Here is a 223755-nt window from a genome sequence, read left to right as displayed (position 1 = left end):
CACGACATGAAACGTACTTTCCAACCAAGCACTATCAAACGCGCTCGTACCCACGGTTTCCGTGCTCGCATGGCTACCAAGAACGGTCGTGCCGTCCTGTCGCGTCGTCGCGCCAAAGGTCGTGCGCGTCTGGCAGTTTGATAATCCGGCACTGGAGGTGAGTCAGGACTTCAGTCGGGAAAAGCGTCTGCTTACCCCCCGGCACTTCAAGGCGGTCTTTGACTCCCCTACCGGCAAGGTTCCGGGGAAAAATCTCCTGCTCCTTGCGCGCAACAACGACCTGGATCATCCCCGTCTGGGGCTCGTGATCGGGAAAAAGAGCGTAAAGCTCTCCGTTGAGCGCAATCGCCTCAAGCGTCTGATGCGCGAATCGTTTCGTCTCCACCAGGACTCACTGGTCGGATGGGATATCGTTATCGTCGCGCGCAAAGGTTTGGGCGATGTAGAAAACCCCGAATTGATTCAGCATTTCGGCAAACTCTGGAAACGTCTGGCGCGCAACAAGCCGGAACCAGCAGTCAAATCCGAAACTGTAGGGGTAGACAGTCCCGATGCGTAAACTGGCACTCGTTCCGATCCAGTTTTACCGCTATGCCATTAGTCCTCTGATGGCCAATCACTGTCGTTTCTACCCCAGTTGTTCCTGCTACGCGTTAGAAGCCATCGAAAATCATGGCCTTCTGCGCGGTGGCTGGCTGACCTTTCGTCGTTTAGGTCGCTGTCATCCGTGGAATCCCGGTGGTTATGACCCGGTTCCACCTATCCCTACCTCCCGTTCTTCTTCGATGGCCGAGTAATCATGGATATCAAACGCACGATCCTGATCGTCGCCCTGGCAATCGTGTCCTATGTCATGGTTCTTAAATGGAACCAGGATTATGGCCAGGCTGCCCTGCCGACTCAGAATGTTGCTTCCAGCACGACCGCTCCGGGCTTGCCGGATACGCCAACTGGCACTTCCGCTGCCAACGACGACATTCCACGCGCCGCAAGCGATACCACTGCACCCGCAGAAGCGCCGGTTGCTGCAAGCAAAGATCTCATTCAGATCAAAACGGATGTGCTCGACCTGGCTGTCGATCCACAAGGTGGGGATATCGCGCAACTGCGTTTGCCACTGTATCCACGTCGTCAGGACCACCCGGAAATTCCTTTCCAGCTGTTCGATAACGGCAACGAACGGACTTACCTGGCACAAAGTGGCCTGATTGGCAGCAGCGGCCCGGACGCCAACCCGGCCGGTCGCCCGATCTACTCGGCAGAGAAGAAAAGTTATCAACTGGCTGACGGTCAGGACCAATTGGTGGTCGACCTGAAGTTCAGCAAGGACGGCGTCAACTACATCAAACGCTTCACCCTGAAGCGTGGCCTGTACGACATCACCGTTTCCTACCTGATCGATAACGAAAGCGCGCAACCTTGGACCGGTGCGATGTTCGCCCAGCTCAAGCGCGACGCCAGTTCCGATCCATCCTCCAGCACCGCCACCGGCACTGCGACTTACCTGGGCGCCGCCCTGTGGACAAGTTCCGAGCCGTACAAAAAAGTGTCCATGAAAGACATGGACAAGGTGAACGAGGACAAAACCAAGGCGCCCATCACTGAAAATGTTCAGGGTGGCTGGGTAGCCTGGCTGCAGCACTACTTCGTGACCGCCTGGATTCCGCCAAAAGGCGAAAATAACCAGGTTCTGGCGCGCAAAGACAGCAAAGGCAACTACATCATTGGCTACACCGGCCCTTCGATGACCGTTGCTCCAGGCGCCAAGGCTGAAACCAGTGCCATTCTGTACGCCGGCCCGAAAAGCCAGGCGGTTCTGAAAGAGTTGTCCCCAGGTCTGGAACTGACTGTCGACTACGGCTTCCTGTGGTTCATTGCCCAGCCGATCTTCTGGCTGCTGCAACATATCCACAGCCTGGTGGGTAACTGGGGCTGGTCGATCATTTTCCTGACCATGCTGATCAAGGGGATCTTCTTCCCACTGTCGGCTGCCAGCTACAAGTCGATGGCGCGCATGCGTGCCGTGGCTCCTAAACTGGCCGCGCTGAAGGAAAAGTTCGGCGACGATCGTCAGAAAATGTCCCAGGCGATGATGGAGCTGTACAAGAAAGAGAAGATCAATCCGCTGGGCGGCTGCTTGCCGATCCTGGTGCAGATGCCGGTCTTCCTGTCCTTGTACTGGGTACTCCTGGAAAGCGTGGAAATGCGCCAGGCACCATTCATGCTGTGGATTACCGACCTGTCGATCAAGGATCCGTTCTTCATCCTGCCGATCATCATGGGCGCCACCATGTTCATCCAGCAGCAGTTGAACCCGACGCCTCCGGATCCGATGCAGGCCAAGGTGATGAAAATGATGCCGATCATCTTCACCTTCTTCTTCCTGTGGTTCCCTGCAGGTCTGGTTCTGTACTGGGTAGTGAACAACTGCCTGTCGATCGCACAACAGTGGTACATCACTCGTAAGATCGAAGCGGCTACCAAGAAAGCTGAAGCCTGACCTACGCTGTGGATAACCACACAAGACGCCCCCTAGTGGGGCGTTTTGCTATCTGTCACTTTTGTCTGGATGTCGGTTTATGAATGTCCCTCGTGAAACCATCGCCGCTGTCGCCACTGCCCAAGGTCGCGGTGGCGTGGGCATCGTACGGATTTCCGGGCCCCTGGCGAGCCTGGCCGCCAAGGCCATCAGCGGCCGCGAATTGAAACCGCGGTTTGCGCATTACGGCCCCTTTCTCAGTGAACAGGGAGAGGTGCTGGATGAAGGCATTGCCCTGTATTTCCCGGGGCCGAACTCCTTTACCGGCGAAGATGTGCTGGAGCTGCAGGGCCATGGCGGCCCCATCGTTCTCGACATGTTGCTGCAGCGCTGCCTCGAGCTGGGTTGCCGGCTGGCCCGACCTGGAGAGTTCAGCGAGCGCGCCTTTCTCAATGACAAGCTCGATCTGGCACAAGCCGAAGCCATTGCCGACCTGATCGAGGCCAGTTCTGCACAGGCCGCGCGCAACGCCTTGCGCTCGCTGCAGGGGGCATTCTCCCAGCGTGTGCATAACTTGACCGAACAGCTGATTGCCCTGCGGATCTATGTCGAAGCGGCGATTGATTTTCCCGAGGAGGAAATCGACTTCCTCGCCGATGGCCACGTGTTGAGCATGCTCGACGCGGTCCGCGACGAGTTATCCACAGTACTGAGGGAAGCCGGGCAGGGCGCCTTGCTCCGTGACGGCATGACGGTGGTGATCGCTGGCCGTCCGAACGCCGGCAAGTCCAGCCTGCTCAATGCCCTGGCCGGGCGCGAGGCGGCCATCGTCACTGATATCGCCGGCACTACTCGGGACATTCTCAAGGAACATATCCACATCGACGGCATGCCGTTGCACGTGGTGGACACCGCCGGCCTCAGGGACACCGAGGATCAAGTGGAAAAAATCGGCGTCGAACGTGCGCTCAAGGCCATCGGTGAAGCCGACCGGGTATTGCTGGTGGTGGACGCCACTGCAGCAGAAGCGGCTGATCCCTTCGCCCTGTGGCCTGAATTTCTTGAGCAGCGTCCGGACCCGGCCAAGGTGACCTTGATCCGCAACAAGGCCGATCTGACTGGCGAGCCCATCGCTCTTGAAACCTGTGAGGATGGCCATGTGACCATCAGCCTCAGTGCCATGTCTGCCGGTGTCGGGCTGGATTTGCTACGTGAGCATCTCAAGGCTTGCATGGGTTATGAACAGACGTCGGAAAGCAGCTTCAGTGCCCGCCGCCGGCACCTCGAAGCGTTGCGCTACGCCAGTGCCGCACTGGAGCATGGCCGTGCCCAGCTGACCTTGGCCGGCGCCGGTGAGCTACTGGCCGAGGATCTGCGGCAGGCCCAGCAGTCCCTGGGAGAAATCACCGGGGCCTTCAGTTCCGATGACCTATTGGGACGGATCTTTTCCAGCTTCTGCATCGGCAAGTAGAGCCGCCCCCGGAGCGCTCCGGCAGAGGTTATCCACACCCCTGCCGGTAGCGGACGGCGTTTATTCCACCGACAGGTAGATGCGTGTCTGCAACTGTGCGGGTGGGGTGACGCGTGGATCGTTCACATAGTGTTCAAACATCGGAAAATCCCCTGGTGTCAGCCCACTGTCAGGCAGCCACTCGGAGAACATCCAGGCATAGGCTTTATCCATCTCGTTGTAGGGGCCCACGTAATTCAGGATTGCGTAGCGCCCTGGAGGAATGTCGAACCTTTCCAGCTGTTCGCCCAGGTCTGCATCGGGCGCGACCGCGACTCCGGCTAGAGAGCGCAATTGCTCAGTCGGGACCTGCTCGGGATCGTTGAAGTAGACACCGAATCCGCTGGTGTCCGAATGCATGAGCCCCCGGCTGGCGGCCAGCATGAAAGCACGGGTGAACACCGGACCGATTTCCTGGTAGGAGCCCTGATGAGGCAGGGCTGCCAGAACAACGCCGGGGAAGGTTTCAATTGTGATGGAGTACATATTTGACACCTCAGGGTCGAAAGGACGGGAACGGGTTGCGCGATAACGCCCAGGCGGCAACCCGAAAACGCCAGAGAATGCCCGGTTGAACGCCGCTCCCGACTCGTAGCCAGCACGCAGAGCTACCTCGGCCAGATCCGCGTCAGTGCCTGCCAGCGCTGCGGCTGCCAGGTGCATGCGAATGCGTTGCACCGTGGCGTTCAGCGTTTCTCCCATCATTGCGCGGTAGATGCGATGAAAGTGGTAAGCCGACATACAGGCCAGGTCCGCCAGGTGGTACAGGTCCGGATCGCTGTGTGGATGGCTTGCCAGCCAACGCAGCACCGGCTCCATGCGCTGGCCGTAATGGATTCGGGTTGCAGGTTTCATAAGGCCTCCTTGGTACTCCACTGTAGCGACGGCAGATTTGCAGATTTTGCGATTTTTACCGGCCCCGGGGGACAACGACGTTACCTTTACCCCCTTTCCCGATTCCAGCCGATGTACCTGCGGTCTTGAGTAACAGGCCCATTTCGTAAATGGGCTAAAGTTTCCGCCATTTATCCGCACTAGCCGACGCGTTCGGCACTTTTATCCTTCATTCCCCAAGTGGTACCTGATTTGCATCCTGGCAGATGTACAGGTTTGTACACCTGAGGAAATAGTCCGGCTATTACCCCTGGGTCGGCCGATGGACGCCGATGGGGTCGACAGTCCGGCATTCAAGGAACAGAAATGGCTAGCACGACTGCGTTAAACCGTGGCTTGAGCACCCGGCACATCCGTTTCATTGCGCTGGGTTCAGCCATCGGCACCGGGTTGTTCTACGGTTCGGCGGCCGCCATCAAGCAGGCCGGTCCTTCGGTACTGCTGGCGTACCTGATCGGCGGAGCGGCGATCTACCTGACCATGCGCGCCTTGGGGGAAATGGCTGTCAGAAACCCGGTATCGGGTTCCTTCGGGCATTACGCCAGTTGTTATCTTGGACGCTTTCCGGGGTTTCTCACCGGCTGGAGTTATGCTTTTTCGATGCTCATGGTGTGCCTGGCGGACGTCACCGCCTTTGGTGTCTACATGAGCCTGTGGTTCCCCGATACGCCCCGCTGGATCTGGGTGCTGAGCATCGTGCTGGGGATCGGCGCCTTGAACCTGTGCAGTGTGCGGATCTTTGGCGAAATGGAGTTCTGGCTATCGCTGCTCAAGGTCGCGGCGATCATCGCAATGATCGGCGGAGGCTTTGCGGTGCTGCTGTTCGGTATCCAGCTGGGTGACGGACAGCATTCTGTGGGCCTGAGCAACCTGTGGGCCTATGGTGGTTTTTTCCCCAATGGCCTGGAGGGCATGATCGCCTCGTTCACCATTGTCATGTTCGCCTTTGGCGGGATCGAGGTCATTGGCATCACGGCGGGCGAAGCCAAGGACCCGCAACGCATGATTCCCAAAGCGATCAACTCCGTGCCACTGCGGATTCTGATCTTCTACATCCTGACCCTGCTGGTGTTGCTGATGCTGTTTCCCTGGTCCGGTATCGGCAGTCAGGGCAGTCCCTTCGTGCAGATCTTCAGCGGCCTGGGGATAAATTCGGCGGCAACGGTACTGAACCTGGTGGTGATCTCCGCGGTGTTCTCGGCGATCAACAGCGACATTTTCAGTGCCGGCCGCATGATGTACGGCATGGCGGCGATCGGTCAGGCCCCTGCGGCGTTTGCCAGCACCTCGCGCTTCGGAGTCCCCTGGATGACGGTGCTGGTGATGTCGGTGGCTCTGCTGTTCGGTGTTTTGCTCAACTACCTGGTACCCGAGGAATTGTTCCTGGTGTTTGCTTCGCTGGTGACCTTCTCGGTGGTCTGGGTCTGGCTGATGATCCTGCTCTCGCAGATGGCCATGCGCCGCAGCATGAGCCCGGAGGAAATCGCTGCCCTGGGCTTTCCCGTACCTTTCGGCGCCGCTGGCCAGGTCTGCGCGGTGCTCTTCATGCTGTTCATCTTTGTGGTGCTCGGCGCCTTTGCGCAAACCCGCCTGGCGCTTTATGTCGGTGTCGGCTGGCTGGCATTGCTGTCACTAGCCTATTGGATATGGATCAGGCCGAACACCGCCCTCACTGATGTGCCCCTCCCGGACTGAGGATCTCGGCCGTTGTGCCGCCCTCCATTGGATGAAAAGGAAAACACCATGCAAGCGTTCCACCTGCCCCCCTCAACCATCGAGGCGTTTCAGCGCGATGGTGCCGTGTGTATTCGCCAGCTGTTCAGTGCCGACGAAGTGGCGCTGCTGGAGCGGGGGATCGAACACAACCTGGCCAGCCCCAGCGAGCGGGCCAAGGTCGCTAGCCAGGCGGATGATCCTGGCTGGTTCTTCGAGGACTTCTGCAACTGGCAGGACAACCCCGACTACAGGCGCTTCATCTTCAACAGCCGGGTAGGCCATATCGCCAGCCAGCTGATGCAAAGCGACAACGTGCGGCTCTATCACGATCACCTGCTGGTCAAGGAGCCCAACACTCGGCAAGCCACGCCCTGGCATCAGGATCAGCCGTACTACAACGTCGAGGGCCAACAAAACTGCAGCATGTGGATGCCCGTGGACCCGGTGGCGCGGGCATCCACACTGGAGTTTGTCGCCGGTTCCCACCGTGGTCCCTGGCTGATGCCGCGAACCTTCCTGGACAATCAGGCCAAATGGTTTCCCGAAGGCAGTCTGGCGGACCTGCCGGACATCGAAGCCGATCGCTCGGCCTTCAATATCCTCGGCTGGGCCCTGGAACCCGGGGACGCGGTGTTCTTCCACATGCTCACCCTGCATGCCTCTGGCGGTGTGGGGGGCGATCGCCGGCGTCGGGCATTTTCGCTGCGTTTTCTGGGAGATGACATGCGTCATGCCCCCCGACGCTGGCGCACCTCGCCCGAGTTTCCAGGGCTGGCCACGGCTCTGCCTGCCGGGGCGCCGATGGAACATGAGCTTTTCCCTTACTTGTGGACATGCCAGGGCAAATGAAGCCTGTTCAGAAACCAGCGGATCAGCGGCTTGAAGCCGTCGGAAGAATCGGAATCAGCTGATATTCATTCGTTCAAGCCCCGGCCAGCATCCGCGGTCGCTGCTATCAAATGGATGGAAGGGTGTTTATGCGCTTTTGTAGCTATCTCGCGGTACTGGGTCTGGCCCTTGTCTGCCAAGGCAGTTGGGCTCAACTTCCCTCGGATCAGGCGCCTGTGGCGGAGGGTGTCGCCGCCTTCGAGCCCTCCGCCGTTTCGGCCCAGAACTCCCCAGAGGTTGAAGCTGAAAGCTTGAACGGCGGGATCTCGACGAACCCATCTCTGGCGGGCAATGACATGACCAGCGCCTCGATACTCGATAGCGCCAAGGCTGGCTTGAAGAAGTACTGGCTGGTGCTGGTCATTGTCACGCTGGCGTTGAGTTGGTGGATACAAGGTCGCCTGGTCAAGCGCCCCGAGTGACCGCTGCAATCATCACCTGGTGTTATCCACAGACAGGCTCGCGCAGCCTGTCTGTTTCTCCCTCTTCCTGATCGATCCGTTGTAGCCGTTGAGGCCACAACAAGGTCTACCTGTGCCTGAGTTTCCCTGGACGCGGATGTTTTCTGTGGATTAAGCCCTGTGAATAACTGCCCTTCAGCTCGGTTGATAACCAGGCTTCAAAACTGAGGAAAACCACGCCTGTGGATAACCACCCCATTCATCCACAGGTTTAAACCGCTTATCCAAGGGCCTCCTGGCCACCTAATCACAGAGTTTAAAACCTCTGTACATATTGAATATAAAGGCCTGTAGCAATCTATCCACAGAAAGGCATGTGCATAAGAATAAACATAAAAACAAGGATTTAATAAATTTCTCTCTTTTAATTTCTATTGACCGTGATCCATCCACAGCTGGTTAAATTTTGTGCAAAGGGTTCTTTAGGAAGGGCTAAGTCCCTATACTTGCCGCCTTGGTCCAAAAACCAACCCGACAACTACTCCTAATTACTCCTACTTGAAGCAGGCACGAGGTGCGTGGTGGATTTCCCTTCCCGTTTTGAAGTGATCGTCATCGGCGGCGGTCATGCCGGTACCGAGGCAGCACTTGCATCAGCACGAATGGGGGCCAAAACCCTGTTGCTGACGCATAACGTGGAAACCCTCGGAGCAATGAGCTGCAACCCCGCAATTGGTGGGATCGGCAAGAGCCATCTGGTCAAGGAAATCGATGCCCTGGGTGGCGCGATGGCCATGGCTACCGATAAAGGTGGTATTCAGTTTCGTGTCTTGAACAGTCGTAAAGGCCCAGCCGTGCGCGCTACTCGCGCCCAGGCCGACCGCGTTCTGTACAAGGCAGCTGTTCGCGAGATTCTTGAGAACCAGCCCAACCTGTGGATATTTCAGCAAGCAGCCGATGACCTGATCGTCGAGCAGGATCAGGTGCGGGGCGTAGTGACTCAAATGGGTCTGCGGTTCTTCGCTGAATCCGTGGTCCTGACGACCGGGACCTTTCTCGGCGGACTTATCCACATCGGGATGCAGAACTATTCCGGCGGTCGTGCCGGCGATCCACCTTCGATCGCCCTGGCCCAACGTCTACGGGAACTGCCGCTGCGCGTTGGTCGGCTGAAAACTGGTACTCCGCCACGCATCGATGGCCGTTCTGTGGATTTCTCGGTCATGACCGAACAGCCTGGGGATACACCGATTCCGGTGATGTCGTTCCTGGGCTCGAAAGAACAGCATCCACAACAGGTCAGTTGCTGGATTACTCACACCAACGCCCGCACCCACGAGATCATCGCCTCGAACCTCGATCGTTCGCCGATGTATTCCGGGGTGATCGAAGGCATTGGCCCGCGTTACTGCCCGTCGATCGAAGACAAGATCCATCGCTTTGCCGACAAGGAAAGCCATCAGGTGTTTATCGAACCTGAAGGCCTGACCACTCACGAGCTGTACCCGAACGGTATATCCACATCCTTGCCATTCGACGTGCAGTTGCAGATCGTGCAATCGATCCGCGGCATGGAAAACGCACACATCGTGCGCCCGGGTTATGCCATCGAGTACGACTACTTCGATCCGCGGGATTTGAAATACAGCCTGGAAACCAAGGTCATCGGCGGCCTGTTCTTCGCCGGTCAGATCAACGGCACCACCGGGTACGAAGAAGCCGGCGCCCAGGGTTTGCTGGCCGGGGCCAACGCCGCACTGCGTGCCCAGGGCAAAGACAGCTGGTGCCCGCGCCGCGATGAAGCCTATATCGGTGTGCTGGTGGATGACCTGATTACCCTGGGTACCCAGGAACCGTACCGGATGTTCACTTCCCGAGCGGAATACCGCCTGATTCTGCGCGAAGACAATGCCGACCTGCGTCTGACCGAAAAAGGTCGCGAGCTGGGTCTGGTGGATGACGTGCGCTGGGCCGCTTTCTGCAAGAAACGCGAAGGCATTGCCCAGGAAGAGCAACGCCTGAAGTCCACTTGGGTCCGTCCGGGCACCGAGCAGGGCGATGCCATTGCTCAGAAATTCGGCACCCCGCTGACCCACGAGTACAACCTGCTGAACCTGCTGAGCCGTCCGGAAATCGACTACGCTGGTCTGGTCGAAGTGACCGGACACGGCGCAGAAGATCCACAGGTCGCGGAACAGGTCGAGATCAAGACCAAATACGCAGGCTATATCGATCGCCAGCAGGACGAAATTGCTCGTCTGCGGGCCAGCGAAGACACCAAGCTGCCTGTGGATATCGATTACACCGGCATTTCTGGCCTGTCGAAGGAAATCCAGAGCAAGCTCGGCGCAACCCGTCCGGAAACCCTGGGCCAGGCGTCGCGGATTCCCGGCGTGACCCCCGCGGCGATTTCCCTGTTGATGATTCACTTGAAAAAACGCGGCGCGGGCCGTCAGTTGGAGCAAAGCGCTTGAGTTCTATGGTCACCCCACAACACGCGGATGAGTTATCCACAGGCGCTCGCCAGCTCGGTGTCAATCTGAGCGCAGCCCAGCACGAATTGCTGCTGGGTTACCTGGCCCTGTTGATCAAGTGGAACAAGGCTTACAACCTGACGGCGGTGCGCGACCCGGATGAAATGGTCTCCCGCCATCTGCTCGATAGCTTGAGCGTAATGTCGTTCATCGAAAACGGCCGCTGGCTGGATGTTGGCAGTGGCGGCGGGATGCCTGGTATCCCTCTGGCAATCCTGTTTCCCGAGTCGCAAGTCACCTGCCTGGACAGCAACGGCAAGAAAACCCGCTTCCTGACACAGGTCAAACTCGAACTCAAGCTGGATAACCTGCAAGTTATCCACAGCCGGGTCGAAGCCTTCACGCCCGAACAGCCTTTCAACGGGATCATTTCCCGGGCGTTCAGCAGCATGGAGAACTTCACCAACTGGACCCGCCACCTGGGCGACCGCGATACACGCTGGCTGGCAATGAAGGGCGTCCATCCCTCGGATGAGCTGTTAGCATTGCCGGCAGACTTCCACCTCGATAGCGAACACGCCTTGGCCGTACCCGGTTGCCAAGGCCAACGCCATCTGCTGATACTGCGCCGCACGGCATGATTGGGAATACAAGCAAGAATGGCTAAGGTATTCGCGATAGCGAACCAGAAAGGTGGCGTGGGCAAGACCACCACCTGCATCAACCTCGCAGCATCCCTGGTAGCGACCAAGCGCCGGGTGCTGTTGATCGATCTCGATCCACAGGGCAACGCCACCATGGGTAGCGGTGTGGATAAACACGGTTTGGAAAACTCGGTCTATGACCTGCTGATTGGTGAATGCGACCTGGCCCAGGCCATGCACTTCTCCGAACACGGTGGTTATCAATTGCTGCCGGCCAACCGCGACCTGACGGCCGCGGAAGTGGTGCTGCTGGAAATGCAGATGAAGGAAAGCCGTCTGCGCAGCGCCCTGGCGCCGATTCGTGAAAACTACGACTACATCCTGATCGACTGCCCGCCGTCGCTGTCGATGCTCACCCTCAACGCCCTGGTGGCCGCCGATGGGGTGATTATCCCCATGCAGTGCGAGTACTACGCGCTGGAAGGCTTGAGCGACCTTGTGGATAACATCAAGCGTATCGCTGAACTGCTCAACCCCGAGCTGAAGATCGAAGGCTTGCTGCGTACCATGTTCGACCCGCGCCTGAGCCTGATGAACGATGTTTCCGCGCAGCTCAAGGAACACTTCGGCGATCAGCTGTACGACACCGTGATTCCGCGCAACATCCGTTTGGCCGAGGCGCCGAGCTACGGCATGCCGGCATTGGCGTACGACAAACAATCCCGTGGCGCGCTGGCCTACCTGGCCCTGGCGGGCGAGATGGTTCGCCGGCAACGTAAACAATCGCGCGTCGCAGCCGCCCAGCCAACTTAAGGAATCCCCATGGCCGTCAAGAAACGAGGTCTCGGACGTGGACTGGATGCACTGTTGAGTGGTCCGACTGTCAGCGCACTGGAAGAACAAGCGGTGCAGGCCGACCAGCGTGAGTTGCAACACCTGCCCCTGGACCTGATCCAGCGTGGCAAGTACCAGCCACGCCGGGACATGGACCCGCAGGCACTGGAAGAACTGGCCAACTCGATCAAGAGCCAGGGTGTGATGCAGCCGATCGTGGTCCGTCCCATTGGTGGTGGTCGTTTCGAGATCATCGCCGGTGAACGCCGCTGGCGCGCCAGCCAGCAGGCCGGCCAGGAAACCATCCCGGCGATGGTCCGCGATGTACCGGATGAAACCGCTATCGCCATGGCGCTGATCGAGAATATCCAGCGCGAAGACCTCAATCCCATCGAGGAAGCGGTGGCCCTGCAGCGCCTGCAGCAGGAATTTCAGCTGACTCAGCAACAGGTCGCCGAAGCGGTGGGCAAGTCCCGCGTCAGTGTGGCCAACCTGCTGCGCCTGATTGCCTTGCCTGAGGTAATCAAGACCATGCTGTCCCACGGCGACCTGGAAATGGGTCATGCCCGTGCCTTGCTCGGATTGCCGGAAAATCAACAGGTTGAAGGGGCGCGACACGTTGTCGCACGAGGTCTCACTGTACGTCAGACCGAGGCGCTGGTTCGCCAATGGCTGAGTGGCAAACAGGAGCCTGCTGAACCGGTCAAGCCAGACCCGGATATCGCCCGTCTCGAGCAGCGCCTGGCCGAGCGCCTAGGCTCTGCGGTGCAGATTCGTCATGGGAAGAAGGGCAAGGGACAGCTGGTGATCGGCTATAACTCCCTGGATGAGCTGCAAGGCGTCCTCGCTCACATTCGCTGAAACATTTCCTCATGTAGCGCGCAGTCGGAAATCACTACCCGGCAGTTGAATAGGGGCTGAACCGCCCCTATACTCTGCGCGCATTTTGTCGGCACAAATTATGCCAAGTTATTGAATTCTGGCGGCCGACCCTTGAGGAGCAAGAGCGATGGAAACCCGCACGCCAAACCGCTTGCCGTTTCATCGCTTGGCGGTTTTTCCGGTTTTATTGGCTCAGTTGGTCATTCTGCTGATAGCCGCTCTGGCGCTTTGGCAATGGCGTGGAGTCGTTGCCGGGTACTCAGGCCTTTGCGGAGGACTGATAGCCTTGCTACCCAATGTGTATTTCGCTCACAGGGCATTTCGGTTTTCCGGCGCTCGAGCGGCCCAAGCCATAGTCCGGTCTTTTTATGCCGGTGAGGCGGGCAAACTGATTTTGACGGCGGTGCTGTTTGCACTGACGTTCGCAGGTGTGAAGCCACTGGCGCCGCTGGCTGTATTCGGCGTCTTCGTGCTGACCCAACTGGTCAGCTGGTTCGCTCCCCTGCTAATGAGAACAAGACTTTCGAGACCTTAGGGCGTTTGAGGCAACCATGTCAGCAGAAACAACCGCTTCGGGCTATATCCAGCACCACTTGCAGAACCTGACCTTCGGTCAGCTACCCAATGGGAGCTGGGGCTTTGCCCACTCCGCAGCAGAAGCCAAGGAAATGGGCTTCTGGGCATTCCACGTCGATACCCTCGGCTGGTCTGTCGCACTGGGTGTGATCTTCATTCTTCTGTTCCGCATGGCGGCCAAGAAGGCGACTTCCGGCGTGCCGGGCGCTTTGCAGAACTTCGTTGAAGTCATGGTTGGCTTCGTCGATGGCAGCGTGAAGGACAGCTTCCACGGCCGCAGCCCGGTGATCGCACCGCTGGCGCTGACCATTTTCGTCTGGGTGTTCCTGATGAACGCCATCGACCTGGTACCGGTGGACTGGATTCCACAACTGGCCATGTTGATCTCGGGCGATCCGCACATTCCATTCCGTGCCGTTTCCACCACTGACCCGAACGCCACCTTGGGCATGGCCCTGTCGGTGTTCGCGCTGATCATTTTCTACAGCATCAAGATCAAGGGCATCGGCGGCTTCATCGGCGAACTGACCCTGCATCCGTTCGGCAGCAAGAACATCTTCGTTCAAGCGCTGCTGATTCCGGTGAACTTCCTGCTGGAATTCGTGACCCTGATTGCCAAGCCGATCTCTCTGGCACTGCGTCTGTTCGGCAACATGTATGCCGGCGAACTGGTGTTCATCCTGATCGCTGTGATGTTCGGCAGCGGTCTGCTGTGGCTCAGCGGCATGGGTGTGGTTCTGCAATGGGCGTGGGCTGTGTTCCACATCCTGATCATTACCCTGCAGGCCTTTATCTTCATGATGCTGACCATCGTCTACCTGTCGATGGCGCACGAAGAGAACCATTAAGACCAGTCTCGACTAGTCTGATGTCCCTCTCGTTGCGGCGAGAGGGGGCCCGTCTCGGGCTCGATGAAACGATTTGTTTTACCGCTTTAATCTAAAAAACCTAAACCATACGACGTAAAAGTCGGGAGGAAAGATGGAAACTGTAGTTGGTCTAACCGCTATCGCTGTTGCACTGTTGATCGGCCTGGGCGCACTGGGTACCGCAATTGGTTTCGGCCTGCTGGGCGGCAAGTTCCTGGAAGGCGCTGCGCGTCAACCAGAAATGGTTCCAATGCTGCAAGTTAAAATGTTCATCGTTGCCGGTCTGCTCGACGCCGTAACCATGATCGGTGTTGGTATCGCTCTGTTCTTCACCTTCGCAAACCCCTTCGTTGGTCAACTCGCTGGCTAATCACTCGAGTATTCGAGTTGATTGGTGTGACGGACAACGAACGAGCGAGGTGTTGGCGTGAACATTAATGCAACCCTGATTGGCCAGTCCGTTGCGTTCTTAATTTTTGTATTGTTCTGCATGAAGTTCATTTGGCCTCCGGTCATTGCTGCTTTGCACGAACGTCAAAAGAAGATCGCGGATGGACTGGACGCTGCCAGCCGAGCAGCTCGTGACCTGGAACTGGCCCAAGATAAAGCGGGTCAGCAACTGCGCGAAGCTAAAGCTCAGGCAGCTGAAATCATTGAGCAAGCCAAGAAGCGCGGTTCTCAGATCGTCGACGAAGCCCGTGAACAGGCTCGTGTCGAAGCTGAACGTGTGAAGGCTCAGGCTCAGGCCGAGATCGAACAGGAACTGAACGGTGTCAAAGACGCGCTGCGTGCCCAACTGGGTAGCCTGGCAGTCAATGGCGCAGAGAAGATCCTGGGTGCCACAATCGATCAAAACGCGCACGCAGAGCTGGTTAACAAACTGGCTGCTGAAATTTAAGCGAGGGCGATCATGGCAGAACTGACCACGTTGGCCCGACCTTACGCTAAGGCGGCCTTCGAGCACGCTCAGGCCCACCAGCAGCTGGCCTCTTGGTCAGCCATGCTCGGCCTGGCTGCAGCGGTGTCACAAGATGACACCATGCAGCGCGTGCTTAAGGCCCCGCGACTGACGAGCGCAGAAAAGGCCAACACTTTTATCGAAGTGTGTGGCGACAAGTTTGATGCACAGGCACAGAATTTCATTCACGTTGCCGCCGAGAACGACCGTCTCCTGCTGTTGCCGGAGATCGCCGCTCTGTTCGACCTGTACAAGGCCGAGCAAGAGAAATCGGTGGATGTGGATGTAACCAGTGCGTTCGCATTGAACCAAGAACAGCAAGACAAACTCGCCAAGGTTCTCAGTGCACGGCTCGGCCGGGAAGTGCGACTGCACGCTGCGGAGGATGCCAGCCTTATTGGTGGCGTCGTAATCCGCGCCGGCGACCTGGTTATCGATGGCTCGATTCGCGGCAAACTCGCGAACCTTGCCGAAGCATTGAAATCTTGAGTTTGAAGGGGCAGCAGAGCAATGCAGCAACTCAATCCTTCCGAAATAAGTGAAATTATCAAGGGCCGCATCGACAAGCTCGATGTGACCTCCCAAGCCCGTAACGAAGGCACTGTCGTCAGCGTATCTGACGGCATCGTGCGGATTCACGGTCTGGCCGACGTCATGTACGGCGAGATGATCGAGTTTCCGGGCGGCGTCTACGGTATGGCCCTCAACCTGGAGCAAGACTCCGTAGGTGCCGTTGTATTGGGCGCGTACACCAGTCTGGCTGAAGGCATGAGCGCCAAGTGCACCGGCCGCATCCTCGAAGTTCCGGTTGGTAAGGAACTGCTGGGTCGCGTAGTCGACGCACTGGGTAACCCAGTTGACGGCAAAGGTCCGCTGAACAACACCGAGACCGATGCGGTCGAGAAAGTTGCTCCAGGCGTGATCTGGCGTAAGTCGGTAGACCAGCCTGTACAGACTGGCTACAAGGCTGTCGATGCCATGATCCCAGTCGGCCGTGGCCAGCGTGAGCTGATCATCGGTGACCGTCAGATCGGTAAAACCGCTCTGGCGATCGACGCGATCATCAACCAGAAAGACAGCGGCATTTTCTGCGTCTACGTAGCGATCGGTCAGAAGCAATCGACTATCGCCAACGTGGTTCGCAAGCTGGAAGAAAACGGTGCCCTGGCTAACACCATCATCGTTGCTGCCAGTGCTTCCGAATCGGCTGCACTGCAGTTCCTGGCACCGTACTCCGGTTGCACCATGGGCGAATACTTCCGCGACCGCGGTGAAGACGCGCTGATCGTTTATGACGATCTGTCCAAGCAAGCAGTGGCTTACCGCCAGATTTCCCTGCTGCTGCGCCGTCCACCAGGCCGTGAAGCCTACCCAGGTGACGTGTTCTATCTCCACTCCCGTCTGCTGGAGCGCGCTTCCCGCGTTTCCGAAGAGTACGTAGAGAAGTTCACCAACGGCGCAGTGACTGGCAAGACCGGTTCCCTGACCGCTCTGCCGATCATCGAAACCCAGGCTGGCGACGTTTCCGCGTTCGTTCCGACCAACGTGATTTCCATCACCGACGGTCAGATCTTCCTGGAATCGGCCATGTTCAACTCCGGCATCCGTCCGGCTGTGAACGCCGGTGTTTCGGTATCCCGTGTGGGTGGTGCCGCTCAGACCAAGATCATCAAGAAGCTGTCCGGTGGTATCCGTACCGCTCTGGCTCAGTACCGTGAACTGGCGGCATTCGCCCAGTTCGCTTCTGACCTGGACGAAGCGACCCGTAAGCAACTTGAGCATGGTCAGCGCGTTACCGAGCTGATGAAGCAGAAGCAATATGCGCCGATGTCCATCGCCGACATGTCCTTGTCCCTGTACGCCGCTGAACGTGGCTTCCTGACGGACGTCGAGATTGCCAAAGTTGGTAGCTTCGAACAGGCCATGATTGCTTACTTCAACCGCGATCACGCCGACCTGATGGCGAAGATCAACGTGAAGGGTGACTTCAATGACGAAATCGACGCTGGCCTGAAAGCCGGTATCGAGAAGTTCAAAGCCACCCAAACCTGGTAAGCCGCAGCGGGAGCCGCAAGGCTCCCGCTTGCTAACCTGATAGGTGTTACATGGCAGGCGCAAAAGAGATTCGCAGTAAGATTGCGAGCATCAAAAGCACGCAAAAAATTACCAGCGCCATGGAAAAAGTGGCGGTCAGCAAAATGCGCAAGGCACAAATGCGCATGGCTGCTAGCCGTCCTTATGCGGAGCGCATCCGCCAGGTTATTGGTCATCTGGCCAACGCCAACCCGGAATATCGTCACCCGTTCATGATCGACCGTGCTATCAAGCGCGTCGGTTACGTTGTGGTGAGCAGTGACCGTGGTCTGTGTGGTGGCTTGAACACCAACCTGTTCAAGGCCCTGGTCAAGGACATGGCGGTAAACCGCGAACAAGGCGTCGAGATCGATCTGTGTGTGGTCGGTAGCAAGGGTGCGGCCTTCTTCCGCAACTTCGGCGGTAACGTCGTTGCAGCTATCAGCCATCTGGGTGAAGAGCCGTCGATCAACGATCTGATCGGCAGCGTCAAGGTGATGCTGGATGCGTACCTGGAAGGCCGGATTGACCGCCTGTCCGTGGTATCCAACAAGTTCATCAACACCATGACCCAGCAGCCGACCGTGGAGCAGTTGATTCCACTGGAGGCAACCCCGGATCAAGAACTCAAGCACCACTGGGACTATCTCTACGAACCGGATGCCAAGGAGCTGCTGGACGGCTTGATGGTCCGTTACGTGGAGTCGCAGGTCTACCAGGCGGTGGTCGAGAACAACGCAGCTGAACAAGCGGCGCGGATGATCGCAATGAAGAACGCTACCGACAACGCCGGTGATTTGATCAGCGATTTGCAGCTGATCTACAACAAGGCGCGTCAGGCTGCGATCACCCAAGAGATCTCGGAAATCGTCGGCGGCGCTGCCGCGGTTTAACGGTTCAAATATTCAGAGGATCCAGCTATGAGTAGCGGACGTATCGTTCAAATCATCGGCGCCGTTATCGACGTGGAATTTCCACGCGACAGCGTACCGAGCATCTACGACGCCTTGAAGGTTCAAGGCGCCGAAACCACTCTGGAAGTTCAGCAACAGCTGGGCGACGGCGTGGTGCGTACCATTGCGATGGGCTCCACCGAAGGCTTGAAGCGCGGTCTGGACGTCAACAACACTGGCGCAGCCATCTCCGTACCGGTCGGTAAAGCGACCCTGGGCCGGATCATGGACGTACTGGGCAACCCAATCGACGAAGCCGGTCCTATCGGTGAAGAAGAGCGTTGGGGCATCCACCGTCCAGCTCCTTCCTTCGCAGAACAGGCAGGCGGCAACGACCTGCTGGAAACCGGGATCAAGGTAATTGACCTGGTTTGCCCGTTCGCCAAGGGCGGTAAAGTCGGTCTGTTCGGTGGTGCCGGTGTAGGCAAGACCGTAAACATGATGGAACTGATCCGTAACATCGCCATCGAGCACAGCGGTTATTCCGTGTTCGCCGGTGTGGGTGAGCGTACTCGTGAGGGTAACGACTTCTACCACGAGATGAAGGATTCCAACGTTCTGGACAAGGTTGCTCTGGTCTACGGCCAGATGAACGAGCCACCAGGAAACCGTCTGCGCGTAGCGCTGACCGGCCTGACCATGGCCGAGAAGTTCCGTGACGAAGGTAACGACGTTCTGCTGTTCGTCGACAACATCTATCGTTACACCCTGGCCGGTACCGAAGTATCCGCACTGCTGGGCCGTATGCCTTCCGCAGTAGGCTACCAGCCGACCCTGGCTGAAGAGATGGGCGTTCTGCAAGAACGTATCACTTCGACCAAGCAAGGCTCGATCACCTCGATCCAAGCGGTATACGTACCTGCGGACGACTTGACCGACCCGTCGCCAGCGACCACCTTCGCCCACTTGGACGCCACCGTCGTTCTGTCCCGTGACATCGCTTCCCTGGGTATCTACCCAGCGGTAGACCCACTGGACTCGACTTCCCGTCAGCTGGACCCGAACGTGATCGGCAACGAACACTACGAGACCGCTCGCGGCGTTCAGTACGTACTGCAGCGTTACAAAGAGCTGAAGGACATCATCGCGATCCTGGGTATGGACGAACTGTCGGAAGCCGACAAGCAGTTGGTATCCCGCGCTCGTAAGATCCAGCGCTTCTTGTCGCAGCCGTTCTTCGTGGCTGAAGTCTTCACTGGTTCTCCAGGCAAATACGTTTCCCTGAAAGACACCATCGCTGGCTTCAAAGGCATCCTCAACGGTGACTACGACCACCTGCCAGAACAAGCGTTCTACATGGTCGGCGGCATCGAAGAAGCGATCGAGAAAGCCAAGAAACTGTAATCCCGGCGCCCGGCAACGGGCGCTAATTTAGGTTGAGGCAAGCAGATGGCTATGACAGTCCATTGCGATATCGTCAGCGCGGAAGGGGAAATCTTCTCCGGTCTGGTGGAGATGGTGGTTGCGCACGGTGAACTGGGTGATCTTGGTATCGCTCTGGGTCACGCACCGCTGATCACCAACCTGAAGCCAGGTCCGATCCGCTTGATCAAGCAGGGCGGGGAAGCCGAGGTGTTCTACATCTCCGGTGGTTTCCTCGAGGTTCAGCCGAACATGGTCAAGGTTCTTGCCGATACCGTGCAACGCGCTGCCGACCTGGACGAAGCCTCCGCTCAGGAAGCCGTCAAGGCTGCTGAGAAGGCCCTGAATGAAAAAGGCGCAGATTTCGACTACGGTTCTGCTGCTGCACGTCTGGCCGAGGCCGCAGCTCAGCTGCGTACCGTCCAGCAGATCCGCAAGAAGTTCGGCGGCTAAGTCGCAGGCTTTCTGTGTGATTGATTAAAAAGGGTAGCCTCGGCTACCCTTTTTATTTTCCGCCATTCACCCCCCTTGGTCGCAGTCGCCGGCCCCCCAGGATTGGTAGCCAGTCATGTCTCTCGAAATCGTTATCCTCGCCGCGGGTCAAGGCACTCGTATGCGCTCGGCGCTGCCGAAGGTGCTTCACCCGGTCGCCGGCAACTCCATGCTCGGGCATGTTATCCACAGCGCCCGGCAACTCGATCCACAGCGCATCCACGTGGTGATCGGTCACGGCGCGGACGCGGTGCGTGAGCGCCTGGCGGCCGATGACCTGAATTTCGTGTTGCAGGACAAGCAACTGGGCACCGGCCACGCGGTGGCCCAGGCTGTACCTTTCATTACCGCCGACACGGTGCTGATCCTCTATGGTGATGTGCCACTGATCGAAGTCGAGACCCTGCAGCGCCTGCTCAAGCAAGCGGGTCCGGAACAACTGGGCCTGCTCACCGTCGAGCTGGATGACCCGACCGGCTACGGGCGCATCGTCCGTGACGCCAGTGGCAAGGTCACCGCCATCGTCGAGCAGAAGGATGCCAATGAAGCCCAGCGCGCGATCACCGAAGGCAACACCGGGATTCTCGCGGTGCCCGGCAAACGCCTCGGTGACTGGACCGGCCGCCTGTCCAACAACAACGCCCAGGGCGAGTACTACCTCACCGACGTGATCGCCATGGCGGTCAGCGACGGCCTGATTGTCGCCACCGAGCAGCCCCACGACGCCATGGAAGTGCAGGGCGCCAACGACCGCAAGCAGTTGGCGGAACTGGAACGTCACTACCAGCTGCGCGCGGCGCGCCGGCTGATGGCCCAGGGCGTGACCCTCCGTGACCCCGCGCGTTTCGACGTGCGCGGCGAAGTCTCGGTCGGCCGCGACGTGCTGATCGACATCAACGTGATTCTCGAAGGCCGAGTGGTGATCGAGGACGACGTGGTGATCGGCCCTAATTGCGTGATCAAGGACAGTACCCTGCGCAAGGGCGTGGTGATCAAGGCTAACAGTCACCTCGACGGCGCGGTAATGGGCGAGGGCAGCGATGCCGGCCCGTTCGCCCGTCTGCGCCCCGGCACCGTGCTGGAGGCCCGTGCCCATGTGGGTAACTTCGTCGAACTGAAGAATGCCCACCTGGGCCAGGGCGCCAAGGCCGGTCACCTGACTTACCTGGGTGACGCGGTGATCGGTGCTCGCACCAACATCGGCGCTGGCACCATCACCTGCAACTATGACGGGGTGAACAAGCACAAGACTGTCATGGGCGAAGACGTGTTCATCGGGTCCAACAACTCCCTGGTGGCACCTGTGGATATCTTGTCCGGTGCTACCACGGCCGCCGGCTCCACCATCACCCAGAACGTGGCGCCAGCCCAACTGGCAGTGGGTCGGGCCCGGCAGAAGAACATCGACGGCTGGAAGCGGCCGGAGAAGATCAAGAAAGACTGAGGTTATCCACAACCGCGGCGAACCTGTTCGCCGGTCAGCCAGTTCCTATGCTCAGCGGTAGGGGCTGGCTGAATGTGGATAACTTCCAACCCAACAACAGCGATTTTTTCACCTCCCCCGCTTGACGAAGTTTCGATCATAGGTTTTTATTGCGCCTGTTATCTTTCGAATCGAAACTTAAGCCGCCATGTCGAAGCGCAATACCCCCCAACGCCGCCACAATATCCTTGCCTTGCTCAATGAACAGGGCGAAGTGAGCGTTGATGCTTTGGCCAAGCGTTTCGAAACCTCTGAAGTTACGATTCGAAAGGATCTGGCCGCTCTGGAAAGCAATGGCTTGCTGCTGCGTCGTTACGGCGGCGCCATCACCATGCCTCAGGAACTGGTCAGCGACCTTGGCCAGCCGGTGTCCCTCTACAAGCAGGCGATTGCCCGGGCCGCGGTACAGCGCATCCGGGAACACGCACGAATCATCATCGACAGTGGCAGCACCACCGCCGCCATGATTCCCGAACTCGGCCAGCAACCCGGCCTGGTGGTGATGACCAACTCGCTGAATGTGGCCAACGCCCTGAGCGAGCTGGAGCACGAACCCGTGCTGTTGATGACTGGCGGCACCTGGGACCCCCATTCCGAGTCCTTTCAGGGCCAGGTGGCTGAACAGGTTCTACGCTCATACGACTTCGACCAGCTGTTTATCGGTGCCGACGGCATCGATCTGGCCCGCGGCACCACCACTTTCAACGAATTGCTGGGGTTGAGTCGGGTCATGGCCGAAGTGGCTCGTGAAGTGGTGGTGATGGTCGAATCCGACAAGATCGGCCGCAAGATTCCCAACCTGGAGCTGCCATGGAGCAGCGTCCATACCCTTATTACCGATGATCGCCTGCCCTTTGAGGTCCGCGACCAAATCCAGGCCCGCGGCATAACTCTGATTTGCGCGGCTGTCAGCTAGGAGAAAAACCATGTGTGGAATTGTTGGCGCCGTTGCTGAACGCAATATCACCGCCATTTTGCTGGAAGGCCTCAAGCGTCTCGAATACCGCGGCTACGACAGCGCCGGTGTGGCGGTCTACACCAACGCCGGCAAGCTTGAGCGCATGCGCCGCCCGGGCAAGGTCAGCGAACTGGAACAGGCCCTGGCCAGCGAGCCGCTGGTCGGCCGCCTGGGCATCGCCCACACCCGCTGGGCCACCCACGGCGCGCCGTGCGAGCGTAATGCCCACCCGCATTTCTCCGGCGACCTGGCGATCGTGCACAACGGCATCATCGAGAACCACGAAGCCCTGCGCGCGCAGCTCAGCGCCCTGGGCTACGCGTTCACCTCGGACACCGACACCGAAGTCATCGCCCACCTGCTGAACCACAAGCTCAAGGACCTGGGTGACCTCACCGTGGCCCTCAAGGCCACCGTCAAGGAACTGCACGGTGCCTATGGCCTGGCGGTGATCAGCGCCAGCCAGCCGGACCGCCTGGTGGCAGCCCGCAGCGGCAGCCCGCTGGTGATCGGTCTGGGCCTGGGGGAAAACTTCCTCGCCTCCGACCAACTGGCCCTGCGCCAGGTCACCGACCGTTTCATGTACCTGGAAGAAGGCGACATCGCCGAGATCCGCCGCGACAGCGTGCAGATCTGGGACATCGACGGCAAAGCGGTTGAGCGCGAAGCAGTGCAGTACCGCGACGGCGCCGAAGCGGCGGAGAAGGGCGAGTTTCGTCACTTCATGCTCAAGGAAATCCACGAGCAGCCATCCGTGGTGCAGCGCACCCTGGAAGGTCGCCTGAGCGCCAATCAGGTGCTGGTGCAGGCCTTCGGTCCACAAGCCGCCGAGCTGTTCGCCAAGGTGCGCAATGTGCAGATCGTTGCCTGCGGCACCAGCTATCACGCCGGCATGGTCGCCCGTTACTGGCTGGAAGAACTGGCCGGCATCCCCTGCCAGGTGGAAGTGGCCAGCGAGTTCCGCTACCGCAAGGTGGTGGTGCAGCCCGACACCCTGTTCGTGACCATCTCCCAGTCCGGCGAAACCGCCGATACCCTGGCGGCTTTGCGCAACGCCAAAGAGCTGGGCTTCCTGGCCAGCCTGGCCATCTGCAACGTCGGCATCAGCTCCCTGGTGCGCGAGTCCGATCTGACCCTGCTGACCCAGGCCGGTCGCGAAATCGGCGTGGCCTCGACCAAGGCCTTCACCACCCAACTGGTGGGCCTGCTATTGCTGACCCTGTCCCTGGGCCAGGTACGTGGCACCCTGGCCGCCGGCGTCGAAGCCGAGCTGGTAGAAGAACTGCGCCGCCTGCCGATCCGCCTGGGCGAAGCCCTGGCCATGGACGGCGTAGTGGAGAAGACCGCCGAGCTGTTCGCCGACAAGCACCACACCCTGTTCCTCGGCCGTGGCGCCCAGTACCCAGTAGCGATGGAAGGTTCGCTCAAGCTCAAGGAGATTTCCTACATCCACGCCGAAGCCTACCCGGCCGGCGAGCTCAAGCACGGTCCCCTGGCCCTTGTGGATAACGATATGCCTGTGGTCACTGTGGCGCCGAACAACGAGCTGTTGGAAAAACTCAAATCCAACCTGCAGGAAGTGCGTGCCCGTGGCGGCGAGCTGATCGTGTTTGCCGACGAACAAGCCGGCATGACCAATGGCGAAGGCACCCACGTGATCCAGATGCCGCACATCCACGACATCCTCTCGCCGATCCTCTACACCATCCCGCTGCAACTGCTGTCCTACTACGTTGCCGTGCTCAAGGGCACCGACGTCGACCAGCCGCGCAACCTGGCCAAGTCGGTGACCGTGGAGTGAGTTATCCACAGCTGCCTGCCAGGCGGCTGTGAACCCATCACCCAGAAAGTCCCGGCTTGTGCACAGGCCGGGACTTTTTATTGAGCTGTGGAAAACCTATGAAACTGCGTTTGATTTATGGATGGACGCTGGTCCTGATGCTGGTTGTCCTGCTGCTGGGCGGGCTGACCCCGGTGCTGTCCAACAGCCTGTTGCTGCTGAAGGATCGGGCCAACTTCATTCCCGCCGAATCCTCCATCTGGACCTTCGAGCCGACCCTGATTAATCAGGGTTCTTCTTCCTATTGGCTGTACGGGGAAGATCGGCACTACTACTTCTATTTTTCCTACGCCGAAGATCAGCCCTACCGGCTGATTGCCAAGAACAACCCGTGCCCGGGATTTGATCGGCACGATGTCGGCACCTGGTGTATCCCCTGAAGCCGGAGCCCTGGATTATGCTGCTGGCTCGCGGCGCTCACCGGGCAGGCGCCGGCAGCTGAGGTAGGGCATGGACAGGTTCCAGGAAATGCAGGTGTTCGTTTGCGTCGCTCAGGAGCAAGGCTTCGCTGCTGCCGCTCGGCGCCTGAGTCTGTCGGCCGCCAGTGTGACCCGCGCCGTCGCCGCGCTGGAGCAGCGCATCGGTACTCAGTTGTTGATCCGCACCACTCGCAGCGTGCACCTGAGTGAAGCCGGGCAAGGCTATCTGGAGGATTGCCGGCGCATTCTGGCCGAGGTCCAGGACGCCGAGGCTTCGGCCGCCGGCATCCACGCCCAGCCCCGGGGCCAATTGACCCTGACTGCGCCGGTGCTGTTCGGTGACCTCTTCGTCACCCCGCTGCTGGTGCGCTACCTGCAACGTTATCCACAGGTCAGCGTCAACGCCCTGCTGCTGGACCGGGTGGCGAGCATGGTGGAGGAGGGCATTGATGTGGCGATACGCATTGGTGAGTTGCCCGACAGTGGCCAGCACAGCGTCCGAGTCGGCGAAGTGCGCCGCGTTGTCTGCGCCGCGCCGGAGTTTCTTGCCGTCCACGGCCGTCCCCAGCATCCCGATGACCTGCGCCAGGCGCCGGTGATCGCGCCGTCGTCCGTGGGCCAGGCGCGCAACTGGCAGTTCAACGATGCCGGTCGGCCCCTGAGCATTCGGCCCGAGCCGCGGTTGCTGGTGAGTGCCAACCAGGCAGCCATCAGCGCTGCCTGTCTGGGGTTGGGCCTGACCCGGGTGCTGTCCTATCAGGTTGCCGACCAGGTCGCGGCGGGGCAGTTGGAAATTGTCCTCCAGGCCTTCGAGCTGGCGCCCTTGCCGATCCATGTGGTGTACCAGGGCGGGCGCAAGGCGCCGGCGCGGGTGCGCAGCTTTGTCGACTTCGCCGTACAGGCCCTGCGTGAGCATCCATCGCTCAATCCTTGATCAGCGTTATTGCGCTGGATGAAAGGATGGATTGCGATTTCTGGTGATTCTGTTGTTTTTTCCCAGGGATCAAGATGGGGCTCCCAGCGCGGCACTTCGACCGCGCCTCGTTCGCGGAGTCGACCATGTCCCTGCTGCCGATCAAGTTCTACAACTTTCCCCGTTCCGGGCATGCCCATCGGGTCGAGCTGATGCTGTCCCTGCTGGACCTGCCCAGCGAAACCATCTTTGTCGACCTGGCCAAGGGGGCCCACAAGCAGGCGGACTTCCTCGCCCTCAACGTCTTTGGCCAAGTGCCGGTGATCGATGACCAGGGCGTGGTGCTGGCCGATTCCAATGCGATCCTGGTGTATCTGGCCCAGCGTTATGGTCAGGGCCGCTGGTTGCCCAGCGATCCGGTGGGCGCGGCCCAGGTGCAGCGCTGGCTGTCGGTGGCGGCGGGGCAGATCGCCTTTGGACCGGCGGCGGCGCGGTTGATCACGGTGTTTGGCGCCTCGTTCAATGCCGAGGAAGTCATCGCCCGTGCCCACGCGCTGCTCAAGATCATGGATCAGGAGCTGGCGAGCCGGCCCTTCCTGGTAGGGCAGCAGGCGACTATTGCCGATGTCGCGGGCTACAGCTACATCGCCCATGCCCCGGAAGGCAACGTGTCCCTGGACGCTTACCTCCATGTACGGGCCTGGCTGCAGCGTATTGAAGCCTTGCCCGGCTTTGTCCCCATGCCATCCACGGCGGCGGGTTTGAAAAGCGCCTGAAGAGCCACTCTGCGGAGGCCACCACATGAGCACGCATTCACCTTGGCATGCCGGCGAACGGCAATTGCAGATCCAGGCTGGGGTGGCCGAGCGCATGGAAGCCTTCGGCGCCAAAGTCATCCGTCCGGCCATGCCCGAGCAGCACCAGCAGTTCTTCGGACAACTGCCGTTCATCCTGGTGGGCGCGGTGGATGCCCACGGCGATCCCTGGGCGAGCCTGCTTGAAGGTCCGCCCGGTTTTGCCCAGGCCCCGCAAGCCAACCTGCTGCGCCTTGCCAGCCTGCCGGCCGCCGATGATCCGCTGCAGTTGCAGGAAGGTGCGGCAGTGGGCCTGTTGGGGATCGAACTGCATACCCGGCGACGCAATCGTCTCAACGGTCGTATCGGCGAGCTCGATAGCCGAGGCTTTTGCCTCAGGGTGCAGCAGTCGTTTGGCAACTGCCCGCGCTACATCCAGTTGCGCGATCTGCAACGGGTGCCCTTGAGCGATCCGGTCAGCCGCCCGGCCCAGCACCGACAGGACCTGGACCCGGCGGCCCGGGCCCTGATCGGCGCCGCCGATACCTTCTTTGTCGCCAGCTATGTCGATGTGGAGGGCCAGCGTGCGGTAGATGTCTCCCATCGTGGCGGCCCGGCCGGGTTCGTTCGGGTCGAAGGCAACTGCCTGACCATCCCGGATTTCGCCGGCAACCTGCATTTCAATACCCTGGGCAACCTGCTGCTCAATCCCCGGGCGGGCTTGCTGTTCATCGACTTTCACAGTGGCGAGTTGCTGCAACTCAGTGGGCGTACCGAAATCATCTTAGGCGGCCCGCTGGTCAGCACCTTCCAGGGGGCCGAGCGCGTGTGGCGCTTTACCGTGGAGCGGCTGGTGCGGCGGCCGGCAGCCCTGTCCCTGCGGGGCTTGTAACGGGCCCTGGGCGCCTGCAGAAAAAAGTCCTCGCCAGCGATTGCCGCCAGCCGCGGCCCTGCGTAGGCTGGCGCGATCTCAAGGTTGATCATCTGCAGAGCGCCCGGCACGCCGGGGCTTTGTTGCGTTAAAGGGAATCAACGATTCATGCTGCCCCGGGTCTTGCTCCGCCTCTTCGCCCTATTGCTTTGCCCGGTGCTGCTCAGCGCCTGCCGCCACGAAGACGCCCCCCCTCTGGATCAACAACTCTACATCTGGCAACGGCAGTGGACGCCCGCCCACGCCGAAGCCCTGGCCGGTTCCCGGGCCGACTTTTCCACAGCCCGGGTCCTGGCCCTGCAGGCTTTTCCACAGGCTGGCTGGAGCCGTGCGCGGATCGACGCCGGCTTGCTCAAGCAGGATGCCCGGCCGTTGATCGCGGTGATCCGCCTCGACGGGCAACTGCCGTCCCTGGACCAGGACGAAATCATCCGTCAGGTCCAGCAACTGCTGACGGACTGGCAGGAGCAGGGCCTGACCCTGACCGGGATCGAGATCGACCACGATGCCGGCAGCGCGCGATTGCCCGCCTACGCCAAGCTGCTTGAGCGCTTGCGGGCTGTACTGCCGAGCCACCTGGCCCTGAGCATCACCGCCTTGCCGGCCTGGCTCGACAGTCGCGAGTTGCCGGGCCTGCTGGCCAAGGTCGACAGCAGCGTGCTGCAGGTGCACGCCGTGAGTGATCCTCGGCAGGGCCTGTTCGACCCACGACAAGCCGAACAGTGGGCCAGGCGTTGGGCGCGCATCAGCGACAAACCCTTCTATCTGGCCTTGCCCGCCTACGGCGTCGCCTTGCTCCCCGCTGCCGAAGGCGCGCCCCTGGTGGAAAGCGAGGCGCCGCTGCGACGGCGCGGTCAGCGCCAGGAGCTGATGGCCGACCCCGAGCAACTGAGCCAGTTGGCCAGAACCCTGCGCAACGACCCGCCGCCGCATCTGGCCGGCCTGATCTGGTTTCGCCTGCCCCTCAAGGGCGATGTGCGGGCCTGGAGCCTGGAGACCCTGCGGGCGGTGGCCCGGGGCGATGCCCTGGCCGGCCAACTGGGCATCCGCCTGGAGGAACAGGACGGCCTGTTCGACATCCGCTTGAGCAACGCGGGCAACCTCGATCAGCCCTTGCCTGAACAACTGACCCTGGCCGTTGCCCAATGCGACGGATTCGACGGGCTGGGCGGCTATGCCGCGCAGCTGCGCGACGGCCAACTGCGGTTGACCCGGCAACAGAGCGGCCGCCTGGCCGCAGGTGCCAGCCGCGCCGTGGGCTGGGCCCGCTGTACAAAAATTGACCAAGGAGCTGCGCATGTTCGTCCCTAGATCCCGTCACCTGCTGTGCCTGAGCCTGTGCCTGCCCCTGGCTCCGGCCCTGGCCTGCGGACCGACTTTCCCCATGCGCCTGCTGGACGACCGGCCACAGACGCTGGCGCAGCTGCCCGAAGGCAGTTTCCAGTTCGAGATCAGCCGCCTGGGTCAGCCCATCGTCGGGCTCATGCCGGTCGCCAAGAATGGTTTCAGTGTCGATTACAGCCTGCCTGACAGCTATTCGGTGCAAGAGCGTAACTGGGCCGAACAGCAAGGGCTGGACCAGGCTCAGCAAACCCTGGTCGGCCAGCTGCGCAAGCTCAATGACGCACGCGTGGCGGAGCAACAAGGGGCCAGCCTGCCGCTGGAGATCAAGCTCTACACCGCGGGCGCCGTGGCCTTCAGCGCCGGGGATCATGAGTTGGCGGCGGAGTATTTCCGCAAGGTGCTGGCGCTGCCCGCCGAGCAACGCGCCCTGCGCAGTACCTGGGCGGCCTATTCCCTGGGGCGGGCCCTGTCCTTTATCAGCGAGCAAGCCAACGAGCTGGACGATCAGGGCCGGCACGACATGCGCCAGTCGGCGCGCCAGGCGTTCGCCCAGACCCGTCAGCTGAGCATCGACGCCTTCAGCGACCCCCTGGGCCTGGGCGTCGCCAGCCTGGGGGAGGAGGCCCGCATCCTCAAGGATCAGAACGACTGGAGCCAGGCCATCGATCTGTATGCCGTCCAGAACCAGCTGGGTTCGGAGGTCGGCTACAGCTCCCTGAAGCAGGTGGTGGGCGAATTGAGCGGCCTGCCGGACGCGCAGTTGCTGGAGCAGCTCAAGCATCCTTCCGTAGCCCGCTTGCTCACCGCCTCCTTGATCTCGCACCAGGCCTGGTCCTTTGGCGAGCGGCCCGAGTCGGAGGTGAAACTGATCAAGCTGCTGAGCCAGGGCACTGCGGGCAGCTTCGACAACGCCGACCGGCTGGCGGCGCTGAATTATCAGAATGGCGATTTCGCCACCGCCCAGCGGTTGCTCGAGCATGCCGGCGATGGCGGCCTGGCCTGGTGGTTGCGGGCCAAGATGGCCCTGCGTGATGGCGACAAGGTGGCTGCTGCCGCCGCATACGCCAAGGCCGCCGCGGCCTTCCCCCGAGACGAGAGCTGGGGCTTTCGCGGTGATTACGACGGCAATTACGAAGACCTCAAGCCCGGTTGCCGGGTCGAAGGCGAAAGCGCCCTGCTGGCCCTGGATCGTGGCGACTACGTGCAAGCCTTCGAGCTGCTCTACCGCAGCGGCGACATCTACTGGCACGACGCAGCCACTGTGGCGGAGCGGGTGCTGACCCTGGATGAACTCAAGCAGTTCGTCGATACCCAGGTGCCCGCACCGCCGCCGACGCCCAAGCAGCCGGACGCCTACTACGAAACCCTGCCGATTGCCGCCCAGGTGCGCGAATTGCTCGGCCGGCGCCTGCTGCGCGAAGGCCGCTACGAAGAGGGTTGGGGCTACTTCGACAGCCCGGAGCGCCAGGCCATCGCCAAGGCTTACGGTGAGTACCGGCGCAGCGCCGAGTCGGCCTGGTTGCCCACGCGTCGGGCAGAGGCCTATTACCAGGCCGGCAAGCTGGCCCGTGCCTCGGGGATGGAGATCCTGGGTTACGAAATGGGCCCGGACTATCACAGCCTCTGGGGCAGCTACAGCCTGGAGATCCCGCCGGTGCAGGCCGGGCCCTTTGTCAGCGCCGATGAAGTGCAGCGTCAGCAAGCCACCACCGCCGCGCCCGACGTGCGTTACCACTACCGCTACCTGGCCGGGGAACTGGGCAACCAGGCCGCGGACTTCCTGCCTCACACCAGCCAGGCCTATGCCGCGGTGCTGTGCAAGGCGGCGCGCTGGACCCGGGGCAGCGATGCGGAGATCACCTACTACCGGCACTACGTGGAAAACGGTCCCTTTGTGGAGTGGGCCGGCAACTTTGGCATGAACTGCCAGGAGCCGGACTTCGGTAGCGCCAACAAGCGCTACCTGACCCAGTGGCTGTCGGCCTCGCGCACGGCGATGAGCGAGCACAAGCTGGCGACGGGGGCGGGGGCCGGCGTGGTGCTCGGGGCTGCCTATTGGCTGTGGCGCCGCCGCGTCCAAAAGGCCTAAACAAGACCTGTAGCCGCTGCCGCAGGCTGCGAACGAGCTGGGCGGCACTCCGACGCAGCGGTCGCGGCGATTGTTGGGGCGTGCGCATGCTGTCGGGAGATTGCCAGGCAAGGCCCTTTGGGCCTTTTCGCAGCTTCGCTATGGCTCAGCAGCGGCTACAGAGATCGCTGCAGCAGAGATCGGTGTAGCAGAGATCGAAGTGGCGGCGATCCTTGGGCCCGTCAGGCCTGCTGGACGAATGTCAGGCGCAAGGCAAAGCCGATCAGCAGGCTGCCAAACAGCCATTGCTGCAAACGTTGCGCCGAGGGGCTGCGCTGCATCCAGCGGCCCAGCCCGGCACCGGCCAGGGCGTAGCAGCAGTCGAACAGCCCGCCCACCGCCACCAGCAACACACCCAGGGTGACGAATTGGGGGGCTACCGCGCCGGCCTGGGGATCGATGAACTGCGGCAGCAGCACCGAGCAGAACAGCAATGCCTTGGGGTTCAGCAGGTTGGTCAGCAGGCCGCGCTGAATCGCCTGGCGCCAGCGCAGGGGCGTGGCCGCCGTGCCGGCGCTGTCGAGGTTGGGCAGGAGGTTGGCCCGCAGGCACTGGATACCGATCCACAGCAGGTAGGCGGCGCCCGCCAGGCGTACCACGTCGAAGGTCCAGGGGGCGGCCTTGAACAGCGCCGCCAGGCCCAGGGCGGCCAGGGCCACATGACAGCCGCGGGAGACAGCCAGCCCCAGGGCCGTGGCCAGCGCCTGGGCCTTGCCCTGGCGGGCACCGGTCTGCAGCAGCAGGATCATGTCAGGCCCGGGCAGCAGGTAGACCACCGCCAGAGCCAGGAAATACATCCACAGTTGCGCCACCTTGCACCCCCATTCGTTGTCGAGTCGGTGCGCCCAGTTTAGGGCCACAGGGGCGGGCAGGTGCTTGCGTAATCAACCAGCAAGGCGGTGAAAATTGGCATAATCTTCCAACTTTCAATGGAGTGACCATCCGGATATGCCAAACATGAAACTCGATGCCTACGACCGTAAGATCCTCGCTGCCCTGCAGCGCGACGGCCGCCTGAGCAATGTGCAACTGGCCGAGGAGATCGGCCTGTCGCCGTCACCCTGTTTGCGCCGGGTGCGCATGCTGGAGGAGGCGGGGGTGATCCGTGGCTACCAGGCGACCCTGGACCGGGATGAAGTGGGGCTGGGGCTGACGGTGTTCGTCGGGGTCAAGGTGGAACGGCACAACGACGCCGAGGCCGAAGCCTTCCGCCAGGCGGTGTTGCAGTTGCCGGAAGTGATCTCGGCGTTCCTGGTCTCCGGCGAATCGGACTTCCTGCTGCAGGTGGTGGTCCCGGATCTGCGCGGTTACGACCGTTTCCTCACTGGCCACTTGCTGAAGATCCCCGGGGTCAGCGATATCCGCAGTAACTTCGCCATTCATACGGTGAAAACCCCGGGGCCCCTGCCATTGGGGCATCTACCGGGGTGATCAACAGCGCTGGCCGGGGCGTTTGTTCGCGCATGACCGCGTAACGGGCGCAAACCCGCTACTGGTGGACCTGTCTCAGGTCCACCAGTAGCGCACCAGGTGGAAGAAGATCGGCGCGGCGAAGCACACCGAATCCAGGCGATCGAGCATGCCGCCGTGGCCTTCGATCATGTGTCCCCAGTCCTTGACCCCGCGGTCGCGCTTGATCGCCGACATGACGATGCCGCCGGCAAAGCCCAGCAGGTTGATCAGCAGGGCGATCAGGAACGACTGCCAGATGTTGAACGGGGTGATCCAGAACAGCGCGCCGCCGATCAAGGACGCCAGGAGGATGCCGCCGACAAAGCCTTCGACGGTCTTGGACGGTGACAGGTTGGGGGCGATCTTGCGTTTGCCGAAGAGTTTTCCACAGACGTACTGCAGCACATCCGAGAGCTGCACCACGATCACCAGATAGGCGATCAGCAACAGGTTGCGGCCTTCGTAGCCGGCGATGTCCAGGGTCAGCAGGGCCGGCACGAAGGACACGCAGAACACCGCGATCATCAGCCCCCACTGAACCTTGGAGGCGCGTTCCAGAAAGTGCGTGCTGTCGCCCCCCAGGGACGCCAGGATCGGCAGCAGCAGGAAGACGTAGACCGGGATGAAGATCGAGAACAATCCGTACCAGTCGGAGTAGATCAGCAGGTACTGCAGGGGCAGGGCCAGGTAGAAGGCCGCCACCAGGGCCGGGTAGTCGCTGCGCCGGGTCGGGGTCAGGGTGAGGAATTCGCGCAGGGCGTAGAACGACACCGCGTAGAACAGCAGGATCACCGCCGCCGTGCCGAGCCAGAAGGCGATGCCGATCACCAGCACCATCACCCACCAGGCATTGATCCGCGCATTGAGGTTGTCGATCACCGGGTTGGGCGCGCCGCGGGTGCGCCACTTGAGGATGAAACCGATCAGCGAGGCCAGCACCAGAATGGCGCCGATGCCGCCGAACAACATCAGGGTCTGCTTATCCATTTCAGCTGTGCTCCGGAGCCATGGCCAGCAGCGCGGCGCGGCTGCGTTCGAGAAAGTGTTCCTTGCTTTCATCCTCTTCCAGGGTCAGTGGCGCACCGAAGCTGGTGGTGCACAGCAGGGGCAGGGGCAGGAAGCGACCCTTGGGCATGACCCGGTTGAGGTTGGCGATCCACACCGGAATCACCTCCACCTGTGGATAACGTTTGGCCAGGTGGTAGATCCCGCTCTTGAACGGCAGCAGGCCGTCTTCCAGGTTGCGCGTGCCCTCCGGAAAGATGATCAGCGAGTCGCCGTTGTCCATGGCATCGAGCATCGGCTGCAGCGGATTGTTATCCACAGCCTCCTTGCGCTCGCGGTCGATCAGCACGCCGTTGAACACCCGGTTGATGATGTAGCGGCGCAGGGCGCTTTTGTGCCAGTAGTCGGCACCGGCCACGGGCCGGGTCAGTTTGCGCAGGGCCGGCGGCAGCGAGGCCCAGAGCAGCACGAAGTCGCCGTGGCTGCTGTGGTTGGCGAAGTAGATCCGCTGCACCGGTCGCGGCGCGGAGCCGAGCCACAGGCTGCGGGCGCCAGTGATGCTGCGGGCGGCGGAGGTGATGAGGTTGGCAACCAGGGGTTCGAACATGGGCATTCCTTATCCGGCGAAGGTCAGCCAGGGGCTGGCCAGGATCAAGCTCAACAGCACCAGCACTTGTGCCGCCAGCAGCAACGCCTGGCGGCGCAGCAGGCCCAGGGCACCGCGGCTGCGTTCGTTCCAGGGCCTGCCGCCGCGCTGCGCAGGTTGCAGGCCGAGGGCGCTCAGGGCCTGATCCAGGGCCTGGGTGCTGTGTTCGAGGGACGCGGGGCCATCGGCCACGCGCTGAAACAGGTCGGCGTCGAAGGCCACGCGCAGCGCCAGGTACTTTTCCACCAGCCCCAGCAGCACCAGGGCGAGGCTGATGATCAGGCCTCCCAGGCTGACACTGGCCAGCAGGTACTGGCCCAGGCCATACAGGGCGCCCAGCAGGGTCAGGCCTGTGGATAACTGATCCAGGGCCCGGCCCCGGCGCAGCAGGCTGGCGACGCTGTAGAGCTGCATCTCACTGGACATGGGCCGCTCTCTTGCTACTGATCAGGGTTTCCAGCGCCTGCCGATGGGCCGCTTGCAGGACGATCTGCGGGCGTGCCCGCTGGATCTGCACGATGGCCGCGTCCACGGTGGCGGCGCGGCCGCTGTGCAGCAGCCAGGCGGCAATGGCCGTGGCACTGCGGGAATAGCCCAGGGCGCAGCACACCAGCAGCGGGCCTTGCTGGCGCAGGCGTTCAACGGCTTGCGCCGCAGCCAGGCACTGCTCGGGGCTGAGGGCACACAGGTCCAGTACCGGCAGGCTCTGGTAGGCCTGCAAGCCACGGCGGTCCAGGGACAGCTCGGCGCACAGGTCGAGCACCGCGACAAAGGGGCTGTCCTTGAGCTCGGCTGGGGTGGGCAGGCGGCCGAGCCAGACGTTATCCACAACCTGATCCGGCTGTGGATGTTTTTTTGTCCACAGCCGCGAGTTGATCCAGGCCGCTGCCAGATAGGGCGCCAGCAACCAGCGGGCGGCGGGGCTCAAGCGTCCGTCCTCGCGTTTCTGGAACCCTGCGGCGCCGAGCAGCGCGTAGTTCAGGGCCACCAGCAACAGCGCCACGGCGGGCCAGATCAACCACAGCCCGGTGCCGCCCCAGGTGAAGGCGGCCACCGCCAATAGCCCCGCGCCCAGGGCGTAGCGCCAGGCCAGTTGGCGGCGCCGCGGGTCCTGAGCCCGTTGTGCGCTGAACAGCGGGCTGGGGCGATCCAGCGGCCACAGCCAGACGCACAGCCAGCCGGCCAGGGCGCCGGTGGGCACATCGACAAAGTGGTGTTGATAAGTGGTGAGCACCGACACCCCGATCAAGCCGAACCAGCCATGCACCAGCCAGCGCCAGAAGCCCTGGCTATGCCGGGCGTAGCAGACCCACAGCACCACCAGCAGCGCGATGTGCAGGGAAGGGGCCTGGTTGAAGGGTTTGTCGAAGCCGGCCAGCACCTCGAACAGCCAGCCGAACACCCCGTCCAGCTCTGGCCGGGCAAAGGTGAAGCGCAGCGGCCAGAGCAGGAAGCAACTGACCGCAATCACCTGGGCGGTGAGCAGGCGCAGAGCGTGGCGCTTGAGCTCGTCCCGGCTGCGCGGCAGCAGCAGGGAGAAGCCGTAGAGCAGGTCGATGGACCAGTAGGGCACGATGGTCCAGGCCCAGAACGGCATATGCCGCTCCCAGTCGAAGACCAGACTGCCGACGTCGTCCCGTTGCGCGGTGACCCAGGTGGCGAAGCCGTAGGTGCTGAAGAACAGCGGTGCCAAGAGCAGCAGCCAGAGCACCGCCGGTTTCAGCAGGCCTGGCTCCCGCGCCGGCAAGGCGCCTGCGCTCATCATTGCACCCGTTGCGCCAGGGACACGCTGAAGATCCCCCACTCATCCACGCGCATGGTGATCTTGCGAAAGCCCGCGGCCTCCACCAGCTGATCCATTTCCGCCTGGGTGCGGCGGCGCATGACCCAGGCTTGGCCTTCGCGGTGGCTGGTCAGGGCGCGGGCGATCAGTTCCAGTTGCGGGTGCCACGGCTGGCCTGTGTACACCAGGTAGCCGCCGGGTTCCACGGCGCTGGCCAGCCCCGCCAGGGAACCGCCGACCATCTGGTTGTCGGCGAACAGTTCATAGAGCCCGGAGACCACCGCCAGGGTCGGCTTGGGATCAAGGGCGGCGAGGTCCTCACGGTCGAAGGCGTTGCCTTTGACGAAGCGCGCGATGTCACCCAGGCCCTTTTCCTGGATCAGGGCACTGCCGTCGCGCACGTTGATGTCGCTGTAGTCGCGCAGCAGGATCGATTCCGGCAGCGGGCTGACCCCTTGCAGGGCTTCGAGGATGTAGCGGCCGTGGCCGGCGGCGATGTCGACGATGCGCACTTCGCTGTCCTGCTCACGGAGCTTTTCCATGGCCTGGCGCAGCAACTCTTCCACGTGCAGCTTGCGCTGGCGAATGCCGCGCCAGCCGATGGAGTTCAGGTAGTTCTGGTCAATCAGCCGGCCCAGGGCGGAATGCCCGGTGGGCTGGTTGCGGTAGACGTAGTCCAGGGTGCTGCCGGAGTCGAAGCCGGTGTCGAAGCCCAGCTTGACCCCCGCCGACAGCTGGCTGCCCAGGCGCATGCTGGCGCGGGTGGCGCGCCAGTACAGGTCGCGCAGGGAGTTGTGGGGCAGCGGCGCGGCCAGGGCTTCGGACTCGGCGCAGGTCACGCCCAGGCGGTCGGCGTCCAGCAGGGCAGGGCGGTTCAGCGGGCGGGCGAAGTTCTGCAGGATGAAGCGGCGGATGCTGGCCATGGCCGGCGCGCGGTTCTTTTCTCCCAGGGTGTCGTGGAAGAAGCCCGGGAGGATGTGTTTTTCCTTGTGCAGGCTGCCCAGGCGTTCGAAGAACTGCTCCTGGGGCTTGCGGTGCACCACGAAGTCCGAGCCGGAGATCAGCAGTTGGGTCGGCACCTGAATGGCCTGGGCATCGGCTACTACCCGGTCGGCTGCTTCATACAGGCCCAGCAGCACGTTGACCGAGATCGCCTTGGTGATCAGCGGGTCGGCGTCGTAGCTGTGGACCCGTTCCGGGTCGTGGCTCAAGAAGCGCGCCTTGACGTAGCTGTTGACGAAGAAGTTGCCGCGAAAGCGCCGCATCAGGGCCAGGCCCGGGCGGGCGAAAGGCACGTACAGCTTGACCTTGAATGCCGGCGAGGCCAGCACCAGGGAGCGAATCCGTGGGGCGTAGTCGTGGACCCAGGTGGAGGCGATCACCGCGCCGACGCTCTGAGCCACCACGGCGATGTTTTCTTCGTCGATGCCGTGGGCGCTGTCCAGGTGGTCGCAGAAGGTCTGCACGTCACGCACGCTGGTGGCGAAGCTCGGGCTGTCGCCCCGGGCGCCCGGCGATTGGCCATGGCCACGGGCGTCCCAGGCGAAGAAGTCGACCTGCGGCAGGTTCAGCTCGTCCACCAGATGGGCAATGCGCCCGGAGTGTTCGTGACCGCGATGAAACAGCATCACCGCCTGCCGCGGTTCGCCTGGGGCCACCTCGGTGGCCGGCCAGTGGCGGTAAAACAGTTCGACGCCGTCATGGGTCCGGAACGTCTGGTGTTGAGCGTCGCGCATTACCATTTCCTTATGCAGAGGGAGCGTTGTGCTGAACTTCTTTGAGGCCCTGGCGGACCCGATTGATCAGGGTGTAGACCAGCAGTGCGGCGACCAGTGCCAACACGCCGTTGATCCACAGGGCGCCGAGCCAGCCCAGGGCGATGCCGGTGGCCAGCACGCCGAGGATGAAGGCGCGGTCGCTTTTGCCCATGGGCCCGTCGTAGCGCCGTGAGGCGCCGACCATCGGCCCGAGCACCCCGGCGTATTCGCTGAACAGCGCCAATAGGGTCACCGCCAGCACCAGCAGCAGGCTGACGCCCGGGAGCAGGGCGAAGGGCAGGATCAGGGCGCTGTCGGCGACCACGTCGCACAGTTCATTGAGGTAGGCACCCAGGCGCGATTGCTGGCCGAATTCCCGGGCCAGCATGCCGTCAATGGCATTGAGCGCCATGCGCAGGATCATCCACAGCGGAATCAGGGCGAACAGCCAGGTGTGGCTGGCGAACAGGGCGATGACGGTGCCGACCAGGAGTGAGATGACGGCGGCCAGGACGGTGATCTGGTTGGCCGTGGTGCCGTTGTCGTACAGGCGCTGCACCAACGGCCGCAGCAAGTTCTGAAAGCGCGGTTTGAGCTGGTAAATCGAGAGCATGATGGGACGGTTCCTTGTCGCACGCGGTGAGCAGGGCTGGATTATTGCCATAAATGCCAGGGGCTGACATCAGAAGTTTCTGCGTGAGCAACTGGCTGCCAGTGGTGTCTGGGCTCTGTACGAAAAGCCTGGATACTCGGTGATGCTGCGTTGAAAACGGTCTCGTGCGCGAGTCCGATCGGAATGCTCATTTACACCCCGTAAAGTCGAACGCGACCCCGGCCGTTCCTCGACCGTTTTCGCCTTGCCTGACCTTCGTCTCAAAACTGTTCGTACAGAGACTACGACGCACGCCGTAGATGAAAAGGCATGGCGTGCGACAAAAAAATCACTCGATGGCTTATACCGCAACGCATTGTCCCAGCGTTATCCGCAGCGCCGGCGCGCCTGGCGGTATTGATCGGCGCGCAGTTCCGGGTACTGGTGGATGGTCCGCCGAGCCTGCCGAGCAAAGCATCCGGATCGCAGTCATGAGTAAGGTTCCACGTGGAACACATGAATTGGGTAGCCCGTGGATTCCCGCCGGTCGTCTGGCGTTTATCGCTCTGTTTGCTGTCGAGGTACTGGCTGCTGCGGTGTGTGTGCTGCTGACCCGCGGCACCTGCTGCGGTTTCAGGAGCCGTTGCTGAAGCCTGTAGCTGCCGGGTTACCGGCGAAAGGCCGCCGCGCAGAATTTTTTTATCCCGGCTGTAACGCCGGGGAGCTTCCTCTCTCTAGTGCTATGACGGGATTGCACACGCCTCCCGTCGTCCCCTGCGATTATTGAGGAACAAAAAATGAACATGAAGAAAACCGCTGCTGGTGCTGCCCTGGCTTTCGCTGCCGCCACCCTGTTTGCCGGTGTTGCCACTCAGGCGTCGGCAGCTGATGCCCAGGTTCATTGTTATGGCGTCAACGGCTGCAAAGGCCAGAACGACTGCAAGACCAAAGACCACGCCTGCAAAGGCATGGGCGCTTGCAAAGGCCAGGGCTTCAAGGCGATGACCCAGTCGGAGTGCGAAAAAGCCGGCGGCAAAGTCGGCGAGTAAGCGGCGAATCCGTGCAGCCGCAGTGGGACTGACGACCACTGCGGCCACCTTGCGAGGAGTTCGCTATGTCTGACCTTTCTTCCTGCCTGGGCTATGGCCTGGGTTTGCGCAGCGCCTACTACCAGCAGATTCTCGATGAAGCACCGGACGTCGACTGGTTTGAAGTGGTGTCCGAGAACTTCATGGTCGAGGGCGGCAAGGCCCTTTACTACCTGGACGCCATTGCCGAGCGTTACCCCATCGTGATGCATGGGGTGTCGTTGTCCATTGGCGGTCCCCACGCCCTGGACCTGGACTACCTCAAGCAACTCAAGCAACTGGCCCGGCGGGTTGAGCCGGCCTGGATTTCCGATCACCTGTGCTGGAGCCGCGGCAACGCTCATCAGTTGCATGACCTGCTGCCCTTGCCCTATACCGAGGAAAGCCTGGAATACGTGGCGGGCCGGGTGCGCCAGGTGCAGGAGGTGCTGGAGCGTCCCCTGGTGCTGGAGAACGTCTCCAGCTATGTGCGCGCCGCCGCCGATCAGTTCAGCGAGTGGGAGTTCCTGGCCGCCTTGAGCCAGCTCAGTGGCTGCGAGCTGTTGCTGGACGTGAACAACGTCTACGTCAGTTCACGCAATCACGGTTTCGATCCCTGGCAGTTCATCCAGGGGCTGCCGGCGCAACGGGTGCGGCAATTGCATCTGGCCGGGCATCAGGATCATGGCGACTACGTGATCGACACCCATGACCAGCCGGTGTGCGATCCGGTCTGGGCGCTGTATCAGCGCACCCTGCAACACCTTGGACCGGTCGCGACCCTGCTGGAGCGTGACGATCATTTTCCGCCGTTGAGCGAACTGCTCGGCGAACTGCACAAGGCTCGCGAACTGGGGCAACGGGTGCTGTCCGGGAGGCTTGAATGCGCCTGAACGAATGGCAACTGGCCTTTGAACGCTACCTGCTGGCCGAGCAGTCCCAGGCGGACAGCCTACTGGGCAACAGCCTGATCGGCGGACCGACCCTGAATGTCGCCACCGGTCTGGCGATCTACCACAACGCCTACCAGGCGCGGCTGCTGGAAGTCATGGTGGCGGACTTTCCGACGATCCTGCAGTGGCTCGGCGATGAGGAGTTCGCGTCACTGGCCGGCGCTTATATACGCCAATCTCCCTCCCGGCATTTCAGCCTGCGCTGGTTGGGGCAGGGCTTCGCCGAGTTCATCCAGGGCCATCTGGTGCCGGAGCAGGGCCTGCCCCTGGCGGAACTGGCGCGCCTGGAGTGGGCGTTCACCCTGGCCTTCGACGCCGCCGAGGCCCAGGTGCTGACGGTGGCGGACATGGCGGCCCTGGACGCCGAAGAGTGGCCGCTGCTGCAACTGCAACTGGCGCCTTGTGTGCAGTGGCTGGACTGCCGTTACAACAGCCTCGCCCAGTGGCGCGCGGTCAAGGATCGGGCGGATTTCCCCGAGAGTGCTTTACTCGAACAAGAGCAGCCTTGCCTGGTATGGCGGGTGGATCGGGTCTGCCGCTATCGCAGCTTGTCGTCAGCAGAAGCCCAAGGGTTGCGAGGCATGATTGAGGCGCAGTGGAGTTTCGCGGAACTCTGTGCCGAGCTGGCCGTCACTTACCTTGAGGGGGCCCCGTTGCAGGCCGTTACCTGGCTCAAACAGTGGGTCGAAGACGGCCTGGTGGTACGCCGCGAGTCCTGGAAAACCGCTGAAAATTCGATAGCCAGCTAATTTTCCAAGATGGTCTACCCTCATTTCAGACGTCTGAAACAGGGGGGATTTTTCATGCTCGCGCAACTTCCACCGGCCTTACAGAATCTGCAATTACCCTTGCGCCTGCGGCTCTGGGATGGCCATGAATTCAATCTTGGGCCGGAGCCCAGCGTCACCATCGTGGTCAAGGACCCGCAGCTGGTTGCGCAATTTACCCATCCCAGCCTGGACGCACTGGGGGGCGCCTTTGTCGAGGGCAAGCTGGAACTCGAAGGCTCCATCAGTGAAGTCATCCGGGTGTGCGATGAGCTGAGCCAGGCCTTGCTGAATGAGGATGACGACGATCAGCCGGTGCGCACGCAGCACGACAAGGCCATGGACGCGGCGGCCATTTCCTACCATTACGACCTTTCCAACGCCTTCTATCAGCTCTGGCTCGACAGTGACATGGCCTATTCCTGCGCCTACTTCGAGACCGGCAGCGAGTCCCTGGAACAGGCCCAGCAAGCCAAATTCCGCCACCTGTGCCGCAAGCTGCGCCTGCAACCGGGGGATTACCTGCTGGATGTCGGTTGCGGTTGGGGCGGGCTGGCCCGTTACGCTGCCCGCGAGTTCGGCGCCAAGGTCTTTGGCATCACCTTGAGCAAGGAACAACTGGCCCTGGGCCGTGAACGGGTCAGTGCCGAAGGCCTGGACGATCTGGTGGAGCTGCAGTTGCTGGACTATCGCGACCTGCCTCAGGATGGCCGCTTCGACAAGGTGGTCAGCGTCGGCATGTTCGAACATGTGGGCCATGCCAATCTGCCGGAATACTGCCGGACCCTGTTCAACGCGGTGCGCGAGGGCGGGCTGGTGATGAACCACGGCATCACCGCCAAGCACACCGACGGACGTCCCGTGGGCCGGGGCGCCGGGGATTTCATCGAGCGGTATGTATTCCCCAATGGCGAGCTGCCGCACCTGGCGATGATCTCGGCGCAAATCAGCGAGGCCGGGCTGGAAATCGTCGATGTCGAAAGCCTGCGCCTGCATTACGCCCGCACCCTGGATCACTGGAGCGAGCGCCTGGAGGACAACCTGGAGGCGGCCGGCCAGCAGGTGCCGCCGCAAGCGCTACGGATCTGGCGGCTGTACCTGGCGGGTTGCGCCTATGCGTTTGCCAAGGGCTGGATCAATCTGCACCAGATCCTCGCGGTCAAGACCCATGCCGATGGCAGTCATGAGTTGCCCTGGACCCGGGACGACCTCTATCACCCCTAGGCCCGGCAGCGTTTGCTGCAGACCCTGAGTGGCTCCCTACAGGATCGGTGAAATCAGCCGCGCGACCCGCATGCCCAGTTGTTGCAGGCGGTGGGTCTGGCGGCTTTCTTCCCGGGCGATTTCCCGGGCCTTGGCGAAGTCGGCGTCCAGCATCTGCTCCACCTCGGTGGCAAAGTCGTCATCCACGGTCAGCAGCATCACTTCGAAATTCAAGCGGAACGAACGGTTGTCCAGGTTGGCGCTGCCAATGGCGCTGATCTCGTTGTCGATCAACACCACCTTTTGATGCAGGAACCCCGGCTGATAACGGAAGACCCGGACCCCGGCGCGCACCGCCTCGAAGGCGTAGAGGCTGGAGGCGGCGTAGACGATGCGATGGTCCGGGCGCGAGGGCAGCAGGATGCGCACGTCCACATCCCGCAGCACGGCCAGGCGCAGGGCGGCGAAGACCGCTTCATCGGGAATGAAATACGGGCTGGTGATCCACACCCGTTCGGTGGCGGCATGGATCGCTTCGACGAAGAACAGCGAGCACGTCTCGTAGGCATCGGCGGGACCGCTGGCGAGCAATTGGCAGAGCACGCCGTCATCCGGGTAGGTGTCTGGAAGGATCAGCGGCGGCAGTTCCCGGGCCGCCCAGAACCAGTCTTCGGCAAAGGACTCCTGCAGGCAGGCCACCACCGGACCGCTGACCTGCACGTGGGTATCGCGCCAGGGCGCCAGGGGCGGTTTCTTGCCCAGGTATTCGTCACCGACGTTGTGCCCGCCGACAAAACCCAGCAAGCCGTCCACCACCACAATCTTGCGGTGATTGCGGAAGTTCACCTGGAAGCGGTTGAGCCAGCCACTGCGGGTGGCGAAGGCATGCACCTGGACCCCGGCGTCACGCAGGGTCTGCACATAAGCGGCGGGCAGGGAATGGCTACCGATGCGGTCGTAGAGCAAGTGGATGGAGACGCCTTCGGCGGCCTTTTCCAGCAGCAGGCGTTGCAGGCGCCGGCCCAGCTCGTCGTCGTGAATGATGAAGAACTGGATCAGCACCGCCTTGTGGGAGCGGCGGATGGCATTGAAGATCGCTTCGAAGGTGGCGTCGCCGTTGACCAGCAGGCGCACCTGATTGTTGGCCAGGCACGGCATGCGCCCCAGCTTGGGCATGGCCCGCAGCGTGGCATAGGCCTGGGAGGCACGGGCAGTGAGCGCCTCTTCGACCCAGGGCCGCCAGTTCAGCTCATTGATGGCCTTGTGCATTTCCACGTTGGCTTGGCGCCGGGCCTGGATGTAGGCATCGAAGGTGCTGCGGCCGAACACCAGGTAGGGAATCAGGGTCAGGTAGGGCATGAACATCAGTGACAGGGCCCAGGCAATGGCGCCTTGGGCGGTCCTGACGGTGAGCACCGCGTGGATCGCGGCGATCAGCCCGAGAAAATGCAACAACGCGATGAGATAGCCGAAGATGTGCGGGCCAAAATAATCCATGGGGCAACCTTTGCTCCTGAAGATTCAATGCCTAACAGACCATGTTCCACAGCGAATGTCGCTATTTTATTCTGCATGCAACGCCGTGCCTTGGCCGAAGTCTAACGGCCACTACTGTCTAGGAGTCATTCGATGAAACTTCGTTTACTGGGTTGGGCCTTGGCGGCGGGATTGGCGCTGCCACTGGCTGCGCAGGCGCAGATGCTGCAACCGGGCTTGTGGGAACTGACCAGCAGCAACATGAAGGTCGATGACCAGAACTTGCCGGACTTGTCGCTGATTCTTGGCCAGCTGCAGCAACAGATGACCCCAGAACAACGGGCGATGCTGGAGAAACAGGGCGTGACCATGGGCGGCAAGGGTATTCGGGTGTGCTTGACGCCGGACCAGGTGAAATCCGACACCATTCCGCTGCAGGACCCGCAATCGGGTTGCCAGCAGCAGGTCACCGAGCGCAACGGCAATCAATGGAAGTTTCGCTTCACTTGTCCCAAGGCTCAGGGCAACGGGGTGGCCAAGTTCATCAGTGATCGCGAGTTCACCACCAACGTGATCGGCACCTTCAATGCCACCGGCATGCAGCAAAAGGGCAGCATGGACACCCGCGCCGTATGGCTGGGCCAGGACTGCGGCACGGTCAAACCTCGCGCTTCCTGAGCGACCCTGTAGCAGCGACGGCCGCTGCGCTTGCCGGCGAAGCGGCCCTCCAGTCACCTGGACCAGGGCCCTCGCCGACAAGCCCGGGCACCACCGGCTAGCTAATCCGTTCCACTACCTGCTCCAGCGTCAGCTGTCCCAGATCCTCGCCATTTCTGCTGCGCAGGCTGACGTAGCCACCGGCTTTCTCCTTGTCCCCGATCACCAGCAGATAGGGCACTTTCTGCAGGCTGTGCTCACGGATCTTGTAGCCGATCTTTTCGTTGCGCAGGTCGGCACTGGACCGCAGCCCCTCTCGGCGCAGGCGTTCGCTGATTTCCCAGGCATAGTCCGCCTGAGCCTCGCTGATGTTGAGCACCACCACCTGCTGCGGCGCCAGCCACAAGGGCAGGGCGCCGCCATGGTGCTCGATGAGGATGCCGATGAAGCGTTCCAGGGAACCGAACAGCGCGCGGTGCAGCATCACCGGTTGCCGGCGTTCGCCGTTGTCGGCGATGTAGCTGATGGCGAAGCGCTCGGGGAGGTTGAGATCCACTTGCAGGGTGCCGCACTGCCAGTCGCGGCCGATGGCGTCGCGCAGCACGAACTCCAGCTTCGGGCCGTAGAAGGCGCCTTCCCCCGGGTTGAGCCGATAGTCGATCTGCATGCTTTGCAGGGCGCCGACCAGGGCGCTTTCCAGCTGATCCCAGGTCTCGTCGCTGCCGATGCGATTGGCCGGGCGCGTGGAGAGCTTCACCGCCACTTCGTCGAAACCGAACTCCTTATAGATGTCGAACACCAGGGCGATGGTGCGGGCGCATTCGTCCTGCATCTGTTCCGGGGTGCAGAAGATGTGGGCGTCGTCCTGGGTGAAGTGGCGGACCCGCAGCAAGCCGTGCAGTGCCCCTGAAGGTTCGTAGCGATGGACCTTGCCGAATTCGGCGATGCGCAGAGGCAGGTCGCGGTAGCTCTTCAAGCCGTGGCCGAAGATCGCCACCGCGCCGGGGCAGTTCATGGGCTTGAGGGCGAAGGTGCGCTGATCTTCGGTGCTGGTGGTGAACATGTGGTCGCGGTAGTTCTGCCAGTGCCCGGAGGTTTCCCAGAGGCTGCGGTCCATCACGTCCGGGGTGTTCACTTCCTGGTAGCCGGCCTGTTCCTGGCGCTGGCGCATGTAACCGATCAACAGCTTGAACAGGGTCCAGCCCTTGGCGTGCCAGAACACCGAACCCGGCGCGCAATCGTCGAAGTGGAACAGGTCCAGTTGCTGGCCCAGCTTGCGGTGGTCGCGCTTGGCGGCCTGTTCCTGACGCAGCAGATAGGCGTCCAGATCCTGGCGGGTGGCCCAGCAGGTGCCGTAGATCCGTTGCAACGGCGCGTTGCTGGCATCGCCGCGCCAATAGGCGCCGGCCACCTTGGTCAGCTTGAAGGCCCGCAACTGGCCGGTGGTACGCACGTGGGGGCCGCGGCACAGGTCTTCGAAATCGCCCTGGCGGTACAGCGACAGCACGGCCTCCGGGGGCAGGTCGCGGATCAGCTCGACCTTGTAGTGCTCGCCTTGGTCGGCGAAGTGTTGCAGCGCCTGCTCCCGGGACAGCTCGCGGCGGCGCAAGGTGTGGTTGGTGGCGGCAAGGCTGTGCATGCGCGCCTCGATCAGTTCCAGATCCTCGGGGGTGAAAGGGCGCTCATAGGCGAAGTCGTAGAAGAAGCCGTCCTCGATCACCGGGCCGATGGTGACCTGGGCCGAGGGATACAGCTGCTTCACCGCCATGGCCAGCAGGTGGGCGCAGGAGTGACGCAGGACTTCCAGGCCATCGGCATCGGTCGCGGTGACGATGCTCAGGCGGCTGTCGGTGTCCAACAGGTAGTCACAGTCCACCAGCCGGCCATCGACCCGTCCGGCCACGGCGGCTTTGGCCAGGCCGCTGCCGATGCTGGCGGCCACTTCGAACACGGACAACGGCTGGTCGTACTCACGGCACGCGCCATCAGGCAGGGTGATGCGGATCATCTTCGGTGGTCCTTGGTCAGGCTTGGGGGATTAGCGGGTGAAGCGCAGGGGCAGGCCCTGACAGTGGTCATACAGACGTCCCTGGTGCCAGGCGAGCTGACCCGAGACCAGGGTGGTGGCGACGCTATGGCGAAAGCGTTGGCCGGCAAACGGCGTCCAGCCGCACTGGGCAAGAATCGGCTGCTGGTCCACCAGCAGGCCCGCGGGCTCGGGGCGGATCAGCACCAAGTCGGCCCAGTAGCCTTCGCGCAGGTAGCCACGGTCGGGAATGCCGAACAGCTCGGCCACCCGGTGGCTGGTCTTGGCCACCAGAGTGGTCAGGGGCAGGACCTGGTCCGCCACCAGTTCCAGCAAGGCCGGCAAGGCGTGCTGCACCAGAGGCAGGCCGGCGGGCGCACGGGTGTAGGGCTGCTGTTTCTGTTCCCAGGTGTGGGGCGCGTGGTCACTGCCGATGATGTCCAGGCGCTGGCTGTTGAGGGCCTGGCGCAATGCGTCGCGATCGGCCTGGGTCTTGATCGCCGGGTTGCATTTGATCAGGTGGCCAAGACGCGAGTAGTCGCGGTCATCGAACAGCAGGTGGTGCAGGCAGACTTCGGCGGTGATGCGCTTTTCGGCCAGGGGCCGGTCCTCGAACAGGGCCAGTTCCCGGGCGCTGGTCAGGTGCAGGACGTGCAGGCGGGTGCCGTGTTTCTTCGCCAGTTCCACCGCCAGGGATGAGGAGCGGTAGCAGGCCTCGGCGTCGCGAATGCGCGGGTGAGCCGCGGCGGGAATCTGCTCGCCATAGAGTTGCTGCCAGCGTTGTTGCTTGAGCTGGATGCTCGGGGTGTGTTCGCAGTGCGCCAGGAGGAGGGTCGGTACCTGGCGAAACAGCCGGTCCAGCACGTGCGGATCGTCCACCAGCATGTTGCCGGTGGAGGCGCCCATGAACACCTTGACCCCGGCGACCTCGGTGGGGTCGAGGGCGGCGACGGTGTCGAGGTTGTCGTTGCTGACGCCGAAGTGAAAGCCGTAGTTGGCCACCGAGGTGATCGCTGCGCGGCGTTTCTTGTCGGCCAGGGCGGCCAGGGTCAAGGTTGCCGGCGAGGTGTTGGGCATGTCCATGAAGCTGGTGATGCCACCGGCCACTGCGGCGCGCGACTCGCTATGGATGCTGCCTTTTTCCGGGGCGCCGGGATCACGAAAGTGCACCTGGTCGTCGATCATCCCCGGCAGCAGCCATTGGCCCTGGGCGTCGATTTCCAGTTCGGCGCTGAGGTGGTCGAGGCTGCCGATGGTCTCGATGCGCCCGTGATTGACCAGCAGGTCGGCGTCGAACTCCCGTCCTTCGTTCACCAGGCGGGCATTGCGGATCAGGATTCGGCTCATGCTCAAAACTCGTTCTGCAGGGCCTTGTAGCCGCGGACCAGATCGACGTTGGTGCGGGCCACGTCCTCGGAAAACTCCGAGGCACTGATGCTCACCGGAGGGAACTGCGCCAGGTCGGTCTTGGGGCCGATGCGGGTGGTGGAGGGCACGTAGAAGCCTGGGGGCAGGTCGCGACCGTCCACCACCGAGTTGTGGCGGACCACGCTGCCGTCGCCCACCACGCAGTTGAACAGCACGCTGTTGAAACCGATGAACACCCGGTCGCCGACCACGCAGGGGCCGTGGACGATGGAGCGGTGGGCGATGGAGGTGTGCTGGCCGATGGTGACGGCGGCGCCGGATTTGGAGTGGATCACCACGCCGTCCTGAATGTTCGAATTGGCGCCGATGGTGATGGCTTCCATCTGGCCGCTGGCGTCGACCTCGTCGGCGCGGATCACCGCGTAGGGGCCGACGAACACGTTGTCGCCGATCACCACCTTGCCGCAGATGATGGCGGTCTTGTCCACGTAGGCGGATTCGGCGATTACCGGCAGATCGCCGGAAGGGTTTTTACGAATCATGGCGCGAGTCCTTCAAGGGGGAACTGATGACTTCCACCGCGCCATCGCGAATGGCGTTGTAGAAACAGTTGGGGCGGCCGGTGTGGCAGGCGGGGCCTTGTTGCTCCACTTGCAGCAACACGGCGTCGCCATCGCAGTCCAGGCGCGCTTCGATCAGGCGCTGGCGGTGGCCCGAGCTTTCGCCCTTGCGCCACAGGCACTGGCGCGAGCGCGACCAGTAGCAGACTTGGCCGCTGGCCAGGGTTTCGGCCAGGGCCCGGCGGTTCATCCAGGCCAGCATCAGCACCTCGCCGCTGCCGTGTTGCTGGGCGATGGCGGCGATCAGTCCGTCGCTGTTCCAGGGCAGGGCATCGAGCACTGCGGTCAGCGGCCAGCGACTGCCCTGGGCAGCGCTTTCCAGGTCCAGCAGTGTCAGTGGCGGGCGTTGGATCATGGTCGGCTCAGGGCGTCGTACAGGGTGTTGAGGTTGTATTCGAACAGCCCGATGAAGGTGCTGGCCGGACCCGTGGCGCAGAGCGCGTCGGAGTACAGGGTGCCGCCGATATGGGCGCCGCTTTCGTCGGCGATCTGCTTGAGCAGGCGGGCGTCCTTGATGTTCTCCATGAACACCGCCTTGACCTTGGCGTTGCGGATCTGGGTGATCAGCGCCGCGACTTCGGCGGCCGAGGGTTCGCGTTCGGTGGACAGACCCTGGGGCGCCATGAAGTCGATACCGTAGGCCTGGCCCAGGTAGCCGAAGGCGTCGTGGGAGGTGACGATCTTGCGGTTGCCCGGGGGCAGGGCGCCGAGTTTGGTCTTGGCCTCGGCCAGCAGGCGGTAGATCTGTTGCAGGTAGGCCTGGCTGTTGCGCTGGTAGTCGGCCTGGTGGGCCGGGTCGGCGGCGATCAGTGCCTGGGTGATGGTGTTCACATAGAGTTCGCTGTTGGCCAGGTTGTGCCAGGCGTGCGGGTCGGGCACCTGTTCGCCGTCCTCGTCCAGGGTCCGTGGAATCACCCCGCGACTGGCGGTGATCACCGCAGTCTTGGTGGCCGAGCTGGCCACCAGGCGATCCAGCCAGGGTTCGAAGCCCAGGCCGTTCTTGATGATCAGCCGGGCCTTGAGCAGGGCCTTGGCATCGTCCGGCGTGGGTTCGTAGGTGTGGGCGTCTTCATCGGCGCCTACCAGGTTGGTGATCTGTACATGCTCGCCGCCGACCTGGCGGGTGATGTCGGCGAGGATGCTGAAGCTGGTGACCACGGCCAGCTTGTCCGCGGCTTGGGCGGTGGACCACGACAGTGGCAGCAGCAGGCTGAACAGCACGAGTAGAGCGCGCATCGGGAAACACCTCATGGGGATGTGAGCAACGGAGGGCGGTGCAACAGGCCGTGTACCGGACCGAACACCACGGACAGCAGGTACAGGCTGCCCGCCACCAGCACGATGGCCGGTCCGCTGGGCAGCGAGTAATGGAATGACAGCAACAGGCCGAGCCACACCGAGAGACAACCCAGCAGCGCGGCGATGCCCATCAACAGCGGCAGCCGCCGGCTCCAGAAGCGCGAGGCGGCGGCCGGCAGCATCATCAGCCCCACCACCATCAGGGCGCCGATGGCCTGGAAACCGATCACCAGATTGAGCACCACCAGGGTCAGGAACAGGCCGTGAGCCAGGGGACCCAGGCGACTGACGCTGTGCAGGAACAGTGGGTCGAGGGTGTCCAGCAGCAGGGGTTTGTAGATCAGGGCCATGGCCAGCAGGCTGACGGCCGAGACCAGGAGCATGCCGTTGAGGGTCGGGCCGTCCACCGCCAGGGCCGAGCCGAACAGCAGGTGCAACAGATCCAGGCGTTTGCCCGCCAACCCGAGGATCAACACGCCGCTGGCCAGGGAGATGGGGTAGATAGCCGCGATGCTGGCGTCTTCCCGCAGGCCGGTGCGGCGGGTGATCCAGGCCGCGAGGCCGGCCATGCCCAAGCCGGCGCCCAGGCCGCCGAGGGTCAGGGCCGGCAAGCTGAGACCGGCGAACCAGAAACCCAGAGCGGCGCCGGGGAGGATGCCGTGGGCCACCGCATCGCCGATCAAGCTCATGCGTCGCAGGATCAGGAAGACGCCCAGGGGGGCGGTGCTGCAGGCCAGGACCAAACCGCCGAGCAAGGCCCGGCGCATGAACACGAATTCGCTGAAGGGCTGCCAGAGCTGTGCGGCGAACTGCATCACGCCACCTGCGTCTGGAAGGGCGGGGCGATCAGTTCTTGGCTCTGACCCCATACGCAGCCGCTGCTTTTGACCCACAAGGTCTGGGGGATGTGCTGGCGCACGGCGGCCAGGTCATGGCAAACCACTACCAGCGTCCGGCCCTGGGCGTGCCAGCTGTGCAGGTGTTGCCAGAGCAGGGTCTGGCCCGCTTCGTCGAGGGCGGCGTGGGGTTCGTCCAGGAGCAACAGAGGCGCTTCGGTCAAGCTCAGTCGGGCCAGCAGCGCACGCTGTAATTCACCGCCGGAAAGGGCCATCAACGGGCGGCTTTCCAAGCCACTCAAATGCCAGTCTTCGAGCACCGCCTGCAGTTTTTCTGCCCGGGCCCTGGCGGGTTCACGCTTGCCCCAGAAGCCACCGGCCACCAGCGCTTCAAGGCTGATAGGGAACTGGCGATCGAGGTGTTGCTGTTGCGGCAGAAACGAAAAGCCGCCCCGTTTGGGCGCCGCCAGATCGACCTTGCCGGCCAAGGGTTTTTGCAGCCCGGCCAGGACTTTCAGCAGGCTGCTTTTGCCCGAACCGTTGGCGCCGATGATGGCGCTCAGGCTGCCGCTGGGCAGGTGCAGGTCCAGGGCTGGAGTCAGGGGTTGGCCCGGCGCGCCCCAGCGCAAACCTCGACAGCGGATCATCAGGCCTCCCAGTTCCAGCGGCTTTGCGCCACGGCGTCGTGGGCGTGCAGGCTTTCCGCATGCACGACCCGCAGTTGGAAGGCGTTGACCCCGGGGGAGCGACGCAGGGCCAGATTCAGCCGGCGGGCGGCGTCTTCGCAGAACATCAGGTTTTGTCCGTTTGCCAGGGCGAAGGCCTGTTCATCGGCGCGTTTGACCGCCGTCTGCACGGCAGTGCCCAGGGCGTTTTCCGCGTCGTTGATCAGTGCAATCAACGGCAGTTCGTCGAGGAAGTCGTCCAGGCGCAGGTGCAGTTCGGCGTTGCTGCGTTGGCTATGGGGCGTGGCAACTATGCCTTGGGTCGAGCCCAGCCAGGCCAGGATCTCGGCGTGCTGCAGTGGCCGGTTGGCGAAATCGTCGACGAATTGCTGTTGGATCAACTGACGGGACAGGGCGGCCGAGCAAGGGCAAGTGGAGGAATAAGGCACGACAATTTTTAGTTCCACGTGGAACATCGCGTTTTTCAGCCGTGCTTCGATGCTCAACGGATAGCTCTTCCAACCGGCCAAAGGACTGACCAATGCCGGGCGTTTGAGCAGCAGATCGAAGTGCAGGCGCAGGTAGGCGCTGTTGGCCATGCCTTCGTGACTGTCGAGAAAGCGCTGTAGCACTTGGCGCAGCAGAGCAGGCGTGAGGTTGTCCTGTTCGAGCATTTCCAGGGCCAGGTACAGCCGCGACATATGAATGCCTCGCGCCTCGCCGTCGTCGAGGCTGACTCCGGCGTCCGCTTTGGCAGCGATCCGTTGGCTGTCCATCAGTACAGGTAAGGCAATGCCGCACATGCCCACCCATTCCAGGGGCAAGGCTTGGCGTGAGGCCTGCGCGGCGATATCCGGCAGAGTCAGCGCGTTCATGAACAGGTCCGTCGTTAGGAATATTTCTGCATGTTATATTATAACAATACATCCGATGAAACATTTTTCCTCGGCGGTTCTTTGGCCTGTTCTTGTGAGTACGGACACTCCCTCATCTGCGGTATTTGTCATGCACAGACGTCAATTGCTCAACCTGCTGTTGGCCGGTACGGCCCTGATGTTGCCCTGGGCTGTTTCTGCCGCGCAGATCCGTAATGCGCGGCTGTGGAAAGACGCCGACAAGCTGCGGCTGGTGCTCGATCTGAGTGGCCCGGTGCAGTACAAGACCTTCACTCTGAGCGCACCGGAGCGCTTGATCATCGATTTGAACGGCGCTCGCCTGAGTGGCGATTTCAGTCAGTTGCCCCTGGACCGTACGGTGATCCGCGCGATCCGCTCCGGGCATTTTGGCCAGGGCGATACGCGGATCGTCCTCGACCTGAATGAGCCAGTGCAGCTCAACAGTTTTCTCCTGCCGCCCCAGGATGGGCAGGGCCATCGACTGGTGCTGGACCTGTCTGCGCCCGGCAAGGTGCCGTTGCAGATCGCCGCGGCCGCTGCGCCCCTGGCCAAACCCGAGGCGTCGCCGGGCAAGCCTCATCCCAAGCGCGACATCATCGTGGTGGTGGACCCCGGCCACGGTGGCAAGGACCCCGGCGCCGTGGGGGCCAAGGGTGAGCGAGAGAAGGATGTGGTGCTGTCCATTGCCCAGTTGCTGGCCAAGCGGCTCAAGCGCGAGAAGGGCTTTGCCGTGAAGCTAGTGCGCAACGACGACTTCTTCGTGCCGCTGCGCAAGCGGGTGGAGATCGCCCGCAAGCACAAGGCCGACATGTTCATCTCGGTGCACGCCGATGCGGCGCCGCGCCTTAGCGCTTCCGGTGCCTCGGTGTATGCCTTGTCCGAAGGCGGGGCGACTTCGGCCACTGCGCGCTTCATGGCCCAGCGGGAAAACGATGCCGACCTGCTGGGGGCCAGCAGCCTGCTCAATCTCAAGGACAAGGACCCGATGCTGGCGGGGGTGATTCTCGACATGTCGATGAATGCCACCATTGCCGCCAGCCTGCAGCTAGGGGGCACGGTGCTGGACAGCCTGTCGGGGATCACCACTCTGCATCAGAAGCGCGTGGAACAGGCCGGGTTCGCGGTGCTCAAGTCGCCAGACGTGCCATCGATCCTGGTGGAAACCGGCTTCATCTCCAACCGCCGCGACAGCCAGCAACTGGTCACCACGCGGCATCAGCAGGCGATTGCCGACGGCCTGTTCCAGGGTTTGCAGCGCTACTTCGAAAAGAACCCGCCGGCCAACAGCTATCTGGCCTGGCTCCAGGAAACAAAGAACAACCGCACCGTGTAGCCACCAGCGCCTGCACCGGGCGCGATGTGGGGGCGGCTAGCAACCGCTAATGCGGCTGCAGGTGAACTTGGCGCTGCTGCCGCCAGAACTGGAGAAGCGATTGCGGGTGGTCCAACCCACGCGCTGGCTGTAGCCCACCCAGGCTTCACCATCGGAGGCCAGGCCGGTGAAGAAGGTCAGTTGCCCGTAGCGACTGTTGGTCTGCGCCCAGTAGCGTTTGCCGATCACCTCGAACCCGCGCAAGTAAGTGGTGCTGCCCGCCGTGGCGACGCTGTAGGCGTTGCCCAAGGGATCGACGCAGGCCAGCAGGGTGGCGCTGCGGGTGCAGGTGGCCAAGGTACTGGGCACGGCGGCTGTGGCGTGGCCGGCCAGCAGCATCAGGCTTGAAAGCAGAGTGGGCAGGACAAGGCGCATGGCAGTTCTCGTGGCGACAGGGGCGCAGCATTGCGCCCTTCGTCGTGGTCGGCAAGGGAGTATTGGCTAATCTGCATTGTTATAATATAACATAAAATAAAGCCTGACCCGTGACCCCCGCCATGACTGAACAAGAGCTCCTCGCCGAACCCTCGGCGCATTACATGAACGACGCCCAGCAGGGCTTCTTCCGCGATCTGCTGCTGGCCCAGCGCAGCGAATTGCAGGAGCGCATTGCCGCTGAGTTCGACCAACTGCGCGAGCAGGAACCCCACAGCGACCCCGCCGACATCGGCAGCGCCGAAGAGCAGCGGCAATGGCAACTGCGCCTGCTGGAGCGGGAAAAGAAGCTCCTGGACAAGATCGACGAGGCCCTGGAGCGCCTGGCCCGCGGCGAGTACGGCTGGTGCCGCGACACCGGCGAGCCCATCGGCCTGCAGCGCCTGCTGCTGCGGCCCACCGCCACCTTGTGTATCGAAGCCAAAGAACGCCAAGAGCTGCGCGAACGCCACCAACGGGCGCTTTGACCCAGCCGCGAACCTGATGAGGCCCCCCCCCATGACCGAGCGTCTTCCCGTTACCGTGCTGTCCGGCTTTCTTGGCGCGGGCAAAAGCACCCTGCTCAATCACGTCCTGCGTAATCGCGACAACCTGCGGGTAGCGGTGATCGTCAACGACATGAGCGAAATCAACATCGACGGCAGCGAGGTGCAGCGCGATGTCAGCCTCAACCGCGCCGAAGAGAAGCTGGTGGAGATGAGCAACGGCTGCATCTGCTGCACCCTGCGCGAAGACCTGCTGGAGGAAGTGGGCAAGCTGGCCCGCGACGGGCGCTTCGACTACCTGCTGATCGAATCCACCGGGATCTCCGAGCCGCTGCCGGTGGCGGAAACCTTCACCTTTCGCGATGAGGCCGGGCAGAGCCTGGCGGACATCGCCCGCCTCGACACCATGGTGACTGTGGTCGACGGCATGAACTTCCTGCTGGATTACCAGGCGGCGGAAAGCCTCGCCAGTCGCGGTGAAACCCTGGGCGAGGAAGACGAGCGTTCGATCACCGACCTGCTGATCGAGCAGGTGGAGTTTGCCGACGTGATCCTGGTCAGCAAGATCGACCTGATCAGCAGCGCCGAGCGCCAGGAGCTGATGGCGATCCTGGCGCGGCTCAACGCCCAGGCAGAGATCATCCCCATGGTCATGGGCCAGGTGCCCTTGGCCAAGATCCTCAACACCGGGCGCTTCGACTTTGAACGCGCGGCCCAGGCGCCGGGCTGGCTGCAGGAGTTGCGCGGCGAGCACGTGCCGGAAACCCAGGAGTACGGAATCGCTTCAACCGCCTATCGGGCGCGGCGTCCCTTTCATCCGCAGCGCTTCTTCAACTTCATCAACCGGCCCTGGGTCAACGGCAAGCTGCTGCGCTCCAAAGGCTTCTTCTGGCTGGCCAGCAAGTACCAGGAGGCGGGCAGCTGGTCCCAGGCCGGTGGCTTGATGCGCCACGGTTTTGCCGGGCGTTGGTGGCGCTTCGTGCCCAAGCAGCAATGGCCCCAGGACGAGGAAAGCATGGCAGCGATCCTGCACAACTGGACCCCGGCCACGGGCGACTGTCGCCAGGAGCTGGTGTTCATCGGCCAGAACATCGACTTCACCCGGCTCTGTGCCGAGCTCGACCTGTGCTTGCTGGATGACGATGAAATGGCCCTGGGTGTCGAGGGCTGGAGCCTGATGACCGACCCTTTCGGTGCCTGGCATGAAGAGGAGGCGGCCTGATGCTGACCCTGAGTTCTCCGGTGACTCCACTGAGCATTCCATTGGCGGCCAGGAGCTTGCTGCTGCCTTGTGCGGTGCCGCTGGTTTCCCGGCGCGCGGCCATTGGCCCGACCCCGGCGGTCCTGGCCGAGGTGCTGGACGATGAGGTCAACCTCGGCCTCTGGCAGCGCCAGTTGCCGGCGCACATTGAGGACTTCGGCCAGTTGCTGTTGTCCCTCAACGAGCCCTTGGCCGAGTCCCTGTCCCTGGAACTGCCGGATGAGGAGTGCCCACCGAACCTGCGGGGCCTGGCCTCGCGCTTCAGCGACTTGCACGGTTATGACGGCTTTATCGCCGACGTTTCCTGGCTGGTCAGCGCCTTTGCCTGCCTGTTGGGCGCCAAGCGCGTGGGCTTGCGCTTGCGGGTGCTGGACAAGGCCATGTGCCCGCGCTTTCACGTCGACCATGTGCCCGTGCGCCTGATCACCACCTATGCCGGGATTGGCAGCCAGTGGTTGCGCGAAGGGGCGATGGACCGTCGGCAACTGGGACAGGCCAGCGCTGAACCCCGAGACCCGGCGCTGATCCAGCAGATCGGCAGCGGTGAGGTGGCGCTGTTCAAGGGCGAGAAGTGGCACGGTAACGAAGGTTTCGGCCTGATCCACCGCTCGCCGCAACCGGCGCCGGGGGAGCGCCGGCTGATCTTTACCCTTGATTGGCTGGGTTGAGCCAGGCGTGTAGCCGCTGCCGAGCCTGCGAGGCTGCGCCAAGGTCCGCAGAACCTTCAGTGCGCTCAAGAACGGCGTCTGCTGCGACGTCGTTCTTGAGCGCGCGGATTTTCGCCCTGCACGGGAAGGGCGTAGCATCACCTCACAGGCTTTCCGGACCCCTTCCCATGCTGCAGAACATTCCTACCCATGTGATCGCCGGCCCCCTGGGGGCCGGCAAGACCAGCCTGATCCGTCATCTGCTGAGCCAGCGCCCGGCCCATGAGCGCTGGGCGGTGCTGATCAATGAGTTCGGCCAGATCGGCCTGGACGCGGCCTTGCTGACTCGGGATGACGATGGCATCGCCCTCGGCGAAGTGGCCGGCGGCTGCCTGTGTTGCGTCAACGGCGCACCGTTTCAGGTGGGCTTGGGGCGTCTGCTGCGCAAGGCCAAGCCGGATCGTCTGTTCATCGAGCCGTCCGGCCTCGGTCACCCGGCGCAATTGCTCAAGCAACTGAGCGTCGCGCCCTGGCAAGGGGTGCTGGCGTTGCAGCCCTGTGTGCTGGTGCTCGACGCTCAGGCCCTGGCGGCCGGCAAGCCGCTGCCCCAGGCCCAGCAGGACGCCCTGTCCAGCGCCGGCCTGTTGGTGTTGAACAAGGACGAACTGCTCAGCGACAGCGATCGGCTGCGGGTGCTGGAGCAGTTGCCGGACTTGCCCTTGTTCTGGACGCGCCACGCCGCCTTGCCCCTGGCCGAGCTACCGGGCCTGGAGGCCAGCGCCGGGGCGGCGCTGGAGCACCTGGATATTCCCCAGGGCCTGGCACAGTTACCGGCGGTGTGGAGCGATCCGGCGTTGCCGATCTGCCTCAGTCAGTCTCAAGAGGAGGGCTGGAGCATCGGCTGGCGCTGGCACCCGAGCCAGCAGTTCGACCTGACCCGGGTCGATCACTGGCTGCAGAACCTCGACTGGCGTCGGGCCAAACTGGTGATCCACAGCGATGAGGGCTGGCGCTCGGGCAATGGCTTGGATAATTCACCGCTGAACTGGCTGCCCAGCGAATGGCGACGGGATTCGCGCCTGGAGTTGATTTTCAGTGCCCCTCAGGACATGGCCGGCCTGCAAGCCAGCCTCAGCGCTTGCCGGCTGTAGGCGCAGGCTTGCCTGCGCATCTCACGGCTTGAACTTGCGATGTTCTTCGCGCCACTGACTCAGCTCGATCACCTCGGCGCTGGGCAACGGCTCTTTCACTTCGAATGGATAGGGTGCCAGCTCGATGTGCGCGCTGTGGGCTCCGAACTGAGTGATGGTTCCGGCGTGGCGGGTTTCGCCAGTCACGGTGAATTCGAAGTTGTAGATTCGCGCCAGGCGCCGACGACCGTTGGCGTCCTTGACCAAACCGATGCGCTTGAGTGCGACGTTGCCGTCCAGCAGCTCGATGTCGAGCCGTGCACAGTGCTGCTTGACCCGCGCCAGCGCCCGCTCCCGCAGGCCGTGGTTGTGCCATAGCCAGGCGGCGCCGGTCGCCAGCAGCATCAGCACAAAAATGTTTCCAAGGGTCAGCATGAAGGTTTGCTCCAACGAAGTGGCGTCAGCTTAACTGCGTCTCCGGTCTGTCGTACAGGCTGCGTTTAGTCGCATACTGCGCGGCTTGAATTCCACCGGTTTTATGGAAAATCCTGCATGAAACGTACGCCCCACCTGCTTGCGATCCAGTCCCATGTGGTTTTCGGCCACGCCGGTAACAGTGCTGCGGTGTTTCCCATGCAGCGGGTCGGGGTGAATGTCTGGCCCCTGAATACCGTACAGTTCTCCAACCACACTCAGTATGGTCACTGGGCCGGAGAAGTGTTGGCGCCCCAGCAGATTCCCGAGCTGGTGGAAGGTATCGCCGCCATCGGCGAGTTGGGCAACTGCGATGCGATTCTCTCCGGTTACCTGGGCAGCGCGGCCCAGGGCCGGGCGATTCTCAGTGGCGTGGCGCGGATCAAGGCGACCAACCCCAAGGCCTTGTACCTGTGCGACCCGGTGATGGGCCATCCGGAGAAGGGCTGCAGCGTGCCGGCGGAAGTCAGCGACTTCCTGCTGGATGAGGCGGTGGCCATGGCGGATTTTCTCTGCCCCAACCAGCTGGAACTGGACAGCTTCTGCGGACGCAAGCCGCAATCGTTGTTCGATTGCCTGGGCATGGCCCGCTCGCTGCTGGAGAAGGGCCCCAAGGCGGTGCTGGTCAAGCACCTGGACTACCCCGGCAAGTTGGCGGAAGGCTTCGAGATGCTGCTGGTGACCGCCGAGGGCAGCTGGCACCTGCGGCGCCCGCTGCTGGCGTTTCCGCGCCAGCCGGTGGGGGTGGGCGACCTGACGTCGGGTCTGTTCCTGGCCCGGGTGCTGTTGGGTGACAGCCTGGTGGCGGCGTTCGAATTCACCGCCGCGGCGGTGCATGAAGTGCTGCTGGAAACCCAGGCCTGCGCCAGCTACGAGCTGGAGCTGGTGCGGGCCCAGGATCGCATTGCCCATCCGCGAGTACGGTTCGAGGCCACGCCGATCGGCTTCTGATGGCGACCGGCGGGCGCTGAGTCAGGCCTGTTCGGAGAATTGCACCGTCGGCGCCGGCTGACGGAAGCCCCGGGTGTGGACGCCCAGGTACGCCAGGCCCAAGGCAAACCAGGCCAGGCCAATCCCCAGGGTCAGGGCCGAGAGGCTGGTCCACAGCCAGACGATCAGGCCGAAGCCGATCAACGGCAGCAGGCCGTACTGCAGCAGTGGCGCCCCCGTGCGCGGCTGCCCCTGCCCCAGGTGACTCTTGATCACCGCCAGGTTGACCACCGAGAACGCCACCAGCGCGCCGAAGCTGATCATCGACGCCAGGGTGGTGAGGTCGATGACCACGGCCAGCAAGGACACCAGCGACACCAGGACAATGGCGATCACCGGGGTCTTGTAGCGCTCGGACAGGGTGCCGAACACTCGCCGTGGCAAGATGCCGTCGCGGCCCATGCTGAACAGGATGCGCGACACCGAGGCCTGTGACGCCAGGGCTGAACCGGCGGCGCCAGCGACATAGGTGGCGGTGAAGAACATCTCCAGGAAACGTCCGCCGGCGTGCAGCATCACCTCGCTGGCTGCCGAATCGGCGTCCTTGAAGCTGCTGCCGGGGAAGGCCAGCTGGCTGGTCATGGCCAGCAGGATGAACAGCAGGCCTGCGCCCAGGGTGGTGATGACAATGGCCCGGGGGATGTCCCGGCGCGGGTCGCGGGTTTCCTCGGCCAGGGTCGATACCGCGTCAAAGCCGAGGAACGACAGGCACAGCACCGCCGCTCCGGCCATCAACGGCAACAGCCCGCTCTGGCTGCCGTCGCCGATCCAGGGCGCGCTCAGGTCCAGGCTCTCGGCCCCGGCCAACTGGCGAATCACCAGGGCGACGAACACCACCACGAACACCATCTGCGCGCAGACGATCAGGTTGCTCATGCTCGATACCGAACCGATGCCGCGAATGTTCAGCAGCGTCACCAGGCTGATGGTCGCCACCACGAAGACCCAGGCCGGCACGGCGGGAAAGGCCAGGTTGAGAAACAGGCCGATCACCAGGTAGTTGATCATCGGTAGAAACAGGTAATCCAGCAGCAGCGACCAGCCGGCAAGAAAGCCGATGCCCGGTCCGAAACTGAGGCTGGCGTAGGAATAGGCCGAGCCGGCAATCGGGTACTTCCTGACCATGACGCTGTAGGACAGGGCGGTGAAGATCATGGCCAGCAGGGTGATCACGTACGCGGCGGCGGTACGCCCGCCGGTGATCTGGGTGACCACGCCGTAGGTGGTGAAGACGGTCAGCGGGACCATGTACACCAGGCCGAAGAACACCAGGGCCGGCAGCCCGAGGATGCGGCGCAGGGAGGTGCCCTGGGCACTGTGGGTGAAATCGCTGGGGGCGAGGGTGGGATTGTCGGAGAGAGTATTGGCGCTGGGCATTGTTATTGTTCTCACGCGTTCGTGGGTTCGAAGGCTCCCCAAACGGGGAGTGCGCTTGTGCCTTGCCCAACGATTCTGGCAGCGGTGCCCCTGGGGCATAACTCTCTAAGTGGTCAAAAAGGGATGGATGTGGCCATTCGGGATGACCGCAGAAGACTGCCTGGAGCAGCGGAAGGAGAGGGGGCGAGTGCGCAAGGCTTTGCAGGGGCGTGGCGAGGGGACCGTCCGTGGTCCTGCTGAATCAGCGTATCTGTCTGAGGATCAAGGGCCGTCGGCCTTGATTTCCTGGTAGCGCTTTTCCAGCTCCTGGCGGATCTGCCGACGCTGCTGGGCCTGGATATAGCGGCGTTTGCCGTCGGCGGTCTCGGGCTGCAGCGGTGGCACCTGGGCCGGTTTGCGCTGGTCGTCCACCGCCACCATGGTGAAGAAGCAGCTGTTGGTGTGGCGCACCGAGCGCTCGCGGATGTTCTCGGTCACCACCTTGATGCCCACCTCCATGGAGGTGTTGCCGGTGTAGTTGACCGAGGCCAGGAAGGTCACCAGTTCGCCGACATGCACCGGCTCGCGGAAGATCACCTGGTCCACCGACAAGGTCACTACGTAGCGGCCGGCATAACGGCTGGCGCAGGCATAGGCGACTTCGTCGAGGTACTTGAGCAGGGTGCCGCCGTGGACATTGCCAGAGAAATTGGCCATGTCAGGGGTCATCAATACCGTCATCGACAGCTGGGCGTTTCCGGGTTCCATAGCACACTCACGGTTCAAGGCAGGGGTTGCTGGAGCACCTCTGCGGGTGCTGGTTTCAAGGATTTTCAAACCATCGATAACGGGACGCCGGGCCGCGTCGTGCCGTCACGCTCCGGTGGATCTGTTTCCTAATATTGCATCGCCTTTCTGCCAGAAGTCCCGGTGTTAACCTGCGAAACACCCGTTTCAGGGCTTTTTCCTCTAATTTTTTGGATATTTCTTTGTACTGATCAGATTTTTCTTTTTAGGCGATCTGCGCCGCCCCGCATTCAAGGAGAACTCCGGCCATGCATGCCATCAGCTTCATTCAGGACCTGGCCGTGATCATGCTGGTCGCAGGTGTAGTGACCATTCTCTTTCATCGATTCAAGCAACCGGTGGTGCTGGGCTACATCGTCGCTGGCTTCATCATCGGTCCCCACACACCGCCGTTCGGCCTGATCCACGACGAACAGACCATCAAGACCCTGGCCGAGCTTGGGGTGATTTTCCTGATGTTCTGCCTGGGGCTGGAATTCAGTCTGCGCAAGCTGTTCAAGGTGGGCGCCACGGCGTTTATCGCGGCGTTTCTGGAAATCGTCCTGATGATCTGGATCGGCTACGAGATCGGTCGCTGGTTCGATTGGAGCACCATGGATTCGCTGTTCCTCGGGGCGATCCTGGCCATTTCCTCCACCACCATCATCGTCAAGGCGCTCAACGACCTGAAGATGAAGAACGAGCGCTTCGCCCAGCTGATCTTCGGTGTGTTGATCGTCGAAGACATTCTCGGCATCGGCATCATCGCCTTGCTGTCGAGTATTGCGGTCAGTGGCACCGTGAGTTCCGGCGATGTGTTTTCCACCGTCGGCAAGCTTTCGCTGTTCATGATCGTGGCGCTGGTGATCGGCATTCTGCTGGTGCCGCGCCTCTTGGCCTACGTGGCCAGGTTCGACAGCAACGAGATGCTGCTGATCACGGTGCTGGGGCTGTGTTTCGGCTTCTGCCTGCTGGTGGTGAAGTTGGAGTACAGCATGGTCCTGGGCGCCTTCCTGATCGGCGCGATCATGGCCGAGTCCCGTCAGTTGCTGAAGATCGAACGGCTGATCGAGCCGGTTCGTGACCTGTTCAGTGCCATCTTCTTTGTCGCCATCGGTCTGATGATCGACCCGCAGATCCTTCTGCAATACGCCTGGCCCATCGCCGTGATCAGCGTGGCAGTGGTGCTGGGCAAGATGCTGTCCTGCGGCATGGGCGCCTTTATCGCTGGTAACGATGGACGGACCTCGTTGCGAGTCGGGATGGGCCTGTCACAGATTGGCGAATTTTCGTTCATCATCGCCGCCCTGGGCATGACCCTGCAGGTCACCAGCGATTTTCTCTATCCGGTCGCGGTTGCCGTGTCGGCGATCACCACCTTGCTCACGCCTTATCTGATTCGCGCGGCCGATCCTTTGTCGCACAAGCTGGCTGGAGTCCTGCCTCAACGCCTGAGCCGGGTGCTGGGCATGTATGGGGAGTGGTTGCGCAGTATCCAGCCTCAGGGTGAGGGCGCATTGCTGGCGTCGATGATCCGCAAGATCCTGCTGCAAGTGGGGGTGAATCTGGCGCTGGTGGTGGCGATCTTCTTTTCCGGCGGCTATTTCGCCAAGCGCATCGGCACTTATCTGGAGGAATGGGTCAGTGATCCTAGCTGGCAGAAGGCGCTGATCTGGGGCGCAGCGTTGCTGCTGTCCCTGCCATTCCTGATTGCCGCCTATCGCAAGCTCAAGGCGCTGTCGATGCTGCTGGCGGAGATGGGGGTCAAGGCGGAAATGGCCGGGCGTCATACCCAGCGAGTGCGTCGGGTGATCGCCGAGGTGATTCCGATCCTGTCGCTACTGGTGATCTTTCTGCTGTTGGCGGCGCTGTCGTCGAGCATCCTGCCGACCCTGGAGTTGCTGGTACTGATTGCCGTGGTGGCGGCGGTGGTGGCCGCGGTGTTGTGGCGCTGGTTCATCCGCGTGCACACGCGGATGCAGGTGGCGCTGATCGAAACCCTCGATCACAGCAAGGACAACGGTGGGCATTGACCTTGCCGCTCGCCAGCAGGGCGCTGGCGAGCCGGTTGCAACGGCGGGGGCTCAGCTTTCCAGCCAGACGTCCCGCGCCCAGTGCCACACCGATTCCCAGGACTCTTCGGTGATCAGCTCTTCTTCGCCGGACCACAGCACCACGGTGCCGTCTTCTTCGACGCAGTAGTAGTTGTCGCCGTCCTGGCAGATCGGGATCAGCTCACGAGGCACGCCCAGGTCCCAGGCGGTCGCGGCCACTTCCGGCAGGTAGGTGTGGGATTGCGGGTCGGTGACGGTGACCGGTTCCAGGCTGCCGTAAACCACGTCGCTGACCGTCAACAGGAACTCTTTGAAGACGAACGGGATATTGATGAACAGCTGTTCTTCAATTTCCACCAGTTGGTCTTCGTCCGGCAGTTCCAGGGGGACGGGTACCGGTTCGTTGGCTTCTCGGAGTTGTTCGATGACTTCTTCCACGGCCTGGGTCCTCTTTGCTCTATGGCGCGGTTGTTTGACGGCGGTTTATACAGTAGCTCGCTATAAGTGCAATCGTGAAATGCAAAACCCCGACCTGAGTCGGGGTTTTGCCTTACAGCTGTGACAGCAGAATGAATCAGCCGTTCTGGCGGATACCTGCCACCAGCCATGGCTGGTTGTCGCCCTGGGCGCGTTCCATGTTCCAGCTTTCGCTGAACACTTCGCCCTGGTCGAAGCGCGAGGTCTTCGATACACCGCTGAAGGTCAGGGTGGCGATGGTCTTGTCGGCACGGTCATCCACACCTTCAAGTTGCACTTGCAGGTTGTCGATGTAGGTGGACTGGAAGCTGTCGCCCAGATCGGCACGTTCCTGTTTCAGGAACTGCAGCATCTGCGGGGTGACGAACTCGGCAATCTTGTCCATTTCGTTGGCGTCCCAGTGTTGCTGCAGGGACTGGAAGTGATTGCGCGCCGCTTCAATGAAGCGCTCTTCGTTGAACCAGGCCGGAGCGTTGATCACCGGACGCGCGGCAGGTGCTGCCGAGCCACCGAAGATCGAACCGCCAGCCGGTTGCTGAGGCTCGAAAGCTTCACGCTGCATCGGTGCGTGACCCGCTGGAGCGAACTGCTCCTGCTGCTTGCGACGGCGAGCGGCGATAAAGCGGAAGATCACAAAGGCGATGACCGCCATGATCAGGATGTCGAAGATCTGCATGCCCTGGAAGCCGTCACCCATGAACATGGAGGCCAGCAGGCCACCGGCTGCGATGCCGGCCAGAGGGCCGAGCCAGCGCGAAGCACCACCGGCCTTGGCCGCGGCACCTGCAGCTCCGGCTGCGCCAGCGGTGGCTGCAGCGGCAGGAGCGCCCGGAGTGGTTGGCGCCGCCTGGCGAGTCTGGTGGGTCGGGGCAGCGCCGGCGCTTTTGCCGCCACCGAAGCGCTTGGCGTTGGCGTCGAGGCTCATCGTCAGGCCGATGCACAGCGCCATGGCGATGCTAAGAAAACGTTTCATAAAGGGGGTTCCCATTTGTGGATGGCACGCGCGCCATATTGCACAGGTCAAGTGTCAGTGGCGAGCGGCATAATGTTTCGGGCTTTTGCCTGAAAGGCTTGATTCAGCCCTGTCCGCAATCATGCTCGCCGATAGGTTTTTTGTCTGTAAGGACGTGGTTTAGGTTCAATCCCCAAGCCGAACAGCGACGCATTGCCAGCAGTACCACGCCAGCCCTGATCAGGGCGATTTCTGCGCTGACCTGTAGCAGCCGGCTTGCTGGCGAAGAAGTTCTTCACCAGCAAGATTCGCTGGCAAGCCAGCGCCTGCGGATCGTCTGCGGTTAGATGGCTTCCAGCTTGGCGTAGCCGAGCATCAGCCATTTGCTGCCTTCACTGAAGTTGACCTGGACCCGGGCCTGGGCGCCGGCACCTTCGAAGTTGAGGATCACTCCGTCGCCGAAGACCGAATGGCGCACGGCCTGACCCAGGCTCAGGCCGGTGTCCGGAATCTCGCTGCCGCCGAACAGGCTGCTGGTGCTTTGCGACTGGCCGCCACCGAAAGGCCGGCTGACGCTGTTGGACAGGCGCACTTCCTGGATCAGCCCCTTGGGCACCTCGCGTACGAAGCGCGACACCTTGTTGTAGGTTTCGCTGCCATATAGACGACGGGTCTCTGCATAGGTCATCACCAGGTTCTGCATGGCCCGGGTAATGCCCACGTAGGCCAGGCGGCGTTCTTCCTCAAGGCGGCCGGGTTCCTCCAGGCTCATCTTGTGGGGGAACAGACCTTCTTCCATGCCCACCAGGAACACGTAGGGGAACTCCAGGCCCTTGGCACTGTGCAGGGTCATCAGTTGCACGCTGTCTTCGTGCTCGTCGGCCTGGGTATCGCCGGCTTCCAGGGACGCGTGGCCGAGGAAGGCCGCCAGGGGCGTCAGGTCCTCGTCCTCTTCGGTGTTCTCGAAGTTGCGCGCGGCGCTCACCAGTTCCTCAAGGTTTTCCACCCGGGCCTGGCCTTTCTCGCCTTTTTCCGCTTCGTGGTAGGCGATCAGCCCCGACTGCTCGATCACCGTCTGGGTCATCAGGTGCAGGGGCATTTCCTGGGTCTTGGCCGCCAGGTTCTCGATCAGCTCGATGAAGGCGCCGAGGGCGCCGGCCGCACGACCGGTGAGGCCTTTATTGGCCACCAGTTGGCGCATGGCTTCCCACATCGACACATCGCTGTGGCGCGCGTGCTCGCGGATGGCTTCGACGGTCTTTTCGCCGATGCCCCGGGCTGGAACGTTGATCACCCGTTCCAGGGCTGCGTCGTTGCCCCGGCCTTCCAGCAAGCGCAGGTAAGCCATGGCGTTCTTGATCTCGGCCCGTTCGAAGAAGCGCTGACCGCCATAGATACGGTACGGAATGCGCTCGCGCAGCAGGGCTTCTTCCAGCACCCGGGACTGGGCGTTGGAGCGGTAGAGAATGGCGATATCGCTGCGGGCCAGGCCGGTTTTCAGCGCGCTCTCGATGGTTTCCACGACATAGCGGGCTTCATCGTGCTCGTTGAAGGCGGCGTACAGGTTGATGGCTTCGCCGTCGCCGCCATCGGTCCACAGCTCCTTGCCCAGGCGCCCGGTGTTGTTGGCGATCAGGGCGTTGGCGGCCTTGAGGATGCCGGCGGTGGAGCGGTAGTTCTGCTCCAGGCGGATCACTTCGGTGTCCGGGAAGTCGGCGGAATACTGATGGATGTTCTCGATTTTCGCCCCGCGCCAGCCGTAGATCGACTGGTCGTCGTCGCCCACCACCATCAGGCTGTCGCCACCCTGGGCCAGCAGCCGCAGCCAGGCGTACTGCACGGCGTTGGTGTCCTGGAACTCGTCCACCAGCACATGGCGGAAGCGCTTCTGATAGTGCGCCAGCAGGCCCGGGTGGTCGCGCCACAGGTCCAGGGCGCGCAGCAGCAGTTCGGAGAAGTCGATGACCCCGGCGCGCTGGCAGGCGGCCTCGTAGGCCTCATAGATGCCGCGCATGGTGGCCAGGAAAAGATCGCCGCTGGCCTGGATGTGTTGCGGGCGCAGGCCTTCGTCTTTCTGTCCGTTGATGAACCACTGGGCCTGACGGGCCGGCCAGCGCTGCTCATCCAGGCCCAGCTCGCGGATCACCCGCTTGACCAGGCGTTGCTGGTCGTCGCTGTCGAGAATCTGGAAGGTCTGGCTCAGGCCGGCTTCCTGCCAGTGGGCTCGCAGCAGGCGGTGCGCCAGGCCGTGGAAGGTGCCGACCCACATGCCCGCCGGGTTGATACCCAGCAATTGTTCGATGCGGTGGCGCATCTCGGCGGCGGCCTTGTTGGTGAAGGTCACCGACAGGATCGAGTGGGGCGAGGCGTTCTCGACCTGGATCAACCAGGCGATACGGTGCACCAGCACTCGGGTTTTGCCGGAGCCAGCACCGGCCAGGACCAACTGACGACCCACGGAGGCAGCTACGGCCTGGCGTTGGGCATCGTTGAGGGAGTTCAACAGGAGGGAGAGATCATCGCGCATCGGGGCATTCTAGGGGGCCGCGTCACCCCGGGCAAACCCGGCATTGCATTAGCCGATAAAACAACGGCCGGGGACGACCGGTTGGTCACAGGCCGCAGCCATTGGTGTCTCTCGCGCGCACACTTGCACGGCGGATTACGGAGGGATTTGTTTTATCGATTTTATGATCCAGAGCAGTTTGGCTCGAGCTTGTGCTTGTGTATGCTCCGCCGACGTTTCGGGCTCTACATTATAAGAATACTGCCTATGACACTTAACCCCGACCCGTCCGGGCCCTTCATGGCGCCGGGGGGCATCCGCCAGCATTACGCCGTCGAGATGGCAGTGGAGCGTACGCGCCTGCTGTATCAGGGCTCGCTGCTGCCGACCCTTTTCATGCTGCTCAACGGTCTGGTGTGCACCTGGTTGCTCTGGAGTCCGGCGCGCTATCTGTTGCTCAGCGTGTGGATGGTCTGGCTGCTGGCCCTGGTGGCCTTGCGGGTGATCCAGGTGGCGGCGTTCGACTCGGCGATTCCCAGTCGCCAGGCGCAGCCCATCTGGCAGCGCATGTTTCTTCTGGGGTCGGCGGTCAGTGGCCTGACCCTGGCCTGCGCCGGCATCGCCCTGGTGCCCACCGACAGCTTTTTGCAGCAGGCCTGGGTTTTCGGCCTGATCGGCGCGGCGATTCTTTCCGCCAGCGTGGCCTACGCGGTCAGCCTGCAGGCCTTTCTCTCCTTCACATTGCCCTGCCTGTTGCCGGCCATCGCCTATCTGTTCTGGGGCGGAGACGATCAGCAGCGCGGCTGGGGCTGGCTTGGGCTGATTCTCCTGGTATCCCTGAGCGTGGTGGCCTGGCAGGTCAACCGCCTGATTCAGCGAGGCCTGTTGCGGCGCTTTCAGAATCAGGCGCTGATCGAGCATCTGCAGGATGCCCAGAGCCGCGGCAGCCAGCTCAACCGCGAGCTGGCCCGTGAGATCGAACAGCGCCGACGGGCCGAAGAACAATTGCGTGAAGCCCAGGCCGGGCTGGAGCAGCGGGTGGCCCAGCGCAGCCTGGAACTGGACCAGGCCAACCAGGCCCTGAGCAAGAGCGAGGCGCGCCTGGCCCTGGCCCTGAATGCCAGCGAGCTGGGACTTTGGGACTGGAACCTGCAGACCGACGAAATCCATCACACCCAGATCAAGGAACTGTTTGGCCTGGAGCCCGAAGACGTCACCGCGATGCTCAGCCATCTCAAGCCGCGCCTGCACCCCGAGGATTTGCCGCTGCTCAAACGTGCCCTGGTGGAGCACCTCAAGGGCCGCAGTGAGGATTACCAGGTGGAGTACCGGGTGCGCCATGGCGACGGCCATTGGGTGTGGATCGAGGACCGGGGCAGGGCGGTGGAGCGCAGTCCTGGTGGAAGGGTGTTGCGCATGGTGGGCACGCGGCGGGATATCAGCGCCGACAAGGAAGTGGAGGTGCAGCGCAATCTGGCGGCGACAGTCTTCGAGGCGGCCAGTGAAGGCATCGTCATCCTCGACCCCGAGTACGCCCTGATCGCCGCCAATCAGGCCTTCAGCCAGGTCACGGGCTATCAGATCGAGGACATGCTCGGGCGCAATGTGGTGGAACTGTCCTGTAGCCGCGATGCCCGCCGGCATTACCCGTTGATTCATCAGGCCCTGGAGCAGCACGGCAGTTGGCAGGGCGAGCTGGTGGAGACCCGCAAGAACGGCGAGCTCTATCCGCAATGGCTGCAATTGAACGTCGTGCGGGATAAGCGAGGGAAAATCCGCCACATCGTGGGCTTCTTCGCCGATCTCTCGGCTCGGCGCGAGTCCGAGGAGCGCATGCGCTACCTCACTCACTACGATGAACTCACCGGGCTGGCCAACCGCTCCCTGTTTCGCGAGCGCCTGGGCGAGGCCCACCAACGGGTACGCCAGGGCGGCCGCAGCCTGGCCTTGCTGCACATCAATCTGGATCGCTTCAAGTTGCTCAACGACAGCCTCGGCCATGAAGTGGCCGACCAGTTGCTGCAGAAGATGTCCAGGCGACTGGTCAATGCCCTGCCGGAGGCCGACACCATCGCCCGGCTGTCTGGGGATGAGTTCGCTGTATTGTTCGACGCCTACGGCAGCCTGTCGAGCCTGACGCGGGTGGCGACCCGGCTGCTGAGCAAGCTGCGCCTGCCGATCACCGTCGATGGCCATGAATTGGTGGTCAGCGCCTCCATGGGCATCAGCATGCTGCCGGACAGCGCCCGGGAGATTGCTGCTTTGGTCAGTCAGGCGAACATGGCCATGGCCCACGCCAAGCACCTGGGCGGCAACAACTTCCAGTTCTACACCGAGAGCCTGCAGGCCAGCACCCTGGAGCGTCTGCAACTGGAGAACCAGCTGCGCAAGGCCATCGAAGAAGGCCAGTTGATGGTGTTCTACCAACCCAAGCTGTGCCTGGCCACGGGCCGGCTGAATGCTGCCGAAGCCCTGGTGCGCTGGGATCACCCGACCATGGGTCGGGTGCCGCCGGGGGACTTCATCGGCCTGGCGGAAGAGACCGGGCTGATCGGGCCCATCGGCGAATTTGTGTTGCGCCAGGCCTGCCGCCAAGCCTGCGACTGGCAGCGCCAGGGGCTGGAGCCGATTCGGGTGTCGGTCAACCTGTCGGTGTATCAACTGCGCCAAGGCAAGCTGGTGAGCCTGGTGCGCCAGGTATTGGAAGAAACCGGCCTTGCGCCGCACTTCCTGGAGCTGGAGCTGACTGAAAGCCAGCTCCTGGACAGCGTCGAGCACATCATCGCGACCTTCCAGCAACTGCGTGATCTGGGAGTGAAGCTGGCCATCGACGACTTCGGCACGGGCTACTCGTCCCTGAGCTACCTCAAGCGCATTCCGGTGGACTACGTGAAGATCGACCAGGCCTTTATCCGTGGCCTTGCCGAAGGTGGCGAGGACGCGGCGATTACCCGGGCAATCATTGCCATGGCGCACGGGCTGTCGCTGAAAGTGGTGGCCGAGGGGGTCGAGGACCCGGCGCAGTTGACCTTCCTGCGGGCCGAACACTGCGATGAAGTGCAGGGCTACCTGATCAGTCGTCCGGTGAATGCCGAAGCGCTCGCGCAGCTGTTGCAGGCCCAGTCTGGCTAGTGGGCGGCGACGCCAGCCACAACGGCTACATAAGTCCTACCCGGCTGAAAATGGGGGGCAGGCCGGCAAATTGATGATGCATTGAACAGGCAAAAAGACGATTCCTGTAGTATAACTACAAGCTTGCTACATCCCCGGCGTCAGCCAATAACAATGAGTCCAGCCCTTTGAACCTGTTGCAGCACATCGCCCAGTCACGTCATTTGTTACGCAAATCGGAACTCAAGGTCGCCGATCACGTGCTCCTTGATCCTGCGGCCGTGATGCACAGTTCCATGGCGGACCTGGCCCACAGCGTGGGCATCAGCGAACCGACCATCGTTCGTTTCTGTCGGGCCATCGGTTGCTCCGGTTTTCAGGACCTGAAGCTCAAGTTGGCCCAGAGCCTTGCCGCCGGTGCCAGCTTTGGCCAGTTCGCGATCCATGAAGACGATTCTGTCGCTGACTACAGCCTGAAGATCTTCGACACCACCCTGCACACCCTGATGGAAGTTCGCGAGAAGCTCGATCCGGTGGCCCTGCAGCAGGCGGTGACGGCCATGTCCCAGGCCCAGCGTGTGGAGTTCTACGGCTTTGGCGCGTCGGGCGCGGTGGCGGCGGATGCCCAGCACAAGTTCTTCCGCCTGCTGCTGACTGCGGCGGCCTATTCCGACCCGCACATGCAGGCGATGTCGGCGGTGACCTTGAAGCCTACCGACGTGGCCATCTGTATTTCCCAGTCCGGGCGCTCCAAGGACCTGCTGATCACCGCCAATCTGGTGCGTGAAAGCGGCGCCTCGCTGATCACCCTGTGTCCGAGCCAGACGCCGTTGGCCGAGCTGTCCACGGTCAACCTGGCCATCGATGTGCACGAAGACACCGAGATCTATACCCCGCTGACCTCGCGTATCGCCCACCTGGTGGTGATCGACGTGCTGGCCATGGGCGTGGCCATGGCTCGCGGGCCGAGCCTGGTGAACCACCTCAAGAGCGTCAAGCGCAGCCTTCGCAGCCTGCGTCTGTCGCCCAAGTCGGTCAAAGCCCTGGACGATTGAGTCTGGAGAGGGGCGAATGTTCATCGTCCTGTAACCGACCCGCCGCCAAACCGTAACCGCCGACGTCCATCGTGAAGCTCCCGTACTCGCATTGGGAGACTCGAAATGGCCCGGCCTTACGAAGAGAGCAACAGCGCAGTCAAGACCCGTCGTCAGCAGGAAGACCAGCGCCGCATGGAATTTCGTCGTGCGATCGAACACCGCTTCGAGCTGCGTCAGTTGCAGCAGCAAATCAACGATTACCCCGAGCTTGAGGCTGTCAATTACTGGCAGGCGGCACCCGCGGCTTCCCGTCGAAGCGTTCAACCAGCCCGCTGATCTGCACGCGTTCGCTGCGGATGAATCCCAGGAACGCATGCGCTACCGGTGACAGGCGTTTGGCTTTGGCCTGCACCAGGCACCAGCTGCGAAGCAATGGCAGCTCTTCGACCGGCAACTCGATCAAGCCGCCGGTCGCCAACTCAAGGTTCAGGGCGTGGCGCGTCAGCAAGGCCACGCCCAGACCCGCCCGCACACATTCACGCTGAGCTTCCGCCGACGACACTTCGAGGATCTGGGTGAAGTGCACGCGCTTCTCCTTGAAGTACTCCTCGCAGGCCAGGCGCGTGCCCGAGCCCGGCTCGCGCAGCACCAGGGTGTAGGGCTCCAGGTCCTGCAGGCGCAGCGGCCCCATGTGGCTCAGGGGATGATCCGGCGGCGCCACGGCGACGATCGGGTTGTTGAGGAAGGGCAGGAACTCCAGCTCCATGTCCTGGGGCACCATGGACATGATCACCAGGTCGTCGCGGTTGTCCGAGAGGCGGCGGATTACCTGGGCGCGGTTGACCACCGTCAGTTGCAGGTGGACTTCCGGATGCTGGCGCTTGAAGGCGGCGAACAGGTGCGGGACGAAGTACTTGGCGCTGGATTCCACCGCCAGCTTGAGCTGGCCCTGCAGCGAGCCCTGCATGTCCGAGAGCTGCATGTCGAGGTTCTCCAGACGCCCGAAGATGTCCCGGCTGGCCCGTTGCAGGGCCTCGGCGGCTTCGGTCATGTAGAGCTTCTTGCCCACGTAATCGAACAGCGGCTGGCCGATCAGTTCCTCCAGCTGGCGAATCTGCAGGCTGACCGCGGGCTGGGTGAGATTCATTTCATCGGCGGCGCGGCTGTAGGAGCGTAGATCGCAGACTTCATTGAAAATCTGCAACTGACGTAATGTCAGTCTCATCAAGGACTTACGCATTTTTCATTGCTCGCGCCAAGGGCTGGTAGCACGACTATAAGTCTTTACTTATGCCCAACCCAATAATTATTGATTTTTGTTAATCCCTCTGCAGAGCTAGTGTGACGCGGCGACTGACTTGAAACATTTGGTCACGCGCCGACTCGGTCTAGCGGGTCGTTTGTTCCAACGGCTCAAGGGAACCTCCAAGTGATAAAAAAGATCCTGATCGCCAACCGTGGTGAGATCGCCGTACGAATCGTGCGTGCCTGCGCCGAGATGGGCATCCGTTCGGTAGCGATCTTCTCCGACGCTGATCGCCATGCCCTGCATGTAAAGCGTGCGGACGAGGCCCACAGCATTGGCGCCGAGCCGCTGGCCGGCTACCTGAACCCCCGCAAGCTGGTGAACCTGGCGGTGGAAACCGGCTGTGATGCCTTGCATCCCGGCTATGGTTTCCTTTCGGAAAACGCCGAACTGGCGGACATCTGCGCCGAACGTGGAATCAAATTCATTGGCCCGTCGGCGGAAGTCATCCGCCGCATGGGCGACAAGACTGAAGCCCGTCGCAGCATGATCAAGGCCGGTGTGCCGGTGACCCCAGGCACCGAAGGCAACGTCGCGGATATCCACGAAGCCCTGACTGAAGGCGACCGCATCGGCTACCCGGTGATGCTCAAGGCCACCTCCGGTGGTGGCGGTCGCGGCATTCGTCGCTGCAACAGCCGTGAAGAGCTGGAGCAGGCCTTCCCCCGAGTGATTTCCGAAGCCACCAAGGCTTTCGGTTCGGCGGAAGTGTTCCTGGAAAAGTGCATCGTCAATCCCAAGCACATCGAAGCGCAGATCCTCGGCGACAGCTTTGGCAACGTGGTGCACCTGTTCGAGCGCGACTGCTCGATCCAGCGCCGCAACCAGAAGCTCATCGAGATCGCCCCGAGCCCGCAACTGACCCCGGAACAGCGCGCCTACATCGGCGATCTGTCGGTGCGCGCGGCCAAGGCCGTGGGCTACGAGAACGCCGGCACCGTGGAGTTCCTGCTCGCCGAGGGCGAGGTGTACTTCATGGAGATGAACACCCGGGTGCAGGTGGAACACACCATCACCGAGGAAATCACCGGCATCGACATCGTCCGCGAGCAGATCCGCATCGCCTCGGGCCTGCCACTGTCGGTGAAGCAGGAAGACATCCACCACCGTGGTTTCGCCCTGCAGTTCCGGATCAACGCCGAGGACCCGAAGAACAACTTCCTCCCCAGCTTCGGCAAGATCACCCGTTACTACGCCCCCGGCGGCCCCGGCGTGCGCACCGACACGGCGATCTACACCGGCTACACCATTCCGCCGTTCTACGACTCCATGTGCCTGAAGCTGGTGGTCTGGGCCCTGACCTGGGAAGAAGCGATGGACCGTGGCCTGCGCGCCCTCGACGACATGCGTCTGCAAGGGGTCAAGACCACCGCCGCCTACTACCAGGAAATCCTGCGTAACCCGGAATTCCGTAGCGGTCAGTTCAATACCAGCTTCGTTGAAAGCCATCCGGAACTGACCAACTACTCGATCAAGCGCAAACCCGAAGAGCTGGCCCTGGCCATCGCCGCCGCCATCGCCGCCCACGCAGGCCTGTGAGGAATAAAACAATGTCCAAGAAGATTCATGTAACCGACACCATCCTGCGCGACGCCCACCAATCGCTGCTGGCGACCCGCATGCGCACCGAAGACATGCTGCCGATCTGCGACAAGCTCGACAAAGTCGGCTACTGGTCCCTGGAAGTCTGGGGCGGCGCGACCTTCGACGCCTGCGTGCGCTTCCTCAAGGAAGACCCCTGGGAACGCCTGCGCCAACTGCGCGCGGCGCTGCCCAACACTCGCCTGCAAATGCTCCTGCGCGGGCAGAACCTGCTGGGCTATCGCCACTACAGCGATGACGTGGTCAAAGCCTTCGTGGCCAAGGCCGCGGTCAATGGCATCGACGTGTTCCGCATCTTCGACGCGATGAACGACGTACGTAACCTGCGGGTGGCGATCGAAGCGGTGAAAGCGGCCGGCAAGCACGCCCAGGGCACCATCGCCTACACCACCAGCCCGGTGCACACCATCGAGGCCTTCGTGGCCCAGGCCAAGCAGATGGAAGCCATGGGCTGCGACTCCATCGCCATCAAGGACATGGCCGGTCTGCTGACCCCTTATGCCACCGGCGAGTTGGTCAAGGCGCTGAAGGCCGAGCTGTCGCTGCCGGTGTTCATCCACTCCCACGACACCGCCGGCCTGGCTGCCATGTGCCAGCTCAAGGCCATCGAGAACGGCGCCGACCATATCGACACCGCCATCTCCAGCTTCGCCTGGGGCACCAGCCACCCGGGCACCGAGTCGATGGTTGCGGCCCTTAAAGGCAGCGAGTTCGACACCGGCCTGGACCTGGAACTGCTGCAAGAGATCGGCCTGTACTTCTACGCCGTGCGCAAGAAGTACCACCAGTTCGAAAGCGAATTCACCGCGGTCGACACCCGGGTGCAAGTCAACCAGGTGCCGGGCGGGATGATTTCCAACCTGGCCAACCAGTTGAAAGAGCAGGGCGCGCTGAACCGCATGGGCGAAGTGCTGGCTGAGATCCCGCGGGTGCGTCACGACCTGGGCTACCCGCCGCTGGTGACCCCGACCTCGCAGATCGTCGGCACCCAGGCGTTCTTCAACGTCCTGGCCGGCGAGCGCTACAAGACCATCACCAACGAAGTGAAGCTCTACCTGCAAGGCGGCTACGGCAAGGCCCCGGGTCAGGTCGACGAAAACCTGCGGCGCCAGGCCATCGGCAGCGAGGATGTGATCGATGTGCGTCCGGCCGACCTGCTGAAACCGGAAATGACCAAGCTGCGCGGCGAAATCGGTGCCCTGGCCCATTCCGAAGAAGACGTGCTGACCTACGCCATGTTCCCGGACATCGGGCGCAAGTTCCTCGAAGAGCGTGAGGCCGGCACCCTGGTTCCGGAAGCGTTGCTGCCGATCCCCGAAGCCGGTGGCGTCAGCAAGCCGGGCGGTGAAGGCGTGCCGACCGAGTTCGTCATCGACGTCCACGGCGAAACCTATCGCGTCGACATCACAGGCGTTGGGGTCAAGGCCGAAGGCAAGCGCCACTTCTACCTGTCCATCGACGGCATGCCGGAAGAAGTGGTGTTCGAGCCACTCAACGAGTTCGTCGGCGGCGGTACCAGCAAGCGCAAACAGGCCAGCGCCCCGGGCCATGTCAGCACCACCATGCCGGGCAACATCGTCGATGTGCTGGTCAAGGAAGGTGACGTGGTCAAGGAAGGTCAGGCGGTGCTGATCACCGAAGCCATGAAGATGGAAACCGAAGTCCAGGCGGCCGTCGCCGGCAAGGTCGTGGCGATTCACGTGGCCAAGGGCGACCGGGTCAACCCGGGCGAAATCCTCATCGAAATCGAGGGCTGAATTCAGGCCCTCATCTGCAACGGTTTACCTCGGGGGAGCTACGGCTCCCCTTTTTTTTGCTTTTCTGAAGTGTCTTTTAATGCATTTTATGGGAGGAATATTTTATTGAAATGCATTTTGATGCACTTATAGGCATATTGGCTTGGAAAAACTGCAATACAATGCACGGATGATTGAAGCGGAGCGTCTCTTGAAGTGCAGCAAATGACAGGTACCCCAATGCTCCGGCTGACGTTGCAGCTCTACGGCGCAGGGGCGTGGGCCGATGCCATGACCCTGAGTTTCGACAACCCTGAAGAGGGCTTTGCCAGCCCTTGCAGCTTTGGTTATGTCCCGCAGTATCTGGTGGACAACCTGGACGCTGTTGCCAGCCCGTTGGGCCGTTCGGTCAGTGCCCAGATACCTCTGGGGTGGGAGCCCTGGCGAGAGGACCGGGCTCCGGCCTTTCTTTATGACCTGGTCGCCACGCCGGCGGCACGCAGCTTTTTGCTCCGCCAGATCGGCCATGAGCGACCCGATGGCATGGGCAGCGAGTTGTTCCTCCTGGCCCGAAGCACTGCGGCGCCCATTGGCCATCTGCGGATCAAGGAATCCCTGGCAGGGTTGCACAGGCGTCCGGCCCTGGGCTTCACCCGGGAACAGGTGGTGACCCTGGATAACCGTTTTCTTGAATACGCCCATGAGCAGGCGGCGGCTTTTGGTGGCACGGCGAGCATCGGCGACGAAGCGCCCAAGCTGTTGCTGACAGAAAACCGCGAGGGCTTGTTGTACCCCGATGCGCTGCTCGATGACGCTTGTGCAGCGCGTCACTGGTGGGTGAAGTTCCCCCGTCACCCGGCTTCGCCGAATGCCTGCGACATCCTCAGAAGCGAGTTCCATTACTACCGGGCGCTGCAGCAGCTGGGTATCGAGACGTTCCCGGCGCCTGGGCTGGCGCTGGAAGAGGGGCGGCGGCCAAGCCTGTGGATGCAGCGTTTTGACCGTCGGCTAACGCCCGCCGGAGTCGAGCGTCTGGCGGTGGAGTCGATCTATTCCCTGGCCGGGCTGGTGGGGCATGGCCAGGGCATGCGCCATACCGAGGTCCTGGGGATTCTCGCTGAACTGTGGCGCGCCACCGGCCAGGAGGCGTCGATCCCTGAACTGGTGGCGGACTACCTGCGGCGCGACCTGCTCAACAGGATCCTCGGCAACACCGACAATCATGGCCGCACGCTTGCGGTGGTTCGCACGGATACAGAGGTGCGCCTGGCCCCGATTCATGACCTGGCGCCCAAGGTCATGGATGACCAGGGGATTGCCCGCACCACCAAATGGCCCGGACGCATGGAAGTAGCCGGCGACGTCGACTGGCGCCTGGTCTGTGCCAGCCTCAAGCCGCTGCTCGATCCCGAGGCCGCCCTGACGCGCCTGCGCGCAGATGCCGAACACCTGCGGGCCCTGCCGGACCTGTTGAGTGCCGGCGGCCTGCCCGAAGCCACCTTCAATCATCCGCGCATTCACCTGCGCCACCTGGACCGACGCCTGCAGGAGTGGGGATTGCGATGAGCATGACGCTGGAAGAACGCGGGGCCTTGATCGACCACATCCAGCAGGAGCTGGCGGGCGGTCGCTTGTCGCTTGGCGACGCGGTCAAGCGCCTGCGCACTGAAGTCACGGGGCTGCATCAGAGCCAGTTTGCCCGTATGTGCCGGATTTCCCTGCGCACCCTGATCCATATCGAACACGGTGACGGCAACCCGACCCTCAAGTCATTGAATGCGGTGTTCAAGCCGTTCGGCTTGCAGATGGGGGTGGTGAAGGTGCAGAAGACCAGCCGCGCCCGTTCGCTGCTCGATGAACTTGAGCGCTCGGCAAGAAGCCCGGGTATTCCCGGGCCTTCGACGCTTGCCTGAGCCTTAGCCGCGTTTGGCGTAGCCCTTGCCGTAATGCTTTTCCATCCGTGCCTGGATCAGTTCCAGGCCGATGGACAGCAGCCAGTAGATCAGCGCCGCGGTGCTGAGCATTTCAATGTAGCGGTAGCTGGAGCGGCCGTAGGACTGGGCCAGGAACATCACTTCCCAGACCCCCATCACCGAGATCAGCGACGAGTCCTTGAGCATCGAGATGAACTGGTTGGTGGCCGGCGGAATGATGGTGCGCATGGCCTGGGGCAGGGTCACCTGCCAGAAGATCACGCTGTCGCTCATGCCCAGGGCCAGGGCCGCCTGGCGTTGGCCGTGGGGCACGCCCAGGATGCCGGCACGGAAAATCTCGCTGAGGTAGGCGCCGTAGTTCAGCGACAGGGCGATGATCCCGGCGGTAATGGCGCCCGGCACCACCCCCAGTTGCGGCAGGCCGAGGTAGATCAGCAGGATCTGGATCAGCAGCGGCGTGCCGCGAAAGAACGAGGCATAGAAGCTGGCGATGCCGAAGGCCACGGCGCTGGAAGACAGGCGCGCCAGGGCGGTGACAAAGCCCAGCAGCGACGAGGCGACGATGGAGCAGGCGCAGAGGAACAGGGTCAGCGCCGCGCCCTGGAGAAAGCCGCTGGGGGACAGGTGCAGGCCCAGCAGGTTCGGCAGCTTGTCGAGGATGATCGAGAACTTCAGATCGAAGCTCAGGAAGAAGCTGGCGAACAGCACCAGCAGCGCCGCCCAGGTCAGGTACAGACGAGTGCGAAAGCCCAGCAGACGCTTGAGCAGCGGTTCAGCCACCGGTTGCGGTGGCTGAGGCGGTGGCGTGTAGGCAGTCATTGGCTGATATCGGCGCCGATCCATTTCTGCGACAGCTTGCTCAGGGTGCCGTCCTGCTTCAACTGGGCGAAGACTTCACGCACCTTGGCGTTCCACTGGGCATCGCCTTTCTCGATGGCCACCGAGTTGGGCTCGGCGTACAGCGCCTCGCCGGCCAGCTTGAAGCGCGCATCCTGGGTCAGCCGCGGCTGGGCGGTGACCAGGTTGGTGAGGATCGCATCCAGACGCACGCCCGGGCCCAGGCCGAGGTCCTGGAAGGCCACGTTGTCGGTGTCGTAGGGGGCGATCTGTACGTTCTCGAAGGGATACTGCAGGTGGGTGTCTTCAGCGCCTTCGATCACCAGATTCTTGTTCAGGTAGCTCTCGTAGCTGGAGGCGGCGGTCAGGCCGACCTTCTTGTCGCTCAGGTCCTTGGCGCTGTGGATACGATCATCCTTGGCATTGACCACAATCACCGCCGGCGAGGCGTAGTACTGCACCGGGAAGTCGAAGACTTCGGCGCGGGCCTTGCTCGGGGTCATGGAGCAGATGCAGATGTCGTAGCGTCCGCTCCAGCGTCCCGCGGCGATCACATCCCAGGACGGTGTTTCCAGGCGCAGCTTGACGCCGAGCTTGTCGGCCACGGCCTTGGCCACGTCGACATCGAAGCCGTCCAGCTGGTTCTGGTCATTGAGGAACGAGAAGGGCGGGTAGCTTTCCATCAGCACTCCGACCAGCTCCTTTTTCTGCTCGATACGCTCCAGGGTGGCGCCGGCGAAGGCTTGGGAAGAGGCGGTAAGCAGGGTCAGGCCGAGGGCCAGCAGCGGTTTGAAATTCATCGGAATCCTGACTGAAAAAGAGTTGTTATTAACCGAATGGTGCGTATTTAATAGTTATAAGAACGACTCCGGTAGTGAGTTATTTTCATAAGCATATGAGTAAAAAGCATATGGGCGCAGGTAGCACGGTAATTCTGGATGGCGGTATGGGTCGTGAGTTGCAGCGCCGTGGTGCGCCGTTCCGGCAGCCCGAGTGGTCAGCCCTGGCGTTGAGCGAGGACCCCCAGGCGGTGGAGGCGGTGCATGCGGCCTATATCGCCAGCGGTTCCAACGTGATCACCAGCAACAGCTACGCCGTGGTGCCTTTCCACATCGGTGAAGAACGTTTTGCCGCCGAAGGCCAGGCCCTGGCGGCCCTGGCCGGTGAGCTGGCGCGCCGCGCAGTAGAGGCCTCCGGCAAGCCGGTGCGGGTGGCGGGTTCGTTGCCGCCGCTGTTCGGTTCCTATCGCCCGGACCTGTTCGATGCGTCCCGGGTCGAGGAAGTGCTGAGCCCGCTGGTTAAAGGGCTGGCGCCTTTCGTGGACCTGTGGCTCGCAGAAACCCAAAGCTCGATCGCCGAGGCACGGGCCATCCACGCCGGACTGCCCAAGGACGGCAAGCCGTTCTGGCTGTCCTTCACCCTCAAGGACGAAGAGGTCGATGAAGTGCCGCGCCTGCGTTCCGGCGAGCCGGTGGCTGAAGCGGCGGCGGTGGCGGCGCAGTTGGGCGTGCAGACCCTGCTGTTCAACTGCAGCCAGCCGGAAGTGATTGGTGCGGCGGTGGATGCCGCTCGCGAGACCTTCGAGCGCCTGGGGGTGCAGATCCATATCGGCGTGTACGCCAACGCCTTCCCGCCGCAGCCCGAGGATGCCACCGCCAACGACGGCCTGTGCCCCCTGCGGGAAGACCTGGACCCGCCGGGTTATCTGCAATGGGTGGCGGACTGGCACCAGCGCGGTGCCAGCCATGTCGGCGGTTGCTGCGGCATTGGGCCTGAGCATATTGCGGTATTGGCGCAGAACCTGGGCTGACCCCTGTAGCCGCTGCCGCAGGCTGCGCCAAGGTCCGCAGGACCTTCCGCGGCCTTCAACGGCGGCGCACGCTGCGTCGGAGTGCCGCCCAGCCCGGTCGCAGCCTGCGGCAGCGGCTACAGGTCTTCTGCCAGGCCGGGTTCACCGCTCCCTTGTAGGCGCCGGCTTGCCGGCGAAAACCACGGTTACCCGCGACACTCCGCCAGCGACTTGAGCTGCCCCGCGCCGCTCTGGTTCTCATCGCTGAGCCATTGCTCGAAACCCTTGGCAATCACCGGCCATTCCCCGTCTAGGATCGAGAACCACGCGGTATCGCGGTTCTGTCCCTTGGCCACCATGTGCTGGCGGAACACCCCCTCGAAGCTGAAACCCAAACGCTCGGCGGCGTAGCGCGAGCGGGCATTGGCGTTGTTGCACTTCCATTCCAGGCGCCGGTAGCCCAGGGCGAAAGCTTCCTTGGCCAGCAGGTACACCGCCTCGGTGCTCTTGGGCGAGCGCTGCATCGGTGCGCCGAAAGTGACGTGGCCGATCTCGATGCGGCCCTGGGCCGGGACGATGGACATCAGGCTGATCAGGCCCTGGGCCTGGCCACTGGCGCGGTCGATCACGGTGAAGAAATACGGGTCACTGGCAAGGGCGTGGTTACCGAGCCAGGCATCGAACGCCGCACGCTCGGGGAAGGGGCCATAAGGCAGGTAGTTCCACAGCACGGGGTCGGCGCCGGGGCCTTGCAGCACCTGGAACAGCTCATCGCCATGGCGCACCGGGTCGAGCCTTTCCAAACGGATGAAACGCCCTTCAAGCAGGGTGGCCGAAGGGGCGGGGACGCCTTTCCAATCGGCGAGAGAAATCGACATGCAGTGGCTCCTTGCGGGTTCAGAGGGGTTTGCGGAACTGGATAAAGCCCGGGCGCTCGGCGATGCGCTCGTAGAGCTGGATGGCCGTGGCATTGGTTTCGTGGGTCAGCCAATGCACCTTGGCGCAGCCGTCCTGTTTCGCCTGGGCGTAGACGAACTCGATCAGCTGCCGGCCGACGCCGGTGCCGCGCTGGTCCGGGGTCACCAGCAGGTCTTGCAGGTAGCAGGAATTCTCGATGCTCCAGTTGGAGCGGTGGTAGATGAAATGCACCAGGCCCACGGCGCGCTCGCCGTCCCAGGCCAGGGCCGCGTGGGTCGGTTCGCGGGCATCAAGGAAGCGCTGCCAGGTGCTCTGGGTCACGGCGTCCGCCAGTTCGGTTTCGTAGAAGCGCAGGTAGGCCTGCCACAACGGCAGCCAGGCGGCGTGGTCGGCGGTGGTCACCGGGCGGATCTGGATCTGGCTCATGAAAGCTCCTTTATTGTTCTGGGCGGGCACTCAGCCCATCAGTTGCGACAGGTGTTGGTCACGCGGGTCGGCGCTGGCCGCCAGACCGTCGCGGACCCCGGCAATATCTTCGGCATTGCGGTTCTGGCTGAGCTTGCGCTTGCCCTCCAGGCGCTGGATCGGCAGGGCGAAACCGACAATCGCTTTGAGCATGCCGTCGATGTAGTCGGCCGGGGCATCGGCCACCTTCCACGGTTGCGGGCGACCGGCCTCGTGACGCTCGGTCAGGCCCTCGACCACCTGCAGCAGCCGCTGCGGGTCGGTGAAGACCTCCGGCTGGCCATAGGCGTGCACCGCCACGTAGTTCCAGGTGGGCACCACTTTGCCGTGTTCGGCCTTGCTCGGATAGAACGAAGGACTGATATAGGCATCCTCGCCCATGAAGATCAGCAACGCTTCGGCGCCACTGGCGAGCTCGGTGCACTGTGGGTTGGCCTTGGCCAAGTGTCCGTAGAGGGTGCCATTGGCCCCCTGTTCGGGGTCCAGCAGCAGCGGCACGTGGCTAGCCTGCAGGCCCAGGGCGCCCCAGGTCACCAGGGTCGCCAGGCGGCTGTGCTGGATCACGCCTTGCAGGCGGGGGAGGTCTTCATCGACGAAAGCGCGCGGTAGGTACATGGAAAAAATCCTTGGCGAGTGGCTGCATCCTAGGCAGGCTAATGGTTCGTTGTAAGAGCCATCTTTGGTCTATTTTGTGGGTCCAATCCCTGGGGCGCCTCGATGAACAGTGCTTTGCCTCCGCTGTCTTTCAACCCTGCCGGGATCGAGCTGGATCGCCGCCAGGGCCTCAGCCGCCAGCTGTACCAGGCCCTGCGCCTGCGGGTGCTGGACGGGCGCCTGGCCAGCGGCACGCGCTTGCCGGCCAGCCGTGATCTGGCGGCGGCATTGGGGATTTCCCGCAACAGCGTGGTGCGCGCCTATGACCAGCTGTATGCCGAGGGTTTTATCGAAGGCCGGGTCGGCGATGGCACCTACGTGGCCCAATTGCCAGAAACCCGCTTACCCATCAAAAAACTATCCACAAAAGTATCCACAGGGTTGTCAACAGGCTTACCCACAGGGTTATCCACAAAATCGACCGAAATAACTGGTGATGCATCCAGTAAAGTTATCCACAGCAGTGGTGTGCAGCGCCTGCAAAAGCACCATCTGAGCACGCCACCCAGTGGCCCGCCGCGGGCTTTTCGGGTCGGCGTGCCGGCTTTCGATCTGTTCCCGTTCGAGGTCTGGGCCAAGCTGAATGCGGCTTTCTGGCGCAGGCCGGACCTGCGTCAGCTGTGCTACGGCGATTCCGCTGGCGATTCGCGACTGCGCAGCCTGATCGCCGCTTACCTGCGCAGTGCCCGTGGGCTGCAATGCAGCGCTGAACAAATTGTGATCACCAGTGGCGCGCAACAGGGCATCAGCCTTTGTGCACAGCTGCTGGTGGAGCCCGGCGACAGCGTGGCTGTGGAAAACCCCGGCTATCGGGCGGCCGGTCACGCCTTCGCCGTAGCCGGGGCACAGTTGCAGGGCGTGGCGGTGGATCAGGAGGGCATCGACTGCCGTCAGCTGGAGCAGTTGCCCAACTGCCGCCTGGCCTATGTCACCCCGTCCCACCAGTACCCCACCGGGGTGATCATGAGCCTGGCCCGGCGCCTGGAGCTGCTGGCCTGGGCCGAGCGCAGCGGCGGCTGGATCGTCGAGGACGACTACGACGGCGAGTACCGCTACAGCGGCGCGCCCCTGGCCCCCCTGGCGGCGCTGGACCGGCAGGGCCGGGTGATCTACGTCGGCACCTTCGGCAAGGTGGCGTTCCCGGCCTTGCGCCTGGGTTACCTGGTGCTGCCGCCGAATCTGGTGCAGGCCTTCGCCCAGCGCCGGGCGGTGGACGTGCGCCACTCCGAGGTCAGCACCCAGGCGGTGATGGCCGAGTTCATGGCCGCCGGGCATTTCCAGCGGCATATCCGGCGCATGCGCCGGGCCGCCCTGAGCCGGCGCAATACCTTGCTCGCCGGCTGGCCCGAGGCGATCCCAGGCGTCGGACCGCTGCCCACGGTGGCCGCCGGGTTGCACCTGACAGTGCGCGTGGACAGCCTGGCCCGGGAGCAGCAACTGCTGGAGCAGGCGGCCAGCGTCGATGTCGAGGTTAACGGCTTGAGCACTTATTGGTTACCGGAAACCCTGTTGCCCGAGGACCAACGGGCTGGGCTGGTGCTGGGCTTCGCCGCGGTGCCTGAGGCCGATATCCAGGCCGCCCTGGGCCGCCTGCGCCAGGCCTGGCGGGTCTGACGGGTTATACTCGCGGCCATTTCCCTGCCCGAGAAGCCTCATGAGCCAGACCCTCCCCGTGGCCCCGCAACGCATGTTCGGCGCCCCCCTGTTCGCCTTGCTGCTACTGGTGGCCGGCGCCCTGTTCCTGCAGACCCAGGTGGGTGCGCGACAGGTGCTGCTGTTGCTGCTGGGTGCCGCCCTGGGGCTCACCCTGTACCACGCCGCCTTCGGTTTCACCTCGGCCTGGCGGGTGTTTATCCGTGATCGGCGCGGTGCTGGCCTGCGGGCGCAGATGGTCATGCTGGCCCTGGCGGTGTTGCTGTTCTTCCCAGCGCTGGGGGCGGGCAGCCTGTTCGGCCAGCCGGTGGTGGGGCTGGTGGCGCCGGCCGGGGTGTCGGTGATCTTCGGTGCCTTCATTTTCGGCATCGGCATGCAACTGGGGGGCGGTTGCGCCTCGGGCACCCTGTTCACCGTCGGCGGCGGCAATGCGCGGATGCTGGTGACCCTGGCGTTCTTCATCTGCGGCTCGCTGATTGCCACCCATCATGTGGACTGGTGGTTTGCCTTGCCGTCGCTGCCACCGATCTCCATCGTCCAGAGCTTCGGCGTCGGCCCGGCCTTGGGCTTGAGCCTGTGCCTGTTCGCGCTGATCGCCTTGCTCACCCAGACCCTGGAAAAACGCCGCTACGGCAGCCTTGAAGCCCCGGTCGCCAGCCAGCACCAGGGCTGGCGCCGACTGTTGCGCGGTCCCTGGCCGCTGGTCTGGGGCGCGGTGGCCCTGGCGTTGCTCAACTTCGCCACCCTGGCCCTGGCGGGGCGGCCATGGGGCATCACCTCGGCCTTTGCCCTGTGGGGCGCGAAAGTCGCCAGTGGCTTGGGCGTAGACGTGGGCAGTTGGGTGTTCTGGCAGGGCGCGGCGAACGCCAAGGCCCTGGCCGCCCCGGTGTGGCAGGACATCACCAGCGTCATGGACATCGGCATCGTCCTGGGGGCCTTGCTGGCAGCGGGACTGGCGGGACGTTTTGCCCCCAACCTGAGAATCCCCACCCGTTCCCTGGTGGCGGCGGTGATTGGCGGGCTGCTGCTGGGCTACGGCTCACGCCTGGCCTACGGCTGCAACATCGGCGCCTACTTCAGCGGCATCGCCTCCGGCAGCCTGCATGGCTGGCTGTGGCTGGTGGCGGCCTTTATCGGCAACGGCGTCGGCGTACGCCTGCGCCCCTGGTTCTTCGCCGAAGAGCGCACGTCCCAAGGCCTCACGGGCTGCTAACCGCCACTGTGTAGGAGCCGGCTTGCCGGCGAACAGCGGCGACGCGGTTCGTCACCCACCGCGTCCCCCGCCCGCCCGAACACCGCCCGTGTGCTTGCGCCGGATCAGGTCCCGGACTTGATCTTGGTCCAGGCCCGGGTCCGCGCCCGCTCTGCATCACGGGGCAGCGGTTGCAGGGTGTACAGGGTGCTCATCGCCGCTTCCGTCGGATACAGGTTGGGGTTGTTGCGGATCGAAGGGTCCACCAGTCCGGTGGCGTCCTTGTTCGGGTTGGGGTAACCGACAAAGTCGCTGACCGGGGCGATCACCTGAGGTTGCAGCAGGTAGTTGATGAAGGTGTAGGCATCTTCCGGGTTCTTGGCGCCTTTAGGGACCGCCAGCATGTCGAACCAGATCGGCGCGCCTTCCTTGGGCAGACGCATGTCCACGGTCACGCCGTTCTTGGCTTCCTTGGCGCGGTTGGCGGCCTGGGAAAAGCTCCCCGAGTAGCCCACCGCCACGCAGATATCGCCATTGGCGATGTCGGCCATGTACTTGGACGAGTGGAAGTAGGTGATGTACGGCCGGATCTTCATCAGCAGCGCCTCAGCCTTCTCGTAGTCCGCCGGCTTCTTGCTGTTGGGGTCCAGGCCCAGGTGTTGCAGGGCCAGGGGCAGGATTTCCGAAGGCGAATCCAGCAGGGCCACGCCGCACTGCTTGAGTTTGCTGATGTTCTCTTCCTTGAAGATCAGGTCCCAACTGTCCACCGGCGCCTTGTCGCCCAGGGCGGCCTTGACCTTGTCCGGGTTGAAGCCGATCAGGATGGTGCCGTACATGTAGGGCACGGCGAACTGGTTGCCCGGGTCGTTGGCCTCGATCAGCTTCATCAGCTTGGGATCCAGGTGGTTCCAGTTGGGCAGCTTGCTGCGGTCCAGGGGCTGGAACACCCCGGCCTCGATCTGCTTGGCCAGGAACACGTTGGACGGCACCACCACGTCATACCCGGAGTTGCCGGTCAGCAGCTTGGCTTCCAGGGCTTCGTTGGTGTCGAAGATGTCGTAGACCAGCTTCACCTGGCTGTTCTGCGCCTTGAAATCTTCCAGGGCCTTGGGGGTGATGTAGTCGAACCAGTTGTACACCCGCAGCGTGCGCTCCTCGGCGTGGGCGGCGGTGCCCAGCAGGCTGGCGCACAGGGCGGGAACCATTAAGCGTTTGAGTCTTTGCATGATGCGAGTCCCTCACTGGGCGCTTTGAAAACCTTCGAGAACGTTCACGGCGTTGATGCCGATTTCCTCTACCGCGTAACCGCCTTCCATGACGAACAGCGTCGGCTTGCCGAGGGCGGCGATGCGCTTGCCCATGGCCAGGTAATCCGGGCTGTCGAGTTTGAATTGCGAGATCGGGTCGTCCTTGAAAGTGTCCACGCCCAGGGACACCACGATGATGTCGGCGTCATAGCTGTGGATCTCGTTGCAGGCCTGCTCCAGGGCTGCGCTCCACACATCCCAGCCGCTGCCGGCAGCCAGCGGGTAGTTGAAGTTGAAGCCTTCCCCGGCGCCTTCGCCGCTTTCGTCGGCATAGCCCAGGAAGAACGGGAACTCGGCTTCCGGGTGGCCGTGGATCGAGGTGAAGAGCACGTCGCTGCGCGCGTAGAAGATCGACTGGGTGCCGTTGCCGTGGTGGTAGTCGACATCGAGGATCGCGACTTTCTTGTGGCCCTGGTCGAGGAAGGCCTGGGCGGCGATGGCCGCGTTGTTCAGGTAGCAGTAGCCGCCCATCAGGTCGCTGGCGGCGTGGTGTCCTGGTGGCCGGCACAGGGCAAAGGCGCTGCGGGCACCGCGCTGGATCACCGCCTGGGCGGTGAGGGCCACTTGCGCTGCGCTGTAGGCCGCCTGCCAGGTGCCGGCGGTGATCGGCGCGCCGCCGTCGAAGCTGTAGTAGCCGAGCTGGCCATGGAGGCTGGTGGGAATCACGCTGCGCAGGGTGCGCGCCGGCCAGGTGTAGGGCAGCAGGTCGCCGTCGATGCCCTGTGCCGCCCAGCGCTCCCAGGCGCCTTTGAAGAAGTCCAGGTAGGCCCGGCTGTGGATGCGTTCGATGGGCCCCAGGCCGAAGTCCTTGGGCGCCTCTACCGGGCCAAGGTTGCGGTACTTCACCCGGTCCAGCACATGGTCGGCCCGGGAAGGCATTTCAAAGCAGGGCATCAATTGCCCGTCGATAAGTTCACAACGGCCGTGGTGCAGGTGGTGATCGTCCGAGTAGATCGTCAGCATTTTCTTGTTCTCCGCAGGCTGATTCGGTGGATCACAGTCTTGCGGGGCGCGGGGTTTCGGAGAACGGCAGGAGCGGCCAAAAGGGGATTGATCTGGCCAAAGTGTTTGACCGAAATTCGCCCCTTAAAGAGGCAGGGCGCCCCGTTGCGGGGCGCCGTCCGGTTCAACTGGCGGGCGGGGTGGGAACGAAACGCTGCAGCACCTTGAGCATGTCCTCGCGTTTTTTCCGGGCGATGGCTTCCAGCAACAGCGCGTAGCCCTTTTTCTCGCAGTGCTGGCCGACATTGGGATCGGCGCCTTTTTCCAGCAGCAGGGTGAACAGGTCCAGGGTGTCCCGTTGGCTGACGTAGGGCGCCTTGTCGTCCGCGGAGGTCTTGTCGGCCACCAGGGTCAGCAGGCTCTCGCCGACGGGCTGGTTGTAGCAGGTGCCACGGCCGTAGCTCAGGTTGAGGTTGGCACCAGCGGCTATCAGTTGTCGCACGGCCTCGTAGTTGTTGCCCGAGAACGCCCGATACAGCGCGGTTTCACCATCGTCGGTTCTGCGCCGGTCGAGGTTTTGCGGGTGTTGCAGCAGCCAAGTGAAGCCTTGCAGGCTGCGCTTGTTCTCGGCCATCTGCATCAGGGGCGTCTGGCCCTGGCTGTCCGGCTCGTCGACGGCGACGCCAGCGTCGATGAGGAACTTCAGGCGCCCGCCCTGGCTCAGGTCGGGGCTGTCGCCCAGGTCGCGGCGCATGGCCAGGGTCGCCAGGGTGGTCCAGTTGTACAGGCCGCTGGTGTGGGCGCCGTGCTCCAGCAGCAGCCGGGCGATGTCCAGGCGCGGGGCGTCCAGGGCGTGCAGCAAGGCGTTGCGACCATCGTCGGCCATGACCTCGCCGCTGATGCCACTGGCCAGCAGGCGCTGCACTTCGGCCAGGTCGCCGGCATCCACCGCGTCCACCAGCGGCCAGAAGGCCTGGCAGTCCCGGGGGTTGGCGGCGTTCAGGCCCAAGCGCTGCAGGACCCGGGGCGGGATGCTCATCTGGCGCTTCAGGCGCAGGCCGCAATACACCCGGTAACCCTCGATGGCCCGGCCCTGGTGGATGTTGTCCTGCGTGCGTTGTTGGTAGATCGCCCAGTCCAGGTCCGCCAGGTTGAGGTAGGTCGGCATGCGTCCGGGGTCGCGGCGCAGCACTTCCTTGAGCCAGGGGCGGGCGGTCCTCAGGTGCCCGGCTTCGCTGGTCCAGTAGGCGATGTCGTTGAGCAGGCCGGCGTATTCACGGCGCTCGGTGGCGATGCTGCGAAAGTCATGGGTGACGAAGAAGTCCTCCACCCGGTTGATGCCCGGTTGCTTGTCCTTGGCGGTGCGCAGTTGTTCGTGCAGCGCGCGGAACGCTTTCCAGATGCTGTCCGGGTTCGAGGCTGGCGCTGGCACAAAGGCGTTGACGGTGATCGGCCCGCTGCCTTGGGTGAAAGGGCGGAACCACGGCGGGAATGTCTCCAGGGCCTGCAACCACTGCCGCCCGGTTTCCTCGCTGATGGGCTGCAGCGGGGTGAACTCCATCTGGGTCAGGTCCCGGCGGTGACTGATCGCCAGCAGCGGGCGCTGCGGATCACGTTGGTCGATCAGCAGGTAGCGTCGGCTGAGTTGCCAATCGCTGGGCTCCTGGCACTTGAAGTCGAGCGAGGTCAGGGTGATGCCGGTGTCCAGGGTATTGCTCGTGGGCCAGTTGTCGGCGACTGGCACCGGATACTCCGGGGCCGCACAGGCCCGTAGTTCTTCGGGGCTGAACAGGGCCATGGGCGGCGATTTGTAGACCCGCTGCTGGTACTTCAGGTCCTGATAGGCGTTGAGGTAGAACAGCCCGCGGTACTGGCTCAGGACGATCCGCGCCGGCACTCGCTCCCGGCCCGGCACGGGGAACGGCTTGAGTTGCAGGGTGGCGGTTTCCGGGTAGTCGATGACGAAGTAGCGAGCCATTCCCGACCATTTGATCGCGCCCAGGTCCAGGTCGAAGGCCTGGGCGGCGGGTGCGCCAGCCAGCAGCGCCAGCGCCAGGCCAAGCCCGCGAATGCCGATGCGCCGGGCGATGGCGCCTGAGAATAGCTTCAACGTTGCAGTCCCTTGCCGGTAGAAAGCTCGGCAATGTAATGCAATCGGCGCCGTTGTGCCGGGCTTTGTTTCAGGGGCTCAGCGGGTTCGGCGCCACGCCTCAAAGGCGAAACGCCGTCGCCGGCGGTGGCGGCGCAAAGCCTTGCAGCACCTTGAGCATGTCGTCGCGCTTGCGCCGGGCCATGATCTCCAGCAGCCAGGTGTAGCCGTTGTTCTTGCAGTAGCGGCCGACGTTGGGGTCGGCGCCTTTTTCCAGCAGCAGGGTGAACATGTCCAGGCTCTGTTGCTGGCTGACCCAGGGATTGATGACCTCGGGCGAGCCCTGTTCGGCGACGATCATCAGCAGGCTTTGGCGAACCGGCTGCTGTGCGCAGAAACCGCGGCCGTAGCTCAGGTTGAGGTTGGCACCGGCCTCTATCAGTTCTCTGGCAGCGGCGTAGTTGCCGCCCTTGAGCGCCAGAAACAGTGCGGTTTCGCCGTCTGGCCCGCTGCGCTTGTCGAGGTCTTGCGGGCGTTGCAGCAACCAGTTGAAGCGCTCGATGTCGTCGCGTTCCTTGGCCATGGCCTGCAGCGCGGTGCCGCCCTGGGCATCCTGCTCATCGATGGCAGCACCGGCTTGCAGCAGGAAGTTCAGGCGCTTGGCCTGGTTCAGGTCGGGGTTGTCCTTGAGGTCGCGGCGCATGGCCAGGACCACCTGGGTGCGGCCGTTGTACTGACCCTGTGGACGGGCGCCATGGGCCAGCAACAGCCGGGCGATGTCCAGGTCGGGTTTATCCAGGGCGTGCAACAGCGCCGGGCGCCCATCGGCGGCGATCACGTCGCCGCTCAGGCCGTTCTCCAGCAGGCGCCGGACTTCGCCCGCGTCACCCTGGTCCACCGCCGTCACCAGCGGCCAGGCGCTTTGGCAGGCCGGTTCGCTGGGTGCCTCAAGGCCCAGGCGCTGGGTGACCCTGGCGGGGACCCCAAGCTGGCGTTGCAGGCGCAGTCCGCAATACAGCCGATAGTTCTCCATGGCCCGGCCCCGGTGCCGGGTGTCTGCGGGCTGCTGTTGGTACAGGCGCCAATCCAGGTCCGCCAGATTGAGGTAGGTCGGCATGCGCCCTGGGTCGCGACGCAGCACGTACGCCAGCCACGGTCGGGCGCTCTGCAACTGGCCGGCCTCGGTGGCCCAATAGGCGATGTCGTTGAGCAGGCCCGGGTAGGTACTGCGCTCGGGGGCGATCGCGCGAAAGTCATGACGGTTGAAGAACTCTTCCACCCGGGCGATGCCCGGAGCCTTGTCTTTGGCATCGCGCAATTGCGTGTGCAGCTGGCGAAATTCTGTCCAGACCTGCTCCGCGCTGGGCGGCGGCGCATAGGGCTTGACGCGCAGCTGGCCGCGGCTGGCGTCAAAGGGTTCCAGCAGCTTCGGGTACTTCTGCAGGGCTTGCAGCCATTGCTGCTGCAGTTCGGGGCTGATCGGTTGCTGCGGGGTGAAGTCGATCTGTGCCTCGCCCTGACGCTGACCGATGGCCAGCAGCGGCCGCTGGGGATCGCGGCTGTCCACCAGCAGATAGCGATTGCTCAACTCCCAGCCTGGGCTCTGGCAGTCGAAACTCAGTTTGGTCAGGCTCAGGGCGGCTTCCAGCTGCTTGCTCGGCGGCCAGTTGTCCGTGGCTCCAACGGGTCGCTGCTCGGGCACGCAGGCCTGTAGTTCCTGGGCGTTGAACAGCGGCAGGGGCGGCGATTTGTAGACCCGCTGCCGGTACTGACCATCCGCATAGCCGTTGAGGTAGAACAGGCCGTGGTATTGGCTGAGGATCACCCGTGCCGGCGCTTGGGCCAGCCCGGGCAGGGGAAAGGGTTCGAGTTGCAGGGTGGCGGTTTCCGGATCGTCCAGGAGGATGCTGCTCTGCATCTCCCACCAGCGGATTTTGGACAGCTCGAAGGCTTGGGCGAGGGGGAGGCCGGCTAGCAGCACCAGCGCCAGGCACCCCCCGCGAATACCGATGCGCCGGGCGATGGCGCCTGTGATTAGGTTCAAGCTTGCAGTCCCTTGCCGGTTTCAAAGGTCGGCAATGTAATGCAATCCGCAGCTTTATGTCGGGGTTTGTCTCAGGGCCGGAACTGGCTCGGCGCCACACCGCTCCAGCGGATGAAGGCATGGCGAAAGCTCGCGGTTTCACTGAAGCCCAGGGCTTCGGCAATCCGGTAGATGGGCAGCTGGTCTTCGCAGAGCATCTGCTTGGCCCGCTCGAAGCGCAGCTCGTCCAGCAGTTCCTGATAGCTGCAACCCAGGTCCCGTAGATGGCGGCGCAGGGTCCGGGCCGAGCAGTTCATCTGTTCCGCCAGCCCCTCCAGCCCCGGCGCGGCGTCCAGTTGCGCCGCCAGCAGCTGGCGGATGCGCCCCAGCCAGGCCTGGCGCCCGGTGAACTCGGTGTTCTGCTTGCGGCAGCGTTCGGCCATGGCCTGGTGGGTGATGGCATCCGCCAGGGGCAGGGGGTGTTCGAGCCATTGCTGGTCGAAGGCGAAGGCGTTGCTGCGGGCGTTGAACTGCAGCGGACAGTCGAAGGCTTCGCGGTAGCGCCGTTGATAGTCCGGTGCCGGATAGTCGAAGCGCGCCCCCAGCAGCGGCAGCGGGTGGCCCAGCAAGTCGTCGCAGATGACCTTCAGCGACACCAGGCAGAACTCGGTATTGAACGCCGCCAGGGCCGGGCTTTCGCGGTAGCCGGCGGCGGTGAACCAGATGCGCGGGCCGTCGGCTTCCAGGCTCAGTTCGAAAAGTGTTCCCATCAGCGCCGGATAGCGCATGGCCAGGCGCAAAGCGTCACCTAAGGTGGCACTGGTGAGCAGGGCATAGCCGAGCATGCCGTAAGAGGAAACGTGCATGCGCCGGCCCAGTTCCAGGCCGATATCCCGTTGCAGGGCCACGGCATTGGCGCACACCAGCATCTCCTGGTTGGTGGTGATGCGAGTGTCGGCGCGGCTCAGGTCGGCGGGGTTGATGCCGCTGCCGGCCAGCAGCGCGTCGCTGTCCTGGCCCTGCTCCTTGAAGGTATTGAGGACCAGTGAAACCGCATTGAGGGTGGTGAGGTGCGAGTGCAGCATGCGCAGATTCCAGCCTGGGGAAGACCCTTAACCGGAGCAAGTTGCATGCCGCCCCGCATCTGCGGGTGCCGGAGCTGGTTGTAGGAGCTGGCTTGCCAGCGAAGAGGCCCTCAAGACCGCCTTCGCCGGCAAGCCGGCTCCTACAGAGTGTTCAGGCCAGTTCGCCGCACAGGTCCAGTTCCACCAGGCGCCGCACTTCGCTGTTGGCCAGCCCGGCACCGAGCAGCGCATTGAGCTTGCCGAACGCCGCTTCGCGAGTCATGCCGCCACCAGACAGCACGCCCACGCCGCGCAGGCGGCTGCCGGCTTCGTAGATGTCCAGCTCCACACCGCCTTCATGGCACTGGGTCACCGCCACCACGACGATGCCTTGCTCCTGTGCGCGCTTGAGACTGGCCAGGAACGCCGGGTTGTCGCTGGGCCCGGTGCCGCTGCCGAAGCACTCCAGGACCAGGGCCTGGATGCCGCTGTCGAGCACGCCGTCCAGCAGCTCGGCGCCGATGCCGGGGAACAGCGGCAGCACGCCGACCTTGGCCAGTTGCTTGGCCTGGCGGTAATCAAGCGCCGACGGAATCGCTTCGGCCTTTGCGCCGCCGCCATTGCGTTGCAGGGCGGCGAACGGGTGCCGGCCGAAACTGCGGATTTTCGCGCAGCGGGTCGGGGCCAGCAGTTCGCCGTGGAAGTACAGGTGCACCCCCGGTGCCAGGCCCTGGCCCAGGGCCAACAGGGCGCCACTGAGGTTTTCCCAGGCGTCGCTGTCAGGCACACCGGCCGGCAGCATCGAGCCGGTGAACAGCACCCGCGCTGGCAGCCCCAGCAACTGGAAGCTCATGGCGGCGGCGCTGTAGGCCAGGGTGTCGGTGCCGTGGAGGATCAGCACGCTGTCGCAACCCTGATCCACGGCTTCGACCACCGCTGCACGCAGGCGCTGCCAGTAGTCGGGGGTCATGTTGGCGCTGTCGATCAGCGGCGCCATCTCGCGAAAGCGCCAGGCCGGCACCACCAGTTCGGGCTGGCTGTCGAGGTAGGCGCGCATGCGCACGTCGAAACCGGACGCCGGGGCCAGGCCGTCGGCGCTGGCCTGCATGCCGATGGTGCCACCGGTGTAGAGCACCATGACGTGCTGGGCGGCAGGGTAGGTCGAAGGGTTCATGGGATTCTCCGAAACGGTGAGTTCCTGTGGGAGCGGGCAAGCCCGCTCGCACATTTATCGCACTGTAACCGACGGGTGCAGAGGATGCGCCCGTCGTTCACCCGTCAGCGTTGCGCTGCGGGCACGCCTTGCGGCTCGGCCTGGGTGGCGGCCGAAGGTTCCGCGGGCCAGGCCTTCAGGTCCAGGTCCAGATCGGCGAATTTGCGCGAGTCGAACACCGGCTGGTCGACACCGGCGCGGCGCTGCTCGTCGTAGTCGCGCATCACCCGCAGGCCGACCTTGAACAGCATGGCCAGGGCCACCAGGTTGACGAAGGCCAGGCAGGTCATGGTGATGTCGGCGAAGGCGAACACGGTCGAGAGGTTCTGCATCGAACCCCAGACCACCAGCGCCAGCACCAGGCCGCGGAACAGCATCAACACAGTGCGGTTGCGGGTGAGGAACTGCAGGCTGTTCTCGCCCAGGTAGTAGTTGTAGAGGATGCAGGTGAAGACGAACAACGACAGCGCGACACTGACGAACACGCGGCCCCAGTCACCGACCACGGCGGCCAGCGAGTTCTGGGTCAGGACGATGCCGTCGCCTTCGAAGCCCGGGGTGTAGAAGCCCGACAGCAGGATCAGCAGCGCGGTGCAGGTGCAGATCACGAAGGTGTCGAGGAACACGCTGAAGGCCTGGACCACGCCCTGGGCGCCCGGGTGCTTCACGGCGGCCACGGCGGCCACGTTCGGCGCACTGCCCAGGCCCGCTTCGTTGGCGAACACGCCACGCTTCACGCCCATGACGATGGCGCTGCCGAGCAGGCCAGCGAAGGCCGGGTCGAGGCCGAAGGCGCTCTTGATGATGGTTTCCAGCATGGCCGGCACGTGTTCGATCTGGGTGCCGATCACGTACAGGGTCACGGCGATGTAGGCCAGGGTCTTGATCGGGACCAGCAGGTCGGACACCGCGGCGATGCGCTTGATGCCGCCGATGAAGGTGATGGCCAGCAGCACCGCCAGGACGATGCCGGTGTGGCGTGGGTCGAAGGCAAAGGCGTCCTGCAGCGAGTGCGTCACGGTGTAGGACTGCAGGCCGATGAAGGCGAAGCCGTAGGTGACCAGCAGCAGGATCGAGAACACCACCGCCATGCCTTTGAGCTTCAGGCCGTGCTGGATGTAGTAGGCCGGGCCACCACGGTACAGGCCGTCGCCGTCGGCGCGCTTGTAGACCTGGGCCAGGGTGCATTCGAAGAAGCTGCTGGACATGCCGACCAGCGCGGTCACCCACATCCAGAACACCGCGCCCGGGCCACCCAGGGTCACGGCGATGCCGACGCCGGCGATGTTGCCTGCACCCACCCGGCCGGCGAGGCTGAGCATCAGCGCCTGGAACGAGCTGAGCTGGCCGCCGCTGCTTTTCAGGCTGTCGCGGAACACCGCGAACATATGGAGGAAATGGCGCAATTGAACGAAACGCGAGCGGATCGTGAAGTAGCTGCCGAGCCCGACAATGAGCACGATCAGTACTTTCCCTGAGAGGAAGTCGTTGATGACTTCGAGCATGGATTATTCCTCGCTGTTTTTTGTGTAGGCAAAAGCAGAGCGGACGGAAACATTCAGTTACACCGCTGATTGCACGCACGGCAAGGCGGTGGGGCGAGCGTTCGTCCCGGTTCTATATTTCGCGGGTTGTTATTAGTTCGGGTTTCCCGTGGGGGTGAGCCTCGTTACCGACGGCTGTCCACGTGAAGAGGGGGCGCACTATACCGGTGCGCGGGCTCGCCGTCTGCATGTTGCGTGTCGAGCCGAGGAACGGCAGTGCTGGCGGGAGGCTGAATCGGTTCTGGTCCTGCCCGGCAAACCCCGCGAACAGGGGCTCCAAGGGGCCCGTATCATCCCCGCGAGCCCCCTGGTAATCGCAGGCGCTGGCTGGCCAGCGAAGGGGGCCGCTTGAGCAGTGTCCGTCTTGAAGCCCTGTTCGCCGGCCAGCCGGCTTGCGGGGCTACAGCCAGAATTCCTCTCGGCGTTCTTGGAAGTCCTTCAGTTCACCCTGCTCCAGCAACTGGCGAATCCACGGCCCCAGCAGATCCAGCGAGCTGTCCAGAGGCGTGGGCCGCTGCCAGCGCAGTGGCACCTGGGCAAAGCGCTGCTGGTTGGCGCTGACTTTTTCCAGGATCTGCCGGTCCTGCTTGAGGATCACCTTGAACAAGGGTTGCAGCACGCCGCGTTTGAGCCAGCCCGGCAGGCGGCCCTGGGCTGTGGCGATGCGGGCGAACAGCCGCAGTTGGCCCTCGGCGGCCGGGCTCAGCCAGGCGCTGACCAGCAGGTTGAGCCGGCCCTGGCGGTCGCGGTATTCGATTTCCGCCAGCCCCGGCAGGCGAAAGCGGCCCATGCTGAGGCCGCGTTCGCCTTCGAACAGCCGCGAAATCAGTCCGGATTGGGTGCCTTCTTCGCTGTATTGGGCTTCGACCCCGTCTTCGAGCTGATGCACCCAGGCGCTAATGCGCTGGCGCTGGCGGTCGTGGCGAATCCAGCCGGCATGCACGAAGTGGGTGTGGAAACCGTCGAGGAAGTTCTCCGCGGCGTCCTGCAAGCTGCACTGCACCCGGTCGTTGATCCAGAACACATCCAGGGCCTGGGCTTGCTCGGCGGCGGCCACTGGCGGCTCTTCCGGCCGCTCGCTGGCAAGGCTGGCCCACACCAGCCCCTGGGCTTCGCAGCTGTGCAGCGGCTGCAGCAAGGGCTGGCTGCACCGCTGCTGCTCCTGGCCGGGCAGCTGAGTGCAACGGCCCTGGGGATCGAAGCGCCAGCCGTGGTAGGGGCACTGGATCTGCCCGTCGCGCACCCGGCCGGCGCTCAGGGGCGCAAAGCGGTGAGGGCAACGGTCCGGCAGCACCGCGGCGGCGCCGTCGGCGTCGCGAAACAGCACCAGCGGCACGCCGTGCAGGGTGCAGGCCAGAGGTTGCTTGTGCAGGTGCCGGCTCAGGGCGACGGGCCACCAGCCCGAGTGACTGTTCACAGTTTGAGCTTCCTCATCAGCGGTACGCCGATCCGTTGCAGCAGCAGGCCCATCAGTTGCCACACCAGGCGCCTTGGCCAGGGCAGGTGGGCGACGTGGATCAGGCTGTATTCGATCTCTGGCTCACCGCCGCGCAGGCGTTTGAAGGCGGCGGCGCCGGAGCTGAAGTTGAGCACCTGACGACGGTTCACCGCCTCTTGCAGGCACAGCCTGGTCAGTTGCCGGTACAGACCGGCGCGCTGGGGCAGGGCGGTGTCGTAGCCGACGATGGGCGTGCTGATCAGGGCGCTGTTGGCGAACCAGCCCAGGGCGCCGTCGATGCGCCCTTCGGCGTTGCGCAGGGCGCGCACCTCCAGCCAGCCTTCGGCCTGCCCGCGTTGCAGCCAGTGGGCGCTGTAGTGGGGGTTGAGGCGGCTGTATTTGTCCAGGTACAGCAGGTTGTACAGCTGTTCGATGCGCTGGAAGTCAGCCTCGTTCAACTCGCTGCCGGGCACCACCGTATACGGGCTGCGGCGCAGCAGGGTGGCATCCAGGCGAGTGTTGTGGTGGCGCAGGAAGGCTGAATGTTCGCCCTCGCGGCCGTCGAACAAGTACACCTGACGGCTGGGAATCGCTAGGTAGCCCAGGGCTTGCAGGCGCTTGCGCAGTTCGCGGTTGTTGAAGTCGTTGAGCGAGCGAAAGCCAAAGCCGTGGTCGGGAAACTGCCGGCGCAGCAGTTCGGTGATCGCCGGCAAATCCGCGCCGTCCCAATCGGCGGGGTAGAGGTTGGTCGACAACAGCCAGTTATTGACCTGCACCAAACGGTCGACCTTGGCCGCGCTCAGTAGCCGGTCCACTCCCTGGGTCAGCAGCTTCAAGGGCCAGGCCAGCCAGGGCCGTTTCAGGCGCTGCAGTTCTTCCCGGGCATAGCCGCTGTAGGCGGTTTGCGGCGAGACCACGTAGCAGTTATCCACAGGGTCGTGGCCGTGGTTGATGCTCACCGGGAACTGCTGGCGGCCGGTGTCCAGCAGGGCCAGGGCGGTGCTGACATTGCCGATCAGCGCGCCGCCGGCGCAGGTACGCACGTACCGCCGGGCGTGGCTGTCGCCGGCGCTCGGGGGCTCAAGGGCCAGTTGCTCGGGCAGCAACAGTTTCATCGGCGCGGCGCTCCCAGGGGCTGGCCGTTCCACTCGATATCGGCGGTGGAGGCGGCCAGCAGCCCGCAACGGCGGGTCAGGGCGCGGCCGATGATCTCGCTCAGGCTCAGCAGCTGGGCGGTCAGCGGGCCGCGATCGCCGTCCTGGACGATCACGTCCCGGGCTTGTTGGTAGTCGTGCCAGAACTCGCGGCTCAAGAGCCGTGACGGCGCCGCCAGAAGCAGCATGGCCAGGGCGATCATCCGGGGTTCCAGGGTCGCCTCCAGCGTTGCGTCGGCTTCGCTGCCCAGCGCCGCTACCAACGGCACCCGCTGATCGTCGAACAGGTGCACGCCGCTGGTGGCCCTGGGGTTGCACTCCAGCACGTGGAAGCGGCCCTGCTGGTCCTCGATAAAGTCAAAACCCACCTGCCCGGTGTAGCCGGTGGCCCGGCCGAACTGCTCCAGAAACGCACGGATCGGCGCTGGGGCACAGCTGTGGAAGTAGATCCCCGAGCCGCGCCCGACCCGGTAGCGCGGCTGATAGCTGCTGTGGGCGCGTAACTGGCCGTCCACCAGCACGCTGAAGCTGCAGTACTCCTGGCCGGGGACAAAGCGCTGGGCCACCCAGGGCGCATCGCTACTGGGCCGCACTTTCGCCAGTTGCGCCGGGCTCGGGCGGATCAGGGTCTGGGAGGCGAAGCGCGAATAGGCCGGCTTGAACACCAGGGCGTCGTGCTCCGCCGCCAGCGCTTGCAACGCGGCCGGGTCATGCAGCACTTGGGTCGGCGGCGCGGCCACGTCCCAGCCCTGGGTCATGGCAGCAAAATCGCCCTTGTGATGCAGGCGGTGCAGCAGCTCGAAATCACTGGTGAACACCCGGCACAAAGGCCGCAGGCGCTCCAGGCCGTGGGCCAGGTAGAACACCTCTTCGCAGGTCGGCAGCAGCAGGTCGATGGCCTGTTGGCGGATGACCTCGGCCAGGGCTTCGATCCAGGCATCCGGGTCGTGGCGCGGCTCCGGCAGGCGCACGAAGTGCTCGGCGGCGCGGCTGAAACGGCTCAGGGGCTGGGCCAGGGAATCGGCCACGGTCACCGTCCAGCCGGCTTGGCTAAAGGCCCGGGCCCATTCCAGACAGGCCGGGGCCCGGGCGCCGAGAATCAATACACGCATGGCAGTCCCTCGGGCAGTTGCAGCATCAGCAGGCGGCGTCTTTTCGCGTGTGGCGGCGGTGCCTGCCAGTGGCCGAAGCTCAGCTGAGGCGCCTGCAGCCCTTGTTGCGCGCAGAGTTCGGCCAGGGCCTCGCTCAAGCGCTGGCACAGCCCGTGGTAGTCGCCGCGGGTGTGCAGGTTGATCTGCCAGAGCAGCCCGCGCTGGTGAATTTCGTATTCCTCAAGCGCCGCCCCGAGCATCAGCAGGGCCCGGCGCAATACGTCAGGGTAGAGCGGTGCCAGCTGCGGGCCGTCGAGCCGGGGCAGCCAGAGGATCTCGTCGGCGCGGCCTTCCACGGCGGCGATGGCCCGCTCCGCACGGCCACAGGGGCAGGGCGCGCTGGCCACCCGCAGAATGTCGTTGAGGCGATAACGCACGATCAGCTGCGTACGCCGGGAAAAGTCGGTGATGATCGGCTGGAAGCGCGTGCGCTCAGGGTCCAGCCATTGCGGTTCGATATGCAGGTGGCTTTCATTCAGGTGCAGGGTGCCGGCCTCGCAGGTGTAGCCGAGAAAGCCTTCGCTGGCCTGATAGATCTGCTGCGGCTTGCGCCCGAAGGCTTGCTGCACCAGCTCGGCGTCAGTGCTTTCCAGCACTTCGGCCACCGACAGGATGTGCCGTGGGCGGATCGTCAGCTGCCCGGCCAGAGCCGCCTGGGCCAGCCCCCGCAGCACCGTGGCCGGGGCCACCAGCACGTCCGGGTTCTGTTGGTTGAGGCGTTGCAGGGAGGCGGTCAGGCCCAGTGTCAGGTCATGAAAGGCGAAGTCGATGCGGCGGCTGGCCAGGGTGGTGTACAGGCGGCTATTGGCCCGCAAGAAGAAGGCGATCCGCAGCGGCGCCAGCCAGGGGCACAGCAGCCGGGGCAACAGCGCCCGGGGCAAGGTGCGCGCCAGCAGGATGCCGGCCCAGCGTTGGCGTTCCACGCTGCTGACCAGGAACACCCCCTGAGCCCCCGAGGTGCCGCTGGACAGGCCCACGGTGATGTCCCCCAGGGTCGGGCTGAAGTCTCGGGAACGCTCCGCCCGCAGAGCTACCGGCAACACCTGTTCCAGGCTCAGGGCGCGGGTGTTGAAGGCAGCGAAATCGCTCATCAGGGTGGCCTTGTCCATGATCGGCAAGCTGTGCAGGCCGTCGTGGGTCAGCCCGTTGAAGCGCTGGCCACGGGGCAGGACTTTGGCCATGAAGTGCTTAAGGCGCCGGGCCTGCCAGGCTTCCAGCCGCTCACGGCGGCGAAAGCGCAGGGCGTAGCGGCTGAAGACGAAGGAGCCGATGCTGTGCAGGGTGCCCAGCAGGCGTTCACTGTTCATTGGCGAACGCCTCCCAGGCCTGGGTGCAATGGGACGGCAGCACTGCCACCGCCGGTTCGCGGCGGATCAGCTGGCCCAGGCCGTGGTAAGTGCGCACGTACTGCTGACGGTCGGCGCTGGCAAACCACAGTGCCGGTGCAGCGGGCAGGCGCTCGGCGCGGCAGGCCGGCACCGACCAGCAGGCGTCGGCCACCAGGAACACCGGTCGGCCCTGGGCGTCGGGGATGAACAGGCCCAACTGGCCTTCGCTGTGCCCGGGCAGCGGCACGCCGATCAGGCTGCTGTCGCCGAACAGGTCCAGGCCTTGCTCGAAGGGCGCCATCCAGCTTGGCAGCGCACAGCTGGGGCTGGCTTCGGCCAGGCGCAGGCGGGCGCTGAAGTCGTCCGGCAGCAAGCCCGGTAGATGGCCGCCGAGGGTGGCGCGCCAACGCTGGCCGCGCAGGCTGTCGATATGCCGGTAATCGGCTTCCAGGGCGATAAAGCGCGCGTTGGCAAAATCCCGCAGCCCGGCGATATGGTCGGCGTGGAAGTGGGAAATGATCACATGGCGGATATCCCCCGGGCCGATGCCCAGCTCATGCAGCTGCGCCCCCAGCTGCTCGGCCACCGGCAACTGCACCGGCACCGCACTGCGGTACAGGCGCTCGGGCAGGGCGCGGGTGGCCTGGAAGAAGTGCTCGGCGTAGCCGGTGTCGTACAAAATCCAGCCGTGCTCCGGGTGCTGGATCAGCCCGCACAAGGCCGGAAACTGCACCGGCGCCAGGCGCCCGCCACGGTCGGCCATGCATTCCAGATGCTGGCACCAGCCGGCCCGGAGGATCTTCAAACTCACGCTGCGGCTCATGCTCGTTGCCTCTGTTGGGCCAGCCACCATTGGGCGTGCTGGGCGATGCCCTGGTCCTGGCTGATCACCGGGCGATAGCCCAGCTCGCGCTGGATGGCGCTGATGTCCAGGGTCTGACTGAAGGCCAGGACGCCTGCGCCGTAGCGGGTGATCAAGGGTTCGGCGCCGTTGCCCAGCCGTGCCTTGAGCTCCAGCAGGCGCGCCACGCCATGCACCAGGGGCCAGGGCAGGCGACGGGTGCGCAGCGGCAGGCGGAAGTGCTCGGCCATCTGTTGCAGCAGGTCCTTGAAGGCCAGCGGCGTGCCATTGCTCAGGTTGTACACGCACAGCGGGCGCGGCAGGGGCCGGGTCAGGGCCAGCCACACCGCGTGCACCAGATTGTCGACGCAGGTCAGGTCCAGCTGCGCCTGGCCGCCGCGCATCAGCGGAATCGCCCCCCGTTGCATCACCCGCAGCAGGCGCGGCATCAGGGTTGCGTCCCAGGGGCCGAACACCGCCCGGGGCCGCAGGATCACGCATTCGGGCAGCTTGGCGTCTGCCAGCAGGGTTTCGGCCTGGGCCTTGCTGCGGGCGTAGTCATTCACCGGTGGTGGCAGCGGCTGGTCTTCGCGGATGCCCAGGCGGTCGCTGAAGTTGAAGTACAAGCTCGGGGTGGAGATATGCACCAGCCGCGGGATGCGGTTCTTGCCGCAGGCGTGGATCACCTCGGCGGTGGAGTCGAGGTTGGCCCGGGCAAACGCCTGGGGCGAACCCCAGGGTGACGACAAGGCGGCGCAATGCACGATGGCGTCATGCTCGCGGCTGGCATCGGCCAGCAGGCGTTTGGCCAACGGGCTGCCGTGCTCCAGGGGCAGCCAGTGCACGGGCGCCGGGCTGTGGGCAATCACCTCGGCCGCCGCCTCGGGATTGCGCCCGCTGAACTGCACCTCGCAGCCTTCGGCGGCCAGCTTCCAGACCAGATGCCGTCCGATAAAACCGGTGCCGCCGGTGACCAGGATCTTCATCAGTACTCCAGGATCATGCCGCCGAGGGACAGGCCCGCGCCTGTGCCGATCAGCATCAGGGTTTGCCCGCGTTGAATGCGCCCGTCACGCACCGCGATATCCAGGGCGGTGGGCAGAGACGCCGCCACCTGATTGCCATGCTGGGCAAAGATATCGATGACCTTGTCCGGCCCCAGGCTCAGGCGTTTGGCCGCATGCTGCATGGCCTGTTGGCTGGCTTGATGGGGGATGATCCAGTCGATCTGCGCAAGGGACAGTGCGGCTTGCTGCAGCAAATCGTCCATCAGTTCGGGCAGGTGCTTGGCCGCGAGGCGGAACACGCCTTTGCCCTGCATGGCGAAGCTGGTCAGGGGCTCGAACGGCACCTGGATGCGCCGCGGATGAAAGCGCGAACCGCCGGCGGGGATCTGGCACAGCGCGGCGCCTTCGGCGTAGGTCTTGAGGCGCGAGGCGAGGATCTTCGGGCCGTCGTCGCCCGCTTCCAGCACCACCGCTGCCGCGCCGTCGCCGAAGATGCCGCAGACTTCCACCTGCTGCCAGTCCAGGCCGCAGGAGGCGATGTCGGCGCACACCAGCAGCACGCGCCGGTAATGCCCGGCCTGGATCGGCCAGGACAGGGTGTCCAGGGCGGCAATAAAGCCCAGGCAGCTGGCGTTGATGTCCATGGCCGGAATACCCGACTGGCCCAGGCCCAGCTCCCGTTGCAGCAGTGCGGCGTTGCAGGGCATGCCCTGGTCCATGGTGCCGCTGGCGCAGACGATCAGGTCCAGTTGGCCAAGCTCCAGGCCCGCCGCGTGCAGGGCCTGGCGCGCGGCACTGGCACCGAGGCTGGCGGCGGTGTCCGCAGGATCGGCGACGTGGCGCTGCTGCACCCCGCTGATGCGCGCCACGCTGCCGGTTTCCAGGCCCAGTTGACGGTCCAGTTCAGCACTGGTGACCACCCGCTGCGGCAGGGCGTGGCCGGTGCCGAGGATGGCCAGGGCGCGGGCCGGGCGGGGGGAGGACGCTGATGTGTGCATGCAAATTCCGTGTGTGTGGGCGTCGAGGCTGCCGTTGAGAGAGGCAGTTAGTGCGCTGGCAGTGCCGCCGGGCATTGGCTCAGGAAGGCTTGCAGCACCTGCTGGTAGGCCTCGGTGGGCATCAGGTCAGTGTGTTTGGCGATGAAGCAGGCCACGCCTTGACGCTCCATATCGGCGTCCGCCACGAGGTAGAAGTCGGGAATTTCCTGCACGCTTGCGATCTGCTTCCAGGCCAGGCTGCTCTGACCTCCGCGGGTGTTGAGCAGGGTGAAGCCCTGGTCGTCGAAGTTCAGGCAATAGGTGCCTTCGACGGCCCGCAAGCGGGTTTCGATCAGGCGCTGACTCAACCCGCGCAACGGCGCTTGGGGTTTGATCGGGGTGGCGGCAATCCGGGCTTGCAGGTGCTTGATCCAGCGCCCGGAAAAGCGCCACCACAGGGGGATGAAGATCAAGGCGAACGCCACCATGGCGATGACCTTCTCTGGGGTGAAGGTCCGCTCGGGGAAGTAGATCGACAGGCAGCCGCCGACCAGGCACAGGGTGAACATCACGGGACCGATCAAGCGGCCTTGCCACCGGGCAAATGTGCTCATGGCCCGGACATGCTGCTGATCATCCTTGAGCAATTCCTGCTTCAGCGGTTCGGCAATCCAGGCTTCGGTGTGGGCGGGAGTGATGCGGTAGTGCAATTCCATGGGGGCTGAATCCGAGGTCCGTGTTCGGTGAGGGCGGCAGTCTACCGGCTTCTGGGGTGTGTTGAGCAGCGGCGTGTGCGCCAACGCCGAGCGGCTGTTCAGGCTGGAAACTGCTCCAGATGTTGCTCCACCCACTGGTACAGGCGCTCGTCCAGCTGCGGCCGCTGCTGGTTGAAGTGGTCCTGGCAGCGGTTGAAGAACGGGTCCTGGTTGATGCGCATGGCCAGCTCGACGGGGCCTTCGCTCCCGGCGTGGGCGGCTCGTAGCTGCTGCTGGCGCTGATCGGCCTGCTCCAGGGTGTGCGCCAGGGTGTCCAGATGCAGGAGCCTGAACTGAGCGATGGCCTGGGGCAGATGAAAGTGCAGGGCGCTGTCGAAGCCTTCCCAGCCCTCGAAGGCCAGCCATTCGTGCAGGACCATGAAGCAGCGCGGTGCCGGGGCCAGCGCCTCCAGTCGTTGCAAATCCAGCCAGTACTGGCGCGGCAGCTGCTCGGCGGTTTCGATGGCCTGGGCGATCAGGTCCAGGGCCTGGCCCTTGTCCTGGTGATGCTTGCGCAGGATGCGCTGGGTCAGGGTGAAGCGCGCTTCTTCTATAGCGTGCAGGGCGCGGTTCAGGTCGTAACCGGCGTTGAGCAAGTGTTCCCGGGCTTGCTCGGGGGGCAGGCCGGATTTGTCTACCAGCACCTGCAACAGCTCGGCTTTGTAGAGCTCGGCGGCTTGCTGCGGATTATTGGCGCAACGGGCGAGCAGGGCCTGGGCATGGCGCAGGCCGATGGGGATCAGCTTGCGTAGCTGTTGCAGGGCCTGGGTGTGCGTCGGGTCCATCGACAGGGTGCCTTGATAGTCATTGCCGGCTGCGGCGGGAGGCTGATTATCCACCGCGCCGGGCAAAACCTGTAGCCGCTGCCGCAGGCTGCGAACGGCCCGAAGGGACGCGGGGTTCTCAAGGTCGCTGAAGGTCCTGCGGACCTTTTCGCAGCCTCGCGGGCTCGGCAGCGGCTACAAATGAGGTCGCGGTCGCGGTCGCAGTTCAGGTTGGGTGGTGTAGCCGCTGCCGCAGGCTGCGAACGGCCCGAAGGGACGCGGGGTTCTCAAGGTCGCTGAAGGTCCTGCGGACCTTTTCGCAGCCTCGCGAGCTCGGCAGCGGCTACAAATGAGGTCGCGGTCGTAGTTCAGGTTGGGTGGTGTAGCCGCTGCCGCAGGCTGCGAACGGCCCGAAGGGACGTGGGGTTCTCAAGGTCGCTGAAGGTCCTGCGGACCTTTTCGCAGCCTCGCAGGCTCGGCAGCGGCTACAGGTTGCGTCAGGGAGTGGTGCGGGCGCCGTCGAGCAGGGCGTCCACCACGGCGCGGGCCATTTCCACGGAATGCACCATGGACCAGATCAGCCCGCGCTCGATGCCGCTGGCCCGTTCGGTGATTTCATCGGACACCTCTTCGGCGCATTTGAGCAGCAAGGAAACGTGCATCAGCGCGTCTTCGGCATTCACCTGGGGCTGTACGGCGAACAGCGGGTGGCCCTGGGCGTCGCGCAGGCCGAAGGGGCGATGGTGGGTGCCGTGCAAGGCGGCCAGCAGGTTGGCGTTGGCGCGGTCCAGCTCCGGGTCGCGGCGTGGATGATCGGTGGACAAGGGTGGGTCGGGGACGAGCTTTTTCATGAGACTGGTTCCTTTAGCAATTTAAGAAACCGCCGGATCTCACTTCCACATGAGAGGGTGGCAGCCGTGCGCAGGTGTGGAAGACCGGGCTAAAGGAACCGGCGCACCCGAAGGTGCCCTACGCACAGCCGCCATAGATCGGGTACACCCAAGCCGCATCGGCAAGGGTGTTCGAATGAGACGACTGCACGTCCTTTATCCCAGACTTCCACATCCGGGCCGCTGATTTGGCAGCGGCACCGGGAGACTGCCTGATCGTTCGAAGGGGTACAAGGCGCTCAAAGGCGTGGGAGATTCTCTCGGATTTGCCCTACAAAACAAAGCGAATCCGCTTCGATGCCGGGCGGCATCGCCTGACAAATCGCGGCTTTTTTCCAGGTAAAAAAACGGCACACCGGTCAATCATAGGAGCAGAAAAATGATTTGATATTCAGTGAAATCAGGATTCGATAATCGGTCTATATTTGGGCTGAATATAGTGTAGGGTTCAAGCCGGCAGGATGATTGCGATCCTGCATAGTGAGCGTTAGGCATCCTGAGCGGCGAATTCGCACAGGATCAGTTCGTAGCAGGGCGGCGAGCACGTCGCCAAATGTAGGAGGTTTCACTCATGCGAGTTGAAACGGTCAGCTTTTTAAAACGATACGCATCCGACCTTCCTTTAGAGGAACCAATGGTCGTCACGCAAAACGGTGTGCCTGTTTACGTTGTCGAGTCTTACGTTGAGCGTAAGCGCCGCGACGAGGCAGTGGCGTTGGTGAAATTGCTCGCAGTCAGTTCGCGCGAGTACGCCCAAGGCAAGCATTGTTCGACTGATGAGCTCAAGGCCCGCCTGAGCAAGAGGTTTGCCCACAAATAAAAAGGGTGGGATAGATGTCAACACTGACCATCCGCTACACCGAAACCGCACAGCAAAGCATTGAAGACCAGATCGTGCATCTGGCCGACTATAGCGACCTTAAGTCCGCCTTTGAGCGGCTGGATGCTGTGATTGACGCTCTTCAGGACAAGCTCTTGTCCGCCCCGTTAGGCTACCCAGTCAGCCCTCAAGCAAGCGACCTGGGCATTTTGCATTACCGTGAGCTCAACACCGATGGATACCGGGTGTTCTACGAAATCGTAGATGCGGATCAGGCGATCGTGATTGGGCTGGTGCTGCGGGATAAGCAAAGCGTCGAGCAGGCACTTATTCGTTACTGCCTGCTGCATACCGATTAACGATTGTGGGTGTGAGCCTTCCGATGGGGTGTTTGAGCGTGTCACCCGCACTAGGACCGGGAAGGGGTCTTACCAATACGTTCTATGGAAATTAGATTCACGCGTTCGCCACTCTCCATCTTGTTCGAAATTTCGAAAAGTGAAGGGCGAGAGGGGGGCAGCGCTGCGTCTGTCATGAAGCGAAACTGTGCACAGCTTCCGCACTATCACGGCGCTCCACCAAGGGTCGGCGCTGAACAATAGGCGGTCTTGTTTCTGGGTTTCCGGGACTTCGTGAAAACCAAAAAAAAGGGCCTGGAGACGTATCTCCAAGCCCTCAAAAGGTGAGAGGTGTCTAGTCCCTCAACCTGGTGAGCGGTGTTGCATGTTTCGGGGTCGCGGCGGTTAGGCTTTCAGCGGAACCAGACGCGGGGCAATCATGTTTTCCGGACGCAGGATGTCGTCGAGCATGGCGTCGTCCAGCAGGCCTTCTTCGCGCACCAGTTCCAGTACGCCACGGCCACTTTCCAGGGCGATGCGGGCGATACGGGTGGCGTTTTCATAGCCGATGTACGGGTTCAGCGCGGTGACCAGGCCGATGGAGTGCTCCACCAGTTCGCGGCAACGGGTTTCGTTGGCGGTGATGCCGGTGATGCAGTGCTCGCGCAGCATGTCCATGGCGCGTTGCAGCAGGCGGATCGAGTCGAAGATCTTGAAGGCGATCAACGGCTCCATCACGTTCAGTTGCAGTTGGCCGCCTTCGGCCGCGATGGTCAGGGCCAGGTCGTTGCCGATGATCTGGAACGCCACTTGGTTGACCGCTTCCGGGATGACCGGGTTGACCTTGCCAGGCATGATCGAGCTGCCCGGCTGACGCGCTGGCAGGTTGATTTCGTTGATGCCGGTGCGTGGGCCGCTGGACAGCAGGCGCAGGTCGTTGCAGATCTTCGACAGCTTGACCGCGGTGCGCTTGAGCATGCCGGAGAACAGCACGAAGGCGCCCATGTCGGAGGTGGCTTCGATCAGGTCGGCAGCCGGTACCAGCGGCTGGCCGCTGATGGTGGCCAGGCGTTGTACGGCCAGGGCCTGGTAGCGCGGGTCGGCGTTGATGCCGGTGCCGATGGCGGTGCCGCCCAGGTTGACTTCGGTCAGCACTTCCGGCGCCAGGGTCTTCAGGCGAGCCAGGTCTTCACCCAGGGTGGTGGCGAAGGCCTTGAATTCCTGGCCGAGGGTCATCGGCACGGCGTCTTGCAGCTGGGTACGGCCCATTTTCAGGACGTGGCTGAATTCTTCACCCTTGGCGGCGAACGACTGGATCAGGCTGTCGAGGCTGGCCAGCAGGGCGTCGTGGCCCAGCAGCAGACCCAGGCGGATCGCGGTCGGGTAGGCGTCGTTGGTGGACTGCGCCATGTTCACGTCGTTGTTCGGGTGCAGGTACTGGTATTCGCCCTTGCTGTGGCCCATGGCCTCCAGCGCGATGTTGGCGATGACTTCGTTGGCATTCATGTTGGTGGAAGTGCCAGCGCCGCCTTGAATCATGTCCACCACGAACTCTTCGTGGAAGTCGCCACGGATCAGACGGGCACAGGCCTCGCTGATGGCCGCATGCTTGGCTTCGCTCAGATGACCCAGTTCGCGGTTGGCGTCAGCAGCTGCCTGCTTGACCATTGCCAGGGCCACGACCAGTTTTGGGTAGTGCGAAATCGGAACGCCGGAGAGACGGAAGTTGTTCACCGCTCGCAGGGTCTGGATGCCGTAATACGCTTGAGCCGGTACTTCGAGTACGCCAAGCAGGTCTTTTTCTGTGCGGAAAGATGCAGCGGAGGACATGACGGAGATCATCTCGGTAGGGACCCGGTCTGTGCCGGGAACGCTGCGAATCCTAGGCCGAAGGGAATTTTTGGGCCAATGCTGTTAAACACTGGGCTATGCATATTCGGCATAATGCCGGTGTGACGCCGCTTTGCCGGCGAGCGTGTGACCTAAAATGGTGCGTGTCCGGGAGGACGTGATGAATCTGGAAAGCAAATGGCTCGAGGACTTCAGTGCCTTGGCCGCCACCCGCAGCTTTTCCCAGGCTGCCGAGCGACGTTTCGTGACCCAGCCGGCCTTCAGTCGGCGCATCCGCAGCCTGGAAGCAGCCCTGGGCCTGACCCTGGTCAACCGCTCGCGCACGCCGGTGGAACTGACGGCGGCGGGGCAGTTGTTCCTGGTCACCGCGCGCACCGTGGTCGAACAGCTCGGCGAGGTGGTGCGTCACCTGCACCATCTGGAAGGCGGCCAGGGCGAAGTGATGCAGGTGGCCGCGGCCCACTCCCTGGCGCTGGGTTTCTTCCCGCGCTGGATCGCGCAACTGCGCAATGAAGGGCTGAACATCGCCACGCGGCTGGTGGCCACCAACGTCGGTGATGCGGTGCACGCCCTGCGCGAAGGCGGCTGCGACCTGATGCTGGCCTTCTATGACCCGGACGCGGCCTTGCAGATGGACTCGGAAATCTTCCCCTCGCTGCACCTGGGGCACACCGAGATGCTCCCGGTGTGCGCTGCCGATGCCCAGGGCAAGCCGCTGTTCGATCTGGAAGGCGAGGCCAGTGTGCCGTTGCTGGCGTACAGCGCCGGGGCCTTTCTCGGGCGTTCGGTGAACCTGCTGCTGCGCCAGCGCAACCTGCGTTTCACCACGGTTTATGAGACCGCCATGGCCGACAGCCTCAAGAGCATGGCGTTGGAAGGGCTGGGCATTGCCTGGGTGCCGCAGTTGAGCGTGCGCGCCGAACTGGCCCGGGGCGAGTTGGTGGTCTGTGGTGGTGCGCAATGGCATGTGCCGCTGGAGATCCGCCTGTACCGCTGCGCCCTGGTGCGCAAGGCCAACGTGCGCTTGCTCTGGCGCAAGCTGGAAGGCGCCGCCGCACAAGCGACGGGCAACGCATGAGCCTGTTGCCGGTGTTGCAGATCGCGAGGGATTTTCAGCGTCGGCAATGCCAGACCCTGTAGCCGCTGCCGCAGGTTCGGGCCGCGTTCGGATGCTCGGCCCCGCAGGGGCCGCCAAACCTGGCGCTGCGAAGTGTCTGAAGGATTGGGGATATAGCTCTGGCGCCGGCTGCGCCGTCGTTCGCAGCCTGCGGCAGCGGCTACAGGGAACTGGTCTGGCTGCGAGAGGTTTTCAGTTCGGGGAGACTGACTTCAGAGTCAATAAAACCGGGGTTTTGCGCCGGAAATACTTTGTTCGACAGATGGTCGGCGAAAGTGCGTTTAGCGCGGCTTTTTCGGTATACTGCGCGGCCTTCGGCCGGTTCGTCCGGCCATAATTCGTACAGTCAAGCCACGCATTTTCGCGTGGCTTGTTGTTTTTGACGCGCCCGCGGGCGCCCAGAGAGAAGAGGCACGACGATGAGTGCACTGGTTGGCGTGATCATGGGCTCCAAGTCCGATTGGTCCACCCTTAGCCACACCGCCGATATGCTGGAAAAGCTCGGCATCCCTTACGAGGTGAAGGTGGTGTCCGCACACCGCACCCCGGACCTGCTGTTCCAGTACGCCGAAGAGGCTGAGGCGCGTGGCATCGAGGTGATCATCGCCGGTGCCGGCGGCGCGGCGCACTTGCCGGGCATGTGCGCGGCCAAGACCCACCTGCCGGTGCTGGGCGTGCCGGTGCAGTCGTCGATGCTCTCGGGCGTGGATTCGCTGCTGTCCATCGTGCAGATGCCCGCCGGCATCCCCGTGGCCACCCTGGCCATCGGCAAGGCGGGCGCTATCAACGCGGCCCTGCTCTCGGCGAGCATCCTGGGCGCCAAGCACCCGCAGTTCCATGCGGTGCTGAAAAAATTCCGTGCTGAACAGACAGACAGCGTCCTGGACAATCCAGACCCGCGCGTCGCCTGAGGTTGTTGACGATGAAGATCGGTGTAATCGGTGGCGGCCAGTTGGGCCGCATGTTGGCCCTGGCGGGGACTCCGCTGGGAATGAACTTCGCTTTCCTCGACCCGGCGCCGGATGCGTGCGCCGCTGCCCTGGGCGAACACCTGCGGGCCGACTACGGCGACCAGGACCACCTGCGCCAGCTGGCCGATGAAGTGGACCTGGTGACCTTCGAATTCGAGAGCGTGCCGGCGGAAACCGTGGCCTTCCTCTCGCAGTTCGTGCCGGTCTACCCGAGCGCCGAAGCCCTGCGCATCGCTCGTGATCGCTGGTTCGAGAAGAGCATGTTCAAGGACCTGGGAATTCCTACCCCGGAGTTTGCCGACATCCAGTCCCAGGCGGATCTCGACGCCGCCGTGGCGCGCATCGGCCTGCCGGCCGTGCTCAAGACCCGCACCCTGGGTTACGACGGCAAGGGCCAGAAGGTCCTGCGCAGCGCCGCCGACGTCGCAGGCACCTTCGCCGAACTGGGCAGCGTGCCTTGCCTGCTCGAAGGCTTCGTGCCGTTCACCGGTGAAGTCTCGCTGATCGCCGTGCGTGCCCGTGACGGTGAAACCCGTTTCTACCCGCTGGTGCACAACACCCACGACAGCGGCATCCTGCGCCTGTCGGTGGCCAGCAGCGATCACCCGCTGCAGGCCCTGGCCGAGGACTACTCCAGCCGCGTGCTCAAGCAGCTGGATTACGTCGGCGTGATGGCGTTCGAGTTCTTCGAAGTCGACGGCGGCCTCAAGGCCAACGAGATCGCCCCGCGGGTGCACAACTCCGGGCACTGGACCACCGAAGGCACCGAGTGCAGCCAGTTCGAAAACCACCTGCGGGCGGTAGCCGGTCTCCCTCTGGGTTCCACAGCCAAAGTCGGTGAGAGCGCCATGATCAACTTCATCGGCGAAGTGCCGCCGGTGGACAAAGTCATCGCCATCGACGACTGCCACCTGCATCACTACGGCAAGGCCTTCAAGGCCGGACGCAAGGTCGGCCACGCCAACCTGCGTTGCGCCGATCAGGCGACCCTGCAAGCGCAGATCCTCAAGGTGCAAGCGCTGATCGCCGAGTAACAAATCCTCCGGCTGGCGGGAACCTTCGTTTCCCGCCGTTCTCTGATAGCAGGATGCCAAAGTGCTGGCTAGGCTTTGGCTTGATCCCCCCCTTACAGAGGAACAGCCATGGGCATTATTGGAACCATTTTCATCGGCTTGATCGTTGGTCTGCTGGCGCGTTTCCTCAAGCCGGGAGACGACAGCATGGGCTGGATCATGACCATCCTGCTGGGTATCGGCGGCTCGCTGGCGGCCACTTATGGCGGTCAGGCGCTGGGTATTTATCAGGCTGGCCAGGGCGCCGGTTTCATCGGTGCGCTGGTGGGCGCGGTCGTCCTGCTGGTGATCTACGGCTTCGTCAAGAAAAGCTGATTCCCCCCTGCAAGCCCCCTCTGCCGCTCGTGCCGAGGGGAGCCCTTTTCTTCATCTGAAACTTCAACGCAGCCGACGCTTTGGGCACTAGAATGCCCGGGTTTTTCCGTCCTTCCTTTTTGACCGAGCCACCCTCTCATGCGCCGTCTTCTATTGACCTTTGTTCTGCTGGGCTGCGGCCTGGCCCAGGCTGGCGAACTGCCGGAAACCGACTGGCTGGAGCTGATGCCCAAGTCGGACCAGAAAGCCCTGGAGCAGATGCCGGAAATCGACCACAACTCCCCCGAAGCCAATGGCACCTTCACCGAAAAGGGCGGCCTGAAGCAGAGCAAGGGCTTGCCGGCGGTGATGTATTCCACCAAGACCGTGCCGGCGATGAACGACAAGCAGATCCGCCTCGGCGGCTATCCGGTGCCGCTGGAGGCTGATGCCAAGGGGCGCAGCACGCTGTTTTTCCTGGTGCCGTACCCGGGCGCCTGCATCCACGTGCCGCCACCGCCGCCCAACCAGCTGGTGCTGGTGCGCTTTCCCAAGGGCGTGAAGCTGGAGGACATCTACACGCCGCTGTGGGTGACCGGCACCTTGAAGATCGAGACGGTCAGCAATGACCTGGCCGACGCGGCCTACGCCCTGGATGCGGCGAAGGTGCGGGTGGTGCAGGAATCGGATCTCTGAAGCCGCAGCGCTGAATGTGCCTTCCAAACGGCTCTGTTGAACTGGACCGCTGAAGGCATTTGTAGGAGCCGGCTTGCCGGCGAAAGCGGCCTCAAGAACGCTGACGGTCCTGAGGGCCTCTTCGCTGGCAAGCCAGCTCCTACGCAGCTAGGTGGGGTCAGAGCGGGGCGGCGCTGATGCTCACGCTCAGGGTGTGGCGGGCGCCAGGTGCCAGGGTGACGATGTCGTCCATCACGTTGGCGGTCTCGATGCACAGCATGCGCTGCCAGCCGTCGTTGGCCATGTCGCCAAATTGCGCGGCGCGGTCGATCCAGGGGTTCCAGATCACGGCGGTGCGCGAGCCTGCGCTGTTCAGGCGAATCCGTCGTTGCCAGTCCGGATCAACGATATCCAGCTGCGCCGGGACGTTCAGGTAGATGCGGTCGGTCTCGCCGCTAAAGTGCAGGGCGCCGCTCTGGACCTTGGTGGTCCAGTCTTCCAGGGTTTCGATGTAGTTCAGCCCGTCCAGGCCTTCGACCTGCACCTTGCGCACATCGCTGACCGCGAAATAGCTGTGCAGCGCCTGGCTGATGCTCACGCTTTCTGTGCCCAGGTTATGGCTGGTGAGGCTGATGTGCAGTTGCTCGTCGAGGCGGATGCTCAGGCTCGGTTCCACCTGATGGGGCCAGCCAGGAAAGCCGCCAGCGGGGCAGGGCAGGCGCAGCCGTACCAGCAAGCTGTCGCCGTCGCTTTCGATGCCTTGCAGTTCCCAGTCGCTGGCCCGCACCAGGCCGTGGGCCGGCGCCGGTTCAGCGCTTTGGCGCATGGCCTGCACGCTGTGCGGGTTGCGTGCAAAGTTGCCGAACCAGGGCCAGCACACCGGAACCCCGGCGCGAATGCTCTTGCCGGTCTTGAACTGCGCCTCGTCGTTGAGCCAGATCAGCGGCTGTTGCCCGGCCACTTGATAACTGAGGATGTGCGCGCCTTGCTGGGCCACCAGCAGTTCGGCATCACCGTGGCGGATGCGCCAGCAGTTCAGTTCATCCAGTTTCACTGTTTCAACGTGGGGCGTGGGCATGCTGCGGTTCTCGTTAGGGTGGCTTGGGCGTTGTAGGAACCTAGCGCGCTCGGGGCGGAACCGAACGGGTGCGGCCGCTGCCGTCGATGGCGACGAACACGAACACCGCCTCGGTGACCTTGCGCCATTCGCTGGACAGCGGGTCGTCGCTCCACACTTCCACCATCATCTGGATCGAGCTGCGGCCGATCTCCAGGGTCTGGGTATAGAAGGACAGTTGCGCGCCCACCGCCACCGGCACCAGGAACGCCATGCGATCGATGGCCACGGTAGCGACTCGGCCACCGGCGACGCGGCTGGCCATGGCGGTGCCCGCCAGGTCCATCTGCGCCACCAGCCAGCCGCCGAAAATATCGCCAAAGCCGTTGGTTTCCCGGGGCAAAGCGGTGATTTGCAGGGCCAGGTCGCCTTGCGGGATTGGATCTTCTTGTTCGAGTTCTATCATGCCGAGGGGCCTCTGACCCGTGACGCTTCATGGTGACTTCAGGTGAATAGCCGTCTTCAGGAAAAACGATTCAGCCCGAACACACTGCGTTCGTCACGTTCTTTCTAAGGCGTGCTATAGGGAAACTCTGCGAAATCGGCTGCTCATGCACTGTGAGAACTACTGCGCTCAGCAATACTGCGTTAGAAACAGGCACGGATTGCTCATTTACAACACGTAGACTCCGCATCCGTGCCTGTTTCTGCCTTGCCTTGCCTTGCTTTCGCTCGCTACGTTCTCACAGCGCATGAGGACAACGGGTTTTCGTACAGCAACCCTTGCCAGAAGCGGCTTTGCGCTTCGAGGTTTGCGAGTATATCGGTCGATAGACTCCGCGACGACCCACTCAGTTCGCAAATTTGTGAGTCATTTGTGCGCCGCTGTGTACGCATTCGAACAATTTGCTATCGTGCCGAACCTGCCAGGCCCCAACCAGCGCTGTTGCGGTTGCCGGAACCGACTAATAAGAGAAGCCCTTGCCATGACCACTGTGCCCTCGAGCGCCGCGCAGCCAGCGCAGCCCGCCCGTCCCTTGACCCGTAGTGATTACAAGACCCTGTCGCTGTCTGCCTTGGGCGGCGCGCTGGAGTTCTACGACTTCATCATCTTCGTGTTCTTCGCCACCGTGGTCGGCAAGCTGTTCTTCCCGGCGGACATGCCCGAGTGGCTGCGCCTTATGCAGACCTTCGGCATCTTCGCCGCCGGCTACCTGGCCCGTCCTCTGGGCGGGATCGTCATGGCGCACTTCGGCGACCTGCTGGGGCGCAAGAAGATGTTCACCCTGAGCATCTTCATGATGGCGGTGCCGACCCTGATCATGGGCCTCTTGCCGACCTACGCGCAGATTGGCCTATGGGCGCCGATCCTGCTGTTGCTGATGCGGGTGATCCAGGGCGCGGCCATCGGTGGAGAAGTGCCCGGCGCCTGGGTCTTTGTTTCCGAACATGTGCCTCAGCGGCATATCGGCTACGCCTGCGGCACCCTGACGGCGGGCCTGACCGCCGGCATTCTCCTGGGCTCGCTGGTGGCCACCGCCATCAATAGCATCTACACCCCGGTGGAAGTGGCCGACTACGCCTGGCGGATTCCGTTCCTGCTGGGCGGGGTGTTCGGCCTGTTCTCGGTGTACCTGCGCCGCCTGCTGCACGAAACCCCGGTGTTCGCCGAGCTGCAATTGCGCAAGGCCCTGGCCGAAGAGCTGCCCCTGCGCACCGTGCTGCGCGATCACCGTGGCGCCATTGTCATTTCCATGCTGCTGACCTGGCTGCTGTCCGCCGGGATCATCGTGGTGATCCTGATGACCCCGACGGTGCTGCAGACCGTCTATAAATTCCCGGCCATCACCGCCCTGGAAGCCAACAGCGTGGCCATTGTGTTCCTGAGCCTGGGCTGCGTGATCTCCGGGGTTCTGGCAGATCGTTTCGGCGCTGGCAAGGTGTTCGTGTTCGGCAGCGCCTTGCTGCTGGCCACTTCCTGGACCTTCTATCACGGCTTGCTGGATAACCCGCAGTGGCTGTTCCCGATGTATGCCCTGACCGGTCTGTTTGTCGGCACCATCGGCGCGGTGCCTTATGTGATGGTCAAGGCGTTCCCGGCGGTGGTGCGTTTCAGCGGCCTGTCGTTTTCCTACAACCTGGCCTACGCGATCTTCGGTGGCCTGACGCCGATGGTGGTGACCTGGCTGCTCAAGGAAAGCCCGATGGGGCCGGCTTACTATGTGGCAATCATTTGCGGCATCGGCCTGCTGGTGGGGCTGTACCTGTGGGCCAAGGGCCGCTGATCTGCGCCATCTTGTAGCCGCTGCCGCAGGCTGCGACAGGGCCGCAGGCCCTGCTGGGCGCTGAAGAGTGTCGCGACCCTGCGGGTCGGTCGCAGCCTTCGGCAGCGGCTACAGAGGTTTTTATCGCCGTATAAAGAAAGGCCCGTTTGCGTTCAGGAGTGCTGGCCTTTCATCTAATTGTCATATTCCGGACATAGAGTGTTCACACGGCCTACAGATACTTGGCCCCGACTTAACACACCCTATCTGCTAGGAGTAAGGCATGAAACTGAAGCGTTTGATGGCGGCAATGACCTTTGTCGCCGCTGGCGTTGCGACTGCCCACGCGGTTGCCGCTGTTGACCCTGCTATCCCGAGCTACACCAAGACCACTGGTGTGTCGGGCAACCTGTCCAGCGTCGGTTCCGATACTTTGGCGAACCTGATGACCCTGTGGGCCGAGAACTACAAAAAAGAATACCCGAACGTCAACATTCAGATTCAGGCCGCCGGTTCCGCCACCGCGCCACCTGCGCTGACCGAAGGCACCTCCAACCTGGGCCCGATGAGCCGCAAGATGAAGGACACCGAGCTGGCGGCCTTCGAGCAGAAGTACGGCTACAAGCCAACCGCTATCCCGGTGGCCGTGGACGCCCTGGCGGTGTTCGTGCACAAGGACAACCCGATCCAGCACCTGACCATGGAACAGGTCGACGCGATTTTCTCGTCCACCCGTCTGTGCGGCGCCAAGGCTGACGTAAAAACCTGGGGCGACCTGGGTGTGAAAGGCGATCTGGCCAACAAGCCGGTGCAACTGTTCGGCCGTAACTCGGTATCCGGCACCTACGGCTACTTCAAGGAAGAAGCCCTGTGCAAAGGCGACTTCAAGCCTAACGTCAACGAGCAGCCAGGTTCGGCTTCGGTGGTGCAGTCCATCAGCTCCTCGCTGAACGGCATCGGCTACTCGGGCATCGGCTACAAGACCGCCAGCGTGAAGACCGTGGCCCTGGCCAAGAAAGGCAGCAGCGACTTCATCGAAGACACCGAAGAAAACGCCCTGAACGGCAAGTACCCGCTGTCGCGCTTCCTCTACGTCTACATCAACAAAGCCCCGAACAAGCCTCTGGCCCCGCTGGAAGCCGAGTTCGTGAAACTGGTCCTGTCCAAGCAGGGTCAGGAAGTAGTGGTCAAGGACGGCTACATCCCGCTGCCAGCCAAGGTGGCCGCCAAGGCCCTGGCTGACCTGGGCCTGAAAGAAGGCGCATAAGCCGCCGCAGAAGGTCCGGGCTCCCCGGACCTTCTCGTTTTCGTAGGAGCGGGCCGGGCGGTAGCGCCCGCAAGGGCGACCCAGGCTCAAGGCCGGTTCGTCGGCCAGCCGGCTCCTGCAACCTCATTTTTCAACCCGCTGCCGGCTTTGCCACGTGGCGGATTTGTTGCGTCACTGCATTGTCATCTTTCTGTCATACAGGATCGCTAGGGTGTGCGCATGAATGATCTGGCCAATTCCCCCATGACTACGACTTCTCCCCCCAAGCGCATTGACTTCAATACGCCTGAACTGCAACGCAAGCGTCGCATTCGCGCGCTCAAAGACCGCCTGACCCGCTGGTACGTCCTTGTTGGCGGACTGGCGGTACTGGGTGCGATCACCCTGATCTTTTTCTTCCTCGCCTATGTCGTGGTGCCGCTGTTCCAGGGCGCCGACCTGACCGTCAAGGACCCGCTGACCCCGGCCTGGATGCAGGACGCCGGCAAGCCGCTGATGTTCTCCCTGGAAGAGCAGAACCAGGTCGGCATGCGCGTCTCCGACAAGGGCCAGGCGCTGTTCTTCGACATCGACAGCGGTGCCGAGCTGCGCAAGGTCGACCTGCCGATCCCGGCCGGCGCCAACGTGGTGTCCATCGGCAAGGACCAGCCCGGCAATCCGCTGGTGGTGGTCGGTCTGTCCAACGGTCAGGCCCTGGTGTTCCGCCACACCTACAAGGTCAGCTACCCGGACGGCAAGAAGACCATCTCACCGGCCATCGAGTACCCCTACGGCGACAGCCCGATCACCCTGAACGAGCAGGGCGGTGCCCTGGAGCACGTCAACCTCAACGCCACTGATTCGTCGCTGATCATCGCCGGTTCCACCGGTGCGCAACTGCATGTGCTGAAGCTGACCCGCGAAGAAAACATGATGACTGGCGAGGTCACCAGCGAGCAGAGCCGCATCGAGCTGCCGCAGATGACCGAGGCGGTGAAGGCCATGTACATCGATCCGCGCCAGCAATGGCTGTATGTGATCAATGGCCGGGCCCAGGCCGACGTGTTCAGCCTGCGGGACAAGAGCCTCAACGGTCGCTACAAACTGCTGGAAGACGCTGACACCGAAGTTACCGCCAGCACCCAGCTGGTGGGCGGCATCTCGCTGATCATCGGCACCTCCAAGGGTGGCCTGGCCCAGTGGTTCATGGCCCGCGACCCGGATGGCGAACTGCGCCTGAAGCAGATCCGCACCTTCCAGATGGGCACCGCGCCTATCGTTGAAATCACTGCCGAAGAGCGTCGCAAGGGCTTCGTTGCCCTGGACGCCGCCGGCAAGCTCGGGGTGTTCCACAGCACCGCCCACCGCACCCTGCTGGTGGATCAGGTGGTGGATGGCCAGGGCCTGTTCGGCCTGTCGCCACGGGCCAACCGGGTGATCGTCGAGGCCGGTGGCAAGCTGCAGCCGCTGCTGCTGGACAACCCGCACCCGGAAGTGTCCTGGAGCGCGCTGTGGAGCAAGGTCTGGTACGAGAACTACGACGAGCCTAAATACGTCTGGCAATCCACCGCGGCCAACACCGACTTCGAACCCAAGCTGAGCCTCTCGCCCCTGACCTTCGGCACCCTGAAGGCGGCGTTCTACGCCATGCTGCTGGCGGCGCCATTGGCCGTGGCAGCGGCGATCTATACCGCCTACTTCATGGCCCCGGGCATGCGCCGCAAGGTCAAGCCGGTGATCGAGCTGATGGAAGCGATGCCGACGGTGATCCTCGGCTTCTTCGCCGGCCTGTTCCTGGCGCCCTATGTCGAAGGTCATCTACCGGGCATCTTCAGCCTCTTGATGTTGCTGCCAATCGGCATTCTGGTGGCCGGTTTCATCTTCAGCCGCCTACCGGAGTCGATCCGCCTGAAAGTGCCGGATGGTTGGGAAAGTGCGCTGCTGATTCCGGTGATCCTGTTCGTGGGCTGGTTGTCGCTGTACATGAGCCCCTTCATGGAAAACTGGTTCTTCGGCGGCGACATGCGCATGTGGATCTCCCACGACCTGGGGATCACCTACGACCAGCGCAACGCCCTGGTGGTCGGCCTGGCCATGGGTTTTGCGGTGATTCCGAACATCTACTCCATCGCCGAAGACGCCGTGTTCAGCGTGCCTCGCGGCCTGACCCTGGGCTCTCTGGCCCTGGGCGCCACGCCGTGGCAGACCATGACGCGGGTGGTGATCCTCACCGCCAGCCCGGGGATCTTCTCGGCACTGATGATCGGCATGGGCCGCGCCGTGGGCGAGACCATGATCGTGCTGATGGCCACGGGCAACACCCCGATCATGGAAATGAACCTGTTCGAAGGCCTGCGCACCCTGGCCGCCAACGTCGCGGTGGAAATGCCCGAATCGGAAGTCGGCGGCAGCCACTACCGCGTGCTGTTCCTCTCGGCGCTGGTGCTGCTGTTGTTCACCTTCGTCATGAACACCCTCGCAGAACTGATTCGTCAGCGTCTGCGCAAGAAATACTCGTCGCTTTAAGAAAGGTAGAAGTCTGTGAAACAGAACTCCCTAAAAGACTGGTTCAAGAGCGGCGCCCCGGGCGTCTGGATCAGCGGTGGCGCGGTGTCCATCGCGGTCATCATGACCATCGGCCTGCTGGCGGTGATCGCCGTGCGCGGCCTCGGCCACTTCTGGCCGGCCGACCTGGTGCACGCCAGCTATGACGTGCCGGGCCAGGCCAACCACCTGGTCATCGGTGAAGTGGTGCAGAAGGAAGAAGTGCCCCGGGCGCGCCTGAAGAGTGCCGGGTTGCCGGTGCCCGACCAGGGCCCGGAATTCATGACCCGGGAGCTGATCAAGGTCGGCAACCGTGACCTGAACGGCAACGACTTCACCTGGATCGTCGGTGAGTGGCTGACCAACCAGAGCTACCCCAAGGAGCTGATGGCCATCGAGCGCCGTGAGTGGGGCAACTTCTACGGCTACCTGGTCAACGTCAAGGAAAGCGGCAAGGTGGTCGCCGAAGGCGAGGCCGCCTGGCCTGAGCTGCAAGCACGGATCAACCGCGTGAACCAACTGGCGGCCCAGCTCAAGAGCCTGGAGAAGTCCGACATTGGCGCGATCAACGCCGGTCTGGAGCGCCTCCGCCTGCACGGTCGCAAGCTGGAGCTGGAGGGCCAGATGAGCCCCGCCGCTCAAGCCGACATGGACGCCGAGCGGGCCGAACTCAATGCCCGTTACCAGGACATCGAAGCCCGGCTCAATGACCTGCACGCCCAGTTCAATCGCGACAGCCTGACCGCCCGCGATGCCAACGGCAAAGAGCTGGAGATCAGCCTGGGCAAGGTGGTGCACGCCTACCAGCCGAATGCCATGGGCACCTTCACCAAGATCGGTTTCTACTTCAGCAAGATCTGGGAATTCCTCAGCGACGACCCCCGTGAAGCCAACACCGAAGGCGGGATCTTCCCGGCGATTTTCGGCACCGTGATGATGACCCTGATCATGGCCATGATCGTCACCCCGTTCGGCGTACTGGCGGCGGTCTACCTGCGTGAATATGCCAAGCAGAACACCCTGACCCGGGTGATCCGCATCGCGGTGAACAACCTGGCAGGGGTTCCGGCCATCGTCTACGGCGTATTCGGCCTGGGCTTCTTCGTCTACGTGCTGGGCGGTTCCGTGGACCGGCTGTTCTTCCCCGAAGCTCTGCCGGCGCCGACCTTCGGCACCCCGGGCCTGCTCTGGGCTTCCCTGACCCTGGCGCTGCTGGCAGTGCCGGTGGTGATCGTGGCCACCGAGGAAGGCTTGGCGCGGATTCCCCGCACCGTGCGTGAAGGTTCCCTGGCCCTGGGCGCGACCAAGGCCGAGACCTTGTGGAAGATCGTCCTGCCGATGGCCAGCCCGGCGATGATGACCGGCATGATCCTCGCGGTGGCCCGTGCCGCCGGTGAAGTGGCGCCGCTGATGCTGGTGGGTGTGGTGAAACTGGCGCCGTCGCTGCCAGTGGACGGCAACTACCCGTACCTGCACCTGGACCAGAAGATCATGCACCTGGGCTTCCACATCTATGACGTCGGCTTCCAGAGCCCCAACGTCGAGGCGGCGCGGCCGCTGGTGTACGCCACCGCGCTGCTGCTGGTGCTGGTGATCGCCGTGCTCAACCTGTCGGCCGTGTGGATTCGCAACCACCTGCGCGAGAAGTACAAGGCGCTGGACAGCTAATCGGCTGGCTTCTACAGAACACAATGATGTCACCGCAGGCCAGACGCCTGCGGTTCACGACAAACGAATTGGTAGCACAGGGAGCATCCCATGCAACACGAAGCACATACTCACGGCATCAACATGTCCGCCCTGGGCCGCGACAAGCAGAGCCTGAGCCTGGAACAAGAGACCGTGGCCATCGAAGTGCCCGGCCTGAGCCTGTTCTACGGCGAGAAACAGGCACTGTTCGACGTCAGCATGAACATCCCCAAGCAGCGCGTGACCGCCTTCATCGGCCCGTCCGGTTGCGGCAAGTCGACCCTGCTGCGGACCTTCAACCGCATGAACGACCTGGTGGACGGCTGCCGTGTAGAAGGCGCGATCAACCTTTACGGCAACAACATCTACCGCAAGGGCGAAGACGTGGCCGAGCTGCGTCGTCGGGTCGGCATGGTGTTCCAGAAGCCCAACCCGTTCCCCAAGACCATCTACGAAAACGTGGTCTACGGCCTGCGTATCCAGGGCATCAACAAAAAGCGTGTGCTCGACGAAGCCGTAGAGTGGGCGCTCAAGGGCGCGGCGCTGTGGGATGAGGTCAAGGACCGCCTGCACGAATCGGCCCTGGGCCTGTCCGGCGGCCAGCAACAGCGTCTGGTGATTGCTCGGACCATCGCCGTGGAACCGGAAGTGTTGCTGCTGGACGAACCCTGCTCGGCCCTGGACCCGATCTCGACCCTGAAGGTCGAAGAACTGATCTACGAGCTCAAATCCAAGTTCACCATCGTCATCGTCACCCACAACATGCAGCAGGCGGCGCGGGTTTCCGACTACACCGCGTTCATGTACATGGGCAAACTGGTGGAATTCGGCGATACCGATACGCTGTTCACCAATCCGGCGAAGAAGCAGACCGAAGACTACATCACCGGGCGTTACGGCTAGAAAGCAGCTGCAAGCCGCACGCTTCAAGCGGCAAGTAACAGCAGTTCAACGCGACGAAACCTATCAACTGGCAGCTTGTAGCTTGCGGCTTACAGCTTTTGTGGAGCAGAACCATGATTTCGAAGGAAGGCCTCACCCACCACATCTCCGCGCAGTTCAATGCCGAGCTGGAAGAGGTGCGCAGCCACCTGCTGGCCATGGGCGGGCTGGTGGAGAAGCAAGTCAATGACGCGGTCACCGCGCTGATCGAAGCCGACTCCGGGTTGGCCCAGCAGGTGCGCGAGATTGACGATCAGATCAATCAGATGGAGCGCAATATCGACGAGGAATGCCTGCGCATCCTCGCCCGTCGCCAGCCGGCGGCTTCCGACCTGCGCCTGATCATCAGCATCTCCAAGTCGGTGATCGACCTGGAGCGCATCGGCGACGAAGCCACCAAGATCGCCCGTCGGGCCATCCAGTTGTGCGAAGAGGGCGAAGCTCCTCGTGGCTACGTGGAGGTGCGGCACATCGGCGACCAGGTGCGCAACATGGTGCGCGATGCCCTGGACGCTTTTGCCCGCTTCGATGCCGACCTGGCACTTTCCGTGGCTCAGTACGACAAGATCATCGACCGTGAATACAAGACCGCGCTGCGCGAGCTGGCCACCTACATGATGGAAGACCCGCGCTCTATCTCGCGGGTTCTGAGCATTATCTGGGTGCTGCGTTCGCTGGAGCGGATCGGCGATCACGCGCGCAACATTTCCGAGCTGGTGATTTATCTGGTGCGTGGCACCGACGTGCGCCATTTGGGGCTCAAGCGCATGAAGGAAGAAGTTGAAGGCACAAGTGGCGAATCCGCTAATGTTCCGGATCAAGCTGACGATAAGTAAGAGTGCCCGAGAAGAGCGCCCGGCCCTTTGGCCGGGCGTTTTTGTTTGTGCTCCTCGAATTTGAAAAGCAGCACCCGCGAACGAAAAGTCCCGGCGTGACTGAAGAGTTTTGGCAAAGTGCCATCAGCCAGCGTTATGCTTGCCGGGATTTTTAAAGGGGTGGTCGATGAGTAAGGTAAGTGTGTTGGTGGTGGATGACGCTTCGTTCATTCGTGACCTGGTGAAGAAGTGCCTGCGCAACTACTTCCCTGGCATCAAGATCGAAGACGCGATCAACGGCAAGAAGGCTCAGGCGATGCTCGCCCGCGAAGCCTTCGACCTGGTCCTGTGCGATTGGGAAATGCCGGAAATGTCCGGCCTTGAGCTGCTGACCTGGTGCCGTGAGCAAGAGGCGCTGAAAACCATGCCGTTCGTCATGGTCACCAGCCGTGGCGACAAGGAAAACGTGGTGCAGGCGATCCAGGCCGGGGTTTCCGGCTATGTGAGCAAGCCTTTCACCAACGAACAGTTGCTGACCAAGGTCAAGCAGGCGCTGAACAAGGTCGGCAAGCTCGACACCTTGATGAACAGCGCGCCGACCAAGATGAACTCGGCCTTCGGCAATGACTCCCTGAGCGCCCTGACCGGCGGCAAGCCGGCGGTGGTGGGGGCGGCTTCGGCCCCGGTCAATCCGTTTGCCAAACCGGCGGCCCCTGCGCCGGCCTCTGCAGCCGCAGCGCCGGCGCGTGGTTTGCTCAACAGCCCTCCGGTCAAGGCGTCGACGCCCGCGGCAGCGGCCAGTGGCGGTCGTGGCCAGGGCCAGCTGCGGTTGTCCAGCGGCAATCAGCCGTGCGTGATCAAGGCCCTGAGCATCAAGGAAGCGTTGCTGGTGGTGAAGCGTACCGACAGCCTGCCTCAAGTGCTGGAGAGCGCGGTGCTGGACCTGGAGCAGGGCGACAACGCTGAAGTGGCGCGGCTCAACGGCTACCTGCATGCGGTGGTGGCGTTGGAGCCCAAGCCGGACAGCGATTGGCTGCAACTGACCTTCCGTTTCGTCGACCAGGATGCCCAGAAGCTCGACTACATCTCGCGCCTGATCGCTCGCGGCACCGCCCAGAAGCATTTCGTTCCCGGCGCCTGATCCTCCCAGTCCGCTTTGTAGGAGCTGGCTTGCCAGCGAAAGCGTCCACAAGAGCAACACAAGGCTTGCGGGCCTCTTCGCCGGCAAGCCGGCTCCTACGAGGATGGACGCTGCGGAAACCTGCGGAAAACACTTTTCCCGTTGCGGATTTTTGCCTTGCGCTGAGGCGGCCTGCTGCACCATCCCGCTATCGCGCGAACCACTCGCAACATAGGCCGTAACCCTCAAGCCACAAGGCCTTCGCCGTACCCCTCGATACTTTCTGCCGTACGTCCGATTGATTTTTCTGCTCTTGATTTATATCTGTTTGGATATAGATTGTGCATAGCGCTACGTGCCTTTCAGCGCTTGCGGCCATGCCTTGAAACAACCCGGCGCGGCCGGTCCTGGCCGTGTTGATTAGCCTTGTTCCTGTTCATTAACAGGAGAGGTTCGATGCCCAGGCACAAGGATGTGGTGTTTGTCGGGAGCGCGCTGCGAGATCTCAGGGCGTTCCCTGAAGATGCCCGTCGGGCCGCCGGTTTCCAGTTGGATCTGCTGCAGCAGGGTGAACAGCCCTACGATTGCAGGTCGGTGAAAACCATCGGTCCGAGCGTTTTCGAGATCAGGGTCCATGAGGATTCAGGGGCGTTTCGGGTGTTCTATGTGGTCAAGCGGCCGGCAACCATCTATGTGCTGCATGCGGTGCGCAAGACCACCCGCAAGACCGAAGCGCGGGATATCGAACTGGCTCGCGCCAGATATCAGGAAGCAGGTTCACGTCATGACTGATTCACCGGTTACTCAGCGGTTCACCAGTGTCTGGGATGCCCTTGAGGCCACTCCCCAGGAAGCCGCCAACATGCGCCTGCGGGCCAAGCTGATGCTCGAACTGGGCAAGACCGTGCAAGCCTGGGGCCTCTCGCAGAAGGAGGCGGCCAAGCGCCTCAATATCACCCAGCCACGCCTCAACGACGTGCTCAGCGGCAAGATCAACAAGTTCTCCCTCGATGCCCTGGTCAACCTCTCGGAGGCGGCCCATCTGGGGGTGGATCTGCGCTTCGATGGGCCAGGCCTCGACCCCCTGGTGCCGGCCTGATTCACACAAGCTCCATATCCGGCTGTTAGCGTGGCTGCATAACCTGCCAAGAAGCTGCCCAATGTTTGTGCGCCTGCTGTTTTTCTGTGGACTGTCCCTCGTCGCCACGTCGCTGGCGGCGATGACGGTCTACAAGTCCATCGACGCCGATGGCGTGGTGTCCTACAGCGACCGGCCTTCGCCGGGCGCCCAGGCGTTCGTGTTTCGCGATCGCATGGAAGAACACCTGGAGCGCCAGGTGCGCCTGGATATCCAGAAGCACAAGGGTGGGGACGCGGTGTATGTGCGCAACGACCTCTACGCGCCGGTGGAGATCGAGTTGGGCTTTGCCGGTTTGCACAACGTCAGCGGAGCGCCCGGACGCCCGATCCGACAGGTACTGCCGGCCCGCAGCAGGCAGCGCTTGGCGCTGCTCACGGCGACTCGCGCCGACCAGCCCCTGAGCTATGTCCCCAGGTTCCGTTACTCCCTGGGGGACCCGGTAGCGACCACCCAGGCCTATCGCTACCCGCTGCCCTGGCGTGGCGGGCCGTTTCGCCTGACCCAGGGCGCCAATGGCCAATACAGCCATTTCGGTCCCAGGAGCCGTTATGCCATGGACATCGCCATGCCCGTGGGCACGCCGATCATCGCCGCCAGGGGCGGGGTGGTGGTCAAGACCGAGAATGCGCAGAACGGCCGGGGCAACAATCCGGCGGGCAACTTTGTCCGGGTGCTGCACGACGACGGCACCATGGGCGTGTACCTGCACCTCAAGCAAGGTTCGGTGAGTGTGCGCGAAGGGCAGCGGGTGGCGGTGGGCAGCCCGTTGGGGTTGTCGGGCAATACCGGCAACAGCAGCGGGCCGCACCTGCATTTTGTGGTGCAGCGCAATACCGGGCTGGGGCTGGTGTCGATTCCCTATCAGTTCAACCAGCCGCTGGGGGATCTGCCGAATTTTGCCCTGGGCAAAAAATGATCTTTGCCTGTAGGAGCCGGCTTGCCGGCGAACGGGCCGAAGGGCCCGTCAATCCAGCATCAACACCTTGGCCAGGATGATCTTCGGTCCCTTCATCTTCTTGATGATGATGCGCAGGCCTTCGACTTCCAGCACTTCTTCCTCTTCCGGCACCCGTTTCAGGGTTTCGTACACCAGGCCGGCGAGGGTTTCGGCTTCGATATGGTCCAGGTCGATGCCCAGCAGGCGCTCGACCTTGAACAGCGGCGTGTCACCGCGCACCAGCAGCTTGCCTGGCTGGTAGGCGAGGATGCCGCGCTCGGTCTTGCGGTGTTCGTCCTGGATGTCGCCCACCAGCACTTCCAGCACGTCTTCCATGGTCAGGTAGCCAATCACCTTGCCGTCGGCTTCTTCCACCAGGGCGAAGTGCGAGCCGCCCTTGCGGAACTGCTCCAGCAACTGCGACAGCGGCATGTGCCGCGACACACGCTCCAGCGGGCGAGTCAGCTCGGCCAGGTTGAACGACTCGGGAATATGGTCCAGGGCCGCCAGTTCCAGCAGCAGGTCCTTGATGTGCAGCAGGCCGACGAACTCGTTGCGCTCGCTGTCGTAGACCGGATAGCGGCTGAACTTGTGGCGACGGAACAGGGCAAGGATTTCCTTGAGTGGCGCGTTGAATTCGACGCTGACCAGGTCCTCTCGGGAGTTGGCCCAGTCCACCACTTCCAGTTCGCCCATTTCCACGGCCGAGGCCAGTACGCGCATGCCCTGGTCGCTGGGGTCCTGACCGCGGCTGGAGTGCAGGATCAGCTTGAGTTCTTCACGGCTGTAGTGATGCTCGTGGTGCGGGCCGGGCTCGCCCTGGCCGGCAATGCGCAGGATGGTGTTGGCGCTGGCATTGAGCAGGTAGATGGCCGGGTACATCAGCCAGTAGAACAGGTACAGCGGTACCGCCGTCCACAGCGACAGCAGCTCGGGTTTGCGGATCGCCCAGGATTTGGGCGCCAGCTCGCCGACCACGATGTGCAGGTAGGAAATGATGAAGAACGCAGTGAAGAACGACACGCCACGGATCACTTCCGGGGAGTTCACGCCTACGGCGCCCAACAGCGGCTCCAGCAGGTGGGCGAACGCCGGCTCACCGACCCAGCCCAGGCCCAGGGAGGCCAGGGTGATGCCCAACTGGCAGGCCGACAGGTAGGCGTCCAGCTGGCTGTGCACGGTACGCAGGATCTGCCCGCGCCAGCCGTTCTTGTGGGCGATGGCTTCGACTCGAGTCGAGCGCAGCTTGACCATGGCGAACTCTGCGGCAACGAAAAAGCCGTTGAGCAGGACCAGGATCAGAGCAAAAAGAATCATGCCGAAGTCGGCGAACAGAGACGCGAGGGTGAAACCAGGGGAAGGGTCCATGATGGAGTTTTGCGGGTTCCGTGTATTCGAAGAAGAAGGAAAGGCGGTGCCTGAATGGCAGGCACAAGTGACGCAATGTAGCGGCTGACGGGGCGATTGCCTAGGGGCAAACCACGGTCAGCGCTGTTCGGTAAGGCTGCCAGCTGCGGCTTTTTTAACCTGGGCCGGGGCGAAATGGCAGGTAAAGGTACTGCCGTGGCCCAGTACGCTGCTGATTTCCAGGCGTGCGCGATGACGCAGCAGCACGTGCTTGACGATGGCCAGGCCCAGGCCCGTGCCTCCGGTATTGGAGTTGCGGCTCGAATCCACGCGGTAGAAGCGTTCGGTGAGGCGCGGCAGGTGCTTGCTGTCGATGCCGATCCCGGAGTCTTGCACGCTCAGGTGCGCGCCCTGGTCGTCGCCCCACCAGCGGATGCGGATATTGCCTTCGGCCGGGGTGTATTTCACCGCGTTGAACACCAGATTGGAGAAGGCGCTGCGCAGTTCCGCCTCGCTGCCCTTGAGCTGTACCGAGGCGTCGGCTTCCAGGGTGATGCGCTGGTTGCGCTCCCCGGACAGGGCCTGGGCATCGCTCTTGATCGATTGCAGCAGCCCATCGATGGGCACCGGCTGGTTGTCCGAGGGGTAGTCGGTGGCTTCCAGCTTGGCCAGCAATAGCAGGTCGTTGAGCAGGGTCTGCATGCGCCCGCCTTGCTGCTGCATCTGTTGCAGGGCACGGTTCCAGCGCGGATTCACTTCCTCGACGTTGTCCAGCAGGGTCTCCAGGTAGCCGCAGATCACCGTCAACGGGGTACGCAGCTCGTGGGACACGTTGGCGATGAAGTCCTTGCGCATCTGTTCCAGCTGGTGGATGCGGGTCACGTCGCGCACCAGCATCAGGTGCTCATTGTTGCCGTAGCGGGTGATGTACAGCTGGATGCGGACCCGGTCGTTGGCCGGGGAGGGGATCTCCAGCGGTTCGGCGTAGTTGTCTTGCTCGAAGTATTCCTTGAAGCGCGGATGGCGCACCAGGTTGGTCACCGGCTGACCGCTGTCCTGGGGCGTCTTGAGGCCCAGCAGGGTTTCGGCGGCGCGGTTCCACCATTCCAGGTTGCCGTCGCTGTCGAGCATGATCACCGCGTCTTTCAGGGCCGCGGTGGACTCCTGGACCCGGTCGATCACCGCCTGCAGGCGCCCGCGCACCCGTTGGTCGCGGCGTTGCAGGTGATAGATGCTGTCGAACACCTCGCCCCACAGGCCATAGCCGTCGGGCGGAGCTTCGTCAGGTTGATGCAGGCGCAGCCATTCGTGCAGGCGCAGCAGCTGCTTGAGGGTCCAGGCCAGGTAGAGCCCTAAGCCGGCGGCCAGGCTCCAGCCGTAGTAACCACTGATCAGGCCCACCAGCAGGCAGCCGGTGATCAACAGCAGCAGGTGGCGAATCAGGGTGCCATGCCAGTTTTGATTCACTTGAAACACGTCCGTGGGGGTGAAGCAGCTCCGAGCTGCAAGTGTTGAAGCGGTCACTCATCGGCGCGCCGCTTGTCGCTTGCCGCTGTTGTCAGGCCTTGGTGGAAAAACGATAGCCGGTGCCGCGCACGGTTTGTACCAGATTCTCGTAGGCGTCACCCAGGGCTTTGCGCAAGCGGCGGATGTGCACGTCTACGGTGCGTTCCTCGACATACACATTGCCGCCCCAGACCTGATCCAGCAGCTGGCCGCGGGTGTAGGCACGCTCCTGGTGGGTCATGAAGAATTGCAGCAGGCGGTATTCGGTGGGGCCCATTTCTGCCGGCTTGCCGTCGATGGTCACCCGGTGGCTGATGGGGTCCAGCAGCAGGCCGCCGACTTCGATCGGCGCTTCGCCATCGGTAGGGCCGGCGCGGCGCAGCACGGCCTTGAGGCGGGCCACCAGCTCACGGGGCGAAAACGGCTTGGTGATGTAGTCGTCGGCGCCGACCTCCAGGCCCTGGATCTTGTTGTCCTCTTCACCCTTGGCGGTGAGCATGATGATCGGGATGTCCCCGGTCAGCTCGTCGCGCTTGAGGCGTCGGGCCAGCTCGATGCCGGAGGTGCCGGGGAGCATCCAGTCCAGCAGGATCAGGTCCGGCTTGCGGTCGACGATAATGGCATGGGCCTGCTGAGAGTTCTCTGCCTCCATGCAGTCATAGCCGGCCATTTCCAACGCAACGGCGATCATTTCGCGAATCGGCGCTTCGTCGTCAACGATCAGAATGCTTCTGCCAACCATGCTGGAACCTCTTGTCATTTAACTGTCTTGCGCCGCATTAGATAACGGAATTATTGCAGTCGTGTGACAGTATTTCAGGTCGCGAGGCGCGGTGCAGCTTCGTCGACTACGCTTTGGGTCCGATTCCTGACAACCACAAAAGAAGGTTTCCATGACTCTGTTCAAGCAATCGTTGAAAGTCCTGCTGGTAGGCGCTGTCCTGGCCCTGCCGACATTCGCCATGGCCGCTGACCCGGCGATGAGCAAGGACGGCGTGCTGGTCAATCTCCAGGGCATGACCCTCTACACCTTTGCCAAGGATGCCGGCGGAAAATCCATGTGCAACGACAAATGTGCCGCCAACTGGCCGCCGCTGATGGCCGAGGGCAGCGACAAGGACATGGGCAAGTGGACGGTGGTCAAGCGTGATGACGGCAAGGCGCAGTGGGCCTACGACGGCAAGCCGTTGTACAGCTTTGTGATGGACAAGAAGCCCGGCGACATGACCGGTGAAGGCAAGATGGACGGCGCCTGGAAGGTCGCCAAGTCCGACTGACCTCCCGCGGCCCTTCGGGCCGTTCGCAGCCTGCGGCAGCGGCTACACCGATCTCTGTAGCCGCTGCTGAGCTAGGGCGAAGCTGCGAAAAGGCCCGCTGGGCCTTGCTTGACGGTCTAACGCAACGCGTAATCCAGGACCACGCCGATAAAGATTGCCATGCCCGCCCAGTGGTTGTGCAGGAAGGCCTTGAAGCATTTCATCCGGTCGCGATCCTGGGTGTACCAGAACTCCCAGGCAAAACACGCCGCCGCCACCAGCAGCCCCAGGTGGAACCAGACCCCCAGATGGAAGCGCGCGCCGGCCAGCAGCAGGCAGCCCAATGACAAGCCCTGCAAGGTGAGAATGATCACCCGGTCGGCATCGCCGAACAGGATCGCCGTGGACTTGACCCCGATCTTCAGGTCGTCGTCGCGGTCGGTCATGGCGTAGTAGGTGTCGTAGCCCACGGTCCACAGCAGATTGGCGATGTACAGCAGCCACGCACTGGCTGGCAGTTCGCTGTTCTGCGCGGTGAAGGTCATCAGAATGCCCCAGGAATAGGCTGCACCCAGGACCACCTGTGGGTAATAGGTGTAGCGCTTCATGAAGGGGTAGCAGGCCGCCAGGGCCAGGGCGCCGAACGACAGCCAGACCGTGGTGGCGTTGGTGCACAACACCAGCAGGAAGGCTGCGCCCATGAGGAGCGCGAACAGTGCCAGGGCTTCCTTGGCGCTGACCTTGCCGGTGGCCAGGGGCCGTTGGTCGGTGCGCTTGACCTGGCCGTCGACCTTGCGGTCGGCAAAGTCGTTGATGGCGCAGCCGCCGGCCCGGGTCAGGATCACGCCGAAGGTAAAAATCAGCACATGGCTCAGGGATGGCTGGCCCTCGGCGGCGATCCACAGGGCCACCAGGGTCGGCCACAGCAGCAGGTAGATGCCGATGGGCTTGTCCATGCGGGTCAGTTGCAGGAAGTCCCAGGCCCGTGGATGCAGGCGATTGAGGGATTTGAGCAGGCTCAGGTACATCAGCAGGCCTCCGGTTGGGCTTCGATGGCGCGCCACAGGCTGGGCAGGAAGACCTCGGCGACCAGCAGGCTCAAGGGGCCGCGATCGAAACGCGAACGCCGGCCCCAGAGCCCCTCGGTGGCCACTGCGGAGGGCAGCCAGGCTTGCGGATAGCGGCAGACTTCAATGGGCTGGCGGGTAAAGGCTTCATCGCAGAACAGCAGTTCCCCGAGGGAGCGGCTGCCCAGTTCGTCGATGTTCAAGCCGCCTTGCTGCAAGGCGCTGCGGGCGGCCACGCTGCGGGCGAACACCCAGGCTTCGCCGTGGCCCCGCAGGTACACCTCGCGAACCCAGCCTTCACTCTGTTCGGGCAGGCCCAGGGCCGCGCACTCGTCGTTGCGCAGGGTTTGCCATTCCTCCACCAGCGGCGTGACGCTGAAGCCGTCGCGGGAGAGTCGGGTCAGGCGCCGGGTCAGCGACCCTTCATCGAACAGCCAGTTGGCAACGGCTGAGCCGGGGAAGGGGGACAGACGGCTTTGCACCAGCCAGGTCGGGGCCGGTGCGGGGGGCATTGAGTGCGGCACAGTGGGTCAGTATTGGCAGCAAATGAGGCGGCGAGCTTAGCATGGCAACCGCCGGTTTTGATTGATCCAGGACGCCTGGCAGCACGAACGTGCTTGCATCTGCCGGTAGTGATCAGTAAAAAACCCCAGTGCCGGACGCTGATCAGCGTGGCCTTTAGAGTCGATCCATCGACCGAGCCTGAACTCCCGAGGAAATGCATCAATGAAAAAGTGGCAATGTGTGGTCTGCGGCCTGATTTATAACGAAGCGGAAGGCTGGCCGGACGACGGTATTTTGCCGGGTACCCGTTGGGAAGATGTGCCTGAAGACTGGCTCTGCCCGGACTGCGGCGTGGGCAAGATGGATTTCGAAATGATCGAGATCGCCTGATCGAATTCTGTGGATTGAACGACCAATAACAAGGAGCAGGGAATGAGCGCACCGGTGGTGATCGTGGGAACAGGTCTGGCGGGTTACAACCTGGCCCGGGAATTTCGCAAGCTCGACGGAGAAACGCCGTTGTTGCTGATCACTGCCGATGACGGCCGTTCCTACTCCAAGCCGATGCTGTCTACCGGTTTTGGCAAGAACAAGGACGCCGACGGCCTGAGCATGGCCGAGCCCGGCGCCATGGCCGAGCAGCTCAAGGCCGAGGTTCGCACCCACACCCGCATCAGCGGCATCGACCCGGGCCACAAGCGTTTGTGGATTGGTGAGGAGGCGGTGGCCTACCGGGATCTGATCCTGGCCTGGGGCGCGGAAACCGTGCGGGTGCCGGTGCAGGGCGACGCATCCGAACTGATTTTTCCCATCAACGACCTGGAAGACTACGCACGCTTTCGCGCCGCGGCGGCGGGCAAGCGGCGGGTGCTGTTGCTGGGGGCCGGGCTGATCGGCTGCGAGTTTGCCAACGACCTGATCCTTGGCGGCTACAGCGTGGACCTGGTGGCCCCGTGCGAACAGGTGATGCCGACCCTGCTGCATCCGGCCGCTGCGGCAGCGGTCCAGGCCGGACTGGAAAGCCTGGGCGCGCGCTTCCACCTGGGACCGGTGCTCAACCGCCTGCAACGCTGCGCCGACGGCCTGGAAGCCCATCTGTCCGATGGCCAGGTGATCGCCTGCGATCTGGTGGTCTCGGCCATTGGCCTGCGCCCGCGCATTGATCTGGCCGCGGCTGCCGGGTTGGTGGTCAATCGCGGCGTGGTGGTGGACCGCGAGCTGAAAACCTCCCACGCCAATATCTATGCCCTGGGCGATTGCGCCGAGGTCGACGGCCTCAACCTGCTGTACGTGATGCCGTTGATGAGCTGCGCCCGGGCCCTGGCGCAAACCCTGGCCGGCAAGCCCACCGCAGTCAGCTACGGGCCGATGCCGATCACCGTGAAGACCCCGGTCTGCCCGCTGGTGGTGTCGCCACCGCCACGGGGCACCGAAGGTGTCTGGACCGCTGAAGGGCAGGGGGCCGACATCAAGGTGCTGTGCCGTGACGCCAGCGGCCAGCTGCTGGGTTACGCCCTGACCGGGGCGGCGGTGATGGAGAAACTGGCCCTGAACAAGGAACTCCCGGCCCTGCTGGCTTAAATACCGGTCGTTCTGTCGGAATAACCGGGTTTTTGCACCTACAAAGGTCGTGGCAAGACTGGCGCCACTCTCAAGCGCGTGCCATCCTCACTCCCGTCTGCCGCAGCGTAGAGCCTGCGGCGCCTTGGGCGCTGTTCCCGTGAACAGCACGGACATAACAACAAAAAACCGTCAAAGAGGCTTCACACTATGCGTAAACCAGAACTCGCCGCAGCCATTGCTGAAAAAGCGGACCTGACCAAAGAGCAGGCCAATCGCGTGCTCAACGCCATCCTTGAAGAGATCACCGGGGCTCTGCACCGCAAAGACAGCGTCACCCTGGTTGGTTTTGGCACCTTCCTGCAACGCCACCGTGGCGCCCGCACCGGCAAGAACCCGCAAACCGGCGAGCCGGTGAAGATCAAGGCCAGCAACACCGTGGCATTCAAACCGGGCAAGGCGCTGAAAGACAGCGTCAACCCATAAGCATTGAGCGAGCTCCCGGCAGCGGGAGCTTGCAGGGGAAAATAGGCACGCCGAGCGCATCGGGTGCCTATTTTTTTTGCCCGCTGATTGCTTGCGGATCAGCTTGCGAAGCCGCGGTGGCGTGGCTAGGATGCGCGATTGTCCGACACGTGATCTAAGGCCAAGGATGACCCGTTCCACTGACAAACCCCCGGCATGGGTGGCCGCGTTGCGCTACCTGGGGCGCCCCGATATCGCCGCCATGCTACTGGCCTGCATCCTCTCCCTTGGCCTGTCATCGGCCTTTGCCGGCAGCGACTCGCGACTGGCCCAGATCGGCTATCGCGAGGCCCTCAACTGGTTCCACAGTCAGAAATACGACAGCGCCGGCGTCTGGCTCTGCGGCTATTCCCTGGCCCGCGAGGACTACAGCGTGGCGCCCAAGGCGCCGCGTTTGCTGGTGGAAGTGGATGAGCGCTTTCTCTACCTCAAGACCGGCGGGCAACTGGTGGAACTCACCGGCGCCGCCCAGGGCCCCGAGCGCAGCGAGTACCAGAATGCCGGCGCCCATATCCGCGTCACCCTGAACATCCTCAAGCGCAACAACTTCAGCGAGTACCAGGAATCCCACGACCGCCAGGTGCTGGCAAAGATCGAGATGAACGATCAGATCCAAACCCTGACCCTCAAGGGGCAATCATGCGGTACTTGAACCGGGTGGGCCTGAGCCTGCTGCTCAGCGCTTGCACCCTGCCGGCCCTGGCCGATGAGGCCAATCCGGGTCAAGGCTGCTACGGCTACCTCACCGAAATGGTCAGGAGCAGTGATTTTCCCTACCGCGACTTCACCACCCCAGAGCGGCTCAAGCTGCTGATCGACCGCGATGATGGCGATGAACTGAGCCTGCAGCTGTTCTACGAAACCTCCGGCAGCGGGATCATCGGCTGGGTTCGCTACGACGTGCCGCAGCAAGCGCTGTGGAATGTCAGCATCGATCCCGAGGAGCCCCAGGCCCTCAAGTTCGACCGGCGCTTTGCCCAGGCTTACGCCTCCTGTCTGGAAGCACGCTGAGCCTGATCCTGGTGCCTTTGCCGGGCTGGATTGGTTTGTTCAAAGTTGCCGACGGGTTCCTTGATTGTTGCCGGTCATTGCTTGAAAATCCGCCGCTGTCCGACCCCCCTCAGCATGGAACGCGAACCTCTTGTCCTCTTACCGCATTCAAGAAGCCGACCTCGACATCCCCGACGCCTGGCAGGACCAGAGCATCAATATCTTCAAGCTGCCGGCTGTGGGCGGCGCCCAGGAAGCCAGCTTCGTCATCAGCCGCGACCCGAGCCAGGGCGACGCCTCATTCGCCGATTACGTGGCTCGGCAACTGAGCGGTGCCGAGCAGCAACTGCCGGGCTTCACCCTGATCAAGCGCTGGGAGTTCGACATGCACGGCCACGCCTCGGTCCTGCTGGACTACAGCTGGAAACGCGAAGGTCGCGAGCTGATGCTGCGCCAGGTGTTCATCGAGCGTAAGCCGGCGGTGCTGATCACCACCCTGACCACCACGCCGCAAGACCTGGTGCACCACGAGCCGGCCTGGAAACAGGCCATGCAGAGCCTCAAGCCTCAGCCTTCGCGGGCCTGATCCCTTCGCTGAGTAGCGCACCATGGATATGTTGGCAGCAGCGCGCCTGGGGGATGAGATCGCCCACGGTTTTGGCGTGGCGGCGATGGTGGCGGGGGCCGTTGTCGGTGCCCTGATCGGCGCCGCGGTGGTGGCGGCGACCGTGGCCACCGGTGGGGTGGCGATCGCCATCATCGCCGGTTCGGTCGCGGCCGGTGGCCTGTCGATGTTCCAGATCGCCAAGGGCCTGAGCACGATTTTCAACCTGCCTGAACCCAGCACGGGGGTGCTGGTGGAGGGCAGCTTCAACGTCTACATCAACCTGCGCAATGCCATGCGCGCGGGGCAGGACCACTCATCCTCATGCAGCGGCCTGCCCATGAACCACCCGATCTGGCCGTTCCCGGTACTGATCGCCGAGGGCAGCGCCAAGGTCACCATCAACGGCAAGCCGGCGGCGCGCCTGCAAAGCAAGATGGTCTGCGGCGCCCACATCAAGACCGGCAGCGAAAACACCTTCATTGGCGGGCCCACGGTGCAGGTGGCGTTCGTCCTGGATATCGAAGGCTGGATGCACACCGGGCTGGAGGCGCTGGGGCTGCTGGCGGCCGGGGCCGCCCTGGTGCTGGCGGCCTGTGCCGGAGCGGCGGCGTTTTTCGGCGCCCTGGCGGTCGGTGGCGCGATGTATGGCGGGATGTCGCTGCTGGGGGACCTGGGCGACCGTTTGGGCCCGGGTTATCGCGATCTGCTTCAGGGCGTGGCCGGAATGGCCTTGCTGGGCATGGGCCCCAAGCTGGCGCGCACGCCGATGAGCGCGACACAACGCACGCTGATGGCGCAGCGCCGCCAGGCGCAGATGCTCAAGGACAATCGGGGTTTCAACGTCAGCCCGGTGGCGTGGGACAAATACCCGACCATCGGCCGCAATGGCACTTATGTTTCCGACAAGAAGGGTGTCGCGGATATCATCGGCGACTTTTCCGGGCGCTCGAAAGTCACCATCAGCACCGAGAAAGCGGCGAAGCTCGAACGGGCTTTCGGTCTGGAAGAAGGCTCGTTGAAAGACGGCTTCAAGATTCGTCAGGTCGATAATGTCATCGAGCGTATGCCCAGAAGCCCGATGGAGGGCAACCAGTACTTCCTCGGCCCGGGTAAGCACCTGCCGGGAGGAGCACCGGAAATGGTGGTCGAGTCGATCCCGACCAAAGACATGGACGGGGTCAAAACCTTAACTGAGGTGTTTGTAAGTGACTGAGCAAGAATTGCAGGCCTATGTGGAAAAGGCGGATGCCGACACAGTACGTGTTCGGGTCATGGACGCTTCGCTGGACGCGGCCCTGGTGGCCCTGGGGTTTGGCGCAACGATCGAACCGGGGGTGTATGCCCTGGACGTAGCGGACGACGGGCGCAAGGCGCAGCTCTTCGATGCCTTGCGCACGCTCGGCGTGGCCTTCGCCGATGGCAAGGAATGGTGCCCGGCCGAGGTTTTTGAATACCTGCGCGACATGAACCTGCTCAGCGGCACGTTCACCCGGGTTTCCTGGCGCGAGCCCGGACGTTATCACCTGGTCGAGGTCTGATCGTCCGCCTCGAAGGACCACCCTTGACCAGTGGCCGTCTTACACGGGACCGAGATGAAATTCATCGATCTGTTGGTCAACCGCGAGGAGATGTTCTCCATGGGCATCGAAGCACTCAGCGGCCAGTACTACGTCTCCTTCCCGGTCAGCCTCGGCGTGGTCGACTACGAGGAGTTCTACGCCATTGATCGCGCGACCTTCGAACTGTTCGAACAGGACCTGCAGGCCGCGCTGGAATTCGTCACCCGCGCCAGAAAGCGCGAGCTGGATCAGTTGCTGATCATGAAGCCGGGCAAGAATCGCGGCACGGCGATCTGACCCGGCTGGCGTCGAGGCAGATGCCCAGGCATCCGCTCACTGGCCGAACGCGGCATTGAGTTCTTTGAGGCTATGGCTGTAGTGCTTTTTCTTCGGATGAAAGTAGACCTCTTTCAGGCTCTTGGAGGTCAGCAGCGGGCTCATGTCGCCGTCTTTCAGATCCCAGAATTGCAGTGAACTCAGGCGCTCCATTGCCGGGGCGAACGACACCGAGTCGAGCTCGGAAATGAACACGTCCTCAAGGGTGTTGTTTTGCGCCAGGAACCCGTAGTCCCGTAGCTGGCTGCATTTTTCGATGTGCAGGGCTTTCAGGCTCTTGAGCGCGTTGATGGCGCTGATATCGAGCATCTTCGGGTTGTGCTGGATTTGAATCGACGCCAGCTTGTCCAGCCTCTCGATGCCGGCCAGCCGCTCGATGCCGCCGCCGCTGATGCGCAGTTCCTCCAGGGCGGTGAGCTTCGAGAGAAACTCGCAATCCTGATTCTTCACCGCTACCAGCAGCAGGTGCTTGAGCCGTGGCAGCTCCAGGGGTTCCAGCGCCTCGTCGGCGCCGGTGATGTACAGCGTCTGAAGGCTGGGCAGTTGCGAGAAGTCGATACGCCCCTTCAGGTAGGGGATCGACAGCAACGTCAGCTGCGGCAACGAGTACAGCGGGCTCAAATCCACCTGCTTCAGGTCGATGTCATCCGACAGATCCAGCGATTTCACGCTGCTGTGCCCACTCAGCGCACTCAAGTCCAGCGGCGCACCCTTGGCCGCTTTGGCAGAGCCCATGACCCGCAGGTTGGCGTAGCCCTTCTTGCTGGCGTATTCGATACCTGCGGCGAACTGTTGGACCGGTATTTCCAGTGCGTCTATGTCTTCGTTGTAGCTGAAATTCTTCATTACTTACCCCCACATGATCCGGATTTCTTGAACTTGTTGTCCAACTTCGTGACCAGCCTGTTCACTTTGCGCTGGGTCTTGGCATCCGCAGCTTCGTAATACTTTTTGCCCGGCGAGTTGAGATTCGGGCTGTTGGCGAACTTCGCCGAGTTGCGCGCGTTGTACTTCTGCATCAGACGATGTTCCACCATGAAGCCCATCTTGCTGTCGCCGAAGTCCAAATGGGCAAACTGCGTAGCATTGGCTTTGCCCTTGATGCGGGCGAGCATCGAGCTGTTCATGCGGGTCACCGGCCCCTTGCCGATGTAAGAGATCTTGCCATTGGTGAAGATGTAGGTGCCTGTCCAGCCCAGCGGATCAAAATACGTCAGCGGGTTGGGGCCGTAGGTGTAGAGGTTCAGGCCGCCTTCGAGCCCGATGGGGTCGGGGCTGATGTAGCGGCCGATGTCCGGGTCGTAGAAACGGAACGTGTTGTAGTACAGCCCAGTCTCGCGGTCATGGTACTGACCTTGAAAACGCAGGTTCTGTTCCTCGAGGTAATAGGGCTCGCGCTCTTCCTCGGCAATGTTCCCCCAGACCCGGTAACGGGCCTGCCAGACGCTGTGCCCATCGGCTTCCGTCAGTTGTAGCGGCAGGCCATTGAGGTCGTTGTGATAGTGCCGGACCTTCTGCAGGGCGCCCTTGCCATCGATCCGAGCCAGCACCTCGAAGCCATCGTCGACATACAGATAGAGGCTGGTGGTGCTGTTGCGCTGCTCTTGCAGCAAGCGCAGGCCATCCCAGGCGAAGCGGGTTTCGCCCAGCAGATAGCCCTGAGCGTCATGTTCGGTTTTCTGGATGCGGCGACCCAAGGGGTCGTAGCTCATCCTTACCCTTGTTTCCCGCTGACCGGCCTGATTGCACACCTCTATCAGCCGATGTTCCGCGTCGTAGCTGAAGTGCTGGATCAGGTGGCTGGCGCTGCGTTTCTCGATCAGCCGGCCAAAGCCGTCGTAACGGAAGTGCTTGTCCTGAAACACGCGCTGCTGGTTGTGCAGCACCGGTCCGGACGCGGCCGATTGGCCATCCAGCAGGTTGGCGGCAGCGTCGTAGGCAAAGGTTTCGGTCTGGCCCAGGAGGTTGTCCTGGCTGGCGATGATGCGTTCGCTCGCATCGTAGTGATACAGCTGGTGTTGCCCGCCGCGTGGGCGCTGTTCGAGCCGGCCGATGAGATTGTCGGCAGGGTCATACTCAAAGTGCTTGCGCACCGGCGCCGGCAGCGCCGCGGGCTGCCGGGTCGGACGTTGCAGGCGCGAGCGCAAGCGTCCGGCGCGATCATATTCGCTGAGGGTCGTGAGCTGGCCCTGGGTCCGCAGCACTTCGCGGTGCAGGCGATCGCGTTCGAAGTCGCTGACCACCTGGCCGTCCACATTGATCTGGTGCAGGTGGCCGCTACCGTAGTACAGGCGGTTGATCCAGCGCCCATCAGGCAACTGGCTCTGGCACAGGTTGCCCAGCTCGTCGTAGTGATGCTGCAAACATCCGTCCGCGCTCTGCTCTTCCAGCAGTTGGCCGAGGGCGTCATAGGCGAAGGACAGGGTTTGCGACTGCTGGTTCTGGCCGGTAAAGACCACCCGTGTCAGTTGATCCAACGGATCATGCTGATACTCGGTCAAGCCGTCGGCGGTGACCTTGGCGAGAATCCGGCCCACCGCATCGCGTTCCAGGCGATGGACGATACTCGGCGGTTGCACACTGCCCGAGGGGGCGGCCAGATACTCCACGCCAACCACGTTATCCAGCACGTCATAGTGGTACTGCTGCACGCTGCCATTGAGGTCCTGTTGCCGGATCAGGCGATCCCCGGCATCCCAGGCAAACCGGTAGCTTTCAGCGTTTTCGTTTTGCAGCGCCTGAAGGCGGCCGTAGGCGTCATGACTGAACTGCACCCGGCGCCCATGGGCATCGATGCGAACCTGAAGCTGGCCCTGTCGATCGTACTGGTAGTGGGTGGCGTGCCCGGCCGGATCGATGTAACCGGTCAGCTGGCCGCTGTGGTCACGCAGGAACTGCTCGACGCGGCCGTCCGCGAGCTGGTTGCGCAGCAGGCGCCCACGGGCGTCGTGCTGGAAGACCGTCTGTTCACCCATGGCATCGGTGATGGCCTGCAGGTAGCCGCGGCGGTCGTAGCTGAAGTGGGTCGGGTAGCCTGAGCAATCGGTGAATCGCAGCAACTGCCCCAGGTCGTTCCACTGCAGACGCTTGGTCTTTGCGCTGGCATCGGTGATCTCGACCATCCGCCCCTGGCTGTCATAGCGGTAGTGGGTGGCATGGCCCAGAGGATCGGTTTCACGGATGCAATTGCCCCGTGGATCGTAGTCGTAGGTCCAGCTGTTGCCGGCGGCGTCGGTTTCGATCCGCGGCAGCGACCAATGCTCCAGCCACAGGGTCGACTCGCGTCTGCCCAGGGGATCAAGGGTCTCGCTGAGGTTGCCGGCTTCGTCGTAGCTGAGCTGGAATTGCCCGCCCTGTGGGTCCGTTGCACCCAGTAACTGACGTTCGTCATTCCACTGGAACTGCCAGGTCTGCCCCAGGTTGTCGGTGTACCCGGTGATTTGATGCTGTTGGTCCCAGTGCCGGATGCTCTGGCGTTGCAGGCCGTCCTCTATCCGGGTGATGCCCGCCTGCAAGTCATAGTCAAAGCGGTATTCCTCGCCGCTGTCGGTCCAATGCCGGACCACGCGCCATTCGACGTCGTCGATCTGCGCCCACTGATAGAAGCAGCGCAGTCCGCTCGGCAGCTGGTGTTCCACCATGCGCCCACCCTCGTAGGCAAAACGCCGCTGTACGTGCTGGCTGGCGTCCTGTACCTGAGCCAGATCGCCATGGGCGTCATAAGCGTAACGGGCGAGGATTTCCCGCTGCTGGTCCGGGTACAGGCGCTCTATCTGTTGGACCCGGCGGGGCCATTGCGCGCTGTAGATCAATTCGACCTGAACCAGGTCGAAGGTGTCGCGCAGGCGGATCAATAGCCCGGCCGGGTCATAGTCGAGGTAAATGCGGTTGTCGTTGCGGTCGCCGAACTGGCTCAGGCGCAGCCGCGAGCCTTGCACGGGATCGGGTTCAAACAGACGGTACAAGCCGTTGTTGCTCTCGATCAGCAACTGACCGTTGCCGTTGCGCCTGACACTCAGCCCTTCGCCTGGGCTGAAGGCGGCGGCGCCCAGGGGGATCGAGCCCATATCGATGCGCCGGCCCTGCTCATCGAGGTACACCAGATGTTCGCCGCCCTCGGGGTGAGGTTCGATCAACACGCTGATTTCGTACGGCACGCTCCAACCGTTACCGAATAGCCCGTCGCGCCGCTGATCGAGGCTGTTGTAGAAGCGCTGCCAGTCGATGGGCAAGAGGCCCGGCAAGACAAAGTCCATGTCCGCGACGCCGCCCAGGACCTTGGCCCCGGTCGCCGCATGCACCGGGTTCGGCGAGCCCACCGCGGCATTGGTCAGGGCGCCCATGGCCTGGCTGACCACAAACGAATTGACTCCCGCCAGCAACATGCAGGGCAGGTTGGCCTTGAAGTTGCCCTTGCCGCCCTTGAGCATCATCAGCACGGTAATCGCCAGGCCTATCCCCGGGGTCTTGCCGCTGCGGATCTCGCGCACCACCACCGAGCCGCCGCCGATGGACACGTTGGACGACACCATGCCCGCCGAGACCACCTTGGCATCGCAGGTGCTGCGATCGCCGCTACGCACCGCTGGCTGGCCGTTGATGGAGACCTTTTCCGAGCCTTCGGCCAGAAACTGCGGCGGCATCGGCGGATGCTTGGTGCAGGTCACCAGGTCCAGCGGCTTGGGTTCTGCACCGGGTGCGGGGGTGGCGACGGTCGGGCGCCACATCTGCGAAAAGAACCCTTTGGCCATGTCCAGGAAGCCGGGCTCCGCCTCTGACGGCCCCGGTGACTCGCTGGTGGGTTCCGGGCTTTGCGGGGTGCCCGAGGGCGGGGCAGGGGGCGGCGCCGTACCGGCGGCCCGTGCAGCCGGAATGTTATTGGTCAGGGTATCGGTGGAGCCGCTGAGGATGGTGGCCTGCACGGAGGGCGGAAACAGCGCGTTGCCTATCCAGTCGCACATTTTCGTCAGGCCTTTGTCGGCCCCGGTCTTGCTCATCGCCAGCCCGACGATCACCCCCACTACGGCGCCCAGCAGGCAGGCTCCGAGCCCGCCTGTGGCCACGGTGATGCCGGTCGCGGCCACCACGGCGGCGGTGGCCAGGGCGGTAATCGCGATGTTGGCGGCGACCTCCAGCACACCGCTGAGGATGTCCGCCATCATCGAGCTGTGTTCGAGCCCGTCACCCAGGCGTGCGGCCCACAGAAGTGCGTCAGACATGCCGCTGGCTCATCATCAAGGCGTGTTGAAGTTCAGGGATTGCTTGATGCTGGCCCAGTGCGCGGCGTCGCTATCGTTCAGCGGTTGTGCCTTGACGTAGCTGAGGGCAAGCATCTTGCGAGTACCGGGCAGAACCAGCGCCAGTTGGTACTGGAAGACCTGCTCGGTGCCCTTGTTGAACTGGCTGCGCAGCTCCAGAGCGTCGACCTCCTGGGCGCTGCCCACGCGAATCGCCACGCCGGGCTGGTAGCGCAACTCCTGAACCTGTTGCTCGAGTTTCTTGAGCTGGCTGTCGAAGCTGCTCTGCAGGGTTTCACCCGCGGCCAGCTGGCTGCGGCTGACGATCAGCGAGGTGCCCAGCTCCGGGAACTTGAGGATGTTGATCGATGCGTCCAGCAGCTCGCTGGGCGGCAAGGCGAACTGAAATTCATTGATGCGATAAGTCATGGCGCTGGGCTCTGGTTAGGGGGTGCCCTGGGGCTTGGGAAACATGGCGTCGACGCTGGCATCGATGCTGCCTTTGACGCCCTGGCCTTCAGGGGTCGCGCCAGCGCTGCCGCCGTTGTTCAGGTGCAGCACGCCGCCGGTATTGAATTCGGCATCGCCCGAGGCATAGAAGCTGATCTGCTTGCCGCTGAGGTTGATCTGGCCGCTGGCGTTCAACTCCAGCACGCTTTCGCCGCAGACCAGGCGCAGGTTCTCGCCCACTTCGATGATGTAGCTCTGGCTGATGCTGTCGGTCTTTTTGCCGCCGACCACCAGCACGTCGAGCTCCTTCACCGCGCGCAGGCGGGCAGAGCCGATGGTCACGGTCTCGTCGCGGCCAATGCTCTTGACCCGGTCATTGCCCACCGAGTGGCTTTCGTTGACCTCGACCACGATGTCCTGGTTGCGCTCGGCGTGGATGTACAGCTGTTCGGCGCCCTTTTTGTCTTCCATGCGGATTTCGTTGAAGTTGGCCGGGCTGCCGCCTTTGCTCGAACGACTCTTCATCCCGCTCTGGGTGGCGTTGGCCGGCAGGTCGTAGGGCACGGTCTGCTCGGCGTTGTACACCCGGCCGGTGATGATCGGGCGGTCGGGGTCGCCTTCGAGGAAGCTGACGATCACCTCCTGGCCGATCCGCGGGATCTGCATCGAGCCCCAGTTCTTGCCGGCCCAGGCCTGGGACACGCGAATCCAGCACGAGCTGTTCTCGTTGGACTGGTCGTGGCGGTCCCAATGGAAGTGCACCTTGACCCGGCCATATTGGTCGGTCCAGATCTCTTCCCCGGCCGGGCCCACCACCCGCGCGGTCTGCGGGCCCTGGACGATGGGTCGCTGGGTCTTGGCCAGGGGGCGGAAACTCTGCTGGGCGTCGATGCAGGTCAGGTGGCTTTCGAACTGTGCCGAGCCGCCGCTGCCGCCGGTCTCCAGGCTCTCCTGGACCACGTAGTAGTGGATGCCGACGATCAGGTACTCGCGGTTCTGGTCCTGGCGGCTGAAGCCGGTGAGGTTGAACAGGTTGCCCACCCCCAGGCCACGGGCATTGCCGCTCAGTTCGATGCGCTCGTGCAGGCTTTGCAGGGCTTCGATGCGGGTCTGCGCGTAGTGCTCGCCGTCGCTGCTCTGCACGTAGGTGCCGGGGTAATCGTAAAGCGGGTAGTCGCCGGCGCTGTGGGGGCGCGGCATGGCCGAGCGCACGTCGATCCGTGCGCTGGGGCGTTGGAAGTCGTAGTCGTTGAGCTCAAGGGAGCCGGGCTGGACTTCCTGGGCCAGGTGCCAGTCGAAGATGTGGTCGCGCTCGCGCTGTTGCTCGTCCCGGGGGTAGTAGGGCACCGAGGCGTAGCCGGGCACGCTGCTGTGGGCACCGTAGGCGTCAGCCAGCACCAGCACGTGGCGGTCCTTCTCGTGGCGGAAGAAGTAGTAGATGCCTTCCTGTTCCATCAGCCGGCTGACGAAGTCGAAGCTGGTCTCGCGGTACTGCACGCAGTATTCCCATTCCCGATAGGGACGGCTCAGGGCGTCTTCGAAATCGGAAAAGCCCAGGTCGCGAAACACCTGCTTGATGATCTGCGGGATGCTCAGGTTCTGGAAAATTCGGCAGTCGGAGGTGCGGCTGAGCAGCCACAGCCAGGGGCGCAGGGTCACCTGGTAGCTGGCGAACTGGCCGCTGTCGACGTTCTGGCTGCAGCGGGCCACGATGCCGTGGAAATAGCGCTGGCTGCCGTCGTCCAACTGCACGCTCAGGCCCATGGGTTTGCCCAGCAACTGGTTGAGGTCGATGTTGGCGTCGCTGGAAGTCAGCTGCAGCTGGTAATCGAACAAGCGCCCCAGCTCTTCGCCGCCGCCCATGCTGTTGAGCAGCAGGACGTCCGGTCCCAGTGGGCAATTGACCTGTGCCAGTCGTGTGGATTGCTGAAATAGCATCGTCAGTCTCGTTGAATGCGTGGTGTGCCTGAACACTGCGTCCGGCGCGCTCCCTGTAGCCGCTGCCGAAGGCTGCGACAAGGCCCGAAGGGCCTTCTCTGGCCCTCAAGGCAATGCCGCCCAGCTCGTTCGCAGCCTGCGGCAGCGGCTACAGGGAACCCGGGGTCAGGCCGGCTCGCTGAAGTCGTAGTGCAATTCATTGTCCCGCTGGCGAATGCGCACCCCGGCCAGCGCGCGGCCTTCGAGCATGCGGGTGAGGAACTCGCGGCTCATGTCCGGCAGCAGGCTGTTGGTCAGGATGGCGTCGATCATGCGGCCACCACTCTCGGTCTCGGTGCAACGGGAAACGATCAGGTCGATGACCTCGTCGTCGAAATCGAAATCCACCTTGTGGGTGCTTTCCACGCGCTTCTTGATCCGTCCCAGTTGCAGGCGGGTGATCGCCTTGAGCATGTCGTCGCTCAGTGGGTAGTAGGGGATGGTCACCAGGCGCCCCAGCAGCGCCGGCGGGAAGATCTCCAGCAATGGCTGGCGCAGGGCCTTGGCGATCTCTTCCGGCTCGGGCAGGGTCTGCGGGTTCTTGCAGACGTTGGCGATCAGCTCGGTGCCGGCGTTGGTGGTGAGCAGGATCAGGGTGTTCTTGAAGTCGATCATGCGGCCTTCGCCGTCTTCCATGACGCCTTTGTCGAACACCTGGAAGAAGATCTCGTGCACGTCCGGGTGAGCCTTTTCTACTTCGTCCAGCAGCACCACGCTGTACGGCTTGCGCCGCACCGCTTCGGTGAGCACGCCGCCTTCGCCGTAGCCGACATAGCCCGGCGGGGCGCCCTTGAGGGTGGACACGGTGTGGGCTTCCTGGAACTCGCTCATGTTGATGGTGATGACGTTCTGCTCACCGCCGTACATGGCTTCGGCCAGGGCCAGGGCGGTTTCGGTCTTGCCCACCCCGGAGGTGCCCGCCAGCATGAATACGCCAATCGGCTTGTTGGGGTTGTCGAGGCCGGCGCGGGAGGTCTGGATGCGCTTGGCGATCATCTGCAGGGCGTGGTCCTGGCCGATGATGCGTTTCTTCAGGTGCTGGTCGAGGTTGAGCACGGTTTCCAGTTCGTTGCGGGCCATGCGGCCCACGGGAATCCCGGTCCAGTCGGCGACCACCGAGGCCACCGCCTGGTAATCCACGGTCGGCAGGATCAACGGGGTTTCGCCTTGCAGGGCCGTCAGGCGCTGTTGCAGGTCCAGCAGCTTTTCCCGCAGGCCGTGGCTTGCGTCGCCAACGTCGCTGTCCACCAGGCCGACGTTTTCCCGCAGTTGGGCGCGGGTCGCCAGCAGTTCGTCCACCAGGGTTTTCTCTTGCGCCCAGCGGCTTTCCAGCTCGGCCAGGCGCTCGCGCTCGGCGGCCAGGAGGTTTTCGCTGTTGACCTGGCGGTTGCCGATGGCCACGCCGATCGCCTGTTCCCGGGCGATGATCTGCAGCTCGGTTTCCAGGGCCTCGATGCGCCGGCGGCTATCGTCCACCTCGGCCGGCACGGCGTGCAGGCTGATGGCGACGCGGGCACACGCGGTGTCCAGCAGGCTGACGGATTTGTCCGGCAACTGGCGCGCCGGGATGTAGCGATGGGACAGCTTGACCGAGGCTTCCAGGGCTTCGTCGAGGATCTGCACCTGATGGTGCTGCTCCATGGTCGAGGCCACGCCACGCATCATCAGCAGCGCCTTGTCTTCCGACGGCTCGGCCACTTGCACCACCTGGAAGCGCCGGGTCAGGGCCGGGTCTTTCTCGATGTGCTTCTTGTACTCGGCCCAGGTGGTGGCGGCCACGGTACGCAGGGTGCCGCGGGCCAGGGCCGGTTTCAGCAGGTTGGCCGCATCGCCGGTGCCGGCGGCACCACCGGCGCCCACCAGGGTGTGGGCTTCGTCGATGAACAGGATGATCGGCTTGGGCGAGGCCTGGACGTCTTCGATGACCTGGCGCAGGCGCTGTTCGAACTCGCCCTTCATGCTGGCACCGGCCTGCAGCAGGCCGACATCCAGGCTGCGCAGTTCGACGTCCTTGAGCGCTGGCGGCACGTCGCCGGCGACGATGCGCAGGGCGAAACCTTCCACCACCGCGGTCTTGCCGACCCCGGCTTCGCCGGTGAGGATCGGGTTGTTCTGGCGGCGGCGCATGAGGATGTCCACCAGTTGGCGAATCTCTTCGTCACGGCCGACGATGGGATCGAGCTTGCCGCTGCGGGCCTGCTCGGTGAGGTCGACGGTGAAGCGCTTGAGGGCTTCCTGCTTGCCCAGGGCGCTGGGGGCCATGGCGCCGCTTGCTTCGCCCGGCACTGCGCCGGCAGTGAAACCGTCGCTGGCGCTCAGGGCGTTTTCCGGCGAGTCGCCGATGTACTCGTCAAAGCGCTCGCACAGGGCCTCGATCTTGATCTTGTCGAACTCCCGGGACAGCCCCAGCAGCGCGTGGCGCAGGCTCGGCGTCTTGAGGATGCCGATCACCAGGTAGCCGGTGCGCACCTGGCTTTCGCCGAACATCAGGCTGCCGTAGACCCAGCCGCGTTCCACCGCTTCCTCGACGTGGGACGACAGGTCGGTGATCGAGGTCGAGCCCCGGGGCAGGCGATCCAGGGCTTCGGTCAGGTCCTTGGCCAGGCGCGCCGGCTCCAGGTTGAACTGGCGGATGATGCGGTGCAGGTCCGAGTCCGTAAGTTGCAGCAACTGGTGCAGCCAGTGGGCCAGTTCCACATAGGGATTGCCCCGCAACTTGCAGAAGACCGTGGCGGCTTCGATGGCTTTGTAGGCAACGCTGTTGAGTTTGCCGAACAGCGCCGCGCGACTGATTTCACCCATGCTCTGTGCTCCTTGGTGTACGTGAGGTAGTGGCCAGGTCGGCGTAGTGCCGGGCCAGTATGAGATCCTTGGCATCACTGCCGGGTTGACCGAGCCAGGTGTTGAAACCCAGGCGCTGGCGGCCGTTGAGTTGCAGCTTGGGCACTTCGTCCTTGAGCAGGACCAGGTTCAGGTCCCAGTCCAGCTCGAAGCCCAGGTATTCGGCGACCCAGGCCACCAGTTCCTTGAACGGCTGGCCGTCGGGCAGCATCCCCTGGTAGTCCTCTAGCTTCAGCGGACCCAGGCGAATGCGGAATTTGTGCTGGCGGTCCCAGACGTGGCTGCCCAGGCAGAAGTCCACCCCCAGCTGATGGGACTGCACCCCGACCCGGCTGCGCTCCGGCAGCTCCAGCCACTGGCCGACGTATTCCTCGATCGCCACCGGCAGGCCGAAATATTCGCTGATGATGGCGCGCAGGCCGTCCGGGTAGCGGGTCTGGGCCGCCAGGTGGCCGCTGTAGTGCAGCTTGGCGGTGTCGGGAATCAGCCCCTGCTTGAGCAGGCTGGGCATGCCCCGGCCACTCAGGGCCGCCAGGCGCGCGGACCAGTAGTCGTCGTCCGGGCGGTCGTGGCTCACCGTCGGCCGGGCTTCGGCCCAGGCCCGGTAGAACAGGCTCAGCAGGCGATGGTGGAACACATCGAGAAAGCGCTTGCTGGTGCTGTCGGCGTTGTTGCGCTGGCGTTCGCGCACGTACTCGGTGATGTGCAGCGGCAGGGGGCCGTTGGGGCCGCCCAGGCCGAAGAAGAACTGCTCCAGGCGCGTGGCCGCGCCGTCGCTGCCCGGGGTGACCGAAGCCAGGGTCGAGGGCGCGAAGGTGCAATCGGCCTGCTGGCCCAGGCGCAGCGGATCGTCCGCCAGGCGCAGGGAGTGACCGAAGCGCGGCAGTTGCGGCGACAGGCATTCGATACGCCGCAGGGCCTGGAAGAAGTCGTACTCCCAGGGCTCGGCGTGCATCGCCGTCAGCGTATTCAAAGAGTCGGACGACGTCCGGGCTTGGCTTTCCATCGCATGATCTCGCCGCGTTCGGTGGTACGGATCACCGTCTCGGTAAAACTGTTGATCGACACGTAACGTGCCAGGAAGCGCTCGAAGACCGCGCCGAGCAGGAACACCCCGGTGCCGCGAAACGCGTTTTCATCGAATTGCAGGGTGATCTCCAGGCCCCGGCCGAAGACGATCGGCCCAGGCATCGGCAGGCGCCGGGTCACCGCCTTGCTGCTGACTTCCCGCAGGCCCTCGATCTGCAATTGCAGGGCCGCATCGTTGCTGTCGCCATACAGTCGCAACAGCTCGCGCAGGGCCGCCGCGCCCTGGCCCTGTTCGCTCAGGGACAGGTAGTTCAGCGACAGCTGGCTGATCAGGCGCCAGGCCTTGCCGTCATGGGCGTGGCTGGGGCGTGGTCGGCTGGGGCCGGCCAGGCAGCGGATGGCCTGCACCGGGGCGCTGTCGGCCAGGGTGAAGTCGGTCTTGGCGTTGCCGGTGTTCATGAACAGCGGCAGGTCGCGGTTGGTGCACAGGGCGCTAACCCCGAGCTGGCGCAAGTCATGGCGGTAGGGCGCCTGCTGGCTGTCCACCAGGCTGACGAAGGACTCACTGCCGATGTAAGTGGAGCGCGGGCCGTTGCGGCGCTGGTCGCTGGACAGCACCCGGGGTTCGCGGCGGACGATGTAGTAAGCCTGGTCGCGGCCGTAGCGGGACGGGTCACGCACCGCGTAGAACGGCAGGAATGGCTGCTCCGGCCCGGTGCCGTGGCCACTGATGGCGGTCAGCGAGTGCACTTCGAAATCCATGGGCCGGGTGCGGTCGGCGATCACATGGTGTTCGTTGACCCGGTCGGACAGGTGGATGCGGTCCAGGCGCTTGGGAAACAGGTTGATCGCCGGGGTGCAGAAGGGCACGAACTGGGCGGTGCCGACGCTGCCTTCCAGGCTCTGGTCGAAGCGCTCGAAGAGTACGATCAGCTCCAGCTCCTGGCCGGCGCAGCGTTGTACCGCACGGCCCAGCTGGGCGAACTCGACGAACAGGAAGCGGTTGGGCAGGGCGAAGTATTCCTGCAGCAGGCGATAGCCCTGGAAGGCCTGGGGCACCACTGGCAGGGCCGCGTCGCGGTCGTCGAAGCCACGGGAGCGCAGGGCGTCCAGTGGCAGGCGCTCGACCCAGTCGCTGCCCGGAGCCCGGGCGAACACCGCACAGGCGTTGCCCAGCAACTGTTCGTAGAGGCGGAACGGCAGCTCGTCGTTGCCGTTCAGGTACAGCGGCAACTGCTCCAGGGCCAGGCTGTTGAACGGCAGTTCGGCACCGGTGCGCAGGGTCAGGCGCAGCCCGGCCTTGGCCTTGGGCTCGTTGGCGGCCAGGCGTCCGAGCACCGCTGCCGGGTTGCCGAAGTATTCGGCCTGGCTGACTTGCAGCGGCCACAGCGTCACCGCGTGAGCGGTGCGGTACTCGCAGCAGGTCTGGGTGTCGCGGCTCAGGGCGGCCCGCAGGCTGGTGTCGCGCTCCAGGGTGAAGCCGCTGCTCAGGGAGCCTTCATCGGGATCGGCCTGCAACTGCACCACGGTCATCGACGGGGTCGGCGCCAGGTAGTGCGGGTAGGCGATCTCCAGCAGGTTGTGGGTGAAGGTCGGGTACTCGGCATCGAGCTTCAACTGTACCCGGGCCGTCAGATAGGCGAAGCCTTCCAGCAGGCGCTCGACATAAGGGTCGGCGCAGTCCATGCCCGACAGGGTCAGGCGGCTGGCGATCTTCGGGTATTCCTTGGCGAACTCCGCGGCGCTTTCGCGCACGTGGTGCAGTTCCTGGTTGTACAGCTCCAACAGGCGCGGATTCATGAGCGCCTCCGGGAGTCGGCTTGCACCACCCGGACATGCCCGGATTCCAGGTCCATGTCGGTTTGCAGCAGCAGGCGCAGGGGCATCGGCTGGGCCCACAGATCGCCCTCGATCTCGAAGCTCAGGGCGTTGTGGTTCATCTCGCCGGGCGCGGTGCGCGCGCGAACCCGCAAGGTGCTGCGCAGAATCCGTGGTTCAAAGGTGGCGATGGCCTGGTGGATCAGGCTTTCCAGGGCCGGAATATCGATGCTCGAAGCACTGTACCCGGCCAGGGCCGGCAAGCCGTAGTTGACCACCGACGTACCGGCGGGGGTGTGCAGGGTGGCATCGGCTTCCAGCAGGGAAGTGGTGTTGAGCAGCCATGCCAGGTCGCGCAGTACCGAGGCCTTGAGCTGGCTCAGGGACAGCACGCGCTTGTCCGGGCTTTCTTTCAGGTTGCCGGGTTCATCGTCGGTCAGACGATCCAGCAAAGAGGGTTGCAAGCGATCGCGGGCGGCGATGTCGGTTACCAAAGGGTTCGCTCCAGGATCGGATTGCGCAGGCATGACGTCACGAAAAGGGGCACAGGCGCACACCCCTGTAGCCGCTGCCGCAGGCTGCGAACGAGAACAACGTCCTCGCAACCCGGGCCACGCATGCAGCATGGCCCGGATCTTTCGCCGCCGCGGCGCGACCGCAGCGGATCAGCGCTTGGTGTTCGAGCGGATGTTCCAGCCGTACTTGATCGGGCCGCCGTCCTTGGTGCCGTCGGCTTTCTGCGGCTGGTACTCGACCATCACCTGAGCGAAGTTCAGGGTGATGTTTTCGGTCAGGCGGTCATCGCTGCCCGAGCCGCCGGTGCTCAGGGACGTGATCAGCACTTCTTCCAGGTCGATGATCATGTACTCGACCTGGCTTTCGCCGCCGGCCTTGCGCACGGTCAGGCGCACCTTGTCGATGTGCTTGCCGCTGGAGCAATGCATCATCAGGTTCGGCGATGCCTTGTCGACGTACTTGGTCAGCGACAGGTCCTGGATGTTCACCTTGCCCGCACCGCCGCCGCCACCCACGTGCATGTTGCCGGACTGGGACATGCCCCAGCTCCAGTTCAGCACGTCGATTTCGTCTTTGTGGGCTTTGTCCATGGACTCGCCCTTGATGTCACCGATCTTGATGAAAATATCAACAGCCATGTTTTCTCCCTGTGTGGCACTTGCCACGATGTTGATTCAGCGTCTGTCGCCGCTGCGCGAGGCCCTGGGGACCTTGCGCAGCGGCGACAGATTTGAGTCGGTTATGGGTCAGGCGCCCTTGGCGGACGGCAGTTTGGATACCAGGCGCAACGACACGGTCAGCCCTTCGAGCTGGTAGTGCGGGCGCAGGAAGAACTTCGAGTTGTAGTAGCCAGGGTTGCCTTCGACTTCCTCGACCACCACTTCCGCCGCGGCCAGTGGGTGCTGGGCCTTGGTGGTTTCGGTGGAGTGCGCCGGATCACCGTCGACGTAGTTGAGGATCCAGTCCTGCAGCCAGCGCTGCATCTCGTCCTTCTCTTTGAAGGAGCCGATCTTGTCGCGCACGATGCACTTCAGGTAATGGGCGAAGCGGCAGGTGGCGAACAGGTACGGCAGGCGCGCGGCCAGGTTGGCGTTGGCGGTGGCGTCCGGGTCGTCGTATTCGGCGGGCTTCTGCAGCGACTGGGCGCCGATGAAGGCGGCGAAGTCGGTGTTCTTCTTGTGCAGCAGCGGCATGAAGCCGTTCTTCGCCAGTTCCGCTTCACGGCGGTCGGAGATGGCGATCTCGGTCGGGCACTTCATGTCCACGCCACCGTCGTCGGTGGGGAAGGTGTGGGCCGGGAGGTTTTCCACCTCGCCGCCGGATTCCACGCCGCGAATCCGCGAGCACCAGCCGAAATGCTTGAACGAGCGGTTGATGTTCACCGCCATGGCGTAGGCGGCGTTGGCCCAGGTGTACTTGGAACTGTCGGCGCCGTCGGTGTTTTCTTCGAAGGCGAAGGCTTCCACCGGGTCGGTCTTGGCGCCATACGGCAGGCGCGCCAGGAAGCGCGGCATGGTCAGGCCGATGTAGCGCGAGTCTTCCGACTCACGCAGCGAACGCCAGCCGGCGTATTCCGGGGTGGTGAAGATCTTGGTCAGGTCGCGCGGGTTGGACAGTTCCTGCCACGAACCCATGCCCATCACGGTCGGCGAAGCCGCGGCGATGAACGGGGAGTGCATGGCGGCGCAGACTTTCGACAGCTCGCCCAAGAGCTCGACATCCGGTGGCGACTGGTCGAAGTAGTAGTCGCCCACCAGGCAGCCGTAAGGCTCGCCGCCGAACTGGCCGTATTCTTCTTCGTACATCTTCTTGAACAGCGGGCTCTGGTCCCAGGCCGTGCCCTTGAATTTCTTCAGGGTCTTGTGCAGCTCCGGCTTGGAGATGTTGAGCACGCGGATCTTCAGCTGCTCGTCGCTCTCGGTGTTGTTGACCAGGTAGTGCAGGCCACGCCAGGCGCTTTCCAGTTTCTGGAATTCCGGGTGATGGATCACCTGGTTGACCTGGGCGGTGAGCTTGGCGTCGATGGCGGCGATGATCGATTCGATCGACTTGATGGCGTCGTTGGACACCAGGTCGGTCTGCGCCAGGGCCTGTTCGGCCAGGGTCCGCACGGCGGTTTCCACGGCTTCGCGAGCGCGCTCGGTCTTGGGTTTGAATTCCTGCAGCAGCAGCGAAGCGAATTCGCTGGCCTGCTCGGTGGCGCCGGGTTGGGCCTGATTGTCACGCATCAATTCGGTCATGATCGTTGGTCCTGATTTACGCGTTCGGCTCGGAGTCCACAGGTTTTGGCGCACTCGCCAGGGCCTGGAGCAACGCCGGATCCTTGATGGCTTTCATGATGATTTCTTCAGCGCCGGTCTTGCCGTCCATGTAGGTCAGCAGGTTGGCCAGTTGGGTACGGGCCTCCAGCAGCTGGTTCAGGGAGTCGACCTTGCGCGCCACCGCGGCGGGGCTGAAGTCGTCCATGCTCTCGAAGGTGATGTCCAGGCTCAGGTTGCCTTCGCCGGTCAGTTCGTTGGGCACGTGGAACGCGACCCGTGGCTGCATGGCCTTGAGGCGCGAGTCGAAGTTGTCGACGTCGATTTCCAGGAACTTGCGATCGGCCACCGCCGCCAGGGGCTCGACGGGCTTGCCGGCCAGGTCAGCCATCACGCCCATGACGAAGGGCAGCTGGACCTTTTTCTCGGCGCCGTAGAGTTCGACGTCGTACTCGATCTGCACCCGGGGCGCGCGGTTGCGCGCGATGAACTTTTGAGAACTTTGCTTCGCCACGTTGTGCTCCTGGTCGCTGTTGCGACGGTGTTGGCGTCGGTCGGTGATTGCCGCTGACGATACTGTTCGGCCGTACCGGGGTTAGTCGGATTCGGGGCCGCGCAGGTTTTCAAATTGGGACATGCCATCGGGGATCAGATTGCGCACGATGGCCGCGAAATCGGCGTTGACCAGATTCTTGGCGCGGTTGAGCAGCACCGGCAGCGGGCTCGAAGGCTCGTGACGGCTGTAGTAGGCCAGCAGCCGGTCAAGGCTGCGCAGCACGTCCTCACGGCTGTTGATCTCGCCGGAAATCCGCGTTGCGGCTGGCGCCACGGGCGCGTTGCCGGCCTCATTCGCGGGGGCTTCGGCGGGCTCATCGGTCGGGCTTTCGCTGGTTTGCGGGGCGTGCTGGCCCAGCACCTGCAGCGCCAGGCGCAGGGGCTGCTTGAGGGCGCTGAGGTCAACGCCGCTGGCGGAACCCACTTGTTCGCTGACTTGCTTTTCGATGGATTCGGCCGCCGAGCGAGCGCTGCTCAAGGCGTGGCGAATGGCTTCCAGGTGCTCTGGGTCGCTGTCTTGCAGGGCCCCGGCCAAGTGATCGGAACCCAGGCTTTCGCCCGAGAAGTGCTGCAGGCCGGCGGCGTTCAGCGCCGCGCGCACGCTCACCGGGCCGAAGGTCCGGGAACGGGTGAGGATGGCTTCGCGCAACAGGCCGATAGTGGAGTCTGCTGCCAGGCCGGCCAGGGCATTGATCCGCACCGTGGGATCGTTGTCGTCGTCGGCGTCCAGGCGCGGGTGCAGCTCGGCCCAGTAATCACGGAGCAAACCGTTGATCAGGTCGAGGCTGGTGGCCAGGCCCGGCAGGCCTTCAAGGGCCAGGGTACTTTGCAGGAGGAAATGGGTGATGCGCAGGTCTTTGCTGCGGGCCAGCAAGTCCAGGCTCTGTTGCTGGACGCTGCGCCAGTCCGGCGGCTCGGCCGGCAGGATCGAGTCGCCCATGCTGCGCTCGGGCTGGCCTTGTGCGGCCCGCTCCAAGTGCAAGAATTCCGCGTCATATTCCAGGTCTTCGCCACAAGGCGAAGTTGCTGAAATAGCGGCGAGCAACATCGGTACATCCACCTGGTTCGATCTCCCTATCAGCCTGCAGGACAGTCAGGCAATTAATGCACTAGTTGTTTGTGAACTCGCGCACATTTCTTGGTTAACATGGACTCATTGATACTAGTGAGCCATCATCCGTGTTCAAGAAGTTGTACATTTTTGGTGTAGTAGTTGTGGCTTGTCAAGGTAAGCTATTCGCCCCGCATGACAGTGTTATGTCGACTTATTAGTTCCTTGACCGGCGAGTCAGATTGGGGCGGGACGAAAGGCTTTTGTCATCTGTGTAGTTTAAGTTGAGCGATCATGCTGTGAACGGTGCTGTTTAAAGGATTTTTTGCGGGTTTTTCATTTTTTACGGAACTTTTTCCCCGCCGCCGGTTCGCACGCGGAAGTACAGCAAGGAGGCGCAATGTCGCTGTGTTTGACTATCACTAGTTATCACAAGATTACCCCTGGCCAATGCCCTGAGAAACTAATGGATCAGGGAATGATGGCAATTGGCCGTAGTTCCGATAATGACTGGGTACTTCCTGATCCCGAGCGCTTAGTTTCAGCGCGACATTGTGTCATCCAATACAAGGATGGCCGTTATTATTTGACCGATAACAGTACTAATGGTGTGGAGTTAGTCCGTGCCGGTATTCGTATGCGCCGGGGTAGCAGTGAGCCATTGGAAGATGGCGAGGTTATTCGCATTGGCGATTATGAAATCAGTGCGCGGATCGATTTCAGTCTCAATCGTGCCCAGGTTGAGGCCTTTTCCGGGGACAGCTCCAACAGTTTCGAAGCGCTGATGGGGCGCCACTCGTCGCCTCCCACGCCGATCGAGCCGATTGCCATGGCGCCGGTGGCGCATTTTCAGGGGGCTTCGGCCCAGGACACTTTTCCTGACCTGTTCGATTTCCTGACTCCAAGCGCCACGCCTCCGGCCACTCAGCCCGATCATGTGCCCGCCGAGCAGCACGATTTTCGCCCGCCGACCCCCACGGCGGTGCCTCAGCCCGTAGCGGCGCCCCAGCCGGCTGCGCCCCAGGGCGCAGCGGTGATTCCGGAGGACTGGGACCTGTTCGGCGAAACACCGGCCCGACCGGCTCCGGTGGCGAGCGCAGCGCCATTGGCAGCGCCGCCTGTTGCTCCGGACCCCTTTGCCAGCGTCGCTGAGTTCAGTGCAGTACCACCGCAGCCGCAGCCGCAGCCGCAGCCGCAGCCGATCGAGGTCGCAGCCGTGGTGCCCGTTGCCCCTGTCGCCCCTGCGGCTCCCGTTGCGCCAGCGCCAGCGGCCGAGCCGGGGCCACAAACCGACCTGTTGCAAGCCTTCCTGCGGGGCGCCGGGCTGGACCAGCTGCGCATCGACCCGCAGCAGGCCCAGGCGCAGATGGAAAGCCTGGGGCGCAGCTACCGCTTGATGGTGGAAGGCCTGATCGATGTGTTGCGTGCCCGCAGCAGCCTCAAGGGCGAGTTCCGCATGCAGCAGACCATGATCCGCCCGGTGGAAAACAACCCGCTGAAGTTTGCCCCTAACGTGGACGAAGCCATGCTCCTGCTGCTGCGCCACAGCAACCAGGCGTTCATGGCCCCGGACCAGGCGGTGCAGGAGAGCTTCGACGATTTGCGGGCTCACCAGCTGGCCGTCATGGCCGGCGTGGAAGCCGCGATCAAGCACCTGCTGGGGCGCTTCGAACCCACTGAGCTGGAAGCCCGCATGGCCCGCCCCGGTGGCCTGGGCAACCTGTTCAGCGGTTCGCGGCAGGCGCAGAACTGGCAGCAGTTCACGGCGCTCTACAAGCAGATTTCCCAAGAGGCCCAGGACGATTTCCAGGACCTTTTCGGTCGTGAATTCAGTCGCGCCTACGAAGAGCATACCCACCGGCTGCGCCGTTCCTGAGCGCGCCTGGAACCCCCCGAACACACGGATACACGGACAGCTGACACGTCATTGAGGACGCAGGATGATTCAACGATTACTGACATTGGTCGCCATGCTGGTACTGGCGGCCTGTGCCAAGGACGCACCAACGCCCGCCGAGCCGGCCAAGGAAGAACCTGGCGCCACCACCGTGGAGCTGCGTTTCCAGGCCGTGGCCGGGCTCAACCCGGGCCCTGACGGCCTGAGCACGCCGGTGCGGGTGCGGATCTTCGAACTCAAGAACCCGGCCACCTTCATGCGCGCCGACTACTTCGCCCTGGCGGAGCGGGCCCCGGCCACCCTGGGCCCGGACCTCATCGACCAGGATGAAGTGCTGGTCAAGCCCGGCGACCAGTTCACCCTCAAGCGCACCCTGGACCCGGCCACCCGTCAGGTCGGCCTGTTGGTGGGCTATCGCGAAGTGGACCAGGCCCTGTGGCGAGTCGGGGTCAACACGGCGCAGCGCCTGAACAATCAGTATCAGATCGTCCTCGATGTCCGCGCGATCAGCGCCGAGCTCGTGGCCCCCCCATCCAGCCCTGCCCAATAGGCAATCGGAGCAACCATGTCCTGGAACAATCGCGTGGTCTGGTCGGAAGGCATGTTCATTGGAACCCAGCACTTCCAGCAGCATGACCGTTACCTGGAAAACCTCATCGATGCCCGCAGCCGTCCGCTGTCGGCAGGGGCCTGGGGATTCTCCGAGCTGCGTATCGATCAGGGCCTGCTGGCCCAGGGCAAGCTGGCCATTGTCAGCGCCCGCGGCCTGTTGCCCGACGGCACACCGTTCAACATTCCCCATGACGACCTGGCGCCGAGTCCGCTGAGCATCGACGACAGCCTGCGCGATGGCCTGGTGTACCTGGCGCTGCCGCTCAAGCGCGCCGGCGCCCGGGATACCGTGGACGAAGGCGAGGAGCTGGGCGCTGCCCGTTACCTGAGCCAGGTGCGCGAGGTGCGGGACGACAACGCCCCCTTTGAAAACCGTGCGCCGGTGGCGGTGGGCTCCCGGGCCTTGCGCCTGCTGACCGCGGCGGACGGCCTCAGCGACTACGCCGCCATCGGCGTGGTGCGGGTCAAGGAAAAGCGCGCCGACCGCGCCCTGGTGCTGGATGACAGCTACATCCCGCCGCTGCTGGATGTGGCCGCGTCCAAGCCCTTGAGCGCCTTTCGCAGCGAGCTGCTGGGCCTGCTGCACCAGCGAGGCGAAGCCCTGGCCGGACGGGTGGTGGCTTCGGGGGCCGGAGGCGCTTCGGAAATCGCCGACTTCATGCTGCTGCAACTGGTCAACCGCGCCCAGCCGCTGGTCAGCCACCTGAACCAGATCAGCCCGCTGCACCCCGAGCGCCTGTACAGCGAACTGGTGAGCCTGGCCGGCGAATTCTCGACCTTCTCCAACAGCGCTCGACGCCCCGCTGAGTACCCGCAGTACCAGCACGATGAGCTGGCCCTGAGCTTTGCCCCGGTGATGCAGGCCCTGCGCGAGGCCCTGTCGATGCTGATCGACAGCAAGGCGACGCCGATCCCGATTGTCGAGAAAGCCTACGGCGTGCACGTGGCCATGCTGGCGGACCGCACCTTGCTGGAGAGCGCCAGCTTCATCCTGGTGGTGCGCGCCGACGTGCCCGGCGAGACCCTGCGCGGGCGTTTTGCCCAGCAGAGCAAAGTGGGCTCGGTGGAGCACATCCGCGATCTGGTCAACCTGCAGTTGCCGGGCATCGGCCTGTTGCCGCTGCCGGTGGCGCCACGGCAGTTGCCGTATCACGCCGGCTCCACCTACTACGAGCTCGACCGTGGCAGCGAGCACTGGAAGCAGCTGGTTCATTCCGGCGGCTTCGCGTTCCACGTCGCCGGGGAATTCCCGGGCTTGAACCTGGCCTTCTGGGCCATTCGAGGATAAGTCGCGATGCATCCTTTCGACGATTCGGCAGGGCAGCCGTCCCCGGCCAATGACCGCACCCAATTCATGCCGCGCCCCGGTGGCCGTGCTCCCGAGCCCGGGCGTCCGGCTCCGGCGCCAGCGCCGTCCCTGGCCATGCCGGCGGCGCCGCTGCCGGCCGGCCAGGCCCAGGGCCTGAACCCCCTGGAGAGTGCTGCCGGCCCGCTGCTGGCCTTGCTCACCCGGCTGCGCAACACCCTGGCCCATCCGGCGCCGGCCAGCCTGCGGGCGCAACTGCTGGCTTACCTGCGCCAGTTCGAGGAGCGGGCCGAGGCCGCCGGCGTGCCGCGCAACGATGTGCTGCTGGCCCGCTATGCGCTGTGCACCGCCCTGGATGAAGCAGTGCTCAGCACCCCCTGGGGCAGCACCAGCGACTGGGGCAAGCAGAGCCTGCTGATCACCGTGCACAACGAAGCCTGGGGCGGCGAGAAGGTCTTCCAGTTGCTGGAGCACTGCCTGCAAAGCCCCCGCGAGCGCCTGTACCTGCTGGAGCTGCTGTACCTGTGCATGTGCCTGGGTTTCGAAGGCCGCTACCGGGTGATGATCGACGGTCGCAGCCAGCTCGAAGCCCTGCGCGAGCGCACTGCGGCGATCATCCGCAGTGCCCGTGGCGAGCATGAGCGCGAGCTCTCGCCCCATTGGCGCGGGGTCAGCGTGGCCCGTGATCGCCTGGCCCAGTTCATGCCGCCCTGGGTCGGTATCGCCATTGGTGTGGCCTTGCTCCTGGCGCTGCTGTTCGGCCTGCGCCTGAAGCTGGCGGCGGACGCTGAGCCGGTGTTCAAGAACATCCATGCCCTGGGCGAGATCCCGGTGCAGACCCTGGACCGCCCGGTGATCCAGCCCAAGATTGTCGAGCGCCCGCGCCTGGCGGGCTTTCTTGCCGAGGACATCAAGGCCGGGCGGGTGGCGGTGGAAGACGCCGTCGACCGTTCGGTGGTGACCATCCGTGGCGACGAGCTGTTCGCCTCGGCCAGCGCCAGCATCCTCGATGACTACCAGCCGCTGATGCTGCGCATCGCCGACGCCGTGCGCAAGGTCAAGGGCCAGGTGCGGATCACCGGCCACAGCGACAACCGACCGATCGCCACCTTGCGCTTCCCGTCCAACTGGAAGCTGTCCCAGGCCCGCGCCGAATCGGTGTTGCAGATTCTCGCAGCGAAGACCGGGCAGCCGGAGCGCTTCAGCGCCGAAGGCCGCAGCGACACCGAGCCGTTGGCAACCAATGCCACCGCTGAAGGGCGGGCGCGCAATCGTCGGGTAGAAATCAGCGTATTGGCGGAGGGAGTCGAGTGAAGGCGTTTTTCAGTTTTGTGACGCGCTGGGTGATTCCACTGCTGGGGCTGATCGCCCTGAGCCTGATCATCTGGTTCATTGGCCCGTTGCTGGAGTTCCTGGTGCCGGAAGGGCGGCGTTGGGCGCTGATCATTGTCATTTTCGCGGTGTGGATCGGCTACCGGGTGTTTCGCATCATCCAGGCCCGCCGGCACGCGGCCAAAGTCCTGCAAAGCCTGGCCGCCGATACCCCGCCGGACCCGGACAGCGTGGCCACCGCCGAGGAACTGGCGGCCCTGCGCCAGCGCATGGACGAAGCCCTGGCGCTGTTGAAGAAGGCCAAGCTCGGCGGTGACGAGCGGCGCAACCTCTACGAGCTGCCGTGGTACGTGATCATCGGGCCACCGGGCTCGGGCAAGACCACCGCGCTGGTCAACTCCGGCCTGCATTTTCCCCTGGCCGCGCAGTTGGGCGCCGGTGCCGTGCGCGGCGTCGGCGGCACCCGCAACTGCGACTGGTGGTTCACCGATCAGGCCGTGCTGCTGGACACCGCCGGGCGCTACACCACCCAGGACAGCCATGCCGCGGTGGACAAGGCGGCCTGGCTGGGCTTTCTCGACCTGCTGAAAACCCAGCGTTCGCGCCGGCCCATCGATGGCGCCTTCGTCGCCATCAGCCTCTCCGACCTGCTGCTCAGCAGCGAAGCCGAGCGGGCGGCGCATGCTGCGGCGATTCGCCTGCGGATCCAGGAGCTGTACACCCAGCTGGGGGTGCGCTTCCCGATCTACCTGATGCTCACCAAGCTGGATCTGGTGCCGGGTTTCATGGAGTTCTTCGATTCCCTGAGCAAGGAAGAGCGGGCCCAGGTCTGGGGCATGACCTTCGCCCTGGACGACGGCAAGAGCGGCGACAGCCCCCTGGCCCAGTTGCCGGCGGAGCTGGCGGCCCTGGAGCAGCGCCTCAACGAACGCCTGGTGGAGCGCCTGCAACAGGAACGCGATCCGGCCCGGCGCGACCTGATCTACGGTTTCCCGCAGCAATTCGCGGCGCTCAAGGAGTCCTTGCAGGGCTTCCTCGAAGGCGTGTTCAAACCCAACGCCTTCGAAGAGCGCGTGCTGCTACGCGGGGTGTATTTCACCAGCGGCACCCAGGAAGGCAGCCCCATCGACCGCCTGATCGGCGCCATGGCCCAGAGCATGAACCTGGACCGCCAGCACCTGGCGCGGCAGACCGGCACCGGGCGCAGCTACTTCATCGAGAAGCTGTTCAGCGCGGTGGCCTTTGCCGAGCGCGGGCTGGTGGGGGTCAACCCCAAGGTCGAGCGGCGGCGCAAATGGATCGCTCGGGGTGCCCTGGCGGCCACCGTGGCCCTGGTGCTGGTGGTCAGTACCTTGTGGATCATCAGCTACCGGGCCAACCAGGCCTATATCGCCCAGGTCGACCAGCGCGTCGGCCCAGTGCGTCAGGACGTGCAAAGCCTCAGCCCGGCCCAGCGCGATGTGCTGGCAGTGCTGCCGCTGCTCAACGCCACGCGCAACCTGGCTGGCGATGCGCCGGGCTGGGCCGAAGGCCTGGGTCTGTATCAGGGCGACATGCTCGAAGCCGAGGCCGCCAGCGTCTATCGCAAGCTGCTGGTGGCGGTGTTCGCCCCGCGCTTGATGACCCGCATCGAAGAGCAACTGCACAGCGGCGGCAACTCGGACTTCCTCTACGAGGGGCTCAAGGCCTACCTGATGCTGGCGGACAGCGAGCACTACGATCCGGACTTTATCAAGGCCTGGATCACCCTGGACTGGGACCGCACCCTGGCCCGCGACCTGCCGCCCGAGCAGCGCCAGGCCCTGACCGGCCACCTGCAGGCGCTGTTCGAAAAACATCCACCCAATGCGCGCCTGGACCAGCGCCTGATCGACGACCTGCGCCGCCAGCTGCAACAGCTGCCGGTGGCCCAGCGCGTGTATGACCGGGTCAAGCGCGCCAAGCTGCCGGACGGTGTGCCGGACTTCCGCCTCAGCGAAGCCGGTGGTCGTGACGCGGCGCTGGTGTTCACCCGCAAGAGCGGCAAGCCGTTGAGCGAACCCCTGAGCGGGCTGTTCACCGCCAAGGGCTACCGCGAAGGCTTCCTCCTGGCCAGTCTCAACCAGGCCGGCACCCTGGCCGAAGAGCAGTGGGTACTGGGCCGCGATCAGGCCGACCAGCAGAACGTCGCCAGCCTTGCCGCCGACGTGCGTCGCCTGTACTTCCAGGACTACCTGCGCCAGTGGGACGCCTTGCTGGCGGACATCGACTTCGTGCCGATCACCAGCGTGGCCCAGGCTGCGGACGTGCTGCGGATTCTTTCCGGGCCCACCTCGCCGCTGAAGAAGCTGCTGGTGGCGGTGGCCAAGGAAACCGACCTGCAACAGGAAGAGCGCCTGTTGGCGGCCCAGGGCCAGAAGGTCGAGGGCGGTGTGGATCAACTCAAGCAGCGCCTGGGTTCCCTGCTGGGCCAGGAACAGGCGGGCAATCCGGCGGCCGTGGCCAGTAGCGAAGACCCGGTCAGTGCGCATTTTGCCGAGCTCAACAGCCTGGTGAGCAAGGGCGAAGGCGAGCCGGCGGCCATCGACGGCCTGCTGGCGGACATGAATGCCCTGTACGTGCAGGTCAGTGCCATGGTCGGGGCCAGCGGCGATGCCTTGCTGGGCGAGGCCAAGAACCAGGCCAGTGCCGCGGCGGCGCGGGTCAGCCTGACCGCCGAGCGCCAGCCGCCGGTGGTCCAGGGGCTGGTGAAATCGGTGGTCAGTTCCACCACCAACACCATGATGGGCGGGGTGCGCAACCAACTGAATGCGGCCTGGGTCAGCGAGGTGGTGAACGTTTATCGCCAGTCCCTGAGCGGGCGTTATCCGATGTCGCCGGGCAGCTCGCGGGACGCGACCCTGGAAGACTTCGGGCAGTTCTTCGGCACCGGCGGGGTGATGGACAACTACTTCCGCAAGTACCTGCAGCCTTACGTCAACACCTCGACCACCACCTGGAGCTGGCAGCCGGGCGCGGCGCAGAAGCTGGGCATTTCCCCCGGTGTGCTGCAAACCTTCCAGCGCGCCTCGAACATCCGCGATGCGTTCTTCCGCTCCAGTGGCGGGACCCAACCGGCGGTGCGTTTCGAACTCAAGCCGGTGGCGATGGACGCCAACATCAGCCAGTTCCTCCTCGACCTGGATGGCCAGCAACTGAGCTACGACCACGGCCCGAGCCGGCCGGTGGCCATGCAATGGCCGAACCCGGGGAGCATCGGCGTGGTGCGCCTGTCGATCATGCCGCCATCGGCCACTGGGCGCTCCGGGATCACCCTGGACGGCCCCTGGGCCTGGTTCCGTTTGCTGGAGCAATCGGACCTGACCGCCACCAATTCGCCGGACCGCTTCAACCTGCGGCTGCGGGTGGATGGCGCGAGCATTTCCTACGAGCTGCGGGCCAGCAGCGCCTTCAACCCGTTCAAGAGCCGGGTGCTCAGCGGCTTCAGCCTGCCGGAGCGGCTATGACGATGGTCGGCCTGTACGGCAAGTTGGCCAGCCGCGGCGATTTTGTCAGCCGTGGCTTGCCGCAGAGTTTCATCGGTCCTTGGGACAGTTGGCTGGCGGCGGGTTTGCTGGCCAGCCAGAACGCCCTGGGCGAGCAGTGGCTGAACGCCTACCTGGTCAGCCCGCTGTGGCGGTTCGCCCTGGCTCCGGGAGTCTGTGGGCACCAGGCGGCGGTGGGCGTGGTGATGCCGAGCATCGACCGGGTCGGGCGTTACTTCCCCCTGACTGTGGCCGCCTTGCTGGAGCCTGAAAGCGATGTGGCCTCCCTGGTGAGTGGCCCGGAGCTGTGGTTCGAACAGGTGGAAGAGCTGCTGCTGGCGACCCTGGACCAGGACGCCAGTTTCGAAGCCCTGGAGGACGGGTTGCAGGCCCTGGGAGCGCCGAGCCCGGCGACTCGCGCCGAATGCAGCCATTTCGCCGGCCTGCAGCGGTTTTATGTCAGCGATCCACAGTCCCGTGGCGCGATCCTCGCGACCCAGGGCAGTGAAGGGTCGAGCGCCTGGTGGGGCCGGGGTTCGCCGTCCATCAGCCCGATGCTCCTGCGTTGCCAGGGGCTGCCGCCGGCCAGCGATTTTGCGCAATTTTTGCTCGGACAAGAAGGTGCCGTCTAAATGGGTTCAGCGCCACAACTGTCCTACCAGTCCGCCAGCTACAGCCATGTCGGCATGGTGCGGAAAATCAATGAAGACGCCTGGCTCGAAGCCCCGGAAGCCGGCCTCTGGCTGGTGGCCGACGGCATGGGCGGGCACGCTGCCGGGGATTACGTCAGCAGCCTGATTGTCGATAGCCTGCGCGGCATTGCGCCGGTCGACAGCCTCGACCATTACGTCGCCGCGCTGCGCAATGGCCTGGCGGCGGTGAATGCCGCCGTGCGCGAGGAAACCGCCAATCGCGGGGTGACCATGATGGGCAGCACCGTGGTCCTGCTGGCGGTGCGCGGTGCTCGGGCGGTGTGCCTGTGGGCCGGCGACAGCCGCCTGTACCGGCTGCGGGACGAGCAGCTGGAAAGCATTTCCAGGGATCACAGCTACGTCCAGGACCTGCAGGACAGTGGCCTGCTCAGCGAAGCCGAGGCGCGGGTGCACCCCCGGGCCAATATCGTCACCCGGGCCATTGGCGTCGAAGCCCAGTTGGAGCTGTCCCAGGTCGACCTGCAGGTGGAGGATGGCGACACCTTCCTGCTGTGCAGCGACGGCTTGAACAAGACCGCCGAAGACTTCGAGCTGCGCGATGTGCTCAGCCACAGCGAGCCCAACGACGTGGTGCGTAGCCTGATTCACCTGGGCCTGACCCGGGGCGCGCCGGACAACATCACCGCCATCGTGATCAAGGCCGCAGGACAGTGACCATGGATATTCTGATTCCCGGCTTTGACATCCAGGGCGAGATTGGCGAAGGCGCCATGGCCACCGTGTACCTGGCGACCCAGCGTTCGCTTGAGCGCAAGGTGGCGCTCAAGGTGATGGCCGCGGCGCTGGCCGCCGACCCGAGCTTCTGCGAGCGCTTTTTGCGCGAGGGCAAGACCCTGGCGCGCCTGTCCCATCCGCACACCGTGACCATCCACGACATCGGCAATGTCGGCGAGCTGTACTACATGGCCATGGAGTACCTGCCCAACGGCACCCTGAAAGAGCGCATTGCCGCCGGGCTGACCCCGGAGCAGGGCCTGGCCTACATCCGCCAGATCGCTTCGGCCCTGGGTTATGCCCACGCCCAGGGGTTGGTGCACCGTGATGTGAAGCCGGCCAACATCCTGTTCCGCGCCGACGGCACGGCGGTGCTTTCGGACTTCGGCATCGCCAAGTCCCTGGATGACCGCACCCAATTCACCCAGGCCGGTTTTGCGGTGGGCACGCCGAGCTACATGAGCCCGGAACAGGCCCGGGGCCAGGACATCGACGGGCGCGCCGACCTGTATGCCCTGGGCGTGGTGCTGTACGAGATTCTCGTCGGCGAGCTGCCGTATAACGGCACCGACGCCCTGTCCACGGCCCTGGCCCACCTCACCGAGCCCTTGCCGGAGCTGCCGCTGCACCACGGGCGCTACCAGCACATCCTGCGCAAGCTGCTGGCCAAGGACCCGGCGGAACGTTATCCGGATGCGGCGGCCTTGCTGACGGCCCTGGACAACCTGCCGCCGGAGACGGCCGAGGTCGAGGCGACGCTGATCCAGCCGTTGCCGTTGCCGCCTCAGGCTGCACCCCAGCCTGTACCTCAGGGCAACGACCTCGCCGGGTTGACCCCGGTGTCGATCGAGATTCCCCGGCAGGCGCCTGCGCCACAACCGGCGCCGCGCCGCGAGCCGCCCGAGGAGCCAGCGGCGCCGCCGCGCACCTCCAATCTGCCACCAGCCGGCAGTGGGGCTTCCGAACAGCACCGTGGCCCGGTGCTGGCCCTGGCCGGCGTCGCCGTGGCCGTCGCCCTGGCGGTGGCCGGCGCTGGTTATTGGTGGCTGTCCGGCGACAGCCCGGCGCCTGCGCCCAAGACCGCTTCGACGGCCGGCACCCCGCCTGCCGTGGTGGCGCCGCCGGTGGAGCAGCCACTGGCAGCGGATGTCGATGGCGGCCAGCGGCCGTTGCTGATGCCGGGTAAGAAGACCCTGTTCCAGCGGGTGCTGAGCAAGCCGGGGGCGAGCTTTTCCAGCGAGCCGGGCGCCACACCGGACAAGTCGGTGCCGGCGTTCTCGGTGCTGTATGTGTACCAGCGCAAGAACCTCGACGGCCGCTCCTGGCTGCGCCTGGGCGCCGCCAGTGACGGGCGCAGCGCCGGCTGGCTGCCGGCCGAGCAGGTCAGCGACTGGAAGCAGAGCCTGGTGCTGAAATTTACCGAGCGTTCCGGTCGTGCACCGGTGATGTTCGTGCGTCAGGCCAGCGAGCTGGAGCGTTTGCTGGCGGACCCGGCGGCGGCCAAGAACCTGCTGCTCAGGGCGCAGAAGAATCCCCAGGACGAGCAGCAGGTGCTGGCCCTGGAACCCAATGCCAGCGCAGTGCCCCAGGAGCAGTTCTACCTGCTGCCGATCTTCGACGCCAAAGAGAGCTTCGACGAGAACGGTCAGCCGGTGCAGTTGCTCAATGTCGCCTCGATCGACCCGGGCAACAGCCCGCAGAGCATCAGCGACAGCAGTGGCAAGCGCCTGCCGGCGAACAGCCCGCCGGCCGCCGCCGATGCCTTCCGCACGGCAGTGGTGCTGGTGGTGGACACCTCGGTGTCGATGCAGCCGTACATCGATCAGGTGCGCGACGTGGTCCACGAGCTGCAGAGCAAGATCGCCGAGCGTGGCGAGCTGGACAGTGTCAGCTTCGGCCTGGTGGGGTTTCGCAACAACACCAGCAAGACCCCGGGCCTGGAGTACGTGACCAAGACCCTGGTGACCCTGGATCAGGGCCGCGACCCGCAGCGCTTCCAGGAGCTGGTGAGCCAGGTCAAGGCCACCAGTGTCTCCAGCCACTCGTTCAACGAAGACGCCTTTGCCGGGGTGATGCAGGCAGTGGAAGGCATGGACTGGAAGGGCTACGGCGGTCGCCTGATCCTGCTGGTCAGTGATGCCGGGGCCCTGCGCAAGAACGATCCTTACAGCCGCACCCAGATGAACGAGGCGGAAGTGCGCCAGGCGGCTTTGGGCAAGCAGATCAAGATCTACGCCCTGCACCTGCGCACCGATGCCGGCAAGAAAAACCACGCCCAGGCCGAAACCCAGTACCGGGTGCTGACTGCCGACGCCAACCCGAAGATCGGCGACCTGTACATTCCGGTGCCCGGCGGCGATGTGCGCAAGTTCGGCGAGCAGGTCGACGAGATCGGCACGGTGTTCGCCGACCTGGTGCATCAGGTGCGCAGCAACCAGAACCAGGACGTCCCGCAGCTGGCGGCGGCGCCGAGCATCGCGCAGAAGTCGGCAGCCATCGGCTACGCCATGCACATGGATTTCCTCGGTCGCAAATCCGCGAGTCAGGCGCCGCAGCTGGTCAGCGCCTGGACCGCCGACCGCGACCTGACCAACCCGGCGCTGCCGGCCTTCCAGGTCTGCGTGATGCTCACCAAGCTGCAGCTCAACGACTTGCAGCAGTCGCTGAAGCTGATTGTCGATGCGGCACGCAAGACCCAGACCTCGCCCAAGGATTTCTTCCAGGAAATCGCCAGCGCCAGTGCCTACATGAGCCGCGACCCCTCGGCCCTGCGCAAGGGCGGCAACCTGGCCGACGGCGGCGTGCTGGGGGAATACCTGGAAGGGCTGCCGTACCGCAGCAAGTCGCTGAACATGACCCAGGACCTGTGGCTGTCCCTGAGCGTGGCCGAGCAGGAAGATTTCATCGACGAGCTGGATTCGAAGATCCGTCTCTACGAGACCTTCCACAACGACCTGGCCAACTGGGTGCGCTTCGGCGATGCCGAGCCGGGTGATGCCCTGTACCGCGTTCCGTTGTCGACCCTGCCGTGATGCTCGATCTGGCAGAGGTGCGCAAGAGTCGCGGCGAGGGTCGCCAGCGCTACAGCCTGGTGATCCCCAGGCTGCAATTGCGTGCGGGCGATCAACTGGCGGTGGTCGGCCCCAGCGGCTGCGGCAAGAGCACGCTGCTCGATCTGCTGGCGCTGGTGCTGGCTCCGGACTCGGCGGCGCGCTTTGAATTCGCCCCGGCCAATGACCCCATCGACATTGCCGGCATCTGGCGCGGCACCGGTCACAGCGCCCTGGCGCAGTTGCGCAGCCGGCACCTGGGTTATGTGCTGCAGACTGGTGGTCTGCTGGGGTTTCTTGATGTGCGCAGCAATATCAGCCTGCCCCGGCAGTTGCTGGGGCTGGCGGACGAGGGCATTCCACGGCGTTTGGCCGAACGCCTGGAAATCGCCGATCAACTGCACAAGAAACCCGCCGCTCTGTCGGTGGGCCAGCGTCAGCGGGTCAGTTGTGCCCGGGCCTTGGCCCATGGTCCGCAGGTGCTGCTGGCGGATGAGCCGACCGCGGCCCTGGACCCCTTGAACGCTCAGCGGGTGATGCAACTGTTGGTGCAACAGGCGCGGGATCAGCGGCTGTGCTGCGTGATCGCCACCCACGATGAGGTGCTGGCCCGGGCCAACGGCTTGCAGGTGCGGCGCATTGCCTGCCAGCGCGATGCCGACGGCGGGGTCACCGCGACGCTGGGGGAGGCCTGCTGATGCGTGCGTCCCTGACCGCTGCCCTGGCCTGGCAGGACTACCGCGCCGATACCTGGTTGTCGGCCTGTTCGGTGCTGGCCCTGGTGGCAGTGATTGCGCCGTTGCTGGTGCTGTTCGGGCTCAAGTTCGGGCTGGTGAGCAGCCTCACCGAGCGCCTGGAAAAAGACCCGGCGGTACGCGAGATCATTCCCCTGGGCGGTGGACGTTTCAGCGCCAGCTTCATTGCTGAACTGGGCCAGCGTCCGGACGTAGCCTTTGCCTTGCCGCGCACCCGGCAGATTGCCGCGACGGCGGACTTGTCCCGGGGCACGGGGGATATCGGAGTGACCGTGGAAATGTTGCCGACCGCTGTCTCGGACCCCTTGCTCGGGCGTTTGCCGGTGCCGCGGAACATGAGTGGCGTGCTCCTGAGCCGTACCGCCGCCGAGAAGCTTGGCGTACAGCCTGGTGATTGGCTGCAGGCGAGCTTCGGCCGGCAAGTGGCGGGGCGCAGCGAAGTGCAGCGGACCCGGGTCCAGGTGGAGGGCGTATTGCCCCTGGAAGCCTTTGCCCGGGATGCCCTGTTCGCCCCGCTGGCCTTGCTGGAGGCCGCCGAGGACTACCGCGACGGCCGTGCCGTGGCGGCCCTGGGCTGGCTCGGCGAAGCGCCGGCCGCGTCCGCGCAGCGGGTCTACCCGGCCTTTCGCCTGTATGCCCGCAGCCTGGATGACGTCGAACCCTTGCGCCGCTATTTCGCCGAGCGTGGCCTGTTGGTGGCGACCCAGGCCCAGACCATCGCCCAGGTGCAGTCCTTGAGTCGCAACCTGTCCATTGTCTTCTGGGTGATCGCCGGGCTGGCCCTGGCGGGCGCCTTTGCGGCGATCTTCGCCGGGGCCCTGGCGGCGGTGGAGCGCAAGCGCCGGGAGTTGTCGGTGCTGCGCCTGCTGGGATTCTCCACTGGCGCCCTGCTGTTGTTCGTGGTGGCCCAGGCGCTGTACAGCGCCGGTTTCGCTGCGTTGTTGAGTGGCGCTCTGTATGGCCTGGCCCAGGCCGGGCTGAATCATTTGTTCATGCAGGTGCCCGGCGAGTACGCCAGTCATCTGCTGCCGGCCCATTACGGGCTGGCCCTGTTGGCGACGCTGGGCGTCAGCACCCTGGCCGCCGCGCTGGGCGGCTGGCGGGTGTCGCGCATTGAAGCCTGTGAAGGAATTCGCGATGTATAAGTTGATCGGCCCCGTGTTGGCCATGACCCTGGCCGGCGCCGTGTGGGCGCAAGAGCCCGGCAACAAGATGGACAACCCCAAGCCCTTGCCGGACGACGTCAGTCTGCCGCTGCCCTGTGAAGGCGAGATGGTGTTCCGCTATGTCTACGTCCTGGCCCAGGGCACCCTGGACGACCGCGAGGTCAACCTCGGCTATCCCTTCAGCGAAGGTGAGAGCGGCTACCAGCAATCGTTCATCTCCGGTTATCGCCGGGACTACATCAATGGCCAGTTCACCCTCAAGGACCTGCCTGGCGCCTGGAGCAAGACCATTGCTCCGGCCTTGCCGAAAACCGGTGCCGGGGTGCCCCTCAAGCCGATGCTGTATTTCATCGGCAAGTACGAAGTCACCGCTCGCCAGTACGCCCAGGTGATGGCCCAGGCCCAGTCCCTGGCCAGCGGCGAGCCGGCCCCGGCCTGTGAAGCCTCGGAGGGCATGCAGGGGCGTTTGCCCAAGGTCAAGCTGTCGCGCTTCGAGGCCGAGCGTTTCGCGGCGGTGTACAGCGCCTGGCTGATGAAGCATCACCGTGACTTGCTGCCGGTCAGCGGCCGTGGCAGTTCCTCCGAAGACGGCGGCCTGGGCTTCGTGCGCCTGCCCACCGAAGTGGAGTGGGAATACGCCGCCCGTGGCGGTCAGGCGGTGAGTCGCCAGGAGCTGGAAGGGCGGCTGTTTCCACGGCGCCTGGAGGGCAGCGAGAGCGATGGCCCGCTGGCGGACTGGGCGGTGTTCAATCAGGTGGCCGGCGGCACGGGCCAGGCGGCGCGGCTGATGCCGATCGGCACCAAGCTGCCCAACCCCATCGGCCTGTTCGACGTGATCGGCAATGCCGCCGAGATGGTCCAGGAGTCGTTCCAGCTGGTGCGCGCCGGACGGCGCCAGGGCACCTATGGTGGCTTCGTGGTCAAGGGCGGCAATTACCTGGAAGGCGAGGGCACGCTGTTTACCGGCATGCGCCGCGAGTACCCGCTGTTTGGCGCCGACGGCACCGAGCAGAGCAATGAAACCACGGGTTTTCGGGTGGCCATCGGTGCCTTGTCGGCCCCGCGTTCGCGCTACAAGGAGCTGTTCGCCCAGTGGCAGAAGGAAGGCCGCCTGGCGTCCCTGACCGACGCCATCGATGACGCCCAGGACCCCACCAAGCGCCTGGACGCCATCATCGCCGCCAGTGTCGACCCGCGTCTGCAGGCGGAGCTGGGGCTGGTCAACGAAGAGCTCAAGCGCAACGTCTCGCTGATCGCCCAGCAGCGCGAGGAAGCGGCGGGCAACCTGATCCAGTCGTCGGCCCTGGTGGCCGAGACCATCAATAACTACAACATCCGCCTGACCAACCTGAAGAAGAGCCAGCAGCAGGCCATCGATGCCAAGGACGAACCCAGCGCCAAGCTGTTCGCCGAAGCCATCGACAACGGCCGCAGCGCACTGGACGGGGCGGTGGCGATCTACATCGACAACCTGGCCACGGGCACCCGTTACACCGACGCGGTGATCCAGGCGCAATTTCAACGGATCAAGGAAGAACTCAATCGCAAGCCGGTGCTCGGCAAGAGCCTGGTGACGCGCGCTACGTTATTCGTCCGCCATGTCGGGAATTATCGCCAGCAACGGCGAGCCGACCCGGCGACGATTTTGAAGGAACTGCTCGCATCGACCGGTCAGAAGTCATGACCGGCCGCTGTCTGTCGAGCCTGGAGGAGCTCGGACGACCTGGCGTCGTACCGAGTTGGTCAAACTTAATCGAGATCACGAACATGCTTTTTTCCCGCAACCCATTTGCTTCAACATCCAAGCGTCACCTGCTGTTGGTTGCCGCCGGGTTCAGCACCGTATTGACCGGTTGCGCGACCTCTCCGGTGTCCAAGGTCGCCTCCACCACCAAAGTCGAGTACTACCCGAGCTGCTACGAGCCGGTGCAGCACCTGCGCGCCACTGATTCGGACATGACCAAGTCGGTGGTCACCGGTGCCGCCCTGGGCGCTGCTGGCGGTGCCTTGCTCGGCGCCCTGACCGGCGACGGCGACAACCGTGGTCGCAACGCCGCCATCGGTGCGGCCGGTGGTGCCCTGGCCGGTGGTGCCGCCGGTTACTACACCGAGCGCCAGAAGCAGATCGCCGATGACAATCAGCGCATCGCTTCCTACGCCGCTGACGTCAACAAGAGTGCTGCCGACATCGACCGCAGCACCGCCTACGCCCGTGCTTCGCAGACCTGCTATCAGCGTGCCTTTGACAGCCTGATCACTGCCCGCAAGGCCAACAGCATCAATGATGTGGAAGGGCGCAAGCGCCTGGCGGAGATCGTCAGCGGCCTGAAAGAGTCCAATGACCTGATCGCCGCGGTGAACGGCCGGGCCAGCGAAGACCTGAGCAAGTACAACCAGGCCTACGAGCAGGACCTGCAGCAAGTGGGCGTGCAACGTACCGACGTGGTGAAAGTCGCCACCGCCGACACCACCCCGGTGACCACCACCGGTGGTAAGAAGAAGCAGCAGAAGGTCAAGCAACCCAAGCTGCCGACTGTACCGACGGAAGCGGTGAGCACCGAGAAGTCGATCCAGCAGGCCAAGACCAAGCAGGCCGAGAGCAACAAGGTCGCTACCACTGGCCAGACCCAGGTCAACAGCATGTGCAAGAGCCCGGACCTGGGTGATTGGGCACCGGTGCCTTGCCCTAACGTCTGAGTCAGTGATTGTCTGACAAGATGTAGCGATAAGCGTTGAACGCCAGTCGATCTCCGAGTAATCGAGCAGATCGGCTGGCGCTCTTCGAGTTACAGGTTAAACTGCGGCGGCCATCCAATAATTCCACTGAGGCGCCGTGCATGAAATTTCGTTTTCTTCTCTGGGTGCTTGGCCTGTTGATGGGCAAAGCCAGCCGCAACAATCCTGCTTTTCAGCAACAGTTGGGTGACAAGGAACTGGTGTTCCAGTTGCAGACGCTCGACGGCAAGGTTGCTCGACACTTCTTCGTCAAAGACCAGCGCGTGACCAGCCGTTCGGGGTTCTATCCGGAGCCGGCGTTCGCCATTGCCTTCAAGGATGCCGCTTATGGCTTCGCCACGATGCAGGCGAAGAACAAGCAGTTGGCGTTCATGACCGGTATTCAGGACAAGTCGATCCAGATCAAGGGCAATCCGGCGCTGGTGATCTGGTTCCAGGGCTTGACCAAGTATTTGAAACCGAAGAAGGCCAAGCCCAAGGCTTGAGGGTGGGATTTCGCCGGCTAGCCGGCGAATGGGGTCAGGCCTGGCTGAACTGCGAAGCCAGTTCCCGCAGCAGCACTTCCGCTTCCAGCACTTTGCTCACCACGTCTTCGGCCTTGTCGCGGCTCAGGCCCAGGCGCTCGAACAGTGCGTCGGGAATTTCCTCGTGAGGGCCGGAACCGATGCCACGGCTGCGCAGCAGGCGTACCGCCAGGCACACCAGATTCGGGTACTCGGCGTAGGCGCCGTCGTAGCTCGGGTCGTGCTGGAAGCGCAGGGCGGTGGACAGCTCGTCCGGCATGTCCCAGTAACGCATCAGCCAGGAACCGATCTGTTCGCGGCTGATGCCCAGCAGGTGCTGCTCGACATAGCTGTGGCACAGGTGCGGGTTGACCTCCAGGTGCCGGCAGATCAGCGAGAAGTGCGGTGGGAACACGTGGGCCAGCAGCAGGTAGCCGAAGTTGTGCAGCAGGCCGGCGAGGTAGGTCAGGCCGGCTTCCGGGCGCTGTGCGCGGGGCATGGCGCGGGTCAGGCCTTCGATCACCGCTGCGGTGTAGATCGATTGCTGCCAGTAGGGCGTGGCGTGCTGCGGCTGGTCCTTGGGCAGGCTCAGGGTCTTGCCCAGGGCCAGGCCCAGGGCGAGGTTGATCACCAGGTCGAAGCCCAGCACGCGGACGATGGCGTCCTCCACCGAGCGGATCTTGCCCGGCGACGCGTAGTAGGGCGAGGCGGCCCAGCTGACCACTTGCGCGGCCAGGGCCGGGTCGGTCTCCACCACGCCGGTGATGTCGTCGATGGTGGCGTTGGGGTCGACCCGCAGCTTGATGATCTTCTGCGCGGTTTCCGCCAGCGGTGGGATCTCGATGGTGGCTTCCAGGCGTTGCTGGATACGTCGCGCGGTGAACGCCTGCATGGCCTGGGTGATTTCCTCGCGGTCGTCATCCGGGCGATCGAGGTTGGGGCGGATGCTGCTCAGGGGTTCGCCGAAATGCCCGGCGCTGGCCTTGTTGAGCATGCTCTTGAAGGCTTCGCTGGTGATTTCCAGAAGCACGCCCGGCTCGCCCGAATAGATCAACAGGCTGGGTTCGCGCAGCAGGCTTTCTTCGTACAGGCAGGGGGAACTGGTGAGTGCCGGCAGGCCGGGCAGCAGGCTCAGGCTGTGTTTGCCGAGCATGCGCTCCAGGCGTTCGGTGGACACCGCGGTGAGACGGCGGCCGGTGAGTTCGGTGAGGCGGTTGAGGTCCAGTAGCTGGCTCTGCGGAAACAGCACCATCAGCGCGCCGACGGCATCGTCAAGGAGCACGGCCTGGACCTTGCGCGCAGCCGGCAGGCCCGGCTGGTCGAGCACTTCGTTGTAGCTGATGGCCAGCTTGCCGAGCAGCAACCGGATAACAGACGGAGCGTGTGGGGTTGCAGTGGCGAGGGCAACTTCTGTCATGGCCTGGTATCCGTTTTTCTACAATTTGACGAGTATAACCAGCTTGGTTATGCCCATGGTCCATTAACTGAGCGTTGGTTCACACTTGGCCGTATTGCTGGCCGTGGCGCAGCCAGCGTTCCAGCAGCGGGCTCACATGGTCCGGCCAACGCTCCAGCAAGGCCTGCGCGGCGTCGCGCACGGCCGGTAGCAGGTCAGCGTCACGCATCAGGTCGGCGACCTTGAATTGCAGCAGGCCGGTCTGGCGGGTGCCGAGCATTTCCCCGGGGCCGCGCAGTTCCAGATCCTTTTCGGCGATGACGAAACCGTCGTTGGTCTCGCGCATGATGCCCAGGCGCTGCCGCCCGATTTGTGAAAGCGGCGGATGGTAGAGCAGCACGCAGTGGCTGGCGGCGCTGCCGCGCCCGACCCGGCCGCGCAGCTGGTGCAACTGAGCCAGGCCCAGGCGTTCCGGGTTCTCGATGATCATCAGGCTGGCATTGGGCACATCGACCCCGACCTCGATCACGGTGGTGGCCACCAGCAGTTGCAGGTTGCCGGCCTTGAACTCGGCCATCACCGCGGCTTTCTCCGCCGGTTTCATGCGGCCGTGAATCAGCCCCACACGCAGTTCGCCCAGAGCGCTGGAGAGGTCTTCGAAGGTGGTTTCGGCCGCCTGGCAGGTGAGTTCTTCGGACTCTTCGATCAGGGTGCAGACCCAATAGGCCTGGCGCCCTTCGGCGCAGGCCGCGCGCACCCGCTCGATCACTTCGACGCGGCGGCTGTCGGTCACCAGCACGGTGTTGACCGGGGTTCGGCCGGGCGGCAGTTCGTCGAGGATCGAGGTATCCAGGTCGGCGTAGGCGCTCATGGCCAGGGTTCGCGGAATCGGTGTGGCGGTCATGATCAGCTGGTGCGGACAGAGGCGGCCACCCACGCCTTTCTGGCGCAGGGCCAGGCGCTGCTGGACACCGAAGCGGTGCTGTTCGTCGATGATCACCAGGGCCAGGTTCTTGAACTGCACTTCATCCTGGAACAGGGCATGGGTGCCCACCACCATCGGCGCGCCGCCGGCAATCTGTTCCAGGGCCGCCGCGCGGTTCTTGCCCTTGAGCTTGCCCGCCAGCCAGGCGACTTCCAGGCCCAGGGGCTCGAGCCAGCGCTTGAAGGTAATGAAGTGCTGCTCGGCGAGGATTTCCGTCGGCGCCATCAGCGCCACCTGGTAACCGGCTTCCAGGGCCTGCAGGGCGGCGAGGGCGGCGACCACGGTCTTGCCTGCCCCTACGTCGCCCTGGATCAGGCGCAGCATGGGCTCCGGCTGGCTCAGGTCGTAGGCGATTTCGTTGCCGACCCGTTGTTGCGCGCCGGTGGGGGCGAAGCCGAGGTTCTTCAGGTATTTGGCCGGCAGCTTCTTGGCCAGGGGCAGCACCGGGGCGCGCTGGGAGCGCAGGCTGTCGCGCAGGCGTTGCTGGGACAGCTGGTGGGTCAGCAGCTCTTCGAACGCCAGGCGATGCTGGGCCCAGTGGTGACCCAGGGCCAGTTCGTCGACATCGGCGTCCGCCGGTGGGTGATGCAGGTAGCGGATCGCATCGTCCAGGGGCGCCAGTTGATAGTCGCGGGCCAGTTCTTCGGGCAGCCAGTCGGGCAGGCTACGCGGGCCCAGCAGCGCCAGGCTCTGCTGGCAGAGCAGGCGCAGGCGCTGTTGGGTCAGGCCTTCGGTCAGGGGGTAGATCGGCGTCAGGGTCTGATCCACCGGCGGCGGCTCGTCACCACTGATGGCGCGGTATTCGGGGTGGTAGATCTCCAGTCCCGAGGCCCCGGGTCGGGCTTCGCCGTAGCAGCGCACGCGGGTGCCGCGTTTCAGGCCGTCTTTCTGGGCATTGCTGAAATGGTAGAAGCGCAGGCTCAGGCCGCCGGTGCCGTCTTGCAGGCGCACCAGCAGGCTGCGGCGCTTGCCCATGACCACATCGGCGCCGCTGACGGTACCTTCGATCACCGCATCCTGGCCGGGGCGCAGAGCGCCGATCGGCACCACTCGGGTACGGTCCTGATAGCGCAGGGGCAGGTGGAACAGCACGTCCTGAAGGTTCTCCAGGCCGACCTTGGCCAGCTTCTCGGCCATGGCTTCGCCGACGCCCTTGAGTGCCGTGACCGGCACTTTCGACAGCTCAGTCATTGCGCTTGCTTAGCTCGCGGCGGGCGGCTTGGCCACCGAGCACAGGCGGATCGAGTCGGCGAGGATCTCGATGGCCTTGGGCCGCGGGAAGCTGGCGCGCCAGGCGATGGCTACGGTGCGGAACGGCACCGGTGGAGTCAGGGGGCGGACTTCGATCACGCCGGGAGCGTAGTGATGGCTGTCCACCGCCGACAGCGGCAGGATCGAGATGCCCAGGCCGGAGGCGACCATGTGGCGGATGGTTTCCAGGGAGCTGGATTCCACGGTGGTGTGCTTGGCGCCGTCGTTGCCCTTGGTCAGGGTCGGGCAGGCTTCCAGTACCTGATCGCGGAAGCAGTGGCCTTCGCCCAGCAGCAACAGGCTCTTGTCGTTGAGCAGGCTGGCGTCGATGGTTTCCTTCTTGGTCCAGGAATGGCCGCTGGGCATCAGCACATAGAAGGGTTCGTCGTACAGCGGCAGGGTCAGGACATCGGCCTCGTTGAACGGCAGGGCGATGATGATGGCGTCCAGCTCGCCGTTGCGCAGTTTGTCGCGCAGGACGTGGGTGAAGTTCTCTTCGATATACAGCGGCATCTGCGGAGCGACCCGGTGCAGCTGGGGAATCAGGTGCGGGAACAGGTAAGGGCCGACGGTGTAGATGGCGCCCACCTTCAGCGGTGCGGTCAGCTGGTTCTTGCCGGCCTGGGCCAGTTCGCGGATGCCTTGGGCCTGTTCCAGGACCTTCTGCGCCTGGGCAACGATGGTTTCGCCTACCGGCGTCAGGCGTACCGCGCTCTTGCTGCGCTCGAAAATCAGCACACCGAGTTCGTCTTCAAGCTTCTTCACGCCTACCGAAAGGGTCGGCTGGCTGACATGGCAACGCTCGGCGGCGTGGCCGAAGTGCTGCTCTTGGGCGAGGGTAACGATGTAGCGCAATTCTGTGAGAGTCATAGCGGGCGTCCATGAGGTTGCGGCCAAGCATAACGGCTGCAATCGATAGACGCACGTTATCAGACAGAGGGTGGAGTGCGACACCCGCCAATGTCTGCTTCAGGCTGCACAAGCGACAAGGGCACCCTGAGGTGCCCTTGCGTTGTATCAGCGGCGGCCGCGGCTTCTGTCGATCTCGTAGTTGTACGAGGCGGTGATTTCCACGCTGCCGTTGGTGAGCATGTCGGCCGGTGGCTTGGGCAGTGGCTGGGCCCGCCGGATCATGTCCAGGGTGGCCCGGTCCAGATCAGCGTTGCCCGAGCGTCCCACTAGCTCGTAGGACAGCACCTTGCCTTCGGCATCCACCACGAAGCGCAAGGAGTTGGTGCCTTCCTTGCCGCGCCGCTGGGCTTCGCCCGGGTAGCGCTTGTACTTCGCCAGGTGGGCCTGCAACTCACCCTGCCAGTTGGCCTTGGCGGCGGCCTGGGCCGGTGATGGGCCTGGGGTCGCTGGAGCGGGCTGCTTGGACGGCGACGGGGTTACCGGAGCGTCGCTGGGCTTTTCCTCGGAAGGTTTCTCCTTGGGCGGCTCGGGCTTGACCACCGGTTTGGGCGGCTGTGGCTTGGGCTTCTGCTTGGCCGGCTTGGGCACCGAAATAGTCGGCTTCGGTGCTTCGGCGAGCTTGGGCAGCGGCAGTTCTTCCACGGGCGCCGGCGGTTGCGGCGGGGTCACCACTTTCGGTGGTGCCGGGGGAGGCGGCACAGGGGCAGGCGCCAGTTCGACCACCATGGCTTGTGGTGGAATGGGCATCGGCTGTGGCTTGGACCAGTTGAGGGCGAGCAGGATCGCCACCGCATGGACGCCCAGCACCACCGCCAGGCTACCGCTGTAACGCGTCAGTCTTTGGCGCGTCGTGATCATTTCTTGGCTGCCGTCTCAAGTCCGACCAGGCCGACTTTCAGGTAGCCGGCGGCCCGCAGGGTGTCCATCACGCTCATCAGGTCGCCGTAGTCCACGCCCTTGTCAGCCTGGAAGAAGATCGTGGTGTCCTTCTTGCCCTGGGTCCGGGCGTCGAGGATGGCCCCGAGGGTTTCGGCCTTGACCTCATCTTCACCCAGGAACAGACGCTGATCGGCCTTGACGCTGAGGAACACCGGTTTCTCGGGGCGCGGCGCCGGCTTGGCGCTGGAGGCAGGAAGATCGACCTTGATGTCCACGGTGGCCAGAGGGGCGGCCACCATGAAGATGATCAGCAGCACCAGCATCACGTCGATGAACGGCGTGACGTTGATTTCGTGGTTTTCGGCCAGGTCGTCGCCTGCGCCTTCTTTCAAATGCAAGCCCATGGCTGATTACCCCACTTTCACCATGTGCGGTTGTGCGGAGCGCTCGGTCGGCTGGTGATCCAGGTCACGGCTGACCAGCAGCAGGACTTCTGCCGAGGCGTCTGCCACCTGGGCCCGATAGCCGGTGATGGAGCGAGCGAAGACGTTGTAGATCACCACCGCGGGAATCGCGGCAACCAGGCCCAGGGCGGTGGCCAGCAGGGCTTCGGCGATACCCGGGGCGACCACAGCGAGGTTGGTGGTCTGGGTTTTGGCGATGCCGATGAAGCTGTTCATGATGCCCCAAACGGTGCCGAACAGACCGACGAACGGTGCGGTAGAACCGATGGTGGCCAGTACCCCGGTGCCGCTGCTCATGTTGCGGCCGCAGGCGGCTACCAGACGCTCCAGGCGGAAGCTGACCCGTTCCTTGATGCCTTCTTTCTCACGGCTGTTGGTCGACAGGCGCATTTCTTCCAGGGCGTCGTGCACCAGCAGGTGGGCGAGGGTGCCCTCCTTGGCGGCCGTGGCGCTGGCTTCTTTGAGCGTGGTGGCTTTTTTCAGGGCGGCGATTTCGCTGCGCAGGCGGCGTTTGGCGCCCAGCAGTTCGAAGCCTTTGGCGATCCAGATGGTCCAGGTGATGATCGAGGCGATGGCCAGCCCGATCATTACCAGTTTCACGATGATGTCGGCGTTCTGGTACATGCCCCACGGCGACAGGTCGTGGGCCATGCCCAGGCTGTTGTCGGCTTCGAGGACTTCGGGAGCGCCTTCAGCAAGCACTGGCTGGCCTTCGACCTGAGCCGGTTCGCCAGCTGCTGGGGCGGCGGCGGGAGTTGCCGGGTTGGCAGCCGGAAGCTCGGCGGCCGGGGCAGTCGCGGTCGGTGCGGCGGCGGTGGCCGGTGCGTGTTGGTCGGCGAAGGCTGCGGTCGGTGCCAGCAGCAGGCTGCACAGCAGCGCTGCAACCGCGCTCACGGCGCGCAGCGGGCTTGGGCGTTTGGTTGGCGAGGCGGAGAGTGGATTGCTTGTCATGCTGGCCGGACCTGAGAAGAGGAAAGGGTGAATGTCCTTCTAGGCCTCGCTGGGCCGAGAACAAATGGGCGGTTATTATTGCAATTAATTCTTGTTAACAAAAGTAATACAGTAACTATTTTTCCTCGATTTCTAGCCGTTCATCCAAAGTCGAGGCTAGTCTTGGCCTTTCTGAAAGGAGTTTTCTGATGTCCTCCCCCTCTGTTTTGATCGCCGGTTGCGGTGATGTCGGGAGTCGCCTGGCGACTCAATTGCTGGCTGAACAATGGCAGGTTTATGGCTTGCGCCGCACGGTGTCGCGCCTGCCTCAGGGGGTGATTGGCGTTGCCGGTGATCTGTTCAGCGAGCAATGCCCGATGGACTGGCCGCAGGCGCCCCTGGACTATCTGGTGTACTGCGCGGCGGCCACCGAGCATGACGAGGCCGGGTATCGTGCGGCTTATGTCGAGGGCTTGCAGCATGTCCTGAGCTGGCTCCAGCAGCATGGCCAGCAGCCCAAGCGCTTGTTGTTCGTGTCCAGCAGCAGTGTTTACGAGCAAAAGGGCGGCGAGTGGGTCGACGAGAACTCTCCGACCCAGGCGACCGGCTACTCGGGCCGTTTGATGCTGGAGGCGGAGCAGGTGGCCTTGAACAGTGGGATTCCTGCCAGTCGGGTGCGTCTGACCGGTATCTATGGGCCGGGCCGTGAATGGTTGCTGACTCAGGTGCGTCGCGGCTATCGGGTGGCGATTGATCCGCCGTTGTATGGCAATCGCATTCATGCCGACGACGCGGCGGGGTTGCTGGCGTTTTTGCTCAAGGCTGACCAGGGTGGTGCTGTCCTGGACGACTGCTATATAGGCGTGGATGACGCGCCTGCGCCTCTGGCGGAAGTGGTTGGCTGGCTGCGTGAACGCCTGGGCGTGACTGAGTGGTCCGATGATGCCAGCGTTCGGCGCACGGGCAGCAAGCGTTGCAGCAATGCCCGAGCTCGGGCCTTGGGCTGGGTGCCGCGTTACTCGAGTTATCGCGAGGGGTATGCGGAGATTCTTCAGGGCCAAGCTTGAGCCGGGCTGTAGCCGCTACCGTTGGCAGCGGCTACAGGAGGGTCATTGTTTTTCCAGCAGCCATTGCTGACTGCCCGGTGTCAGCGAGGGCACTTCATCCGCCAGTGCGGTATTCACCGCCTGGAAAATTTCCAGCTGCTGATCCTTGCGGACGAAGATCCAGGAGTTGCCCTGGCCATTGAGCTGCAGCCAGATGCTGTCGTTGCCGCCGCTCATGGAGGCGCAGTCACCGGCCAGGCACAGGGCGTAGCGATCGGCGCCTGGCAGGCCTTGCACGGCGCCGTTGGCCTGGAACTGTACTTCGTTGCCCAGCCCCGGACCGCTGACGATTTTCCATTTGCCACCCAGATAGGCCGAGTACAAGGCACGCTCGAAGTTGGCGCCCAGTGGTGCGCCTTCAGGTGCCGGGTCTTTGGGCGTGGCAAACACTTGTTCAGGCTCGTTGTCGTTGGCCACTTGCAGCAATTGCTTGCCGTTGCGTTTGAGTTCGGTGGCGGCGCTGCCATAGAACTCGACCTTTGTGGTGTTTGAGCCGTCGCCGATGATCTTGCCTTCGATGGTCTCGAAGCCATTGGTGTAGCGGGCCTGGCCGGCTTTGGTGTTGAGTTCCCATTCCAGGTTCGGGCCGTAAGCCTGGAGGGCTTCACGCAAAGGGCCGCCCTTGGAGGCTGCGTCGATCGCTACCTGATTGATCCAGATGCCGCCCACATCGTTTTTGGCGGGGTCGCTGGCACAACCGCCGAGCAATAAGGCGAGCAGCGAAACAGCTAGCGCTTGGCGCATGACGAAATCCTTTCAGAACGAAAACGGCGCAGCCTGAAGAGCTGCGCCGCGGGTGTTACTCGATGACCAGAATGGCATCCATTTCAACCTGTGCGCCCTTGGGCAGGGCGGCCACGCCGATGGCGGCGCGGGCTGGGTAAGGCTGTTGGAAGTACTTGCCCATGATCTCGTTGACCTTGGCGAAGTGGCTCAGATCGGTGAGGAAGATGTTCAGTTTGACGATGTCCTTGAACGAACCGCCAGCGGCCTCGGCTACCGACTTGAGGTTCTCGAAGACCTGGACGGTCTGGGCTTCGAAGCCCTCCACCAGTTCCATGGTTTTTGGATCGAGGGGAATCTGGCCCGACATGTAGACAGTGTTGCCCGCCTTGATGGCCTGGGAGTAGGTACCGATGGCGGCCGGGGCCTTGTCGCTGGTGATAACGGTCTTGGTCATGAATGACTCCTTGTAATGGACGGGCTACGCGCGCATGCGGGTGATGCGGATGACCCCGGTCAGGGCGCGCAGTTTCTTGATCACGCGAGCCAGGTGCACGCGGTCGTGCACGCTGACCACCAGTTGGACCACGCTGATGCGACCATCGCGTTCGTCCATGCTGATTTTCTCGATGTTGCCGTCGGCGGCATTGACGCTGCTGGCCAGCAGCGCGATCAGGCCGCGCTGGTGTTCCAGCTCGACGCGCAGTTCGACGTTGAATTCGCCGGTGACATCCTTGGCCCAGGACAGCTGGATGCATTTTTCCGGGTTGTGACGGATTTCGCTGATATTGCGGCAGTTGTCCAGGTGCACCACCATCCCCTTGCCGGCGGACAGGTGGCCGACGATCGGGTCGCCAGGGATCGGCGTGCAGCATTTGGCGTAGCTCAGCACCAGGCCTTCGGTGCCGCGGATCGCCAGCGGGCCTTCCGGGCTCGGCAGTTGTTCGCCTTCGCCCAGCAGGCGGCGGGCGACCACATAGGCCATGCGGTTGCCCAGGCCGATGTCTTCCAACAGGTCTTCGATCAGCTCCAGGCGGTACTCCTGAAGAATCGCCTGGATACGTTCCGCCGGGATTTTTTCCAGGGAGCTGTCGAAGCCGTTGAGCACCTTGTTCAGCAGGCGTTCGCCAAGGCTGATGGACTCGGAGCGACGTTGCAGCTTGAGGGCGTGACGAATGTGGGTGCGGGCCTTGCCGGTGACCACGAAGTTGAGCCAAGCCGGGTTCGGCCGTGCTCCCGGGGCGCTGACGATCTCCACGGTGGAACCGCTTTGCAGGGGTTCCGACAGCGGGGCCAGGCGACGGTTGATCCGGCAGGCGATGCAGCTGTTGCCCACGTCGGTGTGCACCGCATAGGCAAAGTCCACCGCGGTGGAGCCTTTGGGCAGCTCCATGATCCGGCCTTTGGGCGTGAACACGTAGACCTCGTCCGGGAACAGGTCGATCTTCACGCTTTCGATGAATTCCAGGGAGTTGCCAGCGCGCTGCTGCATCTCCAGGACGCCCTTGACCCATTGGCGGGCGCGGGCGTGGGTGCTTTTCGGCTGTTCGTCGCCACTGGATTTGTATAGCCAGTGGGCGGCGATGCCGTTATTGGCCATTTCTTCCATTTCCCGGGTACGAATCTGGATCTCGATTGGTACTCCGTGCATACCGAACAGCGTGGTATGCAGCGACTGATAGCCGTTGGCCTTGGGAATGGCGATGTAGTCCTTGAAGCGTCCCGGCAGTGGCTTGTACAAATTGTGTACAGCGCCGAGCACGCGGTAGCAGGTGTCTACTTTGTCGACGATGATGCGGAACGCATAGACGTCCATGATTTCGTTGAAGGCCCGGCGTTTGCCACGCATCTTCTTGTAGATGCCATACAGGTGCTTCTGGCGACCGCTGACCTCGCCTTGGATGCCATCGATGGCCAGGCAGTGGCTGAGGGACTCTTCGATCTTGTTGACGATTTCCTTGCGGTTGCCACGGGCGCGCTTGACCGCCTGGTAGATCCGCGCGGAACGCATCGGGTGCATCGCCTTGAAGCCAAGGTCTTCGAATTCGATACGGATGCTGTGCATGCCCAAGCGGTTGGCTATGGGAGCGTAGATCTCCAGGGTTTCTTTGGCGATCCGCCGGCGTTTTTCGCCGGAAAGCACTTCCAGGGTGCGCATGTTGTGCAGGCGGTCGGCCAACTTGACCAGGATCACGCGAATGTCGCGAGCCATGGCCATGGCCATCTTCTGGAAGTTTTCCGCCTGGGCTTCGGCCTTGGTCTCGAAGTTCATCTGGGTCAGTTTGCTGACCCCGTCCACGAGTTCGGCCACGGTTTCACCAAACTGCGCACTGAGCGCTTCCTTGGCAATTCCGGTGTCTTCGATCACGTCATGCAGCATCGCGGCCATCAGGCTCTGATGGTCCATGTGCATGTCGGCAAGGATGTTCGCTACCGCGAGTGGGTGCGTGACGTACGCCTCGCCGCTGCGACGGCGTTGACCGTCATGGGCTTGTTCGGCGTAGAAATACGCTCGGCGGACCAGATTGACCTGGTCCGTGCCGAGATAGGTCGATAAGCGATCGGCGAGGGCGTCTATGCTCGGCATGATATCTCCTGCCGTAAGCTGTGATCCCGCGCCGTGCTACGTCGACCAGGCATAGGCTCAGACGGCCTCGTTGGACTCGTCCTCGAAAGCAGCAAAAAGCGGTTCATCTTCAACGATTTCGGCTTCGGCGATAGCTGCGTAGTCGATCAGGCCTTCAGCGATTTCGCGCAGGGCGACAACGGTAGGCTTGTCGTTTTCCCATGCTACTTTCGGCTCTTTGCCGCCGGTTGCCAGTTGACGGGCACGCTTGGTAGAGAGCATGACCAGCTCAAAGCGGTTATCCACGTGTTCTAGACAGTCTTCAACGGTTACGCGGGCCATGGTCTTCCTCGTAGCAAATGCAATATGCGCGCTGCCCGGATGGGCGAGCGGACTCAACAGTTTAAAAAATCACCAGCGTTTAGGGAAGCGCTGATTTTTTGACCAAGCTCTTCAACGCGCTGCAAGTGCCAATGTAAAGCGCTTGCAGCGGTTTTGGGAAGTGCTGTTTAACCAAGCAATTCGGCGAGCAGTTTGCCAAAGCGCTGCTGCTGACGTTTCTGTTGCAGCTGATTGGAGCGGAAAATCGCTTTCAGATCTTCCAGTGCGTGGGCGAAGTCGTCGTTGATGATCAGGTAGTCATAGTCGACGTAGTGGCTCATTTCGCTGACGGCTTCACGCATCCGCCCTTCGATGATTTCGTCGCTGTCCTGCCCGCGGTTGGTCAGGCGCTGGTGCAGGGCCTGCAGTGACGGCGGCAGAATGAAGATCGAGCGTGCCTGAGGCATGAGCTTGCGCACCTGCTCGGCGCCCTGCCAGTCGATTTCCAGGATCAGGTCGTGGCCTTCGTCCAGGGTCTGCTGCAGGTGGCTTTGTGAGGTGCCATAAAGGTTGCCGAAAACTTCGGCGCGCTCGAGAAAGTCGCCGTGCTCGATCATCTTCACGAACTCGCTGCGTTCGACGAAGTGATAGTTCACGCCATTCACTTCACCTGGGCGCATGGCGCGGGTGGTGTGGGAGATCGAGACGCGGATCTCCTGGTTGGCGTCGGTCAGGGCCTTGACCAGGCTGCTTTTGCCCGCGCCCGACGGGGCGGAAATGATGTACAGGGTGCCGGTGCTGTGGGTCATGTCAGTTGCCTTACTCAATGTTCTGCACTTGTTCGCGCATCTGCTCGATCAACACCTTGAGGTTGACCGCAGCCTGGGTGCTGCGCGGGTCGAAGGCCTTGGAGCCCAGTGTGTTGGCTTCGCGATTGAGCTCCTGCATCAGGAAGTCCAGGCGCCGACCGGCAGCGCCGCCGGACTTGAGCACGCGGCGTACTTCGATGATGTGGGTGCTCAGGCGGTCCAGTTCTTCAGCGACATCGCTCTTCTGCGCCAACAGGACCATTTCCTGCTCGAGACGGGTGGGGTCCAGTTCGGCCTGCATGTCGGCGAAGCGGTCGAGGACTTTCTGGCGCTGGGTCGCGAGCATCTGCGGGACCAGCTCACGCAAGGTCGCCACGTCTTCTTCAATGGAGGACAGGCGTTCGTTGATCAGCCGGGCCAGTTCGGCGCCTTCGCGCTCGCGGCCATTCTTCAGGTCTTTCAGGCCCTGGTTGAACAGGGCCAGGGCATCGCTGTTCAAGGCTTGCGGGTCGGTGGCGTCGGCCACCAGCACGCCGGGCCAGGCCAGGACTTCCAGTGGATTCAGGGCTGCCGGCTGCTTGATCAGGCTGGCGACGGTTTCAGCGGCGGCCACCAGTTGTGCCGCACGTTCACGGTCGACTTGCAACGGCTTGCCGGTGGTTTCTTCAGTGAAGCGCAGGGTGCATTCGACCTTGCCCCGGGACAGGCCCTGGCGCAAGGCTTCGCGGACTGCGCTTTCGAGGTCGCGAAAGGCTTCCGGCAAACGCAGGTGCGGCTCCAGGTAGCGGCTGTTGACCGAGCGCAATTCCCAGCTCAGGGTGCCCTGAGTGCCGGCCCGTTCGACTCGGGCGAAGGCGGTCATGCTGTGCACCATGGAGGTACCTCCGATTCAGCGCCGGCACCAATCCCAGGAGGATTGAGCGGGCCTGATAGTGATGAATTGAAGCCGACAGGCTGCGAAGGCGCAGGATTGTAGCGCAGTGCGGCCGGAGGCCCCAATCCCTGGTGCTGACAATGGGCTGCAGGTCATCGCTACAGGACCGATCTGACGCGTAAATATGCCTTTGGCCGTTTTAGGCGTGCCCTGGCGCGGTTGCGGGCTTTATAATGCTCGGCAGTTTTCCGTCCTCGTACAGGTGTTCCCCTATGAAACGTCCAAGTGGTCGCGCTGCCGATCAGCTCCGCTCGATCCGCATCACCCGCAACTACACCAAACACGCCGAGGGATCTGTACTGGTCGAGTTCGGTGATACCAAGGTGATTTGCACTGTCAGTGTCGAGAATGGCGTGCCGCGCTTCCTCAAGGGGCAAGGTCAAGGCTGGTTGACGGCCGAATATGGCATGCTGCCGCGGTCCACCGGCGAGCGTAACCAGCGTGAAGCCAGCCGTGGCAAGCAAGGCGGCCGCACCCTGGAGATCCAGCGCCTTATCGGTCGCTCCCTGCGCGCCGCCCTGGACATGTCCAAGCTGGGCGACATCACCCTGTATGTCGATTGCGATGTGATCCAGGCTGATGGTGGCACCCGTACCGCATCGATCACTGGCGCGATGGTGGCTCTGGTCGACGCCTTAAAAGTGATCAAGAAGCGCGGTGGCCTGAAAGGCGGCGATCCATTGAAGCAGATGATTGCGGCAGTATCGGTGGGTATGTACCAGGGTGAGCCGGTCCTGGACCTGGATTACCTGGAAGACTCGGCCGCCGAAACCGACCTCAATGTCGTCATGACCAGCACCGGTGGTTTCATCGAAGTGCAGGGCACTGCCGAAGGCGCGCCGTTCCAGCCGGCTGAACTGAATGCAATGCTGGCCCTGGCTCAGCAAGGCATGAATGAAATCTTCCAACTGCAGCAGGCGGCACTCGCCGATTGATGGGCGCCAGTCTTCAGCCAGGAGAGCACCATGAGTGATGAGCAGCTACCCCAGCCCACCCCGAGCCATGAAGTTCGGCAATGGGCAATGTTTTGTCACTTGTCCGCCTTGCTGGGGATCTGGGTTCCATTTGGTACATTGATCGGGCCGCTGATTCTTTGGCAGATGAAGCGCGAGACCGACCCCTTCATCGATGCACAGGGTAAGGAAGCGCTGAACTTTCAGCTGACTGTCGCTATCGCTTCGGCAGTCTGTTTCCTGCTGATGATCGTGATAATCGGTTTCTTTATGTTCGGCCTGCTGGCGATTGGTGCCCTGGTGTTGACCATCATCGGCGGAGTCAAGGCTGGAGAGGGAGTGCCATATCGGTACCCTTTCACCTGGCGCCTGATCAAATAGAGCGAGCACAAAAAAGCCGACTGTGATGTCGGCTTTTTTGTGGCTGTGAACGGACGCTTAGATGGTCAGTGTCCAGTCATAGTCCACGATCAGCGGCGCATGCTGCGAAAAACGCGGCTGACGCGGCAAGCGTGCGCTGCGGACAAAACGGCGCAGGCCGGGAGTCAGCAACTGATAGTCGAAGCGCGAGCCCAGGTTGAGCATCTCGGCCTGTTCGTTGTCCGGCCACCAGCTGTACTGGTCGCCTTCGCGACTGACTTCGCGCAGGGCATCGACATAGCCCATGTTGCCGATAATCTCGTCCATCCAGGCGCGCTCAGGTGCCAGGAAGCCCGGAGATTGCTGGCCGTCACGCCAGTTCTTGATATCCAGCTTCTGTTGCGCCACGTACAGCGAGCCACAATAAATGTACTCGCGACGTTTGCGCCGCTGCTTATCCAGATAACGGGCGAAGTCGTCCATTAACTTGAACTTCTGGTTCAAGTCTTCATCGCCGTTCTGCCCTGATGGAAGCAGCAAGGTCGCGATGCTGACCTTGTCGAAATCGGCTTGCAGGTAGCGCCCGTAACGATCGGCTGTCTCGAAGCCGAGGCCGCTGATGACCGCCTTCGGCTGCAACCGCGAATACAAAGCCACACCGCCTTGGGCAGGGACTTCAGCATCGCAGGCATAAAGGAAGTAGCCATCCAGTTGGAAGGCTGGGTCGTCCAGTTCAAAGGCAGAGGCGCGGGTGTCCTGCAGGCAGATGACGTCGGCATTCTGTGCCTGCAGCCAACTGAGCAAACCACGCTCCACTGCAGCCTGAATACCATTGACGTTCACACTGATGATCCGCATAAATGGCCCCAAAAATCACGTGCGTGTATGATACCCGAGCTCTACCTAATTAGCTAAATCCGTGGTATCTGGGGTTTTTTCATGCAGGCGTATCAGCGCGATTTCATTCGTTTTGCCATCGATCGCGGGGTTTTGCGCTTCGGTGAGTTCACCCTGAAGTCCGGGCGCACCAGCCCTTACTTCTTCAATGCCGGCCTGTTCAACAGCGGTTCGGCCCTGGCCCAGCTGGGGCGTTTCTATGCGGCGGCGATTGTCGACAGCGGCATTCCCTTCGATGTGCTGTTTGGCCCGGCTTATAAAGGCATTCCCTTGGCAGCAGCCACTGCAGTGGCTCTGGCTGAACATCATCAGCGCGATCTGCCTTGGTGCTTCAACCGCAAGGAAGCCAAGGCGCACGGTGAAGGCGGTAGCCTGGTAGGCGCGCCATTGACCGGCGATGTGCTGATCATCGACGACGTGATCACTGCGGGCACGGCAATTCGCGAGGTGATGCAGATCATCGAGTCCCAGGAAGGCGCCAAGGCGGCAGGTGTATTGATCGCACTGAACCGCGAGGAGCGTGGCAACGGTGAGTTGTCGGCGATCCAGGAAGTCGAGCGTGACTTCGGCATTCCAGTGGTGAGCATCGTTTCCCTGACCCAGGTCCTGCAGTTCCTGGCGGACGATCCGGCGCTCAAGCAACATCTGCCGGCAGTGCAAGCCTATCGCGCGCAGTACGGAATCTGACACTGTAGGAGCCGGCTTACCCGTGAAGAGACCTTTGAGTCCTGAGTTGCGCGTGTGAGCGCCTTCGCTGGCAAGCCTGCTCCTATACAAGCCAGCTCCTGCAAAGATTGCGTAGATAAAAAAGCCCCCGCCCGAGATACCGGGCGGGGGCTTTTTTGTGGCTGTCGCTTAAGGGCGCTTGCGATTGCTGATCAGGGTGCCGACACCGGTATCGGTGAAGATCTCCAGCAGAATCGCATTGGGTACGCGACCGTCGATGATCAGGGAGCTGCCGACGCCACCTTGTACCGCTTCCAGGGCGCAGCGGATTTTCGGCAGCATGCCGCCGTAGATAGTGCCATCGGCGATCAGCTCGTCCACCTGCTGGGTGCTCAGGCCGGTCAGGACCTTGCCGGACTTGTCCATCAGGCCAGCGATGTTGGTCAACAGCATCAGCTTTTCAGCTTTCAGTGCTTCAGCCACCTTCCCGGCGACCAGGTCGGCGTTGATGTTGTAGGACTCGCCGTTGGCGCCCACGCCAATCGGCGCGATCACCGGAATGAAATCGCCCTTGACCAGCAGGTTCAGCAGGTCGGTGTTGATCCCGACCACTTCGCCCACATGGCCGATATCGATGATTTCCGGCGTGGTCATTTCCGGTGTCTGGCGGGTCACTGTAAGCTTCTTCGCCCGGATCAGTTCGGCATCTTTACCGGTCAGGCCGATGGCGCTGCCGCCGTGACGGTTGATCAGGTTGACGATGTCCTTGTTGACCTGGCCGCCGAGGACCATCTCCACCACGTCCATGGTTTGCGCGTCGGTCACGCGCATGCCATCGACGAAGTGGCTTTCGATTGACAGGCGCTTGAGCAGGTCACCGATTTGCGGGCCACCGCCGTGCACCACCACCGGGTTGATCCCGACAGCCTTCATCAGGACGATGTCGCGGGCGAAGCCGGTTTTCAGCTCCTCGCTCTCCATAGCGTTGCCGCCGTACTTGATCACCAGGGTCTTGCCGACATAGCGGCGAATGTAAGGCAGCGCTTCGGATAGGACCTTGGCGGTATTGGCGGCGGCATCGCGTTCGATGGTCATTCAGGGCTCCGGTGCTTCAAACAGTCAAAACGGTAGTTGGAGGTCAGGTGCAACACGTTTCAGCTGGACGTGGAACACGTCCTTAATCCGCTGCAGCTCGGCTTCGTCATCAGCCTCGAAGCGCAGCACCAGCACAGGGGTGGTATTGGAGGCGCGAACCAGGCCCCAGCCCTTGGCATAGTCGACTCGCACCCCGTCAATGGTGGTCAGGTCGGCGCCTGCGCCCCATTGCGCGTCGTGCAAGGCATCAATGATGCTGAATTTGCTCTCTTCGGTCACATGGATATTGATTTCCGGCGTAGAAATATCGTTCGGGAAGGTGGCGAACAGCTCTTGCGCGGTAGATGTTTCCTTGCTGAGGATCTCCAGCAACCGCGCGGCGCTATAGATGCCGTCGTCGAAACCGAACCAGCGCTCCTTGAAGAACACATGGCCGCTCATCTCGCCGGCCAGCAGGGCGCCGGTCTGCTTCATTTTCTTTTTGATCAACGAGTGACCGGTCTTCCACATTAGCGGGCGACCACCGTATTCCTTGATCAGCGGAATCAGGCGTCGAGTGCATTTGACGTCGAAGATGATCTGGGCGTCCGGGTTGCGCGCCACTACATCTTTGGCGAACAGCATCAGCAGTCGATCGGGGAAAACGATGCTGCCGGTGTTGGTCACCACGCCGACGCGATCGCCGTCACCGTCGAAGGCCAGGCCCAGGTCGGCGCCGGTTTCCTTGACCTTGGCGATCAGGTCTTCAAGGTTCTCGGGTTTGCCCGGGTCCGGGTGATGATTGGGGAAGTTGCCGTCTACCTCGCAGAACAGCGGAATGACTTCGCAGTTCAAGGCCTCGATCAGTTGCGGGGCAATGACCCCGGCGGCGCCGTTGCCGCAATCCACCACGACTTTCAGGCGCCGGGCCAGCTTCACGTCCCGGGCGATCTCTTCGGCGTAGCGCGGCAGGATGTCGACCTTGGTGATGCTGCCCTGGGCACTGCTCAGGTTATTGGTCTTGAGGCGCTGGTGCAGGGCTTGGATCTGTTCGTTGGCCAGGGTGTCGCCGGCAATGACGATCTTGAAACCGTTGTAGTCCGAAGGGTTGTGGCTGCCGGTGAGCATCACCCCGGACTTGCCGGCCAGGACGTTGGCGGCGTAGTACAGGGCAGGGGTCGGCACCAGGCCGACATCGCTGACGTGGCAGCCGCTGTCGTGCAGGCCCTGAATCAGTTGCTCCACCAGCTCCGGGCCGGACAGGCGGCCGTCCCTGCCTACGCAGACGTTGGGTTCGCCCTGAGCCAGGCTCTGGGAGCCAACGGCGCGGCCGATCCAGTAGGCGGTCTCTGCGGTCAGGGTTTGCGGTACAACACCGCGGATGTCATAGGCGCGGAAGATGCTCTCGGGAAATGTCGGGGCGACTTTGGCTGCGTTGCTCATCACTGAGGGTGCTCCATTTGAAGAGGGGGCAGTACGGCCGGGGAAATGACGGGCCGGCGGGCTCAAACTGAAGGGTATGACGGCGTTTTCAGCATAGAGTTCGTACTGTGTAAGTGCCATCTGGAGGGCGCTTGCCGCTCCGCGGACGCTCAAGGGCCTGATTTGGCGGGCCCGAGGGGGCATGCAGAAACTGGTGGTCATTTATCCTTAAATGTCTTGCAGTCACCCTGGGGCCGGACCAAGTGCCTGGCCCGAGGGCGCGCAATCAGTGACTGCCGGAGTGGCCGAAACCGCCTGCGCCGCGCTGGCTTTCATCAAAAGCCTCAACCACTTCGAAGTGCGCCTGCACTACCGGCACCAGCACCAGTTGGGCGATACGCTCGCCGACGGCGATATTGAAGGCAGTCTGGCCGCGGTTCCAGCAGGAAACCATCAGTTCGCCCTGGTAGTCCGAGTCGATCAGGCCGACCAGATTGCCCAGTACGATGCCGTGTTTGTGGCCCAGGCCGGAGCGCGGCAGGATCAGCGCCGCCAGGCCCGGATCGCCAATATAGACCGACAGCCCGGTCGGGATCAGCAGCGTCTGGCCTGGCTCCAGGATGGTGTCTTCCTTGAGCATGGCGCGCAGGTCGAGGCCGGCGGAGCCCGGCGTGGCGTACTGCGGCAGAGGGAATTCGTTGCCGATGCGTGGGTCGAGGATCTTGGCTTGTAGAGCGTGCATTGAAGTTAAACCTGGTTCAGCCGTTCGGCGATAAAAGAGATCAGTTGGCGGGCAATCTTGCCCTTGCTGGTCTGGGCGAAGAGAGTTGCGTGCAACTCCCGGTCAATCACGCTGCAGGCGTTTTCCTCGCTGTTGAAGCCAATGCTCGGGTTGGCTACGTCGTTGGCGACGATCAGGTCGAGGTTCTTGTCCTTCAATTTGCGTGCAGCGTAGTCGAGCAGATTTTCGGTTTCGGCGGCGAAACCGACACTGAATGGCCGATCCGGCCGCGTAGCGATGGTGGCCAGGATATCTGGGTTGCGCACCATCTGTAGTAGCAGGCCGTCACCTTTCGTAGGGTCTTTCTTTAATTTCTGTGGGGCGACGACTTCCGGGCGGTAGTCCGCGACCGCCGCGGAGGCGATGAAAACGTCGCACGGAATGGCCGCCTCGCAGGCCGCGAGCATGTCGCGAGCGCTGACTACGTCGATCCGAGTGACTCTGTCGGGGGTCGGCAGGTGCACCGGTCCGGTGATCAGGGTGACCCGGGCGCCGGCCTCGACGGCTGCCTCGGCCAGGGCGAAGCCCATTTTTCCTGAGCTATGGTTGGTGATGTAGCGCACCGGATCGATGTTTTCCTGAGTCGGCCCGGCGGTGATCAGCAAGTGTTTGCCGGTCAGTGCCAGGTGCTGGAAGCAGTCGGCGGCGCACAGCGCCAGATCGTTGGCTTCCAGCATGCGGCCCAGGCCGACGTCGCCACAGGCCTGGCTGCCGGAGGCTGGGCCGAAGACTCGCAGGCCACGACTTTGCAGCAATTGGGTGTTGGCCTGGGTGGCCGGGTCGCGCCACATGGCCTGGTTCATCGCTGGAGCGATGGCGACGATGGCGTCTGTGGCCAGGACCAGGGTGGTCAGCAGGTCATCGGCAATGCCCTGGGCCAGGCGGGCGATCAGGTCGGCCGTGGCGGGGGCGATCAGCACCAGATCGGCCCATTTGGCCAGTTCGATGTGACCCATGGCGGCTTCGGCGGCCGGGTCCAGCAGGTCGAGATGGACCGGGTGCCCGGAGAGGGCCTGCATGGTCAGCGGGGTGATGAACTCACTGCCGCCCCGGGTCATGACCACACGCACTTCGGCGCCTTGGTCGAGGAGTCGGCGAACCAGCTCCGCGCTCTTATAGGCGGCAATGCCGCCGCCGACGCCGAGCACGATGCGTTTCCGATACAGCCGCTGCATAGGCCTGTTTTTCCGTTAAGTGATTGCTGCGTGGCATGCCCCCTCCCCAGGTGAAATACCACGCAAAAAAGAGGGGGCTAAGATAGCACAGCGCCCGCTGCCGAACAGCGGCGCCATGCACAGGGAGGTGTGATGAGTATTCGTGATTGGCCTGCGGCGGAGCGCCCGCGGGAACGGCTTTTAGAGCAGGGCGCCATCAGCCTTTCCGACGCCGAATTACTGGCTATTTTCCTGCGCACCGGGGTGGCTGGAAAAAGTGCGGTCGACTTGGCGCGGCACCTGTTGCATCGCTTCGGCAGCTTGCGCAGTCTGCTGGAAGCCGATCAGCTGACCTTCACCCGCCAGTTGGGATTGGGGCCGGCCAAGTACGCACTGTTGCAAGCGGTGTTGGAGATGGCGCGTCGGCATCTGGCAGAAAAACTCCACCGCCAGTCAGCCTTGGAAAGTCCGCTGGTGGTGCGCGATTACCTGAAGTCGATGTTGCGACATGAGCCCCACGAGGTGTTTGGCTGTCTGTTTCTCGACACCAAGCATCGGGTACTGGCCTTTGAGGTGCTGTTCCAGGGTTCGATCGACAGCACCACGGTGTACCCGCGACAAGTGCTCAAGCGCACCCTGGCGCATAACGCGGCAGCGGTAATTCTCTGTCACAACCACCCATCGGGCATCTCTGAGCCCAGCCCGGCCGATCGGGTGGTGACCCGGCGTTTGCAAGAAGCCCTGGAGTTGATCGATGTACGGGTGCTGGATCACTTCATCGTCGGAGAGGGTGATCCGTTGTCCATGGCCGAATATGGCTGGATCTGAAGGCGGCCAGCTTCAAGGTCGGCACTGACCCTGAAGCTGGCCGGTGTGTCACTTGACGCTGACCTTCGAGTAATCCTGGCGGCCGAAGGGGCTCACTTGATAGCCCTCGACCTGTTTGCGGGTCAGGGCGAAAGCGGTCGGGTGAGCCAGAGGGAGCCACAGCGCCTGTTGCTGGATCTGGGTCTGGGCCTGCTGGTACAGCTTGCTGCGCACACCCTGTTCGCTGGTGGTCTTGCCGGCGGTAATCAGCTTGTCCAGGTTCTGATCGCAGTAGCGGGCGAAGTTGGTGCCGGATTTGACTGCTGCGCAGGTGAACTGTGGTGTGAGGAAGTTATCCGGGTCGCCGTTGTCGCCGGCCCAGCCCATGAACAGCAGGTCATGTTCGCCGGCCTTGGCCCGGCGGATCAGTTCGCCCCATTCGATCACGCGGATTTCTGCCTGGATTCCCACTTGGGCCAGGTCCGCCTGCAGCAGTTGGGCGCCCAGGCTCGGGTTGGGGTTGAGCAGGCTGCCGGAAGGGCGGGTCCAGATTGTGGTCTCGAAGCCGTTTTTAAGGCCTGCCTTGGCCAGCAGCTGACGAGCCTTTTCCGGGTCGTGGGTGTAGCCCGGCAACTCTTTGGCGTAGCTCCAGGTATTGGCCGGGTAGGGGCCATTGGCGGCCTCGGCGGTGCCTTCGAACACGGTCTTGAGGTAATGGGCCTTGTCGAAGGCCAGGTTGATCGCCTGGCGCACTTCGGGTTTGTCCAGGGGCGGATGCTGGCTGTTGATCGCAACGAAGGCCGTCATGAAGGCTGCCGTTTTCTCGATCTTCAGCGTTGGATCATCACTGGCGGCCTGGACATCCAGGGGCTTGGGTGAAAGGGCGATCTGGCACTCATTGCGCCGCAGTTTCTGCAGGCGCACGTTGGCGTCCGGAGTGATGGCGAAAATCAGGGAGTCCACCGCCGGTTTGCCAGCAAAGTAGTCGCGGTTGGCCTTGTAGCGGATCGAGGCGTCTTTCTGGAAGCGCCCGAAAATGAACGGGCCGCTGCCGATGGGCTGGCTGTTGAGCTTCTCCGGGGTGCCGGCCTTGAGTAACTGATCGGCGTACTCCGCAGAGTAGATCGAGGCAAAGCCCATGCTCAGGGTGGGGAGAAAGGTCGAGTCGGCGTGATCCAGGGTAAAGCGCACAGTCAGCGGGTCCAGGGCGTCGATCTTCTTGATCAGGCTGGGCAACTGCAGGGATTGTGCGTGTGGGAAGCCGCTCTGGGCGACCTTGTGCCACGGGTGGGCTGGGTCGAGCATGCGCTCGAAGCTGAACTTGACGTCTTCGGCGGTCAGCTCGCGGCTGGGATTGAAGTAGTCGGTACGGTGAAACTTGACCTTGGGATGCAGCTTGAAGACATAGCTCAGGCCATCCGCGGAGACTTCCCAGCTATCGGCCAGGCTGGGGACCACCTTGCCGCTGACGGCGTCGAATTCCACCAGGCGGTTCATCAGCACGTCGGCGGACGCGTTGGTGGTGGTCAGCGAGTTGTACTGCACCACGTCGAAGCCTTCCGGGCTGGCTTCGGTGCAGACGCTCAACGCGGCGGCCTGGGCCAATGGGCTCAGAAGAGGGGCGAGCAGGAGCGGGAGGGCGGCAAGACGCATGGTCGGGTTCCTTGTGCAGATCGAAAGCCCATCTGCGAGTGCAGTCTGGAAATGCCTTACCCTAGTGGCCTCTTTGTAAAATGACTATCCCTTTTGTATTCGACATTGAAACCTGGGACGCGGTCAGGGCTGGAGCCGTGTATTTGTGTAGGGATGCCCGTGTTCAGCAGCAGATTTTTTCCCGGGGTTTCGAGAGAAATATATTCTGCGACGAGCGGTAGATTTCTGCGGTAGCCTTTGCCGCAGGCGTCCGGCGCAAGAAAATCAGGACTTTTCATCATCCTGCACACAGCGGCTGTTGTTGCTATGGGGTCTTTCTGGTATAAAGCAGCGCTCTTTTCTAGGGGCCCGGTTCCTTCGCTTGTAGGTGTAGCCGGTAAGACCCTAAAGAAACGCGGCGCCTGGCGCCAAATGACTGAGAGATTAAGCGGCCAACCCATGCCGGGTTGGGCATGTGGTTTTAGAGGGCTGAGGCATGTCTAGAGTCTGTCAAGTTACCGGTAAGGGTCCGGTGACTGGGAATAACATTTCCCACGCAAACAACAAAACCCGTCGTCGTTTCCTGCCGAACCTGCAGCATCACCGCTTCTGGGTTGAGTCCGAGAAACGCTTTGTGCGTCTGCGCGTATCTGCCAAAGGCATGCGTATCATCGACAAGCGCGGCATTGATGTCGTGCTGGCCGAAATCCGTCGCGATGGCGGCAAGGTTTAAGGGAGCTAATCATGCGTGAATTGATTCGTTTGATCTCGAGCGCCGGTACTGGTCACTTCTACACTACCGACAAGAACAAGCGTACTACTCCGGACAAAATCGAGATCAAGAAATATGATCCGGTTGTTCGTAAGCACGTGATCTACAAGGAAGGCAAAATCAAGTAATTGATTTTTCTTCTGACAAAAAAACCCGCCTTCAAGCGGGTTTTTTTGTGCCTGGGATTCAGGCCTTCTGTTCGAAGGCCACGTAGACCTTGCGGCAGGGCTCCAGCACTTCCCAGGTGCCTTTGAAGCCGGCCGGGATCACAAAGCGGTCGCCAGAGCGCAGGGTCTTGGTGTTGCCGTCGTTGTCTCGCAGCACCGACACGCCCTGGAGAATCTCGCAGTATTCGTGCTCGGTGAAGTTCACCGTCCATTGGCCCACCGCGCCTTCCCAGATACCGGCATTGAGTTGCCCGCACGGGCTGCCGTAGTGGTTGAACACCGCTTGCTCGGGATCGCCCTTGAGGACTTTTTCCGGAGCGGGGCGGTAGCGTTCGCCCTCGGTGTTGGCCTGGCTGAAGTCGACGACGTTGTGGATGCTCATTCTTGTATTCCCCCGTGATTGCGGCGCGAGTGGCTATGAAGGCCAGAGTCTATGTTTATTAAAATGCACATAGCAATGCTGTTTGCCCGGGCTTTGTCAAATATATTGAAAGTACAGGGGTCGCTGGTTTAGGGTGGCGGGTGCCTTTGGCCGAAAACAGGCTGGCCGGGCAGAATTCTTCATGAGTGCCGGCGTAGTTCGCATGGCGCTTGTATTCAAATAAGAGGAGGACACTCGTATGACCACCCTGACTCGTGCCGATTGGGAACAACGTGCCCGCGACCTGAAAATCGAAGGCCGCGCCTACATCAACGGTGAATACACCGCAGCTGTTTCCAATGACACCTTCGAGTGCATCAGCCCGGTAGACGGTCGTGTACTGGCAACCATTGCCAGCTGTGACGCCGCCGATGCCCAGCGTGCCGTGGACAATGCCCGCGCCACCTTCAACTCTGGCGTCTGGTCGCGCCTGGCGCCGGCCAAGCGCAAGTCCGTCATGATTCGTTTTGCCGGCCTGCTCAAGCAACACGCCCAGGAGCTCGCGCTCCTGGAAACCCTGGACATGGGCAAGCCCATCACCGACTCCCTGGAAATCGACGTGCCCGGCGCGGCGCAAGCCCTGAGCTGGAGCGGCGAGGCCATCGACAAGATCTACGATGAAGTCGCGGCCACCCCCCACGACCAACTGGGCCTGGTAACTCGTGAGCCCGTGGGTGTAGTCGCGGCCATCGTGCCGTGGAACTTCCCGCTGATGATGGCCTGCTGGAAACTGGGGCCGGCACTGTCCACTGGTAACTCGGTGATCCTCAAGCCTTCGGAAAAATCCCCGCTGACCGCAATCCGCATCGCGGCCCTGGCGGTGGAAGCCGGGATTCCGGCTGGCGTGTTCAACGTGCTGCCCGGCTACGGTCACACCGTCGGCAAGGCCCTGGCCCTGCACATGGACGTGGACACCCTGGTGTTCACCGGCTCCACCAAGATCGCCAAGCAACTGCTGGTGTACTCCGGTGAATCCAACATGAAGCGCGTCTGGCTGGAAGCCGGTGGCAAAAGCCCGAACATCGTGTTTGCCGATGCCCCGGACCTGCAGGCCGCCGCCGAATCCGCTGCCAGCGCCATTGCCTTCAACCAGGGTGAAGTCTGCACCGCCGGTTCCCGTCTGCTGGTGGAGCGTTCCATCAAGGACAAATTCCTGCCGCTGGTGATCGAGGCCCTGAAAGCCTGGAAACCGGGCAACCCACTGGACCCGGCCACCAACGTCGGCGCCCTGGTGGACACCCAGCAGATGAATACCGTGCTGTCCTACATCGAGGCCGGTCACGCCGATGGCGCCAAACTGGTGGCCGGTGGCAAGCGCACCCTGCAGGAGACAGGTGGTACCTACGTCGAACCGACGATTTTCGACGGCGTCACTAACGCGATGAAGATTGCCCAGGAAGAGATCTTCGGCCCAGTGCTGTCAGTGATTGCGTTCGACAGCGTGGAAGAGGCGATCCAGATTGCCAACGACACTCCGTACGGATTGGCGGCGGCGGTCTGGACTGCAAACATCTCCAAGGCGCACCTGACGGCCAAGGCACTGCGTGCCGGCAGCGTCTGGGTCAACCAGTACGACGGTGGCGACATGACCGCGCCGTTCGGCGGCTTCAAGCAGTCGGGCAATGGTCGGGACAAGTCGCTGCACGCGTTCGACAAGTACACCGAGTTGAAAGCGACCTGGATCAAGCTCTGAGTCTTCGGGTTTGAGGCGATGGCGTCCGCAAGGGCGCTTGCGCCGGCAAGCGCCACGTCGCATGGGCGCTTCTATCCGCAGCCATTGATCCGCAGCGCAGCCGGACTTCCCGCGAGGGGAGTCCGGCTGTGTTGTCTGTGGCTTGCAGAATAATCATCCACAGGAGTGTGGAAATGCCTTGGGCGACCTATTTCGCCGTTTTATCCGCTGTCTTGAGTGTCGGCCTGGCCTTGGGCATGACCATGCCGCTGGTGTCCTTGCGCCTGGAAAGCTGGGGCTACGGACCCTTTGCCATCGGCGTGGTAGCGGCGATGCCGGCCATTGGCGTGCTGCTGGGCGCGAAGATTTCCAGTCGGCTGGCGGCCCGCTTCGGTACCGCCAACCTGATGCGCCTGTGCCTGTGGGCGGGTGCGCTCTCTATTGGACTGCTGGCGCTGTTGCCCAGCTATCCGGTGTGGCTGGCGTTGCGCCTGATTCTGGGCGTGGTGCTGACCATCATCTTCATTCTGGGGGAAAGCTGGATCAATCAGCTGGTGGTGGAGCAGTGGCGGGGGCGGCTGGTGGCGTTGTATGGCAGCGGCTATGCCCTGAGTCAGCTGGCCGGCCCCTTGCTGCTGGGCGTCCTGGGGACCACGCAGGACTACGGCTTCTGGGTCTCGGTGGGATTGCTGGTGGCAGCACCCTTGCTGCTGTTGGGGCGTAGCGGAGCGCCGAGCACCGAGTCTTGCAATGTCACCCTGATCGACCTCTGGCGCTTCTGTCAGACGCTGCCGGCGATTGGTTGGGCGGTGGCCTTGTTCGCGACTTTCGAGGCTCTGATCCTGACCCTGCTTCCGGTTTATTGCTTGAGCCAGGGCTTCACCGAGGACGTGGCCCTGGCCATGGTCAGCACCGTAGTGGTGGGCGATGCATTGTTGCAGCTGCCGATCGGCGCCTTGGCTGATCGCGTCTCCCGGCGCGGCCTGTTCACCGGTTGCGCGCTGATCCTGCTGTGCTCCAGCCTGGCCATTCCCCTGCTGTTGGACAGCGTATTGATCTGGCCGTTGTGGGTGCTGTTCGGGGCCAGCGCTGGTGGGTTGTTCACCTTGTCGCTGATCCTGATCGGCGAGCGTTATCGCGACGATGCGCTGGTACGAGCCAATGCCCATGTGGCGCAGCTGTGGGGTATCGGTTGTCTGATCGGTCCCTTGGTGGCGGGGGCGGGCAGCCAGTGGGTCAGCGGCCATGCGATGTTGCTGTTGGTGGCGGCGGGCGCCTTTGGCCTGTTGCTTCTGCTGCTGCGTCAGGGCGCTTTTGGTAGCGTCCAGGCGCAACCCTTGTAGCGCTTCAAAGCATGCGCTCCAGACCGATGCGAGTGCTCAGCCAGGCATTGATGCGTCGCCACCAACTGCCGGGCTCGTGGCTCAGACTGTGCAGCTGCCCATGGTCCTCGGTGATCCAGACCAGCTTGCCGTCCTCCAGTTTGACCTGGTAGCTGAGGGGCGGCGCCATCCCTTGCAGGGCCAGGGCGCGTACATGCTCGGCCAGTTCGGGGCTGTCCACCAGTACCCCGACCTCGGTGTTCCACAGCACTGAGCGTGAATCGAAATTGAACGAGCCGATAAAGCTCTTCTGTCGGTCGAAGACCATCGCCTTGCTGTGCAGGCTGGAGTCCGAGCCCTTCAAGGAACTGCTGTGGAACAGCCGCGGACCGCTGCCGCCGCCCCGCTCTGCAGGTTGCCTGCGCAACTCGTAGAGCTTCACGCCGTGTTCCAGCAAGGCCTTGCGATAGGGCGCGTAGCCGCCATGCACCACCGGCACGTCGGTGGCTTCCAGGGCGTTGGTCAAGAGGCTGACCGCGACCCCGGCGTCAGCCCGGCCGGTCAGGTACACCAGCCCCGGCTGGCCCGGGACGAAGTAGGCCGAGACCATGATCAGTTCCTTGCTGACACCCTTGAGTTCCGGTGCCAACTGGGTGGTCAGCAGCAAGTGCGGGTCGGGATCGCCCTTGGCCAGGACCTTGGTGGGGGCGTCCCACAGGGCCTGGTTCCAGGCCCAGATCAGTTCCTTGCGCCAGATATCCATGCGCGGCTGAGTCTGGTAGGTCATCAGCTGGCGATACAGGGCCTGGTTCTGCCGGTGGCTGTCCTGTAGCGACTCTTCCAGGCGCTGGCGGGTGTTGTTCAGGGCCTGGGTTGAAGGTGCGTAAGACAGGAACTCGCCTATGGGGCGGCTCAGGGCACTGTTCCAGTATTGATCGAAGCTATGGCCCAGCTGTTCGGCCACGGGGCCTGCGCTGAACATGTCGATGTCGGTGAAGTTGAGATTGGGTTCGGCATCGAAGTATTCATCGCCGATGTTGCGCCCGCCGACGATGGCCACGCTGTTGTCCGCCAGCCACAGCTTGTTGTGCATCCGGCGATGCTGTCGCGACAGGTTGAACAGGCGGCCCACGGCTCGGGTAACGCCGGTGCTGCGGCCCAGGTGCAGCGGGTTGAACAGGCGGACCTGGATCTGCGGGTGGGCGGCCAGGGTGGCGATGATCTGGTCCAGCCCGTCGCTGGTGGTGTCGTCCAGCAGGATGCGCACCCTTACGCCTCGGTCAGCGGCCTTGAGCAGCTCGTCCACCAGCATCCGGGTGCTGATGCCGTCATGAACGATGTAGTACTGCAGGTCGAGGCTGCTCTGGGCGTTGCGGATCAGCTCGGCGCGGGCCATGAAGGCTTCGGTGCTGTTGGGCAGCAGGCGAAAGCCGGAGCGTCCCTGGTAGGGGGCGGCCTGGGCCCGGATGGACTGGGCGAAGCTGGAGTCACTGGCGGCCAACGCTTGGCTGGGCTGGTAAGGCACTTCCTGGGTGGCGCAGCCGCCTAGCCCGAAGGTCAGGATCAGCGGCAGGATAAACCCCTGTTTACGGCTCAAGTCAGGTCGTCTCGCATCGCGGCGCGGGTTGGCATGGGGCAGTGGGCTTCCTGCAACGTGACCCGGGGTTCAGTCCTGGGTTTCGCTGAGCAGCTTGATGGCTGCGGAGCCGACTTTGCGTACCGCGTCTTCGATCTGCGCGGTTGGCTTGGCAGCGTAGTTCATCCGCAGGCAATTGCGGTATTTGCCCGAGGCGGAAAAGATGCTGCCCACGGCGATCTGCACGCCTTGGTCGAGCAATGTCCGGTTGAGTTTCAGCGCGTCGAAGCCTTCGGGCAGTTCGATCCACAGCATGAAACTGCCCTGGGGGCGACTGGCGCGGGTGCCCGTGGGGAAATAGCGGCTGACCCAATCGAGCATCAGGTCGCGATTGCGCTGGTATTGAGTGCGCATCTTGCGCAAATGGGGCTCGAAATGACCGCTTTTCAGGAATTCGGCGATGGCCACCTGGGGCTGGGGGGCGGTGGAGCCGGTACTGATGTACTTCATGTGCAGCACCCGCTCCAGATAACGGCCGGGTGCGACCCAGCCGATACGCAGGCCGGGGGCCAGGGTCTTGGAGAAGGAGCTGCACAGCAGAACCCTGCCGTCGTCGTCGAAGGACTTGATGGTTCGCGGGCGTGGGTAGGTGTAGGCCAGTTCGCCATACACATCGTCCTCGATGATCGCCACGTCGAAGCGCTGGGCCAGAGTCAGCAAGGCCCGCTTGCGCGACTCCGGCATGATGTAGCCCAAGGGATTGTTGCAGTTGGGGGTCAACTGTATGGCCTTGATCGGCCACTGCTCCAGGGCCAGTTCCAGGGCTTCCAGGCTGATCCCGGTAATAGGGTCGGTGGGGATTTCCAGGGCCTTCATGCCCAGCCCCTTGAGGGTCTGCATGGCGCCGTGGAAGCTCGGCGAGTCTACGGCGACTATGTCCCCGGGCTCGCAGATAGCGCGAATGCTGGAGGACAGGGCTTCATGGCAGCCAGTGGTGATCACCAGGTCATTGGCCCCCAGCTGGCAGCCCGAATCCAGCATCAGCCGCGCGACTTGCTCGCGCAACTCCAGCACGCCGTAGATGTTGTCGTAGTGCAGGCCGGGCATGTCCTGGCGCCGGCTGAGCCGGGCCAGGGCCCGTAGCAAGGGCTTCATGGTTGGCGTGGTGATGTCCGGCATGCCGCGGCCCAGCTGCACCACGTCCTTGCGCGGCACCGCGCGGATCAGCTCCAACACCTGGTCCCACTGGGAGATTTCCACCGGACGCTGGGCCGGGCGACCGACTGCCGGTAGCGCAGGCAACTCACGGCTGGGGGGGACGAAGTACCCGGATTTTGGCTTGGGCATGGCCAGGCCGTTGTCTTCCAGCACGCGGTAGGCCTGCTGCACGGTACTCAGGCTGACCCCGTGTTCTACGCTCAGCGCGCGCACCGAGGGCAGTCGATCACCGGGGCGATAGAAGCCCTGTTCGATGCGGGTGCCCAGGAGTTCGGCGAGGTTCACGTAGAGGGTCATGGCGTTGGCTCGAAGTGGCAGTCACGGAGGACCAGTACAGATGGGGCAAAAATACGGCATTCAGCGGGATTTTTGGCAAATCTGTATGGAAGTAATACCGCTGTATTGGGTCTGTATTGGTTTTGGTGCGGCGCCCATCATGCTCGCTCATGGCAACTTGAGTAAACAGGAGCAATGGAGATGAACGGCTTGAGCGATGTGCGGCTGTCGTTACGCGGTCAGGAACTGGAAGTCGAGCAGGAGCGGGCGGCGGCGACCTTGTCGTGCACTGCGCCGTCCGGGCTGGGTACCTGGGACCTGTACTGGCATCGATTGCGTACCCGCAAGGCGTTGCTGGAGTTGACCGCCGAGGAGTTGCGGGATGTGGGGCTGAGCCGCGAGGAGGCACGGGCCGAAGGCCTCAAGCCTTTCTGGCGGCTGTAATCCGCGGCGACAAGGAGCCGCGGAAGATCAGGCCAGCTCTTTCAGGCGATGCCAGAGCATGCCCAGGGCCAGCAGTGGCGAGCGCAGGTGCTTGCCGCCGGGAAAGGTGATGTGCGGCACCTTGGCGAACAGGTCGAAGCCGCCGCCCTGTTGACCGCTGATGGCCTCTCCCAGCAACCTGCCCGCCAGGTGTGTGGCGTTCAGCCCGTGGCCTGAATAGGCCTGGGCGTAATACACATTGGGCTGGTCCTTGAGTCGACCGATCTGTGGCAGGCGGTTGGCGCCGATGCCGATCATGCCGCCCCACTGGTAGTCGATCTTCACCTTGGCCAGTTGCGGGAACACTTCCAGCATCTTCGGCCGCATGTACGCGGCGATGTCCTTGGGGTCGCGTCCCGAGTAGTGGCAGGCACCGCCGAACAACAGGCGCCGATCGGCCGAGAGCCGGTAGTAGTCCAGAGCGACGCGCTGGTCGCAGACCGCCATGTTCTGTGGCAATAGCTCTTGCGCCTGGGCCTCACTCAAGGGTTCGGTGGCAATGATGTAGCTGCCGGCCGGCAGCACCTTGCCCCCCAGCTCCGGGTTGAGGTCGTTGAGGTAGGCGTTGCAGCCCAGCACCAGGGTCTTGGCGCGGACCGTGCCGCGATGGCTGTGGACCTTGACCTCGGGCCCGTAGTCGATGCGAGTCACTGCCGAATGCTCGAACAGACGCACGCCCATCTGCTGCGCCGCCCGGGCTTCACCCAGGGCCAGGTTCAGTGGATGCAGATGGCCCGAGCCCATGTCGATCAGCCCGCCAACGTAGCGTGTGGAGCCCACTACGCTGTGCATTTCACTGGCCTGCAACAGGCGGGTTTCGTGGCGATAGCCCAGGCTGCGCAGCTCTTCGGCGTCTTCGGCAAAACCCTCAAGGTCTGCTGGCTTGTTGGCCAGGTCGCAGTAGCCCCAGGTCAGATCGCAGGGGATCTGCAGGCGTTCGATGCGCTGGCGGACGATTTCCACCGCCTCCAGGCCCATAAGCTTCATCTGCCGCACGCCGTCGCTGCCGATCACCTTGGTGAACTGCTCCAGGCCGTGGCCGACCCCGCGAATCAACTGCCCACCGTTGCGACCGCTGGCGCCCCAGCCGATCTTGCGGGCTTCCAGCAGGATCACGCTGAACCCGCGTTCGGCCAGTTCCAGCGCGGTATTGAGCCCCGAGAATCCGCCGCCTACCACGCACACGTCCGCTGTCAGCTCGCCTGCCAGTGTCGGGTAGTCCGGCTGCGGCAGGCTGCTGGCGGCATAGTAAGAGGCGGTGTGCCGATCGCTGGCGGCGGATGGCTGAGCACTGGCGGGCATGGAAAGTGTCCTGATCAGGGGGTCTTTAAAAATTGCCGGAGCATAAGCCGGGGCTTTCGTTTGCGGCAACCGCAGGACGCCCGGCCCTGTCTGCTGCCAGGCATTTAGGGCAGAATTCATGGCTATTCATGCCCCGGTAGCCTTTTTCATGAGCTGTAACCGTCAAATCGTCCGTAGTTTGCGTCAGCAGATTCCCTCTTTCGAGTGCGTTCCTGGTTGCCACGACTGCTGCGGCCCAGTCACCACTTCGCCTGAGGAAATGTCCCGCCTGCCGCGCAAGACCGCTGCCGAGCAGGACGCCGCCATGGACGAGCTCAACTGTGTGCACCTGGGCCCCAATGGCTGCACGGTGTATGACGAACGCCCGCTGATCTGTCGCTTGTTCGGCACCACGCCGAGCCTGCCGTGCCCCAACGGCCGGCGTCCCGTGGAGATGATCCACCCCCGGGTCGAGAAGCAGATCCACGACTACATGGCCAGCAATCGTCAGGTCCTGGTCTAGCCCCTCGCGCTCCGAGCCAGCTTGCCGCGGAACCGGCGCCCCTCATCTCAATCCGGAATCGGCAGGCTCAGGCTTTCCTTCACTTCCTCCATCACGATGTAGCTCTTGGATTCCCGTACATGGGGCAGCTTGAGCAGGATGTCCCCCAGCAGCTTGCGATAGGACGCCATCTCCGAGATCCGCGCCTTGACCAGATAGTCGAAGTCCCCGGACACCAGATGGCACTCCAGCACGTGCGGTAGCTTCAGCACCGCCCGGCGAAACTCCTCGAAGGTATCCCCTGATTTGTAGTCCAGGCTGATCTCGACGAACACCAGCAGGCTGCCCTTCAAGTGCTGCGGGTTGAGCCGGGCGTTGTAGCCCATGATGATTCCTTCGCGTTCCAGGCGGCGCACTCGCTCGGTGCAAGGGGTGGTGGAGAGTCCGACCCGTTCCCCCAGCTCGGTGAAGGAAATGCGTCCATCGGCCTGCAGAATTCGCAGGATATTGCGATCTATCTTGTCCAGGGCACGACGGGTCTGATGATTGGTGCGCATAGGGGATGCCCCTCCGTGAAAAGCGATATTGCCGAGAATTCTCGCCAAATATAGGCGGTTATATAGTGAAAATCACTGCTCAATGTTTCTTACACTGCGCCCATCTTTGCTCTGAATAACAAACGTCAGCGGTCAAGCCGCGATGAGGGATATGAAAATGCGCGTTCTGGTCTTGGGCAGTGGCGTTATCGGAACCACCAGTGCCTATTACCTGGCTCGAGCCGGGTTTGATGTGACCGTGGTGGACCGCCAGCCGGCTGCAGCCATGGAAACCAGTTTCGCCAACGCCGGCCAGGTTTCCCCTGGCTATGCCTCGCCCTGGGCTGCTCCGGGCGTGCCGCTCAAGGCCATCAAATGGCTGCTGCAGCGCCACGCACCGCTGGCAATCAAGGCCACCGCCGATATCGACCAATACCTGTGGATGGCGCAGATGCTGCGCAACTGCACTGCCAGCCGTTATGCGGTGAACAAAGAGCGCATGGTGCGTCTGTCCGAATACAGCCGTGACTGCCTCGACGAATTGCGTGCGGAAACCGGCATCGCCTACGAAGGTCGCAGCCTGGGCACCACCCAGCTGTTCCGCACCCAGGCGCAACTGGACGGCGCGGCGAAAGACATCGCCGTGCTCAAGGAATCCGGCGTACCGTTCGAGCTGTTGGATCGCGAGGGCATCGCCCGGGTCGAGCCGGCCTTGGCCAGCGTCACCGACATCCTTGCCGGTGCCCTGCGCCTGCCGAATGACCAGACCGGCGACTGCCAGATCTTCACCACGCGCCTGGCTGAAATGGCCATCAAGCTGGGTGTGGAGTTCCGTTTTGGCCAGGACATCCAGCGCCTCGACTTCGCCGGCGACCGGATCAATGGCGTGTGGATCGACGGCAAACTGGAAACCGCCGACCGCTACGTGCTGGCCCTGGGCAGCTACTCGCCGCAATTGCTCAAGCCGCTGGGCATCAAGGCTCCGGTGTACCCGCTCAAGGGCTACTCCTTGACCGTGCCGATCACCAACCCGGCGATGGCACCGACTTCGACCATCCTCGACGAGACCTACAAGGTCGCGATCACTCGTTTCGACAACCGTATCCGGGTCGGTGGCATGGCCGAAATCGCCGGTTTTGACCTGTCGCTGAACCCGCGCCGGCGTGAAACGCTGGAGATGATCGTCAACGATCTCTATCCTCAGGGCGGCGATCTGTCCCAGGCCAGTTTCTGGACCGGGCTGCGTCCTACCACCCCGGATGGCACGCCAATCGTCGGTGCCACGCCGTTCCGTAATCTGTTCTTGAACACCGGTCATGGCACCCTCGGTTGGACCATGGCCTGTGGTTCCGGTCGTTTGCTGGCGGACCTGATGGCCAAGAAAAAGCCGCAGATCAGTGCCGAAGGCCTCGATATTTCCCGTTATGGCAACCCTCAGGAGTCAGCTAAACATGTCAATCCAGCGCCAGCTCACCAATGAGCGCATGAGTCAGATCGTCGTTCACAGCGGTACGGTGTATCTGTCCGGGCAGGTCGGCGATGACATGAGTGCCGGGATCGAACAGCAAACCCGGGAAACCCTGGCCAACATCGAGCGTCTGCTGGACCTGGCGGGCACCGACAAGAGCAAGCTGCTGTCGGTGACCATCTACCTCAAGGACATCGATGCCCACTTCGCAGGCATGAACAGTGTCTGGGACCAGTGGCTGCCAAAAGGCGTGGCCCCGGCCCGGGCCACTGTGGAGGCCAAGCTCTGCGAGCCGGAAATCCTCATCGAGCTTTCCGTGGTGGCTGCTCTGCCTTAAGCGACAAGATCCCTCTCCCGGTGCCGGTGGCGGCCAGCTGTCATCCAGCACCGGTTTTTTATTCCCATGACCGCCTAGAAGTCTGCCGCCATGCGCCCTGCCCGTGCCCTGATCGATCTCCAAGCCCTGCGTCACAACTACCAACTGGCCCGTGAAGTCTCGGGTGTTCGCGCCCTTGCGGTGATCAAGGCTGATGCCTACGGTCATGGCGCCGTGCGTTGCGCCCAGGCGCTGGAGGCCGAGGCCGACGGCTTTGCCGTGGCCTGCATCGAAGAGGCTCTGGAACTGCGCGCCGCCGGTATTGGTGCGCCGATCCTGCTGCTGGAAGGTTTCTTTGAAGCCTCCGAGTTGGCGCTGATCGTCGAGCATGATTTCTGGTGTGTGGTGCATTCGCTGTGGCAGCTCGAGGCCATCGAGCAGACACCGGTGGCCAAGCCGCTGACGGTCTGGCTCAAGCTGGATTCGGGCATGCACCGGGTTGGCCTGCATCCCAAGGATTACCAGACGGCCTATCAACGGCTGCAGGCCAGCGGCAAGGTCGAGAAAATCGTGCTGATGAGCCACTTCGCCCGTGCTGACGAGCTGGACTGCCCGCGCAGCAGTGAACAGGTCGCGGTATTCGAGGCAGCTCGTCAGGGGCTGGGGGCTGAAATCAGCTTGCGTAACTCGCCGGCGGTCATGGGCTGGCCGAGCGTCCCCAGTGACTGGGTGCGTCCCGGCATCATGCTTTATGGCTCTACGCCGTTCGAAGAAAACAACTCCGTGGCTGAGCGACTGCAGCCGGTCATGACCCTGGAATCCAAGGTGATCTGTGTGCGTGAGCTGCCCGCCGGCGAGCCGGTGGGCTATGGCGCCAAGTTCATCACCGACAAGCCGATGCGCATCGGCGTGGTCGCCATGGGTTATGCCGATGGCTATCCGCGCCACGCGCCGACCGGCACTCCGGTGCTGGTGGACGGCCAGCGCAGCCGCCTGCTAGGCCGGGTGTCCATGGACATGCTGTGTGTCGACCTGACGGATGTGCCACAGGCCGGGCTGGGTTCCCGGGTGGAATTGTGGGGCAAGAACATCCTCGCCAGCGAGGTTGCCCTGGCCGCCAATACCATCCCTTATCAGCTGTTCTGCAACCTGCGTCGGGTGCCGCTGGTGTACTGCGAAGACTGAGATTGCGCGGGTTGTACCGAAAGTCGCCTGCCCTCGGGGGAATCGGGGCCAAGTGTTGTAAATACTGAACGCTGTCGCCATGATAACGCTCAATTACAACAACGCCTGATTCCCGCCTAGGAGGCTGCCGCATTGGACGTCGGTGAACGACTACAATCCATCCGTAAACTGAAAGGTCTTTCCCAGCGTGAACTCGCCAAGCGTGCGGGCGTCACCAATAGCACCATTTCAATGATCGAAAAGAACAGTGTCAGCCCCTCGATCAGCTCACTGCGAAAGGTGCTGGGCGGCATTCCCATGTCCATGGTCGAGTTCTTTTCCGAGGAAATCCTCCAGGAAACGCCTTCTCAGATTGTCTACAAGGCCCACGAACTGATCGATATCTCCGATGGCGCAGTCACCATGAAGCTGGTGGGCCGGGCGCATCCGAGTCGTGCTATTGCGTTTCTCAACGAAATCTACCCGCCCGGCGCCGATACCGGGGAAGAGATGCTCACCCACGACGGCGAGGAAACCGGCATTCTTCTCGAAGGTCGCCTGGAACTGGTGGTAGGGCTGGAAACATTTGTCCTGGAGGCCGGCGACAGCTACTACTTTGAGAGTACGAAGCCGCACCGTTTCCGTAATCCGTTCGATGCTCCGGCGCGACTAATCAGCGCAGCCACTCCGGCGAATTTCTAGACCAAGAGGCATCCTGCAAGGTTTGCAGAGAGGCCCCCAGCGACATTTCGCCGCGATTAAGACCCCTTCGACTTTGGGGTTGTTTCAGTGTGGCGGGCTAACCGTTATACTTTCGCCCGCCTGCGAAACCGTGGCCGCAGGCGTGACTAGCCACCATTGAGGGTGTACGCGTGAACCTAATTATGAAAATGCTGGCCGCACCAGCAACCGTATTGGCCCTTTGGGCAGTCAGCGCTCAAGCTGCGACTAATGATGACATTGCCAAGCGTCTTGAGCCTGTTGGCCAGGTCTGCGTTCAGGGGCAGGAATGCAAGGGTATGGAAGTCGCTGCTTCTGCAGGTGGTGGCGGTGGGGCGAAATCCCCGGATGACGTGATTGCCAAGCATTGCAATGCTTGCCACGGCACCGGCCTGTTGGGTGCGCCGAAAATCGGTGACACCGCAGCCTGGAAAGAGCGCGCCGATCACCAGGGCGGCCTCGACGGAATCCTGGCCAAGGCCATCACCGGTATCAACGCCATGCCGCCTAAAGGCACCTGCGCCGATTGCACCGATGACGATCTCAAAGCGGCTATCCAGAAGATGTCCGGCCTGAAATAAGCCGCCATCTTCAGCGAAAAAGCCGCTTACGAGCGGCTTTTTTGTGGGCGTAATTCAGCCAGTGCACTGTTCAAGGCAGCAAACTCCCGGCAAGCTCGGTCCAACCTCAATTCATGGATGGTCCCCGGAGGGTCAGATGCTGCAATCCTGTTCTATCGAGCATGCGGTAGATGAAGTGCTCGCCCGTTTGCCGCAACACATTCACATGGGCATGCCCCTGGGCCTGGGCAAACCCAACCGTTTTGCCAACGCTCTGTATCGTCGCATTGCCCAATTGCCCGAACGCCAACTGACGATCTATACCGCCCTGAGCCTGGGCCGTCCGTCCCTGGGCGACGGTTTGCAGAAGCGCTTTCTCGAACCCTTCGTGGAGCGGGTGTTCGGCGACTATCCGGAACTGGATTTCCTTGCCGACCTGCACCGCGACAGCCTGCCTGCGAACATCCGCGTCGAGCAGTTCTTCATGCAGCCCGGCAGCCTTTTGCACAGCGCCGCAGCGCAGCAGGACTATGTCAGCAGCAACTACAGCCATGCCGCCCGGGACATCAACGCCGCCGGCTTGAACCTGGTGGCGCAACTGCTGGCCCGCGATCCGCAACACCCCGGCCGCCTGAGCCTGAGCTGCAACCCGGATATCACCCTCGACATGCTGCCGATGATCGCCAAGCGTCGTGCGGCGGGGGAGACCATCCTGATTCTCGGCCAGGTCCACAGTGACCTGCCTTATATGCCCGGGGACTCCGAGATCGATGCTGCGGACCTCGATCTGCTGATCGACGAGGAGGAGCGCAGCACCCTGTTTTCCACGCCGAACATGCCGGTGGGGATTCAGGATCATTGCATCGGCTTGCATGCCAGCACCCTGGTGCGCGACGGCGGCACCTTGCAGATCGGCATTGGCTCCATGGGCGACGCGCTGACCGCAGCCTTGCTGGCACGGCAGGCCGACAACGACGGTTATCGTGCCCTGCTGGCGGATCTGCAGGTTGACCACTGGCAGGCGCTGATCGACCGCGAAGGCGGCGTCGAGCCCTTTGCCCAGGGCCTTTACGGTTGCAGTGAAATGTTCGTCAACGGCCTGCTGGCCCTGGCGGATGCCGGCATCGTGCGGCGCAAGGTCTACCCGACTTTGGAGCTGCAACAGCAAGCCAACGCCGGCACCCTGGATGCGGCCGCGGCTGGCGGGGTCTCGGTCCATGGTGGTTTCTTCCTTGGCCCGCGCAGTTTCTATCAGCGGTTGCGCGAGCTGCCCAAGAGCAAGCTGGCGCAGTTCAACATGACCGCCATCAGCTACATCAACGAGCTGTATGGCCATGAAGAACTCAAGCGCCTGCAGCGCCGGGATGCGCGATTCATCAACAGCGCGTTCACCATGACCCTGATGGGCGCGGCGGTGTCCGATCAGTTGCAGGGCGGGAAGGTGCTCAGCGGTGTGGGCGGGCAGTACAACTTCGTTGCCCAGGGCCATGCTCTGCACGATGCTCGCTCGGTGCTGATCCTGCGCAGTTGGCGCGAATCCGCTGGCGAAGTCAGCTCCAACATCGTCTGGGAGTACGGCCATTGCACCATCCCGCGCCATCTGCGGGACATCGTGATCACCGAGTACGGCATTGCCGATCTGCGGGGTAAAACGGATGCGCAAGTGATTGAGGCGCTGCTCAATATCAGCGACTCACGCTTTCAGCCGGGGTTGATGGAGCAGGCACAGAAGGCCGGAAAACTGCCGAAGGATTTTCGTCTGAACCCGCGTTTTACCGACAACAGCCCACAGCGTTTGCAGAATATCCAGGCGCGTCATAGCCACCTGTTTCCCGAGTATCCGTTGGGCAGTGATTTCAGCGATGAAGAGCGTGACCTGCTGCGGGCGCTGAACTGGCTCAAGAGCAAGTTCAAGCTCAGCGAGATCCTTGAGCTGGGCAAGGCGGCACTCGATGCGCCGGAGCCTGAGGCATTTGCGGCGCACCTTGAACGCATGGGGCTGGAGCAGCCCGATGGGCTGCGTGAGGAGCTGTATCAGCGGTTCCTGCTGGCCGGGCTGCAGGCCACTTCGCCAACGCTGTCGTAGGAGCCGGCTTGCCGGCGAATGGGCCATTAAGTCTTGCATTGCTCTCAAGGGCGTCTTCGCTGGCAAGCCAGCTCCTACACAAGCCAGCTTCTACGCAGGGCTAACGGGCGAGGTTACTCGATGAAGGTGACCACGCCGCCGGCCAGGGATTTGACCCGGGCCAGGGATTCCACGCGGTAGCCCTGTGAGTCCAGTTCGGCACGGCCGCCCTGGAAGGACTTCTCGATCACGATGCCCAGGCCGGCCACGGTGGCGCCGGCCTGCTTGATGATCGAGATCAGTGCCTGGGACGCCTTACCGTTGGCCAGGAAGTCATCGATGATCAGCACGCGATCGCTGCTGGTCAGGTGCCGTGGGGAGATGGCGACGGTGCTTTCCACCTGTTTGGTGAAGGAGTATACGGTGGCCGACAGCAGGTTCTCGGTCAGGGTCAGGGACTGGTGCTTGCGGGCGAAGATCACCGGCACGCCCAGGTTCAGACCGGTCATGATGGCCGGGGCAATCCCCGAGGCTTCGATGGTGACGATCTTGGTGATGCCCGAGTCCTTGAACAGCGTGGCGAATTCATCGCCGATCAGCTTCATCAACTGCGGGTCGATCTGATGGTTCAGAAAGGCGTCGACTTTCAGTACTTGATCGGAAAGCACGATGCCTTCTTCGCGAATTTTCTTGTGCAGTGCTTCCACGGAGCTTCCTCAAATAGCGCCTGTTGCGCCAAAGGTCAGTTAAAAATAGTCGATTTTAGCGCTTTAACATCGCGCGTATATCCGCCAAAGCGCTATTGCCGCGAACGGCTTTGACTTCGGTCGGCGTGTCGTCATTGCCTTCCCAGGCCAGGTCGTCCGGGGGCAATTCATCGAGGAAGCGGCTCGGTGCGCAGTCGATGATTTCACCGTATTGCTTGCGCTTGGCCGCGAAAGTGAAGGCCAGGGTCTGGCGAGCACGGGTAATGCCCACATAGGCCAGGCGTCGTTCTTCCTCGATGGTATCGGCTTCGATACTGGAGCGGTGCGGGAGGATTTCCTCTTCCATGCCCATGATGAACACGTAGGGAAACTCCAGCCCCTTGGAGGCATGCAAGGTCATCATTTGTACACCTTCGGCGCCGTCTTCCTCTTCCTGCTGGCGTTCCAGCATGTCCCGCAGGACCAGCTTGCCGATGGCGTCCTCGACGGTCATTTCGCCGTCTTCGTCTTTTTCCAGGGTGTTCTTCAAGGCCTCGATCAGGAACCAGACGTTGCCCATCCGGTAGTCCGCGGCCTTGTCGCTGGAGCTGTTGGTGCGCAGCCAGTTCTCGTAGTCGATGTCCATGACCATGCTGCGCAGTGCGGAGATCGGGTCTTCGCCGGCGCATTGTTCACGGACCCGGTCCATGAAGCGCTTGAAACGCGCCAGGCGGTCGGTGAAACGGCTGTCCAGGTGCTCGCCCAGGCCGATTTCATCGGTGGCGGCGTACATCGAGATCTTGCGCTCGGTGGCGTAGTTGCCGAGTTTTTCCAGGGTCGTGGAGCCGATTTCCCGGCGCGGCACGTTGATCACCCGGAGGAAGGCGTTATCGTCGTCCGGGTTCACGATCAGGCGGAAGTAGGCCATCAGATCCTTGACTTCCTGGCGTCCGAAGAAGCTGTTCCCGCCGGACAGGCGATAGGGCACCTGATGGTGCTGCAGCTTCAGTTCGATCAGCTTGGCCTGGTAGTTGCCCCGGTAAAGAATGGCGAAGTCGCTGTAGGGCCGGTCGGTGCGCAGGTGCAGGCTGAGGATCTCCATGGCCACCCGTTCGGCCTCGGCGTCTTCGTTGCGGCAGCGGATCACGCGGATCTCGTCGCCGTGGCCCATCTCGCTCCACAACTGCTTTTCGAACTCGTGGGGGTTGTTGGAGATCAGCACGTTGGCGCAGCGCAGGATACGGCTGGTGGAGCGATAGTTCTGCTCCAGCATCACCACTTTCAGGGACGGGTAGTCGTCCTTGAGCAGCATCAGGTTTTCCGGGCGCGCGCCACGCCAGGCGTAGATCGACTGGTCGTCGTCGCCCACCACGGTGAACTGGTTGCGTTTGCCGATGAGCATTTTCACCAGCAGGTACTGGCTGGCGTTGGTGTCCTGGTATTCGTCCACCAGCAGGTAGCGGACCTTGTTCTGCCATTTCTCCAGGATGTCGGCGTGTTCTTCGAACAGCTTCACCGGCAGCAGGATCAAGTCATCGAAGTCCACCGCGTTGAACGCCTTGAGCGTGCGTTGGTAATGGGTGTAGACGATGGCTGCGGTCTGCTCCTTGGGGTTGCGAGCATTTTCCAGGGCTTGGGCCGGCAGGATCAGGTCGTTCTTCCACGAACCGATCATGTTCTTGATCTCGTCGACGCCGTCGTCCCCGGAATACTCCTTCTGCATGATGTCGGTCATCAGGGCCTTGACGTCGGCTTCGTCGAAGATCGAGAAGCCCGGCTTGTAGCCCAGCCGCGCATGCTCCTTGCGGATGATGTTCAGGCCCAGGTTGTGGAAGGTCGACACGGTCAGGCCACGGCCTTCGCCGGCGCGCAGCAGGGTGCCGACCCGCTCCTTCATTTCTCGCGCGGCCTTGTTGGTAAAGGTCATGGCGACGATGTACTGGGCGCGGATGCCGCAGTTCTGGATCAGGTGCGCGATCTTGCGGGTGATCACGCTGGTCTTGCCGGAGCCTGCGCCGGCGAGCACCAAAAGAGGGCCGCCGACATAGTTCACGGCTTCTTGCTGCCGGGGATTGAGTCGGGACATGACGGTAAAAAGGGATCGGTTACGAAAAGGGCGGGCATTTTAACAGGCTGGACAGATTCTGCTGCTCTCTCCGACTTGTGACGCACAACGCTATCTAAATTTGCCGGTTTTGATACTTTCCCTCAGGATGCGCGCTGAATATGCGTCTAATGTTCGAGTTAGAGCGGTACAAGAAATTGCGTATGATAATCAATATCAATTGTTATTGCTTATTTGCGCGCCATAATGCCCGCCGCCAACTAATTTTGCAGAGTCTAGGGAGCTAGCTTGTCTAAGCCTGTCGAACCCTTGCGTTTGCTGCTACTGGCCGAAGAGCCGGTGTGGACAGCGTTGTTGCGCGAGTGTGTCGCTCCGTTGGGAGACTCGGTGGTATTGATCAGTGCTCCCACCTGGGAGTCGGTCAGTCGTTTGTTCGAAGACGATCGCAATGCGGTCCTGCTGACCATTCCACGCCTGCAGCCCGGTCCCGGGCGTTGCAGTTTGCCCACCATTCTATTGCTGGACCATGAGCCCTCAGTAGCCCCGGTAGGTGTCAGCGACTGGCTGGTGGGTTCTTGCCTGAGTACCGATGCCCTGCGCCGCTGCCTGCGTCATGTACGCGAGCGCGGTGTGCTGGAAAACACCCTGCAACGCCTGGCCGAGCAGGACCCCCTGACCGGCATCGCCAACCGCCAGGGCTTCCAGACCCTGCTGGCCGCGCGGCTGGCGGAAAACGACGGTCGCGGCCTGGCCCTGGGGCACCTGGACCTGGATAACTTCCGCCACGCCAACGACGCCCTCGGCCACCAGGCCGGCGACCGCCTGATCTTGCAGGTGGTGTCGCGGCTCAAGAGCCAACTGGAGGCTGGTGACCAACTGGCCCGCCTGGGCAGCGACGAGTTTGCCTTGCTGATCGACACCCGCCGCGCGCCGCAGCGCGCCGAATGGATGGCCGAACGCATCACCGAAGCCATGGCTGAACCCTATTGGGTCGATGGCGAAAGCCTGTTGATCGGCTGCAGCCTGGGGATTGCCCATGCCCGGGCCAATGCCGGCGCCGACCCGTTGATGTGGCATGCACATATCGCCATGCAGCAGGCCAAGAGCACCCAAGGCTGCACCTTTCATATCTTCAATGAGCGGATCAACCGCAACGCCCGCAGCCTCGCCGATCTGGAAAGCGAACTGCGCCGAGCCTTGCGCCGTGATGAGCTGGAGCTGCATTACCAACCCCGGCTGAACCTGCATGACGGCAAGATCGTCGGCCTCGAAGCCTTGGTGCGTTGGCGCCACGGCGAGCGCGGCTTGCTGCCTCCCAGCGAGTTTGTGCCCCTGGCGGAACAGAGCGGGCTGATCGTGCCCTTGGGCTACTGGGTGATTTCCCGTGCTCTGCGAGACATGCAGGCCCTGCGCGAGCGCGGGCTGCCTTCGCTACATATGGCGGTCAACCTGTCGTTCCGCCAGTTTCAGGACAGCCAGTTGCTCTCGACCCTGAGCCGGCTGATCGCCGAGCGTGGGGTCGAGGCTCAGTGGCTGGAGTTCGAGCTGACGGAAACCGCAGTGATGCGCCGCAGCGATCTGGTGAAGCAGACCATGGATGCCCTGGGGCGCCTTGGAGTGCGTTTTTCCCTGGACGACTTCGGTACCGGTTTCTCTTCCTTCGTCCACCTCAACAGCCTGCCGATCACCCTGCTCAAGGTCGACAAGAGCTTTGTCGGGGGCATGGAGCAGCGTGAAGAGAACCGCAAACTGGTACACGCCATGATCAACCTGGCCCACAACCTCAATCTGGATGTGGTGGCCGAAGGTGTGGAAACCGCGGAGCAACTGGCGTTGCTACGAGGCTTTGGCTGCGATCAGGTCCAGGGCTACTTGATCAGCAAGCCGTTGCCCCTGGCGGACCTGATGGAGTACCTGACGTTCGGCAGCAGCCAGCAGTCGCTGCAGGAGGGGATGCTTTAAGCGACGGATACCGGTGCTGATCCACCGCCTTGGGCGGCGAGGACCCGCTCCCCGTCAATCCGCGCTGCTGGCTTGAACGTTCATCGCCGCAACCTCGGGCTCGCGCTTGATCATGCGGCGCATCCGCCACTCGAACGCCAGAGTCAGGCTGATGGCCGCGCAGGCCAGGCCCAGGGCCAGTCCCCACCAGACACCGGTCGGTCCCCAGCCCAGGGTAAAGGCCATCAGCCACGCCGAAGGGGCACCGATCAGCCAGTAGCAGCCCAGGCCCACCAGGAAGGTGGTCTTGGCATCCTTGAGACCGCGGATCGCGCCCATGGCGATGGTCTGGGTGCCATCGAACAGCTCGAACCAGGCCGCCACCGCCAACAGGCTCACCGCCAGTTGAATCACCTCGGCGAAGGCCGGGTCGTTGTGGTCGAGGAACAGCCCGATCAACTGGTTGGGCAGCAGCCAGAAAATCATCGCGAACCCCAGCATCGCCACTGCGCCGAAGGCGATGCCGACCCGTCCGGCCAACCGTGCATCCAGCAATTGTCCGGCGCCGTAGTGCTGGCCGATGCGCATGGTGATGGCGTAGGAGATGCCCGCCGGCACCATGAACGCCACCGACACGATCTGCAGGGCGATCTGGTGCGCCGCCAATTGAGTGCTGCCCATGGTGCCCATGCACAGCGCGGCGAAGGCGAACAACCCGACTTCCACCGCATAGGTGCCGCCAATGGGCAGGCCCAGGCGCCACAGTTCCCGCAGGTAATGGGTGTTCAGCCGGGCCAGGCCCTGGCGCAATGGGTACGCGGCGTAGGCCGGATGGCGCTTGATGTGCCAGGCCAGTGCCAGCGCCATGCAGTTGGCGACGATGGCGGTCACCAGGCCGATGCCCATCAGGCCGAGTTTCGGCAGGCCGAACATGCCGGTGATCAATGCATAGTTGAGCAGGAAGTTGGCCACAGTCCCTGCCAGGCTGATGACCATCACCGGCGTCGCCCGGCCGATGGCGCTGGTGAAGCCGCGCAAGGCCATGAAGCTCAAGTAGCCGGGCAGGGCGAACGGCAGGATCAGCAAGAACTGGCCGGCAGCCTGGACGTTGCTTTCAGTCTGGCCAAAAAGCAGCAACAGCGGTTTGAGGTTCCACAGCAGCAGGCCGGCGACCAGGGCCATGATCCAGGCCAGCCACAGGCCGGCCTGGGTCAGGCGGGCGGCGCCCTGGATGTCTCCGGCGCCCTGACGAATCGCCACCAGGGTGCCGACCGCGGCAATCACGCCGATGCAGAAAATCGAGACAAAGGAATAGCTGGCGGCGCCCAGGCCACCGCCGGCCAGGGCTTGCGGGCTGAGGCGGGCCATCATCAGGGTGTCGGTGAGAACCATCAGCATGTGCGCCAGCTGGGAGGCGATCAGCGGCCCCGCCAGCCGCAGGATGGCCCAGAGTTCGGTACGTGCTGGATGCTGCATGGTCATCAGGCTCGATCAGGGTAAAGTCGGGGAGAGCGCTGATTCTCGGCGCTTCCGGGCCATAGCACAAAGGGATAAAAATACTTGCTGGCATGATAAAAACTCATGCGAATAACTTTCTGGTAGCGTTGCGTCATTCCGCTGCTGGAGCGCGTCCATGTCCCGTCGTCTTCCTCCTCTTTATGCCCTGCGCGCCTTTGAAGCGGCGGCGCGGCACAGCTCGTTCACCCGCGCGGCCGAGGAGCTGTCCATTACCCAGAGCGCCGTCAGCCGGCATATCCGCACCCTGGAGGAGCACTTCGCCTGCCGGCTGTTCCAGCGCAGCGGGCGCAATCTGCAACTGACCGAAGCGGCGCGCTTGCTGCTGCCTGGTATCCGCGAGGGTTTCGGTGCCCTGGAGCGGGCCTGCAATACCCTGCGGGCCGAAGACGACATCCTGCGCATGAAGGCGCCGTCGACCCTGACCATGCGCTGGTTGCTGGCCCGCCTCAGCCGCTTCCGCCATCTGCAGCCGGGCAACGAAGTGCAGCTCACCAGTGCCTGGATGGACGTGGACTCCGTGGACTTCAACCAGGAGCCCTTCGATTGCGCGGTACTGCTGAGCAACGGACACTTTCCACCGGACTGGGAAGCCAGCTACCTGTTCCCGGAGTTGTTGATCCCGGTGGGCGCTCCGAATCTGCTCGAAGACCCGCCCTGGGATGTGGCGCGGCTGGCGGCCACGGAGTTGTTGCACCCGACTCCGGACCGGCGGGACTGGCGCAGTTGGCTGGAGCAGATGGGGCTCACGGATCAGGTTTCCCTCAAGGGCGGGCAGGTGTTCGACACCCTGGAACTGGGGATGATTGCAGCGGCTCGGGGTTACGGCGTATCCATGGGGGATCTGCTGATGGTGGCCGAAGATGTGGCTCAGGGTCGCTTGAGCCTGCCCTGGCCGACCGCCGTCGCCAGTGGCTTGAACTATTACCTGGTGTGGCCCAAGACCCGGCCGGGAGGCGAACGTTTGCGTCGCCTCAGCGACTTTCTCCAGGGCGAGGTCCAGGCCATGCAACTGCCCGAGGTAGAGCGCCTCGGCTGAAACGATGCAGTGCCCGGCCGACGGGGGCGCGGAGATATCCTTGCTAGGCGCTCAAGTATTCGTGGGCGCCGCCGAATCCATGGGTTATGGAACCAGCGTTCAGGAAGGTCCTAAATTACTAAAAATCCTAGAATAATTACTGCCGAGTGTGCTGATCGATCAGGATGATCCGCCTTCTCGGTAAGGAGCCATCATGTCTCAACCCCGTGCCCGGATAGCCTCCCAGCTAGGGCTTGCCCTTGCCTTGATACTCGCCCTGGTGATCAGCGGCAGTACCCTGTTTGCCCTGCGTTCTCTGGATTCGGCGAATCTCGACACTAGAGAGGAGCACCTGGCCAGCGAAGCGCGCCTGCTGGCGGATCAGCTCAACACCTTTCACAGCAGCCTGCGCGAAAGCACCCAGCGCCTCAGTGGCTTGTTTGAAAACCGCTTCCGCAGCGGCCTGAGCCTGCATCCCGAGCAACCGGTGAGTGTGGCCGGGGTTCAGACCCCGGGCCTGCACCTGGGGGACGTGGTGCTGAACAACAACTTCGAGGAAGTGGACGAGTTCAAGCAGATGACCGCCGGGGTGGCGACCCTGTTCGTGCGCAGCGGCGACGACTTCATCCGGGTCAGTACTTCCTTGAGCAAGCAGGACGGCAGCCGGGCCATTGGCACCTTGCTCGACCACGCCCACCCGGCCTATCAGAAACTCATGGCGGGGCAGGGTTATGTCGGCCGCGCGCTGTTGTTCGAGCGTTTCTACATGACCCAGTACACCCCGGTGCTGGATCGTGCCGGCAAGGTGATTGCCGTGTTGTTCGTTGGTTTTGACTACACCGATGCGCAGAACGCCCAGTTCGACAATCTCCAGCGCTTCCGCATCGGACACAGCGGCTCCCTGGCCTTGCTGGACGAACAGCACAAATGGCTGGTGCCACCGGCGGGCGTGCAAGGACTGGATCAGGCCGCGCAGGTCATGACCGATGCAGCGCAGCAGCCGGGCAAGGGCCGCTTCTGGAGCGACCAGGGCGAAGACTTCTACAGCCTGGCGGTGCCTTTTGCCGGTGGGCCCTGGTCGGTGGTGGCGAGCATGCCCAAAGCCGAGATTCGGGCGGTGACCTGGAGCGTCGGCATCCGTCTGGTGATCGGCAGCCTGTTGGCGATGTTGTTGGCGGTGGGCGCCACGGTCTGGCTGCTGCGCAGCAAGCTGGCGCCCTTGAGTGATCTGGTGCGTCAGGCCCAGGCCTTGGGCGGCGGCGACCTGAGTGCGCGGTTGAATGTGTCCAGCCACGATGAGATTGGCCAACTGGCTCGCAGTTTCAACCAGATGGGTGAAGCCTTGTCGACCATGGTCGAGCACATCCGCCGTTCTGCCGCTGAGGTCAATGGTCGGGCCCAGGCCTTGTCTGGTCTGTCCAGCGGTGCCTATGAAGGCATGGAGCAGCAGTCGGGCGAGATCACCAGCATGGCGGGGGCGGTTGAGGAGTTCAGCGCCACGTCGCTGAACATCGCCGACAACATGGGCAGCACCCAGCGCCTGGCCGAAGAAAATGCTCAGCAGACCCATATCGGCCGCGAGTCCATGGAGCAGGCGTCATCGTCCCTGGAGCAGATTGCCGGGGCGCTCAACAGCACGGCTACGGTAATCAATACTCTGGGCCAACGCTCCCAGGAGATCGGCGGAATTGTCGGGGTGATCACCGCGATTGCCGACCAGACCAACCTGCTTGCTCTCAACGCCGCCATCGAGGCGGCCCGTGCCGGCGAGCAGGGGCGCGGCTTCGCCGTGGTGGCGGATGAGGTGCGCAACCTGGCGTCGCGTACCCGCGAGGCCACCGACGAAATCTCGCAGATGATCAACAGCATCCAGCAGGAAACCGGCCATGCCATCGAGACCATGGAACAGGGCAACCGGCTGATGCAGGAAGGCTTGTCGCGCAACGCCGATGTGGCTTCGGCCCTGGCCCTGATCGACGAGCAGAGCCGCAGCGCCGGCGAGCAGTTCGCCGCCATCACCACGGCCACCCAGGAGCAGAGCAGCACCGCCACGGTGCTCAGCAGCAACCTGCAGAGCATTGCCCAGGCCAACAGCGAGCAACGGGAAGTGGTGTCCAACCTGGCAGTCACTGCCCGCGAACTGGAAACACTGGCCGCCGACCTGCGCCAGGAAGTCGACCGCTTCCGCTGACAGTGGCCCTTTCGCCCCGCAACCCTGGGTTGCGGGGCAAGGTCCTGCTGCACGCCGGCGGCTATCCTATCGGGCGGTTCTGAGGTTTAGCGGGGTTCGGTCGGTTCACCCAGCCCCGGGTCAACGCGCTTGCCGATGTCCCGCAGGCGCGCCAGTTGATCGACCATGGTCGGGGCCTCGTCGACGCTGCTGACGAAGGTCCACAGATAAGTCATTACCGCATACACATGCCCGGCCTTGACCTCGGGTGACAGCGCCAGCTGACTGATGGCAATGACGAACAGAATCGCCGCCACGGCGCCCAGAAACAGATAGGCCGCCGCCTCCCGGTCCGAGAGCCAGATGCGCAGCCGCGACAGCAGCCGATAGTGGCGTTGCAGCGAGGCCGCGCCGACCTTGGCCACCAGGCCGATCTCCTTTTCCAGTCGATCGTTCAGGCGTTCGTGCAACTGCTGATTGCGCCGTGCAAAGCGCGGTAGCAGGGTGACGCACAGCAGCAGGGCTCCCAGGCAGGCCAGGCCGATCCAGGGTTCGATCACCAGCAGCATCACCGCGGCACCGACAATCGATACCAGGGCGGTGGCGATGGTCGGCACATGCTTTTCGAAGAAGTCGACGAACTCCCTGGCCAGCACCACCCGCGCCGCTGCCGTGGAAGTGTTTTGCTGCTGCAGGCGCTGATTGAGGATCACCGGCACCGCCAGGTCGGCGTAGATGCGGGTGAAGGTGCGGGTGTCCACCGCTCGCCGCGCGGCCCCCACGACCCAGAAGCCCAGCACCACCAAGGCGTAGATCAGCGCGTGGGTGGTGTCACCCCGCAGGATCGAGTCTACGGCGAACCCGGCAAACAGCGGGTAGGCCAGCAGCAGGGCGTTCTCTAGCGCCACCAGGGACAACGTGACAAACAGCTTGCCTGGGTACGCCCGGGCAATGGCTTTGAGCGTCTGGCCGGCCGATTGCTGGCCGATCTTTTGTGTGGGGTCGACGATAACGGATGGGGTGACGACAGACATGAGTGCACCACAGATGTGATAACGGTTAATATTGAGCGACTGCTCAATTATCTTTGAGCGACCGCTCAAAATGCAAGCGCCGTCCA

At 63.2% G+C, this 223755-nt stretch carries 205 protein-coding genes and 3 pseudogenes; 114 read left to right on the top strand and 94 right to left on the bottom strand.

All coding sequences use genetic code 11. From position 1 onward, the window contains the following. The first annotated feature begins 6 nt into the window (after positions 1-6). The 5 genes from rpmH (at position 7) to mnmE (ending at position 3950) form a co-directional block, all read left to right on the top strand. The gene (rpmH, locus tag WIN67_RS30960; protein ID WP_003213577.1) at positions 7-141 is read left to right on the top strand and encodes a 50S ribosomal protein L34; all 135 of its coding nucleotides are present in this window, start codon (positions 7-9) and stop codon (positions 139-141) included. A 16-nt stretch (positions 142-157) separates the two neighbouring features. Beyond that, positions 158-559, top strand: a complete 402-nt coding sequence (rnpA, locus tag WIN67_RS30955; RefSeq protein WP_197662869.1) for a ribonuclease P protein component — start codon at positions 158-160, stop codon at positions 557-559. After that, a complete protein-coding gene (gene yidD / locus WIN67_RS30950) occupies positions 552-797 on the top strand; it encodes a membrane protein insertion efficiency factor YidD (RefSeq protein ID WP_003213574.1) in 246 nt (81 codons plus the stop codon). Before rnpA ends, yidD begins: the two co-directional genes overlap by 8 nt. Positions 798-799: 2 nt before the next feature. Further along, the gene (yidC, locus tag WIN67_RS30945; protein ID WP_110652498.1) at positions 800-2500 is read left to right on the top strand and encodes a membrane protein insertase YidC; all 1701 of its coding nucleotides are present in this window, start codon (positions 800-802) and stop codon (positions 2498-2500) included. 79 nt (positions 2501-2579) lie between these two features. Then, on the top strand, positions 2580-3950 hold the full coding sequence (mnmE, locus tag WIN67_RS30940) for a tRNA uridine-5-carboxymethylaminomethyl(34) synthesis GTPase MnmE (RefSeq protein WP_110652497.1): 1371 nt from the start codon (positions 2580-2582) through the stop codon (positions 3948-3950). 60 nt (positions 3951-4010) lie between these two features. On the opposite strand, the gene WIN67_RS30935 is transcribed toward mnmE, so the two are convergent. After that, positions 4011-4844, bottom strand: a complete 834-nt coding sequence (locus WIN67_RS30935) for an AraC family transcriptional regulator (protein ID WP_110594154.1) — start codon at positions 4842-4844, stop codon at positions 4011-4013. 345 nt (positions 4845-5189) lie between these two features. On the opposite strand from WIN67_RS30935, the gene WIN67_RS30930 reads away from it, so the two are divergent. The 25 genes and pseudogenes from WIN67_RS30930 to WIN67_RS30810 all read left to right on the top strand — a co-directional run bounded on the left by WIN67_RS30930 (position 5190) and on the right by WIN67_RS30810 (position 30776). Further along, positions 5190-6578, top strand: coding sequence for an amino acid permease (locus WIN67_RS30930; protein ID WP_110594155.1), 1389 nt, complete (start codon positions 5190-5192; stop codon positions 6576-6578). Between the two features lie 48 nt (positions 6579-6626). Next, the gene (locus WIN67_RS30925) at positions 6627-7448 is read left to right on the top strand and encodes a phytanoyl-CoA dioxygenase family protein (protein WP_339070456.1); all 822 of its coding nucleotides are present in this window, start codon (positions 6627-6629) and stop codon (positions 7446-7448) included. A gap of 128 nt (positions 7449-7576) precedes the next feature. Continuing rightward, entirely contained in the window at positions 7577-7909 is a 333-nt protein-coding gene (locus WIN67_RS30920; protein ID WP_102881389.1) for a hypothetical protein, read from the top strand. A 560-nt stretch (positions 7910-8469) separates the two neighbouring features. Further along, positions 8470-10362 (top strand): tRNA uridine-5-carboxymethylaminomethyl(34) synthesis enzyme MnmG, encoded by a 1893-nt coding sequence (gene mnmG, locus WIN67_RS30915; RefSeq protein ID WP_170001381.1) that lies wholly within the window; start codon positions 8470-8472, stop codon positions 10360-10362. A 5-nt stretch (positions 10363-10367) separates the two neighbouring features. Continuing rightward, a complete protein-coding gene (gene rsmG / locus WIN67_RS30910; RefSeq protein ID WP_170001428.1) occupies positions 10368-11003 on the top strand; it encodes a 16S rRNA (guanine(527)-N(7))-methyltransferase RsmG in 636 nt (211 codons plus the stop codon). Positions 11004-11021: 18 nt separating this feature from the next. Continuing rightward, positions 11022-11819, top strand: coding sequence for a ParA family protein (locus tag WIN67_RS30905; protein WP_011064388.1), 798 nt, complete (start codon positions 11022-11024; stop codon positions 11817-11819). Between the two features lie 9 nt (positions 11820-11828). Next, positions 11829-12701 (top strand): ParB/RepB/Spo0J family partition protein, encoded by an 873-nt coding sequence (locus WIN67_RS30900; RefSeq protein ID WP_011064387.1) that lies wholly within the window; start codon positions 11829-11831, stop codon positions 12699-12701. A gap of 148 nt (positions 12702-12849) precedes the next feature. Then, on the top strand, positions 12850-13257 hold the full coding sequence (locus WIN67_RS30895) for a F0F1 ATP synthase subunit I (protein WP_016964883.1): 408 nt from the start codon (positions 12850-12852) through the stop codon (positions 13255-13257). A gap of 16 nt (positions 13258-13273) precedes the next feature. Further along, entirely contained in the window at positions 13274-14146 is an 873-nt protein-coding gene (gene atpB / locus WIN67_RS30890; protein ID WP_102862414.1) for a F0F1 ATP synthase subunit A, read from the top strand. A gap of 133 nt (positions 14147-14279) precedes the next feature. Next, complete coding sequence (atpE, locus tag WIN67_RS30885) at positions 14280-14537, top strand: F0F1 ATP synthase subunit C (protein ID WP_002555987.1); 258 nt, start codon at positions 14280-14282, stop codon at positions 14535-14537. Between the two features lie 57 nt (positions 14538-14594). After that, positions 14595-15065: a F0F1 ATP synthase subunit B gene (locus WIN67_RS30880; RefSeq protein ID WP_011064385.1), complete on the top strand. Its 471-nt coding sequence runs from the start codon at positions 14595-14597 to the stop codon at positions 15063-15065. A 12-nt stretch (positions 15066-15077) separates the two neighbouring features. Beyond that, positions 15078-15614, top strand: a complete 537-nt coding sequence (locus WIN67_RS30875; protein ID WP_102862413.1) for a F0F1 ATP synthase subunit delta — start codon at positions 15078-15080, stop codon at positions 15612-15614. Positions 15615-15635: 21 nt separating this feature from the next. Beyond that, the gene (gene atpA, locus WIN67_RS30870; protein WP_102862412.1) at positions 15636-17180 is read left to right on the top strand and encodes a F0F1 ATP synthase subunit alpha; all 1545 of its coding nucleotides are present in this window, start codon (positions 15636-15638) and stop codon (positions 17178-17180) included. Positions 17181-17230: 50 nt separating this feature from the next. Then, positions 17231-18091 carry a F0F1 ATP synthase subunit gamma gene (atpG, locus tag WIN67_RS30865; RefSeq protein ID WP_011064382.1) on the top strand — a complete coding sequence of 287 codons (861 nt, stop codon included), beginning with the start codon at positions 17231-17233 and terminating at the stop codon, positions 18089-18091. 27 nt (positions 18092-18118) lie between these two features. Further along, on the top strand, positions 18119-19495 hold the full coding sequence (gene atpD, locus WIN67_RS30860) for a F0F1 ATP synthase subunit beta (RefSeq protein WP_007924510.1): 1377 nt from the start codon (positions 18119-18121) through the stop codon (positions 19493-19495). A 45-nt stretch (positions 19496-19540) separates the two neighbouring features. Beyond that, a complete protein-coding gene (locus tag WIN67_RS30855; protein ID WP_011064380.1) occupies positions 19541-19966 on the top strand; it encodes a F0F1 ATP synthase subunit epsilon in 426 nt (141 codons plus the stop codon). Between the two features lie 115 nt (positions 19967-20081). Beyond that, entirely contained in the window at positions 20082-21449 is a 1368-nt protein-coding gene (glmU, locus tag WIN67_RS30850; protein WP_123390167.1) for a bifunctional UDP-N-acetylglucosamine diphosphorylase/glucosamine-1-phosphate N-acetyltransferase GlmU, read from the top strand. Between the two features lie 187 nt (positions 21450-21636). Next, the gene (locus tag WIN67_RS30845) at positions 21637-22404 is read left to right on the top strand and encodes a DeoR/GlpR family DNA-binding transcription regulator (protein WP_102862410.1); all 768 of its coding nucleotides are present in this window, start codon (positions 21637-21639) and stop codon (positions 22402-22404) included. Between the two features lie 10 nt (positions 22405-22414). Continuing rightward, positions 22415-24247, top strand: a complete 1833-nt coding sequence (gene glmS / locus WIN67_RS30840) for a glutamine--fructose-6-phosphate transaminase (isomerizing) (protein WP_110594160.1) — start codon at positions 22415-22417, stop codon at positions 24245-24247. Between the two features lie 98 nt (positions 24248-24345). Beyond that, the gene (locus tag WIN67_RS30835; protein ID WP_102862408.1) at positions 24346-24666 is read left to right on the top strand and encodes a hypothetical protein; all 321 of its coding nucleotides are present in this window, start codon (positions 24346-24348) and stop codon (positions 24664-24666) included. Positions 24667-24736: 70 nt separating this feature from the next. Next, a complete protein-coding gene (locus WIN67_RS30830) occupies positions 24737-25639 on the top strand; it encodes a LysR family transcriptional regulator (protein WP_102881384.1) in 903 nt (300 codons plus the stop codon). Positions 25640-25764: 125 nt separating this feature from the next. Continuing rightward, positions 25765-26394 (top strand): glutathione S-transferase family protein, encoded by a 630-nt coding sequence (locus WIN67_RS30825; RefSeq protein ID WP_410897017.1) that lies wholly within the window; start codon positions 25765-25767, stop codon positions 26392-26394. Between the two features lie 25 nt (positions 26395-26419). Beyond that, positions 26420-27295: pseudogene (locus tag WIN67_RS30820) on the top strand (pyridoxamine 5'-phosphate oxidase family protein); the annotation flags it as partial. Positions 27296-27451: 156 nt separating this feature from the next. After that, the gene (locus WIN67_RS30815) at positions 27452-28654 is read left to right on the top strand and encodes a DUF3142 domain-containing protein (RefSeq protein WP_170001385.1); all 1203 of its coding nucleotides are present in this window, start codon (positions 27452-27454) and stop codon (positions 28652-28654) included. Then, positions 28641-30776 (top strand): hypothetical protein, encoded by a 2136-nt coding sequence (locus WIN67_RS30810; RefSeq protein WP_339070455.1) that lies wholly within the window; start codon positions 28641-28643, stop codon positions 30774-30776. Before WIN67_RS30815 ends, WIN67_RS30810 begins: the two co-directional genes overlap by 14 nt. A 221-nt stretch (positions 30777-30997) precedes the next feature. On the opposite strand, the gene WIN67_RS30805 is transcribed toward WIN67_RS30810, so the two are convergent. Further along, complete coding sequence (locus tag WIN67_RS30805; protein WP_222933553.1) at positions 30998-31612, bottom strand: LysE family translocator; 615 nt, start codon at positions 31610-31612, stop codon at positions 30998-31000. Between the two features lie 160 nt (positions 31613-31772). Here WIN67_RS30805 and WIN67_RS30800 point away from each other — a divergent pair, with 160 nt between their 5' ends. After that, complete coding sequence (locus tag WIN67_RS30800; protein ID WP_011064366.1) at positions 31773-32246, top strand: Lrp/AsnC family transcriptional regulator; 474 nt, start codon at positions 31773-31775, stop codon at positions 32244-32246. Positions 32247-32321: 75 nt separating this feature from the next. Here WIN67_RS30800 and WIN67_RS30795 read toward each other — a convergent pair whose 3' ends face one another. From WIN67_RS30795 to WIN67_RS30770, 6 genes are read right to left on the bottom strand one after another with little or no spacing between them, the layout of a single operon-like run. Then, a complete protein-coding gene (locus WIN67_RS30795; protein ID WP_102881378.1) occupies positions 32322-33254 on the bottom strand; it encodes a phosphatidate cytidylyltransferase in 933 nt (310 codons plus the stop codon). 1 nt (position 33255) lies between these two features. Further along, positions 33256-33879 (bottom strand): lysophospholipid acyltransferase family protein, encoded by a 624-nt coding sequence (locus tag WIN67_RS30790; protein WP_339070454.1) that lies wholly within the window; start codon positions 33877-33879, stop codon positions 33256-33258. 9 nt (positions 33880-33888) lie between these two features. Continuing rightward, positions 33889-34344: a hypothetical protein gene (locus tag WIN67_RS30785; protein ID WP_339070453.1), complete on the bottom strand. Its 456-nt coding sequence runs from the start codon at positions 34342-34344 to the stop codon at positions 33889-33891. Continuing rightward, positions 34334-35680 carry a phosphatase PAP2/dual specificity phosphatase family protein gene (locus WIN67_RS30780; RefSeq protein ID WP_339070452.1) on the bottom strand — a complete coding sequence of 449 codons (1347 nt, stop codon included), beginning with the start codon at positions 35678-35680 and terminating at the stop codon, positions 34334-34336. The genes WIN67_RS30785 and WIN67_RS30780 overlap by 11 nt, the downstream gene beginning before the upstream one ends. Then, positions 35680-37437: a bifunctional alpha/beta hydrolase/class I SAM-dependent methyltransferase gene (locus WIN67_RS30775; protein WP_339070451.1), complete on the bottom strand. Its 1758-nt coding sequence runs from the start codon at positions 37435-37437 to the stop codon at positions 35680-35682. The genes WIN67_RS30780 and WIN67_RS30775 overlap by 1 nt, the downstream gene beginning before the upstream one ends. Positions 37438-37447: 10 nt before the next feature. Beyond that, complete coding sequence (locus tag WIN67_RS30770) at positions 37448-38071, bottom strand: CDP-alcohol phosphatidyltransferase family protein (protein WP_102881374.1); 624 nt, start codon at positions 38069-38071, stop codon at positions 37448-37450. Positions 38072-38541: 470 nt separating this feature from the next. Between WIN67_RS30770 and WIN67_RS30765 the strand changes: the two genes are divergently transcribed. The 5 genes from WIN67_RS30765 (at position 38542) to cfaB (ending at position 42061) form a co-directional block, all read left to right on the top strand. Next, complete coding sequence (locus WIN67_RS30765; protein WP_181433940.1) at positions 38542-38700, top strand: hypothetical protein; 159 nt, start codon at positions 38542-38544, stop codon at positions 38698-38700. Between the two features lie 147 nt (positions 38701-38847). Continuing rightward, the gene (locus WIN67_RS30760; RefSeq protein ID WP_102862397.1) at positions 38848-39099 is read left to right on the top strand and encodes a hypothetical protein; all 252 of its coding nucleotides are present in this window, start codon (positions 38848-38850) and stop codon (positions 39097-39099) included. A 65-nt stretch (positions 39100-39164) separates the two neighbouring features. Then, positions 39165-40010 carry a DUF692 domain-containing protein gene (locus WIN67_RS30755; protein WP_339070450.1) on the top strand — a complete coding sequence of 282 codons (846 nt, stop codon included), beginning with the start codon at positions 39165-39167 and terminating at the stop codon, positions 40008-40010. Beyond that, positions 40001-40819, top strand: coding sequence for a DNA-binding domain-containing protein (locus WIN67_RS30750; protein ID WP_339070449.1), 819 nt, complete (start codon positions 40001-40003; stop codon positions 40817-40819). The genes WIN67_RS30755 and WIN67_RS30750 overlap by 10 nt, the downstream gene beginning before the upstream one ends. A 54-nt stretch (positions 40820-40873) precedes the next feature. Continuing rightward, positions 40874-42061 (top strand): C17 cyclopropane fatty acid synthase CfaB, encoded by a 1188-nt coding sequence (gene cfaB, locus WIN67_RS30745; protein WP_339070448.1) that lies wholly within the window; start codon positions 40874-40876, stop codon positions 42059-42061. A 36-nt stretch (positions 42062-42097) separates the two neighbouring features. Here cfaB and cls read toward each other — a convergent pair whose 3' ends face one another. Further along, entirely contained in the window at positions 42098-43537 is a 1440-nt protein-coding gene (gene cls, locus WIN67_RS30740; RefSeq protein ID WP_110652486.1) for a cardiolipin synthase, read from the bottom strand. Between the two features lie 132 nt (positions 43538-43669). Here cls and WIN67_RS30735 point away from each other — a divergent pair, with 132 nt between their 5' ends. After that, positions 43670-44194 carry a DUF3617 domain-containing protein gene (locus tag WIN67_RS30735; protein WP_339070447.1) on the top strand — a complete coding sequence of 175 codons (525 nt, stop codon included), beginning with the start codon at positions 43670-43672 and terminating at the stop codon, positions 44192-44194. A gap of 97 nt (positions 44195-44291) precedes the next feature. Here WIN67_RS30735 and thrS read toward each other — a convergent pair whose 3' ends face one another. Genes thrS through folE2 form a run of 8 tightly spaced genes read right to left on the bottom strand, consistent with a single transcriptional unit; the run spans position 44292 to position 51862 of the window. Beyond that, a complete protein-coding gene (thrS, locus tag WIN67_RS30730) occupies positions 44292-46181 on the bottom strand; it encodes a threonine--tRNA ligase (protein WP_102881370.1) in 1890 nt (629 codons plus the stop codon). A 30-nt stretch (positions 46182-46211) separates the two neighbouring features. Continuing rightward, entirely contained in the window at positions 46212-47546 is a 1335-nt protein-coding gene (locus WIN67_RS30725) for a dihydroorotase (protein WP_339070446.1), read from the bottom strand. Positions 47547-47548: 2 nt separating this feature from the next. Next, positions 47549-48109, bottom strand: a complete 561-nt coding sequence (locus tag WIN67_RS30720; RefSeq protein WP_102862389.1) for a carbonate dehydratase — start codon at positions 48107-48109, stop codon at positions 47549-47551. After that, positions 48099-48542 (bottom strand): phosphoribosyl-AMP cyclohydrolase, encoded by a 444-nt coding sequence (gene hisI / locus WIN67_RS30715; RefSeq protein ID WP_110594167.1) that lies wholly within the window; start codon positions 48540-48542, stop codon positions 48099-48101. The genes WIN67_RS30720 and hisI overlap by 11 nt, the downstream gene beginning before the upstream one ends. Then, complete coding sequence (locus WIN67_RS30710) at positions 48539-49423, bottom strand: metal ABC transporter substrate-binding protein (RefSeq protein ID WP_268562559.1); 885 nt, start codon at positions 49421-49423, stop codon at positions 48539-48541. The genes hisI and WIN67_RS30710 overlap by 4 nt, the downstream gene beginning before the upstream one ends. A gap of 11 nt (positions 49424-49434) precedes the next feature. Continuing rightward, positions 49435-50301, bottom strand: a complete 867-nt coding sequence (locus WIN67_RS30705; RefSeq protein ID WP_110594169.1) for a metal ABC transporter permease — start codon at positions 50299-50301, stop codon at positions 49435-49437. Next, positions 50301-50969, bottom strand: coding sequence for a metal ABC transporter ATP-binding protein (locus WIN67_RS30700; RefSeq protein ID WP_339070445.1), 669 nt, complete (start codon positions 50967-50969; stop codon positions 50301-50303). The genes WIN67_RS30705 and WIN67_RS30700 overlap by 1 nt, the downstream gene beginning before the upstream one ends. Beyond that, positions 50969-51862, bottom strand: coding sequence for a GTP cyclohydrolase FolE2 (gene folE2, locus WIN67_RS30695; RefSeq protein ID WP_339070444.1), 894 nt, complete (start codon positions 51860-51862; stop codon positions 50969-50971). The genes WIN67_RS30700 and folE2 overlap by 1 nt, the downstream gene beginning before the upstream one ends. Positions 51863-51992: 130 nt before the next feature. Between folE2 and WIN67_RS30690 the strand changes: the two genes are divergently transcribed. After that, on the top strand, positions 51993-53216 hold the full coding sequence (locus WIN67_RS30690) for an N-acetylmuramoyl-L-alanine amidase (RefSeq protein ID WP_339070443.1): 1224 nt from the start codon (positions 51993-51995) through the stop codon (positions 53214-53216). A gap of 36 nt (positions 53217-53252) precedes the next feature. Here WIN67_RS30690 and WIN67_RS30685 read toward each other — a convergent pair whose 3' ends face one another. Then, positions 53253-53630 carry a glutamine synthetase gene (locus WIN67_RS30685; protein ID WP_102881365.1) on the bottom strand — a complete coding sequence of 126 codons (378 nt, stop codon included), beginning with the start codon at positions 53628-53630 and terminating at the stop codon, positions 53253-53255. A 122-nt stretch (positions 53631-53752) separates the two neighbouring features. On the opposite strand from WIN67_RS30685, the gene dksA reads away from it, so the two are divergent. The 4 genes from dksA to WIN67_RS30665 all read left to right on the top strand — a co-directional run bounded on the left by dksA (position 53753) and on the right by WIN67_RS30665 (position 57234). After that, positions 53753-54157, top strand: a complete 405-nt coding sequence (dksA, locus tag WIN67_RS30680) for an RNA polymerase-binding protein DksA (RefSeq protein WP_102862381.1) — start codon at positions 53753-53755, stop codon at positions 54155-54157. 31 nt (positions 54158-54188) lie between these two features. Next, entirely contained in the window at positions 54189-55397 is a 1209-nt protein-coding gene (gene zigA, locus WIN67_RS30675) for a zinc metallochaperone GTPase ZigA (protein ID WP_102862380.1), read from the top strand. Beyond that, positions 55397-56104, top strand: a complete 708-nt coding sequence (locus WIN67_RS30670) for a DUF1826 domain-containing protein (RefSeq protein WP_339070442.1) — start codon at positions 55397-55399, stop codon at positions 56102-56104. The genes zigA and WIN67_RS30670 overlap by 1 nt, the downstream gene beginning before the upstream one ends. A gap of 167 nt (positions 56105-56271) precedes the next feature. Further along, positions 56272-57234, top strand: coding sequence for a CobW family GTP-binding protein (locus tag WIN67_RS30665; protein WP_110594174.1), 963 nt, complete (start codon positions 56272-56274; stop codon positions 57232-57234). A gap of 21 nt (positions 57235-57255) precedes the next feature. Here WIN67_RS30665 and WIN67_RS30660 read toward each other — a convergent pair whose 3' ends face one another. Continuing rightward, a complete protein-coding gene (locus tag WIN67_RS30660; protein WP_102862377.1) occupies positions 57256-57648 on the bottom strand; it encodes a DUF3301 domain-containing protein in 393 nt (130 codons plus the stop codon). Positions 57649-57765: 117 nt separating this feature from the next. Between WIN67_RS30660 and pdxY the strand changes: the two genes are divergently transcribed. Then, the gene (gene pdxY, locus WIN67_RS30655; RefSeq protein ID WP_102862376.1) at positions 57766-58638 is read left to right on the top strand and encodes a pyridoxal kinase PdxY; all 873 of its coding nucleotides are present in this window, start codon (positions 57766-57768) and stop codon (positions 58636-58638) included. Positions 58639-58659: 21 nt separating this feature from the next. Here pdxY and WIN67_RS30650 read toward each other — a convergent pair whose 3' ends face one another. Both WIN67_RS30650 and WIN67_RS30645 read right to left on the bottom strand, forming a co-directional pair. Further along, positions 58660-60054: an APC family permease gene (locus tag WIN67_RS30650; RefSeq protein ID WP_339070441.1), complete on the bottom strand. Its 1395-nt coding sequence runs from the start codon at positions 60052-60054 to the stop codon at positions 58660-58662. A gap of 261 nt (positions 60055-60315) precedes the next feature. Then, on the bottom strand, positions 60316-60801 hold the full coding sequence (locus WIN67_RS30645; RefSeq protein ID WP_102862374.1) for an acyl-CoA thioesterase: 486 nt from the start codon (positions 60799-60801) through the stop codon (positions 60316-60318). Between the two features lie 287 nt (positions 60802-61088). On the opposite strand from WIN67_RS30645, the gene WIN67_RS30640 reads away from it, so the two are divergent. Continuing rightward, positions 61089-62852 (top strand): cation:proton antiporter, encoded by a 1764-nt coding sequence (locus WIN67_RS30640; RefSeq protein ID WP_102862373.1) that lies wholly within the window; start codon positions 61089-61091, stop codon positions 62850-62852. 51 nt (positions 62853-62903) lie between these two features. On the opposite strand, the gene WIN67_RS30635 is transcribed toward WIN67_RS30640, so the two are convergent. From WIN67_RS30635 to uvrD, 3 genes are all read right to left on the bottom strand, one after another. Next, positions 62904-63311 carry an SMI1/KNR4 family protein gene (locus WIN67_RS30635; RefSeq protein ID WP_339070440.1) on the bottom strand — a complete coding sequence of 136 codons (408 nt, stop codon included), beginning with the start codon at positions 63309-63311 and terminating at the stop codon, positions 62904-62906. 136 nt (positions 63312-63447) lie between these two features. Further along, complete coding sequence (locus tag WIN67_RS30630; RefSeq protein WP_102881360.1) at positions 63448-64323, bottom strand: Tim44 domain-containing protein; 876 nt, start codon at positions 64321-64323, stop codon at positions 63448-63450. A gap of 322 nt (positions 64324-64645) precedes the next feature. Continuing rightward, a complete protein-coding gene (uvrD, locus tag WIN67_RS30625) occupies positions 64646-66829 on the bottom strand; it encodes a DNA helicase II (protein ID WP_253084125.1) in 2184 nt (727 codons plus the stop codon). Positions 66830-67075: 246 nt separating this feature from the next. Here uvrD and WIN67_RS30620 point away from each other — a divergent pair, with 246 nt between their 5' ends. The 3 genes from WIN67_RS30620 to WIN67_RS30610 all read left to right on the top strand — a co-directional run bounded on the left by WIN67_RS30620 (position 67076) and on the right by WIN67_RS30610 (position 71292). Further along, the gene (locus WIN67_RS30620) at positions 67076-69940 is read left to right on the top strand and encodes an EAL domain-containing protein (RefSeq protein ID WP_102881358.1); all 2865 of its coding nucleotides are present in this window, start codon (positions 67076-67078) and stop codon (positions 69938-69940) included. A gap of 167 nt (positions 69941-70107) precedes the next feature. Beyond that, positions 70108-70974, top strand: coding sequence for a transcriptional regulator HexR (gene hexR, locus WIN67_RS30615; RefSeq protein ID WP_011064325.1), 867 nt, complete (start codon positions 70108-70110; stop codon positions 70972-70974). A 105-nt stretch (positions 70975-71079) separates the two neighbouring features. Continuing rightward, a complete protein-coding gene (locus tag WIN67_RS30610) occupies positions 71080-71292 on the top strand; it encodes a PA3496 family putative envelope integrity protein (protein WP_081002137.1) in 213 nt (70 codons plus the stop codon). Here the strand turns inward: WIN67_RS30610 and WIN67_RS30605 are convergent. Continuing rightward, positions 71234-72196: a LysR family transcriptional regulator gene (locus tag WIN67_RS30605; RefSeq protein WP_060845023.1), complete on the bottom strand. Its 963-nt coding sequence runs from the start codon at positions 72194-72196 to the stop codon at positions 71234-71236. The genes WIN67_RS30610 and WIN67_RS30605 overlap by 59 nt on opposite strands. A 189-nt stretch (positions 72197-72385) precedes the next feature. On the opposite strand from WIN67_RS30605, the gene WIN67_RS30600 reads away from it, so the two are divergent. From WIN67_RS30600 to WIN67_RS30585, 4 genes and pseudogenes are all read left to right on the top strand, one after another. Then, positions 72386-73801 carry an acetyl-CoA carboxylase biotin carboxylase subunit gene (locus WIN67_RS30600; protein ID WP_025131542.1) on the top strand — a complete coding sequence of 472 codons (1416 nt, stop codon included), beginning with the start codon at positions 72386-72388 and terminating at the stop codon, positions 73799-73801. 11 nt (positions 73802-73812) lie between these two features. Next, positions 73813-75621, top strand: coding sequence for a sodium-extruding oxaloacetate decarboxylase subunit alpha (gene oadA / locus WIN67_RS30595; protein ID WP_102862366.1), 1809 nt, complete (start codon positions 73813-73815; stop codon positions 75619-75621). 270 nt (positions 75622-75891) lie between these two features. After that, the gene (locus WIN67_RS30590) at positions 75892-77166 is read left to right on the top strand and encodes a type II toxin-antitoxin system HipA family toxin (protein ID WP_300246844.1); all 1275 of its coding nucleotides are present in this window, start codon (positions 75892-75894) and stop codon (positions 77164-77166) included. Then, a pseudogene (locus WIN67_RS30585) lies at positions 77163-77429 on the top strand (helix-turn-helix domain-containing protein); the annotation flags it as partial. The gene WIN67_RS30590 and the pseudogene WIN67_RS30585, both read left to right, overlap by 4 nt. A gap of 87 nt (positions 77430-77516) precedes the next feature. Here WIN67_RS30585 and WIN67_RS30580 read toward each other — a convergent pair. Continuing rightward, positions 77517-78353, bottom strand: coding sequence for an amino acid ABC transporter permease (locus WIN67_RS30580; protein WP_102862364.1), 837 nt, complete (start codon positions 78351-78353; stop codon positions 77517-77519). Further along, positions 78350-79171, bottom strand: a complete 822-nt coding sequence (locus WIN67_RS30575) for an ABC transporter substrate-binding protein (protein ID WP_102881355.1) — start codon at positions 79169-79171, stop codon at positions 78350-78352. Before WIN67_RS30575 ends, WIN67_RS30580 begins: the two co-directional genes overlap by 4 nt. 110 nt (positions 79172-79281) lie before the next feature. Here WIN67_RS30575 and WIN67_RS30570 point away from each other — a divergent pair, with 110 nt between their 5' ends. After that, positions 79282-80181: a homocysteine S-methyltransferase family protein gene (locus WIN67_RS30570; protein ID WP_339070439.1), complete on the top strand. Its 900-nt coding sequence runs from the start codon at positions 79282-79284 to the stop codon at positions 80179-80181. Positions 80182-80366: 185 nt separating this feature from the next. Here the strand turns inward: WIN67_RS30570 and WIN67_RS30565 are convergent, their stop codons facing one another. Genes WIN67_RS30565 through WIN67_RS30555 form a run of 3 tightly spaced genes read right to left on the bottom strand, consistent with a single transcriptional unit; the run spans position 80367 to position 82158 of the window. Next, complete coding sequence (locus WIN67_RS30565) at positions 80367-81038, bottom strand: GNAT family N-acetyltransferase (RefSeq protein WP_102881352.1); 672 nt, start codon at positions 81036-81038, stop codon at positions 80367-80369. Between the two features lie 19 nt (positions 81039-81057). Beyond that, positions 81058-81504, bottom strand: a complete 447-nt coding sequence (locus WIN67_RS30560) for a GNAT family N-acetyltransferase (protein ID WP_102881351.1) — start codon at positions 81502-81504, stop codon at positions 81058-81060. 30 nt (positions 81505-81534) lie between these two features. Further along, positions 81535-82158, bottom strand: coding sequence for an FMN-binding negative transcriptional regulator (locus WIN67_RS30555; protein WP_110652470.1), 624 nt, complete (start codon positions 82156-82158; stop codon positions 81535-81537). A 102-nt stretch (positions 82159-82260) separates the two neighbouring features. Between WIN67_RS30555 and WIN67_RS30550 the strand changes: the two genes are divergently transcribed. Together WIN67_RS30550 and WIN67_RS30545 are read left to right on the top strand one after the other, a co-directional pair. After that, complete coding sequence (locus WIN67_RS30550; protein ID WP_102881349.1) at positions 82261-83811, top strand: PLP-dependent aminotransferase family protein; 1551 nt, start codon at positions 82261-82263, stop codon at positions 83809-83811. Between the two features lie 40 nt (positions 83812-83851). Beyond that, a complete protein-coding gene (locus WIN67_RS30545; RefSeq protein ID WP_300246778.1) occupies positions 83852-85063 on the top strand; it encodes a YeeE/YedE family protein in 1212 nt (403 codons plus the stop codon). A gap of 104 nt (positions 85064-85167) precedes the next feature. On the opposite strand, the gene WIN67_RS30540 is transcribed toward WIN67_RS30545, so the two are convergent. The 17 genes from WIN67_RS30540 to WIN67_RS30460 all read right to left on the bottom strand — a co-directional run bounded on the left by WIN67_RS30540 (position 85168) and on the right by WIN67_RS30460 (position 105490). After that, positions 85168-86268 (bottom strand): polyamine ABC transporter substrate-binding protein, encoded by a 1101-nt coding sequence (locus WIN67_RS30540; protein ID WP_102862356.1) that lies wholly within the window; start codon positions 86266-86268, stop codon positions 85168-85170. Positions 86269-86280: 12 nt separating this feature from the next. After that, the gene (locus WIN67_RS30535) at positions 86281-87312 is read right to left on the bottom strand and encodes a histone deacetylase family protein (RefSeq protein WP_339070438.1); all 1032 of its coding nucleotides are present in this window, start codon (positions 87310-87312) and stop codon (positions 86281-86283) included. Between the two features lie 163 nt (positions 87313-87475). Next, the gene (locus tag WIN67_RS30530) at positions 87476-89401 is read right to left on the bottom strand and encodes an ankyrin repeat domain-containing protein (protein WP_339070437.1); all 1926 of its coding nucleotides are present in this window, start codon (positions 89399-89401) and stop codon (positions 87476-87478) included. 100 nt (positions 89402-89501) lie between these two features. Beyond that, the gene (locus WIN67_RS30525) at positions 89502-91424 is read right to left on the bottom strand and encodes an ankyrin repeat domain-containing protein (RefSeq protein ID WP_422394643.1); all 1923 of its coding nucleotides are present in this window, start codon (positions 91422-91424) and stop codon (positions 89502-89504) included. A 71-nt stretch (positions 91425-91495) separates the two neighbouring features. Then, positions 91496-92488, bottom strand: a complete 993-nt coding sequence (locus WIN67_RS30520) for an AraC family transcriptional regulator (RefSeq protein ID WP_170001408.1) — start codon at positions 92486-92488, stop codon at positions 91496-91498. A gap of 151 nt (positions 92489-92639) precedes the next feature. Continuing rightward, positions 92640-93641 (bottom strand): asparaginase, encoded by a 1002-nt coding sequence (locus WIN67_RS30515; protein WP_102881343.1) that lies wholly within the window; start codon positions 93639-93641, stop codon positions 92640-92642. Between the two features lie 104 nt (positions 93642-93745). Beyond that, on the bottom strand, positions 93746-95185 hold the full coding sequence (locus WIN67_RS30510) for an alanine/glycine:cation symporter family protein (protein WP_110594185.1): 1440 nt from the start codon (positions 95183-95185) through the stop codon (positions 93746-93748). Between the two features lie 439 nt (positions 95186-95624). Beyond that, on the bottom strand, positions 95625-96641 hold the full coding sequence (locus WIN67_RS30505; RefSeq protein ID WP_339070435.1) for a Rieske 2Fe-2S domain-containing protein: 1017 nt from the start codon (positions 96639-96641) through the stop codon (positions 95625-95627). Then, positions 96638-97777: a hypothetical protein gene (locus WIN67_RS30500; RefSeq protein ID WP_339070434.1), complete on the bottom strand. Its 1140-nt coding sequence runs from the start codon at positions 97775-97777 to the stop codon at positions 96638-96640. The genes WIN67_RS30505 and WIN67_RS30500 overlap by 4 nt, the downstream gene beginning before the upstream one ends. Continuing rightward, entirely contained in the window at positions 97774-98928 is a 1155-nt protein-coding gene (locus tag WIN67_RS30495) for an ATP-grasp domain-containing protein (RefSeq protein ID WP_339070433.1), read from the bottom strand. Before WIN67_RS30495 ends, WIN67_RS30500 begins: the two co-directional genes overlap by 4 nt. Further along, positions 98916-100274, bottom strand: coding sequence for a F390 synthetase-related protein (locus WIN67_RS30490; RefSeq protein ID WP_339070432.1), 1359 nt, complete (start codon positions 100272-100274; stop codon positions 98916-98918). Before WIN67_RS30490 ends, WIN67_RS30495 begins: the two co-directional genes overlap by 13 nt. Further along, positions 100264-101118: an MBL fold metallo-hydrolase gene (locus WIN67_RS30485; protein ID WP_339070430.1), complete on the bottom strand. Its 855-nt coding sequence runs from the start codon at positions 101116-101118 to the stop codon at positions 100264-100266. The genes WIN67_RS30490 and WIN67_RS30485 overlap by 11 nt, the downstream gene beginning before the upstream one ends. After that, on the bottom strand, positions 101115-102122 hold the full coding sequence (locus WIN67_RS30480; protein WP_339070429.1) for an NAD(P)-dependent oxidoreductase: 1008 nt from the start codon (positions 102120-102122) through the stop codon (positions 101115-101117). The genes WIN67_RS30485 and WIN67_RS30480 overlap by 4 nt, the downstream gene beginning before the upstream one ends. Further along, positions 102122-103141 carry a beta-ketoacyl-ACP synthase 3 gene (locus WIN67_RS30475; protein ID WP_339070428.1) on the bottom strand — a complete coding sequence of 340 codons (1020 nt, stop codon included), beginning with the start codon at positions 103139-103141 and terminating at the stop codon, positions 102122-102124. Before WIN67_RS30475 ends, WIN67_RS30480 begins: the two co-directional genes overlap by 1 nt. Positions 103142-103188: 47 nt before the next feature. After that, positions 103189-103836, bottom strand: coding sequence for a hypothetical protein (locus WIN67_RS30470; RefSeq protein WP_339070427.1), 648 nt, complete (start codon positions 103834-103836; stop codon positions 103189-103191). Positions 103837-103934: 98 nt separating this feature from the next. Then, positions 103935-104714, bottom strand: coding sequence for a hypothetical protein (locus WIN67_RS30465; protein ID WP_339070426.1), 780 nt, complete (start codon positions 104712-104714; stop codon positions 103935-103937). Positions 104715-105136: 422 nt separating this feature from the next. After that, entirely contained in the window at positions 105137-105490 is a 354-nt protein-coding gene (locus WIN67_RS30460; protein WP_339070425.1) for a DUF6124 family protein, read from the bottom strand. Between the two features lie 610 nt (positions 105491-106100). Between WIN67_RS30460 and WIN67_RS30455 the strand changes: the two genes are divergently transcribed. Continuing rightward, the gene (locus tag WIN67_RS30455) at positions 106101-106349 is read left to right on the top strand and encodes a prevent-host-death protein (RefSeq protein WP_025131512.1); all 249 of its coding nucleotides are present in this window, start codon (positions 106101-106103) and stop codon (positions 106347-106349) included. Positions 106350-106363: 14 nt separating this feature from the next. After that, on the top strand, positions 106364-106708 hold the full coding sequence (locus WIN67_RS30450; protein ID WP_103291506.1) for a type II toxin-antitoxin system RelE/ParE family toxin: 345 nt from the start codon (positions 106364-106366) through the stop codon (positions 106706-106708). Positions 106709-107092: 384 nt separating this feature from the next. Here WIN67_RS30450 and aspA read toward each other — a convergent pair whose 3' ends face one another. Beyond that, positions 107093-108517, bottom strand: coding sequence for an aspartate ammonia-lyase (aspA, locus tag WIN67_RS30445; RefSeq protein ID WP_102862326.1), 1425 nt, complete (start codon positions 108515-108517; stop codon positions 107093-107095). A gap of 181 nt (positions 108518-108698) precedes the next feature. Between aspA and WIN67_RS30440 the strand changes: the two genes are divergently transcribed. The 5 genes from WIN67_RS30440 (at position 108699) to WIN67_RS30420 (ending at position 112689) form a co-directional block, all read left to right on the top strand. Then, complete coding sequence (locus WIN67_RS30440) at positions 108699-109616, top strand: LysR substrate-binding domain-containing protein (RefSeq protein WP_110594200.1); 918 nt, start codon at positions 108699-108701, stop codon at positions 109614-109616. A gap of 458 nt (positions 109617-110074) precedes the next feature. Next, positions 110075-110566, top strand: coding sequence for a 5-(carboxyamino)imidazole ribonucleotide mutase (gene purE / locus WIN67_RS30435; RefSeq protein WP_016967060.1), 492 nt, complete (start codon positions 110075-110077; stop codon positions 110564-110566). Positions 110567-110577: 11 nt separating this feature from the next. After that, positions 110578-111660, top strand: a complete 1083-nt coding sequence (locus WIN67_RS30430; RefSeq protein ID WP_102881331.1) for a 5-(carboxyamino)imidazole ribonucleotide synthase — start codon at positions 110578-110580, stop codon at positions 111658-111660. A 108-nt stretch (positions 111661-111768) separates the two neighbouring features. Then, positions 111769-112014: a GlsB/YeaQ/YmgE family stress response membrane protein gene (locus WIN67_RS30425; protein ID WP_102862323.1), complete on the top strand. Its 246-nt coding sequence runs from the start codon at positions 111769-111771 to the stop codon at positions 112012-112014. A 138-nt stretch (positions 112015-112152) separates the two neighbouring features. Then, positions 112153-112689 (top strand): DUF3299 domain-containing protein, encoded by a 537-nt coding sequence (locus WIN67_RS30420; protein WP_102881330.1) that lies wholly within the window; start codon positions 112153-112155, stop codon positions 112687-112689. A gap of 157 nt (positions 112690-112846) precedes the next feature. Here WIN67_RS30420 and WIN67_RS30415 read toward each other — a convergent pair whose 3' ends face one another. Together WIN67_RS30415 and WIN67_RS30410 are read right to left on the bottom strand one after the other, a co-directional pair. After that, positions 112847-113746 carry a D-hexose-6-phosphate mutarotase gene (locus WIN67_RS30415; RefSeq protein ID WP_110594202.1) on the bottom strand — a complete coding sequence of 300 codons (900 nt, stop codon included), beginning with the start codon at positions 113744-113746 and terminating at the stop codon, positions 112847-112849. Positions 113747-113786: 40 nt separating this feature from the next. Beyond that, positions 113787-114191, bottom strand: coding sequence for an acyl-CoA thioesterase (locus WIN67_RS30410; protein WP_003229628.1), 405 nt, complete (start codon positions 114189-114191; stop codon positions 113787-113789). Positions 114192-114711: 520 nt separating this feature from the next. Here WIN67_RS30410 and WIN67_RS30405 point away from each other — a divergent pair. The 10 genes from WIN67_RS30405 (at position 114712) to WIN67_RS30360 (ending at position 126402) form a co-directional block, all read left to right on the top strand. Then, positions 114712-116010: an MFS transporter gene (locus WIN67_RS30405; RefSeq protein ID WP_110594203.1), complete on the top strand. Its 1299-nt coding sequence runs from the start codon at positions 114712-114714 to the stop codon at positions 116008-116010. Between the two features lie 262 nt (positions 116011-116272). Then, on the top strand, positions 116273-117256 hold the full coding sequence (locus WIN67_RS30400) for a phosphate ABC transporter substrate-binding protein PstS (RefSeq protein WP_102881328.1): 984 nt from the start codon (positions 116273-116275) through the stop codon (positions 117254-117256). A gap of 219 nt (positions 117257-117475) precedes the next feature. After that, a complete protein-coding gene (locus WIN67_RS30395) occupies positions 117476-119761 on the top strand; it encodes an ABC transporter permease subunit (RefSeq protein WP_102862318.1) in 2286 nt (761 codons plus the stop codon). Between the two features lie 15 nt (positions 119762-119776). Beyond that, entirely contained in the window at positions 119777-121447 is a 1671-nt protein-coding gene (pstA, locus tag WIN67_RS30390) for a phosphate ABC transporter permease PstA (RefSeq protein WP_306398807.1), read from the top strand. Positions 121448-121537: 90 nt separating this feature from the next. Next, the gene (pstB, locus tag WIN67_RS30385) at positions 121538-122371 is read left to right on the top strand and encodes a phosphate ABC transporter ATP-binding protein PstB (protein WP_102862316.1); all 834 of its coding nucleotides are present in this window, start codon (positions 121538-121540) and stop codon (positions 122369-122371) included. Positions 122372-122484: 113 nt separating this feature from the next. Then, positions 122485-123246 carry a phosphate signaling complex protein PhoU gene (gene phoU / locus WIN67_RS30380; RefSeq protein WP_025130765.1) on the top strand — a complete coding sequence of 254 codons (762 nt, stop codon included), beginning with the start codon at positions 122485-122487 and terminating at the stop codon, positions 123244-123246. A 166-nt stretch (positions 123247-123412) separates the two neighbouring features. Then, positions 123413-124366 (top strand): response regulator, encoded by a 954-nt coding sequence (locus WIN67_RS30375; RefSeq protein ID WP_339070423.1) that lies wholly within the window; start codon positions 123413-123415, stop codon positions 124364-124366. 435 nt (positions 124367-124801) lie between these two features. After that, on the top strand, positions 124802-125137 hold the full coding sequence (locus WIN67_RS30370; RefSeq protein WP_110594205.1) for a type II toxin-antitoxin system RelE/ParE family toxin: 336 nt from the start codon (positions 124802-124804) through the stop codon (positions 125135-125137). Beyond that, positions 125130-125444 (top strand): helix-turn-helix domain-containing protein, encoded by a 315-nt coding sequence (locus tag WIN67_RS30365; RefSeq protein ID WP_102881323.1) that lies wholly within the window; start codon positions 125130-125132, stop codon positions 125442-125444. Before WIN67_RS30370 ends, WIN67_RS30365 begins: the two co-directional genes overlap by 8 nt. A 61-nt stretch (positions 125445-125505) precedes the next feature. Then, positions 125506-126402, top strand: a complete 897-nt coding sequence (locus WIN67_RS30360; RefSeq protein WP_267269119.1) for a peptidoglycan DD-metalloendopeptidase family protein — start codon at positions 125506-125508, stop codon at positions 126400-126402. Positions 126403-126450: 48 nt separating this feature from the next. Here the strand turns inward: WIN67_RS30360 and WIN67_RS30355 are convergent, their stop codons facing one another. From WIN67_RS30355 to phoB, 3 genes are all read right to left on the bottom strand, one after another. After that, a complete protein-coding gene (locus WIN67_RS30355; protein WP_102862311.1) occupies positions 126451-127791 on the bottom strand; it encodes a hemolysin family protein in 1341 nt (446 codons plus the stop codon). A 117-nt stretch (positions 127792-127908) separates the two neighbouring features. Next, positions 127909-129237 (bottom strand): phosphate regulon sensor histidine kinase PhoR, encoded by a 1329-nt coding sequence (gene phoR / locus WIN67_RS30350; RefSeq protein WP_110594207.1) that lies wholly within the window; start codon positions 129235-129237, stop codon positions 127909-127911. 91 nt (positions 129238-129328) lie between these two features. Next, positions 129329-130018 carry a phosphate regulon transcriptional regulator PhoB gene (gene phoB, locus WIN67_RS30345; RefSeq protein WP_003177195.1) on the bottom strand — a complete coding sequence of 230 codons (690 nt, stop codon included), beginning with the start codon at positions 130016-130018 and terminating at the stop codon, positions 129329-129331. A gap of 151 nt (positions 130019-130169) precedes the next feature. Here phoB and WIN67_RS30340 point away from each other — a divergent pair, with 151 nt between their 5' ends. After that, on the top strand, positions 130170-130553 hold the full coding sequence (locus WIN67_RS30340) for a hypothetical protein (RefSeq protein WP_102881320.1): 384 nt from the start codon (positions 130170-130172) through the stop codon (positions 130551-130553). A gap of 116 nt (positions 130554-130669) precedes the next feature. Here WIN67_RS30340 and ubiA read toward each other — a convergent pair whose 3' ends face one another. Next, positions 130670-131560 (bottom strand): 4-hydroxybenzoate octaprenyltransferase, encoded by an 891-nt coding sequence (gene ubiA / locus WIN67_RS30335; RefSeq protein ID WP_102881319.1) that lies wholly within the window; start codon positions 131558-131560, stop codon positions 130670-130672. Beyond that, positions 131560-132123: a chorismate--pyruvate lyase family protein gene (locus WIN67_RS30330; RefSeq protein ID WP_306395039.1), complete on the bottom strand. Its 564-nt coding sequence runs from the start codon at positions 132121-132123 to the stop codon at positions 131560-131562. The genes ubiA and WIN67_RS30330 overlap by 1 nt, the downstream gene beginning before the upstream one ends. A gap of 202 nt (positions 132124-132325) precedes the next feature. Here WIN67_RS30330 and WIN67_RS30325 point away from each other — a divergent pair, with 202 nt between their 5' ends. The 9 genes from WIN67_RS30325 (at position 132326) to WIN67_RS30285 (ending at position 137641) form a co-directional block, all read left to right on the top strand. Further along, complete coding sequence (locus tag WIN67_RS30325) at positions 132326-132493, top strand: rubredoxin (RefSeq protein WP_025130776.1); 168 nt, start codon at positions 132326-132328, stop codon at positions 132491-132493. Positions 132494-132535: 42 nt separating this feature from the next. Continuing rightward, entirely contained in the window at positions 132536-133684 is a 1149-nt protein-coding gene (locus WIN67_RS30320) for an NAD(P)/FAD-dependent oxidoreductase (protein ID WP_123390091.1), read from the top strand. A gap of 189 nt (positions 133685-133873) precedes the next feature. Then, complete coding sequence (locus tag WIN67_RS30315; protein WP_102862305.1) at positions 133874-134149, top strand: HU family DNA-binding protein; 276 nt, start codon at positions 133874-133876, stop codon at positions 134147-134149. 166 nt (positions 134150-134315) lie between these two features. After that, on the top strand, positions 134316-134840 hold the full coding sequence (locus WIN67_RS30310) for a hypothetical protein (RefSeq protein WP_102881316.1): 525 nt from the start codon (positions 134316-134318) through the stop codon (positions 134838-134840). Further along, positions 134828-135199 (top strand): hypothetical protein, encoded by a 372-nt coding sequence (locus WIN67_RS30305; protein ID WP_102881315.1) that lies wholly within the window; start codon positions 134828-134830, stop codon positions 135197-135199. The genes WIN67_RS30310 and WIN67_RS30305 overlap by 13 nt, the downstream gene beginning before the upstream one ends. Before the next feature lie 130 nt (positions 135200-135329). After that, on the top strand, positions 135330-135764 hold the full coding sequence (locus WIN67_RS30300; RefSeq protein WP_102862302.1) for a DcrB-related protein: 435 nt from the start codon (positions 135330-135332) through the stop codon (positions 135762-135764). Positions 135765-135786: 22 nt separating this feature from the next. Next, complete coding sequence (locus tag WIN67_RS30295; RefSeq protein ID WP_102881314.1) at positions 135787-136998, top strand: PAAR domain-containing protein; 1212 nt, start codon at positions 135787-135789, stop codon at positions 136996-136998. Further along, positions 136991-137323: a hypothetical protein gene (locus WIN67_RS30290; RefSeq protein WP_042940740.1), complete on the top strand. Its 333-nt coding sequence runs from the start codon at positions 136991-136993 to the stop codon at positions 137321-137323. The genes WIN67_RS30295 and WIN67_RS30290 overlap by 8 nt, the downstream gene beginning before the upstream one ends. A 54-nt stretch (positions 137324-137377) precedes the next feature. Beyond that, positions 137378-137641, top strand: coding sequence for a hypothetical protein (locus WIN67_RS30285; RefSeq protein ID WP_110594209.1), 264 nt, complete (start codon positions 137378-137380; stop codon positions 137639-137641). Between the two features lie 36 nt (positions 137642-137677). Here the strand turns inward: WIN67_RS30285 and WIN67_RS30280 are convergent, their stop codons facing one another. The 12 genes from WIN67_RS30280 to tssA all read right to left on the bottom strand — a co-directional run bounded on the left by WIN67_RS30280 (position 137678) and on the right by tssA (position 155421). Further along, on the bottom strand, positions 137678-138526 hold the full coding sequence (locus WIN67_RS30280) for a hypothetical protein (RefSeq protein WP_339070421.1): 849 nt from the start codon (positions 138524-138526) through the stop codon (positions 137678-137680). After that, positions 138526-142899 (bottom strand): RHS repeat-associated core domain-containing protein, encoded by a 4374-nt coding sequence (locus tag WIN67_RS30275; protein WP_339070420.1) that lies wholly within the window; start codon positions 142897-142899, stop codon positions 138526-138528. Before WIN67_RS30275 ends, WIN67_RS30280 begins: the two co-directional genes overlap by 1 nt. Before the next feature lie 15 nt (positions 142900-142914). Further along, on the bottom strand, positions 142915-143346 hold the full coding sequence (locus WIN67_RS30270) for a DcrB-related protein (protein WP_110594212.1): 432 nt from the start codon (positions 143344-143346) through the stop codon (positions 142915-142917). Between the two features lie 15 nt (positions 143347-143361). Beyond that, on the bottom strand, positions 143362-145305 hold the full coding sequence (locus WIN67_RS30265; protein ID WP_110652897.1) for a type VI secretion system tip protein VgrG: 1944 nt from the start codon (positions 145303-145305) through the stop codon (positions 143362-143364). A 165-nt stretch (positions 145306-145470) separates the two neighbouring features. Further along, positions 145471-148146 (bottom strand): type VI secretion system ATPase TssH, encoded by a 2676-nt coding sequence (gene tssH / locus WIN67_RS30260; protein WP_102862295.1) that lies wholly within the window; start codon positions 148144-148146, stop codon positions 145471-145473. Then, positions 148139-149191, bottom strand: coding sequence for a type VI secretion system baseplate subunit TssG (gene tssG, locus WIN67_RS30255; protein WP_110652899.1), 1053 nt, complete (start codon positions 149189-149191; stop codon positions 148139-148141). Before tssG ends, tssH begins: the two co-directional genes overlap by 8 nt. Then, positions 149155-151014: a type VI secretion system baseplate subunit TssF gene (gene tssF, locus WIN67_RS30250; protein ID WP_110652900.1), complete on the bottom strand. Its 1860-nt coding sequence runs from the start codon at positions 151012-151014 to the stop codon at positions 149155-149157. The genes tssG and tssF overlap by 37 nt, the downstream gene beginning before the upstream one ends. After that, the gene (gene tssE / locus WIN67_RS30245) at positions 151011-151526 is read right to left on the bottom strand and encodes a type VI secretion system baseplate subunit TssE (RefSeq protein ID WP_102862292.1); all 516 of its coding nucleotides are present in this window, start codon (positions 151524-151526) and stop codon (positions 151011-151013) included. Before tssE ends, tssF begins: the two co-directional genes overlap by 4 nt. 171 nt (positions 151527-151697) lie before the next feature. Beyond that, a complete protein-coding gene (locus tag WIN67_RS30240) occupies positions 151698-152186 on the bottom strand; it encodes an Hcp family type VI secretion system effector (RefSeq protein ID WP_011064257.1) in 489 nt (162 codons plus the stop codon). A 108-nt stretch (positions 152187-152294) separates the two neighbouring features. Further along, positions 152295-153788, bottom strand: coding sequence for a type VI secretion system contractile sheath large subunit (gene tssC, locus WIN67_RS30235; RefSeq protein WP_102862291.1), 1494 nt, complete (start codon positions 153786-153788; stop codon positions 152295-152297). Positions 153789-153804: 16 nt separating this feature from the next. After that, positions 153805-154320, bottom strand: coding sequence for a type VI secretion system contractile sheath small subunit (tssB, locus tag WIN67_RS30230; protein WP_102881305.1), 516 nt, complete (start codon positions 154318-154320; stop codon positions 153805-153807). 81 nt (positions 154321-154401) lie between these two features. Next, the gene (gene tssA / locus WIN67_RS30225) at positions 154402-155421 is read right to left on the bottom strand and encodes a type VI secretion system protein TssA (protein WP_213664444.1); all 1020 of its coding nucleotides are present in this window, start codon (positions 155419-155421) and stop codon (positions 154402-154404) included. A gap of 391 nt (positions 155422-155812) precedes the next feature. Between tssA and tagH the strand changes: the two genes are divergently transcribed. The 13 genes from tagH to WIN67_RS30160 all read left to right on the top strand — a co-directional run bounded on the left by tagH (position 155813) and on the right by WIN67_RS30160 (position 173681). Then, positions 155813-157288, top strand: coding sequence for a type VI secretion system-associated FHA domain protein TagH (tagH, locus tag WIN67_RS30220; protein ID WP_339070419.1), 1476 nt, complete (start codon positions 155813-155815; stop codon positions 157286-157288). A gap of 64 nt (positions 157289-157352) precedes the next feature. Next, positions 157353-157859, top strand: coding sequence for a type VI secretion system lipoprotein TssJ (gene tssJ, locus WIN67_RS30215; protein ID WP_102881302.1), 507 nt, complete (start codon positions 157353-157355; stop codon positions 157857-157859). A gap of 15 nt (positions 157860-157874) precedes the next feature. Continuing rightward, positions 157875-159209, top strand: coding sequence for a type VI secretion system baseplate subunit TssK (tssK, locus tag WIN67_RS30210; RefSeq protein ID WP_102862287.1), 1335 nt, complete (start codon positions 157875-157877; stop codon positions 159207-159209). 6 nt (positions 159210-159215) lie between these two features. Next, a complete protein-coding gene (locus WIN67_RS30205; RefSeq protein WP_102862286.1) occupies positions 159216-160541 on the top strand; it encodes a DotU family type VI secretion system protein in 1326 nt (441 codons plus the stop codon). After that, on the top strand, positions 160538-164044 hold the full coding sequence (gene tssM, locus WIN67_RS30200) for a type VI secretion system membrane subunit TssM (RefSeq protein WP_102862285.1): 3507 nt from the start codon (positions 160538-160540) through the stop codon (positions 164042-164044). The genes WIN67_RS30205 and tssM overlap by 4 nt, the downstream gene beginning before the upstream one ends. Further along, positions 164041-164694 carry a type VI secretion system-associated protein TagF gene (tagF, locus tag WIN67_RS30195; RefSeq protein ID WP_339070418.1) on the top strand — a complete coding sequence of 218 codons (654 nt, stop codon included), beginning with the start codon at positions 164041-164043 and terminating at the stop codon, positions 164692-164694. Before tssM ends, tagF begins: the two co-directional genes overlap by 4 nt. Next, positions 164695-165429 carry a PP2C family protein-serine/threonine phosphatase gene (locus WIN67_RS30190; RefSeq protein WP_102862283.1) on the top strand — a complete coding sequence of 245 codons (735 nt, stop codon included), beginning with the start codon at positions 164695-164697 and terminating at the stop codon, positions 165427-165429. Positions 165430-165431: 2 nt separating this feature from the next. Beyond that, the gene (locus tag WIN67_RS30185) at positions 165432-168521 is read left to right on the top strand and encodes a serine/threonine-protein kinase (RefSeq protein ID WP_339070417.1); all 3090 of its coding nucleotides are present in this window, start codon (positions 165432-165434) and stop codon (positions 168519-168521) included. Then, positions 168521-169237, top strand: a complete 717-nt coding sequence (locus tag WIN67_RS30180; protein WP_102881298.1) for an ABC transporter ATP-binding protein — start codon at positions 168521-168523, stop codon at positions 169235-169237. The genes WIN67_RS30185 and WIN67_RS30180 overlap by 1 nt, the downstream gene beginning before the upstream one ends. Beyond that, a complete protein-coding gene (locus WIN67_RS30175) occupies positions 169237-170439 on the top strand; it encodes an ABC transporter permease (protein WP_110594220.1) in 1203 nt (400 codons plus the stop codon). Before WIN67_RS30180 ends, WIN67_RS30175 begins: the two co-directional genes overlap by 1 nt. Before the next feature lie 22 nt (positions 170440-170461). Next, positions 170462-172144, top strand: a complete 1683-nt coding sequence (locus WIN67_RS30170; protein WP_372342486.1) for a formylglycine-generating enzyme family protein — start codon at positions 170462-170464, stop codon at positions 172142-172144. A gap of 83 nt (positions 172145-172227) precedes the next feature. After that, the gene (gene tagQ, locus WIN67_RS30165) at positions 172228-173157 is read left to right on the top strand and encodes a type VI secretion system-associated lipoprotein TagQ (RefSeq protein WP_102881296.1); all 930 of its coding nucleotides are present in this window, start codon (positions 172228-172230) and stop codon (positions 173155-173157) included. Positions 173158-173297: 140 nt separating this feature from the next. Then, positions 173298-173681: a helicase gene (locus WIN67_RS30160; protein WP_102862277.1), complete on the top strand. Its 384-nt coding sequence runs from the start codon at positions 173298-173300 to the stop codon at positions 173679-173681. Positions 173682-173715: 34 nt separating this feature from the next. Here the strand turns inward: WIN67_RS30160 and WIN67_RS30155 are convergent, their stop codons facing one another. The 6 genes from WIN67_RS30155 to exbB form a co-directional block, all read right to left on the bottom strand. Then, positions 173716-175116, bottom strand: a complete 1401-nt coding sequence (locus WIN67_RS30155; protein ID WP_102881295.1) for an aminoacyl-tRNA deacylase and HDOD domain-containing protein — start codon at positions 175114-175116, stop codon at positions 173716-173718. Positions 175117-175195: 79 nt separating this feature from the next. Beyond that, positions 175196-177271, bottom strand: a complete 2076-nt coding sequence (gene recG, locus WIN67_RS30150) for an ATP-dependent DNA helicase RecG (RefSeq protein WP_102862275.1) — start codon at positions 177269-177271, stop codon at positions 175196-175198. 9 nt (positions 177272-177280) lie between these two features. Then, the gene (locus tag WIN67_RS30145; RefSeq protein ID WP_102881293.1) at positions 177281-178201 is read right to left on the bottom strand and encodes a hydrogen peroxide-inducible genes activator; all 921 of its coding nucleotides are present in this window, start codon (positions 178199-178201) and stop codon (positions 177281-177283) included. Between the two features lie 147 nt (positions 178202-178348). Then, positions 178349-179101 carry an energy transducer TonB family protein gene (locus WIN67_RS30140; protein WP_102862273.1) on the bottom strand — a complete coding sequence of 251 codons (753 nt, stop codon included), beginning with the start codon at positions 179099-179101 and terminating at the stop codon, positions 178349-178351. Further along, a complete protein-coding gene (gene exbD / locus WIN67_RS30135; RefSeq protein WP_102862272.1) occupies positions 179098-179526 on the bottom strand; it encodes a TonB system transport protein ExbD in 429 nt (142 codons plus the stop codon). The genes WIN67_RS30140 and exbD overlap by 4 nt, the downstream gene beginning before the upstream one ends. 6 nt (positions 179527-179532) lie before the next feature. After that, entirely contained in the window at positions 179533-180537 is a 1005-nt protein-coding gene (gene exbB / locus WIN67_RS30130) for a tonB-system energizer ExbB (RefSeq protein ID WP_339070415.1), read from the bottom strand. A gap of 188 nt (positions 180538-180725) precedes the next feature. Here exbB and WIN67_RS30125 point away from each other — a divergent pair, with 188 nt between their 5' ends. Then, entirely contained in the window at positions 180726-181583 is an 858-nt protein-coding gene (locus tag WIN67_RS30125; RefSeq protein WP_268561858.1) for an SDR family oxidoreductase, read from the top strand. Positions 181584-181625: 42 nt separating this feature from the next. On the opposite strand, the gene WIN67_RS30120 is transcribed toward WIN67_RS30125, so the two are convergent. From WIN67_RS30120 to WIN67_RS30095, 6 genes are all read right to left on the bottom strand, one after another. Continuing rightward, on the bottom strand, positions 181626-182366 hold the full coding sequence (locus WIN67_RS30120; RefSeq protein WP_102862269.1) for a hypothetical protein: 741 nt from the start codon (positions 182364-182366) through the stop codon (positions 181626-181628). Between the two features lie 55 nt (positions 182367-182421). Continuing rightward, positions 182422-182802 (bottom strand): RidA family protein, encoded by a 381-nt coding sequence (locus WIN67_RS30115; RefSeq protein WP_007921133.1) that lies wholly within the window; start codon positions 182800-182802, stop codon positions 182422-182424. A gap of 24 nt (positions 182803-182826) precedes the next feature. Beyond that, the gene (gene spoT, locus WIN67_RS30110; protein WP_110594226.1) at positions 182827-184932 is read right to left on the bottom strand and encodes a bifunctional GTP diphosphokinase/guanosine-3',5'-bis pyrophosphate 3'-pyrophosphohydrolase; all 2106 of its coding nucleotides are present in this window, start codon (positions 184930-184932) and stop codon (positions 182827-182829) included. 57 nt (positions 184933-184989) lie between these two features. Further along, entirely contained in the window at positions 184990-185253 is a 264-nt protein-coding gene (gene rpoZ / locus WIN67_RS30105; protein WP_007921129.1) for a DNA-directed RNA polymerase subunit omega, read from the bottom strand. A 167-nt stretch (positions 185254-185420) separates the two neighbouring features. Further along, positions 185421-186041: a guanylate kinase gene (gmk, locus tag WIN67_RS30100; RefSeq protein WP_273907587.1), complete on the bottom strand. Its 621-nt coding sequence runs from the start codon at positions 186039-186041 to the stop codon at positions 185421-185423. Positions 186042-186051: 10 nt separating this feature from the next. Then, positions 186052-186915: a YicC/YloC family endoribonuclease gene (locus WIN67_RS30095; RefSeq protein WP_102862266.1), complete on the bottom strand. Its 864-nt coding sequence runs from the start codon at positions 186913-186915 to the stop codon at positions 186052-186054. 272 nt (positions 186916-187187) lie between these two features. Here WIN67_RS30095 and rph point away from each other — a divergent pair, with 272 nt between their 5' ends. Continuing rightward, complete coding sequence (gene rph / locus WIN67_RS30090) at positions 187188-187910, top strand: ribonuclease PH (protein ID WP_016964145.1); 723 nt, start codon at positions 187188-187190, stop codon at positions 187908-187910. A 30-nt stretch (positions 187911-187940) separates the two neighbouring features. Then, the gene (locus WIN67_RS30085; RefSeq protein ID WP_102862265.1) at positions 187941-188309 is read left to right on the top strand and encodes a DUF4870 domain-containing protein; all 369 of its coding nucleotides are present in this window, start codon (positions 187941-187943) and stop codon (positions 188307-188309) included. Between the two features lie 57 nt (positions 188310-188366). On the opposite strand, the gene WIN67_RS30080 is transcribed toward WIN67_RS30085, so the two are convergent. Next, complete coding sequence (locus WIN67_RS30080; protein ID WP_102862264.1) at positions 188367-189146, bottom strand: exodeoxyribonuclease III; 780 nt, start codon at positions 189144-189146, stop codon at positions 188367-188369. An 81-nt stretch (positions 189147-189227) separates the two neighbouring features. On the opposite strand from WIN67_RS30080, the gene pyrE reads away from it, so the two are divergent. Next, positions 189228-189872 (top strand): orotate phosphoribosyltransferase, encoded by a 645-nt coding sequence (pyrE, locus tag WIN67_RS30075; RefSeq protein ID WP_102862263.1) that lies wholly within the window; start codon positions 189228-189230, stop codon positions 189870-189872. 168 nt (positions 189873-190040) lie between these two features. Here pyrE and argB read toward each other — a convergent pair whose 3' ends face one another. The 4 genes and pseudogenes from argB to coaBC all read right to left on the bottom strand — a co-directional run bounded on the left by argB (position 190041) and on the right by coaBC (position 194303). After that, complete coding sequence (gene argB / locus WIN67_RS30070; RefSeq protein ID WP_011064225.1) at positions 190041-190946, bottom strand: acetylglutamate kinase; 906 nt, start codon at positions 190944-190946, stop codon at positions 190041-190043. Between the two features lie 24 nt (positions 190947-190970). Beyond that, positions 190971-192368 (bottom strand): annotated as a pseudogene (locus tag WIN67_RS30065) (phosphomannomutase/phosphoglucomutase); the annotation flags it as partial. A gap of 265 nt (positions 192369-192633) precedes the next feature. After that, positions 192634-193089, bottom strand: a complete 456-nt coding sequence (gene dut, locus WIN67_RS30060; RefSeq protein ID WP_102862261.1) for a dUTP diphosphatase — start codon at positions 193087-193089, stop codon at positions 192634-192636. 5 nt (positions 193090-193094) lie between these two features. After that, on the bottom strand, positions 193095-194303 hold the full coding sequence (gene coaBC / locus WIN67_RS30055; RefSeq protein ID WP_102862260.1) for a bifunctional phosphopantothenoylcysteine decarboxylase/phosphopantothenate--cysteine ligase CoaBC: 1209 nt from the start codon (positions 194301-194303) through the stop codon (positions 193095-193097). 132 nt (positions 194304-194435) lie between these two features. Between coaBC and radC the strand changes: the two genes are divergently transcribed. Further along, positions 194436-195110, top strand: coding sequence for a RadC family protein (gene radC, locus WIN67_RS30050; protein ID WP_102881287.1), 675 nt, complete (start codon positions 194436-194438; stop codon positions 195108-195110). Positions 195111-195158: 48 nt separating this feature from the next. On the opposite strand, the gene WIN67_RS30045 is transcribed toward radC, so the two are convergent. Next, positions 195159-196742, bottom strand: a complete 1584-nt coding sequence (locus WIN67_RS30045; protein WP_265073930.1) for an ABC transporter substrate-binding protein — start codon at positions 196740-196742, stop codon at positions 195159-195161. A 475-nt stretch (positions 196743-197217) separates the two neighbouring features. Between WIN67_RS30045 and rpmB the strand changes: the two genes are divergently transcribed. Continuing rightward, the gene (gene rpmB, locus WIN67_RS30040) at positions 197218-197454 is read left to right on the top strand and encodes a 50S ribosomal protein L28 (protein ID WP_011064219.1); all 237 of its coding nucleotides are present in this window, start codon (positions 197218-197220) and stop codon (positions 197452-197454) included. Between the two features lie 11 nt (positions 197455-197465). Next, positions 197466-197621 (top strand): 50S ribosomal protein L33, encoded by a 156-nt coding sequence (gene rpmG, locus WIN67_RS30035; RefSeq protein ID WP_003177274.1) that lies wholly within the window; start codon positions 197466-197468, stop codon positions 197619-197621. A 58-nt stretch (positions 197622-197679) separates the two neighbouring features. On the opposite strand, the gene WIN67_RS30030 is transcribed toward rpmG, so the two are convergent. Next, on the bottom strand, positions 197680-198042 hold the full coding sequence (locus tag WIN67_RS30030) for a cupin domain-containing protein (RefSeq protein ID WP_339070413.1): 363 nt from the start codon (positions 198040-198042) through the stop codon (positions 197680-197682). A 238-nt stretch (positions 198043-198280) separates the two neighbouring features. Here WIN67_RS30030 and WIN67_RS30025 point away from each other — a divergent pair, with 238 nt between their 5' ends. Both WIN67_RS30025 and WIN67_RS30020 read left to right on the top strand, forming a co-directional pair. Continuing rightward, positions 198281-199774, top strand: a complete 1494-nt coding sequence (locus WIN67_RS30025) for an aldehyde dehydrogenase (RefSeq protein WP_102881284.1) — start codon at positions 198281-198283, stop codon at positions 199772-199774. Positions 199775-199947: 173 nt separating this feature from the next. After that, positions 199948-201096: an MFS transporter gene (locus tag WIN67_RS30020; RefSeq protein WP_102881283.1), complete on the top strand. Its 1149-nt coding sequence runs from the start codon at positions 199948-199950 to the stop codon at positions 201094-201096. A 4-nt stretch (positions 201097-201100) separates the two neighbouring features. Here the strand turns inward: WIN67_RS30020 and WIN67_RS30015 are convergent, their stop codons facing one another. Together WIN67_RS30015 and WIN67_RS30010 are read right to left on the bottom strand one after the other, a co-directional pair. After that, positions 201101-202672: a phospholipase D family protein gene (locus WIN67_RS30015; protein WP_339070412.1), complete on the bottom strand. Its 1572-nt coding sequence runs from the start codon at positions 202670-202672 to the stop codon at positions 201101-201103. Between the two features lie 69 nt (positions 202673-202741). Beyond that, positions 202742-204166 carry a PLP-dependent aminotransferase family protein gene (locus tag WIN67_RS30010; protein ID WP_207166752.1) on the bottom strand — a complete coding sequence of 475 codons (1425 nt, stop codon included), beginning with the start codon at positions 204164-204166 and terminating at the stop codon, positions 202742-202744. 180 nt (positions 204167-204346) lie between these two features. On the opposite strand from WIN67_RS30010, the gene WIN67_RS30005 reads away from it, so the two are divergent. Further along, positions 204347-204589, top strand: coding sequence for a DUF1127 domain-containing protein (locus WIN67_RS30005; RefSeq protein ID WP_102881281.1), 243 nt, complete (start codon positions 204347-204349; stop codon positions 204587-204589). Between the two features lie 27 nt (positions 204590-204616). Here the strand turns inward: WIN67_RS30005 and WIN67_RS30000 are convergent, their stop codons facing one another. Next, the gene (locus WIN67_RS30000; RefSeq protein WP_339070411.1) at positions 204617-205930 is read right to left on the bottom strand and encodes an FAD-binding oxidoreductase; all 1314 of its coding nucleotides are present in this window, start codon (positions 205928-205930) and stop codon (positions 204617-204619) included. A 148-nt stretch (positions 205931-206078) separates the two neighbouring features. On the opposite strand from WIN67_RS30000, the gene WIN67_RS29995 reads away from it, so the two are divergent. Continuing rightward, complete coding sequence (locus tag WIN67_RS29995; protein WP_102862531.1) at positions 206079-206432, top strand: YkgJ family cysteine cluster protein; 354 nt, start codon at positions 206079-206081, stop codon at positions 206430-206432. Positions 206433-206479: 47 nt separating this feature from the next. Here WIN67_RS29995 and WIN67_RS29990 read toward each other — a convergent pair whose 3' ends face one another. Continuing rightward, entirely contained in the window at positions 206480-206968 is a 489-nt protein-coding gene (locus WIN67_RS29990) for an Lrp/AsnC ligand binding domain-containing protein (protein ID WP_011064210.1), read from the bottom strand. 157 nt (positions 206969-207125) lie between these two features. On the opposite strand from WIN67_RS29990, the gene dadA reads away from it, so the two are divergent. The 6 genes from dadA to WIN67_RS29960 all read left to right on the top strand — a co-directional run bounded on the left by dadA (position 207126) and on the right by WIN67_RS29960 (position 213261). Next, entirely contained in the window at positions 207126-208427 is a 1302-nt protein-coding gene (dadA, locus tag WIN67_RS29985) for a D-amino acid dehydrogenase (RefSeq protein ID WP_102862530.1), read from the top strand. Further along, positions 208399-208752, top strand: coding sequence for a RidA family protein (locus WIN67_RS29980; protein WP_102862250.1), 354 nt, complete (start codon positions 208399-208401; stop codon positions 208750-208752). The genes dadA and WIN67_RS29980 overlap by 29 nt, the downstream gene beginning before the upstream one ends. A 90-nt stretch (positions 208753-208842) precedes the next feature. Beyond that, a complete protein-coding gene (gene alr / locus WIN67_RS29975; RefSeq protein ID WP_250329735.1) occupies positions 208843-209916 on the top strand; it encodes an alanine racemase in 1074 nt (357 codons plus the stop codon). A 132-nt stretch (positions 209917-210048) separates the two neighbouring features. Continuing rightward, positions 210049-210597: a cupin domain-containing protein gene (locus tag WIN67_RS29970; RefSeq protein ID WP_102862248.1), complete on the top strand. Its 549-nt coding sequence runs from the start codon at positions 210049-210051 to the stop codon at positions 210595-210597. A gap of 182 nt (positions 210598-210779) precedes the next feature. Then, positions 210780-211196, top strand: coding sequence for a c-type cytochrome (locus WIN67_RS29965; protein ID WP_102881278.1), 417 nt, complete (start codon positions 210780-210782; stop codon positions 211194-211196). A 136-nt stretch (positions 211197-211332) separates the two neighbouring features. After that, positions 211333-213261, top strand: coding sequence for an acetyl-CoA hydrolase/transferase C-terminal domain-containing protein (locus tag WIN67_RS29960; protein WP_339070409.1), 1929 nt, complete (start codon positions 211333-211335; stop codon positions 213259-213261). Between the two features lie 113 nt (positions 213262-213374). On the opposite strand, the gene WIN67_RS29955 is transcribed toward WIN67_RS29960, so the two are convergent. After that, complete coding sequence (locus WIN67_RS29955; RefSeq protein WP_011064203.1) at positions 213375-213947, bottom strand: xanthine phosphoribosyltransferase; 573 nt, start codon at positions 213945-213947, stop codon at positions 213375-213377. A 55-nt stretch (positions 213948-214002) separates the two neighbouring features. Continuing rightward, entirely contained in the window at positions 214003-216012 is a 2010-nt protein-coding gene (gene rep / locus WIN67_RS29950; RefSeq protein ID WP_102862245.1) for a DNA helicase Rep, read from the bottom strand. Between the two features lie 267 nt (positions 216013-216279). Here rep and WIN67_RS29945 point away from each other — a divergent pair, with 267 nt between their 5' ends. After that, the gene (locus WIN67_RS29945) at positions 216280-217953 is read left to right on the top strand and encodes a putative bifunctional diguanylate cyclase/phosphodiesterase (RefSeq protein ID WP_102862244.1); all 1674 of its coding nucleotides are present in this window, start codon (positions 216280-216282) and stop codon (positions 217951-217953) included. Positions 217954-218007: 54 nt separating this feature from the next. On the opposite strand, the gene WIN67_RS29940 is transcribed toward WIN67_RS29945, so the two are convergent. Beyond that, positions 218008-219408: a NorM family multidrug efflux MATE transporter gene (locus WIN67_RS29940; RefSeq protein ID WP_180988447.1), complete on the bottom strand. Its 1401-nt coding sequence runs from the start codon at positions 219406-219408 to the stop codon at positions 218008-218010. Between the two features lie 157 nt (positions 219409-219565). On the opposite strand from WIN67_RS29940, the gene WIN67_RS29935 reads away from it, so the two are divergent. Further along, on the top strand, positions 219566-220486 hold the full coding sequence (locus WIN67_RS29935; protein WP_102862242.1) for a LysR substrate-binding domain-containing protein: 921 nt from the start codon (positions 219566-219568) through the stop codon (positions 220484-220486). 193 nt (positions 220487-220679) lie between these two features. Then, on the top strand, positions 220680-222656 hold the full coding sequence (locus tag WIN67_RS29930; protein ID WP_110594236.1) for a methyl-accepting chemotaxis protein: 1977 nt from the start codon (positions 220680-220682) through the stop codon (positions 222654-222656). A gap of 86 nt (positions 222657-222742) precedes the next feature. Here WIN67_RS29930 and WIN67_RS29925 read toward each other — a convergent pair whose 3' ends face one another. After that, a complete protein-coding gene (locus WIN67_RS29925; RefSeq protein WP_170002931.1) occupies positions 222743-223669 on the bottom strand; it encodes an ABC transporter six-transmembrane domain-containing protein in 927 nt (308 codons plus the stop codon). Positions 223670-223755: the final 86 nt, after the last annotated feature.

The sequence above is a fragment of the Pseudomonas idahonensis genome (assembly GCF_037903935.1).
Lineage (GTDB): Bacteria > Pseudomonadota > Gammaproteobacteria > Pseudomonadales > Pseudomonadaceae > Aquipseudomonas > Aquipseudomonas danubii.
The sequence above is the reverse complement of the archived record's forward strand: the minus strand, read 5'-3'. Positions and strand labels throughout refer to the sequence as shown.

Bases quoted from the DNA above. Each gene is read 5' to 3' on its own strand.
- rpmH (WP_003213577.1), top strand. From the start codon at position 7: ATGAAACGTACTTTCCAACCAAGCACTATCAAACGCGCTCGTACCCAC.
- yidD (WP_003213574.1), top strand. From the start codon at position 552: ATGCGTAAACTGGCACTCGTTCCGATCCAGTTTTACCGCTATGCCATT.
- yidC (WP_110652498.1), top strand. From the start codon at position 800: ATGGATATCAAACGCACGATCCTGATCGTCGCCCTGGCAATCGTGTCC.
- mnmE (WP_110652497.1), top strand. From the start codon at position 2,580: ATGAATGTCCCTCGTGAAACCATCGCCGCTGTCGCCACTGCCCAAGGT.
- WIN67_RS30935 (WP_110594154.1), bottom strand. From the start codon at position 4,844: ATGAAACCTGCAACCCGAATCCATTACGGCCAGCGCATGGAGCCGGTG.
- WIN67_RS30930 (WP_110594155.1), top strand. From the start codon at position 5,190: ATGGCTAGCACGACTGCGTTAAACCGTGGCTTGAGCACCCGGCACATC.
- WIN67_RS30925 (WP_339070456.1), top strand. From the start codon at position 6,627: ATGCAAGCGTTCCACCTGCCCCCCTCAACCATCGAGGCGTTTCAGCGC.
- WIN67_RS30920 (WP_102881389.1), top strand. From the start codon at position 7,577: ATGCGCTTTTGTAGCTATCTCGCGGTACTGGGTCTGGCCCTTGTCTGC.
- rsmG (WP_170001428.1), top strand. From the start codon at position 10,368: ATGGTCACCCCACAACACGCGGATGAGTTATCCACAGGCGCTCGCCAG.
- WIN67_RS30905 (WP_011064388.1), top strand. From the start codon at position 11,022: ATGGCTAAGGTATTCGCGATAGCGAACCAGAAAGGTGGCGTGGGCAAG.
- WIN67_RS30900 (WP_011064387.1), top strand. From the start codon at position 11,829: ATGGCCGTCAAGAAACGAGGTCTCGGACGTGGACTGGATGCACTGTTG.
- WIN67_RS30895 (WP_016964883.1), top strand. From the start codon at position 12,850: ATGGAAACCCGCACGCCAAACCGCTTGCCGTTTCATCGCTTGGCGGTT.
- atpB (WP_102862414.1), top strand. From the start codon at position 13,274: ATGTCAGCAGAAACAACCGCTTCGGGCTATATCCAGCACCACTTGCAG.
- atpE (WP_002555987.1), top strand. From the start codon at position 14,280: ATGGAAACTGTAGTTGGTCTAACCGCTATCGCTGTTGCACTGTTGATC.
- WIN67_RS30875 (WP_102862413.1), top strand. From the start codon at position 15,078: ATGGCAGAACTGACCACGTTGGCCCGACCTTACGCTAAGGCGGCCTTC.
- atpA (WP_102862412.1), top strand. From the start codon at position 15,636: ATGCAGCAACTCAATCCTTCCGAAATAAGTGAAATTATCAAGGGCCGC.
- atpG (WP_011064382.1), top strand. From the start codon at position 17,231: ATGGCAGGCGCAAAAGAGATTCGCAGTAAGATTGCGAGCATCAAAAGC.
- atpD (WP_007924510.1), top strand. From the start codon at position 18,119: ATGAGTAGCGGACGTATCGTTCAAATCATCGGCGCCGTTATCGACGTG.
- WIN67_RS30855 (WP_011064380.1), top strand. From the start codon at position 19,541: ATGGCTATGACAGTCCATTGCGATATCGTCAGCGCGGAAGGGGAAATC.
- glmU (WP_123390167.1), top strand. From the start codon at position 20,082: ATGTCTCTCGAAATCGTTATCCTCGCCGCGGGTCAAGGCACTCGTATG.
- WIN67_RS30845 (WP_102862410.1), top strand. From the start codon at position 21,637: ATGTCGAAGCGCAATACCCCCCAACGCCGCCACAATATCCTTGCCTTG.
- glmS (WP_110594160.1), top strand. From the start codon at position 22,415: ATGTGTGGAATTGTTGGCGCCGTTGCTGAACGCAATATCACCGCCATT.
- WIN67_RS30835 (WP_102862408.1), top strand. From the start codon at position 24,346: ATGAAACTGCGTTTGATTTATGGATGGACGCTGGTCCTGATGCTGGTT.
- WIN67_RS30830 (WP_102881384.1), top strand. From the start codon at position 24,737: ATGGACAGGTTCCAGGAAATGCAGGTGTTCGTTTGCGTCGCTCAGGAG.
- WIN67_RS30825 (WP_410897017.1), top strand. From the start codon at position 25,765: ATGTCCCTGCTGCCGATCAAGTTCTACAACTTTCCCCGTTCCGGGCAT.
- WIN67_RS30815 (WP_170001385.1), top strand. From the start codon at position 27,452: ATGCTGCCCCGGGTCTTGCTCCGCCTCTTCGCCCTATTGCTTTGCCCG.
- WIN67_RS30810 (WP_339070455.1), top strand. From the start codon at position 28,641: ATGTTCGTCCCTAGATCCCGTCACCTGCTGTGCCTGAGCCTGTGCCTG.
- WIN67_RS30805 (WP_222933553.1), bottom strand. From the start codon at position 31,612: ATGTATTTCCTGGCTCTGGCGGTGGTCTACCTGCTGCCCGGGCCTGAC.
- WIN67_RS30800 (WP_011064366.1), top strand. From the start codon at position 31,773: ATGAAACTCGATGCCTACGACCGTAAGATCCTCGCTGCCCTGCAGCGC.
- WIN67_RS30795 (WP_102881378.1), bottom strand. From the start codon at position 33,254: ATGGATAAGCAGACCCTGATGTTGTTCGGCGGCATCGGCGCCATTCTG.
- WIN67_RS30790 (WP_339070454.1), bottom strand. From the start codon at position 33,879: ATGTTCGAACCCCTGGTTGCCAACCTCATCACCTCCGCCGCCCGCAGC.
- WIN67_RS30785 (WP_339070453.1), bottom strand. From the start codon at position 34,344: ATGTCCAGTGAGATGCAGCTCTACAGCGTCGCCAGCCTGCTGCGCCGG.
- WIN67_RS30780 (WP_339070452.1), bottom strand. From the start codon at position 35,680: ATGAGCGCAGGCGCCTTGCCGGCGCGGGAGCCAGGCCTGCTGAAACCG.
- WIN67_RS30775 (WP_339070451.1), bottom strand. From the start codon at position 37,437: ATGCGCGACGCTCAACACCAGACGTTCCGGACCCATGACGGCGTCGAA.
- WIN67_RS30770 (WP_102881374.1), bottom strand. From the start codon at position 38,071: ATGCTCTCGATTTACCAGCTCAAACCGCGCTTTCAGAACTTGCTGCGG.
- WIN67_RS30765 (WP_181433940.1), top strand. From the start codon at position 38,542: ATGAGTAAGGTTCCACGTGGAACACATGAATTGGGTAGCCCGTGGATT.
- WIN67_RS30760 (WP_102862397.1), top strand. From the start codon at position 38,848: ATGAACATGAAGAAAACCGCTGCTGGTGCTGCCCTGGCTTTCGCTGCC.
- WIN67_RS30755 (WP_339070450.1), top strand. From the start codon at position 39,165: ATGTCTGACCTTTCTTCCTGCCTGGGCTATGGCCTGGGTTTGCGCAGC.
- WIN67_RS30750 (WP_339070449.1), top strand. From the start codon at position 40,001: ATGCGCCTGAACGAATGGCAACTGGCCTTTGAACGCTACCTGCTGGCC.
- cfaB (WP_339070448.1), top strand. From the start codon at position 40,874: ATGCTCGCGCAACTTCCACCGGCCTTACAGAATCTGCAATTACCCTTG.
- cls (WP_110652486.1), bottom strand. From the start codon at position 43,537: ATGGATTATTTTGGCCCGCACATCTTCGGCTATCTCATCGCGTTGTTG.
- WIN67_RS30735 (WP_339070447.1), top strand. From the start codon at position 43,670: ATGAAACTTCGTTTACTGGGTTGGGCCTTGGCGGCGGGATTGGCGCTG.
- thrS (WP_102881370.1), bottom strand. From the start codon at position 46,181: ATGATCCGCATCACCCTGCCTGATGGCGCGTGCCGTGAGTACGACCAG.
- WIN67_RS30725 (WP_339070446.1), bottom strand. From the start codon at position 47,546: ATGAGCCGAATCCTGATCCGCAATGCCCGCCTGGTGAACGAAGGACGG.
- WIN67_RS30720 (WP_102862389.1), bottom strand. From the start codon at position 48,109: ATGATTCGTAAAAACCCTTCCGGCGATCTGCCGGTAATCGCCGAATCC.
- hisI (WP_110594167.1), bottom strand. From the start codon at position 48,542: ATGATCCAACGCCCGCCACTGACACTGCTGGACCTGGAAAGCGCTGCC.
- WIN67_RS30710 (WP_268562559.1), bottom strand. From the start codon at position 49,423: ATGCGCGCTCTACTCGTGCTGTTCAGCCTGCTGCTGCCACTGTCGTGG.
- WIN67_RS30705 (WP_110594169.1), bottom strand. From the start codon at position 50,301: ATGCAGTTCGCCGCACAGCTCTGGCAGCCCTTCAGCGAATTCGTGTTC.
- WIN67_RS30700 (WP_339070445.1), bottom strand. From the start codon at position 50,969: ATGATCCGCTGTCGAGGTTTGCGCTGGGGCGCGCCGGGCCAACCCCTG.
- folE2 (WP_339070444.1), bottom strand. From the start codon at position 51,862: ATGAACGCGCTGACTCTGCCGGATATCGCCGCGCAGGCCTCACGCCAA.
- WIN67_RS30690 (WP_339070443.1), top strand. From the start codon at position 51,993: ATGCACAGACGTCAATTGCTCAACCTGCTGTTGGCCGGTACGGCCCTG.
- WIN67_RS30685 (WP_102881365.1), bottom strand. From the start codon at position 53,630: ATGCGCCTTGTCCTGCCCACTCTGCTTTCAAGCCTGATGCTGCTGGCC.
- dksA (WP_102862381.1), top strand. From the start codon at position 53,753: ATGACTGAACAAGAGCTCCTCGCCGAACCCTCGGCGCATTACATGAAC.
- zigA (WP_102862380.1), top strand. From the start codon at position 54,189: ATGACCGAGCGTCTTCCCGTTACCGTGCTGTCCGGCTTTCTTGGCGCG.
- WIN67_RS30670 (WP_339070442.1), top strand. From the start codon at position 55,397: ATGCTGACCCTGAGTTCTCCGGTGACTCCACTGAGCATTCCATTGGCG.
- WIN67_RS30665 (WP_110594174.1), top strand. From the start codon at position 56,272: ATGCTGCAGAACATTCCTACCCATGTGATCGCCGGCCCCCTGGGGGCC.
- WIN67_RS30660 (WP_102862377.1), bottom strand. From the start codon at position 57,648: ATGCTGACCCTTGGAAACATTTTTGTGCTGATGCTGCTGGCGACCGGC.
- pdxY (WP_102862376.1), top strand. From the start codon at position 57,766: ATGAAACGTACGCCCCACCTGCTTGCGATCCAGTCCCATGTGGTTTTC.
- WIN67_RS30650 (WP_339070441.1), bottom strand. From the start codon at position 60,054: ATGCCCAGCGCCAATACTCTCTCCGACAATCCCACCCTCGCCCCCAGC.
- WIN67_RS30645 (WP_102862374.1), bottom strand. From the start codon at position 60,801: ATGGAACCCGGAAACGCCCAGCTGTCGATGACGGTATTGATGACCCCT.
- WIN67_RS30640 (WP_102862373.1), top strand. From the start codon at position 61,089: ATGCATGCCATCAGCTTCATTCAGGACCTGGCCGTGATCATGCTGGTC.
- WIN67_RS30630 (WP_102881360.1), bottom strand. From the start codon at position 64,323: ATGAAACGTTTTCTTAGCATCGCCATGGCGCTGTGCATCGGCCTGACG.
- uvrD (WP_253084125.1), bottom strand. From the start codon at position 66,829: ATGCGCGATGATCTCTCCCTCCTGTTGAACTCCCTCAACGATGCCCAA.
- WIN67_RS30620 (WP_102881358.1), top strand. From the start codon at position 67,076: ATGACACTTAACCCCGACCCGTCCGGGCCCTTCATGGCGCCGGGGGGC.
- WIN67_RS30610 (WP_081002137.1), top strand. From the start codon at position 71,080: ATGGCCCGGCCTTACGAAGAGAGCAACAGCGCAGTCAAGACCCGTCGT.
- WIN67_RS30605 (WP_060845023.1), bottom strand. From the start codon at position 72,196: ATGCGTAAGTCCTTGATGAGACTGACATTACGTCAGTTGCAGATTTTC.
- oadA (WP_102862366.1), top strand. From the start codon at position 73,813: ATGTCCAAGAAGATTCATGTAACCGACACCATCCTGCGCGACGCCCAC.
- WIN67_RS30590 (WP_300246844.1), top strand. From the start codon at position 75,892: ATGACCCTGAGTTTCGACAACCCTGAAGAGGGCTTTGCCAGCCCTTGC.
- WIN67_RS30580 (WP_102862364.1), bottom strand. From the start codon at position 78,353: ATGACTGCCTACACGCCACCGCCTCAGCCACCGCAACCGGTGGCTGAA.
- WIN67_RS30575 (WP_102881355.1), bottom strand. From the start codon at position 79,171: ATGAATTTCAAACCGCTGCTGGCCCTCGGCCTGACCCTGCTTACCGCC.
- WIN67_RS30570 (WP_339070439.1), top strand. From the start codon at position 79,282: ATGGGCGCAGGTAGCACGGTAATTCTGGATGGCGGTATGGGTCGTGAG.
- WIN67_RS30565 (WP_102881352.1), bottom strand. From the start codon at position 81,038: ATGTCGATTTCTCTCGCCGATTGGAAAGGCGTCCCCGCCCCTTCGGCC.
- WIN67_RS30560 (WP_102881351.1), bottom strand. From the start codon at position 81,504: ATGAGCCAGATCCAGATCCGCCCGGTGACCACCGCCGACCACGCCGCC.
- WIN67_RS30555 (WP_110652470.1), bottom strand. From the start codon at position 82,158: ATGTACCTACCGCGCGCTTTCGTCGATGAAGACCTCCCCCGCCTGCAA.
- WIN67_RS30550 (WP_102881349.1), top strand. From the start codon at position 82,261: ATGAACAGTGCTTTGCCTCCGCTGTCTTTCAACCCTGCCGGGATCGAG.
- WIN67_RS30545 (WP_300246778.1), top strand. From the start codon at position 83,852: ATGAGCCAGACCCTCCCCGTGGCCCCGCAACGCATGTTCGGCGCCCCC.
- WIN67_RS30540 (WP_102862356.1), bottom strand. From the start codon at position 86,268: ATGCAAAGACTCAAACGCTTAATGGTTCCCGCCCTGTGCGCCAGCCTG.
- WIN67_RS30535 (WP_339070438.1), bottom strand. From the start codon at position 87,312: ATGCTGACGATCTACTCGGACGATCACCACCTGCACCACGGCCGTTGT.
- WIN67_RS30520 (WP_170001408.1), bottom strand. From the start codon at position 92,488: ATGCTGCACTCGCACCTCACCACCCTCAATGCGGTTTCACTGGTCCTC.
- WIN67_RS30515 (WP_102881343.1), bottom strand. From the start codon at position 93,641: ATGAACCCTTCGACCTACCCTGCCGCCCAGCACGTCATGGTGCTCTAC.
- WIN67_RS30510 (WP_110594185.1), bottom strand. From the start codon at position 95,185: ATGCTCGAAGTCATCAACGACTTCCTCTCAGGGAAAGTACTGATCGTG.
- WIN67_RS30500 (WP_339070434.1), bottom strand. From the start codon at position 97,777: ATGAAACTGTTGCTGCCCGAGCAACTGGCCCTTGAGCCCCCGAGCGCC.
- WIN67_RS30495 (WP_339070433.1), bottom strand. From the start codon at position 98,928: ATGCGTGTATTGATTCTCGGCGCCCGGGCCCCGGCCTGTCTGGAATGG.
- WIN67_RS30490 (WP_339070432.1), bottom strand. From the start codon at position 100,274: ATGAACAGTGAACGCCTGCTGGGCACCCTGCACAGCATCGGCTCCTTC.
- WIN67_RS30485 (WP_339070430.1), bottom strand. From the start codon at position 101,118: ATGAGCCGCAGCGTGAGTTTGAAGATCCTCCGGGCCGGCTGGTGCCAG.
- WIN67_RS30480 (WP_339070429.1), bottom strand. From the start codon at position 102,122: ATGAAGATCCTGGTCACCGGCGGCACCGGTTTTATCGGACGGCATCTG.
- WIN67_RS30475 (WP_339070428.1), bottom strand. From the start codon at position 103,141: ATGCACACATCAGCGTCCTCCCCCCGCCCGGCCCGCGCCCTGGCCATC.
- WIN67_RS30470 (WP_339070427.1), bottom strand. From the start codon at position 103,836: ATGGAATTGCACTACCGCATCACTCCCGCCCACACCGAAGCCTGGATT.
- WIN67_RS30460 (WP_339070425.1), bottom strand. From the start codon at position 105,490: ATGAAAAAGCTCGTCCCCGACCCACCCTTGTCCACCGATCATCCACGC.
- WIN67_RS30455 (WP_025131512.1), top strand. From the start codon at position 106,101: ATGCGAGTTGAAACGGTCAGCTTTTTAAAACGATACGCATCCGACCTT.
- WIN67_RS30450 (WP_103291506.1), top strand. From the start codon at position 106,364: ATGTCAACACTGACCATCCGCTACACCGAAACCGCACAGCAAAGCATT.
- aspA (WP_102862326.1), bottom strand. From the start codon at position 108,517: ATGTCCTCCGCTGCATCTTTCCGCACAGAAAAAGACCTGCTTGGCGTA.
- WIN67_RS30440 (WP_110594200.1), top strand. From the start codon at position 108,699: ATGAATCTGGAAAGCAAATGGCTCGAGGACTTCAGTGCCTTGGCCGCC.
- purE (WP_016967060.1), top strand. From the start codon at position 110,075: ATGAGTGCACTGGTTGGCGTGATCATGGGCTCCAAGTCCGATTGGTCC.
- WIN67_RS30430 (WP_102881331.1), top strand. From the start codon at position 110,578: ATGAAGATCGGTGTAATCGGTGGCGGCCAGTTGGGCCGCATGTTGGCC.
- WIN67_RS30425 (WP_102862323.1), top strand. From the start codon at position 111,769: ATGGGCATTATTGGAACCATTTTCATCGGCTTGATCGTTGGTCTGCTG.
- WIN67_RS30420 (WP_102881330.1), top strand. From the start codon at position 112,153: ATGCGCCGTCTTCTATTGACCTTTGTTCTGCTGGGCTGCGGCCTGGCC.
- WIN67_RS30415 (WP_110594202.1), bottom strand. From the start codon at position 113,746: ATGCCCACGCCCCACGTTGAAACAGTGAAACTGGATGAACTGAACTGC.
- WIN67_RS30410 (WP_003229628.1), bottom strand. From the start codon at position 114,191: ATGATAGAACTCGAACAAGAAGATCCAATCCCGCAAGGCGACCTGGCC.
- WIN67_RS30405 (WP_110594203.1), top strand. From the start codon at position 114,712: ATGACCACTGTGCCCTCGAGCGCCGCGCAGCCAGCGCAGCCCGCCCGT.
- WIN67_RS30400 (WP_102881328.1), top strand. From the start codon at position 116,273: ATGAAACTGAAGCGTTTGATGGCGGCAATGACCTTTGTCGCCGCTGGC.
- WIN67_RS30395 (WP_102862318.1), top strand. From the start codon at position 117,476: ATGAATGATCTGGCCAATTCCCCCATGACTACGACTTCTCCCCCCAAG.
- pstB (WP_102862316.1), top strand. From the start codon at position 121,538: ATGCAACACGAAGCACATACTCACGGCATCAACATGTCCGCCCTGGGC.
- phoU (WP_025130765.1), top strand. From the start codon at position 122,485: ATGATTTCGAAGGAAGGCCTCACCCACCACATCTCCGCGCAGTTCAAT.
- WIN67_RS30375 (WP_339070423.1), top strand. From the start codon at position 123,413: ATGAGTAAGGTAAGTGTGTTGGTGGTGGATGACGCTTCGTTCATTCGT.
- WIN67_RS30370 (WP_110594205.1), top strand. From the start codon at position 124,802: ATGCCCAGGCACAAGGATGTGGTGTTTGTCGGGAGCGCGCTGCGAGAT.
- WIN67_RS30365 (WP_102881323.1), top strand. From the start codon at position 125,130: ATGACTGATTCACCGGTTACTCAGCGGTTCACCAGTGTCTGGGATGCC.
- WIN67_RS30360 (WP_267269119.1), top strand. From the start codon at position 125,506: ATGTTTGTGCGCCTGCTGTTTTTCTGTGGACTGTCCCTCGTCGCCACG.
- WIN67_RS30355 (WP_102862311.1), bottom strand. From the start codon at position 127,791: ATGGACCCTTCCCCTGGTTTCACCCTCGCGTCTCTGTTCGCCGACTTC.
- phoB (WP_003177195.1), bottom strand. From the start codon at position 130,018: ATGGTTGGCAGAAGCATTCTGATCGTTGACGACGAAGCGCCGATTCGC.
- WIN67_RS30340 (WP_102881320.1), top strand. From the start codon at position 130,170: ATGACTCTGTTCAAGCAATCGTTGAAAGTCCTGCTGGTAGGCGCTGTC.
- ubiA (WP_102881319.1), bottom strand. From the start codon at position 131,560: ATGTACCTGAGCCTGCTCAAATCCCTCAATCGCCTGCATCCACGGGCC.
- WIN67_RS30325 (WP_025130776.1), top strand. From the start codon at position 132,326: ATGAAAAAGTGGCAATGTGTGGTCTGCGGCCTGATTTATAACGAAGCG.
- WIN67_RS30320 (WP_123390091.1), top strand. From the start codon at position 132,536: ATGAGCGCACCGGTGGTGATCGTGGGAACAGGTCTGGCGGGTTACAAC.
- WIN67_RS30315 (WP_102862305.1), top strand. From the start codon at position 133,874: ATGCGTAAACCAGAACTCGCCGCAGCCATTGCTGAAAAAGCGGACCTG.
- WIN67_RS30310 (WP_102881316.1), top strand. From the start codon at position 134,316: ATGACCCGTTCCACTGACAAACCCCCGGCATGGGTGGCCGCGTTGCGC.
- WIN67_RS30305 (WP_102881315.1), top strand. From the start codon at position 134,828: ATGCGGTACTTGAACCGGGTGGGCCTGAGCCTGCTGCTCAGCGCTTGC.
- WIN67_RS30295 (WP_102881314.1), top strand. From the start codon at position 135,787: ATGGATATGTTGGCAGCAGCGCGCCTGGGGGATGAGATCGCCCACGGT.
- WIN67_RS30285 (WP_110594209.1), top strand. From the start codon at position 137,378: ATGAAATTCATCGATCTGTTGGTCAACCGCGAGGAGATGTTCTCCATG.
- WIN67_RS30280 (WP_339070421.1), bottom strand. From the start codon at position 138,526: ATGAAGAATTTCAGCTACAACGAAGACATAGACGCACTGGAAATACCG.
- WIN67_RS30275 (WP_339070420.1), bottom strand. From the start codon at position 142,899: ATGTCTGACGCACTTCTGTGGGCCGCACGCCTGGGTGACGGGCTCGAA.
- WIN67_RS30270 (WP_110594212.1), bottom strand. From the start codon at position 143,346: ATGACTTATCGCATCAATGAATTTCAGTTCGCCTTGCCGCCCAGCGAG.
- WIN67_RS30265 (WP_110652897.1), bottom strand. From the start codon at position 145,305: ATGCTATTTCAGCAATCCACACGACTGGCACAGGTCAATTGCCCACTG.
- tssH (WP_102862295.1), bottom strand. From the start codon at position 148,146: ATGGGTGAAATCAGTCGCGCGGCGCTGTTCGGCAAACTCAACAGCGTT.
- tssG (WP_110652899.1), bottom strand. From the start codon at position 149,191: ATGGAAAGCCAAGCCCGGACGTCGTCCGACTCTTTGAATACGCTGACG.
- tssF (WP_110652900.1), bottom strand. From the start codon at position 151,014: ATGAATCCGCGCCTGTTGGAGCTGTACAACCAGGAACTGCACCACGTG.
- WIN67_RS30240 (WP_011064257.1), bottom strand. From the start codon at position 152,186: ATGGCTGTTGATATTTTCATCAAGATCGGTGACATCAAGGGCGAGTCC.
- tssC (WP_102862291.1), bottom strand. From the start codon at position 153,788: ATGACCGAATTGATGCGTGACAATCAGGCCCAACCCGGCGCCACCGAG.
- tagH (WP_339070419.1), top strand. From the start codon at position 155,813: ATGTCGCTGTGTTTGACTATCACTAGTTATCACAAGATTACCCCTGGC.
- tssJ (WP_102881302.1), top strand. From the start codon at position 157,353: ATGATTCAACGATTACTGACATTGGTCGCCATGCTGGTACTGGCGGCC.
- tssK (WP_102862287.1), top strand. From the start codon at position 157,875: ATGTCCTGGAACAATCGCGTGGTCTGGTCGGAAGGCATGTTCATTGGA.
- WIN67_RS30205 (WP_102862286.1), top strand. From the start codon at position 159,216: ATGCATCCTTTCGACGATTCGGCAGGGCAGCCGTCCCCGGCCAATGAC.
- tagF (WP_339070418.1), top strand. From the start codon at position 164,041: ATGACGATGGTCGGCCTGTACGGCAAGTTGGCCAGCCGCGGCGATTTT.
- WIN67_RS30190 (WP_102862283.1), top strand. From the start codon at position 164,695: ATGGGTTCAGCGCCACAACTGTCCTACCAGTCCGCCAGCTACAGCCAT.
- WIN67_RS30185 (WP_339070417.1), top strand. From the start codon at position 165,432: ATGGATATTCTGATTCCCGGCTTTGACATCCAGGGCGAGATTGGCGAA.
- WIN67_RS30180 (WP_102881298.1), top strand. From the start codon at position 168,521: ATGCTCGATCTGGCAGAGGTGCGCAAGAGTCGCGGCGAGGGTCGCCAG.
- WIN67_RS30175 (WP_110594220.1), top strand. From the start codon at position 169,237: ATGCGTGCGTCCCTGACCGCTGCCCTGGCCTGGCAGGACTACCGCGCC.
- WIN67_RS30170 (WP_372342486.1), top strand. From the start codon at position 170,462: ATGACCCTGGCCGGCGCCGTGTGGGCGCAAGAGCCCGGCAACAAGATG.
- tagQ (WP_102881296.1), top strand. From the start codon at position 172,228: ATGCTTTTTTCCCGCAACCCATTTGCTTCAACATCCAAGCGTCACCTG.
- WIN67_RS30160 (WP_102862277.1), top strand. From the start codon at position 173,298: ATGAAATTTCGTTTTCTTCTCTGGGTGCTTGGCCTGTTGATGGGCAAA.
- WIN67_RS30155 (WP_102881295.1), bottom strand. From the start codon at position 175,116: ATGACAGAAGTTGCCCTCGCCACTGCAACCCCACACGCTCCGTCTGTT.
- recG (WP_102862275.1), bottom strand. From the start codon at position 177,271: ATGACTGAGCTGTCGAAAGTGCCGGTCACGGCACTCAAGGGCGTCGGC.
- WIN67_RS30145 (WP_102881293.1), bottom strand. From the start codon at position 178,201: ATGACTCTCACAGAATTGCGCTACATCGTTACCCTCGCCCAAGAGCAG.
- WIN67_RS30140 (WP_102862273.1), bottom strand. From the start codon at position 179,101: ATGATCACGACGCGCCAAAGACTGACGCGTTACAGCGGTAGCCTGGCG.
- exbD (WP_102862272.1), bottom strand. From the start codon at position 179,526: ATGGGCTTGCATTTGAAAGAAGGCGCAGGCGACGACCTGGCCGAAAAC.
- exbB (WP_339070415.1), bottom strand. From the start codon at position 180,537: ATGACAAGCAATCCACTCTCCGCCTCGCCAACCAAACGCCCAAGCCCG.
- WIN67_RS30125 (WP_268561858.1), top strand. From the start codon at position 180,726: ATGTCCTCCCCCTCTGTTTTGATCGCCGGTTGCGGTGATGTCGGGAGT.
- WIN67_RS30120 (WP_102862269.1), bottom strand. From the start codon at position 182,366: ATGCGCCAAGCGCTAGCTGTTTCGCTGCTCGCCTTATTGCTCGGCGGT.
- WIN67_RS30115 (WP_007921133.1), bottom strand. From the start codon at position 182,802: ATGACCAAGACCGTTATCACCAGCGACAAGGCCCCGGCCGCCATCGGT.
- spoT (WP_110594226.1), bottom strand. From the start codon at position 184,932: ATGCCGAGCATAGACGCCCTCGCCGATCGCTTATCGACCTATCTCGGC.
- rpoZ (WP_007921129.1), bottom strand. From the start codon at position 185,253: ATGGCCCGCGTAACCGTTGAAGACTGTCTAGAACACGTGGATAACCGC.
- gmk (WP_273907587.1), bottom strand. From the start codon at position 186,041: ATGACCCACAGCACCGGCACCCTGTACATCATTTCCGCCCCGTCGGGC.
- WIN67_RS30095 (WP_102862266.1), bottom strand. From the start codon at position 186,915: ATGGTGCACAGCATGACCGCCTTCGCCCGAGTCGAACGGGCCGGCACT.
- rph (WP_016964145.1), top strand. From the start codon at position 187,188: ATGAAACGTCCAAGTGGTCGCGCTGCCGATCAGCTCCGCTCGATCCGC.
- WIN67_RS30085 (WP_102862265.1), top strand. From the start codon at position 187,941: ATGAGTGATGAGCAGCTACCCCAGCCCACCCCGAGCCATGAAGTTCGG.
- WIN67_RS30080 (WP_102862264.1), bottom strand. From the start codon at position 189,146: ATGCGGATCATCAGTGTGAACGTCAATGGTATTCAGGCTGCAGTGGAG.
- pyrE (WP_102862263.1), top strand. From the start codon at position 189,228: ATGCAGGCGTATCAGCGCGATTTCATTCGTTTTGCCATCGATCGCGGG.
- argB (WP_011064225.1), bottom strand. From the start codon at position 190,946: ATGACCATCGAACGCGATGCCGCCGCCAATACCGCCAAGGTCCTATCC.
- dut (WP_102862261.1), bottom strand. From the start codon at position 193,089: ATGCACGCTCTACAAGCCAAGATCCTCGACCCACGCATCGGCAACGAA.
- coaBC (WP_102862260.1), bottom strand. From the start codon at position 194,303: ATGCAGCGGCTGTATCGGAAACGCATCGTGCTCGGCGTCGGCGGCGGC.
- radC (WP_102881287.1), top strand. From the start codon at position 194,436: ATGAGTATTCGTGATTGGCCTGCGGCGGAGCGCCCGCGGGAACGGCTT.
- WIN67_RS30045 (WP_265073930.1), bottom strand. From the start codon at position 196,742: ATGCGTCTTGCCGCCCTCCCGCTCCTGCTCGCCCCTCTTCTGAGCCCA.
- rpmB (WP_011064219.1), top strand. From the start codon at position 197,218: ATGTCTAGAGTCTGTCAAGTTACCGGTAAGGGTCCGGTGACTGGGAAT.
- rpmG (WP_003177274.1), top strand. From the start codon at position 197,466: ATGCGTGAATTGATTCGTTTGATCTCGAGCGCCGGTACTGGTCACTTC.
- WIN67_RS30030 (WP_339070413.1), bottom strand. From the start codon at position 198,042: ATGAGCATCCACAACGTCGTCGACTTCAGCCAGGCCAACACCGAGGGC.
- WIN67_RS30025 (WP_102881284.1), top strand. From the start codon at position 198,281: ATGACCACCCTGACTCGTGCCGATTGGGAACAACGTGCCCGCGACCTG.
- WIN67_RS30020 (WP_102881283.1), top strand. From the start codon at position 199,948: ATGCCTTGGGCGACCTATTTCGCCGTTTTATCCGCTGTCTTGAGTGTC.
- WIN67_RS30010 (WP_207166752.1), bottom strand. From the start codon at position 204,166: ATGACCCTCTACGTGAACCTCGCCGAACTCCTGGGCACCCGCATCGAA.
- WIN67_RS30005 (WP_102881281.1), top strand. From the start codon at position 204,347: ATGAACGGCTTGAGCGATGTGCGGCTGTCGTTACGCGGTCAGGAACTG.
- WIN67_RS30000 (WP_339070411.1), bottom strand. From the start codon at position 205,930: ATGCCCGCCAGTGCTCAGCCATCCGCCGCCAGCGATCGGCACACCGCC.
- WIN67_RS29995 (WP_102862531.1), top strand. From the start codon at position 206,079: ATGAGCTGTAACCGTCAAATCGTCCGTAGTTTGCGTCAGCAGATTCCC.
- WIN67_RS29990 (WP_011064210.1), bottom strand. From the start codon at position 206,968: ATGCGCACCAATCATCAGACCCGTCGTGCCCTGGACAAGATAGATCGC.
- dadA (WP_102862530.1), top strand. From the start codon at position 207,126: ATGCGCGTTCTGGTCTTGGGCAGTGGCGTTATCGGAACCACCAGTGCC.
- WIN67_RS29980 (WP_102862250.1), top strand. From the start codon at position 208,399: ATGTCAATCCAGCGCCAGCTCACCAATGAGCGCATGAGTCAGATCGTC.
- alr (WP_250329735.1), top strand. From the start codon at position 208,843: ATGCGCCCTGCCCGTGCCCTGATCGATCTCCAAGCCCTGCGTCACAAC.
- WIN67_RS29965 (WP_102881278.1), top strand. From the start codon at position 210,780: ATGAAAATGCTGGCCGCACCAGCAACCGTATTGGCCCTTTGGGCAGTC.
- WIN67_RS29960 (WP_339070409.1), top strand. From the start codon at position 211,333: ATGCTGCAATCCTGTTCTATCGAGCATGCGGTAGATGAAGTGCTCGCC.
- rep (WP_102862245.1), bottom strand. From the start codon at position 216,012: ATGTCCCGACTCAATCCCCGGCAGCAAGAAGCCGTGAACTATGTCGGC.
- WIN67_RS29940 (WP_180988447.1), bottom strand. From the start codon at position 219,408: ATGCAGCATCCAGCACGTACCGAACTCTGGGCCATCCTGCGGCTGGCG.
- WIN67_RS29935 (WP_102862242.1), top strand. From the start codon at position 219,566: ATGTCCCGTCGTCTTCCTCCTCTTTATGCCCTGCGCGCCTTTGAAGCG.
- WIN67_RS29930 (WP_110594236.1), top strand. From the start codon at position 220,680: ATGTCTCAACCCCGTGCCCGGATAGCCTCCCAGCTAGGGCTTGCCCTT.
- WIN67_RS29925 (WP_170002931.1), bottom strand. From the start codon at position 223,669: ATGTCTGTCGTCACCCCATCCGTTATCGTCGACCCCACACAAAAGATC.